Origin of the sequence: Kribbella sp. CA-245084, from assembly GCF_050942355.1 — a bacterium.
GTDB lineage: Bacteria > Actinomycetota > Actinomycetes > Propionibacteriales > Kribbellaceae > Kribbella.
In genome coordinates, this window is the sequence record NZ_CP192053.1 from 2,875,372 (window position 1) to 3,103,066 (window position 227,695).

The 227,695-nt window shown below is 68.1% G+C and carries 202 protein-coding genes, 3 tRNA genes, 1 other RNA gene, 1 pseudogene and 1 riboswitch (2 of these 208 running past the window's edge); of the genes and pseudogenes, 109 read left to right on the forward strand and 98 right to left on the reverse strand.

All coding sequences use genetic code 11. From position 1 onward, the window contains the following. Nucleotides 1-1,935 carry the 5' portion of an FtsX-like permease family protein gene (locus ACQPYH_RS13950; protein ID WP_432891015.1) on the reverse strand. The gene continues 1,152 nt to the left of window position 1, outside the view, so only the first 1,935 of its 3,087 coding nucleotides appear in the window; its start codon is at nt 1,933-1,935; the stop codon falls past the left edge of the window. A 165-nt stretch (nt 1,936-2,100) separates the two neighbouring features. Between ACQPYH_RS13950 and ACQPYH_RS13955 the strand changes: the two genes are divergently transcribed. The 3 genes from ACQPYH_RS13955 to recO are packed head-to-tail and all read left to right on the forward strand — an operon-like array spanning nt 2,101 to nt 4,676. Next, a complete protein-coding gene (locus tag ACQPYH_RS13955) occupies nt 2,101-3,090 on the forward strand; it encodes an aldo/keto reductase (RefSeq protein WP_432891017.1) in 990 nt (329 codons plus the stop codon). Continuing rightward, nucleotides 3,087-3,929 (forward strand): SDR family oxidoreductase, encoded by an 843-nt coding sequence (locus ACQPYH_RS13960; protein WP_432891019.1) that lies wholly within the window; start codon nt 3,087-3,089, stop codon nt 3,927-3,929. The genes ACQPYH_RS13955 and ACQPYH_RS13960 overlap by 4 nt, the downstream gene beginning before the upstream one ends. A 12-nt stretch (nt 3,930-3,941) precedes the next feature. After that, complete coding sequence (recO, locus tag ACQPYH_RS13965; RefSeq protein WP_130447122.1) at nt 3,942-4,676, forward strand: DNA repair protein RecO; 735 nt, start codon at nt 3,942-3,944, stop codon at nt 4,674-4,676. 315 nt (nt 4,677-4,991) lie between these two features. On the opposite strand, the gene ACQPYH_RS13970 is transcribed toward recO, so the two are convergent. Both ACQPYH_RS13970 and ACQPYH_RS13975 read right to left on the reverse strand, forming a co-directional pair. Next, a complete protein-coding gene (locus ACQPYH_RS13970) occupies nt 4,992-5,984 on the reverse strand; it encodes a hypothetical protein (RefSeq protein WP_432891022.1) in 993 nt (330 codons plus the stop codon). Next, nucleotides 5,978-6,364 carry a hypothetical protein gene (locus ACQPYH_RS13975; protein WP_432891025.1) on the reverse strand — a complete coding sequence of 129 codons (387 nt, stop codon included), beginning with the start codon at nt 6,362-6,364 and terminating at the stop codon, nt 5,978-5,980. The genes ACQPYH_RS13970 and ACQPYH_RS13975 overlap by 7 nt, the downstream gene beginning before the upstream one ends. Before the next feature lie 361 nt (nt 6,365-6,725). Between ACQPYH_RS13975 and ACQPYH_RS13980 the strand changes: the two genes are divergently transcribed. Together ACQPYH_RS13980 and ACQPYH_RS13985 are read left to right on the forward strand one after the other, a co-directional pair. Further along, a complete protein-coding gene (locus ACQPYH_RS13980) occupies nt 6,726-7,568 on the forward strand; it encodes an isoprenyl transferase (protein ID WP_432891028.1) in 843 nt (280 codons plus the stop codon). 208 nt (nt 7,569-7,776) lie between these two features. Next, a complete protein-coding gene (locus tag ACQPYH_RS13985; RefSeq protein WP_432891030.1) occupies nt 7,777-8,334 on the forward strand; it encodes a hypothetical protein in 558 nt (185 codons plus the stop codon). Here the strand turns inward: ACQPYH_RS13985 and ACQPYH_RS13990 are convergent. The 4 genes from ACQPYH_RS13990 to ACQPYH_RS14005 are packed head-to-tail and all read right to left on the reverse strand — an operon-like array spanning nt 8,331 to nt 12,014. Next, complete coding sequence (locus ACQPYH_RS13990) at nt 8,331-8,972, reverse strand: response regulator (protein WP_432891031.1); 642 nt, start codon at nt 8,970-8,972, stop codon at nt 8,331-8,333. The two genes, ACQPYH_RS13985 and ACQPYH_RS13990, sit on opposite strands and share 4 nt — an antisense overlap. Beyond that, a complete protein-coding gene (locus ACQPYH_RS13995) occupies nt 8,969-10,309 on the reverse strand; it encodes a sensor histidine kinase (RefSeq protein ID WP_432891033.1) in 1,341 nt (446 codons plus the stop codon). Before ACQPYH_RS13995 ends, ACQPYH_RS13990 begins: the two co-directional genes overlap by 4 nt. Continuing rightward, nucleotides 10,309-11,121, reverse strand: coding sequence for an ABC transporter permease (locus ACQPYH_RS14000; RefSeq protein WP_432891036.1), 813 nt, complete (start codon nt 11,119-11,121; stop codon nt 10,309-10,311). The genes ACQPYH_RS13995 and ACQPYH_RS14000 overlap by 1 nt, the downstream gene beginning before the upstream one ends. Further along, complete coding sequence (locus tag ACQPYH_RS14005; RefSeq protein WP_432891038.1) at nt 11,121-12,014, reverse strand: ABC transporter ATP-binding protein; 894 nt, start codon at nt 12,012-12,014, stop codon at nt 11,121-11,123. The genes ACQPYH_RS14000 and ACQPYH_RS14005 overlap by 1 nt, the downstream gene beginning before the upstream one ends. Nucleotides 12,015-12,245: 231 nt before the next feature. Between ACQPYH_RS14005 and ACQPYH_RS14010 the strand changes: the two genes are divergently transcribed. After that, nucleotides 12,246-13,340, forward strand: coding sequence for an S-(hydroxymethyl)mycothiol dehydrogenase (locus ACQPYH_RS14010; RefSeq protein ID WP_432891039.1), 1,095 nt, complete (start codon nt 12,246-12,248; stop codon nt 13,338-13,340). On the opposite strand, the gene ACQPYH_RS14015 is transcribed toward ACQPYH_RS14010, so the two are convergent. Then, entirely contained in the window at nt 13,337-14,710 is a 1,374-nt protein-coding gene (locus tag ACQPYH_RS14015; RefSeq protein WP_432891042.1) for an MFS transporter, read from the reverse strand. The two genes, ACQPYH_RS14010 and ACQPYH_RS14015, sit on opposite strands and share 4 nt — an antisense overlap. Before the next feature lie 138 nt (nt 14,711-14,848). Here ACQPYH_RS14015 and ACQPYH_RS14020 point away from each other — a divergent pair, with 138 nt between their 5' ends. Beyond that, nucleotides 14,849-15,796, forward strand: coding sequence for a sigma-70 family RNA polymerase sigma factor (locus tag ACQPYH_RS14020; protein WP_432891044.1), 948 nt, complete (start codon nt 14,849-14,851; stop codon nt 15,794-15,796). Here the strand turns inward: ACQPYH_RS14020 and ACQPYH_RS14025 are convergent. The 7 genes from ACQPYH_RS14025 to ACQPYH_RS14055 form a co-directional block, all read right to left on the reverse strand. Then, nucleotides 15,782-16,276: a GNAT family N-acetyltransferase gene (locus ACQPYH_RS14025; RefSeq protein ID WP_432891047.1), complete on the reverse strand. Its 495-nt coding sequence runs from the start codon at nt 16,274-16,276 to the stop codon at nt 15,782-15,784. The two genes, ACQPYH_RS14020 and ACQPYH_RS14025, sit on opposite strands and share 15 nt — an antisense overlap. Nucleotides 16,277-16,357: 81 nt before the next feature. After that, nucleotides 16,358-17,332: an aldo/keto reductase gene (locus tag ACQPYH_RS14030; RefSeq protein WP_432891049.1), complete on the reverse strand. Its 975-nt coding sequence runs from the start codon at nt 17,330-17,332 to the stop codon at nt 16,358-16,360. Between the two features lie 62 nt (nt 17,333-17,394). Beyond that, entirely contained in the window at nt 17,395-17,871 is a 477-nt protein-coding gene (locus tag ACQPYH_RS14035) for a MerR family transcriptional regulator (RefSeq protein ID WP_432891052.1), read from the reverse strand. Nucleotides 17,872-17,919: 48 nt separating this feature from the next. After that, nucleotides 17,920-18,312: a Fur family transcriptional regulator gene (locus ACQPYH_RS14040; RefSeq protein WP_432891054.1), complete on the reverse strand. Its 393-nt coding sequence runs from the start codon at nt 18,310-18,312 to the stop codon at nt 17,920-17,922. A gap of 55 nt (nt 18,313-18,367) precedes the next feature. Beyond that, nucleotides 18,368-19,372 (reverse strand): metal ABC transporter permease, encoded by a 1,005-nt coding sequence (locus ACQPYH_RS14045; RefSeq protein WP_432891056.1) that lies wholly within the window; start codon nt 19,370-19,372, stop codon nt 18,368-18,370. Continuing rightward, nucleotides 19,369-20,133 (reverse strand): metal ABC transporter ATP-binding protein, encoded by a 765-nt coding sequence (locus tag ACQPYH_RS14050; RefSeq protein ID WP_432891060.1) that lies wholly within the window; start codon nt 20,131-20,133, stop codon nt 19,369-19,371. Before ACQPYH_RS14050 ends, ACQPYH_RS14045 begins: the two co-directional genes overlap by 4 nt. Next, nucleotides 20,130-21,074 (reverse strand): metal ABC transporter substrate-binding protein, encoded by a 945-nt coding sequence (locus tag ACQPYH_RS14055; protein ID WP_432891063.1) that lies wholly within the window; start codon nt 21,072-21,074, stop codon nt 20,130-20,132. The genes ACQPYH_RS14050 and ACQPYH_RS14055 overlap by 4 nt, the downstream gene beginning before the upstream one ends. Before the next feature lie 52 nt (nt 21,075-21,126). Here ACQPYH_RS14055 and ACQPYH_RS14060 point away from each other — a divergent pair, with 52 nt between their 5' ends. Together ACQPYH_RS14060 and eboE are read left to right on the forward strand one after the other, a co-directional pair. Next, entirely contained in the window at nt 21,127-22,422 is a 1,296-nt protein-coding gene (locus tag ACQPYH_RS14060; protein WP_432891066.1) for a YibE/F family protein, read from the forward strand. A gap of 155 nt (nt 22,423-22,577) precedes the next feature. Beyond that, nucleotides 22,578-23,720, forward strand: a complete 1,143-nt coding sequence (gene eboE, locus ACQPYH_RS14065) for a metabolite traffic protein EboE (protein WP_432891069.1) — start codon at nt 22,578-22,580, stop codon at nt 23,718-23,720. Here the strand turns inward: eboE and ACQPYH_RS14070 are convergent. Next, nucleotides 23,676-24,896 carry an FAD-dependent monooxygenase gene (locus ACQPYH_RS14070; protein WP_432891072.1) on the reverse strand — a complete coding sequence of 407 codons (1,221 nt, stop codon included), beginning with the start codon at nt 24,894-24,896 and terminating at the stop codon, nt 23,676-23,678. The genes eboE and ACQPYH_RS14070 overlap by 45 nt on opposite strands. A 98-nt stretch (nt 24,897-24,994) precedes the next feature. Here ACQPYH_RS14070 and ACQPYH_RS14075 point away from each other — a divergent pair, with 98 nt between their 5' ends. Further along, the gene (locus tag ACQPYH_RS14075; protein WP_432891075.1) at nt 24,995-25,537 is read left to right on the forward strand and encodes a TetR/AcrR family transcriptional regulator; all 543 of its coding nucleotides are present in this window, start codon (nt 24,995-24,997) and stop codon (nt 25,535-25,537) included. Here ACQPYH_RS14075 and ACQPYH_RS14080 read toward each other — a convergent pair whose 3' ends face one another. Genes ACQPYH_RS14080 through ACQPYH_RS14090 form a run of 3 tightly spaced genes read right to left on the reverse strand, consistent with a single transcriptional unit; the run spans nt 25,538 to nt 29,946 of the window. Next, entirely contained in the window at nt 25,538-25,834 is a 297-nt protein-coding gene (locus ACQPYH_RS14080) for a DUF6703 family protein (RefSeq protein ID WP_432891078.1), read from the reverse strand. A gap of 19 nt (nt 25,835-25,853) precedes the next feature. Further along, on the reverse strand, nt 25,854-26,948 hold the full coding sequence (locus ACQPYH_RS14085; protein WP_432891081.1) for a class I SAM-dependent methyltransferase: 1,095 nt from the start codon (nt 26,946-26,948) through the stop codon (nt 25,854-25,856). 40 nt (nt 26,949-26,988) lie between these two features. Continuing rightward, complete coding sequence (locus ACQPYH_RS14090; protein ID WP_432891084.1) at nt 26,989-29,946, reverse strand: ATP-binding protein; 2,958 nt, start codon at nt 29,944-29,946, stop codon at nt 26,989-26,991. Nucleotides 29,947-30,022: 76 nt separating this feature from the next. Between ACQPYH_RS14090 and ACQPYH_RS14095 the strand changes: the two genes are divergently transcribed. From ACQPYH_RS14095 to ACQPYH_RS14120, 6 genes are all read left to right on the forward strand, one after another. Further along, a complete protein-coding gene (locus tag ACQPYH_RS14095; RefSeq protein WP_432891087.1) occupies nt 30,023-30,349 on the forward strand; it encodes an antibiotic biosynthesis monooxygenase family protein in 327 nt (108 codons plus the stop codon). Between the two features lie 47 nt (nt 30,350-30,396). After that, nucleotides 30,397-31,782, forward strand: coding sequence for a glycine--tRNA ligase (locus ACQPYH_RS14100; protein ID WP_432891090.1), 1,386 nt, complete (start codon nt 30,397-30,399; stop codon nt 31,780-31,782). Between the two features lie 2 nt (nt 31,783-31,784). Next, nucleotides 31,785-32,474 (forward strand): hypothetical protein, encoded by a 690-nt coding sequence (locus ACQPYH_RS14105; protein ID WP_432891093.1) that lies wholly within the window; start codon nt 31,785-31,787, stop codon nt 32,472-32,474. Further along, on the forward strand, nt 32,474-33,595 hold the full coding sequence (gene dusB, locus ACQPYH_RS14110; RefSeq protein WP_432891096.1) for a tRNA dihydrouridine synthase DusB: 1,122 nt from the start codon (nt 32,474-32,476) through the stop codon (nt 33,593-33,595). The genes ACQPYH_RS14105 and dusB overlap by 1 nt, the downstream gene beginning before the upstream one ends. 813 nt (nt 33,596-34,408) lie before the next feature. Next, a complete protein-coding gene (locus ACQPYH_RS14115) occupies nt 34,409-34,951 on the forward strand; it encodes a dihydrofolate reductase family protein (RefSeq protein WP_432891098.1) in 543 nt (180 codons plus the stop codon). Nucleotides 34,952-35,030: 79 nt separating this feature from the next. Further along, nucleotides 35,031-35,690 carry a maleate cis-trans isomerase family protein gene (locus ACQPYH_RS14120; RefSeq protein ID WP_432891101.1) on the forward strand — a complete coding sequence of 220 codons (660 nt, stop codon included), beginning with the start codon at nt 35,031-35,033 and terminating at the stop codon, nt 35,688-35,690. Here the strand turns inward: ACQPYH_RS14120 and ACQPYH_RS14125 are convergent. Continuing rightward, nucleotides 35,663-36,460 (reverse strand): COG4705 family protein, encoded by a 798-nt coding sequence (locus ACQPYH_RS14125; RefSeq protein ID WP_432891103.1) that lies wholly within the window; start codon nt 36,458-36,460, stop codon nt 35,663-35,665. The two genes, ACQPYH_RS14120 and ACQPYH_RS14125, sit on opposite strands and share 28 nt — an antisense overlap. Before the next feature lie 458 nt (nt 36,461-36,918). Continuing rightward, nucleotides 36,919-37,800 (reverse strand): NAD-dependent epimerase/dehydratase family protein, encoded by an 882-nt coding sequence (locus ACQPYH_RS14130; RefSeq protein WP_432891106.1) that lies wholly within the window; start codon nt 37,798-37,800, stop codon nt 36,919-36,921. A gap of 139 nt (nt 37,801-37,939) precedes the next feature. On the opposite strand from ACQPYH_RS14130, the gene ACQPYH_RS14135 reads away from it, so the two are divergent. Genes ACQPYH_RS14135 through ligD form a run of 5 tightly spaced genes read left to right on the forward strand, consistent with a single transcriptional unit; the run spans nt 37,940 to nt 43,232 of the window. After that, nucleotides 37,940-39,259, forward strand: coding sequence for a hypothetical protein (locus tag ACQPYH_RS14135; RefSeq protein ID WP_432891109.1), 1,320 nt, complete (start codon nt 37,940-37,942; stop codon nt 39,257-39,259). A gap of 39 nt (nt 39,260-39,298) precedes the next feature. Then, complete coding sequence (locus ACQPYH_RS14140) at nt 39,299-40,225, forward strand: acetylxylan esterase (RefSeq protein WP_432891112.1); 927 nt, start codon at nt 39,299-39,301, stop codon at nt 40,223-40,225. 4 nt (nt 40,226-40,229) lie between these two features. After that, on the forward strand, nt 40,230-41,075 hold the full coding sequence (locus ACQPYH_RS14145; RefSeq protein ID WP_432891115.1) for an acetylxylan esterase: 846 nt from the start codon (nt 40,230-40,232) through the stop codon (nt 41,073-41,075). Beyond that, entirely contained in the window at nt 41,072-42,259 is a 1,188-nt protein-coding gene (locus tag ACQPYH_RS14150; protein WP_432891118.1) for a hypothetical protein, read from the forward strand. Before ACQPYH_RS14145 ends, ACQPYH_RS14150 begins: the two co-directional genes overlap by 4 nt. Further along, complete coding sequence (gene ligD / locus ACQPYH_RS14155) at nt 42,249-43,232, forward strand: non-homologous end-joining DNA ligase (protein WP_432891120.1); 984 nt, start codon at nt 42,249-42,251, stop codon at nt 43,230-43,232. Before ACQPYH_RS14150 ends, ligD begins: the two co-directional genes overlap by 11 nt. Here the strand turns inward: ligD and ACQPYH_RS14160 are convergent, their stop codons facing one another. Both ACQPYH_RS14160 and mug read right to left on the reverse strand, forming a co-directional pair. Continuing rightward, complete coding sequence (locus ACQPYH_RS14160; protein WP_432891123.1) at nt 43,233-46,550, reverse strand: HEAT repeat domain-containing protein; 3,318 nt, start codon at nt 46,548-46,550, stop codon at nt 43,233-43,235. 24 nt (nt 46,551-46,574) lie between these two features. Next, nucleotides 46,575-47,075 carry a G/U mismatch-specific DNA glycosylase gene (gene mug, locus ACQPYH_RS14165; RefSeq protein ID WP_432891126.1) on the reverse strand — a complete coding sequence of 167 codons (501 nt, stop codon included), beginning with the start codon at nt 47,073-47,075 and terminating at the stop codon, nt 46,575-46,577. A 63-nt stretch (nt 47,076-47,138) separates the two neighbouring features. Between mug and ACQPYH_RS14170 the strand changes: the two genes are divergently transcribed. The 4 genes from ACQPYH_RS14170 to ACQPYH_RS14185 are packed head-to-tail and all read left to right on the forward strand — an operon-like array spanning nt 47,139 to nt 52,563. Then, on the forward strand, nt 47,139-47,861 hold the full coding sequence (locus ACQPYH_RS14170; RefSeq protein ID WP_432891129.1) for a Clp protease N-terminal domain-containing protein: 723 nt from the start codon (nt 47,139-47,141) through the stop codon (nt 47,859-47,861). 9 nt (nt 47,862-47,870) lie between these two features. Next, entirely contained in the window at nt 47,871-49,160 is a 1,290-nt protein-coding gene (locus tag ACQPYH_RS14175) for a serine hydrolase domain-containing protein (protein ID WP_432891132.1), read from the forward strand. A gap of 45 nt (nt 49,161-49,205) precedes the next feature. Then, the gene (locus ACQPYH_RS14180) at nt 49,206-50,603 is read left to right on the forward strand and encodes a sigma 54-interacting transcriptional regulator (protein WP_432891135.1); all 1,398 of its coding nucleotides are present in this window, start codon (nt 49,206-49,208) and stop codon (nt 50,601-50,603) included. A gap of 1 nt (nt 50,604) precedes the next feature. Continuing rightward, nucleotides 50,605-52,563, forward strand: coding sequence for a vWA domain-containing protein (locus ACQPYH_RS14185; RefSeq protein ID WP_432891137.1), 1,959 nt, complete (start codon nt 50,605-50,607; stop codon nt 52,561-52,563). On the opposite strand, the gene ACQPYH_RS14190 is transcribed toward ACQPYH_RS14185, so the two are convergent. Then, on the reverse strand, nt 52,560-53,417 hold the full coding sequence (locus ACQPYH_RS14190) for a cobalamin-binding protein (protein WP_432891140.1): 858 nt from the start codon (nt 53,415-53,417) through the stop codon (nt 52,560-52,562). The genes ACQPYH_RS14185 and ACQPYH_RS14190 overlap by 4 nt on opposite strands. 329 nt (nt 53,418-53,746) lie before the next feature. Here ACQPYH_RS14190 and ppdK point away from each other — a divergent pair, with 329 nt between their 5' ends. From ppdK to ACQPYH_RS14205, 3 genes are all read left to right on the forward strand, one after another. After that, nucleotides 53,747-56,365 carry a pyruvate, phosphate dikinase gene (ppdK, locus tag ACQPYH_RS14195; protein ID WP_432894399.1) on the forward strand — a complete coding sequence of 873 codons (2,619 nt, stop codon included), beginning with the start codon at nt 53,747-53,749 and terminating at the stop codon, nt 56,363-56,365. Beyond that, on the forward strand, nt 56,358-57,137 hold the full coding sequence (locus ACQPYH_RS14200; RefSeq protein ID WP_432891142.1) for a class I SAM-dependent methyltransferase: 780 nt from the start codon (nt 56,358-56,360) through the stop codon (nt 57,135-57,137). The genes ppdK and ACQPYH_RS14200 overlap by 8 nt, the downstream gene beginning before the upstream one ends. A 148-nt stretch (nt 57,138-57,285) precedes the next feature. Continuing rightward, complete coding sequence (locus tag ACQPYH_RS14205; RefSeq protein WP_432891145.1) at nt 57,286-57,564, forward strand: YciI family protein; 279 nt, start codon at nt 57,286-57,288, stop codon at nt 57,562-57,564. Here ACQPYH_RS14205 and ACQPYH_RS14210 read toward each other — a convergent pair. Next, nucleotides 57,557-58,801 (reverse strand): acyl-CoA thioesterase/BAAT N-terminal domain-containing protein, encoded by a 1,245-nt coding sequence (locus ACQPYH_RS14210; RefSeq protein ID WP_432891147.1) that lies wholly within the window; start codon nt 58,799-58,801, stop codon nt 57,557-57,559. The genes ACQPYH_RS14205 and ACQPYH_RS14210 overlap by 8 nt on opposite strands. 46 nt (nt 58,802-58,847) lie before the next feature. Continuing rightward, nucleotides 58,848-60,077, reverse strand: a complete 1,230-nt coding sequence (locus tag ACQPYH_RS14215; RefSeq protein ID WP_432891149.1) for a hypothetical protein — start codon at nt 60,075-60,077, stop codon at nt 58,848-58,850. A 175-nt stretch (nt 60,078-60,252) separates the two neighbouring features. Between ACQPYH_RS14215 and ACQPYH_RS14220 the strand changes: the two genes are divergently transcribed. Further along, nucleotides 60,253-61,779, forward strand: coding sequence for a helix-turn-helix domain-containing protein (locus tag ACQPYH_RS14220; protein ID WP_432891151.1), 1,527 nt, complete (start codon nt 60,253-60,255; stop codon nt 61,777-61,779). Here ACQPYH_RS14220 and ACQPYH_RS14225 read toward each other — a convergent pair. Further along, a complete protein-coding gene (locus tag ACQPYH_RS14225) occupies nt 61,744-62,598 on the reverse strand; it encodes an alpha/beta hydrolase (RefSeq protein WP_432891153.1) in 855 nt (284 codons plus the stop codon). The two genes, ACQPYH_RS14220 and ACQPYH_RS14225, sit on opposite strands and share 36 nt — an antisense overlap. Before the next feature lie 83 nt (nt 62,599-62,681). Here ACQPYH_RS14225 and ACQPYH_RS14230 point away from each other — a divergent pair, with 83 nt between their 5' ends. Beyond that, nucleotides 62,682-63,308, forward strand: coding sequence for a TetR/AcrR family transcriptional regulator (locus tag ACQPYH_RS14230; protein WP_432891155.1), 627 nt, complete (start codon nt 62,682-62,684; stop codon nt 63,306-63,308). Here the strand turns inward: ACQPYH_RS14230 and ACQPYH_RS14235 are convergent. Beyond that, the gene (locus ACQPYH_RS14235) at nt 63,248-64,501 is read right to left on the reverse strand and encodes an MFS transporter (protein ID WP_432891158.1); all 1,254 of its coding nucleotides are present in this window, start codon (nt 64,499-64,501) and stop codon (nt 63,248-63,250) included. The genes ACQPYH_RS14230 and ACQPYH_RS14235 overlap by 61 nt on opposite strands. Continuing rightward, the gene (locus ACQPYH_RS14240; protein WP_432891160.1) at nt 64,498-65,040 is read right to left on the reverse strand and encodes a helix-turn-helix domain-containing protein; all 543 of its coding nucleotides are present in this window, start codon (nt 65,038-65,040) and stop codon (nt 64,498-64,500) included. The genes ACQPYH_RS14235 and ACQPYH_RS14240 overlap by 4 nt, the downstream gene beginning before the upstream one ends. Before the next feature lie 72 nt (nt 65,041-65,112). On the opposite strand from ACQPYH_RS14240, the gene ACQPYH_RS14245 reads away from it, so the two are divergent. Together ACQPYH_RS14245 and ACQPYH_RS14250 are read left to right on the forward strand one after the other, a co-directional pair. Next, nucleotides 65,113-65,712, forward strand: a complete 600-nt coding sequence (locus ACQPYH_RS14245) for a dihydrofolate reductase family protein (protein WP_432891163.1) — start codon at nt 65,113-65,115, stop codon at nt 65,710-65,712. A gap of 42 nt (nt 65,713-65,754) precedes the next feature. Beyond that, the gene (locus ACQPYH_RS14250) at nt 65,755-66,996 is read left to right on the forward strand and encodes a deoxyguanosinetriphosphate triphosphohydrolase (RefSeq protein WP_432891165.1); all 1,242 of its coding nucleotides are present in this window, start codon (nt 65,755-65,757) and stop codon (nt 66,994-66,996) included. Here ACQPYH_RS14250 and ACQPYH_RS14255 read toward each other — a convergent pair. After that, on the reverse strand, nt 66,946-68,829 hold the full coding sequence (locus ACQPYH_RS14255) for an exo-alpha-sialidase (protein ID WP_432891168.1): 1,884 nt from the start codon (nt 68,827-68,829) through the stop codon (nt 66,946-66,948). The genes ACQPYH_RS14250 and ACQPYH_RS14255 overlap by 51 nt on opposite strands. A gap of 98 nt (nt 68,830-68,927) precedes the next feature. Between ACQPYH_RS14255 and ACQPYH_RS14260 the strand changes: the two genes are divergently transcribed. Next, nucleotides 68,928-70,172: an NAD(P)/FAD-dependent oxidoreductase gene (locus tag ACQPYH_RS14260; protein ID WP_432891171.1), complete on the forward strand. Its 1,245-nt coding sequence runs from the start codon at nt 68,928-68,930 to the stop codon at nt 70,170-70,172. On the opposite strand, the gene ACQPYH_RS14265 is transcribed toward ACQPYH_RS14260, so the two are convergent. Then, entirely contained in the window at nt 70,169-71,017 is an 849-nt protein-coding gene (locus tag ACQPYH_RS14265; RefSeq protein ID WP_432891173.1) for a TolB family protein, read from the reverse strand. The two genes, ACQPYH_RS14260 and ACQPYH_RS14265, sit on opposite strands and share 4 nt — an antisense overlap. Before the next feature lie 40 nt (nt 71,018-71,057). On the opposite strand from ACQPYH_RS14265, the gene dnaG reads away from it, so the two are divergent. After that, the gene (gene dnaG / locus ACQPYH_RS14270; RefSeq protein WP_432891176.1) at nt 71,058-72,986 is read left to right on the forward strand and encodes a DNA primase; all 1,929 of its coding nucleotides are present in this window, start codon (nt 71,058-71,060) and stop codon (nt 72,984-72,986) included. Here the strand turns inward: dnaG and ACQPYH_RS14275 are convergent. Further along, nucleotides 72,983-73,585 (reverse strand): TetR/AcrR family transcriptional regulator, encoded by a 603-nt coding sequence (locus ACQPYH_RS14275; RefSeq protein ID WP_432891178.1) that lies wholly within the window; start codon nt 73,583-73,585, stop codon nt 72,983-72,985. The two genes, dnaG and ACQPYH_RS14275, sit on opposite strands and share 4 nt — an antisense overlap. A 91-nt stretch (nt 73,586-73,676) precedes the next feature. Here ACQPYH_RS14275 and ACQPYH_RS14280 point away from each other — a divergent pair, with 91 nt between their 5' ends. Further along, on the forward strand, nt 73,677-74,795 hold the full coding sequence (locus ACQPYH_RS14280; RefSeq protein WP_432891181.1) for an FAD-dependent oxidoreductase: 1,119 nt from the start codon (nt 73,677-73,679) through the stop codon (nt 74,793-74,795). Here the strand turns inward: ACQPYH_RS14280 and ACQPYH_RS14285 are convergent. Together ACQPYH_RS14285 and ACQPYH_RS14290 are read right to left on the reverse strand one after the other, a co-directional pair. After that, nucleotides 74,792-75,757: a phosphotransferase enzyme family protein gene (locus ACQPYH_RS14285; protein WP_432891184.1), complete on the reverse strand. Its 966-nt coding sequence runs from the start codon at nt 75,755-75,757 to the stop codon at nt 74,792-74,794. The genes ACQPYH_RS14280 and ACQPYH_RS14285 overlap by 4 nt on opposite strands. A 22-nt stretch (nt 75,758-75,779) precedes the next feature. Beyond that, on the reverse strand, nt 75,780-76,316 hold the full coding sequence (locus ACQPYH_RS14290) for a DUF664 domain-containing protein (RefSeq protein ID WP_432891187.1): 537 nt from the start codon (nt 76,314-76,316) through the stop codon (nt 75,780-75,782). A gap of 160 nt (nt 76,317-76,476) precedes the next feature. Here ACQPYH_RS14290 and ACQPYH_RS14295 point away from each other — a divergent pair, with 160 nt between their 5' ends. Further along, nucleotides 76,477-77,079, forward strand: a complete 603-nt coding sequence (locus tag ACQPYH_RS14295; RefSeq protein ID WP_432891190.1) for an RNA polymerase sigma factor — start codon at nt 76,477-76,479, stop codon at nt 77,077-77,079. Next, nucleotides 77,076-78,137 (forward strand): CU044_5270 family protein, encoded by a 1,062-nt coding sequence (locus tag ACQPYH_RS14300; RefSeq protein WP_432891193.1) that lies wholly within the window; start codon nt 77,076-77,078, stop codon nt 78,135-78,137. Before ACQPYH_RS14295 ends, ACQPYH_RS14300 begins: the two co-directional genes overlap by 4 nt. Before the next feature lie 51 nt (nt 78,138-78,188). Here ACQPYH_RS14300 and ACQPYH_RS14305 read toward each other — a convergent pair whose 3' ends face one another. Further along, nucleotides 78,189-78,632, reverse strand: a complete 444-nt coding sequence (locus ACQPYH_RS14305; RefSeq protein ID WP_432891196.1) for an OsmC family peroxiredoxin — start codon at nt 78,630-78,632, stop codon at nt 78,189-78,191. 102 nt (nt 78,633-78,734) lie between these two features. Between ACQPYH_RS14305 and ACQPYH_RS14310 the strand changes: the two genes are divergently transcribed. Then, nucleotides 78,735-79,175, forward strand: coding sequence for a MarR family winged helix-turn-helix transcriptional regulator (locus ACQPYH_RS14310; protein WP_432891199.1), 441 nt, complete (start codon nt 78,735-78,737; stop codon nt 79,173-79,175). Nucleotides 79,176-79,206: 31 nt separating this feature from the next. Here the strand turns inward: ACQPYH_RS14310 and ACQPYH_RS14315 are convergent, their stop codons facing one another. Further along, the gene (locus tag ACQPYH_RS14315; RefSeq protein WP_432891202.1) at nt 79,207-79,947 is read right to left on the reverse strand and encodes a hypothetical protein; all 741 of its coding nucleotides are present in this window, start codon (nt 79,945-79,947) and stop codon (nt 79,207-79,209) included. 76 nt (nt 79,948-80,023) lie between these two features. Continuing rightward, complete coding sequence (locus tag ACQPYH_RS14320) at nt 80,024-80,884, reverse strand: helix-turn-helix transcriptional regulator (RefSeq protein WP_432891205.1); 861 nt, start codon at nt 80,882-80,884, stop codon at nt 80,024-80,026. Nucleotides 80,885-81,392: 508 nt separating this feature from the next. Between ACQPYH_RS14320 and ACQPYH_RS14325 the strand changes: the two genes are divergently transcribed. The 3 genes from ACQPYH_RS14325 (at nt 81,393) to ACQPYH_RS14335 (ending at nt 84,470) form a co-directional block, all read left to right on the forward strand. Continuing rightward, nucleotides 81,393-83,117, forward strand: a complete 1,725-nt coding sequence (locus ACQPYH_RS14325) for a S8 family serine peptidase (RefSeq protein WP_432891208.1) — start codon at nt 81,393-81,395, stop codon at nt 83,115-83,117. A 279-nt stretch (nt 83,118-83,396) separates the two neighbouring features. Then, nucleotides 83,397-83,660, forward strand: coding sequence for an aquaporin (locus ACQPYH_RS14330; protein WP_432891210.1), 264 nt, complete (start codon nt 83,397-83,399; stop codon nt 83,658-83,660). A gap of 177 nt (nt 83,661-83,837) precedes the next feature. After that, nucleotides 83,838-84,470, forward strand: a complete 633-nt coding sequence (locus ACQPYH_RS14335) for a hypothetical protein (RefSeq protein WP_432891213.1) — start codon at nt 83,838-83,840, stop codon at nt 84,468-84,470. A 90-nt stretch (nt 84,471-84,560) separates the two neighbouring features. Here ACQPYH_RS14335 and ACQPYH_RS14340 read toward each other — a convergent pair whose 3' ends face one another. Both ACQPYH_RS14340 and ACQPYH_RS14345 read right to left on the reverse strand, forming a co-directional pair. Further along, on the reverse strand, nt 84,561-86,183 hold the full coding sequence (locus ACQPYH_RS14340) for a SulP family inorganic anion transporter (RefSeq protein WP_432891214.1): 1,623 nt from the start codon (nt 86,181-86,183) through the stop codon (nt 84,561-84,563). Between the two features lie 203 nt (nt 86,184-86,386). Beyond that, a tRNA-Ile gene (locus ACQPYH_RS14345) sits at nt 86,387-86,460 on the reverse strand. Nucleotides 86,461-86,576: 116 nt separating this feature from the next. Between ACQPYH_RS14345 and ACQPYH_RS14350 the strand changes: the two genes are divergently transcribed. Further along, entirely contained in the window at nt 86,577-86,714 is a 138-nt protein-coding gene (locus ACQPYH_RS14350; protein ID WP_432891217.1) for a hypothetical protein, read from the forward strand. A 55-nt stretch (nt 86,715-86,769) separates the two neighbouring features. Here the strand turns inward: ACQPYH_RS14350 and ACQPYH_RS14355 are convergent, their stop codons facing one another. The 8 genes from ACQPYH_RS14355 to ACQPYH_RS14390 form a co-directional block, all read right to left on the reverse strand. Continuing rightward, nucleotides 86,770-87,432 (reverse strand): hypothetical protein, encoded by a 663-nt coding sequence (locus tag ACQPYH_RS14355; protein WP_432891220.1) that lies wholly within the window; start codon nt 87,430-87,432, stop codon nt 86,770-86,772. 95 nt (nt 87,433-87,527) lie between these two features. Then, nucleotides 87,528-88,130, reverse strand: coding sequence for a DUF4232 domain-containing protein (locus ACQPYH_RS14360; protein WP_432891223.1), 603 nt, complete (start codon nt 88,128-88,130; stop codon nt 87,528-87,530). 73 nt (nt 88,131-88,203) lie between these two features. After that, a tRNA-Asn gene (locus ACQPYH_RS14365) sits at nt 88,204-88,276 on the reverse strand. Nucleotides 88,277-88,370: 94 nt separating this feature from the next. Then, nucleotides 88,371-88,910: a hypothetical protein gene (locus ACQPYH_RS14370; protein WP_432891226.1), complete on the reverse strand. Its 540-nt coding sequence runs from the start codon at nt 88,908-88,910 to the stop codon at nt 88,371-88,373. A 42-nt stretch (nt 88,911-88,952) separates the two neighbouring features. Next, entirely contained in the window at nt 88,953-89,837 is an 885-nt protein-coding gene (locus ACQPYH_RS14375; RefSeq protein ID WP_432891229.1) for a sigma-70 family RNA polymerase sigma factor, read from the reverse strand. A 98-nt stretch (nt 89,838-89,935) separates the two neighbouring features. After that, on the reverse strand, nt 89,936-90,460 hold the full coding sequence (locus tag ACQPYH_RS14380; RefSeq protein WP_432891232.1) for an SRPBCC family protein: 525 nt from the start codon (nt 90,458-90,460) through the stop codon (nt 89,936-89,938). Further along, nucleotides 90,429-90,776, reverse strand: coding sequence for an ArsR/SmtB family transcription factor (locus ACQPYH_RS14385; RefSeq protein WP_432891235.1), 348 nt, complete (start codon nt 90,774-90,776; stop codon nt 90,429-90,431). The genes ACQPYH_RS14380 and ACQPYH_RS14385 overlap by 32 nt, the downstream gene beginning before the upstream one ends. Before the next feature lie 47 nt (nt 90,777-90,823). Continuing rightward, on the reverse strand, nt 90,824-92,332 hold the full coding sequence (locus ACQPYH_RS14390) for an amidohydrolase family protein (protein ID WP_432894402.1): 1,509 nt from the start codon (nt 92,330-92,332) through the stop codon (nt 90,824-90,826). Between the two features lie 111 nt (nt 92,333-92,443). Here ACQPYH_RS14390 and ACQPYH_RS14395 point away from each other — a divergent pair, with 111 nt between their 5' ends. The 3 genes from ACQPYH_RS14395 to ACQPYH_RS14405 are packed head-to-tail and all read left to right on the forward strand — an operon-like array spanning nt 92,444 to nt 95,237. Beyond that, complete coding sequence (locus ACQPYH_RS14395; protein ID WP_432891238.1) at nt 92,444-93,220, forward strand: uracil-DNA glycosylase family protein; 777 nt, start codon at nt 92,444-92,446, stop codon at nt 93,218-93,220. A 32-nt stretch (nt 93,221-93,252) separates the two neighbouring features. Further along, the gene (locus tag ACQPYH_RS14400; RefSeq protein WP_432891241.1) at nt 93,253-94,122 is read left to right on the forward strand and encodes an exodeoxyribonuclease III; all 870 of its coding nucleotides are present in this window, start codon (nt 93,253-93,255) and stop codon (nt 94,120-94,122) included. Next, complete coding sequence (locus ACQPYH_RS14405; RefSeq protein ID WP_432891244.1) at nt 94,122-95,237, forward strand: hypothetical protein; 1,116 nt, start codon at nt 94,122-94,124, stop codon at nt 95,235-95,237. Before ACQPYH_RS14400 ends, ACQPYH_RS14405 begins: the two co-directional genes overlap by 1 nt. 15 nt (nt 95,238-95,252) lie before the next feature. Here ACQPYH_RS14405 and ACQPYH_RS14410 read toward each other — a convergent pair whose 3' ends face one another. Further along, entirely contained in the window at nt 95,253-95,753 is a 501-nt protein-coding gene (locus tag ACQPYH_RS14410) for a mycothiol transferase (protein WP_432891247.1), read from the reverse strand. A 50-nt stretch (nt 95,754-95,803) separates the two neighbouring features. On the opposite strand from ACQPYH_RS14410, the gene ACQPYH_RS14415 reads away from it, so the two are divergent. Beyond that, on the forward strand, nt 95,804-96,835 hold the full coding sequence (locus ACQPYH_RS14415; protein ID WP_432891250.1) for an aldo/keto reductase: 1,032 nt from the start codon (nt 95,804-95,806) through the stop codon (nt 96,833-96,835). Between the two features lie 167 nt (nt 96,836-97,002). Beyond that, nucleotides 97,003-98,520: a phospholipase C gene (locus tag ACQPYH_RS14420; RefSeq protein ID WP_432891252.1), complete on the forward strand. Its 1,518-nt coding sequence runs from the start codon at nt 97,003-97,005 to the stop codon at nt 98,518-98,520. On the opposite strand, the gene ACQPYH_RS14425 is transcribed toward ACQPYH_RS14420, so the two are convergent. After that, nucleotides 98,517-99,104, reverse strand: a complete 588-nt coding sequence (locus tag ACQPYH_RS14425) for a hypothetical protein (RefSeq protein WP_432891253.1) — start codon at nt 99,102-99,104, stop codon at nt 98,517-98,519. The two genes, ACQPYH_RS14420 and ACQPYH_RS14425, sit on opposite strands and share 4 nt — an antisense overlap. A 24-nt stretch (nt 99,105-99,128) precedes the next feature. Here ACQPYH_RS14425 and ACQPYH_RS14430 point away from each other — a divergent pair, with 24 nt between their 5' ends. Continuing rightward, the gene (locus tag ACQPYH_RS14430) at nt 99,129-99,905 is read left to right on the forward strand and encodes a DUF5995 family protein (protein ID WP_432891256.1); all 777 of its coding nucleotides are present in this window, start codon (nt 99,129-99,131) and stop codon (nt 99,903-99,905) included. Here the strand turns inward: ACQPYH_RS14430 and ACQPYH_RS14435 are convergent. Then, nucleotides 99,902-100,606, reverse strand: a complete 705-nt coding sequence (locus ACQPYH_RS14435) for a M50 family metallopeptidase (RefSeq protein ID WP_432891259.1) — start codon at nt 100,604-100,606, stop codon at nt 99,902-99,904. The genes ACQPYH_RS14430 and ACQPYH_RS14435 overlap by 4 nt on opposite strands. A 127-nt stretch (nt 100,607-100,733) precedes the next feature. On the opposite strand from ACQPYH_RS14435, the gene ACQPYH_RS14440 reads away from it, so the two are divergent. The 3 genes from ACQPYH_RS14440 to ACQPYH_RS14450 are packed head-to-tail and all read left to right on the forward strand — an operon-like array spanning nt 100,734 to nt 104,335. Further along, nucleotides 100,734-102,710 carry a S41 family peptidase gene (locus ACQPYH_RS14440; RefSeq protein ID WP_432891262.1) on the forward strand — a complete coding sequence of 659 codons (1,977 nt, stop codon included), beginning with the start codon at nt 100,734-100,736 and terminating at the stop codon, nt 102,708-102,710. 3 nt (nt 102,711-102,713) lie between these two features. Next, the gene (locus ACQPYH_RS14445; protein WP_432891265.1) at nt 102,714-103,925 is read left to right on the forward strand and encodes an aconitase X; all 1,212 of its coding nucleotides are present in this window, start codon (nt 102,714-102,716) and stop codon (nt 103,923-103,925) included. Beyond that, nucleotides 103,922-104,335 carry an aconitase X swivel domain-containing protein gene (locus ACQPYH_RS14450; protein ID WP_432891268.1) on the forward strand — a complete coding sequence of 138 codons (414 nt, stop codon included), beginning with the start codon at nt 103,922-103,924 and terminating at the stop codon, nt 104,333-104,335. The genes ACQPYH_RS14445 and ACQPYH_RS14450 overlap by 4 nt, the downstream gene beginning before the upstream one ends. On the opposite strand, the gene ACQPYH_RS14455 is transcribed toward ACQPYH_RS14450, so the two are convergent. Continuing rightward, entirely contained in the window at nt 104,316-105,476 is a 1,161-nt protein-coding gene (locus ACQPYH_RS14455; protein ID WP_432891271.1) for an MFS transporter, read from the reverse strand. The two genes, ACQPYH_RS14450 and ACQPYH_RS14455, sit on opposite strands and share 20 nt — an antisense overlap. A 165-nt stretch (nt 105,477-105,641) precedes the next feature. On the opposite strand from ACQPYH_RS14455, the gene ACQPYH_RS14460 reads away from it, so the two are divergent. Beyond that, complete coding sequence (locus ACQPYH_RS14460; RefSeq protein WP_432891274.1) at nt 105,642-106,472, forward strand: phosphatase PAP2 family protein; 831 nt, start codon at nt 105,642-105,644, stop codon at nt 106,470-106,472. 14 nt (nt 106,473-106,486) lie between these two features. Here ACQPYH_RS14460 and ACQPYH_RS14465 read toward each other — a convergent pair. Together ACQPYH_RS14465 and ACQPYH_RS14470 are read right to left on the reverse strand one after the other, a co-directional pair. Continuing rightward, nucleotides 106,487-108,439, reverse strand: a pseudogene (locus ACQPYH_RS14465) (SulP family inorganic anion transporter); the annotation flags it as partial. Between the two features lie 123 nt (nt 108,440-108,562). Continuing rightward, nucleotides 108,563-109,894, reverse strand: a complete 1,332-nt coding sequence (locus tag ACQPYH_RS14470; RefSeq protein ID WP_432891277.1) for a nuclear transport factor 2 family protein — start codon at nt 109,892-109,894, stop codon at nt 108,563-108,565. Nucleotides 109,895-109,988: 94 nt separating this feature from the next. On the opposite strand from ACQPYH_RS14470, the gene ACQPYH_RS14475 reads away from it, so the two are divergent. Both ACQPYH_RS14475 and ACQPYH_RS14480 read left to right on the forward strand, forming a co-directional pair. Next, on the forward strand, nt 109,989-110,369 hold the full coding sequence (locus ACQPYH_RS14475) for a winged helix-turn-helix transcriptional regulator (RefSeq protein ID WP_432891280.1): 381 nt from the start codon (nt 109,989-109,991) through the stop codon (nt 110,367-110,369). A gap of 8 nt (nt 110,370-110,377) precedes the next feature. Then, the gene (locus ACQPYH_RS14480) at nt 110,378-111,145 is read left to right on the forward strand and encodes an SDR family NAD(P)-dependent oxidoreductase (RefSeq protein WP_432891283.1); all 768 of its coding nucleotides are present in this window, start codon (nt 110,378-110,380) and stop codon (nt 111,143-111,145) included. Here the strand turns inward: ACQPYH_RS14480 and ACQPYH_RS14485 are convergent, their stop codons facing one another. Both ACQPYH_RS14485 and ACQPYH_RS14490 read right to left on the reverse strand, forming a co-directional pair. After that, nucleotides 111,146-111,907: a DUF427 domain-containing protein gene (locus ACQPYH_RS14485; RefSeq protein WP_432891286.1), complete on the reverse strand. Its 762-nt coding sequence runs from the start codon at nt 111,905-111,907 to the stop codon at nt 111,146-111,148. It lies immediately after the preceding gene. 57 nt (nt 111,908-111,964) lie between these two features. After that, nucleotides 111,965-113,974 (reverse strand): fibronectin type III domain-containing protein, encoded by a 2,010-nt coding sequence (locus ACQPYH_RS14490; RefSeq protein WP_432891289.1) that lies wholly within the window; start codon nt 113,972-113,974, stop codon nt 111,965-111,967. Nucleotides 113,975-114,181: 207 nt separating this feature from the next. On the opposite strand from ACQPYH_RS14490, the gene ACQPYH_RS14495 reads away from it, so the two are divergent. After that, nucleotides 114,182-115,645 (forward strand): lysyl oxidase family protein, encoded by a 1,464-nt coding sequence (locus tag ACQPYH_RS14495; protein WP_432891292.1) that lies wholly within the window; start codon nt 114,182-114,184, stop codon nt 115,643-115,645. 113 nt (nt 115,646-115,758) lie between these two features. On the opposite strand, the gene ACQPYH_RS14500 is transcribed toward ACQPYH_RS14495, so the two are convergent. Further along, a complete protein-coding gene (locus ACQPYH_RS14500) occupies nt 115,759-117,288 on the reverse strand; it encodes an MFS transporter (RefSeq protein ID WP_432891295.1) in 1,530 nt (509 codons plus the stop codon). 125 nt (nt 117,289-117,413) lie between these two features. Here ACQPYH_RS14500 and ACQPYH_RS14505 point away from each other — a divergent pair, with 125 nt between their 5' ends. Then, entirely contained in the window at nt 117,414-118,337 is a 924-nt protein-coding gene (locus ACQPYH_RS14505; protein WP_432891298.1) for a LysR substrate-binding domain-containing protein, read from the forward strand. On the opposite strand, the gene ACQPYH_RS14510 is transcribed toward ACQPYH_RS14505, so the two are convergent. Continuing rightward, complete coding sequence (locus tag ACQPYH_RS14510; RefSeq protein ID WP_432891300.1) at nt 118,303-119,106, reverse strand: UbiA family prenyltransferase; 804 nt, start codon at nt 119,104-119,106, stop codon at nt 118,303-118,305. The genes ACQPYH_RS14505 and ACQPYH_RS14510 overlap by 35 nt on opposite strands. Before the next feature lie 18 nt (nt 119,107-119,124). On the opposite strand from ACQPYH_RS14510, the gene ACQPYH_RS14515 reads away from it, so the two are divergent. Genes ACQPYH_RS14515 through ACQPYH_RS14525 form a run of 3 tightly spaced genes read left to right on the forward strand, consistent with a single transcriptional unit; the run spans nt 119,125 to nt 122,017 of the window. Then, nucleotides 119,125-120,171 carry a type III polyketide synthase gene (locus tag ACQPYH_RS14515; RefSeq protein ID WP_432891302.1) on the forward strand — a complete coding sequence of 349 codons (1,047 nt, stop codon included), beginning with the start codon at nt 119,125-119,127 and terminating at the stop codon, nt 120,169-120,171. Further along, nucleotides 120,171-120,698 (forward strand): isoprenylcysteine carboxyl methyltransferase family protein, encoded by a 528-nt coding sequence (locus ACQPYH_RS14520; protein ID WP_432891306.1) that lies wholly within the window; start codon nt 120,171-120,173, stop codon nt 120,696-120,698. The genes ACQPYH_RS14515 and ACQPYH_RS14520 overlap by 1 nt, the downstream gene beginning before the upstream one ends. Next, on the forward strand, nt 120,695-122,017 hold the full coding sequence (locus ACQPYH_RS14525; RefSeq protein WP_432891308.1) for an NAD(P)/FAD-dependent oxidoreductase: 1,323 nt from the start codon (nt 120,695-120,697) through the stop codon (nt 122,015-122,017). The genes ACQPYH_RS14520 and ACQPYH_RS14525 overlap by 4 nt, the downstream gene beginning before the upstream one ends. Before the next feature lie 215 nt (nt 122,018-122,232). Here the strand turns inward: ACQPYH_RS14525 and ACQPYH_RS14530 are convergent, their stop codons facing one another. Further along, nucleotides 122,233-123,771 (reverse strand): PucR family transcriptional regulator, encoded by a 1,539-nt coding sequence (locus tag ACQPYH_RS14530; RefSeq protein ID WP_432891311.1) that lies wholly within the window; start codon nt 123,769-123,771, stop codon nt 122,233-122,235. A gap of 90 nt (nt 123,772-123,861) precedes the next feature. Between ACQPYH_RS14530 and ACQPYH_RS14535 the strand changes: the two genes are divergently transcribed. From ACQPYH_RS14535 to ACQPYH_RS14550, 4 genes are all read left to right on the forward strand, one after another. Beyond that, nucleotides 123,862-125,133, forward strand: coding sequence for an NAD(P)/FAD-dependent oxidoreductase (locus tag ACQPYH_RS14535; protein ID WP_432891314.1), 1,272 nt, complete (start codon nt 123,862-123,864; stop codon nt 125,131-125,133). Nucleotides 125,134-125,357: 224 nt separating this feature from the next. Continuing rightward, nucleotides 125,358-125,759, forward strand: coding sequence for a VOC family protein (locus tag ACQPYH_RS14540; protein WP_432891317.1), 402 nt, complete (start codon nt 125,358-125,360; stop codon nt 125,757-125,759). Then, entirely contained in the window at nt 125,760-126,194 is a 435-nt protein-coding gene (locus ACQPYH_RS14545) for a GNAT family N-acetyltransferase (protein ID WP_432891320.1), read from the forward strand. A gap of 192 nt (nt 126,195-126,386) precedes the next feature. Continuing rightward, nucleotides 126,387-127,079 (forward strand): hypothetical protein, encoded by a 693-nt coding sequence (locus ACQPYH_RS14550; RefSeq protein ID WP_432891322.1) that lies wholly within the window; start codon nt 126,387-126,389, stop codon nt 127,077-127,079. Between the two features lie 18 nt (nt 127,080-127,097). Here ACQPYH_RS14550 and trxA read toward each other — a convergent pair whose 3' ends face one another. Beyond that, nucleotides 127,098-127,487 (reverse strand): thioredoxin, encoded by a 390-nt coding sequence (gene trxA / locus ACQPYH_RS14555; protein WP_432891325.1) that lies wholly within the window; start codon nt 127,485-127,487, stop codon nt 127,098-127,100. A gap of 151 nt (nt 127,488-127,638) precedes the next feature. Further along, nucleotides 127,639-128,514 (reverse strand): aldo/keto reductase, encoded by an 876-nt coding sequence (locus ACQPYH_RS14560; protein WP_432891328.1) that lies wholly within the window; start codon nt 128,512-128,514, stop codon nt 127,639-127,641. Between the two features lie 773 nt (nt 128,515-129,287). Here ACQPYH_RS14560 and ACQPYH_RS14565 point away from each other — a divergent pair. From ACQPYH_RS14565 to ACQPYH_RS14600, 8 genes are read left to right on the forward strand one after another with little or no spacing between them, the layout of a single operon-like run. Next, nucleotides 129,288-130,250 carry a conjugal transfer protein gene (locus tag ACQPYH_RS14565; RefSeq protein WP_432891331.1) on the forward strand — a complete coding sequence of 321 codons (963 nt, stop codon included), beginning with the start codon at nt 129,288-129,290 and terminating at the stop codon, nt 130,248-130,250. Between the two features lie 52 nt (nt 130,251-130,302). Then, nucleotides 130,303-130,587, forward strand: coding sequence for a hypothetical protein (locus tag ACQPYH_RS14570; protein WP_233714649.1), 285 nt, complete (start codon nt 130,303-130,305; stop codon nt 130,585-130,587). Then, nucleotides 130,587-131,150: a hypothetical protein gene (locus ACQPYH_RS14575; RefSeq protein WP_432891335.1), complete on the forward strand. Its 564-nt coding sequence runs from the start codon at nt 130,587-130,589 to the stop codon at nt 131,148-131,150. The genes ACQPYH_RS14570 and ACQPYH_RS14575 overlap by 1 nt, the downstream gene beginning before the upstream one ends. After that, entirely contained in the window at nt 131,147-134,533 is a 3,387-nt protein-coding gene (locus tag ACQPYH_RS14580; protein WP_432891338.1) for an ATP-binding protein, read from the forward strand. Before ACQPYH_RS14575 ends, ACQPYH_RS14580 begins: the two co-directional genes overlap by 4 nt. After that, complete coding sequence (locus ACQPYH_RS14585) at nt 134,530-136,554, forward strand: hypothetical protein (RefSeq protein ID WP_432891340.1); 2,025 nt, start codon at nt 134,530-134,532, stop codon at nt 136,552-136,554. Before ACQPYH_RS14580 ends, ACQPYH_RS14585 begins: the two co-directional genes overlap by 4 nt. A 6-nt stretch (nt 136,555-136,560) precedes the next feature. Then, the gene (locus tag ACQPYH_RS14590; protein WP_432891343.1) at nt 136,561-137,484 is read left to right on the forward strand and encodes a hypothetical protein; all 924 of its coding nucleotides are present in this window, start codon (nt 136,561-136,563) and stop codon (nt 137,482-137,484) included. Between the two features lie 15 nt (nt 137,485-137,499). Continuing rightward, nucleotides 137,500-138,645 carry a hypothetical protein gene (locus tag ACQPYH_RS14595; protein WP_432891346.1) on the forward strand — a complete coding sequence of 382 codons (1,146 nt, stop codon included), beginning with the start codon at nt 137,500-137,502 and terminating at the stop codon, nt 138,643-138,645. Nucleotides 138,646-138,692: 47 nt separating this feature from the next. Then, on the forward strand, nt 138,693-139,727 hold the full coding sequence (locus ACQPYH_RS14600; protein ID WP_432891349.1) for a M48 family metalloprotease: 1,035 nt from the start codon (nt 138,693-138,695) through the stop codon (nt 139,725-139,727). A gap of 28 nt (nt 139,728-139,755) precedes the next feature. On the opposite strand, the gene ACQPYH_RS14605 is transcribed toward ACQPYH_RS14600, so the two are convergent. Then, nucleotides 139,756-140,856: a winged helix DNA-binding domain-containing protein gene (locus tag ACQPYH_RS14605; RefSeq protein ID WP_432891352.1), complete on the reverse strand. Its 1,101-nt coding sequence runs from the start codon at nt 140,854-140,856 to the stop codon at nt 139,756-139,758. 48 nt (nt 140,857-140,904) lie between these two features. Then, nucleotides 140,905-141,468, reverse strand: coding sequence for an RBBP9/YdeN family alpha/beta hydrolase (locus ACQPYH_RS14610; RefSeq protein ID WP_432891355.1), 564 nt, complete (start codon nt 141,466-141,468; stop codon nt 140,905-140,907). Nucleotides 141,469-141,550: 82 nt separating this feature from the next. Between ACQPYH_RS14610 and ACQPYH_RS14615 the strand changes: the two genes are divergently transcribed. The 8 genes from ACQPYH_RS14615 (at nt 141,551) to ACQPYH_RS14650 (ending at nt 148,873) form a co-directional block, all read left to right on the forward strand. Continuing rightward, nucleotides 141,551-142,006 (forward strand): Lrp/AsnC family transcriptional regulator, encoded by a 456-nt coding sequence (locus tag ACQPYH_RS14615; protein WP_432891358.1) that lies wholly within the window; start codon nt 141,551-141,553, stop codon nt 142,004-142,006. Nucleotides 142,007-142,138: 132 nt separating this feature from the next. Continuing rightward, complete coding sequence (locus ACQPYH_RS14620; RefSeq protein ID WP_432891362.1) at nt 142,139-143,608, forward strand: M4 family metallopeptidase; 1,470 nt, start codon at nt 142,139-142,141, stop codon at nt 143,606-143,608. A gap of 37 nt (nt 143,609-143,645) precedes the next feature. Next, nucleotides 143,646-144,575, forward strand: coding sequence for an oxidoreductase (locus ACQPYH_RS14625; RefSeq protein WP_432891365.1), 930 nt, complete (start codon nt 143,646-143,648; stop codon nt 144,573-144,575). Between the two features lie 58 nt (nt 144,576-144,633). Then, nucleotides 144,634-146,217, forward strand: a complete 1,584-nt coding sequence (locus tag ACQPYH_RS14630) for a CocE/NonD family hydrolase (protein ID WP_432891368.1) — start codon at nt 144,634-144,636, stop codon at nt 146,215-146,217. Next, nucleotides 146,214-147,368 carry a lactonase family protein gene (locus tag ACQPYH_RS14635; RefSeq protein WP_432891371.1) on the forward strand — a complete coding sequence of 385 codons (1,155 nt, stop codon included), beginning with the start codon at nt 146,214-146,216 and terminating at the stop codon, nt 147,366-147,368. Before ACQPYH_RS14630 ends, ACQPYH_RS14635 begins: the two co-directional genes overlap by 4 nt. Before the next feature lie 135 nt (nt 147,369-147,503). After that, nucleotides 147,504-147,722, forward strand: a complete 219-nt coding sequence (locus tag ACQPYH_RS14640) for a hypothetical protein (protein WP_432891374.1) — start codon at nt 147,504-147,506, stop codon at nt 147,720-147,722. 5 nt (nt 147,723-147,727) lie between these two features. Further along, nucleotides 147,728-148,528, forward strand: coding sequence for an aldo/keto reductase (locus ACQPYH_RS14645; protein WP_432891377.1), 801 nt, complete (start codon nt 147,728-147,730; stop codon nt 148,526-148,528). Nucleotides 148,529-148,531: 3 nt separating this feature from the next. Next, a riboswitch (guanidine-III (ykkC-III) riboswitch) is annotated at nt 148,532-148,599 on the forward strand. Nucleotides 148,600-148,624: 25 nt separating this feature from the next. Beyond that, nucleotides 148,625-148,873 carry a CBU_0592 family membrane protein gene (locus tag ACQPYH_RS14650; RefSeq protein WP_432891380.1) on the forward strand — a complete coding sequence of 83 codons (249 nt, stop codon included), beginning with the start codon at nt 148,625-148,627 and terminating at the stop codon, nt 148,871-148,873. On the opposite strand, the gene ACQPYH_RS14655 is transcribed toward ACQPYH_RS14650, so the two are convergent. Beyond that, nucleotides 148,870-149,721 carry a hypothetical protein gene (locus ACQPYH_RS14655; protein ID WP_432891383.1) on the reverse strand — a complete coding sequence of 284 codons (852 nt, stop codon included), beginning with the start codon at nt 149,719-149,721 and terminating at the stop codon, nt 148,870-148,872. The two genes, ACQPYH_RS14650 and ACQPYH_RS14655, sit on opposite strands and share 4 nt — an antisense overlap. A gap of 318 nt (nt 149,722-150,039) precedes the next feature. Here ACQPYH_RS14655 and ACQPYH_RS14660 point away from each other — a divergent pair, with 318 nt between their 5' ends. The 4 genes from ACQPYH_RS14660 to ACQPYH_RS14675 are packed head-to-tail and all read left to right on the forward strand — an operon-like array spanning nt 150,040 to nt 153,406. After that, nucleotides 150,040-151,074, forward strand: a complete 1,035-nt coding sequence (locus tag ACQPYH_RS14660) for an AAA family ATPase (protein ID WP_432891384.1) — start codon at nt 150,040-150,042, stop codon at nt 151,072-151,074. 29 nt (nt 151,075-151,103) lie between these two features. After that, a complete protein-coding gene (locus ACQPYH_RS14665) occupies nt 151,104-152,066 on the forward strand; it encodes a DUF58 domain-containing protein (RefSeq protein WP_137254011.1) in 963 nt (320 codons plus the stop codon). Continuing rightward, the gene (locus tag ACQPYH_RS14670) at nt 152,066-153,019 is read left to right on the forward strand and encodes a VWA domain-containing protein (protein WP_432891386.1); all 954 of its coding nucleotides are present in this window, start codon (nt 152,066-152,068) and stop codon (nt 153,017-153,019) included. Before ACQPYH_RS14665 ends, ACQPYH_RS14670 begins: the two co-directional genes overlap by 1 nt. Nucleotides 153,020-153,052: 33 nt before the next feature. Beyond that, nucleotides 153,053-153,406, forward strand: coding sequence for a hypothetical protein (locus tag ACQPYH_RS14675; RefSeq protein WP_432891389.1), 354 nt, complete (start codon nt 153,053-153,055; stop codon nt 153,404-153,406). Here ACQPYH_RS14675 and ACQPYH_RS14680 read toward each other — a convergent pair. Next, nucleotides 153,403-156,501: a glycoside hydrolase family 9 protein gene (locus tag ACQPYH_RS14680; RefSeq protein WP_432891392.1), complete on the reverse strand. Its 3,099-nt coding sequence runs from the start codon at nt 156,499-156,501 to the stop codon at nt 153,403-153,405. The genes ACQPYH_RS14675 and ACQPYH_RS14680 overlap by 4 nt on opposite strands. Before the next feature lie 124 nt (nt 156,502-156,625). On the opposite strand from ACQPYH_RS14680, the gene ACQPYH_RS14685 reads away from it, so the two are divergent. Both ACQPYH_RS14685 and ACQPYH_RS14690 read left to right on the forward strand, forming a co-directional pair. Continuing rightward, complete coding sequence (locus ACQPYH_RS14685; RefSeq protein WP_432891395.1) at nt 156,626-157,636, forward strand: LacI family DNA-binding transcriptional regulator; 1,011 nt, start codon at nt 156,626-156,628, stop codon at nt 157,634-157,636. Between the two features lie 185 nt (nt 157,637-157,821). Beyond that, nucleotides 157,822-158,319, forward strand: coding sequence for a DUF3145 domain-containing protein (locus tag ACQPYH_RS14690; RefSeq protein WP_130446981.1), 498 nt, complete (start codon nt 157,822-157,824; stop codon nt 158,317-158,319). A 217-nt stretch (nt 158,320-158,536) separates the two neighbouring features. On the opposite strand, the gene ACQPYH_RS14695 is transcribed toward ACQPYH_RS14690, so the two are convergent. The 6 genes from ACQPYH_RS14695 to ACQPYH_RS14720 all read right to left on the reverse strand — a co-directional run bounded on the left by ACQPYH_RS14695 (nt 158,537) and on the right by ACQPYH_RS14720 (nt 165,188). Then, nucleotides 158,537-159,961, reverse strand: a complete 1,425-nt coding sequence (locus ACQPYH_RS14695) for a carboxyl transferase domain-containing protein (protein ID WP_432891399.1) — start codon at nt 159,959-159,961, stop codon at nt 158,537-158,539. A gap of 26 nt (nt 159,962-159,987) precedes the next feature. Beyond that, entirely contained in the window at nt 159,988-161,223 is a 1,236-nt protein-coding gene (gene fabF / locus ACQPYH_RS14700; protein ID WP_432891402.1) for a beta-ketoacyl-ACP synthase II, read from the reverse strand. A 140-nt stretch (nt 161,224-161,363) separates the two neighbouring features. Further along, on the reverse strand, nt 161,364-161,612 hold the full coding sequence (locus tag ACQPYH_RS14705) for an acyl carrier protein (protein ID WP_130446978.1): 249 nt from the start codon (nt 161,610-161,612) through the stop codon (nt 161,364-161,366). A gap of 112 nt (nt 161,613-161,724) precedes the next feature. Then, a complete protein-coding gene (locus ACQPYH_RS14710; RefSeq protein WP_432891405.1) occupies nt 161,725-162,714 on the reverse strand; it encodes a beta-ketoacyl-ACP synthase III in 990 nt (329 codons plus the stop codon). Then, nucleotides 162,711-163,904, reverse strand: a complete 1,194-nt coding sequence (locus ACQPYH_RS14715; RefSeq protein WP_432891407.1) for an acyltransferase domain-containing protein — start codon at nt 163,902-163,904, stop codon at nt 162,711-162,713. The genes ACQPYH_RS14710 and ACQPYH_RS14715 overlap by 4 nt, the downstream gene beginning before the upstream one ends. Before the next feature lie 78 nt (nt 163,905-163,982). Further along, nucleotides 163,983-165,188: a PucR family transcriptional regulator gene (locus tag ACQPYH_RS14720; protein ID WP_432891409.1), complete on the reverse strand. Its 1,206-nt coding sequence runs from the start codon at nt 165,186-165,188 to the stop codon at nt 163,983-163,985. A gap of 126 nt (nt 165,189-165,314) precedes the next feature. On the opposite strand from ACQPYH_RS14720, the gene ACQPYH_RS14725 reads away from it, so the two are divergent. Together ACQPYH_RS14725 and ACQPYH_RS14730 are read left to right on the forward strand one after the other, a co-directional pair. Next, nucleotides 165,315-166,358, forward strand: a complete 1,044-nt coding sequence (locus ACQPYH_RS14725) for a PHP domain-containing protein (protein ID WP_432891412.1) — start codon at nt 165,315-165,317, stop codon at nt 166,356-166,358. Further along, nucleotides 166,355-167,362, forward strand: a complete 1,008-nt coding sequence (locus tag ACQPYH_RS14730; RefSeq protein ID WP_432891415.1) for a pirin family protein — start codon at nt 166,355-166,357, stop codon at nt 167,360-167,362. The genes ACQPYH_RS14725 and ACQPYH_RS14730 overlap by 4 nt, the downstream gene beginning before the upstream one ends. On the opposite strand, the gene ACQPYH_RS14735 is transcribed toward ACQPYH_RS14730, so the two are convergent. The 5 genes from ACQPYH_RS14735 to aceE all read right to left on the reverse strand — a co-directional run bounded on the left by ACQPYH_RS14735 (nt 167,328) and on the right by aceE (nt 173,913). Beyond that, nucleotides 167,328-167,861, reverse strand: coding sequence for a hypothetical protein (locus tag ACQPYH_RS14735; protein WP_432891418.1), 534 nt, complete (start codon nt 167,859-167,861; stop codon nt 167,328-167,330). The genes ACQPYH_RS14730 and ACQPYH_RS14735 overlap by 35 nt on opposite strands. Before the next feature lie 74 nt (nt 167,862-167,935). Continuing rightward, a complete protein-coding gene (locus ACQPYH_RS14740; RefSeq protein WP_432891421.1) occupies nt 167,936-169,570 on the reverse strand; it encodes a LuxR C-terminal-related transcriptional regulator in 1,635 nt (544 codons plus the stop codon). Between the two features lie 35 nt (nt 169,571-169,605). Further along, nucleotides 169,606-170,691, reverse strand: coding sequence for a flavin-containing monooxygenase (locus ACQPYH_RS14745; protein ID WP_432891424.1), 1,086 nt, complete (start codon nt 170,689-170,691; stop codon nt 169,606-169,608). Further along, on the reverse strand, nt 170,688-171,002 hold the full coding sequence (locus tag ACQPYH_RS14750; protein ID WP_432891427.1) for a hypothetical protein: 315 nt from the start codon (nt 171,000-171,002) through the stop codon (nt 170,688-170,690). Before ACQPYH_RS14750 ends, ACQPYH_RS14745 begins: the two co-directional genes overlap by 4 nt. A gap of 142 nt (nt 171,003-171,144) precedes the next feature. Then, a complete protein-coding gene (gene aceE / locus ACQPYH_RS14755) occupies nt 171,145-173,913 on the reverse strand; it encodes a pyruvate dehydrogenase (acetyl-transferring), homodimeric type (RefSeq protein ID WP_432891430.1) in 2,769 nt (922 codons plus the stop codon). 266 nt (nt 173,914-174,179) lie between these two features. Between aceE and ACQPYH_RS14760 the strand changes: the two genes are divergently transcribed. The 3 genes from ACQPYH_RS14760 (at nt 174,180) to ACQPYH_RS14770 (ending at nt 175,177) form a co-directional block, all read left to right on the forward strand. After that, complete coding sequence (locus tag ACQPYH_RS14760; RefSeq protein ID WP_198681888.1) at nt 174,180-174,623, forward strand: DUF3052 domain-containing protein; 444 nt, start codon at nt 174,180-174,182, stop codon at nt 174,621-174,623. Next, nucleotides 174,620-175,084 (forward strand): peroxiredoxin, encoded by a 465-nt coding sequence (locus ACQPYH_RS14765; protein ID WP_432891434.1) that lies wholly within the window; start codon nt 174,620-174,622, stop codon nt 175,082-175,084. Before ACQPYH_RS14760 ends, ACQPYH_RS14765 begins: the two co-directional genes overlap by 4 nt. A gap of 21 nt (nt 175,085-175,105) precedes the next feature. After that, nucleotides 175,106-175,177 (forward strand) — tRNA-Val (locus ACQPYH_RS14770). Between the two features lie 10 nt (nt 175,178-175,187). Here the strand turns inward: ACQPYH_RS14770 and ACQPYH_RS14775 are convergent. Beyond that, complete coding sequence (locus ACQPYH_RS14775; RefSeq protein ID WP_432891437.1) at nt 175,188-176,261, reverse strand: serine hydrolase domain-containing protein; 1,074 nt, start codon at nt 176,259-176,261, stop codon at nt 175,188-175,190. A 92-nt stretch (nt 176,262-176,353) separates the two neighbouring features. Beyond that, nucleotides 176,354-177,826 (reverse strand): carboxylesterase/lipase family protein, encoded by a 1,473-nt coding sequence (locus tag ACQPYH_RS14780; RefSeq protein WP_432891439.1) that lies wholly within the window; start codon nt 177,824-177,826, stop codon nt 176,354-176,356. 425 nt (nt 177,827-178,251) lie between these two features. Between ACQPYH_RS14780 and ACQPYH_RS14785 the strand changes: the two genes are divergently transcribed. Next, complete coding sequence (locus ACQPYH_RS14785; protein ID WP_432891442.1) at nt 178,252-188,739, forward strand: amino acid adenylation domain-containing protein; 10,488 nt, start codon at nt 178,252-178,254, stop codon at nt 188,737-188,739. Nucleotides 188,740-189,178: 439 nt separating this feature from the next. Here ACQPYH_RS14785 and ACQPYH_RS14790 read toward each other — a convergent pair whose 3' ends face one another. Then, nucleotides 189,179-190,108, reverse strand: a complete 930-nt coding sequence (locus tag ACQPYH_RS14790) for an ROK family protein (RefSeq protein ID WP_432891445.1) — start codon at nt 190,106-190,108, stop codon at nt 189,179-189,181. Between the two features lie 225 nt (nt 190,109-190,333). Here ACQPYH_RS14790 and nagZ point away from each other — a divergent pair, with 225 nt between their 5' ends. Next, nucleotides 190,334-191,818 carry a beta-N-acetylhexosaminidase gene (nagZ, locus tag ACQPYH_RS14795; protein WP_432891447.1) on the forward strand — a complete coding sequence of 495 codons (1,485 nt, stop codon included), beginning with the start codon at nt 190,334-190,336 and terminating at the stop codon, nt 191,816-191,818. A gap of 118 nt (nt 191,819-191,936) precedes the next feature. Here nagZ and ACQPYH_RS14800 read toward each other — a convergent pair whose 3' ends face one another. Continuing rightward, nucleotides 191,937-193,145, reverse strand: a complete 1,209-nt coding sequence (locus tag ACQPYH_RS14800; RefSeq protein WP_432891450.1) for an ROK family transcriptional regulator — start codon at nt 193,143-193,145, stop codon at nt 191,937-191,939. 125 nt (nt 193,146-193,270) lie between these two features. On the opposite strand from ACQPYH_RS14800, the gene ACQPYH_RS14805 reads away from it, so the two are divergent. From ACQPYH_RS14805 to ACQPYH_RS14825, 5 genes are all read left to right on the forward strand, one after another. After that, complete coding sequence (locus ACQPYH_RS14805; RefSeq protein WP_432891453.1) at nt 193,271-194,917, forward strand: glycoside hydrolase family 13 protein; 1,647 nt, start codon at nt 193,271-193,273, stop codon at nt 194,915-194,917. 205 nt (nt 194,918-195,122) lie between these two features. Continuing rightward, nucleotides 195,123-196,250, forward strand: a complete 1,128-nt coding sequence (locus ACQPYH_RS14810; RefSeq protein ID WP_432891456.1) for a Nif3-like dinuclear metal center hexameric protein — start codon at nt 195,123-195,125, stop codon at nt 196,248-196,250. 61 nt (nt 196,251-196,311) lie between these two features. After that, nucleotides 196,312-197,025, forward strand: a complete 714-nt coding sequence (locus tag ACQPYH_RS14815) for a zinc ribbon domain-containing protein (protein WP_432891458.1) — start codon at nt 196,312-196,314, stop codon at nt 197,023-197,025. Continuing rightward, the gene (locus tag ACQPYH_RS14820) at nt 197,022-198,146 is read left to right on the forward strand and encodes a bifunctional RNase H/acid phosphatase (protein ID WP_432891461.1); all 1,125 of its coding nucleotides are present in this window, start codon (nt 197,022-197,024) and stop codon (nt 198,144-198,146) included. Before ACQPYH_RS14815 ends, ACQPYH_RS14820 begins: the two co-directional genes overlap by 4 nt. Nucleotides 198,147-198,150: 4 nt before the next feature. Beyond that, entirely contained in the window at nt 198,151-199,584 is a 1,434-nt protein-coding gene (locus tag ACQPYH_RS14825) for an RNB domain-containing ribonuclease (protein ID WP_432891464.1), read from the forward strand. Here ACQPYH_RS14825 and ACQPYH_RS14830 read toward each other — a convergent pair. Beyond that, the gene (locus ACQPYH_RS14830; RefSeq protein ID WP_432891467.1) at nt 199,573-200,157 is read right to left on the reverse strand and encodes a TetR/AcrR family transcriptional regulator; all 585 of its coding nucleotides are present in this window, start codon (nt 200,155-200,157) and stop codon (nt 199,573-199,575) included. The two genes, ACQPYH_RS14825 and ACQPYH_RS14830, sit on opposite strands and share 12 nt — an antisense overlap. 51 nt (nt 200,158-200,208) lie before the next feature. Between ACQPYH_RS14830 and ACQPYH_RS14835 the strand changes: the two genes are divergently transcribed. After that, nucleotides 200,209-200,685 (forward strand): GNAT family N-acetyltransferase, encoded by a 477-nt coding sequence (locus ACQPYH_RS14835; RefSeq protein WP_432891469.1) that lies wholly within the window; start codon nt 200,209-200,211, stop codon nt 200,683-200,685. Here the strand turns inward: ACQPYH_RS14835 and ACQPYH_RS14840 are convergent. Both ACQPYH_RS14840 and ACQPYH_RS14845 read right to left on the reverse strand, forming a co-directional pair. Continuing rightward, nucleotides 200,682-201,827, reverse strand: a complete 1,146-nt coding sequence (locus ACQPYH_RS14840; protein WP_432891472.1) for a hypothetical protein — start codon at nt 201,825-201,827, stop codon at nt 200,682-200,684. The two genes, ACQPYH_RS14835 and ACQPYH_RS14840, sit on opposite strands and share 4 nt — an antisense overlap. A gap of 84 nt (nt 201,828-201,911) precedes the next feature. Continuing rightward, entirely contained in the window at nt 201,912-205,103 is a 3,192-nt protein-coding gene (locus ACQPYH_RS14845) for a S8 family serine peptidase (RefSeq protein WP_432891475.1), read from the reverse strand. Between the two features lie 190 nt (nt 205,104-205,293). Between ACQPYH_RS14845 and ACQPYH_RS14850 the strand changes: the two genes are divergently transcribed. Beyond that, complete coding sequence (locus ACQPYH_RS14850) at nt 205,294-206,025, forward strand: DUF899 domain-containing protein (RefSeq protein WP_432891478.1); 732 nt, start codon at nt 205,294-205,296, stop codon at nt 206,023-206,025. A 21-nt stretch (nt 206,026-206,046) separates the two neighbouring features. Here ACQPYH_RS14850 and rnpB read toward each other — a convergent pair. Together rnpB and ACQPYH_RS14860 are read right to left on the reverse strand one after the other, a co-directional pair. Beyond that, an RNA gene (rnpB, locus tag ACQPYH_RS14855) (RNase P RNA component class A) lies at nt 206,047-206,444 on the reverse strand. 10 nt (nt 206,445-206,454) lie between these two features. After that, nucleotides 206,455-206,823, reverse strand: a complete 369-nt coding sequence (locus tag ACQPYH_RS14860) for a DUF952 domain-containing protein (protein WP_432891481.1) — start codon at nt 206,821-206,823, stop codon at nt 206,455-206,457. Between the two features lie 44 nt (nt 206,824-206,867). On the opposite strand from ACQPYH_RS14860, the gene ACQPYH_RS14865 reads away from it, so the two are divergent. Together ACQPYH_RS14865 and ACQPYH_RS14870 are read left to right on the forward strand one after the other, a co-directional pair. Further along, entirely contained in the window at nt 206,868-208,343 is a 1,476-nt protein-coding gene (locus ACQPYH_RS14865) for a S10 family peptidase (RefSeq protein ID WP_432891484.1), read from the forward strand. After that, a complete protein-coding gene (locus tag ACQPYH_RS14870; protein ID WP_432891487.1) occupies nt 208,340-208,495 on the forward strand; it encodes a GNAT family N-acetyltransferase in 156 nt (51 codons plus the stop codon). The genes ACQPYH_RS14865 and ACQPYH_RS14870 overlap by 4 nt, the downstream gene beginning before the upstream one ends. Before the next feature lie 3 nt (nt 208,496-208,498). Here ACQPYH_RS14870 and ACQPYH_RS14875 read toward each other — a convergent pair whose 3' ends face one another. From ACQPYH_RS14875 to map, 3 genes are all read right to left on the reverse strand, one after another. After that, a complete protein-coding gene (locus tag ACQPYH_RS14875; RefSeq protein ID WP_432891490.1) occupies nt 208,499-209,044 on the reverse strand; it encodes a hypothetical protein in 546 nt (181 codons plus the stop codon). Nucleotides 209,045-209,107: 63 nt separating this feature from the next. Beyond that, nucleotides 209,108-209,491 (reverse strand): GNAT family N-acetyltransferase, encoded by a 384-nt coding sequence (locus tag ACQPYH_RS14880; RefSeq protein ID WP_432891492.1) that lies wholly within the window; start codon nt 209,489-209,491, stop codon nt 209,108-209,110. Further along, the gene (map, locus tag ACQPYH_RS14885; RefSeq protein ID WP_432891494.1) at nt 209,488-210,336 is read right to left on the reverse strand and encodes a type I methionyl aminopeptidase; all 849 of its coding nucleotides are present in this window, start codon (nt 210,334-210,336) and stop codon (nt 209,488-209,490) included. The genes ACQPYH_RS14880 and map overlap by 4 nt, the downstream gene beginning before the upstream one ends. A 53-nt stretch (nt 210,337-210,389) precedes the next feature. On the opposite strand from map, the gene ACQPYH_RS14890 reads away from it, so the two are divergent. Then, on the forward strand, nt 210,390-210,578 hold the full coding sequence (locus ACQPYH_RS14890) for a hypothetical protein (RefSeq protein ID WP_432891497.1): 189 nt from the start codon (nt 210,390-210,392) through the stop codon (nt 210,576-210,578). A 94-nt stretch (nt 210,579-210,672) separates the two neighbouring features. On the opposite strand, the gene ACQPYH_RS14895 is transcribed toward ACQPYH_RS14890, so the two are convergent. Then, a complete protein-coding gene (locus tag ACQPYH_RS14895; RefSeq protein ID WP_432891500.1) occupies nt 210,673-211,266 on the reverse strand; it encodes a histone H1 in 594 nt (197 codons plus the stop codon). A 277-nt stretch (nt 211,267-211,543) separates the two neighbouring features. On the opposite strand from ACQPYH_RS14895, the gene ACQPYH_RS14900 reads away from it, so the two are divergent. Next, on the forward strand, nt 211,544-212,311 hold the full coding sequence (locus ACQPYH_RS14900; protein WP_432891503.1) for a helical backbone metal receptor: 768 nt from the start codon (nt 211,544-211,546) through the stop codon (nt 212,309-212,311). A gap of 61 nt (nt 212,312-212,372) precedes the next feature. Continuing rightward, the gene (locus tag ACQPYH_RS14905) at nt 212,373-212,549 is read left to right on the forward strand and encodes a hypothetical protein (protein ID WP_432894707.1); all 177 of its coding nucleotides are present in this window, start codon (nt 212,373-212,375) and stop codon (nt 212,547-212,549) included. On the opposite strand, the gene ACQPYH_RS14910 is transcribed toward ACQPYH_RS14905, so the two are convergent. After that, nucleotides 212,546-213,043 (reverse strand): NUDIX hydrolase, encoded by a 498-nt coding sequence (locus tag ACQPYH_RS14910; protein ID WP_432891505.1) that lies wholly within the window; start codon nt 213,041-213,043, stop codon nt 212,546-212,548. The genes ACQPYH_RS14905 and ACQPYH_RS14910 overlap by 4 nt on opposite strands. A gap of 89 nt (nt 213,044-213,132) precedes the next feature. Here ACQPYH_RS14910 and ACQPYH_RS14915 point away from each other — a divergent pair, with 89 nt between their 5' ends. Then, the gene (locus ACQPYH_RS14915) at nt 213,133-214,032 is read left to right on the forward strand and encodes an aldo/keto reductase (RefSeq protein WP_432891507.1); all 900 of its coding nucleotides are present in this window, start codon (nt 213,133-213,135) and stop codon (nt 214,030-214,032) included. Here the strand turns inward: ACQPYH_RS14915 and ACQPYH_RS14920 are convergent. The 5 genes from ACQPYH_RS14920 to ACQPYH_RS14940 form a co-directional block, all read right to left on the reverse strand. Continuing rightward, nucleotides 213,977-215,620 (reverse strand): alpha/beta fold hydrolase, encoded by a 1,644-nt coding sequence (locus tag ACQPYH_RS14920; protein WP_432891510.1) that lies wholly within the window; start codon nt 215,618-215,620, stop codon nt 213,977-213,979. The genes ACQPYH_RS14915 and ACQPYH_RS14920 overlap by 56 nt on opposite strands. Nucleotides 215,621-215,723: 103 nt before the next feature. After that, nucleotides 215,724-218,054 (reverse strand): 3-methyl-2-oxobutanoate hydroxymethyltransferase, encoded by a 2,331-nt coding sequence (panB, locus tag ACQPYH_RS14925; protein ID WP_432891513.1) that lies wholly within the window; start codon nt 218,052-218,054, stop codon nt 215,724-215,726. 164 nt (nt 218,055-218,218) lie between these two features. After that, on the reverse strand, nt 218,219-219,949 hold the full coding sequence (locus tag ACQPYH_RS14930) for an NAD+ synthase (protein WP_432891516.1): 1,731 nt from the start codon (nt 219,947-219,949) through the stop codon (nt 218,219-218,221). A gap of 94 nt (nt 219,950-220,043) precedes the next feature. Then, the gene (locus ACQPYH_RS14935) at nt 220,044-220,565 is read right to left on the reverse strand and encodes an AAA family ATPase (RefSeq protein ID WP_432891519.1); all 522 of its coding nucleotides are present in this window, start codon (nt 220,563-220,565) and stop codon (nt 220,044-220,046) included. Beyond that, nucleotides 220,562-221,197, reverse strand: a complete 636-nt coding sequence (locus tag ACQPYH_RS14940) for a GNAT family N-acetyltransferase (protein WP_432891522.1) — start codon at nt 221,195-221,197, stop codon at nt 220,562-220,564. The genes ACQPYH_RS14935 and ACQPYH_RS14940 overlap by 4 nt, the downstream gene beginning before the upstream one ends. Before the next feature lie 85 nt (nt 221,198-221,282). Between ACQPYH_RS14940 and ACQPYH_RS14945 the strand changes: the two genes are divergently transcribed. Continuing rightward, the gene (locus ACQPYH_RS14945) at nt 221,283-222,485 is read left to right on the forward strand and encodes a DUF418 domain-containing protein (RefSeq protein ID WP_432891525.1); all 1,203 of its coding nucleotides are present in this window, start codon (nt 221,283-221,285) and stop codon (nt 222,483-222,485) included. On the opposite strand, the gene ACQPYH_RS14950 is transcribed toward ACQPYH_RS14945, so the two are convergent. Continuing rightward, nucleotides 222,431-223,105, reverse strand: coding sequence for a peptidoglycan recognition protein family protein (locus ACQPYH_RS14950; protein WP_432891528.1), 675 nt, complete (start codon nt 223,103-223,105; stop codon nt 222,431-222,433). The genes ACQPYH_RS14945 and ACQPYH_RS14950 overlap by 55 nt on opposite strands. Before the next feature lie 56 nt (nt 223,106-223,161). On the opposite strand from ACQPYH_RS14950, the gene ACQPYH_RS14955 reads away from it, so the two are divergent. Then, nucleotides 223,162-223,635, forward strand: a complete 474-nt coding sequence (locus ACQPYH_RS14955; RefSeq protein WP_432891530.1) for a hypothetical protein — start codon at nt 223,162-223,164, stop codon at nt 223,633-223,635. Next, entirely contained in the window at nt 223,632-224,549 is a 918-nt protein-coding gene (locus tag ACQPYH_RS14960; RefSeq protein WP_432891533.1) for a hypothetical protein, read from the forward strand. Before ACQPYH_RS14955 ends, ACQPYH_RS14960 begins: the two co-directional genes overlap by 4 nt. Here the strand turns inward: ACQPYH_RS14960 and ACQPYH_RS14965 are convergent. After that, on the reverse strand, nt 224,478-224,882 hold the full coding sequence (locus ACQPYH_RS14965; protein WP_432891535.1) for a hypothetical protein: 405 nt from the start codon (nt 224,880-224,882) through the stop codon (nt 224,478-224,480). The two genes, ACQPYH_RS14960 and ACQPYH_RS14965, sit on opposite strands and share 72 nt — an antisense overlap. Nucleotides 224,883-224,994: 112 nt before the next feature. On the opposite strand from ACQPYH_RS14965, the gene glnA reads away from it, so the two are divergent. After that, nucleotides 224,995-226,335 (forward strand): type I glutamate--ammonia ligase, encoded by a 1,341-nt coding sequence (gene glnA, locus ACQPYH_RS14970; protein WP_432891537.1) that lies wholly within the window; start codon nt 224,995-224,997, stop codon nt 226,333-226,335. A 420-nt stretch (nt 226,336-226,755) separates the two neighbouring features. Here glnA and ACQPYH_RS14975 read toward each other — a convergent pair whose 3' ends face one another. Beyond that, a complete protein-coding gene (locus ACQPYH_RS14975; protein WP_432891539.1) occupies nt 226,756-227,043 on the reverse strand; it encodes a YiaA/YiaB family inner membrane protein in 288 nt (95 codons plus the stop codon). A 170-nt stretch (nt 227,044-227,213) separates the two neighbouring features. Continuing rightward, nucleotides 227,214-227,695, reverse strand: partial view of a peptidylprolyl isomerase gene (locus ACQPYH_RS14980; RefSeq protein ID WP_432891542.1) — the 3' portion only. The gene runs 91 nt beyond the window's last position; 482 of the gene's 573 nt are visible here — the last part of the coding sequence; its start codon lies beyond the right edge, outside the window; it ends in the stop codon at nt 227,214-227,216.

The following is a 227,695-nucleotide window of genomic DNA, read 5'->3' on the forward strand; positions in this document are numbered from 1 at the left end:
ACCGCCGTCGATCTTGTCGCCGTTCGCGGCGCGGCTGATGAGCGGCTTGATCCCGTCCACCGAGACCGTGGCCGTCAGTTGCGAGCTACGGAACGCGAGCGGGGCGAGGTCGCTCGGCGCCTGCAACGTCTGCCAGCCTTGCGCGTCGGTGAGCTGATCGCCCTGGAACGCGACCCGGCGGAAACTGTCCGGCTCGATCATCTCGGTCTGGAGCGTGTCGGGGGAGGGCGGCCGGGCGATCACGACCGGGGTGAGCCAGTGCCGGTCCGGGTCGATCTGGTTGATGGTTTGCAGGAACGAACCCAGGTACAGGGAATTCATCCGCAGTACGCCCTCGGCGCCGGTCTCGTAGCCGGATCGGGTCTCGCGGTTCGTGGCGGCGATCGACGAGGCCTGGCCGGCGAACGTGAGGAGCGCGGCGGCGACCGCGACGGCGGCGACGATCCGGGTCACGGCCGGCCGGCGGGAGATCTGCAGTGCGCCGAGCGCGAGGCCGAGCGTCCCTTTGCGGAGCGCGCTGCGGCTGATCAGCCCGGCTGTCGGCAGCAGTAGGTGCGCGAAGATCAGACCGGCCGCGAGCCCGAGCAGCGCGGGCGTGAGGACCGGGAGCGGGCCGCGACCGTCACCGGTGAGCGCAGCAATCAGTCCGGCCACGGCGAACACGATGATGCACAGGTCGGCGACGCCGATCGTCCGGCCGCGGCGGAGCGGGAGGACGCGCCGGAGCAGGTTGGAGATCGACTGCCGGACAGTGCCTCGGACCTGGAGCACCACGACGATCAGCGCGAGTACGACGGCAACCGCGAGCGCTGCCGGGACCGTCCAGGGCAGCTCGATCGGTGCGCCGTACCGCAGCCAGGTCGCGCGGACGATCAGCAGCAACGCGAAGCCCGCGACGCCGCCCAGCAAGGTGCCGACGAGGACGGGCAGGCCGAGTTCGATGCAGAGGGCACGCTGGGTCCGCCTCGCGGACGATCCACGCAGGCGGGACAGCGCGATCTCAGGGCGCCGCTGGTCGACCACAGCCGCCAGGGCGAGCGCCAGTACGACGACCGCGAAGAGCGCGACCTGCACCATCACCAGCGGGATGATCGTGGTCGCCTGCTTGCGCTCCGCCTGGATCTGGTCGACGAGAGTGGCCAGCGAGGACGTGTTCTGCGCGGCGACGCCGATCTCCCGGGCGTTGCCGTTGACGGTCTCGGTCGCCTCCTTGAGGCGATCCAGGTCGCCGAGCCGGGCCACGCCGGGGATCGGCCGGAAGTCCGATGTGACCCGCTGCGTCCACTTGTTCCCGGCGAAGGTCGAGCTGTCGGTGAAGAACTCGTTGGCGGCGCCTGGATCCTTGTCGGCCGGCGTATGCGAGTGGCCGGTCGGATAGTCGCCGTACCAGAAGTCGCCGCGCGCTTCCTTGGGCTGGTAGAAGCCGACGATGGTGAGCTTGCCGCCGCCTTTGCCGATGTCGGTGGGCGTCGCGGCCATGGTGGTACCGAGGCGGAAGTCCCAGGTCGTCTTGTCGACCGTGGAGGCGATGACCTCGTTCGCCGCCTGCGGGCAGCGGCCCTCGGTGACGTTGAGTTGGGCGCAGTACCCGTCCCGCCAGCGCAGGCGAGCGCCGGGCGAAGGGCTGTCCGGGATGCTCCAGCCGATGTCGTTGTAGATGCCGTGCAGCGGACGGGTGAAGAGCGGCTTCAGATCATCGGGGAGGAGCTTGTCGAGGTCCTCCGGGCGGGTGCTGACGCCGACCTGCGGGCCCGGTGAGGCGAGCAACCAGGACGCCGGCAGGCTCTGGCCGGACAGCGTCTCGGTCATCACGGTCTGCTCGACGGCGCGGGCGAACCACGGCCCGAAGACGGCGCAGGCGCCGATCAACAGGCTGATGCCGGTCAGTACCAGGGCCTGTGCCCAGCGGTACCGCAGCGCCCGACGCAGGAACATGTCCACCCCTTTGCAGCTCGCTCGTGCCAGCCGAAGATATGGAATGTTGCGGCTTTTGTGCCTCGTGGCGGCAAAATGTCACATTAATGTTGTCTAGGCAGGAACATGTCTCACCTCCTGCTGCCCCGTGCCCCGGTCGGCGCGTCCCGGCGGTAGGTTCGGGACATGCGTGAATCCCAGCTCGGTGACCTGACCGTTTCCGCCCTCGGCCTCGGCTGCATGGGGATGTCCCAGTCGTACGGCGTCCGCGCCGACGACTCCGAGTCGATCGCGACGCTGCACGCGGCGATCGACGCCGGCTGTACCTTCATCGACACCGCCGACGTGTACGGCGACGGCGAGAACGAGGAGCTCGTCGGCCGCGCGCTGGCGGGGCGGCGCGACGAGGTGGTGCTCGCGACGAAGTTCGGCTTCAAGCGGCCGTCTGCTGACGCTGTTGTGCCGACCGTTGTCGACGGCTCGCCTGCTTATGCGCGGGAGGCCTTGGATGCGTCGTTGCGGCGGCTCGGCGTCGACCATGTCGATCTGTGGTACCTGCACCGGCGCGACCCGGCCGTGCCGATCGAGGAGACCGTCGGGGCGATGGCTTCGATGGTCGAGGCGGGCAAGGTCCGGTACATCGGGCTGTCCGAGGTCAACGGCGACACCGTGCGGGCGGCACACGCCGTACATCCGATCACCGCCGTACAGAGTGAGTGGTCGTTGTGGACGCGCGACCCGGAGACCGTCGTACTGCCGACGCTGCGGGAGCTCGGTGTCGGGTTCGTGCCGTTCAGCCCGCTCGGTCGCGGGTTCCTGACCGGGCAGATCAAGTCGGAGGCGGACTTCCCTTCAGATGACATGCGGCGTGGGTTGCCTCGGTTCCAGGGGGCGAACTTCCAGCGCAATCTCGACCTGGTCGCGCAGGTGCAGGCCTTGGCTGCCGCGAAGGGTGTGACGCCGGGGCAGCTGGCGCTCGCCTGGTTGCTTGCTCAGGGCAATGATGTGGTGCCCATTCCGGGGACGAAGCGGCGGACGTACCTGGCCGAGAACCTCGGCGCTCTGGACGTCGAGTTGTCGGCTCCGGAGTTGGCCGCCTTGGACGAGGCGTTCCCGCCGGACGCAGTCGCCGGGCAGCGGTACACCGACAGCGGGATGGGTCTGGTGGGCAAGTGATCGGTGTCACCGGGTCGACCGGCCAGCTCGGTTCCCGGATCGTGGCGCGGTTGGCCGGCGTACCGCTGCGGTTGATCGTGCGCGACCCGGGCCGGGCTCCGTCGGTGCCCGGTGCGTCGGTCGTGCAGGCGGCGTACGGCGAGCATGGGGCGCTGCTCAACGCGCTGGACGGGGTCGACGTACTGATGTTGCTGAGCGCAACGGAGTCGGCCGACCGGGTGGCGTTGCACAAGGCAACCGTCGACGCGGCGGTCGCGGCTGGGGTGCGGCGGATCGTCTACACGTCGTTCGTGGGCGCGTCGCCGGGCGCGACGTTCACGTTCGCGCGCGACCACTGGCACACCGAGCAACACATCCGCTCGACCGGCGTCGAGTTCACCTTCCTCCGCGACAACCTGTACCTCGACTTCGTCTCCGGAGGCGTAGGCGAAGACGGCGTAATCCGCGGCCCAGCCGGCGACGGCCGAGTAGCAGCCATCTCCCGAGACGACGTAGCCGCCGTAGCAGCCACGGTGCTGCGCTCGGCGGGCTCGGGTGCTGGGTCCGGCGATCACGCGGGTGCGACGTACGACCTGACCGGGCCCCGCGCGTTCACGCTGTCCGAGGCGGCTGCGGTGTTGACCGACGTCTGGGGCCGCAAGGTCCGCTACGAGCCGGAGACGCTCGACGAGGCCTTCCGCTCCCGCGAGTCCTACGGCGCCCCAGCGTGGGAGGTGGCCGGCTGGGTCACGTCGTACGCCGCCATCGCCAGCGGCGAGCTCAGCCAGGTGTCCACCGCCGTACGCGACATCACCGGCGTCGAACCGACCGGGTTCGAGGAGTATGTCCGCGCTCAGTGAGAGACTGGTGCGGTGCCGCTCTACCGGGATCAGGCGATCGTGCTGCGCACCCAGAAGCTGGGTGAAGCGGACCGCATCGCCACGCTCCTGACCCGCGCCAACGGCAAGGTCCGCGCGGTCGCCAAAGGAGTCCGCCGTACGTCGTCCCGCTTCGGCGCGCGCCTCGAACCGTTCAGCCACGTCGACCTCCAACTCGCCACCGGCCGGACACTCGACGTAGTCACGCAGGCCGAGTCGATCGCGGCGTACGGCGAGGGCATCGTCGGCGACTACGCCCGGTACACCACCGGCACCGTCCTCCTCGAGACCGCCGACCGCCTCGTAGTCGAAGAAAAGGAACCCGCCACCCAGCACCACCTCCTGCTGGCCGGCGCCCTAAGAGTCCTCTCCACCGGCGAACGCGAACCAGGCCTCGTCCTCGACTCGTTCCTCCTCCGCTCCCTGGCGATCTCCGGCTACGCCCCGTCCTTCGACGACTGCGCCCGCTGCGGCGAACCAGGCCCACACCGAGCCTTCAACCCCGCCTCCGGCGGCATGGTCTGCACCACCTGCCGCCCCCCAGCCTCAGCCATGCCCGCCCCCACCACCGTCGCCCACCTAGCCGCCCTCCTCACCGGCGACTGGCCCACCGCCCTAAAAGCCGACCCCCGAACCCGCCGAGAATCCACCGGCCTAATAGCCGCCTTCTTCACCTACCACCAAGAAAACCAACTCCGCTCCCTACCCCACCTAGACCTGACCTCCTAAGAAACAAAGGAAAGACAGAGGGCTATTCAGAACCCCTCAGAGAAGAAAAGCAAAAACCCAAAGAAGAAAAGAAGGAGAAGATAGATAGGCGAGTTGGGTGCGTGGCTGGGTCCGGCGGTCCAGCGACGGTCCGCGTGCCAAATAGGCATCGACCTGCCGCGCCAGATGGATTGGAGCGACTACGCTTCAAACCTTCACACAGGTGGGCCGACGCGGCGCTCCGCAAGGGCAAGCATGGCTACGCCAGGAAGCAGCAATCCGCGGAGCAGATGCTGGTTTCCGCTCTCGAGTTCAAGGTCGACCCGGGTGGATGCCTCAACACCCGTCCTTCGTCGGCGCGACCGCGTCACCGCCATCCGGATCAACCAGCACCGGCACAGCCTCTCCGATGCGTAGTTGGGTTGCGGCTCGCTGAGTCAGGTCGATCTCCCCGTTGTCGCCGCCTGTGCTTTCCCAAGTGATCTTCCATTGCGCGGTCGCTGCGACCGGGTACTTGCAGTTGGGCAGCTGTCGGGAGGTCATCTTGTACCGGTGGCCACAGTCTGGCGAGTCCTTTACACCCATCGCGTTTGTGTACGGCGTGCCCGGCCCCTCGCATCGGATCATCGTTCCGTCGCCGAGGGTCCAATCGATTGCAGTCACCTGCGCTTTGGCCGTCACTGATAACCCGGGCACGCTCGCGCTGCGCTCGATCGGGCCCCAGGTGTTCTCCGTCTTCGTTACCCATAGCCACACCGGCATGTTCACAAGTCCGATCTGGCCTGCACCGGGCGCTGTCCGGATTATCGGCGGTGCAAGCTGCATCTCTGCAACGGCGCGGTACGCGAGGGTCACTGGGTCGATAACGACCGTATCTGGCTCACCTGGGAGCCACACCCATTTGGTCACGAGGTGCTCGCCGTCGGCGTACCCCTGCTGCCGAACGCATGCCCAGATGCTGCCGTCCGTGTGACCCTGCCATCGCGCGTCCGTGAACGGCGGCGGTGGTTCTTCCCGCCTCATGTAGCACTGCTGACCGTTCGACCAGTTTCCCAGCTTGGATGTGCATGCTTGTGCGGCACCATTGAACTCGCAGATGCGCTTGACCTGCTTTCCTCCCTGACCGTCGTCTCCTGGAGTCCCGGTCTTTCCTGGATCCTGCACGGATGACGAAGGAATGAACTGGCACCTTCCGAAGATGTCGCATACCTTCTGCAGGTGCGGTGCGGGTGTTGGAGATGCGATTGCATCGATGCCGGCATTCGGGGCCGAGATCAATAAGAGCAAAGTGGGTAACGGCGCAATCCACCGGGTGAGGAGTCTCAGCATGTCTTGGTCGTCTTCTCGTCGACCAGGAACCACAGCTTTCGCCCGGTCATTGCGCTGTTCGCGTAAACGAGGCGCGACTCGAAGCGATGGCGATCGCCGTTGTCGGACACCACCGGAATCGGCTTGCTGTTGGAGTGATAGCGATTCACGACTTGCGAGCTGTCGATGCAACTCGTGAGCCTGACCTCCGGCTGCTCGAGTTCGAGGTTCACCGACTGGACGTCAAGTGAAGCGACCTTCGCGTCACCGGTCTGGTACCAGCCGTTCTTCACCTGGAAGTCAAGCTGTCCAGCGACTGCGATAACCCAGGTACCTCCGTTGCCTGCGGCTTCCAGCGACGTTGTCGTGGCCTTTGCCGGATCCTTGAACGCGTTGTTCACTGCCGTCCGCGCGGCGATGTAACGGGCCTTCGCCGCCGTGATTGCAGCTTGCTCAGCGGGCGTCCAGCTCGGTGAGGACGGGCTGGTTGCGGTTGCTGTGGGCGTGGTCGTCGCCGGTGTGTTCGGGGCGGGGGTGGTGTTGGGTCGGCCGGCTGTGGGGGAGGCTTGGCACGCGGTTAGCGCTGTTAGGGCGCAGAGGGCGGCGGTGGCGGTGGTGAGGGCCGGTCGGCGGGGCATGTGGTGGGGCTCCTTGGGTGGGGGTAGTTAAGGGTTGCATACGGAGGGTGTTCGTCGGGGTGGGTTATCCACAGGTTGCAGGTTGTTGCAGGGAGGGTGGGGTGGGGGTGGGAGGATGCGGGGTATGTCGCCTATTGGTCGTCGTCGGGGTCGGGGGGTTTTGGGGGGTTCGGGGGAGAAGAAGGTGGTGGTGGCGCCTGAGGCGCATCCTTCGGGGGCTCGGGTGCCTGCGATTCCCAAGGAGCTGGTGCCGCGGCACGTGGCGATCGTTATGGATGGGAACGGGCGGTGGGCCAAGCAGCGGGGGCTGGCGCGGACCGAGGGGCACAAGGCGGGGGAGGCGAGCCTGCTCGATGTGATCAAGGGCGGGATCGAGATCGGGGTGAAGTACATCTCGGCGTACGCGTTCTCGACGGAGAACTGGGCGCGGTCGCCGGAGGAGGTGCGGTTCCTGATGGGGTTCAACCGCGAGGTGATCCATCGGCGCCGCGACGAGCTGGATGCGATGGGGGTCCGGGTGGTGTGGTCCGGGCGGCGGCCGCGGTTGTGGAAGTCGGTGATCGACGAGCTCGAGTACGCGCAGGAGCGGACCAAGGACAACGACACCATCACCCTGCAGTTCTGCGTGAACTACGGCGGTCAGGCGGAGATCGCCGACGCGATGAAGTCGATCGCCGCAGAAGTTGCCGCGGGCAAGCTCAAGCCGGACCGGATCACCGAGAAGACGATCGCGCGGCACCTGTACGCGCCGGACATCCCCGAGGTGGACCTGTTCGTCCGGTCGTCGGGGGAGCAGCGGACGAGCAACTTCTTGGTGTGGCAGCTCGCGTACGCCGAGATGGTGTTCCTCGACACTCTCTGGCCGGACTTCGACCGCCGGGACCTGTGGCGGGCGATCGAGCTGTACGCGCAGCGCGACCGCAGGTACGGCGGCGCGATCCCGAACGAGGTCGCCACAGAAAGCTGAGGAACCGGCGACGGCCCGTCTCGCGTCTACGCTCATTGTGACAATCAATGGGAGCGAGACCCCGCAGCAGGCTGTGGAGCGAGAGTTGCACGCGGCGCGGGAGAAGGTCCGCCGAATGACCGAGGATCTGCGCGCAAGGTTGGCGGACGACCAGCAGGCAGAGACCGACCAAGACGGGCACCAGGAGAGGCACCAGGAGAGGCGCTGAATGGCCGACGTCGAGGAGATCTACCGGCGGACCGATCAGGTGGCGACGGCGATGCACCTGGCGCAACAGACGCTCGACCGGGTAGGGCGGGTGCTCGACGGGCGGGAAACGTTGCAAGATGCAACGATGTTGCGTGACGGCCTGGCCGACAGCGGGCGTCGGCTCCAGTCGGCCCTGGAGCAGGCCGACGCGCTGCATCGCATGCCGGAGTACGGCGGGACGGAGCGGACGGGCGACCTGCTGGAGAAGGTGCAGGGCGTCCGGCAGATCACGAAGAATGCCGAGACGGCGCTCACTCGCGCAATCGATGAGCCGAGGGCCTCAGCAGCACTGCGGAGCGAGGTGCGTGAGACCGTCGCCGCGCGCAGGCAAGAGATCGGGCAGTCGACGGAGTACGCCGTCAAGACGTCCAACGCGGCGCTGGAGGCGAAGCGGCTGGCCAAGACGGCCCAGGTCGCCGGCAATCCAACGACCAAGGCAGCGCAACATCCCGCCGGCAGCGCACAGCAGCAACGGCACTACGAAGGCCAGTCGCACGACAGCGGAGTCGAGCGCTAGCGGCCAGGCGACGGCAGTAGGCCGCGTTCGATAGCCACAGTGACAGCTCGCGTGCGGTCGTCGACGTCGAGTTTGGCGAAGAGGCGTTGTAGGTGGGTCTTGACCGTGGCCTCGCCGATGAACAGTTCGCGGCCGATCTCCGCATTGCTGAGACCCCGGGCGACGGCGGCCAGCACCTCCAGCTCGCGCGGCGATGGCGAAGCGGCGGCAGGTGCGGCCGGCGTACGCAGGCGAGACATCAACCGCGCAGCAACAGGCGGAGCCAACACAGTCTCACCGCGAGCCGCAGCGCGGATCCCGTTCAGCAGCTCAGCATGCGGGGTGTCCTTCAGCAGATACCCCGCAGCCCCCGCCTCGACGGCATGCAGGATGTCGGTGTCCGTGTCGTACGTCGTCAACACCAGCACCCGGGTCGACGGGTAACCGGACACGATCGCCCCGGTAGCAGTCACGCCGTCCATCCGCGGCATCCGCAGATCCATCAGTACGACGTCGGGCCGCGTCGACTCGACCAGCGCCACCGCTTCCGAACCGTCCCCGGCCTCGCCGACCACGGAGATGTCCTCGGTCACCGACAACATCCCGGTCAGCCCCGACCGTACGACCGGATGATCGTCGACCACCACAACCCGAATCACGCATCCTCCTGCACAGCCGGGATCAACACCTGCACTCGCGTACCGCGCCCGGGCGCACTCTCCACCTGGACCGAACCGCCCGACTCCTCGACCCGTCCGCGCATCGCGTTCAACCCGAATCCGGCCGACTCGGCGCCCGGCGTGAACCCGGACCCGTCGTCGCGGATCTCGATCCACACCCCGTCGTCCGACAACCCGAGCGTGATCAGCACCTGCGTCGCCCGCGCATGCTTGCGTACGTTGGCCAGCGCCTCCTGCGCCGACCGCAGCAACACCACCTGCTGCGCCTGCGGCAGCGCCGCGACCTCATCATCAGGCAGGTCCAGCGAGACCTGTACGTCGACTCCGGTCTCGGCCGCGAACCGCTCCGCCTGCCGACGCAGTACTTCGGTCAACGTTGCCTCCGACAACGCAACCGGGGTGAACGCGGCAACCAATGCTCGCGCCTCGGCCAAGTTCTCCCGGGCGGTGTCCTCGATCGCCGCCAGCCGCGCGGAAGCATCCGCACCACGCGACAGCTCGACCGCGGCGGCCTGCGCCAGCATCACGATGCTCGTCATGCCCTGCGCGAGCGTGTCGTGGATCTCCCGCGCCATCCGCTCCCGCTCAGCCATCACACCCGCACTGTGGTGCGCCTCGGCGAGCTCGTCGCGGGCGGCCTCGAGCTGCTCGATCAGCTCGGCGCGCTGCTGACTCTGCGTGATGACCTTCTCGATCCAGATCCCGAACAGCAGACTGACCACGAGGCTGACCAGCATCCACGGCAGGATCTCCCAGAACGCCGTCCAGCCCCACCCCGCGCTCCACAACTGCGCCGTACCGACGCCGAGCACCAGCAGCAGACTGAGCCCGATCCCTTCGCGGACGTCCTCGCACAGCAACCAGATCTGCGCCGACCCGATGAACATCAGGAACACCGACTGCGGATAGATCCCGATCAGCACCACCAGCGACGCGATCAGCACCAGCCGATACGCGTACCTCGGAAGCCTGCGCCGCGACCGGATCGCGGGCAGCCCGATGAACTGGTACGCCGCTCCGAGCACCACGACCGTGCCGGCGAACACCGCCTGCCGGACCGCACCGAGGTGGCCGAGGAACGACAGCGCCAGCGTCATCCCGAGCAGCACCCAGAAAACGATGTGCCATCCGATCAGCGCCCGGGTCCACACGGGCTGTCCGGCGCCACCGCTCGAGCTCTGCACGGACCCCATCTTCCTCCACATCAGGATCCACACCCGCGGCCCGGTCCACGCAGGCACCTCGGAGACCTCGGGAGACAGCCCGGTACGACGCCGGTCCGGAAGGTCCGACGTCGTACCGGTGACCTCGTTCATCAGCCCGCGTCCCGGCGGGTCCAGCGGAACACCCGCTGGGCGAGGAACAGGCCGACGACCAGCCAGATCGAGAGCACGATCGCGCCGGTACCGAGCTGCCACGACTTGGCCGGCTCGGTCAGCTCGAACCCGTCGGGCAGGAACACCGACCGCATCCCCTGGGCGAGCCACTTCAAGGGGAACACCGCTGCGACGTTGCGCATCCAGGCCGGAAGGCTGCTGTAGACGAAGTACACACCGGACATGAACTGCAGCAGCAGGACGACCGGAGTGATCACCGCGGACGCGGCCTTGCCGGACTTCGGTACGACGCTGAACGCGATCCCGAGCACCGACCCGGACGCCGTGCCGAGGACGAAGATCCAGACGAAGTTCAGCCACCGGTCCGGCTCGGTCGGCAGGTCGACGCCGAGTAGCAGGCCGGAGATCGCCAGCAGCAGCGCGATCTGCAAGATCGAGGTGATCAGGACCTGGCCGATCTTGCCGATGAAGTAGGACTGCGGCGGCATCGGCGTACCTCGGAGCCGCTTGAGCAGACCTTCGTCGCGCTCGAGCGCGATGCTGATCGAGAGCGACTGGAAGCTGCTCAGGAAGATGCCGGAGGCGATCATCCCGGGGGTGAAGTAGGTCGCGGCGTTGACGCCGTCGAAGTCGGTGCTGCCGAAGACGGCGGAGAAGATGCCGAGGAAGATGATCGGGAAGAAGAAGGTGAAGATCAGTGCTTCCCGCTCGCGGAAGAACTCGCGGACCTCGAGCTTGGTCCGGGCCAGGCCTACCGAGAGGGTGGACGGCAGGGTCTTGATGTCGGCCATCAGAGTGCTCCAGCTTCCAGTGCAACGGCGGCGGTGTCGGCGGCGGCGGTGGCCTTGCCGATGAGTTCGAGGTAGATGTCTTCGAGGCTCGGGCGCCGGACCTCGAGCTCGGGCACCTCGCCGCCGAAGCGGGCCATCAGCGCGGCGACCTCGGCGGTCGGCTGGTCGGTGCGCAGTTCGTGCGGTCCGTCGGCGTCGGCCCAGGAGACCCGAGCGGTCCGGGCGCCGCGGCCGCCGAGCGTTTCCGGCGTACCGATCTCGATCATCCGGCCGTCCGCGATCACGCCGACCCGGTCGGCCAGGTGCTCGGCCTCGTCCAGGTAGTGCGTGGTGAGCAGGATCGTGGTGCCCTCGGTGCGGAGCTCCTCGATCAGCGTCCAGAACTGCCGGCGTGCCTCCGGGTCGAACCCGGTCGTCGGCTCGTCCAGGAACAGCAGCTCCGGGTTGCCGACCACTCCGAGTGCGACGTCGAGCCGGCGGCGCTGACCGCCGGACAGCTTGCGCGGGCGGGTCTTGCGCTTCTCTTCGAGCCCTACCGCAGCGATCACCTCGTCGGGGTCGCGCGGGTTCGGGTAGTAGCCGGCGTAGTGGTTGACCAGCTCGAACACCGTCGACTCGGCCTCGTCACGCGAGGTCTGCAGCACGATCCCGAGCCGTGCCCGCCAGGACCGGTCGCCGTGCGCCGGGTTCGTCCCCAGCACGCTCACTTCACCGTCGTCGGCCCGGCGATACCCCTCCAGAATCTCCGTGGTCGTCGTCTTACCGGCCCCGTTCGGGCCGAGCAGGGCGAAGACCTCGCCCCGGTGGATGTCCAGATCGACACCGTCGACCGCGACCTTGTCCGGGTATCGCTTGACGAGGCCGCGCACCCTCACTGCGTTGTCGTTCTCCATGCCTCAACTCTCCCGGTCCAGCACCGTCGCGAGGGAGCACCGCCCGGCTGACCCACTGTCCCCCGACCGGTGGACAGAGGTGTACGTAAGAACAGGAGGTGGTGGGGTCCACCGGGCCCGAGGCGAGCGGACTCAGGCGGGGGAAGTCATATACGTAGACAACTACGTCCTGTTCTTACGTACACGCCGAGGGGGCTGACGGAACTGGGGCCGGGCGGTTAGGTTCGGGGAATGGCTCAGACGGTGCGTGGTGTGGTGGCGGCGGGCAAGGGTGCGCCGGTGACGATCGAGGAGATCACGATCCCGGATCCGGGTCCGGGGGAGGCGGTGGTGAAGGTCCAGGCCTGCGGGGTCTGCCACACCGACCTCCACTACCGGGAGGGCGGCATCAACGATGACTTTCCCTTCCTGCTCGGGCACGAGGCGGCCGGCATCGTGGAGTCGGTCGGCGACGGCGTCACGGATATCGCGCCGGGCGACTTCGTCGTACTGAACTGGCGGGCTGTCTGCGGCAACTGCCGCGCCTGCCTGCGCGGCCGGCCCTGGTACTGCTTCAACACGCACAACGCCAAGCAGAAGATGACCCTCAAGGACGGGACCGAGCTGAGCCCCGCGCTCGGTATCGGCGCGTTCGCGGACAAGACCCTGGTCGCGGCGGGGCAGTGCACGAAGGTCGACCCGGCCGCGAAGCCGGAGGTCGCCGGCCTGCTCGGCTGCGGCGTGATGGCCGGTCTCGGTGCCGCGATCAACACGGGCAACGTCGGCCGCGGCGACACGGTGGCGGTCATCGGTTCGGGCGGTGTCGGTACGGCGGCCGTGGTCGGAGCCCGCCTCGCCGGAGCCGCGAAGGTCATTGCCATCGACATCGATGACCGCAAGCTGACCGTCGCGCAGGAGCTCGGCGCGACGCACGCGATCAACTCCAAGGACCTCGACCACGACGGAGTCGTCGAGGCGGTGCAGAAGCTGACCGCCGGGTTCGGCGCGGACGTCGTGATCGACGCGGTCGGCCGCCCGGAGACGTGGAAGCAGGCCTTCTACGCGCGCGACCTCGCCGGGACGGTCGTGCTCGTCGGCGTACCGACTCCTGAAATGCAGCTGGAGATGCCGCTGCTCGACTTCTTCGGTCGCGGCGGCTCACTCAAGTCCAGCTGGTACGGCGACTGCCTGCCGAGTCGCGACTTCCCGCTGCTCATCGACCTCCACCTCCAAGGCCGCCTCCCGCTGGACCGCTTCGTCTCCGAGACGATCCAGCTGGACGACGTCGAGGCCGCGTTCACCAAGATGCACCACGGCGACGTACTGCGCTCAGTCGTCGTCTTCTAAGCCTGGCTGCGGGCGAGGAAGCTGCCCGCAACGATGCCGATCGCGGCGGTGAAGGCGAGGAACCAGCTCGTCGTGGCGAGGGAGCCTCCTGACAGGAACAAGGTCCCGAAGATCGCGACGCCGCCGACCTGGCTCAGCTGGATCGTCGTGGTCAGGACGCCGCTCGCATCGGCTGCTCTGTCGAAGGGGACGTGGACCAGCGATTGGGTGACGAGCGGGCTGGCGGACAGGCCCATGCCTGCACCGGCCAGTACCAGCGCGGGCCATACGAGCGAGCCGGCGCCGAGTTGCGTGAGCCCGATACCGACGTACCCGAGCATGCACAGCGCGAGGCCGGCGGGGACGACCAGGTGATGCAGCCGGGTCGGAAGCAAACGCCAGAAGAACCCGACCACACCGAAGGTGACGGCGAAGGGGAGCCAGGTCAGCCCGGAGTGGAGGGCCGACTCGCCCAGACCGTCCTGCAGATGCAGGGTGAAGCTGAACATGAACCCCGCGACGGCCACCAGCGTGCAGGTGAGCGTCGCGATGCCGGCCGCAAGGCCGCGAGCGCGGAGTACGTCGAGGTTGAGGAGCGGATCGGCGACCCGGCGCTCGACCCGGACGAAGACCACTGCGAGGACGAGCCCCGCGACGAAGCAGCCGAAGGTCCACAGCGGCCAGCCGAGTTCGTGCCCGATCACCATCGGCAGCACCAGCAGGAGTACTGCGCAGGTCGAGATCGCCAGCCCGGTGAGATCGAGCCGACGCGCAGCCGTCGGCCGGGGTACGTCGGCCGGCACCAGCCGGGGCACGAGGACCGCGAGGAGGATGCCGACCGGGACGTTGATCAGGAAGATCGGACGCCATTGGGACCCGAACAGGTTCGCGGCGAGGAGCAGGCCGCCGACGACCAGACCGGCCACCTGGCCGGCGGACAGGGTCGCGCCGTACGCCGAGAGCGCCTTGGCGCGGGCGGGACCGGTGAAGTGGGTCTGGATCACGCTGATGATCTGCGGAACCATCACGGCCGCTGCCATGCCTTGGGCGAAGCGGAACAGCACCAGCGGCAGGATCGCCGGCGCCAGGCCGCAGGCGAGCGACGCGAGCGTGAACAGCACGACGCCGATCAGATACATCCGGCGGCGGCCGTAGAGATCGCCGAGCCGGGCACCGGTGATCAGTGTCATCGCGTACGCGACCATGTAGCCGCCGACGACCAGTTGCAGCCAGGCGCCCGACGCGTGGAAGCCGGCGCCGATGGTCGGCATCGCGACATTGACGACGGACGTGTCCAGCAGTGCCATGAACTGGCCGAGCAGCAACACCGCGAGCATCAGTCCGCGATGGGCGCCGACGTCAGCCGGGCGGTCGATCATCACAGTTGCCATCAGGTCTCTCCCTCGTCGAGTCAGGACGTGGGTATGTACCTGGCGCACTTCGCGAATTCATCGGCGGCGCAGCGATGAATTCCGGCGAGCAGCGCGGTACGTACTTCCACAGACCCCGATCAGTGGGAGGCTCGCGCCGTGGAACGTGACGACTTCGATCAGCAGGTGGCGCCGTACCGGCGTGAATTGCTGGCGCATTGCTACCGGATGCTCGGGTCGGTTCACGACGCGGAGGATCTGGTCCAGGAGACCATGCTGCGCGCGTGGCGTGCGATCGACACGTACGACGCGGAGCGGGCTTCGCTCCGCACCTGGCTCTACCGGATCGCGACCAACGCGTGCCTGACCGCGCTCAAGGGCCGAGGCCGCCGGGCGCTCCCGTCAGGCCTGGTGGGAGCGACGACCGACGCGCAGGCGCCGATCGAGCTCGCGATGGACGTGCCATGGCTGCAGCCGTTCCCGACGACCGGCGATCCGGCCGGGGCGCTGGAAGCCCGGGGGAGTCTGCGGCTCGCGCTGGTCGCCGCGATGCAGTACCTGCCGGCTCGCCAGCGAGCGGTCCTGGTACTGCGGGACGTCCTCGACTGGTCCGCCGCCGACGTCGCGGAGGCGCTCGAGACCACGCCGGCCTCGGTGAACAGTGCGCTCCAACGTGCCCGTGCCCGTCTGGCCGAGGTCGATGTCAAGGAGGACGACGTCGACGAGCCGACCGACAAAGAGATCAAGGCGATCGTCGAGGACTACGTGCGAGCCTTCGAGGCTGCCGACGTACAAGGCCTCAGCCGGCTGCTGGCCGAGCGGGTCGTGCTCGAGATGCCGCCGGCGCCGCTGTGGCTCGTGGGACGCGACGCGTACGGCGAATTCATCGAGCGGGTCTACGCGATGCGCGGCCCGTCCTGGCGGATGGTGACGACCGTGGCGAACGACCAGCCCGCCGTCGGCGCGTACGTACGCGCCGACGACGGCCGGTACCGAGCTCACAGTCTGCAGGTGTTTGCCGTGAGCAAGGCCGGGATCACGCACAACATCACGTTCTTCGACCAGAGCCTCTTCGAGTACTTCGGTCTGCCGCTAGACCTTGAATGAGATCCACAGGTCCGGTGTGGCATCGGGCTTACCCGCGATCGGTCGAGCCTCCTGCGTCCACGCGTCGCCGGACACCTCGGTCGCAACGCGCTGCCAGAACCTGACTGCCTTCTCGTTGTTGCCCTGGAATGCGACGTCACACGGCCCCGGGTGGTTCGACAGCGCCTCCTGCACCGCCCGCAGACCCAGGCCGCTGCGGCGCACCGGACGGACCATGAAGAACGCGTTCAGCACGTGTACCGGCTGCTGCAGCGCACGCATGAAGCAGAAGCCGACCGGGTTCTCACCGACGGAGATCAGGTACCCGGCCCACTCCGGATCCCCGGTCAGGACCTTCTCCAACCACTCGGTGCGGTAGCTGCCGTCGGGCCGCGGCAGCTGCCCCTGGAACTCGGACATGTCGTGGCGGAACATCAACCACAACCGCTCCATCACGGGCCGGTCGGACGCTTCGACACGGCGTACCACGAGATCAGACATGGGTCTCCTCAACTGGATCAGAACGCAGAAAAGCCTCCCGCCGGAAGAGTCCGGTACGGAAGGCTTACTGCGGTCAGTTTATCAGTCCTGCGGCACGGTCTGCCCGGCGACCCAGTTCATGTCGGGGTAGCGGTTGCCGGCCGGAGTCAGCTTCGACAACCCGGCCAGATCCTCCGCGGACAGCTCCAACTGCAGGGCTGCGGCGTTCTCCTCGAGGTACTTGCGCCGCTTCGTCCCCGGGATCGGAGCCACATCGTTGCCCTGCGCAAGCACCCAGGCAAGGGCGACCTGGCCCGGCGTGGCGTCGTACCGCGCGGCCACCGAACGGATCTCCTCGACCAGCGCGAGGTTCGCGTCGAGGTTGTCGCCGGAGAAGCGCGGCAGGGTACGGCGGAAGTCGTCGGCGGCAAGCTCCGACGGCAGCGCGCCGGTCAGCATGCCGCGCCCGAGCGGCGAGTACGGCACCACCCCGATGCCGAGCTCGCGGCAGGCCGGCAGCACCGACTCCTCGATGTCCCGGCTGAACAGCGACCACTCGCTCTGCACCGCGGTGATCGGATGTACGGCGTGCGCGCGCCGGATCGTCTCCGCCGACGCCTCCGACAACCCGAGGTAGCGGACCTTGCCGGCCTCGACCAGCGAAGCCATCGCCCCGACCGTCTCCTCGACCGGTACGCCGGGATCCACGCGGTGCTGGTAATACAGGTCCACGTGGTCGACGCCCAGCCGCTGCAGCGACGCGTCGATCGCGGACCGGACGTACTCCGGTGACCCGCTGACACCGCGCTTCGACGGGTCGCGCGGATCGCCGATGATCCCGAACTTCGTCGCCAGGAACACGTCGTCCCGGCGGTCGGCGATCGCCGCGCCGACCAGCTCCTCGTTGGCGCCGAAGCCGTACATGTCGGCGGTGTCGAGGAACGTGATGCCGAGGTCGAGCGCGCGGTGCAGGGTCGCGACGGACTCGTTGTCGTCGGCCTCGCCGTAGGCGAAGCTCATTCCCATACAGCCGAGTCCGAGCCGGCTGACCTCGGCGCCTTGAGTACCCAGTTTCATCAGAATCTCCCTGAAAAGTTGGCATGGCTCCGCCCGGGACCCCCGGGGTGAGCGCGGAAAAGTTACGGAGTGGCGGTGCCGCCGTACACGTCGATCTTGTAGTCGGTCACCGCGAGGGCGAGCTGCAGATCACGCAGCTGCCGGTGGATCTTGGCGCGGTGCTCCTGCATCAGGGCGAGCCGCTGGGGTGCGGTGTGGTCGCCCTCGAGCACCAGCGCCAGGTAGTGGCTGAGCGTGCCGATCGGCATCCCGGAGGCGCGCAGCCTGCTGATGAACACGATCCGCGCCATCGCCCGCCGGTCGTAGCTGCGGTAGCCGGCCGCGTCCCGGCGTACGTCGACCAGCCCGATCCGCTCGTAGTACCGCAGGGTGTGCGCGGTGAGACCGGTGAGCTCGGCGGCCTCGGCAATCGACAGCTGCTCGGGCAGATCGTCCGGGAGCTCGAGCAGGCACAGCAGATCCGGATCAACCGGCTCCAGCTCCGCGTGGTGCGCCGCGATAGCGGCACGACGGTCCGTCAGCAGCTCGGTCGCGTTCATGTCAACGACCGTACGCCTTAGAGCGCACTCAAAGGCAAACCCTCAGGATCAGGTCTGCTGGCAGTCGGCGCAGGTGCCGAAGATTTCCAGGGTGTGGCTGATGTCGGCGTAGCCGTGTTCGGCGGCGACCTTGTCGGCCCAGCGCTCGACGGCGGGGCCCTCGACCTCGACGGTGCGGCCGCAGTTGCGGCAGACCAGGTGGTGGTGATGACCCTTCGAGCAGCGCCGGTACGCCGTTTCGCCGTCGGCGTTGCGCAGTACGTCGACCTCGCTGGAGTCCGCGAGCGCCTGGAGGGTCCGGTAGACAGTGGTCAGGCCGACGTTCTCACCGGCGGACCGGAGGTCCTGGTGAATCTCCTGGGCGGTGCGGAATTCGTCGAGCTTGTCGAGCGCTTGCGCGACCGCCGCGCGCTGACGGGTCGAGCGTGTTCCGATAGCCACCGTTCCTCCTGTCATATCGTCACCACGCCCCAATTCTCTCAGAAGTCGGCAAGTGTCAGTGCTCATCCCAGTGATCCCCGTGTGCCGCGTGCAGGTGACCGTCGTGAACGTAGTCGACATGGTCGCCGTGGTCGACCTTCTGGTGACCACAAGCCTGGCTGTGCGCGTGCGGGTGCCCGGGGCTGACCACATGCGGCTGCGGAGCCGGTACGCCGACCTCCGGCTCCTCGTCCGCGAGCGGACGCAGCCGGCCGGACCGCCGCCGGAGCAGCGTCCCCACCGTGGCCGCCACCACGAACCCGGCCAGCGCCAGCACGACGATGGTCGCGCCCGGAGCCACATTCGCGTTGTACGACGTGACGATGCCGGCCAGGCACGCCAGCACGCCGATGATGCAAGCGGTGACGAACGTACTGCGGAAGGAGCGCGTCACCTGCTGTGCTGTCGCCACAGGGACAACCATCAGCGCACTGACCAGCAAGAGCCCCACGGTCCGCATCGCCACCGTCACAGTCACCGCAGCCATCACAGCGATCACCAGGTTGAGCAGCTGCACCCGGAGCCCCGTCGTACGGGCGAACTCCTCGTCCTGGCACACGGCGAACAGCTGCGGTCCCAGACCGATTGCCACGACCAGCACGCCCACGGCCAGACCGACGACGACATACAGGTCGCTCTGGGACACCGTGGTGAGTGAACCGAACAGATAGGTGTTCAGGGTGGCTGCACCTTGGCCGGCTAGCCCGATGAGGAGCACGCCGCCGGCTATGCCGCCGTAAAACATCAGTGCTAGCGCTACGTCGCCCGTGGCCTTCCCGCGCGCCCGGACCAGCTCGATCGCTGTCGCACCGGCGATCGACACGAGTACGGCGGTCAGGACTGGCGCCCAGCCGGTCAGCAGGCCCAGCGCGACCCCGGTGATCGCGATGTGGCCGATGCCGTCGCCCATGAGCGACAGCCGTCGCTGCACAAGGTAGGTGCCGATGGCCGGCGCGGACAGTCCGGTCAGCAGGCCGGCGATCAGCGCCCGTTGCATGAACTCGAGCTCGAACATGCTCATGAAGGCGTCCACCCCGGTCCGTCGTCTCCGTCGTCACTGTGTGAGTGGTGGACGTGGGCGTGGGTCTGCGAGGCGTGCGGCGGCCCGTCGTACACGATGCGGCCGCGGCGCATCACCACCGATCGGTCGATCAGCGCGTCCATCGGGCCGAGGTCGTGGCTCACCATCACCACCGTCGTGCCGTTCGCGACCTTGTCCCGGACTGCGTCGGCGAAGATCTGCTGGCTGGCCAGATCCACGCCGGCGGTCGGCTCGTCGAGGATGAGCAGCTCCGGATCGGACACCAGCGCCCGCGCGATCAGGACCCGCTGCTGCTGGCCGCCGGACAGCTCGGCGACCGCGTCCTTGCGCCGGTCGGCCATGTCGACGACCTCGAGCGCCTGCTCGATCGCCTGCTTGCCGGCCGCGCCAAGCGGGCTGAACATCCGCCGCTTCGACAGCAGACCGGACGACACCACCTCATACACAGTCGCCGGTACGCCGCCTGCCGCGGTGATGCGCTGCGGTACGTATCCGACGCGGCGCCACTGGCGGAAGCGGGGGACCGGCGTACCGAACAGGCGGACCTCGCCGCGAGCCGCGGGCAGCAGGCCGACGATCGTCTTGATCAGCGTGGACTTGCCGGAACCGTTGGTCCCGAGGACGGCGACCACCTCGCCCTGCCGGATCTGCAGATCGATACCCCGAAGCACGAGCCGGCCGCCCAGGTCGACCGAGAGATCGGAGACCTGGACGGCCTTGGGGGAGTCTTCTGGTGTCATTTGCAGCCGTTCGCCGTCCGCAGTTCCTGCAGGTTCTGCTGCATGAGGGACAGGTAGGTTTCCTTGGAGTTGGCGTCCGACAGGCCCTCGATCGGGCTCAGCACGGCGGTCTTGACGCCGACGTCGTTCGCGATCGTCTCGGCCACCTTCGGACTGACCAGCTCCTCGTAGAAGATGGTCGTCACGCTCTGGGCCTTCACGATGTCCTGGACCTCCTTGATCCGGCTCGGCGTCGGCTCCGCATCCGGCGCGAACCCGGCGATCCCCACCATCGTCAGACCGTATCGCTTCGCCAGGTAGGCGAACGCCTCATGACTCGTCACGAACGTGCTCAGCTTGCAGTCGGCCAGACCGGTCTTGTACTCCGTGTCGAGCTTGCTGATCTGACCGAGCAGGGCCTTGGCGCGCTCGTGGTACCCAGTGGCGTTGGCGCTGTCGAGGCTGACGAGCTTCTCCTCGAGCGCCTTCACGACCTCGCCGTACCGCACTGGGTCGAGCCAGAAGTGCGGGTCGAGCGCGTTCTCCTTGTGCGAGGCCGGTTTGACGCCGTCGCCGTGCTCCTCGAAGTCCGCGCCGGTGGCCTCGAGCTGGGCGGCCCGGGAGATGTCGAATCCGGCGTCCTCGGCGTTCTGGTCGACGGCCTCGTCGACGGCCGGCTGCAGGTCCTTCTCGTAGACGACGAGCTTGGCCGTCGCGATCGATCCGACCTGTTTGGGGGTGAGCTCGAGGTCGTGCGGCTCGACACCCGGTGCGGTCAGGGTGGTCACGTTGACGGCGTCGCCACCCACGGTGCGGGCGATGAACTCCAGCGGATAGAACGAGGTCACGACGTCGAGCTTGCCGTTGTCGCTGCCGGTGGCCGACGAGCCGCCGCATCCGGCCAGGGCGAGTGTCGCCGTGACGACGGCACCGGCGACAATAGCTCGAAAACCAGATCTCATGACAATCATTTTCATTTAATTGGAACTGGTTGTCAAAACAGGGAGTCACACGATGGCCAGCCGCAACGTCGGGCGCCGGCGCGCCGACCACCGGAGCAACCGGCGCCGGGAGCTGGAAATTCCCCAGGGCCACGGGCACGGCCATGGTCACGGGCACGGCGACCACGTGGTCGACACGTCGGTGGTGAACGACGATGCGATCGTCGCCCGCCGGGTCCGGATCGTCGTGGCGGCGGTGCTGATCCCGCTGCTGCTCGCCGCGGTCGTCGGGATGATCGTGATGTGGCCCGGCGGCGACGTGAAGGTCGCGTCGTACCAGACCGCCGCCGCCCGCGGCGAGATCACCGCGATCAAGGCCTGCCCCGGGAAGCCGGCGCAGGCGAAGCAGTGCGACGAGGCCACGGTCAAGCTCACGAGCGGTCCGGACAAGGGCAGGACGGCGCCGGTCGAGGTGCCGAAGGCGAACCAGACCCCGATCCCGGTCAAGGTCGGTCAGTCGGTGGTGCTCGGCATCGAGAACGGCGCGCAGACGCTCGCCGAGCGGTACTCGTACGTCGACCACGACCGGACCAACTCGTTGCTGCTGCTGGCCGGCCTGTTCGCGGTCGCGGTCGTCGCACTGTCGCGCTGGCGAGGGTTCGCGGCGCTGATCGCGCTGGCGGTGACGGCGGTGATGCTGACGCAGTTCATCCTCCCGGCGATCCTCCACGGCGAGAACGCGCTGCTGGTCGCGGTCGTCGGCGGCACGGTGATCATGGCGATCGCGTTGTTCCTCACGCACGGGATCAATGCCGAGAGTTCGATCGCGTTGTCGGGGACGGTGGCAGCGCTCGGGTTGACGGTCCTGCTGGGCTGGTTCTTCACGAAGTTCTGCCAGCTGAGCGGGATGGCGTCGGAGGGTGCGACGGGGGCCCAGTCGATGGTGCCCGACATCGATCTCACCGGCCTGCTGGTCGCCGGCATGGTGATCGGGGCGCTCGGTGTGCTGGACGACGTCACGGTCACCCAGGCGGCGGCCGTCTGGGAGCTGTCGGCGGCGAACCCGTCCGCGAACCGCCGCGAGCTGGTCGCCGCCGGCCTGCGGATCGGTCGCACGCACGTCGCCTCGGTGGTCAACACCCTCGTCCTGGCGTACGCCGGTGCAGCGTTGCCGGTGCTGCTCGTCTTCGCGATCCAGGGCCTGCCCGGCCGGGTCATCCTGTCCCAGGAGTCGGTCGCGATGGAGGTCGTCCGCGGTCTCGTCGGCAGCCTCGGCATCATCGCCGCCGTACCGCTCACCACCGCCCTCGCCGCCATGGCCGTCGCCGACCGCTCCCGCGAACTGGTTGCCGAAGCCGAACGGATTTAGGGGGTGTGGCGGCTCCGCGCCTACTGCGCGGAGCCGCCACACCCCCTAACCGAAAATCAGCCCTTCCGCCCGGGCCGTCGGGCTTCTAGAGTGCTGGTAGGTCACGGAGAGTCCGCCCGTCACTACCTTCGGTGGCCGAACGGGGTGAGGAGCTGATGAGATTTCGTCATCGGGACGGTTCGATCGTCCATTTGGGGTACTGCGCGACCGCGCATCCGGCCGGTGAGCTCGACGAGCTGATCGCCGGTCTCGACGACTGCGCCGGCCCGGTGCGCGCTGCCCTCGACGTACCTGTGCTCGGGGTCGGACTGTGGTTCCCGCACCGGCTGGCCGACCGGCTCGCGAACTCGCCGGCCGCGCTCAGCAAGCTCCGTCGATCGCTGCACCGCAATCGGCTCGAAGTCGTCACGCTGAACGGCACCCCGCACTCGCACTTCACCGACAAGGTTGTCGGCCGCAAGCTGTATTGCCCCGACTGGACCGACCCCGAGCGGCTCCGGTACACGTTCGACCTGGTCGATGTCCTGGCCGAGTTGCTCCCCGCGGACGCGTCGTACGGATCGATCTCGACCGTCCCGCTCGCCTGGCGCGTGCCGTGGTCGAAGGCGCGGAACCGTGCCGCGCGCGAGGCGTTCGACCGAGTCGAGCAGCACCTCGCGCGTACTGAGACCCGGACCGGCCGGACGATCCGGCTCAGCGTCGACACCGAGCCGGGCTGCGTCCTCGAGATGGTCGGTCAGGCCGCTGCGTGGCTGGACCGCTACTCCAGTCCGTACGGCGGTGCGTCGCGCATCGGACTGGGATTGGATGCGTGCCATCTGGCGGTCCAGTTCGAGGAACCGGCCGATGTGTTCCAGATGCTGTGGCGGGCTGGAGTGGACGTGGTCAAAGGGCAGTTGTCGGTCGCGCCGACGCTGGTGGACCCGTCTGATGCGGCCGCTCGGTACATGCTGACTCAGCTCGGCACACCGAAGTACCTGAGGCAGGTGCGTGAGTGGGGCGGGCCCGGAGTGGACGACGTGACGCAGGCCTACCAGCTGTCGGGGCACGCGGCCTGGCGGATGCATACGCACCTGCCAGCCCACAGTGCGCCACCGGACGGGTTGAGCGTGACAACCGGCGTACTGGATGACTGTTTGACCAGACTGGTCGGCGGTGGGCATCCACTCACGCACCACCTGGAGTCCGAGGTGCACGTGTGGCCGCGTGGTCGGCAGTCCTTGGTCAAACGGATCGCCAAGGAGCTGACCTGGCTACGCGACCGACTGACCGACCTGGGGTTGGATGAGGTCCACTGAGCCGAGCGTCTTGCCTACGGCGTTCTGCGACCAGATGAAGCGCTGTACTGAGGTCGGTAGCTTCGCCAGCGTTGCAGCGGCGAACGGCATCAGCCGCAGTGCCAGTGGGCTACCCGGGATGATCGTGCCCATCAGCTTCGGACCGATCCGCCGGCTCTGGTCGACCAGCGGCCGGATGATCCGCTCGTAGCTCTGCAGTCCTGCCGCCAGATCGCTCCGAGCTGCAGCCAACTCGCGCGCCAGGACGTACGCCGTCATCACGGCCAGACTCGTACCGCCACCAACAGCCGGTCCGGGACAGTAGCCCGCGTCGCCGACCAGTCCGATTCGCCCTGTGCTCCAGGTGTCCAGCGTGATCTGTGCGATCGAGTCGAAGTAGAAGTCCTCGGCAGTCTCCAGGTGCTGCAGCAGTTGCGGCACCTTCCAGCCGTAGTTGCTGAACTCCTTGACCAGCAAGGCCTTCTGCTCGTCCTTGTCGCGGTAGTCGTAGTGCAGCTCGTGCGGCGTACGGAACAGGAAGCCGCTGCGTGTCTGGCCGGTCTGGTGCACGCCGTAGATGCCGACGAGCTTGTCGACCGACAGATGCGCAAGCGTGTGGTTGCCGACGTCGAAGATGTCGGGCATCGAGAACACGGCGAGGTAGCCGCCAAGCCAGCGCCGCAGCGGCTCCTCCGGGCCGAAGGCCAGCCGGCGTACGTTCGAGTGCAGGCCGTCGGCGCCGATGACCAGGTCGAACCGGCGCTGTGTGCCGGAGTCGAACGTGACGTCCACTCCGCTGCCGTCGTCGGACAGGCTCGCGATCGAGTCGCCGAAGAGGTACTCCGCGGTGTCGCGCGAGGCGTCGTACAGGATCCTGGTCAGCTCGCCGCGCAGGATCTCCACGTGGCTGCTCGAGATCCCGGCGTACATCCGGCTGAGGTCGACCTTGACCGGGCGCCGGCCGACCCGCTCCATCGTCATCGAGTCGATCCGGGTGCGGGCGGCGTCGATCGCGTCCCAGCAGCCCATCCAGCGGGTCACCTCGGCGGCCGAGCTGAACAGGTCGACGGCATGACCGCCGAGCCCGTGCCGCAGCTCGGGTGTGCGCTCGACGATCGTCGGCTCGAAACCGTAGCGGTGCAGCCAGTGCGCGAGCACCGGACCGGCCACGCTCGCACCCGAGATCAGAACCTTCATCACAACCCCCTGACGTTTGCTTACTTAACGGAAGGTAAGCAATCGCGTCCGGCGTTGTCAATGGCTTACTTACCGGAAGGTCAGTTAATCTTCGGAGTATGCCGAGACAACGGACCGGGGACACCCGGGCGCGGATCCAGCAGGCCGCGCTGGAGCTGTTCGCCGAGCGGGGGATGCAGCAGACCAGCCTGCGCGACATCGCCGACCGGCTCGGGGTGACCAAGCCGGCGCTGTACTACCACTTCGCGTCGCGCGAGGACCTGCTGAACAGCCTGGTCGAGCCGATGATCGCCGACTTCGAGGCGTACGCCGCCGCGCAGCAGGCCGCCGCCCCGATCGCACCGCGCGAGCTCCTCGGCTCGTACTTCGACCTCGCCTACCGGCATCGCAAGCTGATCCAGCTCGCGATCCGCGACCTGTCCGTGCTGCACGAGCTCAACCTGGCGGACCGGTTCATCGAGTGGCGCGGGACGCTGGCTACGCTCCTGATCGGCACCGAGCCGTCGCTGTCCGACGTCGTGCGCTGCATGGTCGCGCTGGGCGGTCTGTCCGACTGTGCGGTGATGCTCGACCACGTGCCGGTGGACGAACTGCGGGAGGCCTCGGTCGAGGCGGCGTACGACAGCCTCGGCCGGCCCTGATCAGCCGTTGGCGATCCGCGACACCGCGAACAGCAGCACCACCAGCATGACGAACAACCGCAGGAACCGCTGCCCGGTCGTCACCGCGGGCCATGACAGGAACGCCAACCACCCCAGCAGCAACGTGAGCAACACCAACGCCGGCACCGCCACCACAGCCGGAGCGAACACTCCGGCCATCGCCAGCACCAGCGTGATCCCCGGCAGAGTCAACTTGGGCGCGGCATGCAGCCTCGCGATGTACGGATAACTGACCTTCGTGATCCGCTGCCGCAACGGACTGCTGGGGGTGCTCATGGCCCCATTGTTCCAGGTGTCAGGGGAGCAGTTGGTAGAAGCGCCAGAACGGGTGCTCGATCGGCAGTACGTCGACACTGCGGTAGCCGGCGTGCTCCGCCAGGTGCCGAAGCTGGTCCGGTCGCATAATCGCGCCGACCACGTCGGAGTCCTCGTCGACCAGACCCTGCGGCGTACACCAGATCGTGCTGGCCGCGGCCAGGAACCGCTGCACCTCGTCACCGGGCGCGCTGAGCACCTCGTCGGCCCGCTCGTCCATGACGATCACCGAGCCTCCCGGCGCCACGGCGCTCCGGGCTGCGATCAGCGCCTCCACCGGGTGCGCGAAGTCGTGCAGACACTCGAAGAACGTCACGACGTCGTACTGCGGTCCGCCGGCCGCGACCGCGGTGATGTCGCGGACCTCGAAGTCGACCCGGTCGGCCACGCCCTGCTCGGCTGCATTGCGACGGGCCCGGCTGATCGAGTCCTCGTCGTTGTCGTACCCGTCCACCTGCACCGCCGGGTACGCCTTGGCCAGTTCGATCGCCGACCAGCCCGCACCGGTCCCCAGATCGGCAACGCGCGCACCTGCGGACAGTACGTCGTGCAGTCCGGGCACAGCCGGGACCCACTCGGTCGCCAGCGAGTTCACGTACGCCGGCCGGTTCAGTGCCTCCTGAGCCTGGACCGCCTCCTCGCCGTACGCCGTGTAAGGCACGCCGGCGCCGGTGCGGAACGCCTCCACGAGTTGGGGGAACGCCCTGCCGGCTGCGGGCACGATCGCAGCCAGACCACCGGCGTAGAACGGACTCATCGGCTCCAGCAACGCCTCGCGTACGCCGGGCGCCAGCTCGAACCGGTCTGTCCACACGTCGGTGCCGTGGATCGTCAGCAGGCCGCTGATCGCCTGTGACTGCAGCCATTCGACCAGATACCGGTGGTCGACACCGGTCTGCTCGGCCAACTCGGTTGCGGTGATCGGACCGTTCGCACCGATCGCCTGGTAGATGCCGTGCCGATCGCCGAGGTAGATCGTGAGCAGCTCGGCCGCACCGAGCGCTGCGCCGAACATCCGTCCTAGCAAGGCCTCAGCGGCCGCCGGGTCTGCTTTGGTGACGTCTGTGGTAGTCATGTCGCTCTCCTGTTGCTGAGTAGGAACTGCCTTCACCTACTCAGGCGCCAGGTGTGAGCTGGCAATGCCAGATGACGTCGTCCTCGGGTTCGTAGACACACTGGCGGCCGGTGTGGATCGAAGCCCGCAGGTGTCGGCCCAGCGCCGGGTGGACGCGCTCGATCACCTTGACCGCGGCCCCGATGCGCATCGAGACGGCCTTCCGGCTGCGCTCCACCGGATCGCCTGCCGATCTGGCGCGGCCACCGAGCCCAAGCGCCCCGGCCAGCTCCTGCGTCAGGAAGTCCTGCTCGACCCGGAGCTTCTCCGCCCTTGCCAGGTCGTTGCGGTCCTCGGCTTCGGAGAGGTCATCTGTCAGCTCCCGCAGTCGTTCGCGGTACGCGGCCCGTGCCTGGTCGTCGAGTACCGGTCCGAGGTCGGCGCCATGGACCCGACCCGGACCTGACAGGTCGAGCACACTCACCGGTGTCCGCGGCCGCGGGAGTAAAAGGGCGAGGTCGCGCACGCCTTTGGAGTCCGGAACGTGCACTGTGATGCCACGCCAGGACACCTCCCACGCCGCGCCGATGAGCCGGAGTACGCCAGTACCGGGGGCGGTGTGGACTGCTCCCAGCTCAGCCAGGGCCTTCTCGGTCTCCACGACCAGCGTCTCCGCGCCGGCCGTCCGATGCGCTTCGAGTGCGGTCTCCAGCAGCGCACGCGCCTCGGGCCGTCCGAGTTGCGCAGCCAACCGGCCGAGGAACAGGGACACGCTGCCCAGGCAGGCGCCCCCGACTCCGTCGATCACCCACAGCCCGGCGTACGGCGTCAACGCGTCGAAGGTGAGCTGTGCGCACTCGTCGTCGCCGACTACTCCGGCTGCCGCACCGAGGAAGGCGACGGACTCCAGCCACTCAGCGTCCCTGGGGATCGCCTCCAGTCCGTCGCGAACGCGGCGCCGCACGATGCCGCGGGCCTCATCGACCGCTCCGGCCCGGGCCAGGTAGTAGGCGGACGGTCCGTCGATCATCGGGTTGCCGATGAACGGCACCATCACGATTTCGACGTACGACTGCAGGTCTGCGACCACGCCGGTCGTGTCGGCCAGCGCTGCGCCCAGTGCGAACACCATCAGGGATGCGTTGACGCTATCCGCATCCTCGCCCAGCCGAGTCGCTTCAGCGATACAGGTCTCGGCCTCGTCGAGCCGTCCGGACATCAACGCGCGCATGCCCTTCCAGATCGGCACCAGCCAGCCGTACAGCGGAAGGCGGAGCGGCAGGACTGCGCGAGCAAACGCGGCGATCTGTACGTCGGCGTCCGTGAACCGGCCCTGCTCGAGCAGAGCCACCACGAGCAATCGCCGTGCGAGGAGCAGCAGCGCTAGGTCGCCGCTGGCGATCGCCAGCATCCGCTCGGCTGCCGCGGCCCGCTCTGCAACGTGGTCCGGCCCGGCGAACACGTCACACCACACGGCCAATGCCGCGGCTTCGGCGCGAGCCTCTCCTGTCAGTCGAGCGAGTCGCACCGCCTCGTCGGCCAGCTGCCGTGGACCGTCACCGCGATCAGTGGGTATCCGTCCCAGTGCAACGCGTGCGATGGCGGCAGCCTTCAGCGCGTCGTCCGGCAACTTGGGGACGACGCTTGCCAGCAGCTCCGTTTGCTCGGTGTCACTCAGGTCCACCTCGAACCCGCCGACCCCACCGCCCATCCCAAGTACAGCTCTGGCGACCGTCCGGGGATCAGTCGCCTCTCGTGCCACGGCCCGCAAAGTGTCCCGTCCGGCCGCCAGCTCACCGGCCATGACCTGCGCCTCGCCCAGCTCCAGCCGCACCAGCGGATCGTCGAGATCAGCCCACCGATAGAACCGCACCGCCTGCTCGTAGCCGGACTGCCGCTGTGCGGCCCGACCGGCCAGCAGAGCGAACTCATGCGAGCGCATGGCCGCATCCGGCTGACCGATCGCGCCACGGTAGTGCGCAGCGACCTGTCCGGGGTCAACGTCCCGGCGCCCCGCGAGCAGCTCCGCCGCCCGGAGATGCAGCGCCGACTGTCGATGCGCGCCCAGGCCGGAGTACACCACCTCACGAACCAGCGAGTGTGCGAAGCGCATCCGGGTCCCATCGACCTCGGCAAGCCGCGCCGCTACCGCGTCAGCGAGTACTACGAGTACGTCGGCCGTGGCTGTCTTCTCCATTGCGGCGAGGAGATCCAGGTCTACGTCCTCCCCGAGGACGGCCGCGCTCGCCAGCACGTCGTACGCCGGCTGACGCAGTCGGGCGAGCCGACGCTCCAGCACCTGCTGTACGCCGGTCGGTGTCTCGGTGGACGTCGTACCGCGGGCTGCGTGCCAGCGGGCCAGCTCCTGGACGAAGAAGGGGTTTCCGCCGGTGCGGTCGTGCACCACATCGGCGTACGAGGAGTCCGGGTCCTGCCCGAGGACCTGTGTCACCAGCTGCCCGGTTGCGTCACGGTCCAGCCCGCTCAGAGGTATCCGAACGAACGACGGAGGCAGTGCGCGGAGTGCCTCCGCGGCCGGCTCAGCGACATCTACGGCGTTGTCGCGGCTGGTGATCAGCAGCAGGCAGCGGAGCTCCGGGAGGAGACCGATGACGAAGGGCAAGAGCGCGAGCGCCGGTCCGTCGGCCAGATGGAGGTCTTCCAGGATGATCACGGCCGGGTACTCCGCTGTCGCCGCCGCCAGCTGATCGGCCACAGCGGCGAAAACGCCGGTCCTGCCGGTGCCCGGGTCATCAGGCAGCACGGTCGACAGGCCGAGCGCGCGGAACGCCTGCCGCCACGGCCAGTACGGCAGCGTCTCCGTCTCCGGGCAGCGGCCCCACGCGACGACGTACCCACGCTCGCGGGCGGTCTCCGCGAAGGCAGCCACCGTGGTCGACTTCCCGATGCCGGCGTCGCCGATCAGGAGCGCGCCCTGGCCGCGGCCGCGCTCGACCTCGTCCAACAGGCCGGCGAGAGTGCCGAGCTCCCGTTGCCGGCCGACGACACGCTCGGGCATACCGACACTGTGCGGCGGCCGGCGTCGCGGGGGAAGTGCTGACCGGTGTCCGTGCGCGTCACGTAAGGTGACTCGGGTGTTCGTGGTGATCAGGTTCCGGGTGGCGGAGTCCTCGCAGGCTGAGTTCGGGCAGCGGGTTCAGGTTGCGATCGACGTGCTGTCGCAGCAGAAGGGGTTCGTTTCGGCCCGGGTCGGGCGGAACGTCGATGACCCGGAGTTGCTGGCCCTTGACCTGGAGTTCGTCAACGTCGGGAGTTACCGGCGGGCCCTGTCGCCGTACGACGTGAAGGTGGCCGCGGTGCCGCTGCTCTCGGAGGCGATCGACGAGCCGACGGCGTACGAAGATTGGCCGGGGGATTTGCTGACCCAGCACGGATTCGATACGGCCACCCAGGACCGATAGCCTGGTCTCTTCCGTAGATTCGTCTGTGCCTGTTCTGGAGTCCAAAAGTGCCCGTGGAAACCGTCGATGCCGTCGTCAGCCTCAGCAAGCGGAGAGGCTTCGTCTATCCCTGCGGCGAGATCTACGGCGGTACCAAGTCGGCCTGGGACTACGGACCCCTCGGCGTCGAGCTGAAGAACAACGTCCGGACCCAGTGGTGGCGGACGATGGTGACCGGTCGCGACGACATCGTCGGGCTGGACTCCTCGGTGATCCTGCCGACCAAGGTCTGGGAAGCCTCCGGCCACCTGTCCGAGTTCGTCGACCCGCTGACCGAGTGCCAGTCCTGCCACAAGCGGTTCCGCGACGACCACCTCCGCGAGGACTTCGCCCGCCGGAAGAACAAGGACGTCGACGACGTCAAGCTCGCCGAGATCGCCTGCCCGAACTGCGGTAACAAGGCCACGTTCACCGAGCCGCGGATGTTCAACGGCCTGCTGAAGACCTACCTCGGCCCGGTCGAGTCCGAGGAGGGCCTGCACTACCTCCGCCCGGAGACCGCGCAGGGCATCTTCATCAACTTCGCGAACGTGATGGGCACCGCCCGGAAGAAGCCGCCGTTCGGCATCGCCCAGGTCGGCAAGAGCTTCCGCAACGAGATCACTCCCGGCAACTTCATCTTCCGGACCCGCGAGTTCGAGCAGATGGAGATGGAGTTCTTCGTCGAGCCCGGGACCGACGAGGACTGGCACGAGTACTGGCTGAAGGCGCGCTGGGACTGGTACACCGGCCTCGGCCTGAACCCGGAGAACCTGCGGTTCTACGAGCACCCGAAGGAGAAGCTGAGCCACTACTCCAAGCGCACCGTCGACATCGAGTACCGGTTCAACTTCGGCGGCAAGGAGTTCGACGAGCTCGAGGGCATCGCGAACCGCACCGACTTCGACCTGTCCACGCACTCCAAGCACTCCGGCGCCGACCTGTCGTACTTCGACCAGGAGAAGGGCGAGCGCTGGACGCCGTACGTGATCGAGCCCGCGGCCGGCCTGACCCGCAACGTGCTCGCGTTCCTGCTCGACGCCTACACCGAGGACGAGGCCCCGAACGCGAAGGGCGGCGTCGACAAGCGCACGGTACTGCGGTTCGACCCGCGGCTCGCCCCGGTCAAGGCCGCCGTACTGCCGCTGTCCCGCAACGCCGACCTGTCGCCGAAGGCCCGCGACCTCGCCGCCGAGCTGCGGGCGAACTGGAACGTGGACTTCGACGACGCGGGCGCGATCGGGCGGCGCTATCGTCGCCAGGACGAGATCGGTACGCCGTACTGCATCACCGTTGACTTCGACACGCTCGAGGACCAGGCCGTGACGATCCGGGAGCGCGACTCGATGAAGCAGGAGCGGGTCGCGTTGACCGAGGTCACCGGATATCTCGCCCAGCACCTGGTGGGTTGCTGACGATGAAGCTGTCGCGGGATCGGGTTCGCTTCGGTCTGGCCGTTTTCGGGCTGTCCGCTCTGGCTGGCTTCCTGTTGTCTGCTTGCTCGGACGACAAGCCTGCGGCCGGGAGCTCGCCGTCCGCGTCCAGCTCGTCTTCTTCGAGCGCGCCATCGTCGACTGCCCCGATCCCGACCGCTTCCACGCCTTCGCTGACTCCGTTGCCGACGCCGTCGAAGCCGTGGCCGACGCCGAAGGTGACCGGCGAGCCGGCCGGCGATGCGCCGCTGGCTTCACGCATCACCTTTGCGATCTCCAAGCAGGCGCAGATCGCGGCCGGGAAGTCCGCCACCACGACGGTGAAGTGCCCGGGGATCGACAAGGTGGAGACCGCCGGCAACCACGAGCTCACCTGCACGGTGACGTACGCCGGGAAGTCGTACAGCGGGACGTTGACGGTCGACGCGAAGCAGTACTCCGCGTCGTACAAGTTCACCTCGCCGTCGGTCGCGATCGTTCGCGCGAAGGTCGTCGACGCCGTGCAGCGGTCGGTTGCCGACGCGGCGAAGGTGACCTGCACGATGGATGATGTTGCCGTGGTCAAGACTGCCGACGCGGGGATCGCGTGCGATGTGACGACGACCGCGAACGCCGTACAGCCTTATAAAGCACAGGTTTCCGGCAACGGACAGGTGCTGGTGGCGAAGGCCTGATGTTGAAGCTCGGCAACCTCACGATCGAGACGCCGGTGGTTTTGGCCCCGATGGCCGGCATCACCAACGCGGCGTACCGGCGACTGTGCGCCGAGCAGGGCGCCGGGCTGTACGTCTGCGAGATGATCACGTCGCGCGGCATCGTCGAGGGCGATCAGAAGTCGCTCGACATGCTCACGTTCGACGCGCGCGAGACGGTGCGGTCGGTGCAGCTGTACGGCGTCGATCCTGTCTTCATCGGGCGGGCTGTGCAGATCCTTTGTGACTCGTACGGGGTTGCGCATATCGATCTGAACTTCGGGTGTCCCGTGCCGAAGGTGACCCGCAAGGGCGGTGGCGCCGCGCTGCCGTGGAAGCGGAATCTGCTCGGGGCGATCCTCCGCTCCGCGGTGCATGCCGCGGAGCCGTACGGCGTACCCGTGACGATGAAGACGCGGATCGGGATCGACTCTTCGCACCAGACGTACCTGGACGCCGGGCGGATCGCTTCGGACTCGGGTGCGGCCGCGATCGGGCTGCATGGTCGTACGGCGGCACAGGCGTACTCCGGCCAGGCGGACTGGTCGACGATCGCTGAACTGGTCGAGCACGTGTCGATTCCCGTGCTGGGGAACGGCGACATCTGGGAGGCCGGCGACGCGTTGCGGATGGTCGCCGAGACCGGGTGCGCTGGAGTGATCGTCGGGCGCGGGTGCTTGGGCCGCCCTTGGCTCTTCCGCGACCTGGCAGCAGCCTTCGCCGGCGCCGATTCCCTCAACCTCCCCACCCTCGGTGAGGTAGCCGTAGTCATGCGCCGCCACGCGGAACTGCTCGCCGAACTGATGGGCGAGCAGCGAGGCCTCCGCGACTTCCGCAAACACGTCCCGTGGTACCTCAAGGGCTTCCCGGCCGGCGGCGAACTCCGAGCCGCGCTCGGCATGGTCGACACCCTCGCCCACCTGGACGAACTCCTGTCCCAGCTGGACCCGACCGTCCCCTTCCCAGTCGCCGAACTAGGCGCCCCCCGCGGCCGCCAAGGCAGCCCCCGCGACCACATCGTCCTCCCACAGGGCTGGCTGGACGACACAGACGGCCTCTCCGCCGACCTAGCCGACGCCGAAATAGGCGTCTCCGGCGGCTAAGGCCACCGCCCGCGAGAACAGCAAAGGACACCCGCCCGCAAAGGACACCCGCCCACAAAGGACACCGCTTCGCGGCGGCAGTTCTTTTGACCGCCTCCGGCGGCGCGCGGACCGCCCTACACCCAGATCCCTCCGGCGGAGCCGACCGCGCCTCCGGCGTGAACTGGACACCGCCTTCGGCGGCGGCTGCCTTCTTGGCCGCCTTCGGCGGGGCGTGGATCGCTGTGCATCCGGGTCGTTTGGGTGGAGGTGGTTGCGTGTGCGGCCGCCGGCGAAAGGCGCCGCTGCGCGGCAGCAGTTTGGGGCGCCTCCGGCGTGAAATGGACACCGCCTTCGGCGGCGACTGTCTTCTTGGCTGCCTTCGGCGGAGCGCGGATCGCCGTGCAACCGGATCGCTGCGGCGGAGCCGATTGTTTCTGCGACCACTCGCGAACGGATGCTGCCTCGTGGCGGCAGCTCTTTTCGCCCCGCCTCGGGTGCGAAATGACGCCGCCTCGGCGGCGGCTACCTCGCTGACCGCCCTCGGCGGCGCGGGGACGGCCCCATAACCAGATCGCTGCGGCGGAGGCGATCGTGTCTGGCCTCGCGACGAATAGGACGCCGCGTCGCGGCGTCAGGTCCTTTGGCTGCGTCCGGTGGCGTCGCACAGGTGGCTGGGACGGACCGCAGTAGTGCGACGGAGGTGGTGGCCCCACCCACCCGGCGCGGGTGTGCCCGGGAACGGTGTTGCTGCTGGCTCGGGTGGCTGCGAGTGTCGAGGGTGGAGTAATTGAAGCGATACGAGAGGGAGCCATGCGAAACGTCCTGCTTTACATGTCAATGTCCCTGGATGGGTACGTCGGCAGCGATCGCGAGCATCCAGGAGTGGCGATCCCCGAAGCCGATGAGCTGAAGCAGTGGAAGCTGGAACGGGTCAGCAAGGCCGGTGCGCACCTCATGGGGCGTGTCACGTACCAGGAGATGGCGTCGTTCTGGCCGCACTCCGACGACGCCTACGCGGCGCCGATGAACGACGTACCGAAGGTCGTGTTCTCGAAGACCCTCAGCGACGCCGAGGCCACCTGGCCTGAGACCCGGGTCGCGCGCGGCGACCTCGCGAGCGAGATCGCTGCCATCAAGGCCGAGCCGGGCGCGGACGTGATCGTCTGGGGCGGTCACCGGTTGGCCGGTGCGCTGGCCGCCGCGGATCTGATCGACGAGTACCGCCTCCTGGTCCAGCCGCTGGTCCTGGGCCGCGGGCAGACGTTGTTCGACCAGCTTCCGGAGTCGCGGCACCTGGATCTCGTCGAGTCCAAGCCGTTCCCCAACGGAGTTGTCGTGCAGATCTACCGGCCGCATGAAGCACCAGCGGAGTAGGGAATCAGGCGACGCGGCGCTCACGATCGGAGTACTCACGCCGCATGCGGCACCAGGACCTGAAGTCGAGATTCCGGAAATGGCAACTCTTGACGTGCTCGTCGCACGCATACGGGGATCAGGAGACTCCAACGGGACCCCTCCAACCGCGGCCAAGGACCTTCGCCCGCTGGCCACCGACTCGGCGCTGAGCCCGGCCGTCGCCTCGCTCCAGAAGGCATCGGTCGACGTCATCGCCTACGCCTCAACCACGACCGGATACGCGATCGGGCACGTGGCGGAAGCCGCCATGATCAGCGACCTTCACCAACTGGCCGGCGTCCCGGTCGTCACAAGTGGACTCGCCGCCGCGCAGGCGTTGAAGACATTCGGTGTACGCCGGGTGGCCCTGATCCATCCCCCGTGGTTCGAGGCGGAGATGGGAGACCTCGGCGCGACGTACTTCCGCGATCAAGGAATCGACGCTGTCTGCCTGACCGCGACGTCGCTGCCCGAGCGCCCGGACCGGGTGCGTCCCGAGCAAGTGATCGACTACGTCACCGAAGACGTCGACGCCTCGACGGAGGCGGTGTTCATCGCCGGCAACGGCTTTCGGGCGGCATCCGCGATCGACGAGCTCGAACGGCGTACGGGGAAGCTGGTGCTCGAGGCAAACCAGGTACTGCTCTGGTCGATCCTGGCCGCGACCGGGTCGAAGCTCCGCGTCGACGGCTACGGGAGACTGTTCGCGCGAGGTTGAGCTGACGCCTCGCGGGCGTGGGTGGCTGCGTGGTCGACGTCGCTATGGGTCATGGTCAAGTAGGCGACGAACACGGCGAAGAGCAGCAGGCCGATCAGGGTGACCGGGCCGATGCCCCAGCCGACGCCGCCGTCGTGGGTGCCTTTGCCGAGCCAGTCGGCGACCGAGGCGCCGAGCGGACGGGTGAGCACGTACGACGACCAGAAGGCGACGGTGACGTTGAGCCCGAGCTTCCACAGGCCGAGCGGTACGACGATCAGTACGGCGAACAGCAGGATCGACCAGGTGAAGCCTAGGCCGAAGTCGATGGCGGTGGCGTCGCCGACGGCAGTGCCGAGGCCGAAGGTCAGCAGAACGACACCCCAGTAGAACCGCTCGCGCCGGGCGGTGGTGATCGAGTGCACCGAGATCGTGCCTTCACTGCGCCGCCACCAGGTCAGCAGGCCGCACAGCAACGCCAGGTAGACGATGGAGTCGAACCAGTACGGCGTTCCGAGTGCGACATGCGGTCCGTCGGCGATCATCGTGCCGAACAGAGCGACGCCGAGGACAGTGATCCAGTAGCGGACCGGGTGATAGGTCTTTGCCTTCAGCTGCAGGTAGAGCGCGGTGCCGAAACCGCCGACGCCGATGACAGCGGCCAGCGGGATGCTGATGGTGCCGAGGTAGTCGGAGGCGGTCTCGCCGATCCCGGTGGTCAGCAGCTTGACCACCCAGAACATGACGAAGACCGCCGGAACCTTCGGAGCAGAGAACACGCGAGTTTGCACGGTCCCGAAGGCTACGGCCGACAAGCTGAGAGATACCTGATTGCCGTCTCCCCGGACAACGGAGCGTCAGCTCATCCCGACCTTCTGCCGGTCGGGCTCGATGGCGATCACCACGCGTTCCTGGTCGCGCGGATACTGCAGATCGATGTACTTCGCCACGAGTCGGTCGATGATCTGCCAGGCGTCGTCGCTCGATCCACTCGATCGCGCGGCCGCGGACCGCGATCGGTTCGAACGGATTGTCGGCAGGCACGATCGACAACGCGACCCGCGGGTCACGGCGCAGGTTGCGGGCCTTCTGCATCCCTGGTCCCGTGAAGAACACGATCTGCTCGCCCGCGTGCCGGCGTACACCGGTGTGCTGTGCGGGGAACCGTCGGGGAGGATCGTTGCCAGGTGGACGAATGCGGCGCCGTCGAGGACGCGGCGGATGGTGGGGTCGAGCATGATCAGACCTCTCAGCGGCCGTTGGTGGTGCGCCAGGTGAAGTAGTCGGCGACGGCTTCGGGGAACGTGAAGCTAGGGATGAAGCCGGTCTCCTCGGTCAGGCGCGTGATGTCGAGGTGCGGGCTGGTCTCGCCGCCGGGCTCGACAGCCAGCTGGCCGGCCGCTTCGCCGTACACGAAGGGCTTGCCGCTCGAGACGTTGTAGGCGGTGTGGTTGAGGGCGTCCGCGTTGACCAGGGACGCGATCGCGCGGCCCATGTCAGGCGCGTAGCACCAGTCGCCGCCGGCGTCGGCCGGCAGGGGAGCGGGGGTTTCGCCGCGGAGTACGGCGCTCACGTACGGCGGGATCGGGCTGAAGATCGACTCCGGGTCCATCAGCGGGCCCCAGGTCGAGCCGATCCGGAGCACGATCGGCCGCACACCGGTGCCGGCCAGGCTGTGCGTCGTCACGGGCTCGACGGCCTTCTTGAAGGCGACGATCAGGTGCGGCAGATCGGCGGTCGGGAGCGCCATCCCTTCGTGCCAAGGGTTTTCGTCCTGCCCGATATACACGCCGATGCTGCTGGCAACGGCAAACCGCCGTACGCCCCACGCCCGCGCCGCGTCCAGCGCGTTGAACAGGGCCGCGGTGTCGTGGCGGAAGTACGCGACCGGATCGTCACCAGGGATCGAGCCGGCCAGGTGCACGATGTCGCTGATGTCGTGGCGTTTCCCGAGCGCGAGGAACGCTTCCCGGTCGGTGAGGTCGAGCTGCTCGACGATGACTTTGCCGTCGAGGAACGAAGGAGCATCGGTACGCCGGTGTGACGTGACGACGACGTCGTGCCCGAGGTCGAGGAGGGCGCGGGCGGTGTGGGCGCCGATCATGCCGAGCCCACCGGTGACGAGAATCATGGCCGCGACGCTAGACCGGTATCACGTCTCGCGGCTTGAACGAATCACGCAGATCCCTTGACCTGACCTGCGAAACCGGGGAACTTGGACGGCATTGGATTTACGAATCACTTCCGAACATGGTTCGTTAAGGAGTGCCGTGGGCATCGTGATCGGGGTCGTCACGCATGTGACCCACGACCAGCTGTTCCACGACGCGGCGGCCACGCTCGGCGGTGTGGATCTCGAGTGGGTCAGCTACGACCACGAGGACGAGATCCGGGACAAGGTCGCCGACTTCCTGAGTACGACGCGACTCGACGGCTTCCTGGCCGGACCGGTGCCCTACACCGCGAGCCGCGAACTGTTGCCGCCTGGTCTCTCCGTCGGCGTGATCCGCCCGTCGGCACTCGACCTCACGCTCGCGCTCTACCGCGCGCAGGAACGCGGTTGGGGTCGTCTGCCGATCAGCATCGACACGTTCCCGGCCGAGGCAGTGGAAGCGGTGGCTACCGCGCTGGACCTCGACCAGGACCAGATCGATTGCTTGCCCTACGCACCGACCCAGAGCGTGGACGAGATCGTCGCCTTCCACCGTTTGGTATACCAAAAGTTCGGCAACCGCAGCTATGTGATCAGCGGGCGCGCCGCGGTCCGCGAGCAGCTCGACGGGCAGATCCCGATCATGAGCGGTATGCCGGTGCCGGCAACGATTCGCACCGAGCTGCACGAGCTCGCGCTGCGGATCGAGTCGGAGCGGGCCAGCGCGCAGCGGTTCGCGGCCGGCGTCTTTCTGATCTCGCGGTCCGCGGACGAGGAACGCGCCCGCATCGGGCTGATGAATCACCTGCTCAACACCCCGGAGTTCGCCGGCGCCTGGATCGAGAACCGCGGGCGCCGCGGTGTGGTCGTCTTCGCCCACAAGGCGTTGTTCGAGCGCATCACCCGCAACTGGGTCGCCGTACCCGCGCTGGCCGAGGCCGCCGCGGCGCTCGGCGCGCAGATCTCGGCCGGATTCGGGGTCGGGGTGTCGGCGCGCAACTGCGTCCTGCTCGCCGAGCAGGCTGCCGCGCGCGCCGAGCTGTCCGAAGAACCCTGCGCGTACCTCTTCGAGGACAGCGGTGTCGTCATCGGCCCGATGGGGCCGGCCGGCGACGCGCTCCGGTTCTCGTACCGCGAGCACGGCGAAGAGGTCGAACAACTCGCGAAGTACGTCGGACTGAGCGCCGCCACCGTGTCCCGGCTGGCCGCGCTGGACCACGAACTACAAGGCCGCACGCTCTCGCCCGGAGAGCTTGCCGGTCATCTCGGCATCACGGACCAGAGCGGCCGCCGGCTGATCCGCACCCTCGACGCAGGCGGCCTGGTGAGCGTCGAAGGCACCGCCCAGCACCACCCCAAAGGACGCCCTACGCGTCTGTACCGCTTGCGCATCGCCCAAGCGTTGGAGGCACAGCCGTGGAGCTCACCCGCCGTCTGACGGCACCGCACTCCGCGCTCCGAATTGAGAGGAATGCTCTTGAGAGACCCCGAGAATGCGACCGTCGAGGTCGAGCTGCCCGGCGACTTCGATGAGTTCTGGGCGGCTGGTCTGGCGGACTGCGCGTCGTACCCGCTCGACCCCGTCTTCACAGAGATGCCGACGCTCTCCACGGACAAGGTGATTGTCTACGATCTGCGTTACACGAGCTACGGCGGTCTGCGGATCGCCGGCTGGTATACCGTCCCGCGCGACCACCCCACGCCGCTGCCCGCCCTCGTCACGATCCCCGGCTACATCTCCGAGCCGACCATCCCGAAGGATTGGTCCGAGCTCGGGTACGCCGCGCTCGCGGTCGCCCCGCGCGGAAAACTTCGGTCGAACGAGACCTTCAACCCGGGCTACCCGGGACTGCTGACGCACAACATCGTCGACCCCAACACATACGGGTACCGCGGGTTCTATCTGGATGTCGTTCGTGCGGTTGAAGTGTTGTTGGATCGTCCAGATGTCGACAATCTGCGGATCGGGCTACAGGGGTCGAGCCAGGGCGGTGGTCTCGGGATCTCCACGGCCGCGCTGCTTCCGGATGCGATCCGGTGCGTGGCAGCCGGTGCGCCGTACCTCTGCGGGATCATGACCGCGCCGACGTTGACCCGCTCGTACCCGTACGAGGAGATCAACGAGTACCTGCGGATCCATCCGAAGGACGTGGACCGCGTGCGAGAGACGGTCGCGTACTACGACGGGCTGAACTTCGCGCCGAAGGTCCAGGCGCCGACTCTCCTGTACGTCGGGCTCGAGGACGACGTGTGCCCGCCGGAGACCGGGTTCGCGCTGCAGCGCGCGCTGACCTGTGAGACCACGCTGCGCACCTATCCGCATTGTGCGCATCACGCCGGCCTACCGGATGTGATGCGGGTCGTCGAGAACTTCCTCGCCGAGCACCTCACCCCGGGACGGTGAACGAATGAACTTCGACAACTACTGGGCCGCCGTCGATGACGAGCTCGCGGCGATCCCCGGTCGGCCGGTGCTCGATCTCGTGCCGGCTCGAACGACCGACGAGGCAACGTTCTACACGTTGCGGATCACCAGCACCGGTCCGTACCGCGTGTACGGCAACCTCAGCATCCCGGCCGGCGACGGACCGTTCCCCGCAGTGCTCCTCACCCCGCGCTACGGCAGCGTCAACAACATCCCACATCCGAACGACCGCAGCAGGTACGTCGTACTCAGCCTTATGCACCGCGGGCAGCGCCTCGCGGACGAGGGGTTCGCGGCGGCGTACCCAGGATTGTTGACAATGGGCATCGACGACCCCGCGACGTACATCTATCGCGGGATCGCGGCGGACTGTCTGCGGGCGGCTGAATTCCTTCGGGGCCTGGCCGAGGTGGATCCGAACAGGATTGCCGTGAGTGGTGATGATCTGGCCGTGCTGACGGCTGCACGGCGACCCGGTTTCAGCTCCGTTCGCGTGACGGATCTCTTGTTTTACAGGGCGATGGAGGCGCGGCAGAGGTCGTCTCTGTATCCGCTGGAGGAGCTGAACGATCACCTTCGCGCAGGATCTTCGGTCGAGACATTGGCGACCACGCTGTCGTACTTCGATCCGGCGCGGCACGCTCCCGCGATCACCGGTCGCACATTGTTTGCAATCGACAATGAGGACTGGTGCGGGTCGCTGATCTCCGCGACGCCGGATGCCGAGGTCTACAACGTCACGCACCTCGACGGCACCGACAACGACTTCCTCGATGCTTGGTTGGCGGAGCGGTCCGGAGTACCTGCCCTGTCAAAGTTCATCGCATGAGTACTCCGCTCGGCGTCCGGGCGGTCATCAACGCCAACGCCACCGTCACGTTCCTCGGCGGTTCGCTGATGCCGCCGCCGGTTGTCCAGGCGATGGCCGACGCTGCCACGCGCTTCGTCGACCTGGCCGAGCTACATGCCCGCGTTGGCGAACGCCTCGCCGAGCTGACCCACAACGAATCCGCCTATGTAACCTCGGGCGCTGCGGCCGCCATCACGCTCGCGATCGCGTCGTGCATCACGACCGATTCGCAGGCGTTCCCCAAGCCGGCCGAGATCGTCATGTTCGCGAGCCAACGCAACGGTTACGACTATTCGGCGCGCCTCCTCGGCGTCACCGTCCACGAGATCGGCCCGTCCGTCGAGGAGTTGCAGGCAGCACTCATACGCCGACCGGCCTGCGTGCTCTGGATGGCCGGAGCCCACTACGCAGCTGATGCTCTCCCGATCGAGGAGGTAGTCCGAGTCGTCCGAGAATCCGAGGCCGCCGCCCCGAGCGTTGCATCGAGCAGTCCGGGCGCTGCCCGTGGCGCCGCGGTTCCGGGGGTTGCGTCGGGCAGTCCGGGCGTTGCCCAGGCGGCAGCGGCTCCGGGGGTGCCGGTGTTGGTGGATGCGGCTGCTCAGATTCCGCCCGTGTCATCGCTGTGGCGGTTCACGCGGGATGTCGGCGCTGACGCGGTCATCGTGAGTGGCGGGAAGGGGCTGCGTGGGCCGCAGGCGAGTGGGCTGGTGCTGGGGAAGACCTGGCTGATCGACCGCATCCGTGCGCACTCGTCGCCCAACCACGAGATCGGCCGCGGCATGAAGGTCGGTAAGGAGGAGCTGCTCGGGCTCCTCGTCGCGGTCGAGTGGACGCTCCAACAGGACGAGTCAGAACTACTGGCGTCCTATGAGCGGATTGTTGACAACTGGATTGTGGGCCTGCGGGCAATCCCCGGACTGGTGGTCGAGCGCGGGTACCCGAGCGAGGCCGGCCAACCCCACAGCCGCGCAGTACTGAGACTCCCGGGAACCCGGGACGAGGTGATCAAGCAACTGTGGGACGGCGACCCACGGATCGCGGTCGGCACGTTCGGCCTGCCTGACGACGCGATCGCCCTCAACCCACAGACCCTCCAACCCGGCGAGGACAAAGTGGTTCTCGATGCACTGGTAAAGCTCCTAAGCTCTGGGGATGGCGAGTAAGCCGGATGAGACGCGGGACGGCGTTGACCTGACCAACTTGGATCAGCCGTTGTTCGACGGGGCGGAGGCGACCAAGCGGGATCTGGTCGACTACCTGGACGCGGTGCACGAGCGGATCCTTCCGGAGTTGCGGGAGCGGCCGTTGTCGGTGATCCGGATCCGGCCGGGGCAGCCCAAGTTCATGCAGAAGAACGTCCCGAAGTACACGCCGGACTGGGTGAAGACCGTGCAGGTCTGGGCCGAGGCGTCGAAGCGGGAGGTGTCCTACGCCCTGTGCGACGACCGGCGGACGCTGCTGTGGTTCGCCAACCAGCGTGCGGTCGAGTACCACCCGACGCTGATGCGCGCCGACCGTTGGGATCGCGTCACGCACCTCGTCCTCGACCTCGACCCGCCGGAGGGCGAGACGTTCACGATGGCGGTGCAGGCGGCGCTGCTCGTACGCCAGGCGCTGACCGACTGCGGGCTGTCCGGCGCGGTCAAGACGAGCGGCGCGAAGGGTGTGCACGTGATCGTGCCGATTGTCGACACGGTGTCGATCGAGGACGCCGCGGCCGCGACCAGAGCGATCGCGGCGCGGGCCGAGAAGATCGATCCATCGGTCGCGACAACGGCGTATATCAAGGAGGATCGGCACGGGAAGGTGTTCGTCGACTCGACGCGTTCCGGCGGCGCGACGATCGTGGCGGCGTACAGCCCGCGGGTCCGGCCCGGTACGACGGTCTCGTATCCGGTGGGCTGGAACGACCTCGAGAGCGTGACCCCGCGCGACTTCACCGTCCGGAACGCGATCCAGCTGCTGGGCGACGCCGACCCGTGGGCCGATGAGCTCCCGGCGCCGCAAGACCTCCCCGAGGACCTCTTGGAGGAAGGCCGCGCGATCCCGGTCGCCCGAGTCGTCGCCATGCACGAAGGCAAACGCCGCAAACGCGCCCGCGAAGCCAAAGAGAAGTCCGAGAAGTCGGACGAGTAGCTACACCTCAGCCGCAGTCGTCAGCTCAAGCGCTTCCTGCCGTATGTCGGGATGCGGATGCGCGCGCAGCTCGACCAGCAACTCACGCCACACCGGCGCCCAACCGGTACGCCGTCCAGCCGCGCCGATCAGCGCTTGAGCAAGCAGCCCGTCCATCAGCGTCTGACCGCGAAGCATCAACCGTGCCGGCTGCTCGAGCAACTCCGGCGTCCAGTGCGCCGGAAGCATGTCGAGCCGCCCGCCGAGGCGGAACGCCGCTGAATGCGCGGCCAACGGCCGGCCCTCGACCGCGTCGACAAGGACGCGCAGCTCGGTCGCGAGGTCGTTCCAGTCCATGGAGTCGACGAGCAGCTCCAACCGCATCCGCAACAGATCCGGGCTGTCGAGCTCTGCCGCGACCTTCCGAAGGATCTCTCGATCCGGCTTCCCGAAGTACGCCTGCGAGAGCCGCTGCACCAGCAGTCCGAGCCGCTGCCTGGCCGGGTGATCGCGGTCGGCCAGCGCATCAGGCAGTCGAGGGTCGGCCTCGAGCCGCACCAGTAGACGCGCGGCCCTGACCATCTCGTCGCCGGCCAACTCGGGATCGATAGCAACCAGCGCCGTCGTCGCGTCGTTCCACACCGTGGACCTGCCAAGATCAACGATGAAGTCCACGCAGATAGGTGCGACCGCGGGATTCCAGCGCGCCCACCGCGGCAACGACCGCACCGCGCTGCGCACCACCTCCTGCTCAGGCCGGTTCGTCACCGCCACCAGCAGATCGGCGTACCGACCGCGGTACTTCGCCGCCATCCCGTTCGCCGGCCGCTGCGTCAGAACCGTCGCCGTAGCCGCGCTGTCATGAACCGCCTGCTGCAGCAAGGCCCAACTCGCCGGCTCATGCAGCAAGTACTGCGATGCCGCACTGGCAATCGCAGCCTTCACATCACGATGCGCGGAGGCCCAAGCATCAGCGAGAACAGCACTCGCACCGGGAGCGCGAAGCTTGCCGAGCAACCGCGCCGCTTCCTTGCGGGAGGTGATCTTCACGCCCTCGCCAACCAGCACCGGATGCAACAATCCTGGCAACCGGCTAGGCCGCACGAACATCGCCGCCCGCGTCGCCGCATACAGAGCGACCCGGGCGCGATCGTCACCCGCATGCGCGAGCAACACCGGCAACGCCTCCTGCGGCGTATCCGTCCACGCCAACGCACCAAGCGCAGCCTCCTGCAGCAACACCGATTCATGCGTCAGGAACGGCTCGAGCGCACCGCGCCCGGCGCCCGGCACGTGACCCAGCATCGAGATCGCGTTCGCACGAGCCCAGTCCGGCATCCGCTTGTCACCGGCCGCGCCGGCCACGAGTTCGGCGTACCGGGTGTGCTGGCGGGGCAGCCAGCGGCGGATCGCGCGGTCCGGGACGTTCCAGGCCGGATGGTTCCGCTCGAACCGGCGGATCCGGTTGGGACGCGCGAGTACGACGTCCAACAGGTCGGTCCGTACTTCGGTCACCGCCTGCCAGACCGGATCCCAGCGCACCATCCCGACGTCCCGCCTGATGATCCGCTCGACCCGCTCACCGCGTGTCGACGACGGCCGCAGCCACAGCTCGGTCGCTTTGCCGACGGTGTGCTCCTGGTTCGACCAGACCGCCTGTTCGAGCGCGGCCTGGAGATGCTCGTTCGACCAGCCACGATCATCGAATGCGCGCGAGATCGCGAACGGCAGCCTGAACTCCTTCCGCGCCACCCCGTCGTCGACGTACTTCCGCAGTACGTCGTAGACGGCCGTCTCCTGGCCGCGCGGCAGCCCTTCGATCAGCCCGTACAGCGGGATCGAGCCCTGGTTCTCCGTCAGTCGCCCGTGTGTCTGCAGGCCCCACTCCAGCAACGCCGGATCGTTGCGGCGGGCACCTTCCTGGACAGCGGTGGTGGCGAGCGTGCTCAGCGCTCGTCGGGTGCCCCAACTGGTGTCCCGCGCCTCCAACGCGCTCGTCAGCAGACTCTCGAGCGATCCGGTCAGCGCGCCGCTCGTCGTCGCCGGCGGAAGATTGCTCAGAGCCCGGAGAACGCCCTGGCGAACGGTGTCGCGATCGTTGCGGGCGCGCATCACCCAGGCGACCGCAGCCTCGACGGCGGCCGGCTGACGCGAATGCCCGGCCGACGCGACGACCGCTTGGTATACCAAAGATCGATCGTCGGCGTCCGGCTGCGCGATCTCCGGCTCGAGCAGCGCGAACGCCTCGTCGTACGGCAGGAACGCGGTGATCTGCCAGCGCGAATGATTGCCCTCAGCAACCGCCGGAAGAGCGAGCATCCGCCGGGTCTGCTCGAAGCGCAGCTGCCGGGGGAGCAGGGTGAGCAGTTCGGTGGACAGCACGATCTGGCCGAGGTCGACGGTACTGGTGCTGCCTTCGAACAGAGCGGCGCGGCGGGACGGCGGCAGCTCACCCAGCAGGCCGGGCAGGATCGGCCACGACAGTCGGCCAAGCGCGATCAGCTCGTCGTCCGAGTAGCGATACAGCCGTCGGCGCACCGCAGGGGTGAGGGCATTGGGCAACGACCAGGCCCGTTCGGGCTCCAGCAGGATCCGCAGTACCGCCGCCGGATCGGCGTCCATCAATCGGCCGAGCACCGAGGTGAATGCTGAAGGCAACTGATCGGGCACAAGCGCGGTTGTCAGCAGCGCCGCGACCTGCGCCGGGTCATGCTCGAGCGCTCCGATGACGCCGTACGCCGCACCTTGCCACCACTCGTCCCGATCCGGGCCGGTCGGCAGCGTGTTGTGTGCGTGGGCGAGGACGACCTTCGGGTGACGCGCTCCGAGCCGCTGCCACTCGCCGGGTCCGAGGACGTAGGCGAGCTCGGGCAACAGCCGCTCGACGGTCTCGCCGTCCGTGCTGGAGAGCAGACTCGCCGCAGCGCGGTCGCCCCAGCGTTCGCGATGGTCGTCGATCAGACGCGCGGCGAGCGCTGATCGCCCGGTCTTGCGGATCACGTGCAGGAGCTTGGTGCGCAGTACGGCGGGCGCGTCGTCGTACAGGATCCGCAGATCGTCGTCCGAGACCGCGACGCCCCTGCCAACCGCCGCGAGCGCGCGATGTTGCACCGCCGGCATGGGGTCGTTGAGCAGCCGCGTCACGTAGCCGACATCGCCCGTGACCTGCGCGATCGTCACACCGACAGTCCGCTCGTACGGCGTACCTCGCCCGAGCTCACGCAGCAGCTCGGAGAGCTCGGTTGTCCCGCGCAACCGATGGCCTTCGAGCGCAACGTGCCGAAGCCGTTCGCCGTACGAAAGCCGATCGATCGCTCGCAGCAGGTCGGATGCTCGCATGCCCCCATCCTGCCGAATGACCGGTCAACTAACTCGTCGGAGCTCCGCGAACGCCTCGGCGAGCTTCGGCAACGTGTAGTGCGCGTTCAGGCCGCTCGGGTTCGGGAGGACCCAGACGCGGGTGGTGCCGATCGTGCGGTCCTGCTTGCCGATGGCCGCCGTACGGTCGGCGAAGGCGTCGCGGTAAGCGGTGACGCCGAGGATGGCGAGCCATTCGGGCTGGGCCTCGAGCACCTTCGCCACCAGGTTCTCGCCGCCGGCGACGAGCTCCGCGCGGGTGAGCTCGTCGGCCCGCGCGCTCGGCTTGTCGACGACATTCGTGATGCCGAGCCCGTACTCCAGCAGCTCGCTCTGCTCGGCCGGCTTGAGCTGTCGCGGGGTGAATCCGCTCAGCTGAAGCGCCGGCCAGAAACGATTGCCGGGCCGCGCGAAGTGATGCCCGGTCTCCGCCGACATCAGCCCCGGGTTGATCCCACAGAACAGCACTTTCAGGCCGGGCCTGATCACATCGGGCAGCGCTTGCATGCGGAAAACCTACCTCGTCAACCCAGGGTTGACGACGTGGGATCGTCAACCTAGGGTTGACGCATGACTCCTGGACCTGATCTGCAGCAGCTCATCAACACGATCAAGACCGACGCCGGCAGCGACGACGAGCTCGAGCAGCTCGCGACCGCGGCCGCGACGATCAGCGAACTGACCAGCACCGGCGACGCCGCGCTCGGGTTCTTCGTCGACCGGGCTCGCGGCGCGGGGAAGTCGTGGGTCGAGATCAGCGCGGTGCTCGGCGTCAGCAAGCAGGCCGCGCACAAGCGGTTCGCGGACTCCTGGACCGCGCGGCCGGCGTTCGAGCGGTACACCCAGCGGGCGCGTTCGGTGGTGCAGGCCGCCGAGGACATCGCCCGGGCCCGCAATCACAACTTCGTCGGCACGGAGCACCTCCTTCTTGGGATGTACAAGGAGCCGGGCGCGATCGCCGCCAAGGTGCTCGTCAACCACGGCATCACCGAGGAGTCGGTGCTCCAGGCCGTCGACGCCAAGAGCCCGGCGGCTGAGCCGGCGCCATCGACCGAACCGACGGATCTGGACGCCGAGGATCCGCCGTACACCCGGCGCGCGGCGCACGTCCTGCAGGGCGCGGTCGGAGAGGCGCTGACGCTCGGTCACAACTACGTCGGCACCGAGCATCTCCTGCTTGCCTTCTACCGCGACCAGGCCGGTATCGCCACGAAGATCCTGCTCGAGCAGGGCCTGGACGAGTCGGCGGCGTGGACCGATATTCGCGCGGCGCTGGAGGCGTTCAAGAAGTAGGTTGGGCGCATGCCTGACTGGTCTGCGCGGTTGAACGAGTTGGCGGTAGTGGCTGAGGTGCCCGGTGCGGTGCTCGGCATCTGGCAGGACGGCGAGTCCACGATCACGCCGTACGGCCTGCTGAATACCGCGACCGGGGTGGAGACCACCGCCGACTCGCTCTTCCAGATCGGATCGGTCAGCAAGCCGTGGACCGGGACGATGATCGTCCAGCTCGCGGCCGAGGGCCGGCTGCAGCTGGACGACCCGGTGGTCAAACTGTTGCCCGAGGCACCTATTGATCCACGTGTCACGGTCCGTCACCTGCTCACTCACACGAGCGGCATCGACGGCGACCTGTTCACCGACACCGGCCGCGGCGACGACTGCCTCGAGCGGTACGTCGCTCTGCTCGCCGACGTTGAGCAGCTGTTCGAGCCGGGTACGGCGTACTCCTACTGCAACGCGGGATTCGTCGCACTGGGCAGGCTGATCGAGGTGCTCGACGGCCGGACCTGGGACGAGTCGTTGCGGGCGCGGCTGGTCGAGCCGCTCGGCCTGACGCACACCGTCACCCTGCCGGAGGAGGCGATCCTCTACCGGGCCGCCCGCGGTCACACGGCCGAGGACGGCTCGCCGGTCAGGACGTGGCAGTTGCCGCGCAGCATCGGCCCGGCCGGGCTGATCGCGGCGCGTGCGGATGACCTGATCGAGTTCGCCCGGATGCATCTGGACGACGAGAAGTACGCCGGCATGCAGGAGCCGCAGGTGCCCTTCGCGGGCGGGATCGGCGGCTTCATCGATCTCGGTCTGACCTGGCGTATCTACGACTGGGACGGTCGCCGGATCTTTGGCCACGACGGCTCGACGATCTCGCAGACGGCCTTCCTCCGGGTCGATCCCGAGGCGCGGCTGATCATGTGCTTGCTGACGAACTCCGGCAACGGGACCAGGCTGTTCGAGCCGCTCGCATCAGAGGTGTTCGAGCACTACGTCGGAGTCAGCCACCCGGCCCCGCCGCAACCGGTCGACGGTCTGGTTGACGGTCTGGTTGATGATCGCAATGTCGGACGGTACGAGCGTGCCAGCGTGCGGCTGGACGTCGTACGGCGTGGAGACGGGCTGGTGCTGGCCGAGCAGGCGACAGGGGACCGGCTCGCGTTCGCCGAGGAGGCGATGCACGAGTACGAAATACTGCCGACGGAGCCGCTCGACGGGGACCATTTCGTCCTTCGTTACTCTCCGGAGCACCCGTGGGTGCCGCTCACCTTCACGCCGACCCATCTCTTCACCTCGGGACGAGTCACGCCCAGGCGCTGAGATAAACAAGGTGCAAGTTGGGCTCACCGAGCTAACGTCTTCTGCGTGACTAGTGCACCTGCTGAACTTCCCCGTAAGGCTGGTGACCTCCGGGCCGCCGGCTATCTGCCCCGGTCGATCAAGGCCGAAATCCGTGAGAACCTGCTGAACCAACTCCGGGCCGGACGTGATCCGTGGCCCGGCATCGTCGGATTCACCCGCACCGTGATTCCGCAGCTCGAGCGCGCGCTGCTCGCCGGGCACGACGTCGTACTGCTCGGTGAGCGTGGCCAGGGCAAGACCCGGCTGCTGCGCACTCTGGTCGGGCTGCTCGACGAATGGACCCCGGTGATCGAGGGCGCGGAGCTGCCCGAGCACCCGCTCGACCCGATCACGCCCGCCTCGCGCCGCCGCGCCGCCGAGCTCGGCGACGACCTGCCGGTCGCCTGGCTGCACCGCGACCTGCGGTACGCCGAGAAGCTGGCGACGCCGGACACCTCTGTCGGTGACCTGATCGGCGATGTGGACCCGGTGAAGGTTGCCGAAGGCCGCAGTCTCGGCGACCCCGAAACCATCCACTTCGGCCTGGTCCCGCGCTCGCACCGCGGCATCGTCGCGATCAACGAGCTGCCCGACCTCGCCGAGCGCATCCAGGTCGCGTTGCTGAACGTGATGGAGGAGCGCGACATCCAGGTCCGCGGGTACACGCTGCGGCTACCGCTCGACGTGTTGCTGGTGGCAACGGCCAACCCAGAGGACTACACCAACCGCGGCCGGATCATCACGCCGCTGAAGGACCGGTTCGGCGCCGAGGTCCGGACCCACTACCCGCTCGACATCGACGCCGAGGTCGACGTGATCCGGCAGGAGGCCGAGTTCACCGCCGAGGTCGGCGAGCCCTTGCTCGAGGTGTTGGCCCGGTTCGTCCGGCACCTGCGCGAGTCGACCGCGATCGACCAGCGCTCGGGTGTGTCCGCCCGGTTCGCGGTCGCCGCGGCCGAGACGATCGCTGCGGCCGCGTTGCGCCGCAGCGCGATCACCGGCGAGACTCCGGCCGTCGCGCGGCCGGTCGACCTGGAGGCGGTGCCCGCAGTACTGCGGGGCAAGCTCGAGTTCGAGCCTGGTGAGGAAGGGCGCGAGATCGAGCTGCTCGAGTACCTGCTGCGTCGGTCGGTGGCCGACACGGCCCGCGAGCGGTTCGCCGGTCTCGATCTGACTCCGCTCGCCCACGCTGTTGCCGATGGCAACCTTGTGACGACCGGCGAGCGGGTGCCCGGACGGGACGTGCTGGCGGCGTTGCCCGAGCTGCCCGTCTTGCACGACGTCGCGGCCCGCGCCGGTGTCGAGCCGGACGACTCGTCCGGCCAGATCGCTGCTGCCATCGAGCTCGCCCTGGAGATGCTCTACCTGTCGAAACGAGTAGCCAAGGACGCCGACGACGACACCACGGTCTACGGGGCCTGACATGAGCTCCATTCCAGAAGGCTGGTCGTACGGTCCGTGGCATGACGGGCCTGATCCGCTCAAGGCGCCCGCGGATCTGCGGGACGCGCTGGACGAGATCGGCCGCGACGTGATGAACGGTTCGTCGCCGCGGTCCGCGCTGGAGGAGTTGCTCCGGCGCGGCACCAGGAACACCCAGGGTCTGGACGACCTGAGTCGCCGCCTGTGGGAGCGCCGCCGCGAGATCGAGCGGCGGCACAATCTCGACGGCACGCTGCGGGACGTCCAGCGGTTGCTGAACGAGGCGCTGGAGGCGGAGCGGCACGAGCTGTTCCCGAACCCGTCCGACGACGCTCGTTTCCGGGAGGCTCAGCTCGACGCGCTGCCGTCGGGTACGGCGGCCGCCGTACGCGAGCTGGCCAACTACGACTGGCAGTCGTCGGAGGCCCGGGAGAAGTACGAGGAGATCCGCGAGCTGCTCGGGCGTGAGCTGCTCGGGTCGCGGTTCGAGGGTATGAAGGAGGCGCTGCAGCAGACCACGCCCGAGGACGTCGAGGCGATCAACGAGATGCTGACCGACCTCAACGCGCTGCTCGCGGCGCACGCACAGGGCCGGCCCGAGGTGCCGGAGCTGTTCGAGGAGTTCATGGCCAACCATGGCGAGTTCTTCCCGGAGAACCCGCAGAACGTCGAGGAGCTCATCGACGTCCTTGCGCAGCGGGCGGCCGCGGCACAACGGATGATGAACTCGATGACGGCCGAGCAACGGGCCGAGCTGATGGAGCTGTCGCAGCAGGCCTTCGGCAGTCCGCAGTTGGCGCAGCAGCTGTCCCAGCTGGATGCTCAGCTGCAGTCGCTGCGGCCGGGCGAGGACTGGTACGGCTCGGAGCAGATGAGCGGGGAGGATCCGCTCGGTCTCGCCGAGGGCGCCCGAGCGATGTCCGATCTCGCCGAGCTGGATGCACTGGCCGAGCAGTTGGCGCAGTCGTATCCGGGCGCGCGGCTCGAGGACATCGACCTCGACGCGCTCACCCGGCAATTGGGCGACGAGGCAACGGTCGACGCGCGTCGCTTGAGCGAGCTGGAGCGGCAGCTGCGTGATCAGGGCCTGATCGAGCGAGCGCCGGACGGTTCGCTGAGGTTGTCTCCGAAGGCCTTGCGTCAGCTTGGTCAGACGGCGCTGGCCGACGTACTGCGGGCTGCCCGCGGGTCCGGTGAACGGGATGCCGCCAACGCCGGCGCGGCCGGTGAGCTGAGCGGGTCGACGCGGCAGTGGGAGTTCGGCGACACCCAGCCGTGGGACGTGCCGAGGACGGTGCGCAACGCCGTACTGCGGACTGCTCACACCGGCGGTGGCGGCGTGAAACTCGACGTGGCGGATGTGGAGATCGCGGAGACCGAGCATCGCGCTCGCGCCGCGGTCGCGTTGCTGGTCGACACGTCGTGGTCGATGGTCCAGGAGGGCCGCTGGCTGCCGATGAAACGTACGGCGCTCGCGCTGCACCAACTCATCTCGACGCGTTACCGCAACGACGCACTCCAGCTGATCACCTTCGGGCGGTACGCCGGGGTCGTGGAGCTGCCGCAGCTGATCGGGATGGAAGGCACCTGGGAGCAGGGCACCAACGCGCACCACGCACTGCTCCTCGCCGGACGTCACCTTCGTCGCCACCCGGACGCCCAGCCGGTCGTCCTGATGGTGACCGATGGCGAGCCGACCGCTCACCTCGAGCCTGACGGCACGGCCGAGTTCTCGTACCCACCCGAGCCGGCAACCCTCCGCAAGACGATCTTCGAGGTCGACCGCTTGGCCAAGCTCGGCGCCACGCTGACCGTCTTCCGCCTCGGCGACGACCCACGGCTGAACGCGTTCGTGGACCTGCTCGCCCGACGCAGCGGCGGCCGCGTCCTCGCGCCCGACCCCGACGGCCTCGGCGCCGCCGTCGTCGGCGACTACCTGAGGACCCGCCGCAAGCTCTAACGCAACCTGATCGCGTGGTCCGGGTCTCCGCCGTGGAGGATGGCAGCCAGCACCTCAATGCCATCTACCAGGCGGGGACGCGGACGCGCGAAGTACCCGTTCGCGTCGACGGCCCAGACCGGTACGTCGGCCGGCAGCTGTGGCAACAACTCCGCGGTCAGCTTCGCGGCACCCTCCAGATCGAACCCGCACGGCGCGGAAACAATCACCTCAGGTCGTGCGGCCTCCACCTGCTCCCACGTGATCGCGACCGAGCGTTGGCCGGCCTTCCCGAGCACATTTGTCCCACCCGCCAACGTCACCATCTCCGGCAACCAGTGCCCCGGAGCAAACGGCGGATCAGTCCACTCCAGCAGGCCGACCCGCGGCCCCCGCGTCTGCCACCCCGCTTGCATCCCGAGTCGCCTCCGCAGGGTGTCCACCAGCGCCGCCGGATCGCGGCTGATCGCCTTCCCGATTGTTTCGATCGAGTCCAGCACTTGGTCCAGCGTGTACGGATCCGTGCTCACCACCTCAGCCCGGCACCCCAGATATTCCAGCGCCTCCGACACGTCCTCCACGTCGATCGCGCACACCGCACACAGGTCCTGAGTGATGACCACATCGGGCTCGAGTCCGCGCAGCGCATCCGCGTCCAGGTGGTACAGATCCTCCCCGGCCGCGACCTTCCGCCGTACGACAGCGTCGATCTCCCCAGGAGTCAGCCCAGCAGGCAGCGCCGTCGTCGACACGATCCGCCGACCACGCGCGGCCGCCGGATAGTCGCACTCGAACGTCACCCCGACGACGTCATCACCACCACCGAGCGCGAAGCAGATCTCGGTCGCCGACGGAAGTAGGGAGACGATGCGCACCCGCCGACTCTAACGGTCGGCAAAGCTCGGTACCCCGACTAAAACGGCTTGAAGCGTTCTGCCTGTGATTCATTTTGAGACAGGCCGATTGTCTCGCGTTGTCAACCAGGGAAGGGTTTTCCGGCCTTCGACCTGTGGGGAGGGTCACGTCAGCATCGTGAGACCAGTGTTCAACTGGACTGGTTTTTAGGCTTACCCTGAAAGCACGCCCCCGCCGCCGGAGTCGACGGGCCAGCGGGACACCTTCCCGTGCCTGAAAACACCCGCCTGCAACCCAGGGAGTGACCGTGCCGAAACTGGTCTACGACTTCGCCGAAGGCAACAAGGGCATGAAACAGCTGCTCGGCGGGAAGGGGGCGAACCTGGCCGAGATGACCAATCTCGGCCTGCCGGTACCGCCCGGCTTCACCATCACCGCCGACGCCTGCCGCGCATATCTGGAGACCGGCGCGGTGCCGGCCGACCTCGCCGACGAGATCGACAAGCACGTCGACCTGCTGCAGCAGAAGATGGGCAAGAAGCTCGGTCAGGCCGACGACCCGCTGCTCGTCTCGGTCCGCTCCGGCGCGGCCGTGTCGATGCCCGGCATGATGGAAACCGTCCTCAACGTCGGCCTGAACGACGACTCGGTGAACGGTCTCGCGCACCACTCGGGCAACCCGCGGTTCGCCTGGGACGCGTACCGCCGGCTGATCCAGATGTTCGGCAAGACCGTGCTCGGCATGGAGGGCGATGTCTTCGAGGACGCGATCGAGGCGGCGAAACAAGCCAAGGGCACCCGCAACGACCTCGACCTGGACGCCGACGACCTGAAGGCTCTGGTCGAGACGTTCAAGCAGGCCGTCCATGACCACACCGGCCGTGAGTTCCCGCAGGACCCGCGGACCCAGATGGACCTGGCGACCGAGGCAGTCTTCCGCTCGTGGAACTCCGACCGCGCGATCCTCTACCGCCGCCAGGAGCGGATCCCGACCGACCTCGGCACGGCGGTCAACATCTGCTCGATGGTCTTCGGCAACCTCGGCATGGACTCCGGCACCGGCGTCGCGTTCACGCGCGATCCCTCGACCGGTCAGCACGGTGTGTACGGCGACTACCTGCAGAACGCGCAGGGCGAGGACGTCGTCGCGGGCATCCGCAACACGGTCCCGCTCGCGGACCTCGAGCAGCTCGACAAGACGTCGTACGACGACTTGATGGAGATCATGGCCACGCTCGAGGGGCACTACCGGGACCTGTGCGACATCGAGTTCACCGTCGAGCGGGGCAAGCTGTGGATGCTGCAGACCCGGGTCGGCAAGCGGACCGCCGCGGCAGCGTTCCGGATCGCGACGAGCCTGGTCGACGAAGGCGTGATCGACACCGACGAGGCGCTCAACCGTGTGAAGGGTGCGCAGCTCGCGCAGCTGATGTTCCCGCGGTTCGACGCGGACGCGAAGAAGGACCTGATCACGAAGGCGATCGGCGCCTCACCCGGCGCCGCGTCGGGCAAGGTCGTGTTCACCTCGGCCGCCGCGGTCGAGGCCGCGGATCGCGGCGAGAAGGTCATCCTGGTACGCCGCGAGACGAACCCGGACGACCTGCACGGCATGATCGCGGCGCAGGGCATCCTGACCAGCCGCGGCGGCAAGACCTCGCACGCGGCCGTGGTAGCCCGCGGTATGGGCAAGACCTGCGTCTGCGGCGCCGAGGACCTGGACGTGAATGTTGCCCAGGGCACCATCAAGGTCAACGGCGCGATCATGGAGGCCGGCGAGCTGATCTCGATCGACGGCACCACCGGTGAGGTCTTCCGCGGCGAGGTCCCGGTCGTACCGTCACCGGTCGTCCAGTACTTCGAGGGCACGCTCGCCCCGAACGCCGGCGATGAACTCGTCGCCTCGGTGCACCGGCTCATGACCCACGCGGACGAGGTACGACGGCTTGGCGTACGGACCAACGCGGACACCGCGGACGACGCGGCGCGGGCGCGGCGGTTCGGGGCCGAGGGCATCGGGCTGTGCCGGACCGAGCACATGTTCCTGGGGGAGCGCCGCGAGTCCGTCGAGCGGCTGATCCTCGCGGAGACCGACGCAGATCGCGAGGCGGCGCTGGCCGACTTGGAGCCCTTGCAGCGTGGGGATTTCCTGGAGCTGCTTACTGCGATGGACGGGCTGCCGGTGACGATCCGGCTGATCGACCCGCCGCTGCACGAGTTCCTGCCGTCGATGGAGGAGCTCGCGGTGAAGGTCGCCGTTGCCCGCGAGCGCGGCGAGGACCCGGGCTACGACGCGGCACTGCTCGCGGCGGTCCAGCGCCTGCACGAGCAGAACCCGATGCTCGGCCTGCGCGGCGTGCGGCTCGGGCTGGTCATCCCCGGTCTGTTCGCGATGCAGGTACGGGCGATCGCGTCGGCGGCGAAGGAACTGCTGGCCGAGGGCAAGGATCCGCGGCCGGAGATCATGATCCCGCTGGTGGGCGCCGTACAGGAACTGCACCTGGCCCGCGACGAGGTCGAACGTGTCCTCGCCGAGGTGGCTGTGGATCGGGAGATCCCGATCGGCACGATGATCGAGCTGCCGCGGGCCGCGGTGATCGCGGACCAGATCGCGGAGGCAGCCGACTTCTTCTCGTTCGGCACCAACGACCTGACCCAGACCACGTGGGGCTTCAGCCGCGACGACGTCGAGAGCGCGTTCTTCTCGCGGTACCTGGAGAAGGGGATCTTCGCGGTATCGCCGTTCGAGTCGATCGACCGCGAAGGCGTCGGCGCGCTGGTACGGACCGGGGTGGATCGCGGTCGCGCGACCAAGCCCGACCTCAAGCTCGGCATCTGCGGCGAGCACGGCGGCGACCCGGACAGCATCCACTTCTTCCACGACGTCGGTCTCGACTACGTCTCCTGCTCGCCGTTCCGTATTCCGGTGGCGCGCCTGGAAGCCGGCCGGGCAGCATTGGCAGGTGAGTAGAGAGAGTCTCCGGCGGACCTTCGGGGAGGACGCGGACCTGTACGACCGCGTCCGACCCACCTATCCACCTGAACTTTTCGACGCGTTGGCCGCTGTCGTCGGCGACCACCCACGCGTCCTCGAGATCGGCCCCGGCACCGGCCAGGCAACCTCCGCCATGGTGGAGCGAGCCTGGCCGGTCACCGCTGTTGAGCTCAGTCCCGGGCTCGCGGCGGTTCTCCGACGGAAGTACTCGACGGTCGAGGTGATCGTCGCGGACTTCGACACCCTGGATCTGCCTGCACGATCCTTCGACCTGGTCATCTCCGCGACCGCGTTCCACTGGCTCGATCCCGCGACCCGCGTGCAGCGCTGCGTGGACCTGCTGCGGCCGGGTGGCGCGCTGGCAGTCGTGTCGACGCATCACGTCGCGGGTGGGAGCGAGCAGTTCTTCGTCGACGTGCAGACCTGCTACGACCGCTTCACCGATGACGCCGTCGCGAATGGATTGCCGGCCGCGGACGACGTACCGAAAGATCCGGAAGGATTCGAGCGATCCGGGCTTTTCGGGTCCGTCGAGTTCCGCAGCTATGTCTGGGATGTGGACTATTCGGCCCCGGAGTACCTCGAACTTTTGTCCTCATACTCCGGTCATCGGGCCTTGACAATCGAGCGGCGTGACGGACTGTACGACTGTATCGGCGCTCTCATCGAGGCAACCGGGGGCTCGATCACGAAGCGTTATTTGAATCAACTGTCTGTAGGAATTTCTCTTAACCAACCCCTTGCGTAGTGGGTCGCGGACTGGTGAGAATAACCGGGCGGGAAGGGAGATCACTCGTCGACTTTCGGGTCTGACCTGAACCAGCCGCTGTGGCGGCTCGTGACTCCCTTCCCCGCACCAAATCTCTTTGTTTTCTTGGTCGATGTAGGGTTTCGGCATGGCCCTTTATGTCGTGCAGTTGCGCTTCGATCTCGCCGACACCGACCGTCGTCTCGAGGTCCGTCCGGCGCACCGTGACTACCTGACCGAGCTGAAGGAAGCCGGCAAGCTCGTCACCGCCGGCCCGTTCCCCGACCAGACCGGCGCCGTGCTCATCTACGACGTTGCCGACGAGGCCGAGCTCCGCGACATCCTCGCCAAGGACCCGTACACCCCGGCCAACGTCTACGAGATCGCCACGCTGTCCGAGTGGCAACCGCTCTTCCCGATCAACTGAGCGACCCCAACAACGCCAGCGTCTTCGTCCACCCTTGGCGGAGCGCGGATTCGTCGCCGAGTCGCGAACCGCCGAGTTGGAGCGTCGTCCCGGTTGCCGGATGCACTTCGGTCGTCCCCTGCGGAAGGTACGGCGCGCCGACGACCCTGTGCCCGGCGTCGTCGACGAGGAGCGCCTCATGCGGGAACTTGTCGTGCGCGTCGTCGAGCGCCTGCATGATCCGCTGGGCCGACGATCGCGATTGCCACACGAGATCTGCGGACCCGGCCACCGCGAGGACAGGTCCGTTCACCCCGTCGACCGGGATCGGACCGAACGCCACCGGCTTCCCGGCGTAGGTCCACGCACTACCATCCGGCTCCGGGAACGAGGCTGTGGCTGTCGCGCTCGGTGCGAGCAGCACCAGTCCATGGATGAGCGTCGGAAAGTGGTCCGCCGCCAGCAGCGCTGCCTCGGTGCCGTAGGACCCACCCATCAGGATGACGTGCGTCGGATCGACTCCGGGTTGCCGCTGGAGCCAGCGAGCCGCCGACGCGAAGTACTCGAGCGGAACGTTGCGCAGGTCATCGGGCAGCCCCGGCGCGTGGAAGTACGCCAACGCCAGCACCGGGTACCCGTGCGACGCCAGCAGGTACGCAGGCAGCGCGGACGGTGTGCCGCCTTCCGAGCCGCCGAGCCACAGTACGGCGGGATGTTTCGCGCCATCCGCCTTCGTGGCGACGTACACACCCGTGAGCTTGTCCTTGGCCATGGTGAGTGACGTGGGCGTGACACCGGACGATCGCCACAGTCGCGTCACCGTCGTACTCGCGAGCCGCTTCCCGTCGCGGCTCGCGGAGATCTCCAGCTTCTCGACGAGTCGCCCGTTGTCGAGCGGAGGGTTGTACGTCTGTGCGTCAGGATCGCCGTCGGCCGGATCCATCGACCAGAACAGACCCATCCCGTCCACGCTCTGGTAGCTCCCGCTCGTCGGCTTCGCTGTGTCGAGCTCGACGGATCCGTGGTCGTCTGCGGTGAACGTCGCCTCGCCGTGCCACTTCTTGGCGTCTCGGCCTACGGCATCCGCGCCGACGGTCACCGGCTTGTTCGGGTGTAGGCCTGTCACCTTCAGATGGACCGGTTGGTCGGCCAGCGTTAACGCTTGGTCGACGGTGAGGACGGCGTAATCGGATCCGCTCGACGAGCAGCCCGCAACCACCGTCAGGCAGGCGAGCGCAGTCAGCAAGGATCGGTGCACTAGTCCAGATTGACACCCGGGGGAGTCACTTCGATCTGCGTCGAAATCAGGCTTCGGCGCCTTCGAGGTCCAGGTGGTCGACGTACGCCCAGAGCCAGACGAGCGGAGCGAGGACGAGTTCGGGTTCGTTGTCCTCGTCGGCGATGAACAGCATCGACGCCTCGCCGTTCGTGATGTCCTCGATCACCGCCTCGCACATCTCGAGCGCGATCTCGAACGACAGCAGTCGCGGCCCGTTCTCCCAGCGCGGCTCGGGCAGCGGCAGCACCGGCGCCTCGTCGGTCCCGTCCAGCTCGACCGACACCTTCTGCAGCTCTTCGTACAGGTCGTACGAGATCAGCCCCGCGCACGGCCGCCCGTCCAAGCCGATCAGGTACGGGTCGTCGGCGCCTTCGCGGAACGTGTCGCGGATGTCGGGCAGCGCGGCCTTGAGATCGGTCGCCTCCAGGTACGGCGCTTCGTCCAGCTCCTCGTCCGCTTCGTCTGCTTCGACCTCGACCAGCCCGCTGCGCATCTGGTCGAACTGGTGCAGCAGCTGGTTCAACTCGTCGTACGCCCCGGCGCCCGGTGCCTGCTGCGCCCGTGCTTCCAGGTCGCGGAGGTGGTCGATCAGGTCGTCCTCGAAGTGCAGCTCGTACCGCGGTAAGCCGGGCTCGCGGCCCGCGTTGATCTGCGCGACCAGCTGCGTCGACACCGGCCCGATCCGCTCGGCCAGCACCTCCAGCGGCGTGGTCGGCTTCTCCTCGTCGTCGTGCGCGCAGGAGTCGTCCTCGCCCTTGCCGTCGCCTTCCATCGCGAGCAGCACCTGGAACGCCTGGAACGAGAGCAGCACCGCGGTCGCCATCGTCCCGTCGCCGATCAGCATCAGCGGATTCCCGCCGGCCTCGGTACGGCGTACGTGGTCGGACATCAGCGTTGCGGCCTGCTCGACATTTACCTGGCTGGCCAGCGACGAGAGCCCGTGGTCCGTGTCCACTCCGAGCAGCTCGACCAGCCGCTCCGAGCTCATGTCGAAGTTCGACCGCAGGTAATACCGCAGCCAGCCCGCGTCGACCGGGTTGCTGAGCAGCTCCGCAATCCGGGCGCGGAAGTCGGCCAGGTCGGCGATCGCCAGCACCACCAGCACCGGCTGGTCGCCGTCGCCGATCACCAGCGGCCGGGTGTCACCGTTGTGGAATCCCTCGATGACTTGGTGGAGGCTGTCGGCGGCTGCCTCGAGCGGCCACGACTCCGCCTCGAACTCGTTGACCACCGCGGCGGAGGTGTCGTCGGGCATCTGCTGGTTCCTCTCCGGGTGGCGGCGGGAGTTGGGGGTAACTGTAGGCTGCGGGCGTTTCACCAGGTCACACGGGTCCTCGGGACCCTCGGCCTTGGGCTGCGGGTGACATTCGCTACGCTGGCACCGGCGGGTCGATGCAGAGGTATCTCACATGTGAGATAAGGTCCGGCGCATGACCGATGACTACCTGAGCCGGATCGGAAACCTCATCCGGGACGCCCGTAAGCATCGCGGCTGGACGCAGACGCAGCTCGCGGAAGTACTGAACACCAGCCAGAGTGCGGTGAACAGGATCGAGAAGGGTCATCAGAACCTCACCCTCGAGATGCTCGCCCGGATCGGCGAGGCGCTCGATTCCGAAATTGTCTCTCTCGGTGGCGGTCCGGTCCACCTCCGTGTGGCCGGCGGCCGCCAACTTTCCGGATCCATCGACGTCAAGTCGAGCAAGAACGCCGGTGTCGCGCTGCTCTGCGCCTCGCTGCTGAACAAGGGCCGGACGACGCTGCGCAAGGTCGCGCGGATCGAAGAGGTCAACCGGCTGCTCGAGGTGCTGAACTCGATCGGCGTCCGCACCACCTGGCTGAACGACGCCGGCGACCTCGAGATCGTCCCGCCGGCCCACCTCGACCTGAGCTCGATGGACGCCGAGGCAGCCCGTCGTACCCGCTCGATCATCATGTTCCTCGGTCCGTTGCTGCACCGCGAGGACGGCTTCGAGCTGCCGTACGCCGGTGGCTGCGACCTCGGCACGCGCACCGTCGAGCCGCACCTGACCGCGCTGCGCCCGTTCGGCCTCGAGGTGAAGGCGACCGGCGGGCAGTACCACGCGCTGGTCAACCGGGCGATCACGCCGGGCAAGCCGATCGTGCTGACCGAGCGCGGCGACACCGTGACCGAGAACGCGATCATGGCCGCCGCGCGGTACGACGGCGCCACCGTGATCCGCAACGCGAGCCCGAACTACATGGTCCAGGACCTGTGCTTCTTCCTCGACCTGCTCGGCGTGAAGATCGACGGCATCGGTACAACGACGCTCACCGTGCACGGCCGCGCCGACATCGACGTGGACGTCGACTACGCGCCGTCCGAGGACCCGATCGAGGCGATGAGCCTGCTCACCGCGGCGATCGTGACCAAGTCCGAGATCACCATCCGGCGCGCGCCGGTGGAGTTCCTCGAGATCGAGCTCGCGCTGCTCGAGGAGATGGGGCTCGACTACGACCGCAGTACGGAGTACCTCGCCGAGAACGGCCGGACCCGGCTGGTCGACCTGACCACCCGGCCGTCGAAGCTGCATGCGCCGATCGACAAGATCCACCCGATGCCGTTCCCGGGCCTGAACATCGACAACCTGCCGTTCTTCGCGGTGATCGCGGCCATCGCGACCGGGCAGACGCTGATCCACGACTGGGTCTACGAGAACCGCGCGATCTACCTGACCGACCTGAACAAGCTCGGCGGCCGGGTCAAGCTGCTCGACCCGCACCGCGTCATGGTCGAAGGCCCGACGCACTTCTCCGGCACCGAGATGATGTGCCCGCCGGCGCTCCGCCCGGCCGTCGTCACGCTGATCGCGATGATGGCCGCGAAGGGTACGTCGGTACTGCGCAGCGTTTACGTGATCAACCGCGGCTACGAGGACCTCGCCACCCGGCTGAACTTGCTAGGCGCTCAGATCGAGACCTTCAGGGATATCTGAGTCCTGGTCGTCCTGGAGAAAAGCGACGGCTTCGGCGATGACAGCCGGGTCCTGGAGGATCCGGCTGTGGCCGAGGCCGGTCGTCGGGTGGAAGTGCGCCTGCGCGCCATAGTTGAGCAGGAGCACGCGCGCCTGCTCGGGGTCCACGACGTCGTCCTCGTCGTTGTGGACCACCAGCAACGGCGCCTTACCGGTGGCGACGGAGAATCGGTCCCAGATGGTGCGGTCGCCGTCGAAGTACCCGCGCTCGATCTCGCGCCGCAGTCGCTGGTTGACCTTCGGCCCTAATCCGAGCGCTCGGCAGAACGTGTCGGCCAGGTAGCCGAAATCCGCCACGCCGCTCACCATCACCAGCCGTTTCGCGGCGACCCCTTCTTTCACCGCGTACAACGCGAACGGCACCCCCAGCGAGTGCCCGATCACGGCCTCGAACGGTCCATGCCGTTCCTCGAGCTGTTGAATGATCCGCTGGTGGCCGAGGATCGAGACGATCGGTCCGGGGGAGTCGCCATGCCCGGGAGCGTCGTACGAGATCGGGCTGTACCCGAGCTCGAGCAGCCGCCTGATGAACCCGGCGTACCGCGAAGCGCGTGACCGCCAGCCGTGGACGAGCAGCACCGGCCGCGCTCCGTCACCCCACGCGTAGGTGAGTACGCCGTCCAGGTCCTCGACCCGTGCCGCCCTGTGGACGTCCAGCTCGCTGTCGCGGACCCGCCCGCGGGCGAGCGGGCGGCGCCAGAGCCCGAACGCGAGCCTGCCGCCGAGCCGTGGCGACACCGCTCCGACGGCTCTCAGTCCCGTGCCGATCAGCTTCTGCATGAACGCTCTCCTCTAACTATACGAACGGTCGTACTATTACTTTTGCACGAGGTGATCGTCAAGGGCAACTAGGATCGGGAGCCGTGGAGAAGGTGGACGGACGGTTGGTGCGGGGTGACCAGACCCGCCGCGCCGTGCTGCGCCGGTCGGTCGACATCGCGTCGGTCGACGGGCTCGAGGGGCTCTCGATCGGGCGGCTCGCGACCGAGCTCGGGATCAGCAAGAGCGGCCTGTTCGCGCACTTCGGCTCGAAGGAGGAGCTGCAGCTGTCGACGATCCGCGCCGCGCGGCGGATCTACGCCGACAACGTGGTGCTCCCGGCCTTCGAGGTCGAGCCGGGGCTCGGGCGGGTGTGGGCGCTGAGCACGCACTGGCTCGACTACTCGCAGAGCCGCGTGTTTCCGGGTGGCTGCTTCTTCCAGAAGGTCTCGCACGAGTTCTCCGCTCGCGACAGCGCCGTGACGGAGATGCTCGCGGCGGTGCACGACGAGTGGATGGATCTGATCGAGACGACGATCGGTGAGGCGATCTCGCGTGGAGAGCTCGTGGGTGATCCGAAGCAGCTCGCCTTCGACCTCAACGCGTACTACGAGGCCGCGAACCTCGCCTCGATCCTGCACAACGACGAGACGACGTACGGGCACGCGCGTCAGGCGGTGCGGACCCGGCTGGAGTCGGCTGTTGTTCCTGGTACGTCGGTGCCCTGGTGAGTCGGGAGATCGCGGCGCCGGCGGATCGGTGACGCGAGCAGGACAAGACCGGCCAGGGGTACGCCGGCCGTGGTGATCCAGAGCGCCGGTGTGAGGCCGAGGGTCTGCCCGAGTACGCCGCCGAGGAGTGCGCCGAGCGGGATCGTGCCGTAGTTGACGAACGCCGTCGTCGCGGTGAGCCGGCCGAACAGGTCGGGCGGGCAGTAGGACTGGAGGAAGGTCGCCTTAACGACGTTTCCACCGACCACGCCCAGGCTGACGCCGAAGGCGCCGACCAGGTAGAAGGCAGGGCTCGTACCGCTCAACGGGATGAGCAGCGCCAGCGTCGGCAGACCGAGCTCGCACAGCAGCAACGCCCTCGCCGTACCAAACCGTATGGTATGCCGGCCGACGAACGCGCCGACAACTCCGCCGCTGGATGCGGCTGCGATCAACGTGCCGACTGTGCCTGCGGTGAGGCCGGCTTCGCGGACGAGGAAGACGACGATGATCGCCTGATAGCCCGTCAGGGCGAGGTTCGAGACGGCGCCGAAAATCGTCAGCGTGCGCAGCCAGACATCGTGCGCGACCAGCCGGATGCCGGCTCGGATCGCGCCGGGTTGGCGAGGGTTCGTCGTACGGCGTTCTCGGTAGCGGATGGCGGCGATGCAGGCGAGAGCGATGAGGAAGCTTGATGCATCGACGAGGAGGGTGTTGGCGGCACCAATGAATTGGATGAGCAGGCCACCGCATCCCAGCCCGGCGATCTGCGCGGCCGAAGCACTGCCGTGCAGTTTCGCGTTGCCCTCGGCGTGGTCGCTCGGCTCCAGAAGCGTCGGCAGATAAGCGGTGTACGCCGTCTGAAAGACAACCGAGGCGCCGCCGGCAAGCACTGCAACGATGAGCAGCAGTTGGATGCTGAGGAGGTTGCCGGCCAACGGAACTGCCGCGAAGAGGACCGCTGAGACGGCCGATGACACCAGCATGACCGGTCGGCGGCGTACCCGGTCGATCCAGGCGCCGGTTGGTAGACCGATGAGCAGCCAAGGTGCCCAGGCGGCCGCGGTCAGCAAACCGACGTCGAAGGTTGTTGCATCGAGCATCGAAATCGCGACCAGCGGCAACGCCACCGAGGAGGTCGCGCTGCCGAACCTGTTGATGGTCTCGCCGGTCCAGAACAGCCGGAAGTCGCGATGCGTTCGCAGCAGACTCATGAGCGGCGGGGGAACGACTGCAGTTGGACGATCACCCGCTCGGAGCCGTCGGTCGCGTCGGCGCCGGTGTAGCGGTCGATGACGCCGGCGATCTCCTCGTTGAGGTTGTGCAGCTGGTCCGGCGTGAGGTGGAGGTCGCGCCAGTCGGACAGGCCCGCTGCGTGCTGCCACTCACCTGGCCAGTCCTCGTCGACATACGTGCGCACGCGGTCGTAGTACCGCTCGACCAGATCGCGGAGGTACACGTCGAGCGCTCGCCGGGTCTCGGGGTCGTCGAGGAACTCGGACGGGTCAAGAACGGTCTGCCGATCGGGGAGCCGCCACCAACGCTCGCGCTTCGTGCCGCGATCGGGATCCTCTTCGAGGTATCCGTGCTCGGCGAGCAGGCGCAGATGCCAGCTGATCGTGCCGGTGTTCTCGCCGAGCCGCGTCGCCAGCGTGCTGGACGTCGCCGGCCCGTCGAGCTCGATCGCCTCCAGGATGCGCATCCGGAGCGGGTGGGCGAGTCCGCGCAGACTCCGGGCATCGATCCGTCGCATAGTTGCAGAGTAGTCTCTGCAGAGAAGTCTCTGCAACTGGGTTTGTCGGTGGCTGTCCCTAGGTTTGGCGGTATGCACGTGGTGGCTCAGCTGGCGGTCTCGCTGGACGGGGTGGCGTCGGGGTTCGACGTCGACCTCGCCCGGTTCTATGCGCTGGCCTCGCTCTGGCAGGAGGAGGTGACGCTCATCGGCGCGGACACGATCCTCGCCCAGGAGTCCGACGTACTCGCGGCTCCCCGGCGCGGTCCGCGCGCGGAGGGCCCGCTGCTCGCGGTCGTCGACAGCCGAGCCCGCGTCCACAGCTGGAACGCACTCCGCGACCTCGGCTACTGGTCCGACGTGCTCGCCCTGTACGCCGACCAAACCCCGCCCCGCCCGTCGGACGCGACGACTCGCGAGCTCATCACCGGCTACGACCAGGTCGACCTCGCCGAAATCCTTGCGGTCCTGGGCCGGCGGGGCATCCAGACCGTCAGAGTGGATTCGTCCGGCGCCCTGCTCCGAGCCTGCCTCGAGCTAGATCTGATCGACGAGCTGGCCCTCCTCGTCCACCCGGTCCTGGTCGGCTCCGGCGAACGCTGGTACGACACCCGCCGACTCAACCTGCACCACGTCGGCACCGAGGTCTTCAAGGACGGAGTGCTCTGGATGCGTTACTGCGTGGCCATCTGAACGTCGCAAAACTGTCGGCCCTCACGGCTACTGTGTGCAGTAATGAGGAAGCAGCATGAGGGGTACGACGAGCACGACGCGGAGCGCTGGGTTGCCGAGCCGGTCAAGCGACCGGGCCGGACCGCGTTCGCGCGTGATCGCGCGCGGGTGTTGCACAGCGCGGCGTTGCGACGGCTCGCGGCCAAGACGCAGGTCGTCACGGCCGGCAGCGACGACTTCGTTCGCAACCGGCTGACCCACAGCCTCGAGGTCGCTCAGATCGGCCGCGAGCTCGCGGCGACGCTCGGCTGCGATCCGGACATCGTCGACGCGGCCTGCCTGTCACACGATCTCGGACATCCGCCGTTCGGTCACAACGGCGAGCGCGCGCTCGACCAGGTCGCGACGGACATCGGCGGCTTCGAGGGCAACGCTCAGACGCTGCGATTGCTGACCCGCCTGGAGTCGAAGACCTTCGATTCCGAGGGTCGCAGCGTCGGGCTGAATCTGAGCCGCGCGACCCTCGACGCCGCGACGAAGTACCCGTGGCCGCGCCGCCCCGGTGAGCGGAAGTTCGGGGTGTACGACGACGACCTCGCCGTTTTCACCTGGTTGCGTCCGGGCGTGGGGGAGCGGCGCTGCCTGGAGGCGCAGGTGATGGACTTCGCCGACGACGTCGCGTACTCCGTGCACGATGTCGAGGACGCGATCGTCGCCCATCATCTCGATCTCGCGGCGGTCGACGCAGACCGAGCGTCGTACTGGCAGACCGTCCGGCAGATGTATCTGCCGGAGGCAACCGATGCGGAGCTGGACGAGGGCTGGGCGCGGCTGACCTCGCTGAACTACTGGCCCGGCTCGACCTTCGACGACAGCCGGCGTGCGCTCGGCGGTTTGAAGGACCTCACCAGCCAGCTCATCGGCCGCTTCGCCACCGCGGCCGAGCAGGCCACGCATGCCGTGTTCGGTCGCTCCCGGCTGATCCGCTACGAGGCTGACCTGATCGTCCCCGACGGCATTCGCACCGAGATCGGTCTGCTGAAGGGCGTGGGCATGTTCCACGTCCTCAACTCGCCCGAACGCCAGGCCCGCCGTGCGACCCAGCGCGAGCTGCTCACCGAGTTGGTCGAGGCGCTGTGGAAGACGGCCCCGCGCAACCTCGACCTCCCGTTCCAGTCCGACTTCGCGGACGCGGCCGACGACAACGCCCGGCTGCGCGTTGTCGTCGACCAGGTCGCGTCCCTCACCGACCCCTCAGCTTTGGCCTGGCATGCCCACCTGGTCGAGGGGAAGGTCCAGCCCTAGCTGCGAGCGGATCGGCTTGTTGGTCTCGCGGATCTGCTGCAGTTCTGCATCCGACAATGCCCGCCGATAGACGCGCACCTCGTCGAGCGTGCCCTGGAAGCGGTTGGCGCCGTCGACCCGCTGCCCGACGTGAATGCCCTGCACTCCGAACTCCTTGCCCGCCGTCACCGAACCGGCGGGCGCCGTCGCCGAGCCGACCTCAACCCCGTCGACCAGCAACCGCAGCTTCCCCTTCACTCGTTGGAGTACGACGTGATGCCACTGATCATCGTTGTACGCCGACGCGGACTGGACCGTGACGTTGTAGCGATCCACCGCCAGCAGCGCGCGAATGCGATTGCTCTCCGGCTCCGCCCGCAACCAGACCTGCGGTGTTGTTCCGGAGCCGGTGCGATAGGCCCACAGGATCGCGTGCGACCCAGTCGTCGCGCCGTACTTGATCCACGTCACCATCGTGAAGTCGTCCGCGCCGAGATCGATCGAGCGGTCGAACGGCACCTCGACGTAGTCGTCCACCCCGTCCATCGCCAGCCCGTTCCCGAATTTGCCCGCGGCAACGGTCGCGCCGCCGCGGACGTACGCCGGATTGTGCGCCGGCCCCGCATCAGCCGTCTTCGGACCCGGTGCGGGCGGACCGGGAATGCCCGGCGGCGTACCGTTCGGCGTCGACAGGTACGCCTCGTTGAACCGTGCCCAGCGGATCGTTTCGTACGGGCTCGCGATGCCGGCCTCGTACAACAGCCCGGCCTGATCGCCGTCCAGCCGCACCATGTCGGAGTACGCCGACGGGCCCCAGTAGAAGACCTTGCCCTGTTGCCAGGTGCCGAACGACCGCGCCTCGTCGTACGACGATCGCACTGTCATCACCTCGCGCGCGGCCGGATGCGCCGGCGCCGAGAACAGGATCCGGTTCTGCCGATCGCCCTCGTTCCGCGCGCTGAACCGCAGCAATGAGCCTTGTACGTCGGGCATCACCAGTTGCGGGATCGTCTTGAACGGTGCGTCGAACGTCGCGCCGCCGTCGCTGCTGATCGCGAACGCCCGGTTGCCCGGATCGGTACCGCGTTCACGTGCCAGCGCATAGATCCGGCCGTCGGTCAGCTCGACCACGGTGATCTCGCCGACGATCACCTTGCCGTCGTCGCGGGCCATGGTCGCGCCGATATGCCAGGTCTGACCGGAGTCGTCGCTGTAGATGAGATGGCCGCCGTAGACGTGCTTGCCGACGCCGTCGTACGACTCGTAGGTCGCGCCAACGATCAACCGGCCGGCGTGCGGTCCGTGCTCGAGCTGGATCCCGTGCATCGGGCCGGTCGCGTACCAGAAGTTCCAGCTGGGCAGCTTCGCGTCGGTCAGCTCACGGGGTGCGGTCCAGGTCGCGCCGAAGTCGTCGCTGGTCTGGACGTACGGGTCGCGGTCGCAGCCGTTCGTGCACGGATCCGGGCCGTTGTGCGTGGTGACGAGCACGATCCGGCCGGTCTTCTGGTCGACGATCGGCACGGGGTTGCCGTGCGTACTCCCGTTGCCTTCGGAGACCACCTGCAGCGGACCCCACGTCTTCCCTCCGTCCGAGGATCGCTTGAGCACGATGTCGATGTCGCCGTCGTCGCCGCAGTCCGCGACCCGGCCTTCGGCGAACGCGAGCACTTCTCCGTCGGTCGCGTGGACGACGGCGGGGATCCGGAAGCACGAATACCCCTCGGTCTTCTGCTGGAACAGCATGCTGTCGTCGACGAAGGGTGCTTCGCCGGAGGCGTGTGCGGGTGGAGCTGTGAGAGTGCCGAACATCAGTAGGGCGGCGGCCACGAGGCGGGCCGGTACGAGTACGCGCATGACTCTCCCGGAGAGGACATAGGACGTATGATGTCCTGCGACAAATTAGCCAACCGGTCCTGCTTTTACAAGAGGTCGGCGGGTACTAGGGTCTTCCTATGGCTGATGCAGAGCAGATTGTGATCGTCGGTGCGAGTCTCGCGGGAGCGACCGCGGCCGAGGCCCTTCGGACGGAAGGCTGGACCGGTGGTGTCCTCCTGATCGGCAGTGAGCAGTCCCTGCCGTACGAGCGACCGCCCCTGTCGAAGGACGTGCTGCTCGCGAAGAAGGGCACCGAGTCCGCTCAGCTGCACGACCAGCAGTGGTACGAGGACAACAAGATCGACCTGCGCCTCGGGACGACGGTCACCGCGATCGACCCGGCCGCGCACTCGGTCACGCTCGACGACGACTCGCAGGTGTCCTACAGCAAGCTGCTGATCGCGACCGGCAGCCGGGTCCGCAAGCTCAACGTCCCTGGTGCAGACCTGCCCGGCGTGTGCTACCTGCGGACGGCGGAGGAGTCCCAGGCGCTCACCGACGCGTACGCCGCGAAGCCGCGCGTTGTCGTGGTCGGTGCGGGCTGGATTGGGCTGGAGGCGGCATCGGCCGCACGCGAGCGGGGCAGTGAGGTGACGGTCGTCGAGCCGCAGTCGACCGCGCTGGCATCCGTCATGGGCGAAGAGGTCGGCGAGGTGTTCGCCGACTTCCAGCGGCAGCACGGCGTGCAGTTCCGGTTCGGGGCCGGGGTCGAGGGCTTCGAGGGAACCGACAAGGTGACCGGTGTCCGCCTGTCCGGCGGCGAGGTGCTTCCGGCGGACCTGGTGGTCGTCGGCGTCGGTGTCCGCCCGAACACCGAGCTCGCCGAGGAGGCCGGCATCGAGGTCGCGACGCCGGACAACGGAGCCGGCATCGTGACGGGCGCCAACCTGCAGACGTCGGCCGAGGACGTGTTCGCCGCCGGTGACGTGGCCCGGTGGGACCACCCGCAGTACGGTCGGCCGGTCCGCGTCGAGCACTGGCAGAACGCGAAGGACTCCGGCAAGGCGGTCGCGAAGGCGATGCTCGGCCAGGACGTGGCGTACGACTCGATCCCGTACTTCTTCACCGACCAGTTCGACCTCGGCATGGAGTACGCCGGCGACATCCCGCGCGGTGCGTCGTACCAGGTCGTGTTCCGCGGTGACCCGAAGTCCGGCGCCTACATGGTCTTCTGGCTCGGCGACGACCGCCGGGTGCTGGCCGGTATGCATGTCAACCTGTGGGACACCGGACTCGATGCGGTCCGCGAGCTCATTCGCTGCGGCAAGCAGGTCGACCCGGCGCGCCTCGCCGACACCTCGGTCGAGCTGGCCGAGGTCTAGATCGGGTAGGTGACGTACGCGAACTGCGTGCTGTCCGGCGACCAGCTCGGGACGTTCATCGTGCCCTGGCCGCCGAACAGCTTCGTGAGTTCGCGTACCTCGCCGTCCTTCGTCAGCAGCCGGAGTCGTACGTCGTCGATGTCGGCGGGATGACCCTCGGTGCCGGTCGGGAAGCTCACGTACGCGATCGCCGAGCCGTCCGGCGCCGGGTGCGGGAACCAGTTGACCCGCTCGTCATTCGTCAACTGCTCGACCTCACCGCTGCCGACCGCGATCCGGAACAGCTGCGCCTGTCCCGCCCGCTCCGAGTTGAAGTAGATCCACTTGCCGTCCGGGCCGTACTCCGACCCGTCGTCGGCGAACTCGTCGTCCGTCACCTGGACGTCCGCGCCGCCGGCGCTGGGAATCGTCCACACGTTGGTGATCCGCCTTTGGCCAACGTGCTGCAGCCCGATGTACGCCAACGTCTCACCATCCGGCGAGACTCCGTGCAAGTAGTGGTGGAAGCCCGGTCCATGATCGTTCGTCACGCGGCGCCCGGCTCCGCCTTCGATCGGTACGGCGTACAGGTGGCCGTCGTCCGCGGACACGTACACCGTCCGCCCGTCCGGGCTGACCACGTGGTCGTTGTTGATGTCGGGCACTCCGCCGAGCTCGATCTCCTCGAGACCGTCGTTCACCCGGAACAGCTTCCCGTTGCCGTTGACGATCAGCACACCGTCCGGCGTCCAGTTCGGTGCCTCGAAGAGGATGTCCGACGAGCTGAACACCAGGCGGTGCTCCCCGCTCGTCACATCGACGACGTACAACTCGGACCGCTGACCGGAGCGCAGAGTTCGTGGCATACCCGCAAACCTATGTGATCGGTCCAGCTAGACTCGCGGGGTGGCAGGCCGGATCAAGGAAGAGGACATCGCGCTGGTGCGCGAGCGGGCCCGCATCGACGACGTCGTGGGTTCGTATGTGACCTTGAAGAACGCCGGCGGTGGCAACCTCAAGGGGCTGTGCCCGTTCCACGACGAGAAGTCGCCGTCGTTCAACGTGACCCCGGCCCGCGGGTTCTTCTACTGCTTCGGCTGCCAAGAGGGCGGCGACGTCATCGACTTCATCCAGAAGATCGACCAGATCACCTTCAGTGAAGCGGTCGAGACACTGGCGTCGAAGGTCGGCATCCAGCTGCGGTACGAGGACTCCGGCGCCCCGGTGCAGCGTGGTCCGGGCAATCAGCGGCCGCGGCTCGTCGAGGCGCACAAGGTCGCGGCCGAGTTCTATGTCGACCAGCTGTTCGGTGCGGCCGAAGCGGCGCCGGGCCGGCAGTTCCTGGACAAGCGGGGCTTCGACAAGGACGCCGCTGTCCACTTCGGGGTGGGCTTCTCGCCGCGCGGCGGCGACGTGCTGACCAATTATCTGCGCGGTCGCGGTTTCACCAACGCCGAGTTGGTCGCGTCGGGTTTGTCGGCCGATGGGCAGCGCGGGCTGTACGACCGGTTCCGTGGACGGCTGATGTGGCCGATCCGGGACGCATCGTCGGACGTGATCGGGTTCGGCGCGCGACGGCTGTTCGATGACGACCGGATCGAAGCGAAGTACCTGAACACGCCTGAGACGCCGATCTACAAGAAGTCCAAGGTCCTGTACGGCGTGGATCTAGCGCGGCGCGAGATCGCCAAGGGCCGGCAGGCCGTGGTGGTCGAGGGCTACACCGACGTGATGGCGTGCCACCTGGCCGGAGTACAGACCGCGGTGGCCACCTGCGGTACGGCGTTCGGCGACGATCACGCGCGGGTGCTGCGGCAGCTGCTGCTGGACCATGATCAGTTCCGCGGCGAGGTGATCTTCACCTTCGACGGTGACGAGGCGGGTCAGCGCGCAGCGTTGAAGGCATTCGCGGGGGACCAGGCGTTCGCGGCGCAGACCTACGTCGCGGTCGAGCCGGACGGGCTGGATCCGTGTGATCTGCGGCTGGAGAAGGGCGATGCGGCGGTCCGTGAGTTGATTGGGCGGCGCGTCCCGCTGTATCGGTTCGTGCTCGCGAACGTGCTGTCGAAGTACGACCTTGATCGGGCGGACACGCGGGTCGACGCGCTGCGCGATGCGGCGCGGCTGGTGATCAGCATCCGCGACCGGTCGAAGGTGGATGCGTTCACTCGGGAGCTCGCCGGGCACTTGGGGATGGACGAGGACCAGGTGCGCACCGAGGTGTACCGCGCTGCTTCCAGGCAGGGGTCGCCTTCAGCTCCTGGGCAGGCTGGCCGCCCCGCTGCTGGACAACCAGGACGCCCGGTGGCCGGTGACGTTGCTGCGCAGCAGCCGCGCCGCGCGGACGTGCCCTCGCCGCGGGATCAGCGGTACGTGATCGAGTGGGACGCGCTGAAGGTCGCGATGCAGCACCCGGCGCTGGTCGGCGTCGCTTTCGACGAGCTCGACGACCACGACTTCACCCACCCGTGGCTCGCCGCGATCCGTACTGCGATGGCGAAAGCCGGCGGTCCGGCCGCGGCGCCCGCGGCGGAGGCGTGGGTGGTCGCCGTACGCGATGCCATCGGCAACGATCCGGCGGCCGCGGCCGTCGGCGCGCTGGCGGTGGACCCGCTGCGGCTCGGCCGCGAGCCGGACGAGCAGTATGCGCAGGCCTTGCTGGCCCGACTGCAGGAGCTGACCTGCGCCCGGCGCATCCAGGACCTGAAGTCGAAGCTGCAACGGACGAACCCGATCGAGCGCGCCGACGAGTACAACCGTATGTTCGGCGAACTCATCGCCCTCGAGGCCTACAAAGCCGAACTCCGCAACCGCGCAATCTCCGGGGCGCTCTAGTCCTCTTTCAGGTGCTCCACGAGGCGCGTCGTTTCCTCGGCATACTTCGTGGCGAACTCCTCGCTGTCCGGGTCGAGGCCGAGCGCCCTCGCGATCTGCGGGAACACCACCGGCGCCGCCGCCAGGCCGAAGAGTGCGAGACCGGTGTACGCCGCGTCGAGGTTGGCGGCGAGCTCGCCGTCGGTCTGCCGTTGGCGGAAGTCGTCGAGCATGCTCTGGAATCGGGCCCGCTGCCCCTCCGGATCGAGCGCGCTGGTGTCGCGATCGACGGCCTCGCGCACGAGCAGGCGGAGCAGGTCAGGCTGCGCGATCGACGTACGGGCGTAGGCTCCGACCACCTCGCCGAGTGATTCCGCGTCCGCGGCGATGGCCGGCTCGTCGGCCCGCCAGCGATCGGCGACCGCGCGGTACAGACCTTCCTTGCCGCCGAAGTAGTACGAGATCAGTTGCTTGTTCACGCCTGCCCTGGCAGCGATCTCGCTGACCCGTGCTCCGCCGAATCCGTGCGCGCCGAACTCGATCACCGCCGCGTCCAGCAACTGCTGCCTGGTGCGCTCGGCGTCCCGCTGCCGCTCGTCGGGTCCCGGTGATCTCCGCACGAAAACCATCCTAGCGGACAGCCATCCGGTGTGCTAACTTAATCAACCACACGGATGATAGAGCTTGATGCATGGATGATTGGAGACGGTGATGAAGGTTGCGATCGTGGGTGCCGGGATCGGTGGACTCGCGCTGGCGCAGGGACTGCTCAAGGCGGGAGTGGACGTGAAGGTGTTCGAGCGCGACCCCTCGCCGAGGCACCGCAATCAGGGGTACCGGATCCACATCAGCCCGGTGGGGGAGGAGGCGCTGGCCGCGGTCCTGCCGGATGCCGTGCGACGTCGCGTGATCGCGACCGCGACTCGGCCTGGCGATCTGGTGGCGGGCTTCGACGCCCAATTGAATGTGCAGTTCGAGCAGGAGTTCCCGGTCGCGGGGCCGGACTCGGTGACGTCGGTGGACAGGTATGCGTTCCGGCGGGCGTTGATGACCGGCCTCGACGACGTGCTCGAGTTCGGCAAGCAGTTCGAGTCGTACGTCGAGACGCCGGATGGGGTCGAGATCTCCTTTGCGGACGGGACTTCTGCGGTTGCTGACGTGCTCGTGGGTGCCGATGGAGTGGGCTCGCGAGTGCGCGGGCACCTGCTGCCGGAGCAAGAGGTGGTGGACATCGGGGTGCGTTGCATCTACGGAAAGGTGCCTTTGACAACGGCTGTCCGCTCGCTCGCGCCGCCGGCGTTCTTACGAGGATTCTGCTTCGCCAGCGACGGCGCTGGGACGGGCGTGGCCTTCGGTCCGGTCATGTTCCGCGAGCCCCCGGCGGAGTACGGCGACTATCTGATGGCTGTCCTCACGGGGACGAACGAGGTGCTCGGCGCATCGGACGAGGAGCTCTTCACGATGAGCCCGGCCGACCTCTGGGAGATCGTGACGCGATCCGTGGCTTCCTGGCATCCCGCGATTCGTTCGTTGATCGATGCGGGTCAGGTTGATGCGGCGTTCCCCATCACACTGCGGACCTGCATCGAGGTGCCATCGTGGTCGTCGGATCGAGTGACGCTGCTCGGCGACGCCGTACACCCGATGACACCGGCCGCAGGCGCAGGCGCCAACACCGCCCTCTGGGACGCCGCCCGCCTCACGAAGGCGCTGACCTCCGGCGAGGACCTAGCGTCGTACCAACAGGACCTGATCACCAACGGCCAAGCAGTCGTGACCGAATCCCTCCACAACGCCGAACGCCTCTTCCGAGTCTCGGTCCCGGTCTAGCTGAGCCGGTCCCGCACTTCTTCGAGCCGCTCCAACATCCGCAACGCTGCATCATGTCGCGCCCGGCCGTACACCTCGAGCGTTGGCGTGACCGCGACTGGATCGTCGAGCGGTTCGGCCAGCGGATACGTCGACGCCAGCGTGTAGGCGCAGCCTGCCGCAACCGTCGACACGAGGTCATCAACGCGTGCTGCCGGATGCTCCTCCCGGTAGGCGATCAGCAGTTCCGCAAGGCCGCTGATCCACTCGTCGCCGAGCATCACGGTCCTCGGGTCGCAGCCGATCCTCGCGATCTCCCAGGCAGCGAAGCGCGGGGCAGGTGGTTGGAAGTCGATCACCGCGGCCACCTGGTCACCGCACAGCATCAGATTCGGCGATGCCAAGTCGCCATGCACAACTTGAACTGTCAGCTCGGGTAGGCCGGCCAGGATCGCAGCGGCCCGATCGAGCAGCCCTCGCCGCTCCTTGGCCGCCTCCCACGCCCACTGCTCGAACCGGGTCAAGGTCGCCCGATTCCCATACCCCTCGATAATCCGATCGAAGGACTGCCATGCCTGTCCGACATCTCGTACTCCAACTGCTGCACGCAACGTCGGTGCCGCCGCTGGATGTTTCGCCAACCGGCGATGCAGCCTGCCCAACACCGCCCCGACCGCAGACCACCGCGCGCCAGAGATCCCGCCCTCAGCTGTCTCGCCGTCCACGAACTCCCACAACGACATCGGCGCGCGCTCATCGATCAGTTCGCCATCGAGCGTCCGCCGTACCTCAGGCACCGGTACGCCGCCCTGCCTGGCAAACTCGGCCAGCTCAATCGCGGCCCGTTCGCGCTCGAGCTCCCCGCGGTACACCTTCGCGAACCATCGACATCCGGCGTCATCGACGACGCGGAAGTTGATCGTCGCCGTGCCCGCCTGGATCGCGGTCACCTCGACAGCATGCACACCGTACGAGCGCGCCAAGGCATCCGCGATCCTCTCCGCTTCACTCAGGATCGTTGCCCGTCACACCATCGACCGCTTCGCGCAGCACGTCCGCGTGCCCCGTGTGCTTCAGATACTCCTCGAGCAGGTCGATGAGAATCCGCCGCCGGTTCGACGACCACTTCGGGTCCGGGTCCGGGATCACCACGTCGAGGCCGCCGTCCGCACTCAGCTCCGCCCAGGCGGCGCGAGAACGCGCGGCAGCGCCGTACCAAAGTCCGTAGAGCTGCTCCGGGTCATCCGTGACCGCAGATTCCCAACCCCACCGATCGTTCTCGACCCAGCTCCTGCTGTCCCAAGGCGCCGCAAGCGGCCTCTCCGCAGCCCGAGCCGTGAACCCGTCCTCGACAAACGCCATGTGCTTCACCAGCCCAGCCAGCGTCATCGCCGACGGCGCATGCCGCTGCCTCAACTGCTCCGCACCAAGCCCACCGGTCTTCCAAGCAAACTGCTTCCGCGCCCTGTCCAGCGCGAACTGCAGCATCTCCACTTCATCCCCACGCAGACACTCAGCGATCGGCAACTCTCGCCAGTCCACAACCCCTCCTCCGCAAGCCCTCCTCCACAAGCCGGCCTCCAGCATGCCGCACCGAGCGGCCACGGACCGGACTTGCCGAGTGGGCTGTGGTGGCCGGGGGAGATGCCAGACTCCGGCGATGGGGCGGGAACCGATCAGGGCAGTGCGGGCAGAAACAGGTATGCAGCCTGCCACCTCCGCCGCCCCGCTGGGTGGTGCGGAACCGCCGACGGACGTAGAGCTCATCCGTGGTGCAACCCGGGAGGAGTTCGCGCTCCTGTTCGACCGGCATGCAGTGACGATCCACCGCTACGTCGCCCGCCGCCTCGGCGTCGCCGACGCGGACGACCTCCTCAGCCAGACCTTTCTCGTCGCCTTCGAACGCCGTGACCGGTACGTCGGCCCCGCAACCGGCGCATTGCCCTGGCTCTACGGCATCGCCACCAACCTGATCCACCGACGGCGTCGCTCCGAGGTTCGCCAGTACCGCGCGTACTCCCGCTCCGAACCCGCCGGCCGCGACACCCACGACGATCCGCTCGCAACAGACGTCGCCTCCCGAGTAGATGCCGAGGCCGCCAAACGAGCGCTCGCCCGTGCCCTCGCCGGACTTCGCGCGCCCGAACGCGACGTACTCCTGCTCTACGCATGGGAGGACCTCAGCTACGCCGAGATCGCTGTCGCGCTGGCCATCCCGGTCGGCACCGTGCGCTCCCGCCTACACCGAGCCCGCAAAGCCGTGCGTACCACCCTCGGCCCCACCTTCGAGGAGAACCAGCCGTGAACGACCTAGACCTCCTCAAGAAACTTCACGACGACGTCGCTCCGCCGTCCGCACGCGCGCTCGCGCAAGCCCGACGCCAACTCGTCACCCCGCCGTCCCGCAGCCCGTGGCGTCTAGTCGTCGCACATCGACGGGCACTCCTTGCCGGCGCACTGGCGCTCACTCTGGCGGGCGGGTTCCTGGTCACGGACGTGGTCAAGCACGACGGCGCTCCGCCGCTCGGAGCCGTTGCCGACGCCGGGACCTTCCTCGCTGATGCGGCTTCGGCGAGCATCGCGGAGCCGGACGCGCCGATCCCGCCGGGGCAGTTCCTGAAGATCACCTTCCGAAGCACCCGGCTGACCCCGCTCGGTTCCAACCCCGGCCTCCGCGCCACGGAGTACGGCGAACGCGACACCTGGATCGCGGCCGACCGCAAAGCGCCGTACCCGACGCTGGTCAGCTGGATGTCCCGCGTGGACTTCGCGACCCCCGAGGCGCGCGAGCTGGCGCAGACCAAGGCGAAGTACCTCTTCCACACCACCACGCCAAGCCTGATGCTCAACTCCTGTCCGACCATCGGCAGTGGCGTCATCATGTTCGGGGCAATGAATTGCCGGCCCACTTGGCAGAACACGACGTTCGAGTTCCTTGCCGCACAGCCCCGCGACCCGGACGCGCTGCTCGCGGCGCTTCGCAGGAACCCCACGCCGCAGACCCCCGACGAAGCGGCGTTCGACCGCATCGGGTGGGTTCTGAGCACCGGCGTCGTACCCGCCGATCTCCGCGCCGCGCTGTACCAGGCCGCGCGCAAGATCCCTGGCATCAAGCTGCTCGACGACGTCGTCACGGTGGACGGGCGACGGGCCCGGGTGATCGCCCGCGACGGCGACGGTTACCGCGACGATCTGCTGATCGCCGAGACCGGCGGCCAGTTCCTCGGCACCCGGATCGCCATCATCAAGGACGGCCCGCCCGACATCAACGGCAAGCCCGAACGCTCCCTGCAGGCCGGCGACATCCTGTACTCCGCGATCGCCGGCGCCGGCATCACGTCGACCCCGCCTCCGACCAAATAGAGCCAGCGCTGCCCGGAGATCAGGGGACTCCGGGCAGCGCCATTCACAACGTCAGCTTTCGAGGGCGGCGTCGAGAGTGATGTCGACGCCGGCCAGCGCCTTGCTGATCGGGCAGTTCGCCTTGGCGGCCTGCGCTGCCTCCGCGAAGCCGGCCTCGTCCAGACCGTCGACCTCAGCGCGAACCGTCAGCTTGATACCGGTGAGCTTGAAGCCACCGTTCGCCTGGTCCGGACCAAGTGTCACGTCGGCCCGTACTTCGTGCGCCTGCGGCTTACCGCCCCGCTGGGCAATCTCGGCACTCAACGACATCGCGTAGCACGCCGTGTGGGCAGCCGCGATGAGCTCCTCCGGGCTAGTCGTGCCGCCCGCGTCCTCGGCGGCGCGCTTCGGGAATGAGACGTCGTACGTCCCGGCCTTCGAGCTGCTCAGCTCGACCTGCCCCGAGCCCTGCTCCAGAGTGCCGTTCCAAGCGGTCCGCGCGGTACGAGTCGGCATTGCGATCTCCTTCAGAAGTTGTCTTGTGTACAAGATATTTGTGCACAAGATATCCTGCCGTCAAGTCCCCACCGGGTGAGACGCCGACCACAGGAGCAAGCCATGACCGAGACCCGGGTCCTAGACGACCTGCTTTGCTTCGACCTGTACTCGCTGTCCCGGATGGTCACAGCCCTCTACCGCCCAGTGCTGGAACCCCACGGCCTCACGTACCCGCAGTACCTGGTCCTGGTCACGCTGACCCGCCTCGGCCCCTGCTCCATCGGCGACATAGCCCGAGCCACCCGCTTGGACCACGGCACCCTCACCCCGCTACTCCGCCGCCTGGCCGACCGCGGCGTACTAACCCTCGACCGCTCCCTAACAGACGCCCGCTCAGTAACCGTCGCCCTCACCCCCGCCGGCGAAGGCCTCAAGCCCGTCCTCCACGAGGCCCAATGCCACATAGGCGACTCCCTAGGCCTGACCGAGCCCCAAGTCCGCCGCCTCCAATCCACCCTCCACCACCTAGCCGACCACCTGGACAACTCCGCGGTCGACTAACCCTTCGGCGGGGGCTCGACGTACTGCGGGCTCAGTGCCCCGGGGGCAACTGCTTGAGGATGTCCTGCCAGCCGTCGAGCGCGGCGTGGACCTGTGGGCCTGCCTTGTAGGCGATCCAGATGCACGAGATCGCCTTCGCCACCTTCTTCAGAAACCCGGAGCCGCGCGCCTCAGGTGTGTTGTGCAGCGAGATGGTGATCTGGCCGACTAGACGCTCCATCGCTTGCTTGACAGCCCCCGGTCCGCCGATGCGGACATGGTCCATCGCCCAGATGATGTCGTGCAGACGCGCGTTGATCGCGGACCGCAGCTCTGCGGGCAGCGAGTCCTCGTCGGCCAGCTCATCGAGAAGATCCCTTACTGCAGCTTTGAGCTCAGCCACTCGCTCGGCATCCGGGAGAACACCCTCGGGCGCGCAGGTGGACAGGTACGCCGACAACCCGCCGAGGACGGCCAGCGCATTCGGATCCACGGCATCCGGCCCCGGGCTCGGAGTCTGCCGCGGATGGTGCTCGCTCATGATCGGCACGGCCCACTGACGTCCGAAGGCGTCGAAGAGCTCGATCTGTTCGGACGCTCCGCACTGAACGACAAGGCGATGAATCTCGGGAATGAGCGCGGCGACCTCGGCAAGCGCTACCGGCACCTGCCCTTCGGGTACGCCGAGAACCGTCGCCCAGGTGGCGTGCATCGTCGAGTCGGTGTGCGCGGCGGCGCGGTAGGCGCTCAGGACGGTGTGCAACCGGCCTGCGGGGTTGTTCGCGTTGCCCATAGCCTTCTTGGATCCTCTGCGGGTGTTCGACTTGCCGGTTCCGTCCTGCGCACTGACTCACCATCGACTGCGCCGGCTACCAACCGGGGCCGAAGTGCGCCCGCGCCGTGGGCCGGGCTTCGGGCTCCGAGTTCGGCTCTCTGCCACGGCGGCTGCCGTCAAGCACCCCGTCGTCGAACCACGGTTCGCCGACGGCGGCGTGATGTGGTCCCCGATGGTCCCTGGACAACCTGCACTGCCCGATCGAAGGGCTGTTGGCTGTACACGCCGCAGTTCGGTCCGGCTCGGTGCGTCGTCGCAGCGGCGAGATCCGGGCAAGACACTGGGCCAGCGCGATCTGCTCCGCCTGCGTCATCGCAAGCGCAACGGCAAGCCGGTGCAACCGCGCCGCAGTGGGCTTTCGCTGACCGGCGTACCACCCGTGCAACGTCGATCTCGAGATCCCGCTGAGCTCCTCAAGCCGCCGAAGTGATGCAGAACCCTGCCGCGCGCTGACTGTCGTGAGTACTCGCCCCAACTGCTCGAGGCTCGCCACCTGCTGGATCTGCTGCAGCGTCGCGTCCGGCTCCCGGAGCGCCGCCCTCCGAACATCCCACTCCCGCTCGATCTCCACCCACGTACGCCGCCCGGCCTCGTGCGTCGTGCCTGGCCGCGTCCGCGATTGGGTTGCGCTGACGGTCATCCACAGTCGCAGCCAACACCTGAGCTGATCCCCGCCAACGCCGCAGGCATCCAGAATCGCCCGCACCAACTTCCAGTTCGGAAACCGCGTCCCCGTGAGCGACCGCGCGATATGCGGATGCGAGTAGTTGCCGCTCTCAGCAATCTGCCGAACGGTCTTTCCGGCCCGCTTGCGCACGGATCTCAGCAGGTAAGCGAACTCATGCCGGTAGTACTCGACATGCCATTCATCAGACCCGAACTGGGGAGCTACCACGGCCAACCTCCGGTGCACCTGCAAATGCACGTGCATATGCACGATGTTGGTCCAGACGATAGTCTCTCCACACCATCAGATCCAGACCACTTCCCCACCTGGCACCAGGCGGTGCCTGCACAACAGTCACAAGCTCCTGACCTGCAGAAATGCCCACAATCCCGTCCCGCCCCTGTCCGATCTGCCAACGCCAGAGCGACATCACCCCAGCCCGCGGCACCTCCGGATCGCGACCACAAGCCCGTCACCCACCCCCATGCGTTCGCGCGTACGGGCTGTTTGCCGCTGTCTGTTCAGTGGTATTAAGGCAGGTGGGGTTGTGGGGCGCTGTGATGGCGCCGGGGGTTGTTTCCGGCTGTTGGCCGGGACAGGGGGAATGGTGAGCAGGTTTTCGGTGGTCCAGTTCGACTGGCCCTGCCCCGGCTCCGGGTATGTCGCGCTCGCGCAGTTCCGACGATCAGTCAGCGAGTTTCGCTCGCTGTAGTTGGATGTTCGAGGGAGGGGTCCAATGTTCAGGTACGTCACGCGCGCAGCCGTTGTGGCAGGGAGCGTCGCCGGGCTGCTGTGGGTCGCAGCCAGTCCCGGTACGGCGACCAGCGGCCAAGAACGGCAGTTCGTCGTCCTCTACGCCCAGGGCGGCTCCGCTGACGCCGCGCATGCCGCGATCGCCGCCGCCGGCGGCACGCTGCTCAGCGAGAACACGGCGATCGGAGTCGCCACCGTCACCACCAAGAGTCAGAGTTTCCAGGCGGCTGCCGACGCCTCGTCCGCGATCGCGGGCGTCGCGCGAAGCACGGTCATCGGCCACGCGCCTGACGACGGCGCGGCCGTTGGGAAGCCGAGCGTGAAGCTCGACCCCGCACAGACCGACCTCAAAGGTGCAAAAGCAGGCAGTGGCAACGCGAAGAACGGGAAGAAGCAAGAGCCGCTGGCCGGGCTGCAATGGGACATGCAGCAGATCGGCGCCACCGCTGACGGCTCCCAGCGCTACGAGCAGGGCAACGGCGTACGGGTCGGCATCATCGACACCGGCGTCGACGGTACCCATCCCGACATCGCCAAGAACTTCGACAAGGCGCTGAGCCGCAACTTCACGACAGACATCCCGGTCGACGCGAACGGCGCGATCGTCGACGGGCCGTGTGAACACCCGAGCTGCGTCGACCCAGTCGACGAGGACGACAACGGTCACGGTACGCACGTCGCGTCCGAGATCGCGTCGCCAGTCAACAAGCTCGGCATCGCGGGTATCGCTCCGAAGGCGACGATCGTCAACCTGCGGGCCGGCCAGGACGCGGGCTTCTTCTTCCTGCAGCCCACGGTCGATGCGCTGACCTACGCGGGCGATCACGGCATCGACGTCGTGAACATGAGCTTCTACGTCGATCCGTGGCTGTTCAACTGCGCCGACAATCCGGCCGATTCGCCCGAGGCCCAGGCCGAGCAGCGAACTGTCGTGATGGCGATGCAACGGGCGCTCGACTACGCCTACAACCATGGCGTCACGCTGGTCGCAGCCGCGGGCAACGGCGCGAGCGACTACAGCAAGACGATCGTCGACGCCTCGAGCCCGGACTTCCCGAGTGTGCCCGGTGAAGCGCCGTACCAGCGGACGATCCCGACCTCGTGTACCTCGATGCCGTCGGAGGGCAACCACGTACTTTCGGTGACCAGCACCGGTATCTCCAAGCGCAAGGCCTACTACTCGGACTTCGGCAACGGCTACGCTGACGTGTCCGCACCTGGCGGGGACGTGTACGACACCGCTGACAACAAGCGCGACATCACGAAGGCCATCCTCGCCGCGTACCCGAAGAGCCTCGCCGTGGAGCGTGGTCAGCTCAATCCCGACGGCACGCCGAACACACCCAACGTCGTCCAGAGCTGCAACAAGGGAGTCTGCGGCTACTACCAGTACCTGCAGGGCACATCGATGGCGTCACCGCACGCCGCCGGCGTCGCTGCTTTGGCGGTCGGCCGACTGGGCGTCAAGGACCACGTCAACGGTGGCTTGAAGGCTTCACCGGCAGCTGTAGAGCAGGTACTACGCGGCACAGCGACTGACACCCCGTGCCCGACACCCGCGGCATTCACCTATACGCGCCAGGTCCTACAACCCGACGGCTCCTTCCTGACCGTCACATCCACCCAAACCTGCGAAGGCACCCCAACGAACAACGGCTTCTTCGGCGACGGCATCCTCAACGCAACAAAGGTCGCCCGAGGGCACTAACTCACCGCCCGGCGCCGGAACCACGGTTCCGGCGCCGGCTCCAACACCAGAGGCACTGCGGCCGCCGCGTCGGGGGTCCTGAAGTTGGGCGCTACCCGCAGCACCAATTCGGTTGATTTCGACCCTTGCTGCCCTGCTCGCCGCCCGTTTGTACCCACGGCACCCGTGGGCGGGATGACCCGTTCGGGATGATGCCTGCGGCGCCGAGGCGTCGTACGTTCGGGGCCAGCGCGGACGGCTCGCGTCAATCGGACGACGTCGGAGCGGGGGAGAGACTTGATGAGGCATGATCGACGCCCGCGGACGACACTGGTGATCGAAACACTGCTGACCGTGATCTTGGTCAGCGTCATTCTCAACACTTCGACCGCGGCCTGCGGCATCGCCCAGAACGCGGCGATCGCGGTCGGCTCGACGGCCGCGCTGCTCGGCCTGTTTGGCGGCCCGATCAGCGGCGCGTCCATGAACTCGGCCCGCATCCTCGGACCGGACATCGTCGGCAACGACTACACGGGCTGGTGGATCGATGTCGCCGGCCGGTGATCGGCGCCGTCATCGCCGTGGCGATCATCGGAGCCGTGCGCGGACTTCCGGACAAGGCCGAGGTCGAGGCCACCGAGGGCGGCGCCCTGCCGATGACCGGCACTCCCACCCGCGACAGCCACAGAGTAGGCAGGCCAGAGACATGTGCCGCCCAGCCGGCGTCAGGAGCGTGTGGCGATGACGGCTGAAGCGCCTCAGAGCCGGGTCGGCGAGGAAGACCGCAGCCTAGAGGTGCGCTGGATCTTCCCGGGCCGGCTGGAGGCCGCGGTGGCCGGATGGTTCGGGCGGTTCCCGATCGGGACGGAGTCGCGCGAGGACAGCTACCTGCTGGATCCGCGGTTGCCCGGGCTTTCGGTGAAGATCCGCGGGGGCCGGGCACTGGAGGTCAAGATGTACCACGGGAGCCCGGGAATCCTGGAGGTACCGGGTCGCGCCCGCGGACGCCTGGAGTCCTGGCAGAAGTGGTCCTTTCCGGTCGATTCGTCCGACCAGTACGGCGGCGGCCCGCCCGCCTGGCGCCCGGTCCACAAAATTCGACGCATCAGCCATTTCTCACTGGCCGGAGGGCAGATCGCGGCGCGTGCCTCGACCCAGGTCCATGAGCCGCAGTGCGACGTGGAACTCACCGAGGTCAGCACCATCGGCCAGCACTGGTGGACCCTGGGGTTCGAAGCGAGCGGTCCTGCCGATCTGCTCCGAACCGCAGTCGAAGCCACCGCCCAGCTCGTGTTCAACCCGCCCCTGCCGCGTAGTGCTGAACCCGGTCTGGCTGAATCCAAGTCTTACCAGCAATGGCTGTTAGGCGGCTAATTGATAGTGCGGCGAGACTCGACCCCTGACCGAAGGTTTAGAGTCCGATGGTCTTGATCTCAACGTGAATCTTGGTGAGGGTCACGGCCATCACGGTCCGACGACGCCGCCGCTCTGGTCGGCTTGGGCCTTGACCGCTCGGAAGACGTTGCCATGGATCCGGTCGGCGCCGAGTCGTGCGATGAAGCCGTCGCGCTCCAGCACCATTCTGACGGCGGGCTTCAACCGGGCCAGGCGCAGCGTGAGCCCGGCGTCCTCCGCCAGGCGAAGGATCTCGTCCATCGTGCCCGCACCCTGCGAATCGACGAAGTCGATCCCGTCGCAGTCGAGCACGATCCCGGTGAGGTCCGGTGACGATTCCACGAGGTTCCGGATGTGGTCGTGCAGTGCGTCCGCGGTGGCGAAGAACAGGCCACCGTCGAAGCGGAGTGCGATCACTCCCGGGAACTGCTCGTCGCCGGGATACTCGTCCGCCTCGCGGAAGACCTGCGTACCCGCTTCGCGCCCGAGCAGCGGCATGTTCGGATGGGTCGCCACCGCGATCAGCCACAGCAAAGACAGCCCGATCCCGATCACTACTCCGGCGAGGACGCCGACGATCAAGGCTCCCGCGAGCGCTGCCAGCGCGATCAAGAAATCGAATCGCGCGACGTGCGCCAGCCGCCTCATCTCGGGGATGTCCATCATGCCCATCACGACCGCCTCGATGATCAAGGCTGCGAGGACCGGCTTGGGCAGGTCCGAGAACAACGGCGCCAGGAAGAGCAGGGTCAGCAGCACGACCGCACCGGACGTCAGCGACGCCAGACTTGACCGGGCGCCGGAGTGGTCGTTCAGTGAACTGGCCGACAGGCTTGTCGACACAGGCATACCTTGCAACAGCCCCGACCCGGTGTTGGCCATCGCCTGCGCGACGGACTCCTGGTCGACGTCGATCGGATAGCGGTGCCGGGCGGCGAAGGCTCGTGCGTCACCGGCCGTCTGGGAAAAGCCGACCAGAACGAGTGCCACGGCTGACAGCGCCACCGTGGCAGCGTTGTCCCACAGCAGATCAAGAGGTGGGAGCGTGATCGACGGAAGTCCGCTCGGCACGTCGCCGACGAGCGCGACGCCACGGGCGCCGAGATCGAACAGCCAACTGGCCAGCAGACCACCGACCACCAGAACGAGTGCCCCGGGTACTCGCGGAGCAATTCGTCGCACGCCGAAGACCACGACCAGCGACACCGCGCCGACGATCACCGTCGCGCCCTGCGACTCACCGAGGGTTCCGAGCCAGGACCACAGTTCCTGCGGCGGAGTGGACCCCGTCACCTTCGTGCCGGTGAGTTTCGGCAACTCGCCGATCACCACGTCGATCGCCGCCCCGAACAGGAAGCCGGTCACCACGGCACGGGAGAGGAACTGCGCGATCCATCCCATCTTCAGCACAGCGACGACGAGGAACACCAGGCCCGACGCGAGCGTGATCCCGGCGACGAACGAGGCCGCATCCTGCTCCGTGGTCAGGCCGGCGGCGAGGACGGCACTCGCCGCGATCGCGGCCAGCCCGGAACTGGGCCCCATAGAGATCTGGCGGCTCGTGCCGAACACGGCGTAGAGGATCGCTCCCGCGGCGGCCGCGTAGAGACCGTTCTGGAGCGGGATGCCGGCGATCCCCGCGTAGCCCAGATTCTTCGGGACGATCAGCGCGGCGACCGTCACGCCCGCCACCAGATCACCTCGAAGCCAGCGGCGGTCGTAACCGCGTATCTGTCCGACCAGAGGCACGAATCTGCGGGCTCTCCGGGGCGCTGCGTCACCCACCGCGACTCCTTCCCCTGCTTATACACAAAGGTTGGCGACCCGCGGCTCCCGCACCTCATCCCCGCCGGGGGATTGACGCGGCCCGGACCCAGTTCTGCATGTTCTTCTCGTAGGGCGGACGGGACTCGAACCCGTGACCCAGGGATTATGAGTCCCCTGCTCTAACCAGCTGAGCTACCGCCCCGTGTGCGGGTGATCGTAGCGGGTTGTGGGAAACCAGGGTGGGGTCAGGGGTTTGACTGAGGGGTGGTGACCGGGGAGCGGGCATGATTGAGGCAGGTCCGGACGAAGGGAATTGCCATGGGCTGGTTCATTTTTCTGGTGATCGTGGTTGGCGCGATCGCGGCGTACAAGTTCCGTGTGCCGTTGCTGGCGAAGATCCTCGGTCAGCCTCAAGACCGTATCCAGCGGGCGATCGACCGGAAGAAGGGTAAGTAGGACGTCGAGAGGCCCCGACCGCTTGAAGCGGTCAGGGCCTCTGTGGTCGAACGTGTCAGCCGACGCGTACGGCGGCGACCGAGGCGGATGCGGTGATCTCGTTGCTGCCGGCGGCGCTGCCGTCGTCGTTGTAGCCGAAGGCGAACACCTCGACGGTGGTCGCCTTGGGTACCGTCACGATCTTCACGGTCGCGCCGGTCAGCTCGCGGTCCTTCGCGGGCGAGATCTCGGCGCCGAGGATGGTCCCGTAGTCGGTGCCGAACGCCGTGTCGGAGGCGCCGACCCGGAGCGCGAGCTGCGGCCGCGTGCCCGGTGCGCCCGCGGTGATGCGGGCGAAGAAAGCGGTCGAGTTCAGCAGCCAGGTGCCCGGCTGCAGGGTGAACTCGCCCACCTTGGTCTTGTTGGTCTTGAACGACCCGCCGATCTTCGCGATCGCCACCGGATCGAAGTCCTTCGCGACACCGGACTTGCCGTACACATCGGTGTCCTTCAGGAACGCGTTCCGGTCGGCCGGCACGATCTTGCTCGCGGGCAGGCTGTTGTCCACGACCTGCGAAGCAGCGACCGAGCGCGGGCAGAGCGGGTACGAGAGGCTCTTGCAGTCCGGCTTCACGGCGCCGTTCGCGGCAACCGTGACACCGACCAGCACGCCGGCCCCGAGCACGGCCGCGACCAGCAGCCGTCCGCTCTTGGTGTTCAGGAACTTCTTGACGTTCACAGGGTTTCCTTCCCCTCCATCCCCGAGGCCCCCTCGGGATCTGCAGAGGAACGTACCGGCAAAGTGTTGGTCTAGGCCACTATCAAACCCTTGAATCAGGTGGGGAGTGTCCGGCACCACGCGGTCAGCGTGACCTTCGCGGTCGTACCCAGGTCGGTGTCCACCGGCCAGACGACCGCGTGCTCGCCTTTGCCTTGCGCAACGGCCAGGTAGGTGCCGGATGCCTTGTCCTCGCCGGCTTCGACCGTGCTGGACCAGGAGATGGCAGCGACGGCCGTTTCACCCTTGCGTAGGAGCAGCTTCTTCGGCCCTGGGTCGATCGCCATGTACGACGTACCGCGGGTCATCGTCAGGTTCATCGCTCGGCGGTCGGCGTCCAGCACCGCGATGTCGGGGTAGCCGTCGACGGTGATCGGTGTGGAGCGGCAGTTGGTCAGCTTCACGACCACGGCGCGGTGGCCGAGTGCCGCGTCGACCGTTCCGACGGTGATCGAGGCGCCGGAGGCTGGGCACGTGGGCTTCGGCGGTGCGGGCGTCGGATCGGGGTGAACGGTGGTGAAGGGGGTCGGTCCTAGCGGCCGGGGGGTCAATTGCGTGAGGGCCGGCTTGTTGCCAGTCGTCACTGCTGCACTCTGGGTGCCGCAAGCGGTGAGGAGAAGCAGTCCGGCGAGCAGCCCCACCCGGGCACGACGATGCATTCGTCGAACCTACCTGCGCCCACACGCAACGAAAAAGCCGGGCTCCTGTGAAGAGGAGACCGGCTGTGCGTTGCTCCCGCGACTGGACTCGAACCAGTAACCTGCCGGTTAACAGCCGGCTGCTCTGCCAATTGAGCTACGCGGGATCGTGGTAGTGCGTGACCCCGAAAACCCTGAGGACTTGAGTAGGTTAGCAGGCGGGCAGCGAACTACAAAAACGGGATTCGGGTCCCTGCGGGGTCAGATTCCGAACTCGTCGCGGACCTGCCGGAGCGCGGCCTCCGCAGCGTCCACGACCCCCGGCTGGTCGGGCTCCAATCCCTTGTCCAGAACGAAGTTCCAGGTGACCGGCGCGTCGGTGACAGCCGGATTCCGGCGGCCGACGATGCGTACGCCGCGTTTGCCGGCCAGCGGAACGTGGCGCTGGACGATGATGCTCGCGTCGACGCGTTCACGGAGGAGCTGGCCGAAGCGCCCGGGGTCCTCGACCTTGAGCTCGGTCGCGCGCAGCGGCGTACCAAAGTCGGTCGTCTCGTAGATGTGCAGCACCGATGCTTCGGAGTCCCAGTTGGCGCGCTCGATCTGCTCCCAGCCGACCCGGTGATCGGCGTCCGTGGAGTCCGACGGCAGGTAGACGGCTGTCCGCGTGCCGGCGGCCCAGCGGCCGTTGGTCAGTTGCACGGCGGCCAGGATGTCTTCCTTGCTCCCGGTCGCTGCGCGGGCGGCCGCCGAGACGGCGTCAGCCAGCTCACGCGGCCAGGCAGTGCGGAGAAGTCTCACATGTTCATCATCCCAGTCTGAGCAAAGTCGGTGGATCGAGGGTCAGGCGACGTAGTCGCGGAGCTGGGGGAGGGCTCGGCGGCGCAGGTGGCGGAGGGCTTCGCGTTCCAAGGTGCGAACTCGTTCGGTGGTCAGGTCGAGGCGGGTGGCGGTTTCTTCTGGAGTACAAGGGATTCGGCCCTGCAGGCCGTAGCGATGCAGCAGGACGGATTGGTGCAGGTCGTCGAGGAACTGCAGGTGGTGAGCGAGGTCACGGCGGAGGGCGGCCCGCAGAACGATCGGGTCGTCGTCGATCACCGAATCGGACTCGTCGAGGTCCAGGCTCTCGGGCTGGATCCGCCACGCCTGGGCGCGCTCGACCCGCGCGACGGTCAGGCCGGCCGCGTGGGCCAGCTCGGGATTGGTCGGCTCTCGCCCCAGCTGCTGCGTCAGGTCGTTGCGGCTCGTCGCCACCCGGGACGCGTCGGCGTACGCCTGGGCCGGCATCCGGACCAGCCGCGACCTGTCCGAGATCGCGCGTCCGATCGACTGGCGGATCCACCAGATCGCGTACGTCGAGAACCGGTGCCCGAGCCGATGATCGAACCGCTCGACCGCCCGCATCAGCCCGATGTTGCCCTCCTGGATCAGATCGAGCAGCGAGATCCCCTTCCCGGCGTACCTCCGGGCCAGTGAGACGACGAGCCGCAGATTGCCCTCGATCATGCGGTGCCAGGAGAGCCGCCCGAGTGCGACCAGCTGCCCCAGCTCACCCGAGTCAGGCCGCCCCGGATCGCCGCTCAGCTGCTCCGCCGCCAGCAGCCCGGCCTCGATCCAGTGCGAGTGCTCGCTCACCTCCTCCAAGGTCAGTAGTTCGTGCCGCCCGATGTCGCGCAGGTACGCCACCAGCGCGGTCACGTCCGCCGGATCACAGTCCAGATCTGCCATCCCGTCCCTCTCGCCGCCGAATCTCGTTACCAAAGAGAGTGCCGCGATTCGGTCGGCCAGAACGCGGTGACTTTAAGTATGTGGATAACTACGACAAGTCAGTTCCAGGCTGGGTACGACGGCGCGACCTCGGCGTATCGATCGGACCACGAGGGGATCTCGGCGTCGTCGAGCCAGGCCTCGAGCCGGTCGAAGAAGGCGTGCGTGCCCGGGATGAAGCCGCGAGCGTTCTGCTCGGACAGGCCGGTGTGCGTGAAGGTCAACAATGTCCCGCCGCCAGAAGGACGCAGCTCATACCGAACGACGCTGTCCTCGACGATGCGCTGATGCCATTCGTGCTCGAGCACGTACGGCGGCTCCCAGACAAGGATCCGGCCGGTCAACCGCTTCGCGTCCGGCGCGGCTGGGGGGTCGGTCGGGATCATCTCGATCGTGCCGCCGCTGCGCCCGTCGATCACGGTCTCGCCGAACCAGGCCTTGCGTTCGAGCGGATCGGTGAGCGCCGCCCACACGCGCTCGATCGGGTACGGGAGGTGGCGGCGGAAGGTCATCGTGGTGCGGTCGCCGTCGATGGCGAGCTCGCCCAGGCGGTCAGGTGCGGTCATGCGGTCCGGAGTGGTCATGCGGGGGCTCCTCGGGGTTGTCGGCCAGGTGCTGCTCGAGGGCGTCGAGATGCCGCGGCCAGTACTTGCGGTACCGGCTGATCCAGTTCTCGATCTCGATCAGCCGGTCGGCGCGTAGCGCATAGATGCGCTTCTGGCCCTCCGGCCGTACGTCGACCAGCCCGACCTCGCGCAGGATCCGCAAGTGCCGGGATACGGCCGGCTGGGTCAGCCGGTGCAGGTGCTCGACCAACTCACCGGCCGGTCGCTCGCGCTCCGCCAGCAGATCGAGCACCTCCCGGCGGCTCGGCTCCGCGATCGCCTCGAACACGTCCATGGCGAGAAGTATTACAGAAGGCGTATATAGAGTTCAAGTGATATATCTCAGGCGTACGCCCGGAGCCCGCTGAGGAGGCCCTGATGGAACGGGTTGGCGTCGACCGCGTCGAACCAGGCCGCTCCGGTGGTCAGCGGCTCCGGCGGCGGGACGACGACCGCCTGAGGCATGGCGCCGGCCGGACCGCGCCGACGGAATTGATCCTCGAGCTCAGGCGCGGGCATATCCGGCAGGAGCACGAACGTGTCAGCAGGCAGCGAAGTAGTTGTGTTTGGGGAGAAGGCATCAGGAGCGTCGGCTGCGAGCGCGGCGAAGGTGGTCGCGGCGCGGGCGGCCGCGCCGGCCGGATCCTGGCGAACCTTCTCGAGGTCGGCGAGGACCGTGGCGAAGGTGACCGACGAATCGCCGTAGTCGATGAAGCGCGAGAGCTTGCCGGTCCTGATCCGAGTGGCAGCAGGCGCCAGCGGATTCATCAGCGACGGTACGCCGTACCGAGCCCGCCCACCTACGACGACCAGGCGGACGTCAGCTTCGCGAGCGACGATCAGCGAGCGGTAGAAATCGGGGTCCGAGCGGCGTACGACGATCAGGTCAGCCAGCGCGCCACGTTCCAGCCGGCCCAGCGGCCGCGGCCACACCCCGGACAGCGCATCGCCGGGGTTCGACGTCAGCATCCGGACCAGTTCCTCGTCCGTGAAGACCGACTGGGTCTTGTTCCACAGGTCCGCGACCTTCAACTCCCACAACACATTCCGCGTCCCCGACGGGCCCCAGTCCGATCCGAGGCACAACCGCACCCCGGCGGCGTGCGCGGTTTTCACATCCGCCGTTGCCCCGTACAGCCAGAGGTTCGAGAACGGCGACCACACCAGCGTGGAATTCCCGGCCCGCATCGCGGCGAAATCATCGGCGTTCAACGCGCCGCCGTGAATCGCCACCAGTTGCGGTTTCACGACGTCGACCGCTTCGAGTAACTGGAACTCGGACCGCAGTTTCGGATCCGACCCCTCCGCCGAATGCGCGATGAATCCACGCCCGGCCGCGACCGCCGCGGCGTACGGCGCCAGCGCTTCCTTGCTGTCGGCAACAAGTGTGCTGACCCGGATGAAATCGTCGTGGGTGCCGAGTTTCTCCGAGTCGATGTTCCGGATCAGGTCGTTGTCCGGCGGTACGGCGCCGCGCGGGTTGCCCTGGATCGACGTCGTACCGCCGATGATCGCCCGCGTCTCGACGTACCTGAGCAGGGCTCGCCCCGCGGCCGCGCCGAGCAATCGGGCCGGCTGGCTGATCTGGGCGCTGTACGTCGGCGCGCCGCCCCACTGGTTGTGCGAGGTCCACGGCTTCTTCCGCGCGGGCTCCGTCCACAACGGCAGGCTGTTGTACATCAAGTGATTGTGTAGATCGATCAACCCGGGATAGATCAGCCCGCCGGCGGCGAGTTGCACTGCGTTCTCGAAACCGGCCGGTATCGCGTCGATGGGAGTGACCGCCGCGATCAGTCCGTCATCGCCGACATACACCGCGCCACCGGGAAGAACCTGCCCGTCCGGTCGCATTGTCACCACGGTTCCACGCAGTACAAACATGGTTCGCCCTCCCGTAGAATTCCCCGTGCCGCCCCTGATCTCGACTGTAAGGTCACGGATCGTCGAGGGGGAGGTATGACGATGGCCGATTTCGATGCCGGACCGCCGGCTACGGTGGCCAGGCACTTCGCGAGAGTCCCGAGTTATGCGGACTTCCGGGAATTGTTCTGGTACGACTGGGGCCCGGTTTTCTACCGCGGCCGGCTCAACCGCACCGCGCGACTGCTGGCGATCGCGTCCGATCCCGGTCCGACCGAGCGGGTCGCGGGACGCACGTTGGTAGGCGACGCAGGCCAACGCGTACAAGGATTCCTGGCCAAGCTCGGCCTGACCCGCAGCTACGCGCTCGTCAACGCTTATGCCTACGCGCTCATACCTACGCGTGCTCAGAAGGCCGTACCCCTGCTGTCCAGGCCGGATCAGCTCGACTGGCGCAACACCTTGCTGGAGCTGATCACCGGACCCCAACTGCAGGCGATTGTGGCGTTCGGCTTCCAGGCCCGCACCGCGCTGCACCTGTGGGACGCCAAACCCGCTGTCCCGGTCTTCGAGGTGCCGCATCCGACGAGCCGCAGCCCGAAGGTCCTCGTCGACAGTTGGCGTCAGGCGATCACCGAACTTCGCGCGATCGTCACCCCCGACCCCGACGGCGACCCCACTCTGCCGAACTACGGCCCCAAGTTCCTGGAGTCCGACTATGCTCCGATCCCACGCGGCGACCTGCCCTTCGGAGTGCCCCCGTGGCTCGGCGATGACGCTTGGGGACGTCAGGACAAACCGCGGCACAACAACAGCGTCGAACGTCCGTCGACCGACCTTCTGAACACTCTTGTCTGGCGCGCACCCAAGCTCGGCTGAAAGTTGTCCCCTGCTGCCGCTACCTTGGTCGGATGCGAGTGGCGACGTGGAATGTGAACTCGGTCAAGCAGCGGATGCCGCGGCTGCTCGACTGGCTCGACGAGCGGCAGCCGGACGTCGTGTGCCTGCAGGAGACCAAGCTTGCAGACGACGCCTTCAACGCCCTGCTCGGCGCCGAGCTGACCGACCGCGGCTACGAGGTCGGTCTGTACGGCGAACCACAGTGGAACGGCGTCGCGCTCCTGTCCAAGGTGGGGCTCGAGGACGTCGTGACCGGTGTCGCCGGCGCGCCCGGCTTCCCGAATCCTGAGGCGCGGGCCGTCGCCGCGACCTGTGGCGGCATCCGGATCCACTCGCTGTACGTGCCGAACGGGCGCGTCCCGGACTCCGATCACTACCACTACAAGCTCGCCTGGCTCGCTGCCCTGACCGAAGTCATCGCGAGCGGTCCGGCCGATCAGATCGTCTGCGGTGACATGAACATCGCGCCGACCGACGCCGACGTTTTCGACCCGGCGGCGTACGTCGGTCAGACGCATGTGACTCCGCCCGAGCGGCAGGCGCTCGCGGAGCTGATGGCCGCGAAGGATCTGCACGACGTCGTCCGCGACCGCTGGCCGAGCGACCGCATCTTCAGCTATTGGGACTACCGCGCCGGCATGTTCCACCAGGACCTCGGCATGCGGATCGACCTGATGCTCGCGACCGATCCGGTGGCGGAGCGGGTCAAGGCCGCGTGGATCGATCGCAAGGCTCGCAAGGGCACCGGGCCGAGTGACCACGCCCCGGTGATCATCGATCTCGACACCGCGCCGGACGGCGATATCGGTCCGGTCGTGCCACCGCCGTCCGCGCCGCGGACCGGCCGGAAGAAGACGACCAAGCTTCCCCAGAGCCGCTGATGCGCCGCCTCGCTGCAGTCGCGATCCTCGTGCTCGCGACCCTCACCGCCTGTAGTGACGACAAGCCGCCCGCGCCGAGCCCGGTCGCGTGGACGAAGGTCGACACCCCAGCAGAGCCGGTCACGCTCACCGCCCACGACGACCAACTGCTGATCGGCCTGCGTCATCGCGGCGCCGAGGTCGTCCCGGAGCTCCTCATGCAGGACAGCACCGGCAAGCGCACGCCGATCACGGTCAAACCCAACCCGGCGAGCCCGTACGCGACCGAAGCCATCTGGTACTCGATCGCGTACGACGGCAAGCAGCTCCTCGCGCTTGGCGGCGCGGCCGGCGGCGCGCACTCCAACACCCGCTGGACGGTCTGGTCCGGCACGCCCCAAACCGGACTGATCGAACAGCCACAGGACTTCTTCACATTCGGCGGCCAGACCGCGGGCGACCTCTACAGCGCAGTCATCACGCCGAGCGGTCGCGCGCTGCTCGGCTCGTGGGGCGGCGTGGTGACCGGTAACGACGCCATGGTTTGGCTGCCCCAGGGCAACAAGTGGACCCGGCAGGATCCGGCAAAGACGGCGCTGCAGAGTACGCCGAACCTCCTCGTCGGCCCCGGCTTCGGCGCGACGCTCGGCGAGAGCATCGTCCTCTTCGGCTCGCAGGTGCGCCTCGCGCCCAACGTGGTCGCCCAGGAGGCAGCCGTCTGGCGTTCGACCAAGCTCAACCAGGGCTGGTCCCGGATCGTCCTGCCCGAGCCGGGCAACCGCAGCCAGGCGAACACGGCCACCTGTGCCAAGGACTGCGTGATCTCCGGGTACGTCGACGGTCAGCTCGCGCTCTGGCAGCTCGACGCATCGGGTACGGCGAAGCGCCTCCAAGGCGTGCCATCCGTCCCGGTCGGCGACAAGGACAAACTGCCGCCGCCGATCGTCGACGGCGGCAAGATCATCCAGATCGTTGCCCAGGACAACAAGGTGAAGGTGCTCACGTACCAGGACGGTCACTGGACCGTCCAGGACTCACAAGGTCCGGCCGGCCAGGTGACCGACGACGTCCTGATGCCGGATCACAAGCTCTACCTGATCGCCGGCACCACGCTCTGGCAGACCACCCTCAGCTGAACCCCCAGCTGACCCTTAGCTGAGGAGCCCCTTCACGTACGCCGCCTGGCCCGCGTGCTCCGCGCAGTCGTCGATCACGCTGACGAGTCGCACCCCGAGCGAGACCGGCGGGTTCCACCGCTTGTCGACGATCCGGTCCAGACCTTCGTCGGTCACCGTCTCGAGGAACTGCACAGTGCGCGCGTGCACGGCGTCGTAGTACCCGAGCAGCTGATCCGCTGACAGTTGAACCAGCGCCACCTGGTCCGACGTGTGTGCGTATCCGGTGTCGGCCGCGGGCAACGGCAGACCGAGCCGCTCGTGCCACCCGTCCGCCGTGTACACCTGGTCATATCCACCCGCATCCGCGAGGTGGTCGTCCTGGACCCGAGTCAGGTGCCAGACGAGCCAGGCGATCGAGTTGGCCGAGTCACCCGGCCGCGCCGCGAGAGTCTTGTCGTCGAGCCCTGTCACGACATCGTGCAGGACCTCCTGAACCCGGCTGTGTGCGTCCAGCAGCAGTTCACTTGTCTTCATACCGGCCACCGTAGTCTTCGACTGGGACAGTTCTGAGAGAGGGAGCAACCGTGGAATATCGCACGCTGGGCGCGAGCGGCGCTGTGGTCTCGACCTACACGCTCGGCACCATGACGTTCGGCAACGAGACCGACGAGGCGGGTGCGCACCTACAGCTGGATCGATACACCGAGGCCGGCGGCACTTTCATCGACACCGCGGACGTGTACACCGGCGGTGTGTCCGAGCAGATCTTCGGACGCTGGCTGGCGAAGAGCTCCGCCCGCGACACCGTCGTACTGGCCACGAAGGGCCGGTTCCCGACCGGTGACGGGCCGAACGACGTCGGCACCTCGCGTATCCATCTGCGGAAGGCGCTGGACGCGTCGCTCGACCGGCTCGGTGTCGACCACATCGACCTGTATCAGCTGCACGCGTGGGACCCGGTCACGCCGCTCGAGGAGACGCTGAGCTTCCTCGAGGACGCCGTACGGGCCGGCAAGATCGCGTACGCCGGTCTGTCGAACTTCACCGGGTGGCAGCTGCAGAAGGCGTGCGACCTGATCGGGTACCGCGGCTGGTCGAAGCTCGTGACGCTGCAGCCGCAGTACAACCTGCTCGTGCGTGAGATCGAGTGGGAGATCGTGCCGGCCGCGCAGGAGAACGGGCTGGGTCTGCTGCCGTGGTCGCCGCTCGGGGGCGGCTGGCTGACCGGGAAGTACTCGTTCGACGAGGAGCCGACCGGTGCGACTCGCCTGGGGGAGAACCCGGATCGCGGTGTCGAGTCCTGGTACCGGCGCAGCCGCAACCAGCGGGTCCGTGACGTGGTCGACGCGGTCCGGGAGATCGCCGAGGCCCGCGGGATCTCGATGGCGCAGGTCGCGCTCGCCTGGCTGGTCGACCGGCCGATGATCACGTCGGTGATCCTCGGCGCCCGCACGCTCGAGCAGCTCGACGACAACCTCGCCGCGGCGGATCTGCACCTCACCGCGGAGGAGACGGCGAAGCTGGACGAAGCGAGTGATCCGGGCGCGGCGGACTATCCGTACGGCGGTCCTGGCGTGGCGCAGCGCGGGCGGCCGATCACCGGCGGTCGTTCCTGAGAGCAGTCTCAGGTAGCTGAGAAACTCTCAGCGGAAATGCCCCGGATTCCGTGGATTCGTCCGCGGTGGTTCCGGCGCGCCGCGGATTGCGGGAGGCTGTGTGGGCCGACGAGCCATCACGCCCGGTGGCTCCCGGCTCGCACAGCCCGAAGGAGAGTCAGCAAGTGATGATCCGCCACAATCGCAGACTTCCCCTGGTCGTCGGCCTCGGCGCCGCACTGGTCGCCGCCGTCGCCGTCCCAGCCGTTGCCCTAGGCCACGATCAGGGTGCGCCGACGACCACCCCGATCAAGCATCTGGTGGTGATCTTCCAGGAGAACGTCGCGTTCGACCACTACTTCGCGACCTATCCGCAGGCCGCCGATCCGGCCGGCGAACCCGCGTTCACCGCGGCCCCGGGGACGCCGAGTGTGAACGGCCTCAACACCCCACTCGCCGCACCGAACAACCCGAACTCGGCTCAGCCGTTCAGGCTCGGCCGGAACCAGGCGCAGACCTGCGACCAGGACCACAACTACACCGACGAGCAGATGGCGGTCGACGCGGGTCTGATGGACAAGGTCGTCGAGACCGTGGGCCGCGGCGCCGGCACCTGCGCGGACTACGGGCACGGGAAAGGCCTGGTGATGGGCTACTACGACGGCAACACCGTCACCGGGCTGTGGAACTACGCCCAGCACTTCGCGATGAGCGACAATTCCTACGGCACGACGTACGGTCCGTCGTCGGTGGGCGCCATCAACCTGGTCTCGGGACAGACCCACGGTTTCAGCGCCGACGGCGATGCCGTGCCGGCCGCCACCGGAACCATGATCGGCGATCCGCAGCCGGCCGGCGACAAGTGCAACACCCGCGACAGCTCGACGGTCACCGACTCGAAGAACAAGAACGTCGGAGACCTCCTGAACGCCAAGAACGTCAGCTGGGGATGGTTCGAGGGCGGCTTCGCCGACTGTACGGCGACGCACACGGACGTCGGCGGGGTCAGCAGCGCCGACTACATCCCGCACCACGAGCCGTTCCAGTACTACAAGAGCACCCAGAACCTGCAGCACACGCCGCCGGCGTCCGTCGACGAGATCGGTCACAACGGACCGGCGAATCATCAATACGATGTGAAGGACTTCTGGGCAGCCGTGAACAACGGCAGCACCCCGGCCGTGAGCTACCTGAAGGCGGCCGCGTACCAAGACGGGCACGCGGGCTACTCGACTCCGCTGGACGAGCAGCACTTCGTCGTCGACACGATCAACCGGTTGCAGAAGTCGAAGGACTGGAAGAGCACGGCCGTTGTCATCGCCTACGACGACAGCGACGGGTGGTACGACCACCAGGTCGGTCCGGTGGTGAACCAGTCCGACGACCCGGCGCACGACGCGCTGACCGGTGCGAACTGCGGCACCAACCCGGCCAGGATCGCCGGTGGATATCTGGACCGGTGCGGGTACGGTCCCCGGCTCCCGCTGCTCGTGGTCTCGCCGTACGCACGGCAGAATTTCGTCGACCACAGCGTCACGGACCAGACCTCGATCCTGAAGTTCGTCGAGGACAACTGGAAGACCGGCCCGATCGGCAATTACTCGTTCGACGAGAAGGCGGGCTCGCTCGGCAACCTTTTCGATTTCCACCACAAGGCGAACGCGCTCTACCTGGACCCGGTCTCGGGCCAGCCCATGAAGCACTAGGACTCGAGGGCAAGGCGGAGGGCGGCGTACGACGCAACGAGCGCACGCCGCTCCTGCGCCAGCAGCGGGTCGTCGCGATCGCGGCCGGCCCGGACCCAGCGGTCCGACAGGTCCATCGCCTCGACCCGCTTGCGCGCCGCCTGGCGTAGCGCGTCGCGGTCGGCCTCGTAGATGTAGGAGTAGAGGTCGATGAGCGCAGTCTCGAGTTGCTCCTCGGTGACGTCGTCCGAGTGCTGGTGTTCGCGGTGGACCCGCCACCACTCGACCTCGAAGGCGGCCGCGCGGGCGGGGTCGAAGAGCAGGCCGCTCGAGGCGGCGACGAGCTCGTAGAAGCGGCGCATGTACGCGCGGGCCACGTCGGGCTGGTTGTCCGGGTACGGCGCCCACACCTGGTTGGCGCGGAGTACATACCAGGCTCCGCTGAGTGTCCGGTGCGGTGGCATGCCGAAGCCGGCGGCCACCATGCCGACCGCGGCGACGAGGAACTCGCGCCACTCGTGCCGGTAATAGGCGGCCCAGGCGTCCGTCTCGCGGTTGCCGACGACCACCGGATCGAAGGACAGTGGACCTGTTCTGATACGCATGATCCCTCCCCCTGAGGAGATCCGATGAACGATGGTAATCCGATCGCGGATGTGGTGGCGCGCATGCAGCAGCGCCTCGACGACCTGCCGGAGGAGCTCGCGCACCGGCGGTTCTTCCTCAGCACCTACCTGCGCACGACGCGGGCGGTGGGGAAGGCGATCGACGACGCCCGCTTCGAGGACCCGGCGTGGGTCGAGATCTGGGATGTGAAGTTCGCCGAGCTCTATCTCCAAGCCCACGACGCCGACATCGCGGCGCGCCGTGGGTGGGGGGAGGAAGACCGGTCGTCGAAGGTTGTGGGGCCGGCGCGGCCTTGGCGGTTGGCGTTCGAGGCTTCGCGGGAGTTGCCGGCGTTGGGGCATGTGTTGCTGGGGATCAATGCGCATGTGAACTACGACCTGCCGCAGGCGTTGCTGGAAGTGATCAGCGATGAGGACTTCTTGGAGCCGGCGTTGATGGATCGGCGGCGGCGTGATCACGAGCGGATCGACGGAGTGCTGTCGCAGCGGGTCGCGGCCGAGGACGGCGAGCTGGCGGCGACCGGAGCGCGCAGTTTGCTGGACCACGTGCTGACCCCGCTCAATCGGCTGGCCTCACAGCGCTTCCTGCGTGAGTCGCGCCAGAAGGTCTGGCACAACACGTTCGAGCTGCAGCGAGCGCGCGTCGGAGGCACCTATGACAAGCGACTGGCCGAGCTGGAGGTGCTGAGCGCCGCCAAGGTCGCTGACCTTCTAAGGCCCGGTCAGGTGTTGCTGCGGCTAGCGGTGACCGGGTTCGGCGTCACTCTGCCGCCGGTCTAGCTCGGTAGTACGCCGGACCACAGGAAACCGACCGCCAGGCAAAAGAGCGTCACCAAGCCGAACACTCCGACCCACAGCAACGCGGGCACACCAGTCAGCCGCCGCAGCTGATCAGCGTCCGAGCTACGCCCCTGCCCGCCACGTCGTGAGCGCTGCAGCTCCATGACCGCGCGCGGCGCAGCCAACAGCAGGAACCACGTGAGCAGGTGAGCGAAAGCGGTCTGCACCTCCGCCGACCCCCACCACGACACTCCGAACACCACAGCGCCGAACACCAGTACAGACCACAGTCCGAAGAGATTGCGGATCTGCAGCAGCAGAATCACCAGTGCGAGCAACAGCCCCCACAGCAGCGCCACGGCGTACCCACGACTCAGCACGAACGCTGCAGCCAATCCAAAGAGCGCCGGGCCGGGGTAGCCGGCGAGTAGTACTGCGATCATGCCCGCGCCGGTCGGCTTGCCGCGCGACACCGTAACCCCCGACGTGTCCGAGTGCAGTCTGATCCCGGACAGCTTCCGTCCGACCAGCAAGGCGATCAGACCGTGCGCGCCTTCGTGGGCGATCGTCACGACCTGCCGCGTGTGCCGCCACAACGGCCGCCAGGCGATCAGCAGCAGTGCGACCACACCGGTCCCGATCACCAACTTCAGAGACGGCTCGGGCTGGACCGACGTGATGTTGTTCCAGAACTCACTCACCCGCACATCCTGACAGGCAGGTGGTCAACCGCCCGCCGTTGACATCGTCTGGTGTGCGAACGACCGTTGAGAGATCGCGGGGGAGGGGCCGTTTTGCTTTGGGGGAAACATGTCTCAGCCACGCACCATGACACGCACGGGGAAGAAGACCGCAGCCGCTGCCAAGAGGACCGCCGCCAGACGGCGGACCACGGCAGCCGTCAAGGAAGCAGCGGCCGTCCCGCTGCCCGACTTCCTCGACTCGGCGGGAACGCTGACGCTCGACCAGCGCAGACTGCTGGTGGATCAAGCGCTGCTGCTACTCGGTGAGAACTACGTGCATCTGCCGCTCAAGGTCGCGATGCACGCGGTCAACCCGCTGCAGCGCCTGCGGGTGTTGCGCGCCCGGATGGAGCGCCAGACCGACGACACAATGCAGGAAGAGTGGATGTTCCATCGCGAGATGTCGAGCATCTTCCACTCGGTCCGCGATCTGCACACCAACTACCTGCTGCCGGTGCCGTTCGCCGGGAAGATCGCGTTCCTGCCGTTCATGATCGAGAAGTGCTACGACCCTGAAGACACCGGCGGCAACGAGCACTATCTGATCACCCGCACGATCACCGGCTACCAGGCGCCGCAGTTCGGTCCGGGCGCCGAGGTGACGCACTGGAACGGTACGCCGATCGCCCGCGCGGTCGCCCTCAACGGCGCAGTGTTCGCCGGCAGCAACGACGCCGCGAACCTCGCCCGCGGCCTCGAATCGCTCACACTCCGCCCGCTGGTGATCCAGTCCCCGCCCGACGAGGACTGGGTGACGCTGACGTATATCGGCCTCGACGGCTCGAACCAGGAACTCCGCGAGCAATGGAAGGTCGCCACCAACCTCCCGCCGATGACCGACCTCGACGCCGTCAGCGCAGCCTCGGCGTTGATGGGCCTTGACCTCGACTCCGACGAGAAGTCCCGCGCGAAGAAGGTCTTGTACGTGCGTGACGTCGTCGAACTCGAACGCGGTCAGAGTTCCGCGGAGCTGGCCGCACCGGCCGCTGTCACGGGTGCGGACCTGCCGACCACGATGCCCGGCGTCTTCCGGGCCCGCGAGGTGATCACGTCGTCCGGCAACTTCGGGCACCTGCGGATCTTCACGTTCAGCGTGCAGGACCCGGTCGCGTTCCGGGACGAGTTCGTCCGGCTGGCCGCGATCCTGCCGCAGAACGGGCTGATCGTCGACGTACGCGACAACGGCGGCGGACACATCTACGCCAGCGAGTTCACGCTGCAGACGATGACGCCGCGACGGATCTCGCCGGAGCCGGTGCAGTTCATCAGTACGCCGCTCAACCTGAAGATCTGCCGGCGGCACAAGGACAACCCGGCCGGGATCGATCTCGGTCCGTGGTTCGACTCGCTTGATCTGGCGATCGAGACGGGAGCGCAGTACTCCGCGGCGAAGCCGATCACGCCCGAGGACGGCGCGAACGACGTCGGGCAGACGTACCACGGGCCGGTCGTGCTGATCACCGATGCACGGGTCTACTCGGCCACCGACATCTTCACGGCCGGGTTCGCCGACCACGAGATCGGCATCATCCTCGGCGTCGACGACAACACCGGCGCGGGCGGCGCGAACGTCTGGACCCACGGCCTGCTCGCGTCGCTCCTCAACGAACCACCTCCGCCCGACGAGACCTCGCCGTACATCGCCTTGCCGAACGGCGCGAACCTGCGGGTCGCGATCCGCCGCACTTTGCGCGTCGGCAAGCTCGCCGGTACGCCGGTCGAGGACCTCGGCGTCAAACCGCACGAGACGCACCGGATGACCAAGGCCGACCTGCTCGACGGCAACGTCGACCTGCTGAACAGAGCCGGTGCGCTGCTCGCCGCGCTACCGGTCCGCCGGCTCGATCTGAAGACGTCGCTCAGCGGTACGACGCTCACGGTCGCGATCGATGCCCAGAGCATCGATCGGGTCGATGTCTATCTCGACGAGCGCCCGATCAGCTCCGAGGATCTGACCGGGCCGCTGAGCATCGACATCCTCGAAGTGAATCCCGGCGCGCTGCTGCGGGCGGACGGGTACACGTCGGGAACCTTGGTCGCGAGTCGTCGGGTTACCGTCTGAGGTATGCAGACCCTTCACCTGACCGCCGAGGAAGAGGCAATGCTCGGCGGTCGGGACGGGGACGGCGTCGCGCTCGCGATGCGCGTGATCGTCGGTCAGGCGCGGATCTCGGACGCGCCGCGGCTCGTCGAGATCACGTCCGCGCACGTCGACTCGTGCCTGTACCACGGTCAGGTCAGCCTCGACTTCGCGCACCGCCTGGTCGACCTGGGCGCCCGCGTACGCGTGCCAACGACGCTGAACGTCGGCTCGACGGACCTCATCCACCCGGCCCTCGTCCGCGATCAGGAGCTGGCGGCTGCGGGGCGTGAGCTGATGGCGGCGTACGTCGACCTCGGATGTACGCCGACGTTCACGTGCGCGCCGTACCAGCTCCCGAACCGGCCCGGGCTCGGCGAGCACATCGCGTGGGCGGAGTCGAACGCGATCGTGTTCGCGAACTCGGTCCTCGGCGCCCGGACGGATCGGTACGGCGACTTCCTCGACGTCTGCGCGGCGATCACCGGACGAGCGCCGTACGCCGGCTTGCAGACGACCGAGGCGCGGCAGGGGACCGTGGTGTTCGACTGCCGGCAGCTGGGCGACTTCCTGCATTCGGAGCTGGCGTATCCGTTGCTCGGGCACCACATCGGGTCGGTGGTAGGTGCCGGAATCCCTGTGCTGGTAGGGATTCCGACGGAGGCGACCGAGGACGATCTGAAAGCGCTGGGCGCGGCGGCGGCATCGGCTGGGGGAGTCGCGCTGTTCCACGCGGTCGGCATCACGCCGGAGGCGCCGCGCGAGTTCGCTGAGCTTCCAGTGCGCGAGGTGGATCTCGACACCTTGCAGCGTGTCAGGCGGGAGTTGTCGACGACCGGCGAGCTCGATGCGGTGAGCGTCGGTACGCCGCACGCGTCGTACGCCGAATGTCTGCGGCTCGCGGAGTTGTTGAAAGGCGGACCGCCGCTGAAGGTGCCGTTCTACCTGTCGACCAACCGCCACACGCGGGAGCGGCTGGAGGGTGCGCTCGACGTGTTGGAGAACGCCGGGGTGACTGTGGTCGTCGACACCTGCACGTACGTCACCGCGATCCTCTCGCCCGACTGGAAGAACGTGATGACGAACTCCGGCAAGTGGGCGCACTACGCACCCGGAAACATCAACGTCAACGCGGTCCTCGGTTCGCTGGCCGAATGCGTCGCCTCGGCCCGCGCCGGTGAGGTCGTCTTCGAGTGATCATCCGAGGCCGCACTCTCCACCCCGGCACCGCGACCGGCGAACCGATCCGCCTCACCGCGCCGCTCTCGTTCTGGGGCGGCACCGACGAACACGGTCGCATCGTCGACACCCATCACCCGCAGTGCGGCGCCGTCCTCACCGGCCGCATCCTGATGATGGAATCCGGTCGCGGCTCCAGCTCAGCCAGCAGCGTCCTCGCCGAACAGATCCGCGCCCGCACGGCACCCGCGGCCATCATCCTGACCCGCCCCGACCCGATCATCCCGCTCGGCGCCCTCGTCGCCGCCGAGCTCTACAACCTCAACCTCCCGGTCGTCGTCGCCCACTACGACGCCATCCCCGACCACGCACTGCTGCAGGTCGAGGCGACACGAACCTACGCGACCATCACCTGGACGACCGCATAATCCAGGCGGTTGCGCCGAAGAGGACTGCACATCCGGCCAAAGCAACAGGCAGTGTCGTGAGGCCGGCGAGGGTGGAGATGGTGATGCCGCAGACGATCTCGCCAAGGTACTCAAGTTGCGCGAGGAACGAGTGGGTCGTCGCGCGGATGTCCGCGGTCGTGCGGGTGTTGATCCAGATCGTGCTGATGACGCGCGTCAGCGGGGTGACGATGCCGTTCAGCAGTACGACGGCGATCGCGCCGAGGGCCGGATCGCGGGCGAATGCGAGCAGGAGCATGCTGAGTACGCCGACGAGCGCCGCCAGCGCGTAGTCGGTCGCGGCGTGGCGGCCGTTGATGCGGTGGGCGACCAGCCGGAGTACGAGCGCACCGACTACCAGCCCGACCACGCCGAGCGCCGTGAACCACAGGATCGATGGCGGCAGGCCTAGGTCGATCAGCTGCTTCTGGGTGAGCCGGCCGGCCGCGTCCGAGGCGCCGTTGACGAGGAACGTCGCGGCGAAGATCAGCAGGATCGCGCGGCTCCGGCGTACGAGCGTGACGCCGCGGACGAAGGTGGTCCACGACGTCGACCAGCGGGCCGTGCGGGTCGGGACGAAGTTGTGCTCGGTGAACCGGAACGCGACGTACAGCGCGAGCGACATCATCGCGACGCCGGCAACCATGATCGTGACGTCGCGCCGGGTCGCCCAGGCGAGCAGACCGAGCGCGATCAGGCCGGTCGCGGCGCCGGTCAGCTGGGCGCGGGCGGCGCGCGTCAGGACGACATTGATCCGGTCGGGCCGATCGAGTTCGTCGGTGATCAGCGCGACGTCCGATCCGCTCGCGAACGTCCACGAGATACCCCAGAGCACCTGGGTCGCGAGGAGCGCCGGGAACGATTCGAACAGTCCGGTCGCGAGCATCGCCGTACCCATCAGCACCTGTGAGATGACGAGCGACCACTTGCGGCTGATCGTGTCCGCGATGACACCGGCCGGTACTTCGAACACGAGCGCGAACGCACTCTGCACCGACCCGATCAGCACGAGCTGGGCCGGGGAGAGGCCGGCGTCGACGACCAGATAGACGCTCGTGACCAGCCACCACCCGTTGTGCAGGACCGCGCGCAACCACGTCCACCGGATGAAGACCTTCTCCATGGCAGCCGATCCTTCCGGGGACCACGCAGCGGCGCCAGCCAATATCTCAGCGCTGTGAGTCGAGGATCACAGTAGAAAACGAATGACCGTTCTTGATCTCGCCGGGGCCCCAGGAGCAGTCTGGAATTTCAGAGAACGAGCGTTCGGTTTGAGCTGGGGGTCGGCATGGCGCAGATGACTCTGGACCGGGTGGGGCAACCCGCGCTTCCGGAGCTGGGGCGGAATCGCGGCAGTGGGGTGCGGCGAATCGTCCGCGAGGTGGCGCTGCTGGCGGTGCTGTTCGGGGTCTACAACCTCGGGCGATTCCTGTCGGCGGAGCACTCGGGGTCGGCCCTCAAGCACGCCCACGAGTTGATCCGCTGGGAGGCCTGGCTCGGGCTGCCGAGCGAGGCGACGCTCCAACATCACGCGCTGCAGGTTGACGGGCTCGCGCGGGCCGCGAACCTGTTCTACGCGACCGTGCATTTCCCGCTGACCGCGATGGTCCTGCTGTGGTTGATGATCCGCCGCCCGGCGGAGTACGGGAAGGCTCGCTGGGCGCTGGCATCACTGACCGGGCTGGCGTTGATCGGGCACATGTTCTTCCCGCTCGCACCGCCCCGGATGATGCCGGGCTGGGTGGACACGGGAGTGCTGCTCGGCCAGTCGGTCTACGGACCGAGCACGCACTCCGGGGTCGCGAATCAGTTCGCCGCGATGCCGAGCCTGCACGTCGGCTGGGCACTGATGGTCGCGGTGTTCCTCATCCGCGCGACGCGGTCACGGTGGCGTTGGCTGTGGATCGCACATCCGCTGCTCACCTTCACGGTCGTCGTGGTCACCGCGAACCACTACTGGCTGGACGGCCTGGTCGCGATCGCGCTCGCAGTACCGCTGCTCCTGATCTTCGACAGCTCGTCGTCGGCGCGGACGAGGAAGGGCTCGCGTTCGAGCACCAGCCTGGCCGCGGCGGCACCGATATCGAACCAGAGCCCGATCAGTTCGAGCCGGCCCTGAGCCTCGGCCTCACGGACACACGCGAAACTCCGCAGGTTCTCGAGCTGTACGGCGACATTCGCGACGGACAGCTTGTCCGCGGGCGAGAGCTTCACGCCGGTTGCCGGATCGATGATGTCGGGCAGCGCGACCGCACGCCGTACCGACGGCTCCAGATGCCGCAGCCAGCTCTCCAGGCCGGAACCCTCTGGTACGTCGGCAGCGAGCGCGGCCGCGGCGGCGCCGCAGGAGGAGTGACCGCAGACCACGATCGACTTCACGCCGAGCACTTCGACCGCGTACTCGATCGCGGCGTCGACCGAGCTGCTGTTCGAGCCCTTCGGCGGCACGAGGTTCCCGATGTTCCGCACGCAGAACTGGTCGCCGGGACCGCTGGTGGTGATCATCGTCGGCACGATCCGCGAGTCCGCGCAGGTGATGAACAGCTGCTCGGGTCGGTGTCCCTCCGCTGCGAGTCTCGCGAGCAGCGGCCGGATCTCGTCGGCCGAGGCCTCGAACTCGCGGACACCGTCCAGCATCTGCCGACCGGACGTGGAGCGCTGGACCTCCACCGATCCACCGCGCGCGATGTGCCCACGTCGCCAATCCTCGATCGCCTCGTACGCCGCGTGGTCGAGGTGATCCACGGTGAGCTCGACCCGCACCGTCGCGCCGGCCGGGATCGACCGCAGCGTCCGCACGAGTGACGCGACCCCGAGGAACACCAGCGTGCCGCGGATCCGCACAATCCACACGCCGTCGGACTCGGTCGCGGTGACGGTCGCCCGAGCAAGTCGATATAGCACTCGCACGACCGCGAGGACGAGACCGAGCAGCACGCCTTCAGCGAGTCCGAGTGCGGCGACGCCGACCGCCGTCACGACGTACACGAGCAGCTCGTCGTGCCTGCGCAACGTGCGGATGTGAGCGAGCTGCACCAATCGCAACCCGGTGACAAGCAGTACGCCGGCCAGCGCGGCCATCGGGATCAGCTCGAGCATCGCGCCGGCGGCCAGCACGAACGCCGCGATCCACAGGCCGTGCATGATCGCGGACGCCCGGGTCCGTGCGCCGGCCGCGACGTTCGTGGACGAGCGGACGATGACGCCCGTGACCGGCATGCCGCCGAGGGCACCGGACAGCGCATTTGCTGCGCCCTGTCCGATCAGCTCGCGATCGAGGTTGCTCCGGTTGCCGCGATGAAGCTTGTCAACGGCAACGGCCGACAGCAACGACTCGACGCTGGCGACCAGCGCAACGGTCAGTACGGCGGTCACGATCTCGAGCGGCGCGCCGTCGGGCATCGTCGGCAGGATCAAACTCTGCAGCGGATGGTCCGGCAAGTCGACACGTGTCACGTCGGGCATCCAGACCGCGGCCAGTGCGGTCACGGCGACGACAGCAACAAGTGGTGCTGGAATCACCTTGATCTTGGGGATTCTGGGCCAGGCGAGCACGACAGCGACCGTCAAGATGCCGACGACAACGGAATGACTGTGATGCGTGATCAGTTGCGTGGGGAGCGCGATCACGTTGTCGATCAGCGAGCTTTGCGCCTTGCCGCCGAGTACGACATGCAGCTGCTGGACGGCGATCGTCACGCCGATCCCGGCGAGCATGCCGTGCACGACGGCGGGAGACAGCGAGAGCGCCAGCCGCCCGATGCGGGTGACGCCCAGCAGGATCTGCAAGACGCCGGCGGCGCACGTGATCGCTGCGGTCGCGGCCCAGCCGAACTGGGTGACGAGGCCGGCGACGACCACAGTCAGCCCGGCGGCTGGACCGCTGACCTGCAAGGGGGATCCGCCGAGCGCACCGGCGACCACGCCGCCGACCACAGCGGCCACCAGGCCGGCGATCAGCGGTGCGCCGGATGCGGCGGCGATCCCGAGGGAAAGGGGGATTGCGATGAGGAAGACCACCAGCGACGCAGGGAGGTCGTGGTGAAGGATGGTCTTCCAGAGCTTGGGAGGTGAAGAGGTCGGCACGGGTGGTCCTCCGGCGTCGGTGCTCAGGGCAACTGCTCGGGCATCAGGCGTCGAAACAAAGAGTGTCGATCTGGTTACCCACTGTACTGACCCGATCAAGCCCGCACCAGGGGAGATGATTGCTCAGAGCATCGGTTCGTCCGGGAAGAGCACGCGGCGCGCGTGGTCGGTGTCCAGGTACTCGCGGACCGCGACGATCAGCCCGTCCCGAACAGTGAAGACTCCTCCACATTTGTTGCTGTAGGCACCACCGGCGCGGGCCGTCGCCTGCGCGGTCCATTCGGCGAAGACCTGCTCGCCGTCGGCGATCACGTTCACCAGCTCGATCGCCACCGGCGTACCGGGAGCGAAGAGGTTGCCGGCGGCCGCGCCGAGGAACTCGTCGACGACCATGTCCCGTCCCTTCCAGTCACCGGACAGCGGCAGATCGCCCGGGTAGGTCCAGACCACGTCCGGTGCGAAGCTCGCCCGGATCGTCGGCAGATCACCAGCCGCCACAGCCTCGACGTACCGGGTGACAACGGTCTTCGGGTCGTTCATCAGTGGTGCCTCCTGGTGCAGGGTGAGTACGGCGTTGCCGCGGATGCGGCGGTTGCGCAGGTCGTCGAGTACGGCGTCGGTCATGGACCAGTCCTCGACGCGGCCGAGCTCCGGATGGAGGCGGCCTGCCGAGACCAGCCGGACGAGCGTCGCGAGGTCCTGGTCGTCGGGGCCGTGGACGTAGTGGAAGTGCCGGATCCGCGCCGCCTCGGGAGCGGTGAAGAAGTCGAAGAAATCGAGCGTGACCGGTTGCCGGCTGACCTGGCCGAACCAGATCAGGTCACCGCCGGGGGCCAGCTTGGACAACGCAATCGGCAGGCTCTCGCCGCCGACGGACTCGAGGACGAGGTCGAAGGGTCCGCGCGCGTCGGCGACGTCGTACACGAGGTCTTGGGCGCCGAGCTCGAGCAGCCTCGCGCCGCGAGCCGGGCTCGAGACAACGGCTGTGACGACCGCGCCCGCGCCGGCTGCGAGCTCGGTGAAGTAGTGCCCGACTCCGCCGGATGCGCCGGTCAGCAGGATCCGTCGCCCGATCACGCTGCCCGCCGTACGCAGCAACCGCAGCGCCGTCAGACCCGCGAGCGGAAGCGCGGCGGCCTGCTCGAACGAGATGTCGTCCGGCAGTACTGCGACCTGCGTGGCCGGCGCGATCACGCGCTCGGCCCAACCGGAGTGCGGCAGATGTGCGACCACCCGACTCCCGACGGGCGGCCCATCCTCAGCCGCCTCCAGAACCCGGCCCGCGACGTCCTTACCCGGCCGCCAACCGGCGCGCGGCTGCTCCAACTGGAACGTCTCGCCGCGGTTGATCGAGAACGCCGCGACCTCGATCACCAGCTCGCCTTCGCCCGGCCGGACCTCATCGACCTCGGCGAGCCCGACCTTTCCGGTGTCCACCGCAACCACTGCCCTCATTGCCGTTCCGCTCCTTCAACTAGACTCGGCAACGACGCTACGAGCGGGTCGTGGCGGGCCGGAAGACAGCACTTACTACTGCCATAGGCACCAAATGGATACCGACCAGGTCAGAGGCAAGTGGGACGCCACCAAAGGCGCGTGCCCGACACGTCAGGTGCTGGGCCGGATCGGCGACACCTGGACGATGCTCGTCATCAGCACGCTCGAGAAGGGCGGCACGCTGCGCTCCGGGCAGCTCAAGTCGATCATCGAGGGCATCACCCAGAAGATGCTCACGCAGACGCTGCGCCACCTCGAGCGCGACGGCGTCGTACGGCGTGAGGTTGTTCCTACTGTTCCGGTCACAGTGACCTATACGCTGACGCCGCTCGGCCTGAGCCTGGCCGCGGCCGTCGCGACGATGCGCACCTGGGCCTACGACCACATGGACGAGATCGCCGCAGCCCGCACCGAGTACGACGCCAACCTCTGAGGAGTCACGTGGATCTGCAACTGACCGGGAAGACTGCTGTCGTCACCGGGGCCAGCAAGGGCATCGGGCTTGCCTGCGTCGAAGCGCTCGTCCGTGAAGGCGCGACGGTGATCGGCATCTCCCGTGATCCCGCCAACCTCGCCAAGGCCCAGGAGCAGTTGCCGGATATCACCTTTGGAGTGGAAGCGGTCGACCTCACCGATCCCGATGCGACGAAGGCGGTCTTCGAGCGGATCGGCGTACCCGACATCCTGATCAACTGCGCGGGCGCGGCCCGGCGTACTCCGGTGGACGAGCTGGACAGCAAGGCGCTGCATGCCGCGATGGAGGCGAAGTACTTCACGTACATGCACGCGACCGAGGCCGTCATCCGCGGGATGGCCGAGCGCGGCAGCGGCGCGGTCGTGAACGTCGTCGGCCAGGGCGGCCGCGCGGCGAACCCGCTGCACATCGGCGGCGGTGCGGCCAACGCGGCGCTCATGCTGGCGTCGGTCGGCTACGCCAAGGCGTACGCCGGCAGCGGCGTCCGAGTGAACGTGATCAACCCGGGCACGACCCGCACCAGCCGGGTCGACGAGGGTCTCGAGGCCGCGGTCCGCTCGACCGGCAGGCCGAAGGACGAGCTGCTCGCCGAGATGGTCCGCGAGGTCCCGATGGGCCGCTTCGGCGAGCCTGAAGAGGTCGCGAACGTCGCCGTCTTCCTCGCCTCCCCGCTGGCGAGCTACGTCACCGCCTCGATCATCACAATGGACGGCGCCACCACCGCAGGCATCTGATCACCGCACTGCGCCGTCCGTCGGCCGGGCGGCTGGGTTCGAGAACGGGGTGATCGGGCGCTCCTGCTGTACGCCGTCGATGGTGAGGTCGACGTTCTCGTTGAAGAACGCGACGTGGCCGGCGACCGGCAGCAGCGGGGCCGTCGGGAAGTCGTAGGACCAGGCGACATCGGCGACCGACGGGACCGACCAGTACTCCGAGGTGCGGCCCTTGTACGGGCAGGCGGTGACGGTCTCGGACGGGGTGAGGAGCTCCAGGTGGACCGACGTCTTCGGGAAGTAGTACCGCGGCGGCAGCCCGGTCTCGAAGACGATGACCGTGGAGCTGGAGTCGGCGAGCGTGATGCCGTCCACGGCCACCTCGACCCGGCGGGTGGAGTTGATCGCGTCCACCCGCGAGTACGGGTTGCGGGGATGGACGAAGACTTCCTCGTCTTCCTCGAACCAGCGGTCCAGCGCGTCCCATTGGAACCGGACGCGGTCCTTTGCGACGCCGTCGTCGTACACCCAGGCGTGGCCTGATCCGGCGTTGTGCACGCGGGCGACACCGTGCCCGAACGTCTTCGTCTCGCCGGTGTCGGTCAGTACGCCGTCGGCCACGTCCCCGAGCGGGATGTAGTACTGCGGGTACGGCGGGAACTCCCACAGGTAGATCGCGTCCATCGTGTCGAGGACGACGCGGTCGTCGAGCATCGCGCGGATCCGCCGCGGGACCGGTGCGGTACCGCCGGGCGGGATCAGGGGTTCGGGGTAGGCGCTCATTGATCCAGTAAAGCGCGGGGCCGGCCCTGGTGGTGCCGGCCCCGCAGTCCGGATCGGTCAGACGGTGATCCAGTCGATATCGGCGATGTAGCCGTTCGGGTTGCTGACCTTGATCGAGTTCGCCCCGGCGGTCAGCTTCATCGGCAGGTACGTCACCTGCGGCGTACCCCAGTCGTTGTCGCCGAGACCGCTGTAGTTGGCCCAGTACGTGTCGGCGCCGTTCACCGTGAGCATGCTCTGCCGGCTGGTGTCACCGTCGGTGTAGGCGATCTTCACCAGGTACGTCCCGGTCGTCGGCACGGTGATGTTGTTGAGCGTCACCGTCGACCCGTAGCCGATGTTCCCGACCTTCGAGCCACCCGAGCAGAGACTGCACCCGTTGACACTCGCGTCCCCGGCCAACGTGCTGCTCGACGCCTCCGCCTCGTAGCGCACAGGTCCGCCGTTCTTCGACGTGAACATCGTTACCGCCGCACTCGGTCCACCCTTGGAAGCCTGCACCGTGAAGGTGTACTGCGTCTGCGGCAACAGACCCGTCACCACCGCACTGGTGCCCGACACGGATGCCATCTGTTTGCCATTGGCAAACACCTTGTACGACGTGGCGCCGGCGCTCGGCCGCCACGTCAGCGTGGTCGTCGTACGGCTGACGTCAGTAGCGGTCAGGTCGGCCGGGATCGCGTCGTTGCCGTTCGGACTGATCTTGTACAGCTTTGACCCGTGGGCCGGGAGCGCGGCACTCACCTGTCCGGACACGTTGCGGGTGTTCTGGTTCGCCCAGATGTCGCGGACCGTCGCCTTGCCGTCGATACCGAGCTGGTCGAAGTTGCCGGTCACCGTGGCAGGGGAGTCGGCCAGGTTGAACAGCGCGACCGTCGTACTGCCGTCCTTGTTGTGGGCATACCAAACCTGCTGCAGCTGGTCCTGGCTCAGCGGACGGGCCGGGTTGCCGGACTGGTCGATCGCGATGACCTCGCGGTTCGTGAGGAGCTTCAGGCCGTACGCGTCCAGCTTGGTCAGGTCGTCACCGGCGAACAGCGGCGCCGAGTTGATCGCCCAGAACGTCATGTAGCTCTGCCGTTCGGCGTCGGTCAGCCCGTCCATCGCGCCGACACCGACGTTCAGGGCGTCCAGGTTGTTCCAGTGGCCCGGACCGGCGTCGTCGATCCACTGGGGGAGGTCCCACCAGCGCGCCTTCACCGAGCTGTCCCATTTGACGATCGTGTCGCAGTAGCACTCCACGTCGGTGTCGATCCGCCAGCCGTTCGAGTTCTGCTTCCACACGTCGGCGTACCGGTGGCTGAGCGACCAGGACAGCGTGTACTGCATCGGCCGGCCGGCGTTCTGTACGGCGCGCCACCAGGCCTCGATATCCGCGGTGTTGTTGTGGTTCGGATCGTCCGGCGCGCCCTTCCAGGAGCCCGGGCCGACGCCGTCCATCTTGATGAAGTCGACGCCCCAGGACGCGAACAGCTTGGCGATCGAGTCGGCGTACTTCTGTGCGCACGGGCTGTCGTAGTTGATCTTGTACGCCGCGTCCCAGCCGTTGGTCTTGCGCAGGTCGGGGTACACGATGTCGCGCGTGAAGCAGCCGGGCGCGTCGTAGATCGGCGTGTTGCCGTCGCGGTACACATCCATGCCCAGACCGACGGTGGTGTAGATGCCGAACTTCAGGCCGAGCTTGTGGATGTCGTCGCCGACCGCCTTCATCCCGCGCGGGAACCGCTTCGCCATCGCGACCGGGCGGCCGTACTCGTCGCCGCCGTCCTGCCAGCCGGCGTCGACGTTGATGTACTCGTAGCCGTACGGCTTGAGCTTGGTGGCCAGCGCGTTCGCCTGGGTGAGGATGTTCTTCTCGCTGATGAAGCTGCCGGGGCCGTCGGGGTTGACGCCCGGATAGTTGGTCGACTGCAGGCTCCAGCTGCTCCAGCCCATGTACGGCGTGGCGGCGACCTGCGGGTAGACGGGCTTGTAGTCCTGGGCGGCATCGGCGGGGGCGGTTGCGGCTGCCGTCGACACCAGGGCGATAGCAGCCAGCACGGTCAGAGTGGGGCGTCTCAAGGACATGCGATGTTCCTCCGGGGGAGGAGTGAGCGGACGCCGCCGAGCCTAGGTCGGGTTAATTTACCCAGTCAAGTATTCAGCCCTCGTGACTTCCTGTGACACGACTGCCATGGAACCTTGATCAACTTCGCTCTGCGGCCGGGTCGTCGTACCAGCAACAGGCCGGCTTCGTGAGGACGCCGGCCAGGTGCAGGAGGGGGTTCCATCATCGTGAAGGCAAGGAAACTCGGCCGGACGGCGATCGCCGTGGCCGGTGCGGCCGGTCTGGTCGCGCTCGCGGCCGCCGGTGCGTCGGCGGCGTCGTCGAGTACCGCGAGGCCGGCTGTGAAATTGGTTGCCGGTAGCACCGATGTGACGTTGGAGAACATCGAGGACTACGGCGTCGACCTCGACCTCGGTACGCATGTGGTGGCCGGCAACGCACCGATCGAGGTACGTACGACGCGCGCGTCGTACAGTTCGCCGGTCGTCGCGACGCAGTACGTCAACGGCAAGGCGACCCGGCAGTTGCCGAAGGGGCTCGTCACGGACTTCTCCGGCCTGGGGAAGTTCCTGCACATCACGCTCACCGATGCCTCGGGCAAGAAGGTGCTCGACAAGGACCAGGCGCTGTGCCTGAACGGCGAGGGGTCCCGGACCCGGCCGGACGCGCCCGCGACCTCGCCGTACCCGGACGGCTGTACTGCGAACCCGTTCACGCAGGGCGCGGTCTGGGGCGTGCAGACGGGCTGGTCGTCGCGGACCTACGGCGGCGGCGATCCGGTGCAGCTTGCCAACGGCAAGTACAAGGCGACTGTCACGGTCAACAAGGGATACCGGGACTTCTTCAAGATCCCGGCGGCGGACGCATCGGTGAAGCTGAACGTGACGATCCAGAAGGGTGACACGTCCGGCGCTCGGAAGATGGCTGCAGCACGCTCGGTGGCGCTGAAGCCTCACACCGCCCGTCCGACCGGGAAGGCGAGCCTGCCGAAAGGCCCGAAGCCTGACCTGCGGCCGGTGCCAGCCTGGGGGATCGTTGCCGCGCCGGGCGACGAGGGTACGCCGGACGCGGCCAAGGACTTCCTGCAGTTCTCGGCGACTGTGTGGAACGCAGGCCCGTCACCGCTGGTGCTGGACGGGTTCCGGCAGCAGGGTAAGGACCTGATGGACGCGTACCAGTACTTCTACGACACGCACGGCAAGGAGGTCGGGTACCAGAACACCGGCACGCTCGAGTGGGACGGCCGGCCCGGTCACAACCACTGGCACTTCACCGACTTCGCCCGCTACAGCCTGCTCAACTCGAAGCAGACCGAGGTGGTCCGGAGCCAGAAGGAGGCGTTCTGCCTGGCGGCAACGGATGCCATCGACTACACGGTGAAGAACGCCAACTGGCACCCGTACAACACCGACCTGCACACCGCCTGCGGAGACCACGGCTCGCTGTCGGTGCGTGAGGTCCTTGATGTCGGCAACGGCGACACCTACGAGCAGTCGTTGCCCGGGCAGTCCTTCGACATCACGAACCTTGCCAACGGCACGTACTACGTGCAGGTGAGCGCCAACCCGGAGAACCGCCTGTACGAGTCGAACACGAAGAACAACGTTGCCCTACGCAAGGTGATCCTCGGCGGCACGAAGCACCAACGCACCGTCCAGGTCCCGCCTGTCGGTGTCATCACCACGCCGTAACACGTCTTTGGGCACCCACCAACCACGAACCGCAGCCGGATGTGGTTGGTGGGTGCTCAAGGTGGCCCGGGGCAGGGGTGAGTGGAGGCAGCGTGCTCGCCCCCGCCTCGGAGTTACTGGTGGTGTTGCGGGCGGCGACGGGCGCGGCTCGGACGTAGGTGCGAGTCCATCCGGGCGTGCTGACGGCGGCCCAGGACGAACGGGCGCGACGTACGGGCGATGGGTGTGGCCGCCGGGGCAGCGAGCATGATCTCCGACTGCTGCAGGTTGAGCCGGACCGGGACCTGGTGCCACGGGGACCTGGTCCGGACGAGGACCAGCCGGAACCGGCCGTCCCGCCGCAGCCGCAGGCCGATCGCGATCGTCGCTACCGCCGGGATCAGCCCGGCGAGCAGCAGCGCCGATCGCGCCCCGAAGTGCTGTGCGAGGAACCCGACCGTCGGCCCGCCGATCGCGCCGCCCCCGATGAAGACCAGGTTGTAGATCCCGGAGACCCGGCCGCGCAGGCCGTCCGGAGTGGTCAACTGGACCATCGACTGGGCCGCGGTCAGGAACATCAGGGTCGCCATACCCATCGACGCGAGGACCGGGATGAACGTCCACAGCGACGGCTGGATCGCGGCGAGTACTTCGGTGATCGTCAGCAGGCACGCGATACCGATCAGGTTGCGCAGCCGGGTCGGCCGCACGCGGCGGGCCGACAGCAGCGCACCCGCCAGTGCGCCGAACGCGACGACCGAGTTCAGGATGCCGTACCCCGAAGCGCCGATCTGGAAGACCCGGTCGGCGAAGGCGGTCAACGTGACCGCCAGGCTGATCGTGAACATGCCGTAGATCCCGACGAGCGCGATTGCCCACCGCACGGCCGGCTCGTGGAACGCGTACCGCACGCCGTCGCGCAAGCCGTCCCGGATCCGGATCCCCGCGCTCGCCTTGCGGGCCGCGTGGTACCCGGGCATCTCGCTCTCCCGCATCCGCAGCAGCGCGCTGATCGAGGCGAAGAACGTGCAGGCGTTGATCGCGAACGCCCACGGCGTACCGAGCACGCCGAGCAGTACGCCGCCGAGCGCCGGCCCGATCATGCTGCCGAGCTGGAACGTCGACGACACCATGCTGATCGCGTTCCGCACGGTGTCGCGGGGGACGATCTCGGTGACGAACGACTGCCGGGTCGGGTTGTCGACCGCGGTCGCGAGGCCCAACACGAATGCCATCGAGTAGACGTGCCACACCTGGACATGGCCGGTGAACGCGACCGTGGCCAGTACGGCGGCACAGGTCCCGAAGGTGGTCTGGGTGGCGAGCAGGATCTTCCGCTTCGGGAAGCGGTCGGCGATCACACCGCCGAACAGGCCGAGCACGAGCGTCGGGGTGAACTGCAGCGCGGTGGTGATGCCGACCGCGGTGGCGCTCCCGGTGAGGGTGAGCACCAGCCAGTCCTGCGCGATGCGCTGGATCCAGCCGCCGGTCGAGACGACCAGCAGTCCGCTGACCAGGAGGCGGAAGTTACGGACCCGCAGCGCGCTGAACGTGTCCTTGAAGCCCGGGCGGCGCTGCGTCTCCCGGAACTCGGTGCGGTCGGTGGTGCGGTGGAGGTGGAAATCGGTGGACGGAACAGAACCGGAAGCGGCCCGGGTGGTCAAGAGCGATCCCTACGCGTGTGGACTGGTCAGGGGAGGACACCTCCATCCTCACGGTTCGGTACTGGATTCCCCCAGCGAATTACTCCTATTAGTCTTATAGCGTCACGTAATGAAGGGGTGAATCGATGTACGACCCGGACCAGCTGCGCACGTTCCTGGCGGTGGCGCAGTCGCTCAGCTTCACGCAGGCGGCCGAGCGGCTGGGCATCCGGCAGCCGACGGTGAGCCAACACGTCCGCAAACTCGAGGTGGCCGTCGGGCGACCGCTCTTCGTCCGTGACACCCGCACTGTCACCCTGACCGCGGACGGCGAGGCGATGGCCGGATTCGCCCGGACCATCCTGGCCGCGCACGAAGAGGCCGCCGGGTACTTCACCGGCTCCGAGCTGCGCGGCCGGCTGCGGTTCGGCGTGACCGACGACCTCGCGCTCACCCCGCTGCCGAAGATCCTCCGTGACTTCCGCCAGTTGTACCCGCGGATCGACCTCGAGCTGACCGTTGCCCAGAGCCCGAACCTGCTCCGCCGGGTCGAGTCAGGCCACCTCGACCTCGCCTACGTGAAGCACGGCGCCGGCGGCGGCTACGAGCCGAACGGCCGGCTGGTACGGCGTGACCCGCTCGTCTGGGCCGGCATCGCGGGGACCCGGATCGCGCCGGACGGACCGGTGCCGCTGGTCGCGTACCAGGCGCCGTCGCTGAGCCGGTCGCTCGGCGTGCAGTCGCTCGAACAGGCCGGCCGTACCTGCCGGATCACGTGCATCGTGCGCGGCGTCAACGGCGTACTCGCGGCTGTCCGGGCCGGGCTCGGGATCGCGATCTTCGCGCGGTCGCTGATGCCCGCGGACCTGGTCGAGCCGCCGCCGAGCGCGGGTCTGCCCGAGCTCCCGCCGATCGACCTGGTGCTGATCACGAACCCGCGGGCCGCGAAGGAGCCTGCCGAAGCGCTGACGGCAGCGATCCTCGGCAGCAACGCCCCGCTGAAGCCGGACGCCGTACTCGATCCGCAGGCGCCGGCTAGATCAGTGCGTCACCGCGCAACACCAGCGTGATGACGCTGACCGCGGCGATGGCGATCGTGACCAGGAACGGCGCGTTGCGCCAGAGCAGGATCGTGACGAGCAGCGCCGCGACGACGGCGAGCGCGATCCAGCCGACGACGCCGATCGCCCCGGCGGGCGCGATCACCAGCAGCCCGGTCGCGAGTGCGAGCGGGAGCGGAGCGAGCAGGCGGGCGTAGGACCCGAGCCGCTGCGGCCAGCCCCGTACGCCGGTCGCCAGGTCGTCGGCCAGGTCGGGCACGACGTTTGCCAAATGGGCACCGATCCCCAGGAGGGCGCCCGCCGCGGTGGCCCACCAGGGCGCCCAGACATCTGCGGTACCGAGCGTCACGAACGAGGGCAGCGCGCCGAACGCGACGGCGTACGGGAGCCAGGAAATCACGGTCGACTTGAGGCCCAGGTTGTACGCCCAGGCGCAGGCGACGAAGAGCAGATGAACCAGGCCGGCCGCGAGTCCGTTGGCAAGGGAGACCGGAATCGTGACGACCAGCATGATGCCGGCGCCGATCGCGAGTGTCCGGCGACTCACCAGTCCACGCACCACGGGCTTGTCCTGGCGGTTCACAATGGTGTCGCGGGCGGCATCAATCGCGTCATTGCTCCAGCCGATCGAGAGGTGGCCGGTGAGGATCGTTGCTGCGACGAGGAGACACCCGGCCGGACTTCGCCCGGCCGACCAGGCAACAGCCGTGACCAGAGCGGTCACGGCAACAGTCGGCCCGGGGTGGCAGGCGAGAGCCAGACCTTTGACGGTCTTCACCGACGTAACGATGCCACGATGACGCGGATCGCAGCGGTCCGGCCCGCGCTCCCGCCGTACCGCTATCCGCAGTCCGAGCTGACGGAGGCGTTCGCCTCGATCTGTCTGCCGGACGGCCGGAGCTCGGCGCTGCTGCGGCGGCTGCACGCGAACGCGGGGGTGTCTTATCGGCATCTCGCGTTGCCGCTGGAGCGCTACGCCGCTTTGAAGGACTTCGGTGAGGCGAACGACGAGTGGATCGCGGCGGCTGTCGAGCTCGGCGCGGAGGCGGTCGCGGGGGCGGTGAAGGATGCGGGGCTGGCGCTGGACGACGTCGACGTACTGATGTTCACGACGGTCACGGGGGTAGCCGCGCCGTCGATCGATGCCCGGGTGGCGATGCGGCTCGGGCTGCGGGAGGACGTGAAGCGGCTGCCGTTGTTCGGGCTCGGGTGCGTCGGGGGAGCGGCGGGGATTGCGCGGCTGCACGACTACCTGACGGCCTGGCCGACGCATGTCGCCGTACTGCTGTCGGTGGAGTTGTGCTCGTTGACGTTGCAGCGCGACGACGCCTCGCTGCCGAACCTGGTGGGTGGAGCGTTGTTCGGGGACGGCGCGGCCGCGGTGGTACTGACGGGGTCGGAGCATCCGCTCGCGTCCGGGCCGTCGGTGGTGGCGACGCGGTCGCGGCTGTACCCGGACTCGGAGCGGGTGATGGGGTGGGACATCGGGTCGGGCGGATTCCGGATCGTGCTCGGGGCGGATGTGCCTGAGGTGGTGCGCAAGTACCTGGGTGGCGACGTCCGGGGGTTCCTCGAGGACCACGGGCTGACCGTGCCGGAGATCGGTACGTGGGTGAGTCATCCGGGTGGGCCGAAGGTGCTGGATGCGGTGTCCGAGACGCTGGAGCTGCGACCGGGAGCGCTGGATCTGACCTGGACGTCGCTGGATGCGGTCGGCAACTTGTCGTCGTCCTCAGTGCTGCACGTCCTCGGTGACACTTTGAAACTGGATCCTTCAGGCATGGGTCTGCTCCTCGCGATGGGACCCGGTTTCTGTTCCGAGCTCGTACTGATGGAGTGGTGATGACGCAATCCCTGTGGTGGTACGTCGCCCTCGTCCTGCTGGTCGGACTGGAACGGGTCGCCGAGCTCGCGGTGTCGCTGAAGAACGCGAAGTGGAGTTTCGCCCACGGCGGCGTGGAGTTCGGCAAGGGGCACTACCCGTTCATGGTGGTGCTGCACACCGGGCTGCTGGCCGGGTGCCTGGTCGAGGCCATCACGTCGGGCCGGCCGTTCGATCCGAAGGTCGGGTGGGCGGCGCTGTTGATCGTGGTGCTCATGCAAGGACTGCGGTGGTGGTGCATCGCGGTGCTCGGGTACCAATGGAACACCCGAGTGATCGTCGTACCGGGGCTCACGCGGGTCACCCGTGGGCCGTATCGGTTCTTGCGGCATCCGAACTACGTCGCCGTGGTCGGTGAGGGGATCGCGCTGCCGTTGGTGCATTCGGCCTGGATCACCGCGATCGCGTTCACCCTGCTCAACGCACCGTTGCTGGCGATCCGGATCCGCACCGAAGAAACCGCGCTGAGCACAGTGCTCACTCGATGATCGATCTCCTCGTCGCCGGTGCCGGGCCGGCCGGCGCTGCCACCGCGATCCGGGCTGCTCTAGCGGGCCTGTCCGTAGTTGTTGTGGAGCCGCGTTCGGGTCCTATCGACAAGGCCTGCGGCGAAGGCATCGCCCACAGCGCCGTCGAATACCTGACCCGCCTGGGCGTGGAACTTTCCGGCCGCCCGTTCCACGGAATCCGCTACGTCGACGCCACCCACCAGGTAGACGCCCGCTTCACCGCCGGCCCCGGCCTCGGAGTACGCCGCACCACCCTCCAAGCCGCACTGCTGAAACGCCTGGCGGAGTTGGACGTCCCGGTAATCCACGACCGAGTAGGTCCCATAACCCAGAACACCACCTCCGTCACCGCGGCAGGCGTCGCAGCCCACTACCTAGCCGCCGCCGACGGTCTCCACTCACCCATCCGCCGCCAACTCGGCCTGTCTGACCCGAGCACCCGCCTCGCCACGCTCGCCTCCCGGTTGAGCCCGCTCGGCCAGCGCGAGGGCTCGCTCGACGCCCGCCGTGGCTCGCCCGCCTCCCACGTGAGCCCGCTCGGCCAGCGCGGGGGCTCGCTCGACGCCCGCCGGGGCTCGCCGCCCTCCGACGTGAGCCCGCTCGGCCAGCGCGGGGGCTCGCTCGGCGCCCGCCGGGGCTCGCCCGCCTCCGACGTGAGCCCGCTCGCCTCCCGCCTGGGCCCGCTTGCCTCCCGCGTGAGCCCGCTCGCGCCCCGCCCTTCTTCTTCCGCGCCGCACGGCGCCGCAGGCGGCGTGCGGCGCGGACTTCGGCAACACTTCGCGGTCGCGCCTTGGACCGACCTCGTCGAGGTCTACTGGTCTCGCCTTGGCGAGGCCTACGTGACCCCGGTGGCCGACGATCTGGTCGGCGTCGCCGTCCTGACCTCTAAGCGCGGCACCTTCGACTCGCATCTCGAGGCGTTTCCAGCTTTGAAGCGCCGCCTGCAATCAGCTCTTCCCGCGAGCGCCGTGATGGGCGCCGGCCCGCTTCGCCAGCGTGTGCACGCGCGTACGGCCGGCCGTGTCCTGCTGGTAGGTGACGCCGCCGGGTACGTCGACGCGCTGACCGGTGAAGGTATCGCCGTCGCCCTCCGCACCTCCGCCGAGCTCGTCGACTGCATCCGCGCCGACCGCCCGCAGGACTACGAAGCAGCCTGGCGCCGCGTCTCCTGGGAGTGCCGCCTGCTCACCGCATCGTTGCTCTGGGCCCGCAACCGTCCGCTGCTCGCCCCGCGCATCGTCCCCGCCGCCGCCGCGCTCCCCGGCGTCTACCGCACCATCGTCAACCGGTTGTCCTAGGCAACGGCCGGAAAAATACCGCAGGCCCGGCGATCGCTCAGACAATCGCCGGGCCTGCGTACGGCCCGAGCTTCCTGGTGAAAAGCTCGGACCCGAGCCGTTCCGGCCTCCTGGTGAAAGGCCGGACCGGCTGACAAGGAAGACTCTGTCAGCCGGATGTTGCCCAACAGTTGCCGGAATATGAAGCCTTGTTACACGCGGCTGTGGCGTACATCTCAGTGTTCGGTGCGTACGGCGGCAATTTGTAACTGCAACGCGAGCCGCTCCCGCGGATCCGAGAGATCCAGCTCCGCGATCTCCCCGATCCGCTTCATCCGATGCCGCAACGTGTTCGTATGCAGGTGCAACTCACGCGCCGCCCGCTGCGGCTGGCCCGGATAATCGAGCCACGCCTGCAACGTTTCCACGTATCCCGTGTCGTGGTCGATGTCGTGCCGCAGCAACGTCGCGAGCGGACCATCCAGCTTGGTGGTATCAAGCGACGTGACCGCTCGGTGAACAGTTAGCACGTGCCACGCCTCTTCGACCCGCAACGCCGGCCCGGGCGCGAGACCCCGCCGTACGAGACCGAGCAACTCGACCGCCTCGGCCCGCGAGCTCGGCAGATCGGCCGGACCGCGCGCCGGACCGCCGGCTGCCGCGTACGTGCCCGGTGCCTGCTCCTGCACAAGCTTCTGCAACCAGTTCCACGACCCTGGCCCGTCTGTGTCCGTGACGACAGCCAGCACCGTCCCATCCAGATCAGCAAGCTGCGGCTCACTCCACCCGTGCCGGCGCCCGGTCGACTCCCACAGATCCAGCTGCTGCGGTACGTCGTACCCGTCCGGCGAGCCGAGCGCCACCACCCGCCACGGCTGCCGCGGGAGCCGTACGTCGACTGGGCTGTCCGGTGAGAACTGCCGCAGGATCGTCCGCAGCCGGTCGATTGCACTCCGCCGCGCTACGTCGGCCTGAGCACGCAACCGCAACAGGTGCAATGCCAGCACGGATGCGGCGTTGCTGAGCTCCGCAGTGACCGCATCACTCACCGGACCGTCGACAACAGCCCAGATAGACCCCAGCCACTCACCACCAGCCCGGACCGGTACGACGAGCCGCGGGCGGATGCCATTCGGACCGTCCGGCACCAGGAACGGCTCGCTGGACCGCGCCAGCCGCCGAAAGATGCCACGGGCTCGGAAATGCGCAATCACCTCGGCCGGCACCCGACGGCCGACGATGGTGGACACACGGGTCGGGTCGGTGAAGTCCTGACCAGAGGAGTACGCCAACACCCGCGACTGGTTGTCCTCGATGGTCACTGGCGCGTCGACGATCGCTGCGGCCGCATCTGCCAGTGCGAACAGCTCCTGGTGTACTCCGGCGTCTCCAGCGGCAGGAGAGTCCGGTGCGGCGGCGCGGTCGATGACGCCACGCATCAGCCACACCACATGCGCCCACGTGACGCTCGGCTGCAGCGAGACAAGGGTGAGCCTGGTCTTTTCCGCAGCGCTGACCACGGTCGGCTCGTGGGCGAGCGCAGTACGCAGAACGACGCCGGACGAGCCGCTGGCCGCACAGCGCTCTACGAGCTCCACAGCGTCCTCTGCGTCGCGCAGACCGAGTCCGAGCACCAGATCGCCCGGCTGACCTGTCGCAGCCTCCTGCGGGTCAGCCAGGAACACGTCACGGACCTCGCTGTCGCCCTTGCCTGTCACCACCATCTCGAAGAGGGCGGGGCCGACGGCGGCAATCAGGTCAGGCGCGGTGATCACCAGGTTATTGTGCTCTCAGCACAGTCATTTGTCTCGTCAATGGTGTGATCGCACCATGACAGCCGCTCGCGGGGGCCGCACCATCGATACATGACCACAGCTGGTTCCGCAGTACCGCACATCGTTCCTGACCGCGTCGCCGTCGTCGGCGCGGGCATGGTCGGCCTGGCCACCGCCTGGTTCCTCCAGGAGGCCGGTGTCGAGGTGACCGTGCTCGACCGTGAAGGTGTCGCCGCGGGCGCGTCCTGGGGCAACGCAGGCTGGCTGACGCCCGGCCTGGCCACCCCGCTGCCGGAACCTGCGGTCCTCAAGTACGGCGTCCGTGCGGTGCTGAGCCCTGCCTCACCGGTGTATGTCCCGCCGACCGCGAGCCCGCGGCTCCTCAAGTTCCTCACCCGCTTCGCTCGCAACAGCACAGCCGGACGCTGGAAGACCGCGATGGAATCGCTGGTCCCGATCAACCGCCAGGCGCTGGACGCGTTCGACTTCCTGGCCAAGGCTGGCGTCGAGGCCCAGACGTACGAGGCCAAGTCGTTCCTGGCCGCGTACCGCACCGTCGAGGAGCGCAGCGTGCTGCTCGAGGAGATCGAGGCCATCCACGCCGCCGGCCAGGGCATCGAGTTCGAGGCGATCAGCGGTGACGACGCCCGCGCGATCGAGCCCTCGCTGTCCGACGAGATCGGGGCGGCGATCCGCCTGCACGGACAGCGGTTCATCAACCCCGGTGACTACGTCAAGTTGCTGGCCGACTCCGTGATCGCCCGCGGTGGGCAGATCATCAGCGGCGTCGTCGTGAAGGACATCGTGGACGAGATCCGCGGCGTCCGGCTGGTCACGGGCGACGGCGAGACCGACCCGTTCGACGCGGTCGTGATGGCGACCGGCGCGTGGCTGGGTGACCTGGCCCGGCAGTTCGGCGTTCGCACTGTCGTGCAGGCGGGTCGTGGGTACAGCTTCAGCGTGCCGATGGCGCACGTTCCGGCCGGCCCGGTGTACTTCCCGGCGCAGCGGATCGCCTGCACACCGCTGGGCGACCGGCTCCGCGTCGCCGGGATGATGGAGTTCCGCAAGCCTGAGGCGAAGCTCGACCCGCGCCGGATCGACGCGATCGTCGAGGCGGCCCGGCCGCTGCTGCGCGACGCCGACCTGGACGCCCGGACGTTCGAGTGGGTCGGTCCGCGGCCCTGTACTCCGGACGGCCTGCCGCTGATCGGCGCGACCGCATCACCGCGGGTCTTCGCGGCCGGCGGCCACGGTATGTGGGGCATCACCCTCGGCCCGATCACCGGTCAGCTGCTGGCCGAAACCATCACCACCGGCCGTGCGCCGGAGGAACTGCGGCCGTTCAACCCGCTCCGCTGACGAACCGGCGGGACCCCGACGACCTGGTCCCGCCATCCCGCTGACCGTCTCCTCGAGCAGCTCCTTTCGGTGACCCTCCTCGGGCAGCACCTCATCTGCCCGCACGACCTCGGCCACCACGTCGCCGCTCCGGTCAGCCCCGAGAGCGGGCCCTGGCGTCTTTCTCCTGCCCAGGGCCCGCTCTTTTCTGTTTTCTGTCGGTGGGCTGTGCGAGGGTTCCTGCCATGGTGCTCAGGTGGTACACGGTCGTGATCGACTGCCACGACGTCCGCAAGCAGGCGGCCTGGTGGGCCGAGGCGTTCGGCTGGAAGACGATCATCGAGACCGATGACGAGTGTGTGAATGTCCCGGGCTGGGTCGAGCGGGACAGCTTCCAGGACATTCCCTGGGAGCGGATCGGCCCCGGCATGGTGTTCGTCCCGGTGCCCGAGGGCAAGGCGGTGAAGAACCGGCTGCATCTGGATTTCGCACCGCACACGAGCCAGGATCGTGACGCCGAGATCGCCCGCCTGGAAGCGCTCGGCGCCCGCCGCGTGGACGTCGGACAACCCGAGGGCCCCAGCTGGACCGTCCTGGCAGACCCTGAAGGCAACGAGTTCTGCGTCCTCAGCTCACGCGACTTCTAGATGCCCGCCGACCTGACGATCCAGACCGAAGTACCGCCGTCCCGCATCCAAGAACTGACAGACCTGATGCGTACGGCGTGGTGGATGTCCGACCGCTCTCCCGCCGAGGTCACGCGCCTCCTCGAGCACTCGGACATCGTCACCACAGCGTCCCTTGCGGACCGCCTGGTCGGCTTTGCCCGCGTGCTCACCGACTACACGCACCTCGCCCTGGTGCTGGACGTGATCGTCGACGAGTCCCAACGCGGCTCCGGCCTGGGCGCCGCTTTGTTGGATGCCGTGGTCAACCATCCCAAGCTCGCCGACGTGCGCAGTCTCGAACTCGTCTGCCAGCCGGAGCTCATCCCGTTCTACCGACGGTGGGGATTCACGGACCAGGTCGGCGGCTCCACGCTCATGCGCCGTACGGCCGATGCCCGCCTGACCTCTTGCTGATAGCTGACGACACAGGCACGATCACCAGGACTCGCCAACGACGTACGGAGGCCCTGCCCGATGTCGGACGTGAACCAATCACCGCCTGGCCGTCCTGTGCCTTCCGCTCCACAGGGACCGCCCGCTCACCTCGCACCATCCAGCCGACCCGAAGCGCCTGCGTGGACCGTGAGGGCCAGGCCGGTGGTGGATGTGTCGTCGCGAATCCTCTGCCTGTTGATCGGCGGAGCGTTGCTCGTCGCCGGGCTCGTCGGACTGTTCACCGGCGTCGGCCAAGGACCGCTCATCACCGTTCTCGCGGCGGGTCTGCTGCTGGTGATCATGCCGTCGATCGTCGACAGGATCAGGCGCTTGAAGCTCGGCGAGTTCGAAGTACACCTCGTCCGGCAGATCGCCGCGACCGCACGGAAGACCGCCGGCACCCTGCAAGCCCTGGGCATGGAGAAGCAGCTCGACGCCTACGCGACCATCTACACCGAGTTGCGCGGGCCTGAGCTGAAGGCTGTCCGCGGCGAGATCCTCGACCGGATCGTCCAGCGCGTCGCGAACGCGTCCGCCGTGGAGAAGTTCGACAAGGACGAGGTCAGGGAGCTGTTCTTCACCGGCTCACCGATCGTCCGCGTCCTCGCCCTCGGCCTGATGGAGGGCGACCTGTCCCTCCTCGACAGCGAAGTACTGCACGAGGCGATCAGCAGATCGCTCACCGGCAACGAGCAGTACCACGCGCTGAAGATCGTCCGGAACGGCTGGGGCCGCCTCGGACCTGACGAACGCACCCGCCTGCTGACCGCGATCGACACCAACCGCCAGATCGGAGCCGGTCCGGACCGAAAGGCCGTGGCACAACAAATCCGGGAGCTCGCTGGGAGCTCCCGGATTGTTTGAACTGTTTGATGCAGTAGATCAGTGCGAGTGCGGCTCGCTGCCGTGCTCCGCCTCATGGGCGGCGATCTGCGCCTTGACCTCTTCCATGTCCACCGCGCGCAGCTGACCGATCAGGTCCTCCAGGCTCGCCGACGGCAGCGCACCGGCCTGCGAGTACAGGACGACGCCGTCACGGACCGCCATCAGCGTGGGGATCGACGAGATCTGGAAGGCCTGCGCCAGCTCGCCCTGAGCCTCGGTGTCGACCTTGCCGAACGTGATGTCGGCGTGCGTCTCGGACGACTTCTCATAGACCGGTCCGAACATCTTGCACGGGCCACACCACTCGGCCCAGAAATCCACCAGCACGAGACCGTCGCCACCGACCACCTCGTTGAAGTTGTCCTGGGTCAGCTCGACCGTTGCCACTACGACCTCCGAAAGTAGATGAGTACGACCTACTCAACACCGATCGGCCCCGGACTTGTTCCCGGCCCCTGACGGCACACGCCGGCCACTGTCGTACGCCGTAGGACAGTGACCGGAATGCGGAGTCTCGTATGTGACCTGGGCCACGTCGTCAGATGGGTGAGTCCACGAACGGTGACGCATAGTCCTGCACCTCACTGAGAATCGAGGCAGCCGCCTCGGGGGTGAGGTCGGCGCGCTCGCGCTCTGCAACAATCATTTGTTGCAGCAGCCGGGTCTCACCCGCAGTAGCCAGGCCGGTGATCTCCGGATGACCGTTGAGCAGCCACGCGGTGGCGGCGGTGATGTAGCGCTGCTCGTCGAACGGCCGGTACCACGTGTCGTACGCCTTCTGCTCGCCGTCCTGCCAGTTGCGGCGGGCAATCATCTTGATCGTCATCAGCGCCGCGTCCGACGCCTTCACGGCCTCGACCAGAGCTGCGTAGTCCTCGGCGTACTGCGGATCTGTCGACAGCTTGTAGTTCAACGGAGTCAGCACGCTGTCGAAATCGAACCGGCGCAGGCCCTCGGTGTGCACCGACGGCGCCTGCTCGGTGTGGCCGGTGATGCCGATCGCCCGGACCATACCTTCGTCCTTGGCCCGGATGGCGGCTTCCAGCGATCCGCCCTTGCCGGTGACGAGATCGAGGTTCTCCAGGTCGCACACCGCGTGCATCTGAATCAGATCCACGTGGTCGGTCTGGAGTCGCTCCAATGATCGGTTGATCTCGCTCCAGGCCTCCTCGACGGTCCGGCGGCCGGTCTTGGTGGCAAGGAAGATGCGGTCGCGGATCTCGGGCATCCGCGGTCCGAGCCGGAGCTCGGCGTCGCCGTAGTCGGCGGCCACGTCGAAGTGGTTGATGCCGGCATCCAGAGCTTCCTGGATCGAGGCATCGGCGCGGTCCTGGTCGACTCCGCCGAGCGACGCGGCGCCGTAGATCAGTACCGAGCTCTGGTGTCCGAGTCTGCCCAGTCGGCGAGTTTCCATCCTGGTCCTCCACGGGGTAGCAGGGTCACTCCGACCCTATGCCCGGAAGCGTCTTCGGCAAGCGGTTGTCCACAGGCGATTTTGACCCCCTCGCCACGGGAGAGTTTTCCACAGGCGGATCGCCGGATCGGTTACTATCTGTGATCAGTTGATGCATTCTTTACCATGTTGTTCGCACGGATATTCGAAACCTGTCTACGGCGTGTGGCATGGTGTGCGCTGCCCGGTCGACCTGAACGGTCATGAGAGAGGAGCTATGACGACCTTGCCTGAGGTGTCACCCTTGGCCGGTAATAGTGACGGTAAGGGTGACACAGCCCGCGAGCGGGGTAACAGTATGGCAGCGGGGAGCGATGGACCATCCGGATCCTGGGCTCAGGTCTCCCGGAGGACGGTTGCTTGCCGTATTCTCCCGGCTACTGTCCGCGTAACTGCTGTCTGAGGGGCGGGTAGGGATGAGTTGGTGGCGAACTGCACTGAATCTGCCGCCAAAAGGTGAGCACTGGTCCGACCAGCGGCGGACCAAGAAGCCGGGCAAGGGACGCCCGCAGAGCACCGCACCGGAGTGGTGGGACCACCCCAGTGGCCCGGTGTCACCGACCCCTCGCCAGGCGCAGGGCGTAGCGGCGCAGTACTCCGCTCCCCAGCAACAGGGGCCGCCTCCGCCAGGTGGCGTGATGGCGCCGCCCCGTCGGCCGGCACAGCGTCCTTCGGGTCCTTCAGGTCCTGCGGACGTGCCGCATCAGGACCCTGCGCACCGCACACCCGAACGTTTGAAACAGCGTTCCCCGCACGGCGCTCACGGTGCTCACGCTGCGCCGGGTCCGGCCCGCGAGGTGCTCGAGCCTGGACAGACGCCGTGGTCGACCGAGCCGGAGTCGTCGTTCTCCACCTGGGCAAGGCGATTCTTCCGCGGCCTCGTGGTCGTCGTACTGCTGCTGGCAGCCATCAGCGGCATCCGCTCCTGGATCAGCCCGAACCGGACGCCGGAGACCGTTGTCAGCGGGCAGAGCAGCTTCCCGGCGGACGAGTCACGTGCAATCGCGACGCGGTACGCCGTTTCGTACCTGACCTGGGACGAGGACAACCCTGACGCCCGTCCTGCGCAGATCGGTCTCGACCTCGCGTCCGGACTGGACAGTCGCGCAGGATGGAACGGTCGCGGCAAACAAACGGCTGACGTTGCATACCCGGGTCAGGTCACGCCCGACTCCAACGGTCTGACCGGAGTAGTCGATGTCCGGGTCCGGGTGCACACGTTTACGCGGCAGGGCAGGGGCTGGAAGGCCGGACCGATCACCTGGGAGCGCGTGTCGGTCCCGGTCGCCCGGACCGCGGCGCGAGTTGTGGCCAGCGGGCCGCCGACGTTCGTGCCGGACGTACGGGCAGCGCTGCCCGACAACATGCCCCAGGCAGGGGCGCCGGACGACGACCTGACCGCGGCGACGCAGAAGGACGCGGAGGCGTTCTTCGGTGCGTATGCGGAGTCGGACAACAAGGTGTCGGCAGTGACCGCGCCCGGCTCGACCATCCGCAGCCTGAACGGTGCGGTCAGGTTCGGCGCGCTCAAGGACTGGCAGGTCTACACGGGCAACGACGACGAGCGGCGGGCGACCGCGGCCGTCACCTGGGACGGGGCGGGGGACACCACCTTGGACCAGACGTACACGCTCACGTTGAGGCGTACTGTCGCCACCGACGGAGCACAACGATGGCAAGTGGCTGCCGTCGGATGAATCCAGCGACTGGCCATCGGATGACCGAGGCAACAAGGGAGACACCGCAATGATGACGCACGAACTGGCTGCGAGCGTGGTTCAGCTTGCCGTGCCCATGGCCGACCCCAACGTCCCTACGGGCGCGGACTTCAAGGACTGGGTCCTGGTCATCGCGGGGAACATCTTCATCGCGATCCTCGTGTTGCGTGCCATCGGCCACTACTTCAAGCGCGAGTGGGGCGAGCTGTTCGGCCACATCGCGGCCGGGGTGCTGGTCGGCGGGCTGATCTACGCCAACAACCAGACCATCAACGTGCTCAAGGGCTTTTGGGGATTGCTGTCCGGAGGTAATTGATGCGCGTCGGCCGTACCCTCACTCACCACTTCGAGATCGAGACCCGGCAGTACGACCTGCTCGGCATCGACCTCGGAGAAGGCGCCCGGCGCCGGATGATCATCTTCGGTGCGGTGATCATTCTGCTCTGGATCGCGTTGCTGTTCCCGTTCATCGGGGTGCCGCAGAAGGGCACCGTCAGTCTGTATGTCGTACCGCCGTTCGTGATCACCGCGTTCGGCTGGCGGCCCGGCAAGTTCCACGAACGCCGCCGCCGGGTGACGGAGTGGGCGCTGGCCGTGCGGTACGCGTTGCGTGCCCATCGCCCGATCATCGGTCTCGGCGCGCGGGCCGCCGACAAGACGGAGTACCTGCCGTGGCGTGAGCGCGTCGCGACCCGGAAGGTGGCCGACCTGGCCAAGGCCAGAGTGACGCCGGAGTGGGAACGCGAGGTCGTGGTGGAGCTCGATCCGATGGTCCGCGCGGGTGCGGACATCACCGTGAACCAGCGGGCCCGCCTGCTGGGTTCGGATCACGTACAACGGGTGAGTCGCAGGACGTCGTCAGGGAAGGGCCGCGAATGAAGATCGCTGACAAGCTCCTGAACCTGGTGGGGGTCGGCCGCGAGCGCGGCCTGCCGCCACCTCGTCTTGTTGCCATCGCCGACGGTCTGCTGGTGACCGAGCGCAGCGCCGAGGCGTGGTTCCTGATCTCGGTGGCGAACACGGACCTTGCCACCGAGTCCGAGCAGGACGCGGCTCTGGACGCGGCAGTCAGCGCTGCGGCGACGATTCTCGGCGACAGGCTCAGCCATCTGAAGGTGGTGTGGGGGCGCTCGACCGGTCAGGACTACATCGACTCGATGGCCGGCCATTACCGTCTGGGCGATCACGAGGCCTGGGCGCAGACCCGCGCCGACCGGATCGACGAAATGCGGATGCCCGAGCGGTACGTCGCGCTCGGCGTACATCTGAGTGACCGTGACCCGCGCGCGACCGCGCAGGTGCGGGGTTCGATCAGTGACGCTCTCGGTACGACGTCGTGGCGGGTCAGCGCGCGCGAGCTCGCGCACCTGGACGAGCGGGTGCGCAAGCTCGCTCGTCAGCTCGGCTCGACGGTCTGGCGTGCGCACACCGCGCCCGCCGAGGTGATCTCCTGGCTGATCAGCCGGGAGATGCATCGCGGTGCGGTCGCGGCGCCGCGGCGTGGTCTGATCACGGGCGCTTCGCTGGCTCGGCTGACGTCGGGGCGTGTGGTGCCGTACACCGATCATCTGCGGATTTATGACACGCGTGGGCAGATCGCGGCGTACACGACTGTTCTGGCGATGACCGACTTCCCCGAGGAGCTCGAGACTCCGGGCGCGGGGGAGTGGCTGCGGACGCTGTCGGAGATCAAGGCGATCGACGACGACGGTGACGAGATCGACGTTACCGTTGAGGCGTCTGTGCGCTTTCGGGTGTTGACGAAGAAGACTGCGCGCCACTTGGTCGACGAGACCCGGAAGAGCGCGAAGGAGCAGCGCCGTTCGGCCGCGAAGGGTACGGCGGAGGAGACCGCCGACGAGATCGTGGAGACCGAGCGTGTCATGCGTGAGGTCAAGCGCGACATCAACCGCAGTGGTCTGACGCTGGTCGAGGATCATCCGCGGTTGCTGGTCAGCGCTGACACGCGTGAAGACCTGGAAGCCTATGTAGACGCGGTTATCGCGCACTACGCGGACCGTGGCATCACTGTGGCCGCGGGCGCTGACGAGCAGCGCGACCTGTGGCTGGAGTCCTTGCCGGGCGACCAGTTGCGCGTGCCGGACCTTGGGCATGTGCGGGAGTCGACTGCGTTCTTCGGGTCCTGGTTCTGGGGCGGTGCGTCGATCGGTGACGCGACCGGTCCGGCTATTGGGTATCTGACGGGGTCGACGCCTGGTCTGGTGCGGTTCGATGCGGCTGCCGGTTCTGCTCTTGGTGACGCGACGACGACGCTCTTCCTGGGCCGGTCCGGTCGAGGCAAGACGACTGCAGCGATGCTGGGCGGTCTGGACTCCGCGTTCGCCGGCGCTTGGGTGCCGTTGCTCGACCTGAAGGGCGATGCTGCGGGTGTGTCGGCGGTCGCCGCTGAGTACGGCGTACCGACTGCTGTCATTGAGATCACTGCACAGTTCTCCGGTGCTGCGGACCTCCTGCGTGTGTTGCCTGTCGACGATGCGCTGCTGCAGGCGCCTTCGCAGCTCATGCTTCTGCTGCCGCCGCATCTGCGTGGTGCGGCCGAGGCTCCGGTCATGGCCGCGACGCGCGCCGAGATCCAGTCGCCTGATCCCTCGTCATGGGGCGTCATCCAGCGGTTGTGCGCTTCCGACTCGGAGACCGTGCGTACGGTCGGATTCGCCCTGCGCGACCTGGTCGAGACCGGTCTCGGTTCGGTCGTCGCCGGCCCGCCGTCCGGCCTCTCGTCCCTCACCACGAACCCGGGCCTCTGGGTCGTGCAGATGCCTGGCCTCACGCTGCCGTCGCCCGAGTCGGCGCCGGAGTCCTGGTCCCCGATCGAACGTGTCGGCATGGCCTGCCTCCGCGGCTGCCTCGCCTGGATGGTCCGTACGACGGGCCGCCGCGAGTTCCGCGGCCGCTCGAAGGTCGTCATCGTCCCCGAGGTCCACCTGCTGACGAAGACCCCGGACGGCGCGTCCTTCCTGGACTACATCGCCCGTGTAGGCCGTGCGCTCGGCGCCTCACTCGTCCTGGACACCCAGGACCCGGCGTCGATCTTGAAGCTTCCCGGTCTGGTCGAGCAGATCACGACCCTCTTCGCCTTCAGCCTGCGTTCCCGCGAGCAGGTCGACTCGCTGCTCGAGCTCCTGGGCCGCCCGCAGACCGCGCCGTACCAAACCCTGGTCCGCGGCATCAACACCGCCGCCAACGGCAAATCCATCCGCCACGGCCACTGCATCATGCGCGACCGCTGGGACGAAGTAGCCACCGTCCAGATCGACATCCCCAGCCAGCAGGTAGCAGCCCTCCTCCGCACCACCCCTGAATCCGAACACGCCAACACCCCCGCCCAACCCGCCCTGCCCACCGCACCCCCCGAAGACCCCTTCGCCGAAGACGAAGCCCTCCTCGAACCAGCCGCCACCGCCACCGCCCAATCCGAGGCCCACACCCAGGCGCCCACGCACGACGCCACCCCGTCCCCCAACGGCGCCTCACCCGCCCCCAACGGCAACCCGTCCTACGCCGGCCCTCCGGCCGCGCATAACGGTGGCCCTCCCGCCGCGCCTAACGGCGGCACGCCTGCCGCGCGTAACGGCGGCACACCTGCCGCGCATAACGCCGGCCCACCTGCCGCGCCTAACGGTGACAGGTCCTATGGCGGCCGTCCCGGCGCGTCTAACGGCGGCCCTGCCGGCGCGTCTAACGGCGGTCCTGCTGTCGCACCGAGCGACGACACGTCGTACCCCGGCACACCCGCTGCGCCTAACGGTGACACGTCCTACGGCGGCCCCCTCGCCGCGCCTCAGAACGGCGTACCCGCCTCGCCGAACGGCGCCACCCCGTCCCGGCCCACGGCCCCGCAGCACGCCAATCAGCACCCCGCGCCTTCGGCCCAGCAGCCGCCCGCCCAACTGAGCGCACCGGCCCAATCTGCATCACCGCAAGCGCAGTCCGGTCCCCCCGCCCCCGGACCGACCTACGCCTCCACGCCCTCGCCGGCAGACGAACCCCCGGTCCCGGTAGCCCAGCAAAACGGCCACCCACCAACCCCCAACGGCCAGGACCACGCCGTCGAAAACGGCCACCCCAACGGCCAGAACTCCCGCCCCACCCTCCGCCACGACTCGCCGATCGGCCCCGACGAGGTCTACGACCAAGAAGCCGACGAGGCCGCCTACAACGAAGCCATGTACCCCGCCCACCCCGACGACCCCACCCCCGACCCCGACCGCCCCACCGGCAACAAGGAGCACGTCGCATGAGGTGGCCCCGCCGCCTCCGAACCGCGGCCACGGTTCTCTCTATCTCTTTGATAATCACAGCCCAGTTCGCCCTGGCTGCCGACCCGAAGCCGACGCCTACCACGCCGACCGGCTTTGGCGATCTCCTGCCAACTCCAGATCTGACGCATGGCGACACCCGGACGTTGTTCGAGCAGTACGGACCGATGGTCTACGGGCTCGACTTTGAGAAGAGCATTCGGGATCCCATTGAGTCAGTCTTCAACGGGTACGCGCACATGGTGATGATGTACATCGTCGCCATTACGCGGGGTGCGATCTCGGTTGGATGGTGGTTGTTCTCATTCACGGACGTCAAGCCACTGACAGAGGCGACATCTACCACCATTGGCGCATCAAGTACTCAGTTGGTCGGATGGCTGCTGCCGTCAGCGCTGGCGTTCGGAGCGGTCGCGGCGTACACGCAGCGGAAGACGAGCGGTAGCGCCATGGGCCAGTTGGTCTGGGTTTTCGTCGCAGGCGTGCTCAGTGTCAGCTTTGCGCTGGCTCCAGGAACGTGGCTGCGCGGTGTTGACGGTGCACGCCAGCTGGGAGCCGACGCCATCATGTCGACCTCGGCTGACGCGATGGGCCCTACCATGCAGAATCCGTTGCCCTGGCCTGAACCTGGGTTTACAGGAACCTCTCGGGACACGTTGCTGAGGAAGTCCGCGGACGCCAGTTGGCGTGGATTCGCAGTTACGCCTTGGTGCATAGCCGAGTTCGGGTCCCTAGAGGCGTGCGGGCGGTACGGCAAGGGAATGCTGGACGCCGGAACAGACGCCGACGCGCGGTCGAAGTACATTGACTCCGTTATCGCCCCCGCTGAGGGCGGCGATGATGCGCCGACCGTGAAGTGGGTCAAGGGCGACAATGCGTTCGGTCGAATCGCGGTCGTAATGCTCGCGGCGATCGCGGCCACCTTGTTCGCGTTCCTGAACATCTCTTTGGCCTTCACGGCGCTGATGGCGTTTGTTGGTTGTCTGCTGCTGCTGGTCGTGGGGGTCTTCTTCGCTTGCTTGTGGATCATTCCTGGCAGACCGAGGCAGTGGGGGCTCAACTGGTTCGAGGCCTTGGTGGGCCTCGTCATCCAATCTTTCCTCGCGATGTTGATCTTCGGAACCGCGCTTACTCTGGTGACGGCGGTCTTCAGCCTTACCGGTGTGCTGGGATGGCTTCCTGTATCGGGTCTCGCCATCGCAGTTCTGATCGCGGGCTTCAGGTTGCGCCGATTGCTGGACAACCTCACGTCGATGATGCGTCCAGGCTCCGGAAGCATTCTGCTGGGCGGCCTTGCGCGACGGGGTGCGATTGGCGCCTTCAAACGAATTGTCGGCTCAATGGCGAGTCGCAATGCTGCGCCGGCCGTGACGGAGCGGAGACGCGACCTTCTCCGAGCAGGAGATGGCGGATCGCAGCGGGTCTCGTCTGTTCGTGTGTACCGGCAGGCTCCTGTGGTTGGTTCTCTGGGGCGGGGTTCGGCTGGTAGTTCGCCGCATGAGCTCACCTCGGGCATGGGTGGTCGCCGCATGGATGGAGCCGCTGGAAGTCCGAGCGGGGCCGGTCCCGGCGGTCAGCATGCGGCGGCTGCTGGTGCTGCTGGTGGAGCGGCTGGTCGGCTCGCCTCCGCAGCCAGTCCCGGCCGTACAACCTCGGGCCTCAACCTCGCTCGCGCGCGTTCGCAATCGAAGGACGCCGACAAGCGTCCGACGATCACGGTCACAAGTGCGGGAGTCGCGACGACCAACTCGTCGTCGGGTGGAGCACGTCGAGCCAGTGGTGACGCGCAGAAGGCCCGTCATTCGAGGCGGCCTATTCCGGTGCCTTCCAATGACGTCCGCTACGAGCCGCGTGCACACACGCACTCAGCGAGCCTGCGCGAAGGGCCGCCGAAGGGACAACGAGTACGGCGGAAGGCGTCGACGTCGCAGCCGCGGCGGTTCCGGGAGTACACGGCTGTCACCAAGGACGGCGTGACGGTGCACGTGCCGACGCGTAGGTGATGTCGGATGGCCCGGAAACCCAAATCGCCGCACGACCGCCGGGAAGGCGCCAACCAGTCGCGGCATCGCGCACCTGACCCGAGCGAGTCCGAGACGGACAGTCGGGAAGGTCGGTCGCGCCCTGATGCCCCTGAGGGCTGGCGCTCGCTGATGAGCAACGACTACGACTACCCGGAAGAGTTGGACGATCTCCACGGTCGCGACCGACGCCGTGCGAAGAAGAACTGGCGTCGTGACGATCATGTGCAGCGCATGGCCTGGCTGCGGAATCAACGCCAAGCCGAACCGACGAGCCCCGCGGCCATTGTGGTCCTGGTCGTCATCCTCGTCGTGGTCATCCTCGGTGTCGGCGGTGGGCTGCCGCGGCTGCTGGGCGGCAAGAACAAGGACGACGGCGCCCCGATCAGCTTGCTGACACCTGGTCGCTCGGTCGTACTCCCGACTGCACCGTCGACCCAGTCGAACCAACCCGTCGCACCCACGAGCTCTGACCTCACAACTCCGCCGCCCGAGACTCAACGACCGGCAGCCGAGGCGACAGCCATGGCGACCGATGTGGTCGGCGCGTGGGCGCGAGCCTTCTACACGCGCGACCCGGCAACGGAGACGTACGCCGCGCTGGTGGAGAAATGCGCGAAATACATGACCGATGAGGTCGCATCAAGCTTCACCGCTGCGGGAGATCCGACGTACGAAGCGCTCAAGAGCGACGGCGGTAAGTCGACGGTTCTCGCAGCTCCGGTCACCGCTCCGCCTGCAAATGCGGAGGCTCCGGTCGACACTCCGAGCCGCATTACCCGCTTCGTCAAGGTCACCATCGACGTCACCGGCAAGCACGCCCAGCGGTTCGACGTACCTCTGCTCATCACGCTCGCAAACCAGAACGGTCAGTGGGTCATCAGCGACGTGTCCGGCGGTACGGGACCGTGACGGCGGAGGACTGCGATGTTCGACGAGCGTGATCTCGGTCGTGGGCTCCTGTCGGTCGTCGGGCGAGGGTGGGTTGCCAAAGGTGCGGCCGCGCTGGCGATCATCGGAGTCGCAAGCCTGCTGATGCTTGCTCCGTTCGGTGGCGGTACGACGAACCAGGCTGCCTGCCCCGCCGGGATTCCCGGCCAGGGCGGCGACCCGAAGCCCAGCGGGCCACTTCGTACCACGCAGGTCGCTTTCGCCAAGCTGATCGACAGCGTCGCGGTTCGGCGAGGCCTACCGGGCAAAGCGACGCTGATCGCTTTGATGACGGCATTGGTGGAGTCGGATCTCCAGAACCTCACCTATGGTGACGCCGACTCGGTCGGTCTGTTCCAGCAGCGACCCGCGGCCGGCTGGGGTTCGCGGCTTCAAATCATGAATCCGCGGTACGCCGCCAACGCGTTCTTCGGCGGCTCCGAGGCGCCAGATCCGCCCGGACTTGTGGACATCAACGGCTGGCCCTCGATGGCTCTCGGTGATGCTGCTCAGGCAGTCCAGATATCGGCGTTCCCTGACAGGTACGCCGTACGCGAGCAAGAGGCCCGCGACATCGCCTCTGCGGCCGGCATCGATCTGAGCAGGGCTGGGAACCCGTACGCCGGTCGCACCGGCGCGCCGGCCGGCGGTTCGGTCGTCGATGGACTGCAGGACGACGACAACTGCGGTCAGTCGGGCGGATTGACCGCAGGCAAACCGGTCAACGGCGTCTGGCCACAGCAGAAGGCGACCGTCACAGACCCGACTGGTACCGGAGGTTTGGTGACGCCGCGTACGGCGGCCTGGGTCGCGGCAGCGCGCAAGAATCTCGGCAACCTGAGCATGAGCTGCTGGGACGCGCACGCATGGAACCCGACCAGCGACCATCCTCGCGGCCTGGCATGTGACGTCATGGTCGGCACCGACGCCAGAAAGTCCGCGCCCGCTCGCGCCCGCGGTGACCAGATCGCGAACTGGGCCGTAACCACCGCCGGACAGACCGGAGTGCACTACGTGATCTGGTACGGCAAGATCTGGTCCGCCCGCCGAGGCACCTGGATCCCCTACAACGGCGGCGGCGTCTACAACCCAACCGACGCCACCGGCGGCCACTTCGACCACGTCCACGTGTCCCTGTACTGATAATGGACGGACCCAACCCGCCCAACCCTGATGAGGAGAACCCCCGGATGGCAGGCCCTGGCGATCCCAACGATTCGAACAATGCTTGGGGCCACGATGCGGGGCAGCAGCCGCCCGCCGGTTTTGGGAGCGCCGCACCGCCACCACAATCGTGGGCGGAACTCCCAGCCGGACCGGCGGGCTCCGGTGGTGCGCATCAAGCGCGACGGGTTGAGGTGTCGACCGCATCGCTCCTGTTGTCAGCCGTGCCTTGGTTCTTCTGGAGCTTCGCTGTTGTCTCGTGGATCGTCGGCATCATCGGGTTCGGCTGGGGCTGGTTGCTTGTTCTGATCTGGTTTGCATCAGGCGCAGTTGTCTTCGTACGACCTGTAGAGGACGCGCTTGCGCGGTATCTCTTCCGACTGCGGCAGCCGACACTGGTCGAAGACCAGCGGTTGGGCCCTATCTGGCGTCAGTTGGCTGACCGGGCCGGAATACCGGAGAACCGATATGCGATCTGGATTCAGGAGTCGGACGATCCGAACGCTATTCCCACACCCGGGCACATCATTGCCACCACCCGGTGGGCTTTGTACACGCTGCCGCCGTCACACCTCGAGGCGATGCTGGCCCACGAGCTTGGCCACCATCTGGGTGGCCGTGACTGGCTCAGCCTACTGAGCTTCTGGTACTCGATACCGGCGCGCTGCGCCCTGATCGGTGTTCGTGCGCTGGGGCGCTTGATGCGTGCCGTACCCGCCGTCGGATGCGTTGTCATCGGCTTCGTTCTACTCGGGTATCTAGGTGTACTGCTGGCGGTGCTGACGTTCGATGACAGCTTTACGCTCCCGTTGCTCTTCTTGACCCCACTCGTAGCTCCACCGATCCTTGCTTGGCTGAGCCGGCGCGAGGTTCTTCAGGCTGATCGCCGGGCCGCAACCATGGGCTACGGGGCCACCCTGATCCAGGTTCTGTATGGCTGGCAGTTCCAGCATCAGCACGCTCTCGGGCGTGACGCCAGCCGCCGCTCGCACTTTATGGCGAGTGCGCCTTCGCTCCCTGACAGAGTGCGTGGGCTCGAGCAACTACAGCAGCGCCCATAACAAACGCGGCCCGGCGCTGAGCGCCGCTCTACTCCTCGATCCGCCTGACTTCGTGGGTGGCGTTTGGGTTGGTGAAGGCGAGGAGTTTGTGGGCTTCTGATTCGATCGAGGCCCAGGCTTGGTGGGAGAGCCTTGTGGTGGGGGTTATTTGTAGGGTGGTTTGGGTTTTGGATTTGGATTGGGTCCATAGGGCTTTGGTGTGGCCGTTGTGGAGGATTGTGCCTTTGGTTAGGAGGGTTTGTAGGGGGAGGGAATTGGGGGTGGGGGTGGGGGTGAAGCGGGTTCGGTCGGCGTGGGAGAGGAGGAGGTTGTCGTATTCGGGGAGGAAGCGGGTGGGGGGTTCGGTGTCTTCGGGTGGGAGGGGGATTTCGGGGAGGTCGTAGAGGGGGCGGTTGGAGTCGGGGGTGGTGTAGGTGCGGAGGTCCAAGTGGTCGAAGATTTCGGTCAGGTGGGTTAGACCGGACCAGGTTTGGGCGTCGGCAACCGTTGCAGGGCCGTAGGCGGCCAGGTAGCGGAGTACCAGGGCTTCTGCGGAGGGCTTGGTGGTGATGGGGGAGTTGAGCCAGAGGTCGGCGGTGGTCATGGTGGGGTTGCCGCCTTTGTTCCAGATGCCTCGGGGTGGGATCTGGATGGTGGGGAGGAGGCAGCGGACGGCGTGGGCGAGGGCGGCGGGTTCGCGGTCGGGCCAGAGTTTGGCGAGGTGTTCGCGGAGTTGGACGGCGGTGGCGGGGCTCTGGGTCATGCGGTCGATGCCGGCCTGGAGTACGGCGTCCATGTCGAGGCCCTCGAGGCGGTGCCGGCCGTAGGTGATGTTCTGGTAGATCTCGCGGTCGAGGCGGGGCTGGATGAGCGGTCGGAACGCGAGGAAGTCGCGGCTCGAGACCAGGTGGATGGTTGCCCGCATCAACGAACCGCGGACTGCCTGGCGGTCCTCGAGGAGCTTGACCAGTTCGTCAGGCTGGAAGTTCTGAAGCCGGGTCCACAGGCCGACGTACGGCGCCAGCGGGGCCTGGGCCTGCATGCCGGCCAGGTGTTCGATCGCTTCGAGGGCGGTGGCGTCGTGGCGTTCGAGCAGCCATTGGCGGTCGAGCGTGGCACGGTTCAGTGCCTGCAGGCTCAGCGTCGTCATGACGGGATCCTCTCCTGAGTGTTGCTCCAACGCTAGGAGAGGTAGCGGTCAGAAACTGTCCGCTTCCAAACCCAGGCCGGCTACGAACGCAGTGAGGAGATCGCGCCCGGCGGGCCACAGGTCGAGGTTGCTAGCGGTGTTTATGTGGCCTAGGTCGCGGAGGGGGATGTGGGGCGTTGCCCAGGATCTGGCCAGGCGAGTCGCGGCGGCGGGGCTGCAGTAGGGGTCGTCGGTGCTGGTGACGAGGACGGTGGGAACGGGGAGCCGAGGAGTGGGGAGGGAGGTGAAGGTTGGTAGGCGGTCTGTGGGGAAGGTGGGCGCCTGGGGGTCGGGCGGGGCTACGAGGAAGGCGCCTTTGATGCGGGTGGGTGGGGATAACTGGGTGAGCCAGTGAGCTAGGGCGTGGCAGCCCAGGCTGTGGGTTATGAAGGTGATGTGGTCGGGGGCCTGAGCGACGGCTCGGGTGATGGCGTTGGACCAGTCGGTGAGGTCGGGGGAGATCCAGGACGCGGGCTGGATGCGGATGGTGGGGGTGAGCCATTCGGACTCCCAGCGGGACTGCCAGTGATGTACGTCGGAGCCGTCGAGGCCGGGGATGATGACGAAGGTCATGAACTCTCCTTTGGACATGAACGCCTGCCATCATGGAGGAGTCATCGCCGTACGGCGCCCTGAGCTGATGAAACGAAGGTCGATGAGCGAGGCAACGATTGGTTCATTGGACCCGATCGACCGGGAGATCCTGGCGATCCTGCAGACCGACGGCAGGCTGAGCGGGGCCGATATCGGGCGGAAGGTGAACCTGTCGCAGCCAGCGGTTTCGGCGCGGATCCAGCGCCTGGAACGCTCCGGCGTGATCACCGGGTACCGCGCGGTCGTCGACCCCGCGAAGGTCGGGCTCAACATCCACGCCGTCGTCCGCGTCCGGACGACGCACGCCCGGATCCCCGAGTCGCTCGAGTTGTTCGCGACGTTGCGGGAGGTTGTCGCGACGTACCGGCTGACCGGTGAGGACTGCTTCCTGCTCGACGTCCATGCGCCCGACGCCGGACGGCTCGAGCAGGTGGTCGACGCGATCGGCCGGCTGGGGCCGGTGAGCACCTCCCTGGTACTGCGTGAGTACCCGGGCAAGCCGCTCGCCTTCGCGTAACAGGATTTCCCTTGCCGCCGTGAAAACCGCAGAATCACGCGGAGTTCCGCTTCCCAGCGGACGGTACGCCGAACTAGGGTTCGACGGATCGTAGTCGTTGCGTTACGCAACAGGAACGTGGGAGGGAAGCGAATGTCGAAAAGCCGGAAGGCGCTTGTGGCCGCCACCGCAGGACTGGCGACTGTCGCGCTCGGGTTGTCGTTCACCAGCGCTGCGGGGGCCGCGCCGCAGACGGCGGCAGCCAATCCGAACGGGCTCAAGCTGATCAAGACGAAGACGTCGTTGCTCGGCAAGCACTACTGGTACCAGCAGACCTTCAAGGGCCTGCCGGTCGTCGACGGGTACTACGCCAAGCACGTCGCGAAGGACGGCACCGTGCAGATCGCGGACGGGCGGGACGCCGTACCGGCGAACCTCGACGTCAGCGCGAAGGTCGCGCCGGCGTCGGCAACGCTGAGCGCGAACGCCTCGGTCACCGCGCAGGCGAACCGGTCGCGCGCGGCCGGGCCGAACAAGAGCTTCGCGAAGCAACCGGACGCGACGAGCGGCGCCGCGCAGCTCGCAGTGGTCGGCGGACCGGACGCCCGCCTGGTCTGGACCGTCACGAGCCGGTCGACCGAAGGTGTCAGCCAGTCCCTCGTCGACGCGAAGACCGGCAGCGTGGTCGCGTCGAAGGTGATCAGCGACAACGTCGACGGTCGCGGCTCGGTCTTCGACCCGAACCCGGTGGTCAGCACGCAGAACGAGAAGCTGACCGATATGAACGACAAGAACCAGGACGCCCTGTTCCTGGCGCAGAAGAACGTGGTCCTGCGCAACCTGGACGGTTCCGGGAAGCTCAACGGCGCCTTCGTCAACATCAAGGAAGGCAACGGCGGCCTCGCGCAGAACAAGAACAACACGTTCGTCTACCAGCGCGCGAACAACAAGTTCGAACAGGTGATGGTGTACTACCACATCAACCAGGCGCAGGAGTACATCCAGTCGCTCGGGTTCAAGGACGCGAACAACGAGTCCCAGGACTTCTCGGTCGACACGATCCGCGACGACAACTCGTTCTACGACCCGTCGACGGACATGATCACCACCGGCGACGGCGGGGTCGACGACGCCGAGGACGCTGAGGTCATCTGGCACGAGTACGGTCACGCGATCCAGGACGACATCGTCCCCGGGTTCGGCGAGTCCGAGCAGGGCGGTGCGATCGGTGAGGGCTTCGGCGACTACTGGGCCGTCACCATGTCGGTCCCGGTCAGCAAGGGCTTCAACCTGCCGTGCGTGATGGACTGGGACGCCACGTCGTACACGAGCGACGAGCCGCACTGCCTGCGTCGTACCGACACCGGCAAGACCACCGACGACATCGACGGTGAGGTGCACGACGACGGCGAGATCTGGTCGAACGCGCTGTGGGACATCCACCAGGCGCTCGGCCGGACCAAGGCGAACAAGCTGATCCTCGAGGCCACGTACTTCTACGACCCCGACACCTCGTTCGCCGCCGCGGCCCAGGACACCGTCCAGGCTGCCCGGCTGCTGTACGGCAAGGCCGCCGCGCAAACGGTGACCGACGCCTTCAAGGCCCGCAAGATCCTGAAGTAGCGGCTGCAGGTCGTGCGCCCACCACTACTGTGGGCGCATGACCTGGAGTACTGCGGATATTCCTGACCTCACCGGAAAACTGGCGCTCGTGACGGGTGCTACGAGTGGACTCGGGTACGAGACCGCGCTGGAACTGCTGCGGCATGGCGCGGATGTGCTGGTCGCGGCGCGGAATCCGGAGAAGGCTGCGCAGGCTGCGGAGACGTTGACGCGGAAGGCCGGGAGAGCGCCGACCGTGCTCGAGCTGGACCTCGCTGATCTTGCGAGTGTCGAGAAAGCGGCCAACGAGGTCAGTACGTCGTACGACCGGCTGGATCTGCTGATCAACAACGCCGGCGTGATGGCGCCGCCGTACCGGGAGACCGTCGACGGGTTCGAGCTCCAGCTCGGCACCAACCATCTCGGTCACTTCGCGCTGACGGGTCGGCTGATGCCGCTGCTGGTCAACGGCAGCCGGGTGGTGACGATCAGCTCGTTCATGCACAAGAGCGTTCGCGGCATCAGCGAGGCCGATCTTCGCCGGCCCGCGAGCAGCTACCGGAAGTGGGAGTCGTACGGGAAGTCGAAGCTCGCGAACCTGCTCTTCATGCTCGAACTCGACCGCCGGGTGCGTGCTGCCGGGGTCGATCTGCTGAGCGTCGGCGCGCATCCGGGCTACGCCTCGACGCACCTGCAGGCTGCTGGGCCTGAGCTCGCGGGCAATCCCCTTCAGGCGCAGCTCTGGGCCGTTGCAACCCGCCTCGTTGCACAGTCCGCCGCGGCCGGTGCCTGGCCGAGTCTGTACGCCGCGACGTACCCGGACCTGCGCCCCGGATCGTTCGTCGGACCGCGCTTCTTCGAGTACCGCGGTACGCCGAAGGTCGTGCTGCCGAACCGGACCGCGCAGGACGCCGAGCTGGCCAAGGAGCTGTGGGACTGGTCTGTCGAGGCGACAGGGATCGATCCGGCACTCACCGTGCCGAGGTAGTGACACAGCGGCAACTTTCTGGTTACCCTCCGGTAATTCCCGAACGCCGGAGGTTCCAGTGCGCAGACTTATGGTGGCAATCACCGGCGCTCTTGCAGTCGCCCTGACCGTGATCACGATCGGCCCGCGTGCAGATGCGAGCCAGACCGCGCCGGGGTTCAGTACGGCATACCAACGCATCCCCGGTGCCGGCGGGACCGAGATCGGAGCCGTCGTACTGACGCCGACCGGGCAGGGGGACGGCCCGTTCCCGCTCGTGGTGATGCCGTCGAGTTGGGGTGTGCCGAACGTGGAGTACGTCGGTCAGGGTACGAAGCTCGCCACGGCCGGGTTCCAGGTCATCTCGTACTCGAGCCGAGGCTTCTGGGATTCGGGCGGCGGCATCGACATCGCCGGACCGCCGACCGTTGCCGACGTCAGCAAGGTGATCGACTGGGCCGGCCAGCACACTCCGGCGGACACCAGCCGGGTCGCTGCGGTCGGGATCTCCTACGGCGCGGGTACGTCGCTGCTCGCGGCCGCGCAGGATTCGCGGATCAAGGCGGTCGGCGCGCTCAGCGGGTGGGCCGACCTGATCCGGTCGCTGGATCCGAACGACACCGTCGCGCTTCAGTCCGTCGCCGGTCTGCTTGCCCTGGGCAACATCACAGGACGGCCTGGTCCGGAGATGGCGTCGCTGCAGACGAAGTTCGTCACCGGTGACTTCGACGGTGCGATCGCGGAGGCGAGTCAGCTCTCGCCGGCGCGGTCCGCGGCGACGATGGTAGACCAAATCAACGCGAAGAAACCGGCTGTGTTCCTGGCGAACGCGTTCGAGGATTCGATCTTCCCGCCGTCGCAGTACACGGACTTCTTCACGAGCCTGACCGGGCCGAAGCGGCTGCTCCTTGCGCATGGCGATCACGCGACGCCTGAGGTGACCGGGGCGATTGGTCTACCAAACGAGACGTGGGATGAGCTTGTCGGCTGGTTGCGGCATTACCTGACGGGTGCGGACAACGGTGCGGATACCGAGCCGCCGGTGCAGCTGAAGTCGCAGCGTGGCACGTGGCGCGGGTATGCCAGTTGGGCGGCGGTCGGGCAGCCGCGTACGTCGTACCTCACCAAGGCAGGGGTGCTGCAGGGTGGCGCGTCGACTGGGTGGAGTCGGTCGATCGGTGCTGGTATACCAACGGTCGCGGATAGTGGGGTGGCGCTCGTGTCCGGTGCGCTGCAAGGGCTGCTGTCGATTCCGACCGGTGTTGTGACGCCGTTGGTCGACAGGTCGTTTGCTGGGGTTTGGTCCGGGCCGACGTTCGGCAGTGCGACGGTCGTGAATGGTATGCCGAAGTTGCATGTCACCGTGAAGCCCTCGGCGGCGAGTACTTCGCTCTTCGCCTATCTGTACGACGTTGATGCGCTGGGGGTCGGGTCGTTGATGTCACACAAGCCGTACACGTTGCGCGGTGCTACGCCGGGGAAGGCGGTGCCGATCGACGTGCGGCTTGAGGCGACGAGTTGGGAGGTGCCGGCCGGGCATCACCTCGTGCTGGTGGTGGACACCGTGGATCCGCGGTATCTCGGCCGGAGTGTGATCGGGTCGACGGTCACGTTCAGTTCGCCTGTCGATCCGTCGTGGGTCAGCATTCCGGTGGCGGCGTGAGCGTCAGCCGCCGAGGATTCCTCGGCTTCACCGCGGCCGCGCTCGCTCCGATCCACCAGGCTGCAACCCGCGAGGCACCCGAGCCCGGAGCGCCGGACCCCGCATCACCAGAACCCGGAACGGCCAGCCCCACGGCTCAGAACCCCACGGCCCAGAACCCCGAGGCGCACGCCCGTGGTGTCGCGGTCGGCGTGGCACAGGACGGCCCGGGCGCCCGCACGTTGTACCTCGGGACGTACGGGGACAGCGTCGGCATCGCGACGTACGACGAGGCCGGGAAGATCACCTCGACCGGCAGCATCGCTGGTATACCAAACGCGTCCTTCGTGATCCGGTCCGGCAACTTCCTGTACGCCGTGAACGAGCAGGACGCCGGCGCCGTCACGGCGATCGACATCTCGAGCACCCCGCGAGTGCTGAATCGTCAACCCAACAAGGGATCCGGGCCCTGTCATCTCGCGAAGATCGGCGACTACCTGCTCAGCGCGAATTACGGATCCGGCGACATCGCGGTCCACCCGATCGCCGCAGATGGGAGCCTCGGGCAACAAACTGATCTGGTCAAGCACGAGGGTTCGGCGCCGCACGCACACCAGGTCGTGCAGGCGGGACAGTACGTGCTGGGCGTCGACCTCGGCACCGACTCGATCTACACCTACACGCTCACTGACGGGAAGCTCGCGCTGCAGCATCAGGCGAAGGTCAAGGCCGGCGCCGGTCCGCGCCATTTGGTATTCCATCCGTCCGGCAACTACGCGTACGTCGCCGACGAGCTCGACAGCACGGTCACGATCTGCGGGTACGACGACGGCGTACTGACCGTGCTCGAGTCGATCCCGGTGGGCGAAGGGGAGAACTATCCGGGGGAGGTGGCGATCTCCGCGGACGGACGCTTCGTGTACGTGACCAACCGCGGGCACAACAGCGTCGCGATCTTCAGCACCGACGGCCCGCACCTCGAGCTTGTTGGTATACCAAACTGCGGTGGCGACTGGCCGCGGCACTGCGCGTTCGACCCGACCGGCCGCCTGCTCTTCGTCGCCAACCAGAAGTCGAACAGCATCACCACGTTTTCGGTAGACCAAACGACCGGCAGCCTGACCCAGACGAGCGACTACAGCATGCCGACCCCGGTCTGCATCACTGTCTAATCATGCGCGAGCTCTTGCGGTTGCCCTCTAGACCGCCGAGGTTTCGCGGGCGAAAGCAGACGATGCTGTAGGCAACAATGATGCGACCCTTCAAGGCGGTGCGACCTTTACTCCGGCCAGGACCGGCGCTTCGCGATGAGCTTCCCCGGCATCTGGGCGCTGTCGCCGACCAAGCCCAACCTGGGGCAGTGGTACCACCTTGCCACCAAGAGCGCCTGCGCCCTGGGCTCCAGCTCGACCGGCAACACCGACGCGGAGGTGCGCACCGTCTACGAATCAGGCCGCCAGAAAGGGTTCGGGATGCGAAGTCAGGGCGCAACCCCGATCCTGGTAGGTACCGACCAGGGGAGGTGAGTGCGATGGCCGCACCGAGCCAGGTGCTCGCACCCCATTCGACGATCCGGTTCCGGCCTCCGCGGTTCGGGCTCGGCGGTTCGCATCTCGGCGAGCCGCCGGGCCCGGACGGCGACGTCACCGCCGTTTCCACCGTCGACGCGGCATACCAGGCCGGCATCCGGTTCTTCGACACGTCCCCGGCTTACGGCGACTCGGAACGACGACTCGGTACGGCGCTGCAGAAGCGCCCACGGGGTGAGTTCCTGGTGTCGACGAAGGTGATCGGAGACGACCCGAAGACCTCGATCGACGAGAGCCGCGGGCAACTAGGACTCGCGGTCGACCTCGCGTTCGCCGACGACGAGTCGGCGTACCCGAAGCTCGACCGGCTGCGGCGCGAGGGGATCATCAAGGCAGTAGGGGCAGTGTCGGACGACTGGCAGGAGCTCGATCGCCTGGTGCGCGACGTCGAGCTCGACTGCGTGCTGCTGACAGCGCAGTACTCGCTGCTCGACCGCACCGCCGTACCGCTGCTGGATCGTTGCCTAGCGCGCGGAGTCTCCGTCATCGTCTCCGGCGTACTCACACCACACGTCCTCCACGCAGACACCGTCGAGTCCCGACGCCTCTCGGCCGTCTGCGAGCGGTACGGCGTTTCCCTCCCGCAGGCCGCACTCGCCTTTCCCAGCAGGCATTCCGCGGTCACGTCCGTCCTGATCGCGGCATCGTCACCGGCCGAGATCCGCGCCGACGCAGCACTCGTCCGCCAGCCCGTACCGGAGAAGCTCTGGCGAGATCCGGAGTTTCTGCGCTTGCTATCCTGATAACAGGAGTTCGCAGCAAGCGGGCTCCCCGGACGAGCGGCGCCGTACCCGGTCTGTGAAGACGACGCCTCACCCTTGATGGAGGGGGTCGTCCTCATGCACGTACTCGACGTTCTCGAGATCGTTGGCGCGGTCACCATTCTGCTCGCGTTCGCCGCCGCTCAGGCAGGTCGCCTGCGCCAGCGCACCATCACATACCAGCTCCTCAACCTGCTCGGCTCAGGAGTCCTCGCCACTATCGCCGCGATCCAGCTCTCCTGGGGCTTCCTGCTGCTGGAGGGCAGCTGGGCCGTCATCAGCCTGATCGGCCTGCTGACGCTGAAGCGACGGCAAGAAACCGATTAGAACTTGTCGCCCGGGTTCGTCGCCGTGCCGGTCGAGCCCGACGGGAGCGTGGTCGGGATACCGGTCGGGACCGGGCTCGGGCTGACCGAGATGGACGGTGAGGTCGAGCCGGTGCCCGGCGGCGGCGTGGTCGGCGTGATGGTGACCGTGGCCGTGTTCGTCGGTGTCGGGATGACGGGTTCCGGCTCGAGCGGCTGCGCGTGGCGGAACAGCAGCCACGCCAGGAAGACGGCCAGCGCCATGATCAGCGCCATCGTCAGCAACGCGAACGCGAGCGCCCACCGCGAGGCCGGGCGCAGAGCGTTCGGCCACGGCAGCGGCCAGATCCGGAACAGCCCAGGACGCCGGCGGCTCTCCCAGTAGTGACGGAACTCCGGCCCGCGCAGCTTGCCGATCTGCGGGATGCGATCCATCAGTACTGCGGACAGGATCTCCTCGCCGCGACGCTCCGCGATCAACCGCTCGTCGGACGCCGCGCTCGACCCGTCGTCCTCCCGGATCGGCCCGACCGCGACCCACAGCGCGAGGTCGTCGTCATCGCCGTCGTTGTGGCCTAGTACGGCTTCCTCGGGCAGGTCGTCGACGGCGTACACGAACCGGTCGCGGGCGGCCGCGTCGTCCGCGGAGCCCTCGGTCATCATCGCGACGACGACGTTCCGGCCGGCCTCGTCGCTGGCCGTGTAGAGGTAGCCGGCCGCGTTCGCGCCGAGCCGGCCACGCAGCCAGAACTCGCCGACCCGCGGCGGGTCCTCCGGCTGCAACGGGAGAGCTTCCGGAATCTCCAGCGCAGGGCGCTCCTCCGGCGGGTCCGCCGGCTGCACCTCGGTCTGGGATTCGGTCGCAGTCATCACCCCAATCCCACCACATCCCTGGTAGCACTGTCGCCACGGCCGCCGGTCGAGCCGCGGCGCGGCAACGGCACAGGAGCGGCGCGACGGTGGTGCGACGGCAGCGCGGAGGCACGGCGGAGGCACGGCGGAGGCACGGCGGCGGCGGTGCGGCAGCGGTGCGGTAGCGGTCGGCGCGCGCGATTTGGCTCGGAGGGGCAGGATGGGGGAGGACCCGGTGGGCCCTGCGCCCGCTGGCCCCGGTGATCTGATGGAATGACCGGTGTTGCGAAGTGGGGAATGACATGGTCCGCGCACGCGGGCCCCGGAAGGACATGCATGACCGAGACGACGATGCCCACGGGTGCCGTGGCCCAGCAGTCCAGGCTGATCGGCGAGGCCGTCGCTGAGGTCAAGCGGGTGATCGTCGGCCAGGAGCACATGGTCGAGACCCTGATGGTGTCGCTGCTCGCGAAGGGTCACTGTCTGCTCGAGGGCGTGCCGGGTGTCGCCAAGACGCTGGCTGTCCGCACCTTCGCCAGCGTGGTCGGTGGCACGTTCGCCCGGATCCAGTTCACCCCGGACCTGGTCCCGTCCGACATCGTCGGCACCCGGATCTACCGGCAGACCCGCGAGACGTTCGATATCGAGCTCGGCCCGACGTTCGTGAACTTCGTCCTGGCCGACGAGGTCAACCGCGCACCGGCCAAGGTGCAGTCGGCGATGCTCGAGCTGATGGCCGAGCGGCAGGTGTCGATCGGCGGCCAGACCTTCCCGATGCCCAAGCCGTTCATCGTCATCGCCACCCAGAACCCGATCGAGTCCGAGGGCGTCTACCCGCTGCCCGAAGCGCAGCGCGACCGCTTCCTGGTCAAGATCGACGTACCGCACCCGCGTGGGCACGAGGAGTTCGAGATCCTCCGCCGGATGAGCGTCGACCCGCCGGAGCCGCGGCAGGTGCTCAAGCCCGAGACGATCATGGAGCTGCAGCGCTCGGCCGAGCAGGTGTTCGTCCATAACCTGGTCGCGGAGTACGCCGTCCGCCTGGTGATGGCGACCCGTACGCCGACCGACTTCCACCTGCCCGACCTCGAGCCGATCATCGAGCTGGGCGTCAGCCCGCGCGCGACGCTCGGCATGATCGCGGCCGGCCGGGCGCTGGCGCTGATCCACGGCCGGGACTACCTGCTGCCGAGCGACATCCAGACCGTCGCGCTCGACGTAATGGGCCACCGTCTCGGCCTGACCTTCGACGCGGTCGCGGACAACATCGACCCGCGGGCCGTGATCGAGCGGATCCTGGCCACCGTCCCGCCGCCGCAGCCGGTCTGGCGCGACGGCACCGACGGCACAGGCCGCCCGGAGTTCGTCTAGTGCCAAACCGACGAGACCCGCGGGCTGCGATGACGATCTCGCAGCTCGCTCCTGAGCGTGCGTTGCGGCGGCTGGAGCTGACCGTCGTACGGCGGCTCGAGGGCTATCTGCACGGCGAACACCTGGGGCTGCTTCCGGGTCCGGGCACCGAGCTGGCCGAAGCGCGTGAGTACCAGGTCGGCGACGACGTACGACGGATGGACTGGGCCGTCACCGCACGGACCACGATCCCGCACGTCCGCGACCTGATCGCGGACCGTGAGCTGGAGACCTGGGCGCTGGTCGACCTGTCCGGCTCGATGGACTTCGGTACGTCGACCCTCGAGAAGCGCGAGCTCGCGGTGGCAGCTGTCGCGACCGTCGGGTTCCTGACCCACCGCCTCGGTGACCGGTTCGGCGGGCTGATGCTGCGTGACTCCGCGCTGCGGCGCTGGCCGGCGCGGTCCGGGCGGCTCGCGCTCTACGGTCTGCTGCGCGCGTTGCTCGCCGAGCAGTTCAGCGGCGACGAAGAGGCGCATCGCAGCGACCTTGCCGCCGCGCTCGAGTCGATGGCCCGGACGCAGCGCAAGCGTGGACTGCGAGTGATCGTGTCCGACTTCCTGACCCCGCAGGACGGCGAGGTCGCGAGCCAGATCGAGCCGTCCTGGGAGCGGGCGATGCGCAAGCTGACGGCTCAGCACCAGGTGCTCGCGGTCGAGATCGTCGACCCGCGCGAGCTCGAGTTGCCGAACATCGGCGTCGTCACGATCGGTGACCCGGAGACCGGCGAGGTGCGAGAGATCGACACCCGGCGGCGCAAGGTCCGGGAGGCGTTCGGGGTGGCCGCTCTCGCACAACGGGAACGAACCAGGGCCGCCCTGCGTAGGGTAGGTGCGGGGCATCTTGTACTGCGGACCGATCGTGACTGGGTCGCCGACACCGTGCGGTTCGTGCTCGCCTACCGGCGAGTGGCGCCCCGCCTGCACCAACCGCCGAAGGGAGTGGCTCGCTGATGGAGTTCCTGTCTCCGGCCAGATTGTGGTTCCTGCTGCTGATCCCGCTGATCGTCGCGGGGTACATCTTCCTCCAGCACCGTCGCTCGCAGTACGCGCTGCGCTTCACGAACATCGCGCTGCTGGACCGGGTCGCGCCGCGGCGGCCGCAGTGGCGGCGGCACCTCGCCGTCGGGCTCGCGCTGCTCGGCGCGATGACCTGCATCCTGGCGTTCGCGCAGCCGAAGGACAAGGTCAAGGTGCCGCGTGAGCGGGCAACGATCGTGGTCGCGATCGACGTCTCGCTGTCGATGATGGCGACCGACATCGAGCCGAACCGGCTGGAGGCCGCGAAGGAGTCGGCGAAGGAGTTCGTCAACAACCTGCCGACGAAGTTCAACGTGGCGCTGGTCAACTTCGCCGGTACGGCTTCGATCATCGTGCCGCCGACCACGGACCGGGCGACCATCGACCGGTCGATCGACGGGCTCGAGCTGGCCGAGTCGACCGCGACCGGTGAGGGCATCTTCACCTCGCTGCAGGCGCTCACCCAGGTCCCGCCGGATCCCGCGCACCCGAACGACCCGGCCCCGGCCCGCATCGTGATGCTGTCGGACGGCAAGCGCACGGTCGGCCGGACGGCGCAGGAAGGCGCGCAGGCCGCCAAGGCGAAGAACACCCCGGTGTACACGATCTGCTTCGGCACCGACTCCGGCTTCATCGAGATGGACGGCATCCGGCAGCGCGTACCACCGGACCGCACCGAGCTCCGCAGCATCGCCGAGACCACCGGCGGCGAGGCGTACACCGCGGAGTCCGCGGGCGAGCTCAAGGACGTCTACAAGGACATCGGCTCCTCGGTCGGGTACGACGAGGTCGACAAGGAAATCACCGCCCGGTACGCCGGTATCGCGATGCTCTTCACCCTGGCCGCCGCCGGCGCCTGCATTGCCCTGGCGACCCGCTTCCCGTAAGCCATCAATGCGTAGACAGGCTACGCTTAGGGCATGACAGTTCTTGGCACCGCCAAGGCGGTGGCGTCGGTTCCGTTCGACCAGGTGCAGCCGTTCCTGACCGAGGCGAGGTGCAAGCACCTGCTCGGCCTCGACCGGGCGAATCCGGCAGGTGTTTCGGTCGACGCCGACCCGGCCGCGGGAACGGTCGGGATGCAGGGACAGTACTGGTACCGCGGCGAGTACACCTTCGGCCCACACCCTGACGGCACCGAGATCACCTACCGGATTGTGAACGTGTCCGGGAGCCCCGATGCCGTCATCCGTCTGTGGCAGCGCAAGGTGCTGAACAACCAGCAGCGCGACCTGGACGCTTTCGCGGCGGACTTGCCCAGCAGGTTGCACTAGGTCCCGTTGATCAGGCGAATCGCCAGGTCCGGGTTGAACTGACCGGCCGGGATCGTCGGGGCGATCCCGCACTGGCCGTCGGAGTCGCCGGGGACCTTGACCCACAGCAGCATCTCGGCGCCACCGCCTACCTGGCTCGCGGCGCCGAGTTTGCGGCCGGCCGGGTTGCACCACTCGCCGTTCGACCCGTTGGCGTTGCGGCTGGTGTCGACGACGAACGGCTTCGGCGCCGACATGCTCGCCCGTACGGCGTTCGCGTAGCTCACCGACTGCGCCGTGGTGTAGTAGTTCGACACGTTCACCACGAACCCGTGCGCCGCGCTCACCCCGGCGCCGGCCAGTCGCTGCGCCATCGTTGCCGCTGGCACCCATCCGGCGTTGCCCGCGTCCAGGTACGCCGACGTGTTCGGCGCCCGGTCCCGGAACTGCTGGAGCGCGAAGCTCAGCATGGCGTTCCGCTCGGCGATCTGGGTGTCGGTCATGCAGTTGAAGTCGCCCAGCGCGTCCGGCTCGACGATCACGATCGCGGGACGGCTGCCGATCGAGTCCGCGAACGCGGAGATCCAGTCCCGGTACGCCGCCGGCGAACCCGCCCCGCCGCCGGAATGACCGCCGCAGGCGTCCCGTCCCGGCAGGTTGTACGCGACCAGGATCGGCAGCCTGTCCGCATTGTCGGCCGCACCCACGAAGCCGCCGACCATCGCCCCGATCGTGGTCCCCGCGGGCGGGTTGGCGAACCAGCGCGCCATCGGCTTGGACGCGATGTTCGCCTGGATGCTGCTCGCCCTGGAGTCGCTCTGATGGTCGCGGACCCAGGTGGCCGGGTTCGAGTTCGGATCGACGTAGAAGCCGCTGGTCTGGTCGATCGGACCCGCCTGGACCATCGCGGCTGCAGCGGGCCGGTCGTCGGCGTACGCGGTCAGCCAGGCCAGCGCGGAGTTCCAGTTGATCGCGACCTCGTTGGTCGAGTACGAGCCGATCTCGTCGATGTAGCACGTGGCCGGAGCGCAGCCGGGGAGGTTGCGCTGGGCAACCGGATCCTGCAGGTGCGAGTTCGGTCCGCCGGCCAGCGATCCGGGGTACGGCGAGGGCAGCGCCGGGTTGAGCGAATGCGCCCAGAAGCGGTGGTGCTGGTTCTGGCTCGCCCGCTCGCCGTACCCGGTCACGTAGGACTGGTTGAGCGCGTTCCGGCCGAGCAGGTAGTCCAGCGACTCGAGCGCCGCCGAGCGGTAAACAGTCCGCCCGGTGAGATCGCCCGCGATCGCGAGGATCATCGCGTCGTTCGCCGTACCGGAGTTCGAGCCCCAGACGTACTGGCCGTCGGCCGGCTTGTACGGGTTCGCGTAGCCCTGCGACCTCACGTTCGCGAGGTACGTGTCGGCGGCCGCGGCGATCCGCTGCCGGAGTTTGCGCTGGTCGGCCGGCGACAGCCGCCACGGCACCCGGGCGAGCGCGAGATCGGCCAGCCCGCCGGTCTCCTGCCACGAGAACCCGTCGGCGGCGTTGAGCGTCGTCGTGATGAAGTGCTTGTACGACGCCTTGCCCGTCGTCGCGAACAACTCGGCCGCGGCCCACGAGAACTCGTCCGTCACCTTCGTGTCGTCGTACGCACCGCCGCCCTCACCACCGGCCGGTGCGTAGATCGCCGGGTGCCGACGGGCGGCGTTCCAGGCCGTTTCGGCGGCCGACAGGCAGTGGGCGGCGAACCGCTTGTCCCACTTCGCGTAGACCCGCGCACAGCGAGCGCCGACGGCCGCGAGGTTCAACGTCGCCGCGGTCGACACCGGGTAGAGGTAGCGCGGCTGCGGGTCGTCGGCCGGCGGCGTACCCAACGCGGTCCACTTCTCGTCGTGGACCTTGTGGTGGACCATGCCGGACGGCGCCTGCATCCGTAGCAGGAAGTCGAGCTCCCACTTCGCCTCGTCCAGCACGTCGGGTGTCCGATTGCCGCTCTCCGGGATCTTGAGTGCGACGCCCGGACCGGTCTCCTCGTACAGGTCGAGGAGTTGCCACGCGGCGAGCGCGCCGTTGACGACGTACTTGCCCTGGTCGCCGGCGTCGTACCAGCCGCCGCGGACGTCGAGGCTGTAGTCGCACGTGCCGGGGTAGCAGGGGACCGACGTGTCGCCCTGGTTGGGCGCGACGCCGAGGTGGCCGGCCGGGCGCGCGTACGCGTCGCCGACGTACTTCGCCTCGATCGGGATGCCGCTGCGGTTGTTGTAGAAGTACGCGAGAGCGTCCCGCCGGAGGCCGGCGTACACCTGGCTGCCGATGTCGAACGGCTCGCTGACGTCGTTGCCGACGGCAAGCCGGAACCCGCTGCCGGTGCCGCGGTACGCGCCGAAGTCGATCAGCTGCACGTCGTCGCCCGACAGCGCGTCCATACCATACGGTTTGGTATGCCCGCTGTGGACGACCTGGTTGCCCGCGGCAAGCAATCGCCAGCCGAGCGGGGTGGTCGCGGTCGTCACGTAGGTGGCCCGCTTCGGCCCGCCGGCGAGGTACCCGACCTGGTTGACGCGGACCGGCGAGCCGAAGTCGCGGATCCCGCCCGGCGGCACGATCCCGCCGACGACCGAGATGTTGTCGAGGCACAGCGTGTACGGCGTGGTCGCGCCGCCGGCCTGGAACGAGACCTGCCCGTGCGTGTCGGTGACCGGCGAGGTGCCGGTGAACGTGAAGGTCTGCGTGCTCGTCGTGGCGTCGACCGCCTGGTTCAGCACGGTCGCGTGTGGCGCGGCGCCCTGCTGGAGGACGGCGCGGAACTGGACCGGCCGGCTGGCCGACGCGTCGAAGCGCAGCATGTACGGCTGCCCTTGCTCGAGCGGGAGGTCGTCCTGGCCGATCATCGAATCCCAGACGTTGACCGTGCCGGCCGGGATCTGCGCGCACAGTCGGCCGTCGGCGACCGCGGCCGGAGTGTTGGCGCTCGTCCACCACGGGTCCTTCACGGTGTCGAAGGTCCCGTTCAGCACGCGCTCGTACTGCGCATCGGCGGCAGCGGCTGCTACGGCGTCGGCGGGGACGACAGTGGTCATCAGGGGGACAGCGGTGGCGAGGGCAAGGATCAGGACTCGCCGGGGGGCGGTGGGCATCGGTCCTCCAGCACGCTTGGGAGCGCTTCCAGTTCTCGGCATCGTGCCGAGCCGATGATGCGGTGTCAAGGGCGTGGCACAATGCTGAGAGCGCTCCCGGTTTCTCGCAGGAAGGATCAGCCCTGTGACCGACGTCCGTAAACGGCAGGTGACGCTCGACGAGGTCGCCGAGCGGGCCGGCGTGTCCCGATCGGCCGCGTCCCGGGTGCTCAACAACGCGCCGCACGTCAGCAAGGCGAAGCGCGAGGCGGTGCAGCGAGCGGTCGCGGATCTCGGGTACGTGCCGAACGCGTCGGCCCGCGCGCTCGCGACGCAGCAGGTCGGTGCCGTCGTACTCGCGATCTCCAGCGACAACCCGGAGGTGTTCGCGGACCCGTTCTTCGCCGAGGTCGTGGTCGGGATCAGCTCGGTGCTGGAGGAGACCGAGCTCGAGCTGATGCTGATGATGGCGACCTCGACCCGCGGTCAGACCCGGCTCGAGCGGCTGCTGCGGACCAGGCAGACCGATGGCGTGATGCTGATGTCGACGCACGGCGACGATCCGCTGGCCCGGCTCGCGGAGCAGGCCGACGTACCGGTCGTCTTCGGCGGTGCGCCGGTCGCGTTCGAGCCGCAGTACTACGTCGACGCTGACAACCGGGGTGGGGCCCGGCTGGCCACCGAGCATCTGATCGAGACCGGCCGGCGCCGGATCGCGACGATCACCGGGCGGATGGACGAGGGCGCGGGCGTCGCGCGGTACAAGGGCTACCAGGAGGCGCTGGCGGTCGCGGGGCTGGATGCGAGCCGCGTCGTCCACGGCGACTTCTCCGAGGACGGCGGGACCCGCGCGATGCACGAGGTGCTCGCGAAGCATCCGGACCTGGACGCGGTCTTCGTCGCCTCCGACCAGATGGCGATCGGCGCGCTCCGCGTGCTCACCGACGCCGGCCGCGCGGTGCCCGGCGACGTTGCGATCGTCGGCTTCAACGACGTCTCCGCCGCCCGGCACACCAGCCCGCCGCTGACCACGATCAGCCAGCCCATCCAGTCCCTCGGCCGCGAGCTGGCCCGCATGCTGCTGGCAACCATCGCGGGGGAGACCCCGACCCCTCTGATCCTCCCGACCCGCCTGGTCCGCCGCGCCTCATCCTGAATCGCGACACGATGGTGATGTAGTTGACACGGCGAGGTTACTGGTGTTGGAGGGGGTCGTGGTGCAAGATGTACCAATGTTCCGCGGGGTGTCTCGTGATGCCTTGAGGGACAGGTACCGCCAGGACTGACGGATTTGTGGTCGAGAACGCTGGGGAAGGCGCCCCTCGAGCACAGGAGGTCCCGGTGGCGACGACTCGTGGCGTTCTGTACGTCCACACGGTGCCGTCAGCGTTGTGCCCTCATGTCGAGTGGGCCGCGGGCGGCATCCTTGGCGTGCCCGTAAAACTGGATTGGACACCGCAACCAGCGGCCCAGGGCACGTACCGGGCCGAGCTGTCCTGGCAGGCCGAGGCCGGCACCGCGGCCAAGCTGGCATCCGCCCTGCGCGGGTGGCAGAAGTTGCGGTTCGAGGTCACCGAGGAGCCGAGCAACGGCGTCGAGGGCGAGCGGTACTCGTTCACGCCCGAGCTCGGGGTCTTCCACGCGACCACCGGCGTCCATGGCGACATCATGGTGCCGGAGGAGCGGCTGAAGGCGGCGATGCTGAAGGCTGCCAGCGGCGAGGCCGACCTGACCGAGGAGGTCGAGCGTTTGCTCGGCCGCCCCTGGGACGACGAACTCGAACCCTTCCGCTACGCCGGCGACGGCGCCCCCGTCCGCTGGCTCCACCAGGTTGTCTAAGGGCTTCCTGAGAACTTGAGAAGAAAGCCGTGAAGGGCGGAGCTTTCCGCGAACTTTTCGATGAGACTGAGCATCTGACGTTCTACAAGGGTGGGAGGGGCCGTGGCCGCTGGGCCACCGGGTGTCGGGACACCCCCGGTGGTTGTTAACAACAGCGGCCGCACCACGTGAAGGGCACGGATCCTCGGATCCGTGCCCTTCAAGCCGTTCAAGAGGGTTACAGCGGAATGTTGCCGTGGTTGCCGCGGACAGGCCCGCCGGCCTCGGCTTTCGCCAGCGCTGTTGCCAGCGCGGTTCGAGTGCGGGTGGGCTCGACGACCTCGTCGACGACGCCGATCTCGCGGGCGCGGTCGATGCCGCCGGCAATCTTCTCGTGTTCGGCGGCCAGCTCGGCCTCGACCTGCGGCCGCAGGTCAGGGTCGACCTCGGCCAGCTTCCGCCGGTGCAGCACCCGCACAGCCGCGACCGCACCCATCACAGCCACTTCGGCCCGGGGCCACGCAAACACGCGCGTCGCCCCCAAGGACCGCGCATTCATCGCGATGTACGCCCCGCCGTAGGTCTTCCGCGTCACCAGCGTCACCCGCGGTACGACGGCCTCAGCGAACGCGTGCAGCAGCTTGGCACCCCGTCGTACGACGCCGTCCCACTCCTGCCCGACACCCGGCAGATAACCCGGTACGTCGACCAGCACGACCAGCGGTACGCCGAAGGCATCGCACATCCGGACGAACCGCGACGCCTTCTCCGCCGATAGCGCGTCCAGGCAACCACCGAGGCGCAGCGGATTGTTGGCGATCACGCCGACCGTCCGTCCACCGAGCCGGCCCAGCGTGGTGACGATATTGGGCGCCCATCGCTGGTGCAGTTCGACCGAGGAAGCCTCGTCGAGCACCCCTCCGACCAGCGGATGGACGTCGTACGCACGCTTGGCCGACTCCGGCAGGAACCCGGACAGATCGGTGTCCGGGATGTCCGTCGACATCGAGCCCTGGTTCGCGAGCAGATCGGTGAGCCGGCGGGCCTGCTCCAACGCAGCCGCCTCGGAGTCGGTCGTGATGTGCACGACCCCGGAGCGCCGGCCGTGCGGCTCGGGGCCGCCGAGCCGGAGCATGTCGACGTCCTCACCGGTGACCGAGCGAACCACGTCCGGCCCGGTCACGAAGATCCGTCCCTCCGGGCCGAGGATGACGATGTCGGTCAGCGCCGGACCGTACGCCGCGCCGCCCGCCGCCGGGCCGAGTACGACCGAGATCTGCGGGATCTTCCCGGACGCCTGCGTCATCGCGTAGAAGATCTTGCCCACCGCGTGCAGGCTCAGCACGCCCTCGGCCAGCCGTGCGCCGCCCGAGTGCCACAGGCCGATGATCGGCACCTGCTCCTCGCGGGCGACCTCGTACGCCTTGACCACGACGTCGCAGCCCTCGTCACCCATCGCGCCGCCCATCACGGTGGCGTCGGAACAGAACGCGACGACCTTCGCCCCGGCGATCCGCCCGCGGGCCGCGATCATCCCGGACAGGTTGTCGGGGGTGATCAGCTCGAGACTGCCCGGATCGAGCAGGTTCGTCAGCCGGGTGACCGGATTGCGCGGGTCCAGCTCACGAGGCGGCTTGGCGGGTTTTGCCGGGGCAATGGTCATGGGTGTCCTCCGGGGGTGGTGAGGAACTACAGCGATTTGAACGCGATGGCGGCGTTGTGGCCGCCGAAACCGAACGAGTTGTTCAGCGCCGCGATATCCCCGTCGGGCAGCCTGCGCTGCTCGGTCGCGACGTCAAGGTCGATCTGGTCGTCGAGCTTGTCCACGTTGATGGTCGGCGGCGAGACCCGGTTGTGCAGCGCGAGCACGGTCGCGACCGACTCCACCGCGCCGGCGCCGCCGAGCAGGTGGCCGATCATCGACTTCGGCGCGGTCGCGACCGCGTGGTCGGCGTCCTTGCCGAGCGCCTGCCGGATCGCGAGCGACTCGGCGATGTCGCCCTGCGGCGTCGACGTGGCGTGCGCGTTGATGTGGAAGATGTCGGCCGGGGTCAGGTCGCCCTCGGACAGCGCCCGCTCCATCGCCCGCCGCGCACCCGAACCGGTCGGGTCGGGCTGCGCGATGTCGTGGCCGTCGGCCGAGATGCCAGCGCCGGCGAGTTCGGCGTACATCTTCGCGCCGCGCGCCTTCGCGTGCTCGTACGACTCCAGGATCAGTACGCCGGCGCCCTCGCCGAGCAGGAAGCCGTCGCGGTCGACGTCCCACGGACGCGAAGCGCGCTCCGGGTCGTCGTTGCGCTTGCTCAGCGCCTGCATCATCCCGAACGCGGCCAGCGGCAGCGCCATGATCGCGCCCTCGGAGCCACCGGCGATGATGACGTCCGCGCGGCCGAGCCGGATCTGGTCCAGCCCGAGCCAGATCGCCTCGTTGCCGGAGGCACAGGCCGAGACCGGGGTGTGTACGCCGGCCTTGGCGCCGAACTCCAGGCTCACGTACGCCGCGGACGAGTTCGGCATCAGCATCGGGATCGCCAGCGGCGACACGCGACGCGGGTTCTGCTTCAGGGCGTCGTAGTTCGAGAGCGTGGTGTGCAGGCCGCCGATACCGGACGCGACCGCGACACCGAGCCGCTCCTTGTCCATCCCGGAGTCCTCCAGGCCGGAGTCGGCCCAGGCCTCACGGGCGGCGACGACGGCGAGTTGCGCCGTCCGGTCCAGGCGGCGGGCCTTGACCCGCTCGATCACCTCGGTCGGGTCGACCGCGGCCGGTGCGGCGATCTGCACCGCCAGGTTCTGCACCCACTCGTCGGTCAGCCGCCGCGCACCGGAGCGTCCGGCCAGCAGCCCTTCCCAGGTGCTGGACACGTCGCCCCCGAGCGGGGTCGTGGCTCCGAGCCCAGTGATGACGACTCGGGTCTTCGACATGGTTACCTCATCCTTCACATGAGAGATCTGCGGTTGGGAGCGAGGGGTGTGTACTGCGTGGTGCTCATCGAGCCGGCATCGATCAGCGGCATCGGTCGCAGCCCGATGAGCACCCGGGCCAGCACGGTTGACGGCGTACGTCAGCCGTTCTGGGCGCGCTCGATGAACGCGACCGCGTCGCCGACGGTCTTCAGGTTCTTGACCTCGTCGTCGGGGATCTTCACGTCGAACTTCTCCTCGGCGGCCACCACGACCTCCACCATGGAGAGCGAGTCGACGTCGAGGTCGTCGGTGAAGGACTTGTCCAGCTGGACGTCCTCCACCGGGATGCCGGCGATCTCGTTCACGATCTCGGCGAGGTTGGAACGGATCTCTTCGGTGCTGGCCATGTTCTCTGGTTCCCTTTCGGATTTCTTCTGGCTGCTGCCAGCTTCGCTGGCTGTCCAGCCGGTGCGGCCACCTGAGCCGCCCCGGACAACTATGACGGAATCTATTTAAGAGCTACGGCAGGCGGATGACCTGGGCGGCGTACACCAGGCCCGCACCGAAGCCGATGATCAGCGCGAGGTCGCCGCGCTTGGCTTCGCCGGCCTCGCGCATCGCGGTGATCGCGAGCGGGATCGACGCCGCCGAGGTGTTGCCCTGGCGCTCGATGTCGCGCGCGACCTTGACGTGCTCGGGCAGCTTCAGCGCCCGCCGCATCGCGTCGGTGATCCGCATGTTCGCCTGGTGCGGCACGAACAGATCGAGCTGCTCGGCCTTCACGCCGGCCACGTCGAGCGCCTGCTGCGCGGTCTTCGCCATCTCGAACGACGCCCAGCGGAACACCGGGTTGCCGTCCATCGTGAGGTGCGGCCACTGGTAGCTGCCGAACACCTCCTGCCACGACTCGCGCTGGCTGATCACCTTGTGCTGGGTGCCGTCAGAGCCCCAGACCACCGGGCCGATCCCCGGCTCGTCGGTCGGGCCGACGACCGCGGCGCCGGCGCCGTCGGCGAAGATGAACGCCGTACTGCGGTCGGTCCGGTCGGTGATGTCACTGAGCCGCTCGACACCGATCGCCAGCACGTACTTCGCGCTGCCGCCGCGGACCAGGTCGTTCGCCATCGCGACGCCGTAGCAGAAGCCCGCGCAGGCAGCGGAGATGTCGAACGCCGCAGCGGTCGGGGCGCCTACCGCGACCGCGACCTGGGTCGCGATCGCCGGCGTCTGGTACAGGTGGGTGACCGTCGAGACGATCACGCAGCCGATCTCGGACGGGTCGAGGCCGGCGTCGGCGAGCGCTTCCTTGGCCGCGTTCACCGACATCATCAGCACGGTCTCGTCGTCGCTCGCCCAGCGCCGCTCCTTGATTCCGGAGCGGGTCTGGATCCACTCGTCGCTGGAGTCGATCTGCTCGAGGATCTCGGAGTTCGGCACGATGCGCCGCGGCCGGTACGAGCCGATGCCGAGCACTCCGGCGTACGTCGAACCTGTCGACGCCGTGATCATGCGGGGCTCCCGGCCGGGTGCAGGCGGACCAGCGGCTGGCCCGGGGCGACCGGGTCGCCCTCCTCGGCGAGCCACTCGACCACGATGCCGCCGTGCGGCGCGGTGACCGCGACCTCGTCGCGCAGGCTCTTGACCGTCGCGACAACCTCGCCGGCCTCGACCTTGTCGCCGGTCTCGCGGCGGGTCTGCTCGGAGCGGGTGAACGTGCCCTTGATCGGGGCGACCAGCAGGCGCCACGTCGGGGAGGCGTCGATCTCGGACGGGCTACCGTGCTTGTCCACGAATGCGCGGGCGTCGTCGAGCTGGTCCGGGGTCTTGAGCGCGAACGTCTCGACACCCTTCAGCGCACGCCGGGCGATGCCGGTCAGCGTGCCCGCCGGCGGCAGCTCGAGGATGCCGGTCACGTCGAGGTCCGACATGGTCTGCATGCACAGGTCCCAGCGGACCGGCGCGTTCACCTGGTTGACGAGCCGCTGCAGGACGTCACGGCCGTCGTGGACGACGTGGCCGTCACGGTTCGAGATCAGGCGCGTCCGCGGGTCGTGAGTGCTGATCGCGGTCGCGTACTTCGCCAGCGTCTGCACGGCCGGCTCCATGTGCCTGGTGTGGAACGCGCCGGCGACCGACAGCGGGATCAACCGGGTCTTGGCCGGCGGGTCCGCGGCCAGCTCGGCCAGCTCCTCAACGGTGCCGGCGGCAACGATCTGGCCGGGGCCGTTGTCGTTGGCCGCGGTCAGGCCGTGCTCGGCGAGCTTGGCCAAAACCTCCTCGCGGTCACCGCCCAGGACAGCGGTCATCGAGGTCGCGGTCTGCGCGGCCGCGGCGGCCATCGCCTTGCCGCGTTCGCGGACCAGGACCATCGCCTGCTCGGCGGTCAGCACACCGGTGCCGGCCGCGGCGGCGAGCTCACCGACGCTGTGGCCGGCGACCGCGCCGACCTTGGTGAAGGCGTCGGCCGGGTGCGGGAACACCGCCAGCGCGGCCAGCATGCTGGAGGCGACCAGCAGCGGCTGCGCGATCGCGGTGTCGCGGATCGTGTCGGCGTCGGCCTGGGTGCCGTAGTGGGCGAGGTCGAGACCGGCCACCGCGGAGAGCCAGTTCAGCCGGCTCTCGAACACGGGATCCGCCAGCCACGGCTCGAGGAATCCTGGGGTCTGGGCACCCTGACCGGGTGCGACGATGACGAGCACGTGCCAACTGTCCCTCACCAGGGCCCGTCGGGAGCCGCAGGGCGAGCACGAATTCTTCCGGGCCGGTTTGTAGGGATCCTACAAAACGGCGGTTCCGGGCTCCGGATTGAGCAGGCGACCCAAGGTCAGTGCGACACGCAATGTGAAAGCGTCGCGGGGATCGAGCGGGTTGTACGCCGTGATGTCCGCCACACGCTTGAGCCGGTACCGGACGGTATTGGCGTGGATGAACATCGCGCGGGCCGTCGCCTCGATCGATCCGCCGGACTCCAGGTACGCCGAAACCGTGTCGAGGAGCACGCCATCCCCGACCGTGAGCGGGCCGTAGACCTCGTTGGCGAGCTGACGGCGGGCGTGGCCGTCTCCGGAGAGTGACCGTTCGGGCAGGAGTTCGTCGGCCTGCACGGGCCGGGGCGCACCGGGCCAGGCGGCCGCGGCGCGAAGGCCGGCCACGGCGGCTCGAGCCGAGGTGACGGCGGACATCAGGTCCTTCACGACCGGGCCGACGACGATCGGGCCGGGTCCAAACCATGGGGCCAGTTTTTGTACGATCTCCACAGGTTTGCTCGTACCGCCTAGTACCACGACCAGGCGGTCGCCCTGGATCGCGCACAGTGCGTCGGCGCCGGCCTCGCGCGCCGCGTGCCTGACCGTGTCGGCCACGTTCGAGGCCGTTTGAGCGTCCTCCGTGCTCTGGGCCCGTCCGACGACAACGGCCACCTCGGCCGACCCCGTCGTACCGGCGGCTCCGGTCCAGCCGAGGGCGGAGGCGCGGGAGCGGACCGATTCGTCCGCCTCGCCGCGGATCACCGAGTCGACGAGGAGGGCTTCGAGCCGGGCGTCCCAGGCGCCGCGCATCTCGGCGGCCTGCGCGTAGACGGTGGCGGCGGCGAAGGCGACCTCGCGGGCGTAGCGCTGGATCGCCTCGTGGACGATCGGTACGTCGTCGGGCGGGAGCAGCGTGCCGATGGTGGTCTCGATGGTCTCGATCGTCGTCCGGACCAGGTCGACCGTCTGGTGCAGGGAGATCACGCGGGTGAACTCGCGCGGCGCGGACCCGAAGATCCGCGTCGGCATCGAGGAGTGCGCCTCGGGGTCCCGGAACCATTCGACGAACGCCGAGATCCCGGACTGCGCCACCAGCCCGATCCAGGACCGGTCCTGCGCCGAGAGCTCCCCGAACCAGGGCAGCTTCTCCTCCATCGCAGCCATCGCCGCGGTGGCGAGCGCCCCGGTCGCGCCCTGCAACCGCTCCGCCCGCGCCACATGCGCACCCTTCGCCACGCACCGACCATAGACCCCGGATCCCCACGCCATCACAATCGCGGCGCTGCGCCCCGCCTCCGCCTGACCGGCCGCCGGCGGCCGGATTGTGATGGCCTGGGGATCCGCACTGCCATGATGGGAGGCATGACGGACAAGGCGGGCGTGGAGGACGCGATCGCGGCGTTGCGCGCCATCGGGTATTACCTCGAGCGGGACCGGCAGCCGACGCACCGGGTGAAGGCGTACCGGCGGGCCGCCGACACGATCGCCGCGCTGCCGGCCGCCGAGGTACGTGCTCGCCGCCGGGCCGGGACGCTGACCGAGATCGCCGGTATCGGCCCGAAGACCGAGGCCGTCATCGTCGAGGCGATGGACGGCGCGACCCCGTCGTACCTGGTCAAGCTGGAAGAGGCCGCGGGCGAGCTGACCACCGCGGGCAACCAGCTGCGTGCGGACCTGAAGGCCGACCTGCATCTGCACTCCGAGTGGTCCGACGGTGGCAGTCCGATCGAGGAGATGGCGCGTACGGCGCATCGCCTCGGCCACTCGTACGTCGCGCTGACCGACCACTCGCCCCGGCTCACCGTCGCCAACGGGCTGTCCCGCGAACGCCGGCTGCAGCAGCTCGAGGTCGTTGCCGAGCTCAACAAAAAGCTCGCCGACGAGCTGGACGGCTTCCAGATCCTGAACGGGATCGAGGTCGACATCAACGAGGACGGCACGCTCGACTGCGACAACGAGATCCTGGCGCGGCTGGATGTGGTCGTCGCGAGCGTTCACTCGAAGCTCCGGATGGCGTCCGAGCCGATGACCGAGCGGATGGTCCGCGCGATCGCGAACCCGCATGTCGACATCCTCGGCCACTGCACCGGCCGGTTGATCACCGGCGGCCGCGGCACCCGGCCCGAGTCGGAGTTCGACCCCGAGGTGGTCTTCGAGGCCTGCCGCCAGTTCGGGACGGCGGTCGAGATCAACTCCCGGCCCGAACGCCTCGACCCGCCCAAACGCCTGCTCTCGATGGCCGTCGAGATGGAATGCATGTTCTCGATCGACACCGACGCGCACGCGCCCGGTCAGCTCGACTGGCAGGTCTATGGCTGCGAACGCGCCGAGGACTGCGGCGTCAGGCCTGACCGCGTCATCAACACCTGGGACCAGCAGCAACTCCTGGAATGGACCGCATCATGAGTGATCTCGAGAAGGATCCGGCCGAAGTCATCGGTACCGGGGACTGCGAGGGGCCTGCGCTGGAGCTGCTCGAAGGGCGCGAGGTCGTGCTCGGACGATCCACGACGGTACGGCGCCTGCTGCCCAACAAGAACCGTCGCATGGTCGGCGCCTGGTGTTTCGTCGACCATTACGGCCCGGATGATCTGACCCGGCGCGTCGACTCGTACGACGTACCGGGGGAGCGCGGCATGCAGGTGCCGCCGCATCCGCACACGAGCCTGCAGACGGTGAGCTGGTTGTTCGAAGGCGAGATCGAGCACCGCGACAGCGTCGGATCGCATGCGTTCGTGCGGCCCGGCGAGCTCAACATCATGACCGCGGGCAACGGGATCGCCCACTCCGAGATCTCGACCCCGACCGCGCCGCCGATGCTGCACGGAGCGCAGCTGTGGGTCGCGCTTCCCGACTCTGCGCGTACGACGACCCCGCCGGCCTTCAACGCGTACGCCGATCTACCGCAACTCGACTTCGACGGCGCGCACGCCACCGTGATGATCGGCACCGTCGCCGGTGTCACGTCGCCGGCGCCCGCGTTCACGCCGCTCGTCGGTGCCGACATCACCATCGAGCCCGGCCGGACGCTGGCCCTGCCGCTCACCCCGTCCAACGAGTACGCCGTACTCGTCGTCGACGGATCGCTGTCGGTGGGCGAGCTGGCCCCGGCGTTCGGGGAGATGGTCTACCTCGGCGCCAACCGCCAGTCGATCGATCTGGTTGCCTCCGACAACGGAGTTCGCTTCCTCCTGCTCGGCGGTGAACCCTTCGAGGAGCAGCTGGTGATGTGGTGGAATTTCATTGGTCGCTCCCACGAAGAGATCGTCGCCGCCCGGCAGTCCTGGCAGGACGCGATCAGCGCCGGCGGCAACGACCGCTTCCAGCTCGTCCCCGGCTACGACGGCGACCCCCTCCCGGCGCCGCCGCTGCCGGCTATCGCACTGAAGCCACGACCGCGGGCGCGCTGACCCGGCGGCGGTAGTAGGCCCAGGTCAGGACCAGGAGGGCCGGGCCCCAGAGGTTCAGCGGGGTGTAGCAGGTGAGCATCAGGACCTTCCAGCCCGTGCTGGAGAACGGGATGAACTGGTCGGTGTAGGCGTTGCGGAAGGCGTAGGTCCAGAGCGCGATCAGGGACAGGCCGCCAAGGGTGGCGGGGATGATCGCGGCGTACGGATGGACGCGGCGGCCGCCGATGATCGGGATCCAGCGTGGAGCGACCTCGCCCCAGCGGCTGACCATGCCCAGGGCGGTCAGCGCGACCAGCTCGGAGAAGATCGTCAGGCAGACGACGTACACCTTGCCGCCGGCGCCGGCGAGCCGGGCGGCGTTACCGTCCGGGTCCAGCATGCCCATCGACGAGCCGAAGACCAGGCCGAGTCGCCACAGCCCGGACGGCAGGACCATGAACGGGATGAGGTGCGCCAGGCGATACGCCCAGCGGGGGACGGGACGCTCAGTTGTGTTCACCCGAACAGCATCCGGCCGACCGCCCCGCTGTCACCTCACCCGCCAGAGGGAACACGCTCCCTCGGGAGGACCTTTCAGAGCAGGTCGTGATCGCGGGCGTACGCCGCAGCAGCGGTGCGTGACGGTACTTCGAGCTTCGCGAAGATGTTGGTGAGGTGCCGCGCGACCGTCTTATCGCTCAGCACCAGCAGGCCCGCGATCTCGGCGTTGCTGTTGCCCACTGCAACCAATCGCAGGACGTCCAGCTCCCGTCCCGTCAGTCCACTCGTACTGCGACCGATCAGTTTCTCGGCCTCCTGGCGTGCCCCGGCAGCCCCGAGTTCGGCGAACGTCCGGCATGCCGCGGTCAGCTCAGCAGTCGCCGAGTCCTCGTCCCCGAGCAACCGGACCGCCCGCCCGACGAGCACCTTCGCCCGCGCCATCTCGTACGGCGCCCCCAGCTCACCCCACAGCTGCACCGACGCCCGCGCCAGGGGCAAGGCACGATCAGTGTCCTCACGGGCCAACGCGACGAGAGCCGAGCAGTACGCCGCCGAGGCACGCAACCCCGCACACCCGAACTCCTCGGCGATCGTCGACAACTGATCAGCCGCCTGCTCGGCCTCACCCGGCTCGTCGCCTGCGACCAGCACCTCGACCGCCCCCGCCAGCAGCCGCGAGCGATGCACTGGATCACCGGTCTCCGCAAGTAAACGCCGTACGGCGGCAATCGCGCCCGACACCCGCCCGCGCGCCGTCATCAGCAACGCGCGCCCCGGCTGCGCCTCGTGCCCGTAGCTGGCCGCCTGGTCGTACGACGACTCCGCCGCCACGTACTCACCAAGAACCCGCAGTACGTCGCCGCGCTCGCTCATCGCCAGCCCGGCCGCCGCGTCGTACCCCAATGCCGCATACCGCTGGCACGCATCCTCGAACTCGGCCAGCGCCTCCGGGTACGCCGCATGCAGCCGCAGGATCTGCCCTCGATGGACGGCGCACTGCCCGGTGAACGGCACGAGGTCCGGCTGCGTGTCGCACCAGCGGGTGAGTGCCGTCGTCCATGCCGACGCCCGCGCGAAGTCGAGGACCTCCTGGCACGCGTCGATCATCGCGCAGTACACCGTGCCCGCGAAGACCGGGGACAGCTCGCCGGCCGCGACGCCGACCATCGCTTCGTCCAACGTGGCAAGGCCTTCCGGCACGTGACCGGCGTACATCATCATCCGGCCCTTGCACACCAGGCCTTGCGCGAGCAGGTCCGGATCGCCGTGCCGGCGCGCCACGCTGACGATCTCGTCGCCGGTCGCTACCGCGCCGGGGAAGTCGCCGCGATCCACGCAGCGGAAGAAGTCGTGGATCAGCAGGTACCCGCGTTCGACCACGTCGGCGGGACCGTCGGCCAGCAGCCGTTCGGCCCGTGCGGCCCACCCGCTGCCGACCGCCCCCTCGCCGCGGCCGTTGTGCACCCGGGCCAGCCAGAACGCGAACCGCACCGCGCCCAGCACCTCGCCGTTGTCGATCCGCAGCCGGTATCCGCGCTGCAGCGCCCGGATGCACGCATCGATGTCGCCGAGCAGGAACGTGGCCATCGCCAGGGTCATCAGGTCGTCCGCGCCGAGACCGACCGTCCCCGGATCACCGTCGGCCGCGGTCAGCCGGTCATACGCAGCGGCCCAGTCGCGTCGCTCGAACGCGATCCGGGCTCGCTGCAGATCGTCGACAATCCCCATCAGATGTCCCCCACTGGCGAGCATGCCCTGCCGACTCAGGCGGGGGCAAGACTCCGCTCGGCGCGGACCCGCGCCGCGACCCGGCGGGCGATGTACGCCGCGTCCCGGCCGACCCCCGGCAGCACCATCGAACTGAAGGCGTACTGGAACGACAGCCCGCAGAAGAACAGACCGGGTACGTTCTCGGCGACCCCGCGGTACTCGCGCGGCCAGCCGTCCGCGCCGACGAGCGGCATCTTGATCCAGTCGAACACCTGCCGGAACCCGGTCGCCCAGACAACGTTCGCGACCTCCAGCACCCGGCCGTCGGCCAGCATCGGCAGACCGTCCTTGGTCCCCGTGACCCGGGCCGGCACCCGCTCGACCCCGCGCTCGAGCAGGTCGGCCCGCTTGACCCGGATCATCGGGCCGCCGTGGTGCCGGATGTCTTCCATCTCTTTCCTGCCCATCGGCGTCCGGCGGGTGAGCACGTGCCGCCACACGAACAGCAAGATCGGCCAGAAGAAGGCCTGGCTCGGCTTGCCCGGCGTGAACGGCACCTGCCCGGGATCGCGGCCGCACAGGATCGTCTCGTGCGTCTGCGCGACCTCGTACGCGATGTCGGTACCGGAGTGCGACCCGCCGACCACCAGAACCGGTCCGTCCTTGAGCTGCTCGGTCCGCTGGTACTCCGACGAATGCAGCTGCCGGATCGCCGGGTCGAGGTCGACCGCGAAGTCCGGGAGGTACGGCGTCCGCCCGAAGGTGCCGGTGGCGACGACTATGTTGTCCGCGGTGAGCTGCTCGCGGCCGACGGTGACGATCCACTGGTCGTCGAGCCGTTCCAGCTTGTCGACGCGGGTGTTCGGCCGGATCGGGAGGTCGAAGCGCTCGGCGTACGACGCGAGGTAGTCGGCGACCTCGTCCTTGCCCGGGTAGTGCCACGGGGCGGCCGGGAACGGGAAGCCGGGCAGTCCGTCGTACTTCGCCGGCGAGTAGAGCTTGAGGCTGTCCCAGTGCGACCGCCACTGGTCTCCCACTCGCGCGTTGCCGTCGAGGATCGTGAACGGCTGACCGAGCCGCTGTAGGTGGTAACCGGTGGCGAGCCCGGCCTGTCCTGCGCCGATGATGATCGTGTTCATGCGAGCCTCCGCTCGGGCAGTACGACGCCGCCCCGCGCTCTGTGCAGCGCGTGGAACCGCAACCACCACAGGAGCATCAGCGCTGACGTCACGACGTAGAAGCCGTGCAGGACCCAGATCGGTCCCGGCGGCAGGTGCACCACGTAGATGCAGTGGACGGCGTTGCCGACGTTGGCGAGCACCAGGTTGGCCGGGCTGTACGACGCCAGGTCGCGGGTCCGGATCGCCCTGATCACCATCGGCAGCGCGCTCGACGCGAAGAGGATGGTGGACATCGTCCCCGCGAGAAGAGCAACGCTTGCGCCAGTCATGTCACTGACGGTAGGAGCCTCGGGGCACCCGGCGCGTCGGACGGAATGTGCAACCTGCGGCCGGCGCGACTACGAGGTTTGTCGTACGCCGGAACACGAAGAGCCGCCCACCCGGTCGGGTGAGCGGCTCTTCGACGGTGAATCAGGCGCCGGCGCCCTCTTGCTTCACACCGGCGACCGCGGTCGGGTCGTCGATCCGGTACTTGCGGGCCGCCTCGGCGGCGACCTCCGGCTTGACGTCGCCGCGCTTGGCGAGGATCTCCAGCGTCGCGACGACGATCGACTCGGCGTCCACCTGGAAGTGGCGCCGCGCCGCGGCCCGGGTGTCGGCCAGACCGAAGCCGTCGGTGCCGAGCGAGGTGTAGTCGTTCGGGACCCAGCGGGAGATCTGGTCCTGCACCGCGCGCATGAAGTCGCTGACGGCAACGACCGGACCCTTCGTGTCCTTCAACTGCTCGGTCACGAACGGCACCTGCTCCGGCTCGTCCGGGTGCAGCAGGTTGTGGTGCTCCGCGGCGACCGCGTCACGGCGCAGTTCGTTCCACGAGGTGACGGACCAGATGTCCGCGGCAACGGAGTACTCCTCGGCGAGGATCTGCTGGGCCTTGCGCACCCACGGCAGCGCGACACCGGACCCGAGCAGCTGCACCCGCGGTACGTCGTCACCCTCGGCGGTCTGGTACTCGTCGAAGCGGTACATGCCCTTGAGCAGCCCGTTGACGTCGAGGTTCTCCGGCTCGGCCGGCTGTGCCACCGGCTCGTTGTAGACCGTGAGGTAGTAGAAGACGTCCTCGCCGACCGGCTTGTCGGTGTCCAGGCCGTAGCCGTACATCCGGCGCAGGCCGTCCTTCACGATGTACGCGATCTCGTACGCGAACGCCGGGTCGTAGTGCACGACGGCCGGGTTGGTCGAGGCGAGCAGCGGCGAGTGTCCGTCCGCGTGCTGCAGTCCCTCACCGGTCAGCGTCGTCCGGCCGGCGGTCGCGCCGATCAGGAAGCCGCGGCCGAGCTGGTCGCCGAACGCCCACATGAAGTCGCCGGTCCGCTGGAACCCGAACATCGAGTAGAAGATGTAGAACGGGATCATCGGCTCGCCGTGCGTGGCGTACGCCGTACCGGCCGCGATCACCGAGCCCATCGCGCCGGCCTCGCTGATGCCTTCGTGCAGCAGCTGGCCCGCCGTGGACTCCTTCCACGACAGCAGCAGGTTGCGGTCGACGGCCTCGTAGTTCTGCCCGTGCGGCGAGTAGATCTTCGCGGTCGGGAACATCGAGTCCATCCCGAACGTGCGGTACTCGTCCGGGGCGATCGGGACGATCCGGTGGCCGATCTCCGGGTCCTTCATCAGGTCCCGGAACAGCCGGACCAGCGCCATCGTGGTCGCGATCGGCGCGTGGCTGCCCTTGGCCAGCGGCTTGTACACGTCGTCGCCCGGCAGCTTCAGCGTCTTCGGCTGCACCCGGCGGGCCGGCAGCGAACCGCCGAGCTGCTTACGCCGGTCCATCATGTACTGGTACTCCGGCGAGTCCGTGCCGGGGTGGAAGTACGGCGGGTTGTACGCGTCCTCGAGGTCCTTGTCCTCGATCGGCAGGTAGAGCCGGTCGCGGAACGCCTTCAGGTCGTCCGAGGTCAGCTTCTTCATCTGGTGGGTCGCGTTGCGGCCCTCCAGCGCCTCGATCGTCCAGCCCTTGATGGTCTGGGCCAGGATCACGGTCGGCTGGCCGACATGCTCGGTCGCGCTCTTGAACGCGGCGTACACCTTGCGGTAGTCGTGACCGCCGCGGGGCAGCTTGCGCAGGTCCTCGTCGGACAGGTTGCTGACCATCTGCTGCAGCCGCTGGTCGCCGCCGAAGAAGTTGTTCCGGATGTACTCGCCGGACTCGACGGAGTACGTCTGGAACTGGCCGTCGGGCGTGGTGTTCATCTTGTTCACCAGCGCGCCGTCGTGGTCCTGGGCCAGCAGGTTGTCCCACTCGCGGCCCCAGATCACCTTGATCACGTTCCAGCCCGCGCCGCGGAAGAACGCCTCCAGCTCCTGGATGACCTTGCCGTTGCCGCGGACCGGTCCGTCCAGCTGCTGCAGGTTGCAGTTGATCACGAAGGTGAGGTTGTCGAGCTCCTCGCGCGCGGCCAGGCCGATCGCGCCGAGCGACTCCGGCTCACCCATCTCGCCGTCACCGAGGAACGCCCAGACGTGCTGCTGGCTGGTGTCCTTGATACTGCGGTTGTGCAGGTACCGGTTGAAGCGCGCCTGGTAGATCGAGTTCAGCGCGGCCAGTCCCATCGAGACGGTCGGGAACTCCCAGAAGTCCGGCATCAGCCGCGGGTGCGGGTACGACGACAGGCCCTGGTGCGGGCCGCGCGACACCTCCTGGCGGAAGCCGTCCAGGTCGTTCTCGGAGAACCGGCCCTCGAGGAAGGCGCGCGCATACATACCGGGGGAGGCGTGACCCTGGATGAAGATCTGGTCGCCGCCGCCGGGGTGGTCCTTGCCGCGGAAGAAGTGGTTGAAGCCGACCTCGTACAGGCTGGCCGCGGACTGATAGGTGGCGATGTGGCCGCCGACCTCCAGGCCCTTGCGGTTGGCCTTGCTCACCATCACCGCGGCGTTCCACCGGATGAAGGCCCGGATCCGGCGCTCGATGTGCTCGTCGCCGGGGAACCAGGGCTCCCGCTCGGGCGGGATCGAGTTGATGTAGTCGGTGCTCCGCAGTGCGGGCACGCCGACCTGTCGCTCCCGGGCTCGCTCGATCAGTTTGAGCATCAGGTAGCGCGCTCGCGCCTTGCCCCGTTCGTCCAGGACCGCGTCGAGCGATTCGACCCATTCACGCGTCTCGTCGGGGTCGATGTCGGGGAGCTGGGTGGGCATCCCCTCGGTGATGATGGCTGGTGGTTCGTGTCCGGAAGCCACGGTGTCCTGCCGTTCTCTCTGGTTTCTCTTCACCGCAATCCTGTCACCTGTTCGGAATGCGTTCTACTTGGCCTTCCCTTCCGGCCGGATTCCGGCTGGCCGGGGCCGATCCCAGCGGACACGCCCGGTACCCGCCACGCGGATACCGGACACGTCACGGAACCCTGGTGCATACTTGCGCGACGCGGTACGTCACGATGGACTATCGCCAGCAGGATGGTACTGACACCTACCCCCGGGCATGCGGGGACCACGGAGGAGGACACGTGAGCGCGACCGCGGACCACGCGGACGGCAAGAGCGGAGTGCCGAACATGGCCTCCCGGCTCGGCCTGGAGGCCGGCTGGGTCGTCCAGGAGATCGGGTACGACGAGGATTGCGACGACGATTTCCGCGATGCGATCAGGGAGATCACCGGCGAAGCCTTCGTCGACGAGGACACCGACGAGGTTGTCGACGTGGTCCTGCTCTGGTTCCGCGAGGACGACGGTGACCTGGTCGACGCATTCTTCGACATCCTGACCGACCTGAAGGCCGGCGGGGTCGTCTGGCTGCTCACGCCGAAGGTCGGTCGCGACGGATACGTCGAGACCAGCGACATCACCGAGGCCGCCCCGGTGGCGGGCCTGGCCACGACCAGCACGCTGAGCGTCACCGACGACTGGTCCGCGACCAAACTGGTGGTTCCGAAGTCCGGCCGCCGCGGGTGACGATCCCGGCTGCAGGCAGCCGGGCCCCCGACTTCAGCACTCGGAACCAGTACGGCGAACAGGTCCGGCTGAGCGACTTCGCCGGCCGCCGGGACGTCGTACTGGTCTTCTATCCGTATGCCTTCAGCCAGGTCTGCACCAGCGAGCTGGCCGCCCTCCGCGACCGCCCGGACCTGCTCGCGGCCGCCGAGTTCCTGGCGATCTCGTGCGACCCGATGTTCACCCTCCGCGCGTACTCCGATGCACAGAGTCTGAACTTCAGCCTCCTCACCGACTTCTGGCCCCACGGCGAGATCGCGTCGTCGTACGGCGTCTTCGACGCGAACCGCGGCTGTGCCCTCCGCGGCACCTTCGTGGTCGACCGCACCGGAGTGGTCCGCTGGTCCGTCCTCAACCCGATCCCGGACGCCCGCAACCCCGACGAGTACGCAGCGGCATTGGCAGCCCTGAACCTCAGGTAGACTCCTCCGGTCGTTTGATCCGGGCGGATAGCTCAGCGGTAGAGCGCTTCCCTTACAAGGAAGATGTCGGGGGTTCGATCCCCTCTTCGCCCACGTATTCGGCTCAGAAGACTGCCTTCACCAGGCGGTCGAGGGCCGGCGGGAAGATCTGCAGCAGGTCCACGTCGGCGTCTGCCATTGTGATCGCGGCGGTCAGGGTTTTGGTCCCGTCCGTGTTGCTGAACATCAGGGCGCCGTACCCGCCCGGGGCGCTGCCGTTGTGGTGGTAGATGGTCTCCGAGCCGGTGTCCTGGGCGAACAGGCCCAGGCCGTAGTTGAGCGGGCCGCTCTTCGGCTCCGGCGTCCGCATCTCGGCCAGCAGTTCAGCGGGCAGCAGCTTCCCGCTCTGCAGCGCGGACATGAAGACCTGTAGGTCTCGGGTGGTCGAGAGCATGCTCCCGGCGGCGAACAGCAGGGACGGGTTCTGCTCGGTGACGTCGACCACCTGCCAGTCATCGCCGTCCTGGTAGCGGAAGTACCCGTGCGAGTGCGGGCCCGGGATGTCGGTCCGGTCACCCGGCTCCAGCGTGCTGGTCAGGTCGAGCGGCTTGAGGATGCGCCGCTCCAGCTCCTCCGCGAACGTGCGGCCGGTGACGGCCTCGATCAACAGCGCGGCGATCGTGTAGTTGGTGTTGGCATAGCTCCACTCGGCGCCCGGCTCGAACCGTGCCGGCTTGGACAGCGCGAACTCGACCAGCTCCTGCGGTGCGTAGCCGCGCAGCCTGTTGTCCGCCCAATCCTTGCCCGTCGCCGGGAGCCCCGGTACGACGGTCCCGTCGGGGAAGTACTCGCCCGTGTAGTTGAACAGGCCGGTGGTGTGGTTGAGCAGCATCCGCACGGTGATCCGCGGGTCCAGCTCGAACCGGGGGAGGTGGTCCGCGACCCGGCCGTCGAGCTCGAGCTTGCCCTCGGCCACCAGTTGCAGCACCACGGTCGAGACGAACGTCTTGGTGACGCTGCCGACCCGGCACAGTCCGTCGACCGGCGGCTTCTCGTCGCTGCTGAGCTCCCGGATCCCGGCCGTGCCCACCCATTCTCCGCGCGCGTCGTGCACACGCAGTTCAAGCCCGCCGAAGCCGGCATCGACAAACTCCTGGGCGGCTTCCTGCAGCTCCGGGCGGTCGTTCGTGGTTTGCATCCGTGCTCCTCGAATTCGTTCGCTGATATCGAGAACCACGGTCCCGGAGTCCCCTGACACCGGACCGCCACCGCCCTGACGCGGGTTCTGAGCTAGCTGCCTAGGAGGGGGAGCGACGCGAAGTGATGGTCGGCCCACAGGCGGCGCGACGCCTCCTCGGCGTACGGCTTGACGCTCAGCTCCCTGGTGAACTGGGCGGTCTGGCGGGTTGTGGTGTCGTACGGCGGCCAACCGGGGTTGCCGGTGTGGGCGAAGGTGGTCCAGGCGGTTCGGAAGAGTTGTGAGACGTGGTCGGCGTCGGGCAGCTCAGACGGGTCGAGCAGGAAGCCGAGTAGGGGTGTGGTGCCGAAGACGAGGGGGACGTCGAGGCCGTGGCACGCGCCTAGGCCGATGTCGGGCCAGGCGAGCTCGTAGGCGTACGCGCGGCCTCCGCCGGCGACCTGGGCTTCGGCCAGACGATGGCTTGGCATGCGGAAGAGCCAGTCGGAGTGGATCAGTTCGTAGAGGCGCTCCGCGGTCGCGTCCGGGTAGGCCTCGCGGTAGCCGTCTGGTGCGAGCAGCTGCAGCGCGGTTGCGGCGTCCGCGTCGGTCAGGTTGCCGAGTCGACCATCGGCCGCGAGCATCAGTCGGTACTCGTCGCGCGTGTGCCCGGCGATCAGCTCGACGTTGCGCCCTGCTCCGTCGGCCAGGGCCTCGAACGGAGTCTGCGGCAGTATGTCGCCGTCGACGACCGGCGCGAACGGGATCCCCAGGTACGCCGCTGCGCCCCAGCGATCGATCTCCGACTGCATGCCGGTGCCGACTGCGTCCGAGGCATCGACGAGCTCAGCGATCGGGACCTTTTGCAGATTGTCGACAGTCGGCACGAGGTCCAGCAGGTCGGCGATCGCGGCCATGATGTCGCCGGCTAGCCGCTTCGAGAAGAACGTGCCGGGCGCACTCTGCGTGATCGCCCGGCGGAAGAGGCCGGCCGCCCGTGGCATCGCGAGCAGTGCGGCGATCGAACCCGCGCCGGCTGACTCACCGAAGACCGTCACGTTTGCCGGGTCGCCGCCGAAGCCCGTGATGTTCGCGCGCACCCACTCGAGCGCGGCGACCTGATCGAGGAGCCCGCGATTCGCCGGAGCACCCTCCAGTTGCCCGAATCCGTCGACCCCGAGCCGATGGTTGAAGGTCACCACGACGACGTCACCTTCGCTCGCCAGCCGCGTCCCGTCGTACGACGGATCGCCGGACTGGCCGATCGCATAGGCGCCGCCGTACACCCACACCATCACCGGGAGCCGCGCGCCGAGACGCGGCGACCAGACGTTGACGGTCAGCCAGTCGTCGCCGGTCGCCGGATTCGACGGCGGCCCGAAGACCAGCGACTGTGGTGGCGGCGGTCCGAACTCGACTGCCTCGCGTACGCCGTCCCAGGCCGCGGCCGGCTGCGGCGCCGCGAACCGCAGTTCGCCCACTGGCGGCATGGCGAACGGGATGCCGCGGAACACCGCCAAACCGTTCTGGCTGCGTCCCCGAACGAGTCCGGTAGTCGTGCGGACCTCTGGGCCCGTCTCACTCATTGGCCCATGTTCCCGCCGTCCGCACGACCTGTCGCCAGGTTTGTCAGGACGGGCCGTATCGGAACGCGTTGACACTCGTTGTGATCGGTGTCGTGAGTCGCACAATTCTTAACCATCGGCTGGTGAGAACGGACTCCTCCAGGGCGGGTCGCGGCTGGTAGGGTTCACGGCTGTCGGTCGGCGCGATGACATACCGGGTGCGCCCGGTCACGGCATCGTTCCGGCAGGCGGAAATACGGGGCTGCTTTCGGTTGAAGTGAGGCGGGTCTGCCCTGAACCCGCTCCGTCCAGTTCGGGAGGCGCGTGTCCGTGGGTCGCCAACTGGTCGGCGTCTCTACGCTCGTAGCCGGCGTGTACACGCGTCCCGTCGTACCCGCACCTGAACCCCCGATGCAGCCCGTCGCCCCGCTGGCGGTGGCATCGGCGTGAGAAGCGGTGCAGACCGGCCGGCGATCTCCACCGGGCCGGCATTGATGATTCCCGCCGGGTACCCGCGCGACCTGCCGAGCGCGCTCCTGCGCGCCGCGCGTGACTTCAGCGCCGCCGGCGTGGTCGAGATCGGGCCGGACGGCCGCGAGACCAAGCTGGACTTCCCGACGCTGCTCGAGCTTGCTGCCCGGATACTGGCCGGCTTGCGCGCGAACGGCGTACGCGCCGGTGATCCCGCGGTCGTGCACTGCACCGAGCCGGTCGGATTCTTCGCCGCGTTCTGGGCCTGCACGCTCGGCGGCATCCGTCCGCTGCTCGTCGCGCCGAACCCGGGCGGCGACCGGACCGAGGAGGGCCGCGAGCGGCTCCGCAAGATCACTGACCTGCTCGGCTGGACGGTTCTGATCGGCCGCCCGTCCGACCTGCCGAACGACCTCGGCCTGCCGGTCCTCGACCCCGACGCGATGGCCGGCCACGAGCCGACCTCGGACTTCCACCGGCCCGCCGCGGACGACGTCGCCGTACTGATGCTGTCGTCGGGATCGACCGGTGCGCCGAAGATCGTGCAGCTGACGCACCGCGGCCTGGTCGAGTTCGCCGCTGGTACGCCGGCGATGCTGCCCGTGCGACCGGGACAGACGACGCTGAACTGGTTGCCGCTCGATCGCAGCGGCGCGTTCCTGCTGTACCACCTGCTGCCCGTGTTCACCGGGTGCACGAACATCCACGTGAACACGGACTGGGTGCTTGCCAACCCGCTGCGCTGGCTCGACCTGATGGATCAGCACCGCGTCAACCACTCGTGGTCGCCGAACTTCGGGTACCGGCTCGCTACCGCTGCCGTCGCAGGCGAGCCGGACCGGCATTGGGACCTGTCCGCGCTGCGCAGTCTGGTGAGCGGCGGCGAGCAGATCACCGTGCCGGTGATGTCGGAGTTCTTGCGCGTGACGAACCGGTTCGGCGTCGTACCGGAGACGTTCGTCGCGGCGTGGGGGATGACCGAGACGGTCACCGGGATCACGTTTGCGCGGCCGGGGCTGACGCCGAACGTGCATCGCGTACGCATCCCTCCGACCGGCGTGGTCGAGTGGGTGGACCAGCGGCCGTCGTCCGGCAAGGTCGCCGTCGCGCGGCCCGGCAAGCCGCGGACCGAAGTACCTGGCGTTCTGTCGCTGGTGTCGGTCGGGGCGCCGGCTCCTGGTACGACGGTGCGCATCGTGGCACCGAACGGCGCCGTACTGCCGGAAGGGCGGATCGGTCAGCTGCAGGTCGCGTCGGCGCGGGTGACGCCCGGGTACCTCGGGAACCTCGAAGCCGACCGCACCGCGTTCCCGGTGGGGAACTGGCCGGCGCGCAAGTGGCTCGCGACCGGCGACCAGGGCTTCATCACCGGCGGCCAGGTCGTCATCACCGGCCGGGACAGCGAACGCATCATCATGTCCGGCAAGCTCCACTACGCCCACGACATCGAGTCCGTCGCGACGACGGTTGTCGGTGCCGAGCACGGTCTGGTAGCTGCTTGCGGCGTCGCCGACGAAGAGTCCGGGACCGACCGTCTGGTCGTGTTCTACGCGCTCACTCCTGACTCGGTCCCCGGCATGGACCAGGCGATCCGAAGCCTGATCCAGACCCGCCTCGGCCTCCCCGCGCAGGTCGTCGGCGTACCCCGCCGCGACTTCCCGACCACCCCCGGCGGCAAGATCCTCCGTCCCCTGCTGAAGCAGCGCTGGATCGACGGCACCCTCCTCCAACCCCCCGCCGCCCCCCACGTAGAACCAGCCGGCGCCACCCCCAACTCCGGCCCCACCGGCCAGGGCCCCTCGGCAACCCCCGAGACCACCCCGTACGCCGACGAGGACCCCTCAGAACGCACCACCGAACTCCCAGTAGTCCGCCTAGCCTGGAAACGCGAACTCCAAAACTCCATCCCCACACCCCCCCAACGCCCCACCCTCGGCACCCCCCAACAGGACCAGCCGACCTCCGCTAAGGCCACCTCGACGCAGCCCCTGCAGGTCCAGCCGACGCCCGAGCAGCCGTCCGCCGCGCAGCCGACCTCCGCTGAGGCCGCCTCCGCGCAGCCGACCTCCGCACAGCCGACCTCGGCTGAGGCCGACTCCGCACAGCCCTTGCACGACCAGCCGCCATCCGCTCCCGTGCTGCCCGGTGCTGTGGCGTCCGACCGGGCTCCCGAGCCCACGCAGCAGCCGCCATCCGAGCAGGCGCTATCCGCTCCCGAGGCATCCGCCACCGCGCCGTCCGAGCCAGCCGCGTCCGACTCGTCTGCGGCACCAACGCCCGCAGACGAGCCTGAAGATGCGCCGCCCGCGCCCGAGGCCACCGAAGCACCTCCAGCCGACCCAGAGCTGACGGCCGAGTCCGCCGACTCCGCCACGCCGACAGGGCCAGCGTCTGACGCCACCGCCGTACCTGGGACTGAGTCCGAGTCGGCTGAGGAGTCCACTGCGACGCCGCCCGCGCCTGCCGCAACCGCCGTACCCATGGACAAGGCTGACCTGTCGGCCGACTCCGCGCCGCCTGCAGCGCTCGCGTCTGACGCCGCCGCCGTACCTGCGACTGAGCCCGAGTCGGCTGAGGAGCCCACTGCGACGCCGCCCGCGCCTGCCGCAACCGCCGTACCCATCGACGAGGCTGACCTGTCGGCCGACTCCGCGCCGCCTGCAGCGCTCGCGTCTGAAACCACCGAAGTACCCGCAACTGAGTCCGAGCCAGCTGCCGAGTCCGCCGCCGCAATACCTGCAGCCGAGCAGACTCGCGAGCCGGCGAGCTCGCCCGCGTCTGACGGCACCGCAGTACCTGCAACCGAACCTGAAGCTGTCGAGTCGGAGTCACCCGCCGCGCCCGCGTCTGAGAACGAGTCTGCAGACGGGGCTACCCAAGAACCAGCGGCGGAGCAGCCGGCAGACGCCGTACCCGCCACTGCAGACGAGGCAGACAACGAACAGCTCGTCGACGAACCGCAGGACGCCGCGCAAGAGCACGCAGATGTTCAGGCGGACGGTCTGGAGGACGACGCAGAGTACGAACGCTCTTCGCACGACGAGCCGACCGATGCTCAGCAGACGCCGCTAGCTACGGACGCTGACGTCGAGGAACAGTCCACCACCGAAGGTGCGGCCGACGAGCAGACCGCAGACGCAGAGCTTGAGGTAACCGATTCCGCCGAGTCCGGGGCAGCTGAGAGCGCCGAGCCTGAGGCAACCGCGTCAACGAACTCCGACAAGACCGACACCAGCGAAGCCGAAGGTGCGGGCGACGAGCAATCCGCTGACGCAGAGCTCGAGGCAACCGATTCCGCCGAGTCCGGGGCAGCTGAGAGCGCCGAGCCTGAGGCAACCGCGTCAACGAACTCCGACAAGACCGACACCAGCGAAGCCGAAGGTGCGGGCGACGAGCAATCCGCTGACGCAGAGCTCGAGGCAACTGACTCCACCGAGTCCGAGGCAACCGCGTCAGCGGACTCCAACGAGACCGACGCCACCGAAGCCGAAGAGCTAGGCGCCACCGAGGCCGACGTACCTGAGGCTGGCGAAGCCGACGGGGCTGAAGCTGTGGCGGGTGACGCGACTGCGGCGGATGACGGAGCGGCAGTTGACGGCGCGCGGGATCTTCGGGCTGAGGTTGGAGCTGCGGCAGCTGCTGACGGTGAGCACGAGACGGGTGCTGTTGAGGCTGCGGACTCGGAGGACGCTGAGGCAGATGAGGCCGAGGTAGCCGAGTCTGCTGCTGGCTCGGGTGACGGTGCTGCGGCTTCCGACGACGAGACCTCTGAGGAGCCGGCTGGCGCGGTCGCGTCGGAGCGCGCGAATGAGGACGAACCGGCTGCTGTAGCGGCTGTGGACTCTGAGGAAACCGGGGCTGACGAGGCCGAGGTAGCCGAGGCCGCGGGTGAGGGAATTGCCGCGGCGGGTGACGAGGAGTCTGAGGGCGCGGTCGAGGAAGACGGATCGCAGGACGTCGAGGGCGCGGAGACCGATGCCGATGCCGATGCGGGTGAGGTCGGTGGGCGCGAAGCGGGCCCGGAGGTTGAGGTCGCCGAAGTCGGTCCGGGGGCGGCTGGAGAGCTTTCGCAGGATGCGGAAGATGAGCAGGGCGAGCTTGTTGCTGAGAGCCAGCCAGCTGCCGAGCAGAAGCAGCCTGCGGGCGAGGGCGAGCAGTCGGCAGCCGAGGCCGGTACGACTGCTGTAGCTGCAACCGCAACCCCCGCGACCGCAACTGCTGCCCCCACATCCAGTGCGTCCGACGTACCTGCGAGTGGCGCGCCTGCGTCCGACGTACCTGCGAGCGCCGCGCCTGCGTCCGACGTACCCGCGAGCGCCGTACCCGCGACCGACGTACCCGCGACCGACGTACCTGCGAGCGCAGCGCCCGCGACCGACGTACCCGCGACCGACGTACCCGCGACCGACGTACCTGCGAGTGCAGCGCCCGCGTCCGACGTACCTGCGATCGGCGTACCTGCTTCCGACCTACCCGCTTCCGACGTACCCGCTTCCGACATACCGGCGAGTGCCGCGTCTGCGTCCGACGTACCTGCGTCCGACGTACCGGCGACCGCTGCGCCTGCGACCGGCGTACCTGCGTCCGACGTACCGGCGACCGCTGCGCCTGCGACCGCCGTCCCCGCGACCGCCGTCCCGGCGACCACCGCACCCGCACCTGCGGCCGGCTCGACGCGGGCTGGTGTGGTTGAGCCGGTGGCCGTTGTCGGTCTTGCTGGGCGGTTTCCGGGGGCTGAAGGGGTTGGGGAGTTTTGGGAGAACTTGGTGGGGGGTGTGGAGAGTGTTCGGCGGTTCTCGCCTGAGGAGGTGGGGCAGGGGGACGGGGCGGTTGCGGTTAGTGGGGTGCTGGAGCATGTCGAGTCGTTCGATGCGAAGTTCTTTGGGTTGAGTGACCGCGAGGCGGAGCTGATGGATCCGGCTCAGCGGTTGTTCCTCGAGGTTTGTCATCAGGCGTTGGAGCACGGTGGGTACGCCGGTACGTCCGGCCGCGTCGGCGTCTTCGCGGGCTCGGGTATGAACCTCTACAACCGGCAGCACCAGTCGCGCGACTCGCTCGCGACCAGGGTCGCGTACCGGCTCGGGCTCACCGGCCCCGCGATCGGCGTGCAGTCGGCGTGGTCGTCGTCGCTGGTCGCCGTTCACCTGGCCTGCCAGGCGTTGCGTTCGGGCGACGCGGATCTCGCGCTCGCCGGCGCCGCCGCCGTACAGGTGCCTCAGGCAACGAGTTATCACCCGACGCCGGAGTCGATCCTGTCGCCGAGCGGCCACGTGCGTGCGTTCGCCGCGGACGCCGACGGCACGGTCGGCGGCAACGGCGTCGCCGCGGTACTGCTGAAGCGTCTCGACCAGGCCCTCGCCGACGGCGACACGGTGTACGCCGTGATCCGCGGTACTGCGGTCAGCAACGCCGACGCCCCGTCCGGGAACCAGGTGGAGCTGATCGAGCGCGCACTCGAGCGGGCCGGGTTCGACGCCGATTCGCTCAGCTACATCGAGGCGAACGGGATCGGCAGCCCGACCGCCGACGCGGCCGAGATCCGCTCGCTGACGACCGCGTTGAGAAGGCACACCGACAAGGTCGGGTTCTGCACGATCGGCTCGGTGAAGCCGAACATCGGCCACCTCGACAGCGCCGCGGGTATGGCCGGCCTGATCAAGACGATCCTGATGTTGCAGCACCGGATGCTGGTGCCGACGATCAACTACACCGCGCCGAACCCGGCGCTGGCCCTCGACGGCAGCCCGTTCGTGATCGGCACCGAGGCGCGCGAATGGACGGCCGACGGTACGACGCTGCGCGCGGGCGTCAGCGCGATCGATGCCGGCGGCACCAATGCGCACGTGATCCTCGAGGAGGCGCCCCGGCAGATCCGCCGCGGCGACGACGGCTCCGTCGTACTCCCGCTGTCCGCGCCCGACCCGGACGCGCTGGCCGACCTCGTCGAGCTGTACCGCACGGACCTCGACCACGGCACCGGCCATCGCCTCATCGACCTCGCCGGTACGGCGGCACTCGGCCGGCCCGCTCACCGGCACCGGATCGCGGTTGCGGGTGGCACGGAGGGCGAGCTGGTCGAGGCGCTCGGGTCCGCGCAGGCAACCGAGGTACCGCGTGGTGGGCCTGGCCCGCTGGGCTACGCGTTCACGGGGCAAGGCGCCGCGCGTCGCGGCATGGCGGCCGGGCTGGCCGCGCGCTTCCAGGTGTTCCGCTCGGTGCTCGACGAGTGCGACCGCGTGTACCACGAGGAGACCGGCGGCAGCCTGCTCGAGCTGCTGCTGACCCCAGCGGCCGGTCCTGCGGAAGGCGTTTGGCCGACCGAGACCGCGCAGCCGGCGCTGTTCGCGTTCGAGCTCGCACTCGCGCGGCTTTGGCAGTCGTTCGGTGTGCAGCCCGCGCTTGTGGTCGGCCACAGCGTGGGGGAGTACGCCGCTCTGTGCGTCGCGGGCGCGTTGTCGCTGCCGGACGGCGTACGACTGACCGCGAAGCGCGGCGAGCTGATGCAGCGCGGAACGGTGCCCGGGGCAATGGTCTCGGTGCGCGCCGACGCCGATCGGGTCCGCGAGATCGCACGCACCGCCGGCGTAGAGGTTGCTGCAGGCAACGGGCCGCAATCCTTTGTGCTGACCGGGTCCGAGGTGATCGTCGGGCAGCTCGCGGAGCAGTTGGATCGGCTCGAAGTCGCCTGGCAGCGGCTGGATGTCGACCGAGCATTCCACAGTTCGTTGGTCGACCCAATACTGGCGGACTTTGCCGAGATCGTCGGCGAGATCACGCTGAAGCCGTTGCGGACGCCGATGGTGTCGAGCTGGTCCGGTGATCTGCTCGAGTCCGGGACGGTGCTCGACGGCGACTACCTGGTCGGACAGCTGCGCCAGCCGGTGCTGTTCGGGGACGCTGTCGAGGCGGTCACGGCTGCTGGTTGCCGGCGCTTCCTGGAGCTCGGGCCGGACGCCGTACTGAGCCCCGCCGGTCGCCGGATCGCGCCGAACAGCACCTGGATTCCGGCGCAGCGCCTCGGCCAGGACCCGGTGCTCGCGACGATGAACGGGCTGGCCGAGCTGTACGAGCAGGGCACCGAGATCACCTGGGCGAAGGTCTACCCCGACGGCGGGCGGGTGCCGTTGCCGACGTACCCGTTCCGTCGCGTGTACCACCCGGTCGACCCGTCGGTGACGGTGCTGGTCGGCCCTGGTACGGCGGTTGCCGGGGACAACCATGCGGTCGCGGCGAAGGTGAACGCGTTCGAGCGGGCCGCGCGGGCGCAGGCGCCGGTGTTCGAGCCGCCGTCGAACGCGGCGGTGAAGCGGATCCCGCTGGACCCGCCGACGCAGCCTGCCGAGCCCGAGCCGACGGTGGTCGAGGAGAGCGAGCGCTCGCCGTTCGCGCTGCCGGCCGAGACGCACGCGATCGACGCGGACTACCTGACGCAGGCCGGAGCGCTGTCGGGGAGCGAGGCCGAGCGGTATCGCGAGTCGTTGAACGTCGTGCTTGATTCGACGTGCGAGCAGCTGAACCTCGATCCGTACGACCTGACGGTGGACCACACGTTCGCCGAGCTCGGTGCGACACCGGCGTCCATGGCGCCGGTGATCGACGAGATCAACAGCCGCTTCGACGCGGAGCTGGCGCCGGACGATCTGTTCCTCACCTACACGACACCGCACAAGCTCGCGACCGCAGTAGCCGTCCAAACCGCCGAGCCGGAAGCCGAGCCGGAGCCTGAAGCTGAGGCAGAGCAGACGGTTGATGCAGAGTCGGCCGAGCGCGCCGAGGCTGAGGCCGGAGCGGATGAGGCCGGAGCGGATGAGGAGCCGGTCGTCGAGCAGGTGCGGGATCCGCGGGCCGCGTTGGCCGTCCTCGGGTCGGGCCTGGCCGAGCTTGCGGCGAAGGTGGACGAGGCTGCGGCCGCGACCAGCGAGGCCGAGTTGCCGGGCAGCGGGATGGCTGCACTGATGTCGCAGCAGCTCCGCGTCGCCGGCCAGTTGGTCGACGGCGTCACCCAACTCATGCGCGAGCAACTGGCCCTCCTCGGCGACCAACCAGACGAAGCCGAGCAGACAGAGCAGGCCGCACAGACCGAGCAGGCCGCACAAACGGAGCAGGCCGCACAAACAGAGCCGGAGCAGCAGGACGACGCGGCAACCGACCAGCAGGACGACTCCTGGGTTGATGACGGCCTAGAGGCCGCGGCGCAGCGGCAGGCGACGGATGACGAGCGCCGCGCAGATCTCTCGTACTGGGACCGCGTGCTCGCCGGCGCCGAACCGTTGGTCCTGCCAGCGGATCACATCCGAGCAGCCGGCGACGACACCGTTGCCTCGGTCAAGCAAGAGCTCGAGGAAGAGCTCGGCGACGCCGTGTTCGCCTTCAGCCGCGAGCGCAAGCTCAGCCCCGTGATGACGATGCTCGCCGCAGTCGCCACCGTCCTCGGCCGGTTCGCCGCGCAGGAAGACGTGACGATCGGCTCGGCGCTCACTCGCCCCAAGGGCGACACCTCGACCGCGCCCCGCCGCGCGCTCCCGTTGCGCATCGACCTCTCCGGTGAGCCCGACCTGGGCGAGCTCGCCCAGCGCATCCGCGACATCACCGCCGGCGCGTTCGACCACGCCGGCACCGACCTCGCCGTACTGGAGCGCGACCCGCTTTTCCAGATCGTCGTCGACTTCGAGGACGGCGACGACGACCTGCCCGCGACCGTCGACCTCCGGTTCCGCCTGACCCACCACGGCGCCGGCGTCACGTGTACGGCGGACTACCGCCCCGGATTGTTCGAGCAGGCAACGATCGAGCGGCTGCTCGACTACCTCGCCGAGGTGTTGCGTAGGGCAACGAACCGGCCGGATCTCCGGATCCCGCAGCTGGTGATCCCGACCGAGGCAGACCTCAAGGCGCTCCGCGAACTCGAGGCCGACGTCGACCCCAGCGGTCCGATCGGCCGGGTACGGCGTGACGCCGTCGTCGCCGGCGAACTCAGCGGGCTGCACACTCTCTTCGAGCAGCAGGTCGCTCGTACGCCGGACGCGATCGCCCTCGTGCAAGGCGATCGCGAGCTCACGTACGCCGAACTCGACCGCCGCTCCAACGCCGTCGCGTGGCAGCTGGCCGACCTCGGCGTGAAGCCCGGCCAGCTGGTCGCCGTACGTGTTGCCCGAGGCACCGAAATGGTCGTCGCGGTCCTCGCCGTACTCAAGTCCGGCGCCGCGTATCTCCCGCTGGACCCCGGCGTACCCGAGTCCCGCTGGGCGTTCATGGTCCAGGACGCCGCGGCCGTCGCGCTCGTCGGTGACGACGCCGCGCTGGCCGACCGGCTCGGTCTCAGGCTCGTCCCGGTCGCGGCGGTGGACGGCGACCCGCGGGCACGCCAGGCCCCGCCGGTGCGCGCAGCGGCCGATGATGTTGCCTACTGCATCTACACGTCCGGCTCGAGCGGGAACCCGAAGGGCGTCATCGTCCCGCACCGCGGCCCGGTCAACCTGGTCCGGCACTACCTGCGGACCCGCCGGTCGCTGCGGACGCTGCAGTGGACCTCGTTCGGCTTCGACGTACACGTGCAGGAGATGTTCACGACGCTGGCCTCCGGCGCGGCGCTCGTACTCATCGGCGAGGACGATCGGTACGACCCGGATGCGGTGGTTGCCGCGCTGCGCGATCACCACGTCGAGCGGTTGTTCATGGCGTTCAGCCCGCTGACCGCGCTGCTCGCGACGATGCGCCGCCTGCCCGAACTGCCCGCCCTGCGCGAGATCGTCGCGGGCGGCGAGGCGATGGTGCTGACGCACAAGGTCAGAGACTTCCTCTCTGCGCACCCGGACTGCCGGCTGTTCAACGAGTACGGCCCGACCGAGGCGTCGATCGTGACCACGATCCACGAGGTCGACCCGGCCGAGGACAGGCCCTCCATCGGCCGCCCGATCGAGGGCGTCGTCGTACGCCTCCTGGACGCGTTCCTGCGGCCCGTGCCGGTCGGCGCCGTCGGCGAGATCCACCTCGGCGGCGCGGCCGTGGCCCAGGGCTACATCGGACGCCCGGAGGAGACCGAGCACGCGTTCGTGCCGGATCCGGGCCACCCGGGCGCGCGCCTGTACCGCAGCCGCGACCTCGGCCGCTGGCGTGCCGACGGCATGCTCGAGTACCTCGGTCGCGCCGACGACCAGGTGAAGATCCGCGGACACCGCGTCGAGCCCGGCGAGACCGAGCACGTGCTGGCCGACCAGCCCGGCGTGGTCGACGCGGTCGTGGTGGCACAGGCGAACCCGGGCGGCGACATCTGCCTGATCGGGTACGTCGTCCTCGAGGACAGCGATCCCGCCGTCCTCGCGCGGCTGATGCTTGACCTCGGCAAGGAACTGCCGATCTACCTCGTGCCGGCGGACCTGATCCCGATCGAGGAACTCCCGCTGGACGACAACGGCCGCCTCGACCGCACCCGGCTCCCCGAACCGGAATGGCTCAAACCCTAGTTCTGAACCCGTGGTCAAACCCTAGTTCTGCACCGTGGGCGGGGGATCAGGTTCAGTAGCAGCCCTCCCGCAGCCACCGACCGCCGTCCACGATGCAGAACCCGCGTTCGATCTCGTCCCTCCACCAGATCGATCACTCACCAAGTCGGTCGGACGCCTCCGGAAGCTCGGTGGTTCCCAACCTGCGGGTCACACGATTGCGGCGGGTGAGTCTCCTCGCCCGCCGCTCCCGTGTCCGGTTGATCCAAGGCCCCCCTCGATCAACCGCTCCGGCCGGTCCCAGGCCCCCCTCAGACCGTCCGTGGATGACGGTGCCCCCACCCCATCCATCCCTTGAATCGGGATGGATGGGGTAGTCGTTACACAGATTCCTGATATTCGTAAAAATTGCGCAAAGATGCGCGAGATAAGCCTTTCCGAGCGGACAAAGTTGTGCGGTTCAGGCGACGGAGGCCCACGCGAGGTGTGCCGCGCCGAGCAGGCCGGCGTTGTCCAGCTGAGCGGGCTCCACGGTCAGCTCCGCGACGAACGGCAGCTGCGCCAGCCGCTTCACCCACGCCTGCACCGGGTCGAACAGCACCGATCCAGCTTTCGCGACCCCTCCGCCGATCACGACCGTCGTCAGATCCACAGTGACCGCGGTCGCCACGATCCCGGCTGCCAGCGCCTGCGCGCCGTCGTCGAAGATCGCCAGCGCCAGCTCGTCACCGGCCGCAGCGTCAGCAGCCAGTACGGCGGCATCCACGGCCTCGTCCGTACGCCACCCGCGCCGCTTGGCCCGCGCAACCATCCGCGGCCCGCTCGCATAAGCCTCGACGCAGCCATAGGACCCGCAGGCGCACGACTCGCCGTCCTGGTCGACCACCACGTGGCCGATGTGCGCGGCGTTGCCTGACTGCCCGATCCACGGCTTGCCGTCGACGACCAGGCCGCCGCCGACGCCGGTCGAGACCACGATCCCGAGCAACGTGTCCGCGTCCCGGCCGGCACCGCTCCAGAACTCACCGAGCGCGAAGCAGTGTCCGTCCAGCCCGAGAGCCACGGGTACGTCGCCGGTCAGCGCCCGCACACGGTCGACCAAGGGAAAGTTGCGCCACCCGGCGATGTTCACGGGGGAGACCAGGCCGTGCTGCTGGTCGACCGGACCGGCGGAGCCGATGCCGACGGCCAGGGGAGTGACGTCGCCGCGGACGCTCTCGATCAGCTCACCGAGCGCGGCGAACACCTCGTCGGCGTCGCCGGGCGGGGTGGGGATCCGGTCGCCGGTGAGAATCGTGCCGTCCGCGGACACCAAAGCGGCGGCCATCTTCGTGCCGCCGATGTCGATTCCCAGCACGGTCTCCCGCGCCATCGCTTCGTCGTCGCTCATCGTCCCCCCGGTCAGGGCGGTCAGGTCGAGAGACAACGTTATCCGTAGTCGGCTCGAACAGACAGAGGTGAATGCAAGTAATCACGGTAAACCCGCAGGAAGACGGCAGTTAACTGCCATGACAGGTCCTGACAACGATGCCCCTCCGGGCGTCGAAAGGCGGCTAATTATTAGCTGTCGGTGACGGGGTGGCGCGCGAACCCCGCGGCAGGAGAGGGTTGGGGGATGAGTGATCAACTGGATCGGGACGCCGCCGGCTCGCTGGTTGTCGGCTTCAGCGGGACGACTGCCACCGACGAGCTCCGGCGAGCCGTCGCCGCTGGGCTCGGGGCGGTCATCCTGTTCACGCGTAACGTCGCGAGCGCCGAGCAGGTGGCCGCGTTGACGGCCTCGCTACGGGCGGAGCGCCCGGATCTGATCGTTGCGATCGATCACGAAGGCGGAGAGTTCAGCCACCTCGCCCCGGCGAACCCGTGGCCGCTCGCCTCACCGCGCCTGCTCGGCGACCTGGACGACGTCGATCTGACCCGGGCCTCGGCCCGCGACGCCGCCGCGACGCTCGCTGCCCTCGGCATCGACCTGATGCTCGCCCCGTCGGTCGACGTGAACAGCAACCCCGCGAACCCGATCATCTCCACCCGCTCCTTCGGACGTACTGCGGACGTCGTCTCGCGGCACGGCGTCGCCTTCGTCGAGGGCGTCCACGAGGCCGGCATCGCCGCCTGTCCCAAGCACTTCCCGGGACACGGTGACGTGGCGGTCGACTCGCACTCGGACCTCCCGCGCGTCGACCGCTCGATCGAGGAGGTCAAGGCGGTCGAGCTCGCCCCGTTCCGGGCGACCATCGCCGCGGGCGCCGACGTCGTGATGAGCGCGCACATCGTGTTCTCGGCGTACGACGACCAGCCGGCCACGCTCTCGCACCGGGTGCTGACCGGGCTGCTCCGTGAGGAGCTCGGCTTCACCGGAGTCATCACCACCGATGCGCTCGAGATGCAGGCGATCACCAAGAACCGCTCGATCGAGGACGCCGCCGTCGCGTCGATCGCCGCCGGCGCCGACCTGGCGATGATCGCCGTAGGTACCGCGGACGCGCAGGCGCTGATCGCCCGCGTGGCCGATGCTGTGCGCACTGGCACCCTCCCGGCTGAGCGCGTCGCCGACGCCGCCGCCCGGGTCCGCGCGCTCGCCGCCTCTCTCGGCCAGCGCACCCGGCAGTCGGGTCTCGACGGTGCTCCGATCCGTGAGGTTGCCGCCCGCGTGGTGGCCAACCAGACGTTCCCCGCATTCGGCCCCACGCCGTACGTCATCGATCTCACCCAAGGCCTGCACCCGGCCTGGAACCCGTACTTCTCCGGCCTCCCGGAGATCTTCACCCGCGTCGCTCCCGGCGTGGACGGCGTCGTACTCCGTGGCCGGCACCGCGACACCGACGCGACCGAGCCCGAGAACGACTCGATCGCCGAGGCAGCCCGAGCGGCGGAGGGCCGCCCGCTGGTGATCGCGATCCAGGACGCCGGCCGCACGCCGTGGATGCGCGAAGCCCTCACCCAACTGGTTCAAGGCCACCCGGACGATATCTTCGTCCTCTGCACCGGCATCCCCGAGGACCGGTCCGTCGTCCCGGCCGGGATCCCGTCGGCGACCACCTCCGGCCGCAACCTCGTCGTCCTGGAAGCCGTCGCCGGCCAACTCACCCGCACGCAGTAGCACGCCGTCAGATGTGCAGCTCGACAGGAGGTGTCGGGCGGGTTCGGTGTCCGACACGCTCAGCGCACGGCCGACCGGGCCGCAGAAAGCCGACACATCCTGTCGAGCTGCACGGCGGCTAGCTGGGACGGGAGCCGAGCTCCAGGTCAAGAGCGTGCTGCTCGACGTAGTTGAGGGCGTGGCGGACGGCGCCCACGGACACGATCGCGTCGCCGAGGGACGAGACGGCGACGCGTGGCGGCGTACTGGTGTAGCCGGCCAACTGCTTCTCGAGGTCGGGCAGCAGCGCGGCGGCGGCCTCGGCGACCGCGCCGCCGAGGACCACGAGCTCGGGGTTGAACAGGATGCCGACGGTGGCGATCACCCGCGCGGTCCGGCCGGCGATGTCCTGAAGGATGCCTAGGGCCACTTCATCGCCGTCGGCGGCGGCGCTGAACACCTGCTCGGCGGTCACCTCGCCGGCGTCGGCCAGCTTGCGCAGCGACGTCTCGACGGACGGGTCGGCGACGGCCGCCGTACCGTTCTCGCGCGCGATCCGGGCGATGCCGTGGGTGTCGCCCACACCCTCGATCAGCTTGAGGAACACCATCTCGCCGGCGCCGCCGCGGCTCCCGTGGAGGAGCCGCCCGGAGTCCATCAGCCCGGACCCGAACCGCTCACCCGCCAGCAGTACGACGAGGTCGTCGACGTTACGCGCCTCGCCGCGCCAGTGCTCGCCGAGGGTGGCCAGGTTCGCGTCGTTCTCCAGCAGGACCGGCCAGCCGTGCAGCTCGGTCAGCCGCTTCGCCAGGTCTCCGTCGAAGCGCCGCCAGAACTCGTCGTCGACCAGGATCTTCCCCTCCCGGTCGACCGGCGCCGCGACGCCGACGCCTGCCACCAGCACCTCGTCGTTCGACACGCCGGCGGACGCGAGCGCCTCGATCACCGTCTCGTGCACGATCTCGGTCCGCTCGCCGGGCGTCTTCACGTCCGCCGCGGACCGCCCGGCCTTGGCGACGGTCTCGCCGCGCAGGTCCGAGACCAGCACGGTCGTCTTCGAGGCGCCGATGTCGATGCCGAGCACGTGCCCCGCGCGGTTGTTGTACTCGAACCGCCGCGACGGACGGCCGACCGACGTACGGCCCGGGTCGAGCTCGACCACCCAGCCCATCGAGATCAGGTCGTTGCAGACAGCGTGCACAGTCGCCCGCGTGAGGCCGGTGGCCTCGATCAGGCCGGTGCCTGTCATCACCCGCGCACGGGTGAGCACGCCCAGTACCTTGCCCGCGTTCACCCGGCGCAACATCGTCGGGGTGGCCGTCGGCGGGGTCGCCGGTGGTTTCGCCATGCTCCGCCTCTCGAGAAATAGCCACTTGACCTGCCGTCCTACCGACCGCAGAATACATGCAGATTCTAAATTTAGAGCCTATATATAAACACCGGGTTACCAACAGATTCCGAGTGAGGCGAATCGTGACGAGTCCGCAGACGACCCAAACGGCCCCGACGACTCAGGCCGACTGGTGGCGGCAGGCTGTCGTCTATCAGATCTACCCGCGCAGCTTCGCCGACGCCAACGGTGACGGCGTCGGGGACCTGCCGGGCATCATCAGTCGAGTCCCGTACCTGGTGGCGCTGGGGATCGACGCGGTCTGGCTGAGCCCGTTCTACCCGTCCGCGCTGGCCGACGGCGGGTACGACGTCGACGACTACCGCAACGTCGACCCGCGGCTCGGGACCCTGGACGACTTCGACCAGCTGATCGGCGCACTGCACGCCGCGGGCATCAAGCTGATCGTCGACATCGTCCCGAACCACACCTCCGACCGGCACGAATGGTTCGTCGAGGCGCTCGAGGCGGCCAAGGGTGAGCCGGCCCGCGAGCGGTACATCTTCAGGGACGGCGAGGGAGATCAACCGCCGTCGGACTGGGACTCGGTGTTCGGCGGTTCGGCCTGGGCGAAGACCGACGACGGCCAGTGGTACCTGCACATGTTCGCCGCCGAGCAGCCGGACCTGAACTGGCAGCACCCGGAGGTGCGCGCGGACTTCCTGGAGACGCTGAAGTTCTGGTCGGACCGTGGTGTCGACGGCTTCCGCGTCGACGTCGCGCACGCGCTGGTGAAGGACCTGTCCGAGCCGTTCCCGTCGAAGGCCTCGATGCCGCGGCAGTCGGAGTCCAACGGCAAGCACCCGCTCTGGGACCAGGACGGCGTTCACGAGATCTACCGCGACTGGCGCAACCTGCTGAACACCTACGACCCGCCGAAGTCCGCGGTCGCGGAGGCGTTCGTACCGGCCGCTCGCCGGGCCCGGTATGCGAGCGCCGACGGGCTCGGTCAGGCGTTCAACTTCGACCTGCTGCAGGCCGACTTCGAGTACGAGAAGTTCCGCAAGGTGATCGAGGAGAACCTCGCGCTCGCGGAGGAGAACGGCTCGTCGTCGACCTGGGTGTTCTCGAACCACGACGTCGTCCGGCACGCCACGCGGTACGGCCTGCCGAAGAACCCGAAGGGCGGCTGGCAGGACGGTAAGGACTGGCTGCTCAGCAACGGCACCGAGCCGACCGTCGACGTCGCGCTCGGCCTGCGCCGGGCCCGCGCCGCCACGCTGCTGATGCTCGCGCTGCCGGGATCGGCGTACCTGTATCAGGGGGAGGAGCTCGGTCTGCAGGAGGTCGGCGAGCTGCCGGCCGCGAACCTGCAGGACCCGGCGTACTTCCGCTCGAAGGGCGCCGAGAAGGGCCGTGACGGCTGCCGGGTGCCGATCCCGTGGACCGTCGAGGGACTGTCGTTCGGCTTCGGTCCGGGCGGGTCCCACCTGGTGCAGCCGAAGTGGTTCGGGGCGTACTCCGTCCAGGCGCAGGACGGCGACCAGGAGTCGACGCTGAGCCTGTACCGCAAGGCCCTCGCCGTACGGCGGGGTCTGCGCACCGGCAACTCGCTGACCTGGGTCGACGCGACGGACTGGGTCCTGCACTTCACCCGCGACGGCGGCTGGCAGTGCATCACGAACTTCGGCGCGGCTCCGGTCGAGCTGCCCGACGCCGCTGTCGTGCTGTCCAGCGGTCCGCTCGAGGGCGACAAGCTGCCGAGCGACACAACTGCCTGGCTCATCTAGGGCATGGCTCCAAGACTCGTCCCGGTCAAGCCGTCGGCCCCTGTCGGCGGCCCTCCCCCTGTGACTGGGACGACCCGCCGGCGAGGGCGACGTGGTGGATGCGGCGGGGCGGTCGCACCGCCGCGCCCGGACCGGCGGAACTGGTTGTGGCGGGGGCACCGGGCGGCTGCCCCCGTCACAATCCAGCGAATGTCAGGATAAGCGCGTGACGACGCTTGCTGATGTGATCGCGGTTCTCGATCGGCTCTACAACCCGGCCTGGGCGGAGACCTGGGATGCGGTCGGCCTGGTGGCCGGGGATCCGGAGCAAGAGGTACGCCGGGTGTTGTTCGCGGTGGATCCGATGCGCGAGGTGGTCGACGAGGCGATCGAGGGCGGGTTCGACCTGCTTGTCACGCATCATCCGTTGTTGCTGCGCGGTGTGAACAGTGTCGCGACGACCACGCCGAAGGGCCGGGTCATCAACGACCTGATCCGCGGCGGCGTCGCGCTCCATGTTTGTCACACCAACGCCGACAACGCCAACCCGGGAGTGAGCGACGCGCTCGCCGCCGCGATAGGGCTGCGGGACACGCGGCCGTTGAAGGCGATGCCCGCCGACCCGATGGACAAGGTGGTCGTGTTCGTCCCGGTCGAGGAGACGCAGGCGATGCTGGACGCGCTGGCGAAGGCCGGTGCCGGGCAGATCGGCGACTACGAGCGGGCCGCGTGGAGCGGTGCCGGCGAGGGGACGTTCCGGCCGCTCGAAGGTGCGAACCCGACGATCGGCAGCGTCGGCGAGATCGAGGTCGTTCCGGAGAACCGCGTCGAGATGATCCTGCCGCGGCGCAAGCGCCGAGCGGTGGTCGAGGCTCTGATCGCGGCGCATTCGTACGAGGAACCGGCGTACGACATCTATGAGCTGGCGCAGCAGCCGAGTGAGCGCGGCGGCGGGCGGATCGGCGTACTCGCGGAGCCGTTGCCGTTGGCCGACTTCGCCCGGCTGGTCGCGGAGAGCCTGCCGCGGACCGAGCACGGCGTCCGGGTTTCCGGGGATCCGGAGCGGATGATCGAGACCGTCGCGGTGGTCGGGGGAGCGGGCGATTCGGAGTTCGATCGGGTCCGATCCGCGGGCGTCGACGCGTACCTGACGGCGGACCTCCGCCACCATCCCGCCACCGAGGCGCGGGCGTACGGCGACCCGGCGCTGGTCGACGTCGCGCACTGGGCCAGTGAGTGGCCGTGGCTGGCGGATGCGGAGCGGCTCCTGCTCGCTGGGCTGGCGGCACAAGGCAGTACCGTGGACACTCACATCTCAACGCTCTGCACGGACGCATGGACCCTGCGAATCTGAGCGCGCCGCCACACTTCTGAAGGAGCCGACTCTGAACGCCGAGCCCGCCGTCCAACGCCGGTTGCTGGACCTGCAGGATCTGGACCTGCAGCTGGATCAGGTCGCGCACAAGCGCGCGTCGTTGCCCGAGCACCAGGCGCTCAAGGACCTGACGGGCGAGAAGTCCGTGGTCGACCGCGAACTGGTCACCGCCGACACCGAGGTCAGTGACCTGCAGCGCGAGCAGAAGAAGGCCGACAGCGACGTCGAGCAGGTCCGCCAGCGCCGCGCGCGCAACCAGCAACGGCTCGACTCCGGCCAGGTCACCTCGCCGCGCGACCTGGAGAACCTGCAGCACGAGATCGGTTCGCTCGACCGCCGGATCTCCGACCTGGAGGACTCCGAGCTCGAGGTGATGGAGAAGCTCGAGGCCGCCGAGGTCGTGCAGGCCGACCTGCGGACCCGCGCCGAGGCGTTCGCCGGCCGTCAGTCCGAGCTGGAGACCACTCGCGACGGAGCGCTCAAGGAGCTCGACGAGCAGCGCGCACAGCTCGGCGACAAGCGCACGGCCGTCGCCGCGGAGCTGCCCGAGACCCTGATCGCCCAGTACCAGCGGCTGCGCGAGCACAACGGCGGCATCGGCGCCGCGGCCCTCGTCGGCAAGCGCTGCATGGGCTGCCGGATGGAGCTCGCCCCGTCCGACCTCAACGCGATCAAGGCGGCCCCGCCGGACGCCGTACTGCGGTGTGAAGAGTGCGGCCGCATCCTCGTCCGTGCGTCGGAGAGCTCGGTATGACCTATACGCACGTCATCGTCGAAGCTGACGGTGGATCGCGGGGCAATCCGGGACCGGCGGCGTACGGCGCTCTCGTGCGCGACCCGGCGACCGGCCAGGTGATCGCACAGCAGGGGAGGACGCTCGGCATCGCGACCAACAACGTCGCGGAGTACTCCGGACTCGTCGCCGGGCTCCAGCTCGCCGCGGAGTACGCGCCGGATGCCTCGATCGAGGTGCGGATGGATTCGAAGCTGGTCATCGAGCAGATGGCCGGTCGCTGGAAGATCAAGCACCCGGACCTGAAGCCGCTGGCGATCAAGGCGCAGGGCCTCGCGCCGTTCGGCACCGAGTGGACCTGGGTGCCGCGCGCGCAGAACTCGGCCGCCGATGCGCTCGCCAACAACGCGCTCGACGGCGTGGACATCCCGCTGACACCCGCGCCGGCCGCGTCGAAGCCCGCCGTGGCGCGGGAGCCGTCGGATCTGCAGAAGGCGTTGCAGGGTTGGGGTGCGCAGGCCGAGCCGCCGACGCAGCTGATCTTCCTTCGGCACGGCGAGACGCCGCACACCGTTGAGAAGCGGTTCTCCGGTGCCGGCGGCGACGACCCGGCGTTGAGCGACACCGGTCGTGCGCAAGCGGTGGCTGCAGCGGAGTACCTGTCGCGGATCGGCGGGGTCGACGCGATCGTGACGTCGCCGATGGTGCGTGCCCGGCAGACGGCCGATGCGGTGGCGAGCAAGCTCGGGCTCGAGCCGATCGTCGACAACGGCTGGATCGAGTGCTCGTTCGGCGACTGGGACGGGCACACGTTCGCCGAAGTACAGCAGAAGTGGCCGGACGCGCTGAATGCCTGGCTGGACTCGACTTCGGTGGCCCCGCCTGGCGGCGAGTCGTTCGATGCGTGTGCGCGGCGGGCGCGGTCTGCGCGGGACGGACTGCTGGCCCGGCACCCCGGCAAGACCGTGGTCGTGGTCACGCACGTGACGCCGATCAAGCTGATGGTCCGATCGGTGCTCCAGGCCCCGATGTCGTCGATGTTCCGGATGGAACTGCGCCCGGCAACCCTGACCGAGATCCACTGGTACGCCGACGGCCTCGCGTCACTCCGCTCCTTCAACGTGCAACCGTCGCTAGTCTGACCCCATGCCGCTGCAGAGAGTTCATTTCGCCGAGGATGTTCCGGAGGTGTTCCGGGCGTCGTTGCAGGACATTCGTCGGGAGCAGGAGGTTCCGGCCGACTTCCCGCCTGAGGTGACTGCTGCGGCCGTGGCAGCGGCGGCGAGCGTACGGCTGCCGGAGCTCGATCGGACGGACATCGAGTTCGTCACGATCGATCCGCCGGACTCGATGGACCTCGACCAGGCGCTGCACATCGAGCGGACCGGCAACGGCTACACCGTGTACTACGCGATCGCCGATGTCGCCGCGTTCGTCCAGGCCGGCGACCCGATCGACGTCGAGGCTCGCAAGCGCGGCGAGACGCTGTACGCGCCGGACAAGCGCACGCCGCTGCACCCGCCGGAGCTGTCCGAGGGCGAGGCATCGTTGCTGCCCGACCAGGTCCGACCCGCTCTGCTCTACACGATCGCGGTCGACGCTCGTGGTGAAGGCACCGGTGTCGTGTGCGAGCGTGCGCTGGTGAAGTCGCGGGCCAAGCTCAACTACGCCGGCGTACAGAAGGACCTCGACGCGGGTACGGCGTCCGAGTCGTTGCAGCTGCTCCGCGAAGTCGGGAAGCTCCGCGAGGAACGCGAGCTGGAACGCGGCGGCGTCAACCTGCCGATCCCGGACCAGGAGGTCGTCACCTCCAACCACGGCTGGGGTCTGGAGTTCCGCGCCCCGCTCCCGGTCGAGGGCTGGAACGCACAGATCTCGCTGCTGACCGGCATGGCCGCCGCGCAGCTGATGATGAAGGGCAAGATCGGCATCCTGCGCACGCTGCCCGAATCGCACGACGACCTCCGGCGCAAGCTCGGCAACACCGCCAAGGCGCTGGGACTCGTTTGGCCGGACGAAACGACGTACGCCGAATTCATCCACGGGCTCGATCCGAAGGTGCCTGCGCACGCGGCGATGCTCGCGGCCTGCACGGTGCTGTTCCGCGGCGCCGGGTACGTGGCGTTCGCGGGGAGCGTGCCGGCGTCGCCGCAGCATGCCGCGATGAAAGCGGAGTACTCGCATGTCACCGCGCCGCTGCGTCGGCTGGTGGACCGCTGGACCGGGGAGATCTGCGTCGCGCTCTCGGCGGGTACTGAGGTGCCGGCCTGGGTGCGCGAGTCGATGGACGAGATTCCGAAGATGATGGACGACGCGGATCGGCGGGCGCACGCGTACGAGCGGTCGATCGTCAGCATGGTCGAGGCGGGGCTGGTCGCGGATCAGGTCGGGTCCGAGTTCGACGGCGTGATCACCGATGTCGACGAGCGGGACAAGAACCGCGGCATCGTCGCATTGTCGGCGGTTGCGATCGAGGGCCGCGTCACCGGTACTGCGTTGCCGCTCGGCAAGGAGGTCCGCGTCAAGCTCGTCGAGGCCGACATCGCCAAGCGGACCGTCTCCTTCGAGCTAGTCGGCTAGGTAGCCCTCCAGCGCGGCAGTCGTTCGCTCGAGGTCGCCCGTCGCGAGCAGGTCGATCAACGCCCCACGGAGCATCGCAAGTACGCCGGTACGCCGGGCCGCGGACTGGACGGCATCCGGATCGGGCTGTGTTGCCTTGAGCAACTCGAGCCAGTCGTCGACCGTGGAGCGCGCGAAGTCCGCCCACGGACCCTCAGGTGCGACGAGCGAGCGCCCGTACGCCTCGACCCAGAAAGTCATCAACGGCCGCCTCTCCGCAGCGGACATCCACGTCCACAACTCGCGCGCGACGACGTCGAGCCCGGGCGGTACGTCGTGCTGGTCCTGGATCCGCCGTAGAAGGTCGAGCTCGTCGGCACGGGCGCGGGCAAGGAGCGCCCGGATCAGGCCGTCCTTGCTGTCGAACAGGAACAGCAGCACGCGCGGGCTGGATCCGATCGCGGTCGCGAGCGGGCGCAGCGACAGGTCGGCCAGCCCGTGGGTGAGCGAGTAGGCGTACGCACGCTCGAGCAGTTCCTGCTGTCGCGCGGACGGGCCATCTTTTGAGATTGGCACTGTCTTCGTCGTCGGCACCAGGCTAGTATCGCTTACTGAAACAGTCGTGTCAGTAGATCGGGTGGACGAATGATCAGAAAGCTGGGGCAGCCGGGCGATCTCGGCTGGGTGGTGCAGGCGCACGCGGAGATTTACGCGGCGGAGTACGGCTGGAGTGCGCAGTACGAGGTGCTGATCGCGCAGATCGTGTCGGCGTACGCGTCCGATCACGACGACGAGCGCGAGGCGGCGTGGATCGCCGAGGTGGACGGGGAGCGGGCCGGGAGCATCTTCTGCGTCCGCGGGCCGGACGAGACGACGGCGCAGCTGCGGCTCCTGCTGGTGACACCTGCGGCGCGCGGGCTGAAACTCGGCGCGGCGTTGGTCGATACCTGCTTGGAGTTTGCCCGTGGCGCCGGTTACAAGCGCATGGTGTTGTGGACGAACGATCCGTTGGTTGCCGCGCGCCACATCTACCTGTCACGCGGCTTCCGGCTGACGGCCACCGAGCCGCACGAGATGTGGGGTGACTCGTTGGTTGGTCAGACCTACGAGTTGGATCTCTAGCTCCGGCAGGCGGGAGCGCCCGGTGACGCGGTCTTGTAGATCGCGTGCGACAGGAAGGTGTTGAGGTACCCGTTCGTGACGGTGAGGGCGTGGCGCGGGCCGACGCTGCCGAGCGGCAGGAATTTCCTGAGCGGGTAAGCCAGGTAGTAGACGCCGTAGTCGGTGAAGTTGAAGTGCCGGCTGCCGGGGACCGTCGCACACCAGGACGTCTCGTTGCTTGCCTTGAGCAACGACAGTGCGCGGTTGCGGTCCGTGTCGTTCTTGGCGTCCGGGCCGCACACGCTGGTGATGCACGAGTCGTCCGCGCCGAGCAGCATGATCGGCGCCTTGACCCCCTTCGTCACCACGTCACCGAACTGGCTGCCGTCCAGGTCGACCGCGGCCGCACAGCGTTGGTCCTGCCGGCATGCTTCGAGCGATGCCGCTCCGCCGAACGAGTGGCCGACGTACGACGGCCCGACCGAGGAATCGACGGAGCCCGGGAGCTGCTTCGAGACCATGCCGGCCGCGAACCGCGCATCGGCGGCCCAGACGGTGACGAGGTGGTCGCCGACCTGTTGCGAGCTCTCGCTGCTGTCGCCGAGGTTCGACGGGTTCGCTTCAGGTTTGCTCTCGACGGCCTGTCCGCCGAGGACGGTGAGGTTCGCGCTGTACGTCGGTGTGACGCCCGCGACCAGGTACCCGTGACTCGCCAGATCCTCCGCGATAGCGGCGTACATCGGGGCGGACAGGCCCATGCCCGGCATCAGTACGACGACCGGGAAGCGGCCGGGTGCGACGGCGACCCGGTCGAGCGCGCGGTCCTGGAGGGTGTCGAACGGTCCTTGGAAGACCGAGATCGGTGACTTGAGGTGCAGGCCGTTCCACTGACCCGGGGCGTACTGGACGCGGCGGCCGGTGGTCTCCTTCGCGACCGGGTACCAGAGCCAGACGGCGAGCTTCCGCGGGCCGTTCGCGTACGGGTCGCGGCGTGGCGTGTCGGTCCACTCGAACGTCCGCCGGCCGACCTGGTAGTTCCCGGTCGGCTCCGGCAGCGATACCGGTTCGGACCGCTGGACGAGCACCCAACCGACGTACCCGGCGCCACCGAGCAGAACGATCAGCAGCAGGATCACGATCCCGGTCCGCATCCGTCTCCGCATGGCTCCAGTTTCTCATCGCCTGCGGGTCGAAACGGACTCCGACCCACGCGCACCGCGGTACGCGTGGGTCGGCAGTCCCAGCTGTCAGCTAACGGATTGGATGATCACGTCCCCGGAACCGATGAGGACGTTCGCGTCCGTCCGGACCTCCACGTTGCCGTAGAGAACCCGCCCGGCAGCGGGGGCCGCTGTCGGCGTCACTGTCGCCGGCGTGGTCCACGATGCGCCTGCTGCCCGCAGCGCGTTGGCGTCCGTCACCGCGATCGTGCCGTACGCCGGGTTGGCCAGAACGTCGCGGTAGTTGTACGTCGTCGTCCCCGCCGGCACGGCGAACCCGTCGACGAGGATGACCCAGACACCTACTGCCGGGTTGTTCACCGTGACTGCCTCCACGGCTGTACTGCCCGCACTCTGCGCGGCCAGCACGCAGGTTCCGCTCGTGCAGTTGTACGCGAACAGATCGAGGTCGGCATTGAGATCACTCGTACCGCCGATCGCGGCCTTGAGCGACGTCGTGCCCGGCGTCACGTTCACCTGGAACTGTTGCTGGGCGCCGTCGGCGATCGTCGGGGTGGCCAGCTTCGCGCTGCCCAGTGCGGTCCCGACAGCTCTACCGGTGAACGGACCCTGCAGGTTCGTCATCGTGTACGAGCGGCTGATCGGCTGCCCGAGCGTGCCGCTGGCGATGACGTCGGGGTTCGGCGAGACCGACGCCCCGAGCAGCGATGCCGTCAGCGTGTACGGCGTGTTCAGGAGGTCCGACGTACGCCGGGCCTCGACGGTGATCTCCCACACGCCGGGCAGCGGGTTGCTGACCGTACGGCTCAGCGGATCCGTACACGACCCGCCGGGGACCGGTGGGCTGTAGCAGTACAGGCTGTTGGTCTCGGCGTCCTCGCTGGGAAGGCCGTACGGGCTGAAGCGCAGGAATCGCGCCTGGCCGGTGCCGGCCGTCGCATTCGGACCGGTCAGGTCCACCTTGAGTGCGGTGACGCCGGCGGGCACCCGGAAGAAGTAGCTCGTGGTCTGGTTGCGACCGATCTTCCCGGAGATCGTCTTGGACGGCGTCGCCGTCGACAGTTCGTTCGGCACCACGATCGTGTTCAGGGTCTGGAACTCGATACCCGGTGAACTGGTGTCGTCGAACTGCAGCAGTGCCGAGTGCGCGCCGACGGACTTGGCCTTGACCAGGACCGGCAGCGAGACGTCGGTGTTCAGCGGCAGCATGACATTGCCGGCGGTGACGAAGGTGCCGTCGCCGCTGAGCCACGACAGCTTGTACTTCACGTTGCCGGCCGCTCCGGAGGTACGCCGCAATGTGTAGGTGCGGGTGTACTGCGTACCGAGGACGACGCCCTCACGGTCGTTGATGCCGATGCCGATACCAGGCGTCGCGAGGAAGCCGGACAGCGCCGTACTGACCGGAACCTTCGCGCTGATGGTGTCGGTCCGCGGGAGCTTCTGCAGCAAGTTCCACGCGGCGTTGACGTTGGCCAGGCCGTTGCCCTGCTCGTAGGCGCTGTAGTCGGTCAGGAACCGTGCCGACGAGAACAGCGACTTGCGTAGTTGCGCGGGCGTGACCGTGAGGCCGTTCGCCTTTGCGGCGCTGAGCAGGAGTGCGCCCGCGCCGGCCATCTGCGGCGACGCCATCGACGTACCTTGGAACATGCCGTAGCCCGGTGGCAGCGTGTACGTGCCGACGACCGGTTGCCCAGGTTGCCACGTCGGGACGGCCGATATCGCCGAGCCCGGTGCGACGATCTCCGGCTTGAGCGCGCCGTCCTCGGCCGGGCCGCGGGACGAGAACGGGTGCAGGTTCTCGGCCGGACCGGTCTTCGAGCCGTAGTTCGCCAGCCAGCTCGCGCTGGTGATGTACGAGCCGACGGCCACGACCTTCGTCGCGACGGCGGGGTCGCCCATGGTGTTCATGCCCGGGCCGCTGTTACCGGCCGAGAAGAACATCTGGACGCCGTAGGTGTCGATCAGCGAGTTGTACAGCTGGGCGCGGGCGTTGTTGCCGTCGTTCAGCGCCGGCAGGCCGCCGATCGACATGTTGATCGCGTCCACGTGTGCCTGGGTGACCGCGTAGATCATGCCCTCGAGCAGCGCGTGGTTCGTGCAGCCCGCGATGAACAGGCAGACCCGGACCGAGACCAGCTTCGCACCCGGTGCGGCGCCGCTCATCTTTCCGCCGAGCAGCTTGTTGCCGGCCACGATGCCCGCGACATGCGAACCGTGTGCGCCGGAGACGATGCCGATGTTCACCACGTTGTCAGCCGGGTCGGTCTGCACGACGAACGGCATCGACTCGTTGATCGGTGTGGCCGGGTTGTCGGTCCCGAAGGTGCCGATGTCGTAGTTGACCTTGTAGTCGGTCATGGGCTTGTCGTCGGCAAAGGTTTTGTTCTGGTTGGCGTCCACCCAGACGGTGTTGCTCGCCTGGTCCCACGCGACACCGAACGTGCCGACCGAGCCTGCCGGGTTGCCGTCGCGGTTGACGTCGTTGCCGAGCTCGCCGCCCAGGCGTGGGTCGCGCTCGTTGAAGACACCGAACTTGACCGTGCCGGCGCCCGCGGGCGCGGTGTAATCGGCCGGCAGGGATCCGTTCATCTGGACCCAGGTCGGGTCGTTGTCGGCGTTCGTGCTGCCGACGAACGTCGGGTCGGTGTAGGTGACCCAGTCGACGATCTTGCGCTCGCCGGTCGAGGTCGTGTTGAGCGCCGGGTGGCTCAGGTCGACCCCGGTGTCGAGGATGCCGACGGTGGTGCCGCGGCCGTCCCAGGTCGGGTGCTGGTTGACGAACTGCGCCGAACCGATGTCACCCGTCGGCATGTACGGGTTGACCCGCGGAGTCGTTGCCTTCGGCGGCGACTGCGGGGTCGGATCCACGGTGCCTTCCGGCCGCGGGTCCTCCAGCGGGATCACGTCGTCGACGTCCGCCGCTTTGACGCCCAGGACGTTCGCGACGTCCTCGGCCTTGTCGATGCTGATCTTGACGCGCAGGTACCCGATCGAGTCGGTGCGCTTCTCGACGGTTCCGCCGAGTTTCGCGACCTGCTTCGCGACCTCGTTGCTCTGGCCCTTCTCGGCGGCGACCAGCAGGGTGACCGTCTTCTGGCCCTTGGTGCGTGCCTTCTGCAACAACACCTTGTCGCTGTAGCCGAGATCCTTCTTCGGCCTCGGCGGATCTGCCGCGGCCGGTGTTACCCCGATCAGCGCGCCGACCAGCACGGTCGACAGCGCGAGAACCCCGAATTTCCTGGTTCGAGACAGCATTGTCCGAATCCCCTCCCCATGACCCCGTACGCATGACTCGTTACAAGCTCGTGGACCCCCGGAAGCACGGTCGCACCAAATCCCGTTCATCGCCAGACCTCAACCCCACTCAAATTTCCTTGCCGCTGGGTGTCGAGTTCGCTTGGCCGGCTCCGACGTCGCCGGTGAATCCCATGTCGAGGAGGCTGGAATGAACGTGCCCGAGGTCGTGTCCCGGGAGGACTGGCTCGCCGCGCGGGTCGCGCTGCTGGCGGAGGAGAAGGCATTCACGAAGCAGCGGGACGCGCTCAACACGCGGCGCCGCGAGCTGCCGATGGTGCTCGTCGACAAGCCGTACGCGTTCACGGGCGACGGCGGGCCCGCCGGAATGCTCGACCTGTTCGAGGGGCGGGACCAGCTGGTCGTGTACCACATCATGTACCAGCCTGAGTGGGATGCGGCGTGCCCGAGTTGCACCGGTTTCGTCGACGACATCGGGTCTCAGGCCGGGCTGCACGGCGCGAACACCACCTTCGCGCTGGTGTCGCGGGCGCCGTACGAGAAGCTCGCGGCGTACAAGGCCGACCGCGGGTGGGAGTACCCGTGGTACTCGTCGTACGGGAGCGACTTCAACTACGACTACCACGTGACGCTGGACGAGTCGGTCATGCCGTTCTCGTACAACTACCGCTCGAAGGCCGACTGGGACCTCCGCCCCGAAGCCGGCTTCATCCAGACGGCCCAGCCCTTCGACCTCCACGGCCTGAGCTGCTTCCTCCGGGTCGGCGAGCAGGCCTACCACACCTACTCGACCTACGGCCGAGGCCCCGACGCCATGACCTTCACCGTAACCGCGCTGGACATGACGGCCCTGGGCCGCCAAGAACCCTGGGAAAAGCCCGCCGGCCGCTCCGTCGAACCGGACGACAACCACTGCCACTGACAGCTGCGTTCGAGGGTGGGGGGAACGGGTCGGTCATGTAAGCCGGATTCTGTCTAGTGCGATCATCCATCTACGGTGACCGTTGCCGGGCACCTCCAGCGGCCTACCCGCGAGCTTGGGCGGGCCGCCCTCGAACGCTCGCGCGGACGCCGGTTGCCCGGCGCCCTTCTTGGCCTTGCTCCACGTGGGGTTTACCTAGCCTCCGCAGTCACCTGTGGAGCTGGTGGTCTCTTACACCACCGTTTCACCCTCACCCGCACTCCTACGAACCACGGGGTTCATCGGAGCCGCTGGCGGTCTGTTCTCTGTGGCACTGTCCCGCGGGTTACCCCGGGTGGGCGTTACCCACCACGCTGCCCTGTGGAGTCCGGACTTTCCTCGGCGTCCCGTAAGGACGACGCGATCGCCCGACCGACCCGTTCCGTCCCCTCAGGATACGGCCTCCTCGGACACCTCCGGCCACAGGCCGTCGGCACCGCGCTCGTACGGGCGTACGTCGACCACCGCGTCCAGGTTCAACGGCCCGTAGATGTGCGGGAAGCTCATCCCGGTCCCGTCCAGGTCCTCGTCGCACAGGGCGGACACCAGCCGCCCGGTGTCGATCACCAGCAGGCAGAGCGGCTGGTCCACGTCGTCGTACGCGAAGTTGGCCACCATCGCGACCTGGTCGGGCCGGGATGCGTGGATGAACGTGGCGCCGTCGTCGAGGCTCTTGCCGCGGGTCGACCACCGGTAGCAGCCGGCCTCGCGCGCAGCCTCCCACTGGTCCACGAACGCGATGTGCAGAATCGTCGCCATAAACCCAACGCTAGCGCTCGCCGCCGTGGATTAGGGTGCTCGACATGGCGAACGAGGAGCAGACGGAGACCGAAACCGAGACCAAGCCCGCGAAGCCGGTCGACGATCTGGTGACGTCGCAGCACACGATCACCGTCGACGGGCAGGAGCTTCGGTACACGGCGACGACCGGGCGGATCGTGCTCCGCGAGGAGGTGTACACCGACGGCAAGTTCGAGGGGCTGAAGCCGAAGGCCGAGGTGTTCCTCACGGCGTACACGCTCGACGACGCCGATGCCGCGGAGCGCCCGGTGACGTTCGCGTTCAACGGCGGGCCTGGGTCCTCGAGCATCTGGCTGCACCTCGGGCTCCTCGGCCCGCGTCGCGTGGTGTCCGGCGATGTGGGTGAGCTCGCGCCCCCGCCGTACTCGATCGTCGACAACGAGGAGACGCTGCTCAAGTACAGCGATGTCGTGTTCATCGACCCGGTGTCGACGGGGTTCTCGCGCGCGGTCGAGGGGGAGAAGCCGGGGGACTACCACGGGTTCACGCGCGACCTGGAGTCGGTCGGCGAGGTGATCCGGCTGTGGACGTCGCGGAACGGGCGCTGGATGTCGCCGAAGTTCCTGGCCGGCGAGTCCTACGGTACGACGCGCGCGGCCGGCCTGTCCGCGCATCTGCAGCAGCGGTACGGGATGTACCTGAACGGCGTGATGCTGATCTCGGTCGTGCTGGAGTTCGGGTCGCTCGACTTCACGCCGGGCAACGACCTGCCGTACGCGCTGTTCCTCCCGACGTACGCCGCGATCGCGCACTACCACGGTCTCGTGCCGGACCAGACGCTCGAGGAACTGCTCGCGGACGCGGAACGGTTCGCGGCCGGGCGGTACCCGAATGCGCTTGCCCAGGGCAACCGGATCCCGGCGGACTACCGCGCCGAGGTCGTCACCCGGCTGGCCGCGCTGACCGGCCTCAGCGAGGACTACATCGACCGCGTCAACCTGCGGATCGAGCACATGCGCTTCTTCGGCGAGCTGCTGCGCTCCCGACGCCAGACGGTCGGCCGCATCGATGGACGCTTCACCGGCTGGAACGCGGACTACGGCTCGGAGACGCCGGAGCGCGACCCATCGATGAACGCGATCACCGGTCCGTACGCCGCGGCGCTCAACCACTACGTCCGCGTCGAGCTCGGCTACGAGAACGACCTGCCGTACGAGGTGCTGAACATGGACGCGGCGAAGAACTGGTCGTTCAAGGAGTTCGAGGGCCAGCAGATCATGGTCGCCGACAAGCTCGCCGAGGCGATGCGCGTCAACCCGCACCTGAAGGTGTACGTCGCCTCCGGGCACTACGACGGCGCGACGCCGTACTTCGCCACCGAGCACACGCTGGCGCGCCTGCAGATCCCCGCGGAGCTGACCGCCAACATCGAAACGAAGTACTACCCGGCCGGCCACATGATGTACGTCCACGAAGACTCCCGCATCCAGCAAGCCGCCGACCTCGGCACCTTCATCGGCGCCGCCTCCAACCGATGATCCTCACCCGCCACCGCCGCCAAGGCATCGCCAAGCTCCTGCTCAACCAGTGCTCCGACGCGACGGTCGCCCTACGCGTCCAGGACGACAACGCTCCCGCACTCGCCCTCTACCGCAGCGCAGGCTTCCGAAGCGTTGCCGGCAGCAACTAGGGTCTATCCGCCCTGCCCCAGCATGGCGGCGCAGGATACGAGGGTCGCCGCGATCATCAGGACCCAAACGAGGTAGGCAAGTATCGTCGCGGATAGCGCGAGCGCCCGGCCGGTGGTCTGGAGCCGCGCCGCGCGGGCGCAGCGCACCGCGGCGGCGCTGACCAGCACTGCAGGAACGACCTGAAGTACGAGGCCCCAGGCATCGAACGACGGATCTGAGAACGCCAACGCGAACATTGCATTACTCGCGGCCCAGAGCACCAGCGGTGTCGACAGAGCCAGCACGATGGCCGCCGGAGCAGCCGCCCGCGCCCACCTCACCGGTTCACCGGCTGGGCCGGCCACGAGGTTGCTGCGCAAACGGCTCGCCGCGGCCCACGCCGCAACACCAAACGCGAGCAATGCGAGGAGCGACAACAGAGCTGCGTTGTCCCAGTGGTACGAATCTGTCAGCGGCTGATCTTCATCCGGCTTGGACGTGCAGGCCGCGCCGAGCAGCACCATCGCCACGCTCGCGAGCCCGATACGCTCCAGCCGCCCCCACACCACGGAAGCCTCCTCGCCCCTACCGCCAGTAAAGAACGCGAGACCACACCTGTACAGGTGCAGTGTTCAGCCGGGGTAGATGCGGAAGCCGCTGAAGGTTCGGTGGTCGAAGGACGAGTAGAACGCCGAGGCGGTGTCGGTGACGAGGTCTATGCGTTGGGCGCCGGTCAGGGGAGCGGCGTACTTCAGCAGCGAACGACCGATGCCTTGGCGGCGGTGGTTGGGGTGGACGGCCATTTGGGAGAGGTGGGCTTGGATGTGGCCGTCGCTTTGGAGGTAGGCGAAGCCGATGACCTGTTCGCCGTCGAGGGCGACGACCGTTGTCACGCCGGGCGCGGTGAGGACGGCGTGGGCGCGCGCGGGATCAGCGGGAAGGCTCGGCCAGTCTTCTGCTGTGCAGATCGCGAGGATGCCGGGGAGGTGGGCCTCGACGTACTGCGTGATGGTCACGGCAGGGTGAGTACTTCGGCGCCGGTGTCGGTGACTACCAGCGTGTGTTCGAACTGGGCGGTGCGCGACTTGTCCTTGGTGGTGGCGGTCCAGCCGTCTTCCCACAGGTCGTACTCGTACGTGCCCAGGGTCAGCATCGGCTCGATCGTAAACGTCATGCCGGGCTCGATGACGTCGTCGAAGCGTTCGTCGTCGTAGTGGGGGATGATCAGGCCGGAGTGGAACGACGTGGAGATGCCGTGGCCGGTGAAGTCGCGGACGACGCCGTACCCGAAGCGCTTGGCGTAGGACTCGATCACGCGGCCGATGATGCTGACCTGCCGACCGGGCTTGACCGCCTTGATGCCGCGGTTCAGCGCCTCCAGCGTGCGCTCGACCAGCAGCCGGGTCTCCTCGTCGACATCGCCGACCAGGAACGTCGCGTTGGTGTCACCGTGCACGCCGTCGAGGAACGCCGTGATGTCGACGTTGACGATGTCGCCGTTCTCCAGCGGACGATCGTCCGGGATGCCGTGGCAGATGACCTCGTTGACCGACGTGCACAGCGACTTCGGGTAGCCGCGGTAGCCGAGCGTCGACGGGTACGCGTCGCGCTCGACCAGGTACTCGTGGCCGACCGCGTCCAGCTCGTCGGTCGTCACACCCGGCTTCGCCGCCGCACCGACCGCCTGCAACGCCTGCGCGGCCAGCTTGCTCGCGACCCGCATCTTCTCGATCAGCTCGGGCGACGTCACGTACGAACCGTCGAACGGCGTCGGCGCCGGCTTGTCGACGTACTCCGGGCGCGGGATGGAGGCGGGAACGGCGCGGCGCGGCGAGATCTGGCCGGGAGTGAGGATCGACATGGTGAGATCATTCTATTCAGCTGCGACAAGACTCCCAGGAGGTGGTCATCCAGATGAGCGACGATCACAGCAACGAGTGGTACTACAACACCAAGACCGGCAAGGTCGAGCCGTACTCCGGTGCGAAGGCGGGCGACCGGCTGGGCCCGTACAGCTCCCCGGAGGAAGCCGCCCGCGCACTCGAGAAGGCCCAGGAACGCAACGAGGCCTGGGAGAACGACCCGAAGTGGGACGACGACTGAGAACGTCGTACCGACCACATGCCGAGGGGCACCACCGAACCCGGTGGTGCCCCTCAGGTGTGTAGCGGACGTCGCGCGAAGGCGTACGTCCGGATCAGCGGGCTACCCGCTTGGCCGCGGTCTTACGCGCCGGGGCCTTCTTCGCTGCGGTCTTCCGGACCGCGGTCTTCTTCGCCGCGACGCGCTTCGCGGGCGCCTTCTTGGCAGCGGCCTTCACCGGTGCCTTCTTGGCGGCAACCTTCTTCGCGGCGGTAGCGCGCTTCACCGGCGCCTTCTTCGCCACCGTCTTCCGCGCGACGGTCTTCTTCGCCGTCGTCGTCTTCTTGGCGGCGGTCGTGCGCTTGGCCGTCGTCTTCTTCGCTGCCGTCGTCTTCTTGGCAGCAGTCGCGCGCTTCGCCGGCGCCTTCTTCGCAACGGTCTTGCGGGCCGTGACCTTCTTCGCCGGGGCCTTCTTCGCGACGGCCTTCTTGGCGGTGGTGGTCCTCTTGGCCGGCGCCTTCTTCGCCACCGTCTTCTTAGCGGCGGTCTTCTTGGCCGCACTCACCTTCTTCGTCGCTGTCTTCTTTGCTGCGCTGACCTTGCGCGCGGTTGTCGTCCGCTTCGCCGGGGCCTTCTTCGCGACAGTCTTCTTGGCGGGAGAAGCCTTTTTGGCTGTCGCCTTCCCTGCGGCTGCCTTCTTGGCTGGCACTCTGCCTCCTTGGTGCGGCTGAGGAAAACCACGGTGGATTCCTCGTCGTCATGATGATGACAACACTTGTGCGCCACGTAAAGCACCCGAAACGTCTACAGGTTAAGGCGAACTGGCGGCAAAGAGCGGCGTAAATGCCGAAAATCCTTGTGCAGAAGGGATTCCGCCGTGCCGTGAGCATGCCGGATAGGCTCAAGAATTTCTTGGCGACACGCGGCAGAATCTGCCGCGAAGTGCCCCGATCGGCGAGTGTTGTCCTCGGCAACGTCCTGCGAAGGTGAGGTGCAACGACGACATGTTCAGCGCGTACGACGACCTCCGCAACACTGTCGAACTGCCCCGCGAAGTACGTCGTGTGGTCAGCATCGTGCCGTCGTTGACGGAGTCGATCGCGGTCATGCATCCGTCGTTGATCGTTGGTGCGACCGACTGGTGTACGCATCCCGCGGACCTCGACGTCGCACGTGTTCGCGGTACCAAGAATCCCGATGTCGATCGCATCCGCGAACTCGCACCGGACGTCGTGGTCGCGAACGCCGAAGAGAATCGCGCCGTCGATCTCGACGCGTTGCGCGAGCGCGGAATCGCGGTCTGGGTGACGGCGCCGGCAACAGTGCCCGAATCACTCGACTCACTCGAACGCATGCTGTCCGCGATCACCGGCGACGTGCCGTCGTGGGTGCACGAAGCGCGAGCGGTCTGGACCACGTCGTACGACGGAATGCGCCGGCGGGCCGTGATACCGATCTGGCGGCGGCCGTGGATGGCGTTGGGACGGGACACGTTCGCGGGCGATCTACTCTCCCGGATCGGTATCGACAACGTCCTCCGAAAAGAATCCGGCGAGCGTTATCCAAGGTTCGACCCGGACGCGTTACCCGAGTACGACATCGTCGTACTCCCGGACGAGCCTTATGCCTTTTCACCGGCTGACGGCCCGGAGGCGTTCGCGAAACCCGCACGCTGTATCTCCGGCCGGCATCTCACCTGGTACGGCCCGTCGCTGGTCGAAGCGCGCGAAATCCTGACCGGACAGCTGGCGTGATGTCCGCCACGAGCCGTCCCGGCAGCTAGACGGTTAGGTATGCCTCACCTACACTCGCCGGGTGCCGTCGATGACCGCGAAGAAGAAGTGCTGCAAGGACAAGCCGAGGTGCAAGAAGTGCCCGGTGGTGCTGATGCGCCTGTCCAAGGCAGGCTGCGCCGAGCGCATCGACAAGGTCCACTACAAGGTCGACAAGAAGGTCCCGAAGAAGGTCCTCAAGGAGGCGCGCAGCCGCTAGGACGCTCGCCGCAAGGTGATCGCGTCGGCGGCCTGGCGAAGCAGCCCGGGGATCGTCACGTGTGCGGCCTGACCGGTCGCCTCGAGGTCGTCGCCGTACCACCAGCCGTGCTTGCTGATGGTCTGCAGCTCGAGCTCCTCCTGGTTCGCGAACGTCACGTCGACGCGATCCACCGCGACCGCGAAGAAGGTCTGGTGCTGGATGATCTGGCACCCGCCCCACTCGAACTCGATCGTGTTCGTCGCGACCGGCGTACCGAGCGCGTCGGCCGGCAGCACGATGCCGACCTCTTCGCGCAATTCACGGCTGGCTGCCTCGCCGACAGACTCGCCGGCTTCGACACCGCCGCCGATCGTGAACCAGTACGGCACCTGCGGTTTCAGCGGATCCCAGCCGTGCAGCAGCAGCACCTTGCCGTCCGGACGCACCGGCAGCACGCGGGCCGTCGTACGGCGTCGGACCGTTCCTGGTGGTGGCAGCTGAGATTCGCTCACACCACAAAACGGTAAGGGACGCGCCTTGCTACGTGTCGGGTCCTGCGGCGCGTCTCACATGGTTGCCGCAGACATCTACGATCGGTGGCATGGCGAGTATCGGTCTTGGGCTGGCAGCGCTGGGTCGTCCGGGGTACATCAACCTCGGGCACGACGAGGATCTCCCGCTGGGGCGGGCGGTCGAGGATCTTCGGGTCCGCACGCACCAGCTGCTGGAGCAGGCCTGGCAGGCAGGTGTTCGGTACTTCGACGCCGCGCGTTCGTACGGTCTTGCCGAGAAGTTCCTCGGCGAGTGGCTCACCCCGGAGCGCCGTACGCAACTCACGATCGGGTCGAAGTGGGGCTACACGTACGTCGGTGAATGGCGGCACGACGCGGACACGCATGAGGTGAAGAGCCATGACCTCGCCACGTTCGAACGGCAATGGCCGGAGACCCTTCAAGCGCTTGGTGGACCGCCGGACATCTACCTCGTGCACAGCCTGACCGCCGACAGTCCCGCGCTCGAGGACAAGAGTCTGCTCGACCGTCTCCGCGAACTCACCGACTCCGGCGTCCGCGTCGGACTGTCCACGAGCGGCCCACGCCAAGCCGAGACGCTCCGCAAAGCAGTCGACCTCGGTACGCCGTTCTCCGCCGTCCAAGCGACCTGGAATGTGCTGGAGCCCTCCGCCGGCTCAGCGCTGGCCGAGGCGCACGACGCGGGCTGGTTCGTCGTCGTGAAGGAGGCGGTCGCGAACGGGCGTCTCACCAGCCGTGCCGGTGAGACGCCCTTCAACGAGTTCGCGCACCAGCGCGGCATCGCTCCGGACGCGCTGGCGATCGGTGCAGCCATGGCTCAACCGTGGGCGGACATCGTCCTCAGTGGAGCCACGACTGCTTCCCAACTGGCGAGCAACCTCGCCTATCGCGTTGACGGACCGTTGACCGAGTTCACCCAGCAGCCCGAGGAGTACTGGACCGAACGCTCGGCCCTACCGTGGATCTGAGCTCCTGCCGGAGCGCAGAAGCGCCTGAACTGGCCTTCGCTGCTGATGCCAGTGCGGCGTCCGGCTGCGGAGCCGGGACCGGTGGGCACTTGACGTCCGAGCGGTTGCCCGGCAGACGAGTCGGAAGCGCACCGGTCTGCAGGTAGGCCACGATGCGGTCGTCGGTGCACGCCACACCGGACAGCGAGCCGGCATGCGTCGTACCGCCGACACCTTCGATCAGGACCGAGTTCGGGAACGTCTTGCGCGTCTGCAAGGCGCCCGAGTACGGCGTTGCCGCGTCGAGCGTCTCGTTGATCAGCAGCGCGCTCTGGACGTGACGGCCGTCGACCTTCACCGGGTGGCCGGCCTTCGCGGGCCAGAAGGCGCACGGCGCGTTGAACCACGCGTTGTTCCAGGTCAGGAACGGCGCCTTGGCGTAAATGCGCCAGTTGTCGCGGCGCCAGGTGTTCCAGTTCGTCGGCCACTTCGCGTCGGTGCAGGACACTCCGAGGTAGACGGCGTACCCGTTGTCGTCGAACGGCGGGGAGCCGTACAGGTCGACCAGGGGAGCGGCGTCACCGTTGTGGACCCATCCGGCGAATGCGTTCGCCACATCCACCCAGCCGTACACGTAGTACGCGGCCTGGGTGAAGATGTCGTTCCACTCGTCCGGCCCGATCTTGCCGTCGGCGGGATGGCCGATGAGCTTGCGCAGCTGGGCGTAGTACAGCGCCTCGACAGCGCGCTCGGTGGTGCCGAGATGCCAGACGGAGTTGTGCGCGGCGACGTAGGCGAAGAACACCTTGACGCTCTTGTTGAACGCGAAGTCCTGGTCGAGGTTGGCGTCGTACCAGACGCGGGTCGCGTTCACGACGCCGTCGAAGATGACGCGGCGGAAGCGGTTCGGGTACAGCGTGCCGTACACCTGGCCGAGGTACGTGCCGTACGAGAAGCCGTAGTAGTTGATCTGCGGTGCGCCGAGCGCCTTGCGGATGCTCTCCATGTCGCGGACCGAGTCGAGCGTGGTCAGGTGACCGAGCAGCGCGTGCTGTGCGCTGTTGCAGGCCTTCGCGTAGGCCTTCGACCGGTTGATCCAGATCTGCTCGAGTTTCGGTGTCACCGGGACGTACAGCGGACGGTTGTAACCGGCGTAGTCCGGGATGCAGCTCAGTGCGGGCTGGCTCGAACCGACACCGCGCGGATCGAAACCGACCCAGTCGTAGGCGTCGCCGGCGCCGTTCGGCACGAACTCACCGAAGATCGCGTAGATCAATCCGGAACCGCCCGGTCCGCCCGGGTTCACCAGCATCGGACCCTGTGCCTGCGAATCCGGTGTCTTGTGCATCACCCGCGACACCGCGAGCTTGATCTTCGTTCCGTTCGGGCGGTCGTAGTCCAACGGCACCACGACGAACCCGCATTGCGCGCCCCGGCTGGCGAGCGTCGCATTTGTGCATGCTCCCCATTGGACCGGCGGTGGCGTGTAGCTCGCCGGCTTTCCGGAGGTACTGGACGGTGCGGCACTCGCGGCTGGAATGGAGCTGATTACTCCGGCAACCAGCGCGAACGAGACGCCTGCGGCAACAAATAATCGACGAATTCTCATCGGCCCTCCCCTTATGCCGCAAACATCGTGAACCCGCGAAACCCGGGGAACAAGGGTTCGCGGGGAGTATCCGGAGAGCTACCCGGACAGCACGATGAGTGGTCTAGAAGGTGTGTTCGTCTCCCGGGAAGGCGCCCGATGCGACCTCCGACGCGTACGTCGCGGCCGCGGTGGAGAGGATGCCGCGGAGGTCGGCGTACTGCTTGACGAAGCGCGGCATGCTGCCTGACCGAAGGCCGGCCATGTCCTGCCAGACGAGGACCTGTGCGTCGGTGTCGCGGCCCGCGCCGATGCCGATGGTCGGGATCGGGACGCGTTTGGTGATCTCGGCGGCGACATCGCCCGGCACCATTTCCAGGACCACCGAGAACGCCCCGGCTTCGGCCAGCGCGACGGCGTCGTCGATCAGACCCGCTGCCTGATCGCCGCGACCCTGCACGCGGTACCCGCCGATGCTGTGCTCGCTCTGCGGCGTGAAGCCGATATGCGCCATCACCGGGATGCCCGACTGCGTGAGCTTCTCGACCATCGGCACCATGTTCCGGCCGCCTTCGAGCTTGACCGCGTGCACGCCGGCTTCCTTCATGAACCGTACGGCGGTGTGGAACGCCTGCTCCGGCGACGCCTGGTACGAACCGAACGGAAGGTCCGCGACGACCAGCGCCCGCTCGACCGCACCGGCGACCGCACGTGCCAACGGGATCAGCTCGTCGACGGTGACGCGCAGCGTCGTGTCGTAGCCGTAGACGTTGTTCGCGGCCGAGTCGCCGACGAGCAGCACCGGGATGCCTGCCTGGTCGAAGATCTCGGCGGTGTACTGGTCGTACGCCGTCAGCATCGCCCACTTCTCGCCGCGGCTCTTGAAGTCGCGGAGGTGGTGGACGCGGTACCGCCGCGGTCGCTTGCTCGCCTCGGTCGAACCGCCCGGCGCCGGTTGGTTGCCGCCGGCCGCGGACGGACCTTCGGTCCCGGCCGCCGTGCTCGCGGACACCTGCGCGCGACGCGCAGCCCGATGCGTGGAGACCGGCTCGGCCGGAATCTGGCTCGGCGCATCCTGCTGGACATTCGCCCGCCGCCGCGCGCCCATCGGCCGCTCTTCACTCACTGGCGCGTTGCTCTCGTACTCCGCACTCGGATCGGACAGATACTCCTTGCCCTGCTCCCGCTGATACCCCTCGATCATCTCCGGCATGTACGCCGTGATCGTCTGCGTCTCCGGGTTGGCCTGCGAAGCTCCCGCCCCGCCCCGCCGCTGCGGCGAGCCCTGCTCATCCCGTGCACCCTCGTCCCGCCGCGCCGACTGCTCATCGCGTACGTCCCGCCGCGCCGACTGCTCGTCCCGCGGATCGCGCCGTGACGGCTGCTCCTGCCGCGGGGCGTCGTCGCGCCGTGGCGACTGGTCCTGGCGCGCGGCGTCGTCGCGTCGGGCGACCTGCTCCTGCCGCGGGGCGTCGTCCTGACGCGGCGCGAACTCTTGCCGGGCCCGCTCGTCGCGCCTTGGCTCCTGCCGCGGTGCTTGCTCCTGCGCGGGCGGCTGCTCCTGCCGGGAGGCGTGCTCTTGTTCCTGCCTGGCCAATTGTGCTTGCAGTGCTGCGAGCTCCTGCCGGGCCCGCTGCTCGTGTGACGACGTCTGCTCAGGACGCGGCTGCTCCTGGCGCGGTGGCTCGAGGCGCTGCACCGGCTCCTGCGGTTGCTCCTGCGCGGGCGGTGCCTGACGCGGCGCCTGCTGCTGCGGACCAAGCCCGTTGCTCAACCCATTGCTCGACGCGTGCCCATTACTCGAGGCATGCCCGTTGCTCTGCGCGGGCGGCAGCGGTGAAGGTGAAGGCTGCGGCGCCGGACTGCTCCAGTTCGCGCTGCCGTTGGACGTGTGCGGCGGTCGTGGTGTCACGCCGTTGCTCGACTGCGGCGGAGCCGGCGGCCGCGGTGCCTGCTGACCCGGCTGGCCGGGCTGACCTGGCTGGCTTTGCGGTGCCCGCGCGCCGTTGCTCCCAGGACCGAACGGACTAGGCCGTCCCTGCTGCGGCGCCTGCGGTGGCTGCGCCGGCGGCTGTTGCGGCCGGAACGGACTCTCGCCCTGGTACCCGGGCCGCTCGTACGACTCGTCGCGCGCTTCTCCGTAGTACTCAGGACGCTGCGGCGGTTGCTGCCGCGGCTGATGCTGTGACGGCGGCGGAGCGGTCGGCAGGTACGGCGGCTTCGGGACGTACGGCTGCTGCGGCACCGGGCCGCGCTCGTACGTCCGCGGTGCGTTCGGCAACGACGGCGACGGGTCGAGACCGGACGTGCCGGAGCCACGGTCCCGCCAGGTGTCGTTGTCGTAGTCCGAGCGGCGGTGTTCCTCGGTTGTCCGATTCTTCGGTCCGGTCCCGTACGGCGAGGGCAGCTCCTCGTCGTCGTCCTGGGTACCGGCCGACAGGAAGTTGTCAACCATGCTGCCATCGTCCCACCGTTGCGGAGGGTGAGCGCCACCGGCTGACGGTGAGCGATCGCTCACATCGTCCGGGTAGGTGTCGCGGGGCAGGCCGGAGCGATCGTGGGTCTCGTCCGACGAGCCCCACGGGGATTCTTGGGATGGGCGGTACCGCCAGGAGTCGCTCAGTGCTCGGCTGCCTTTCGTGCGTCCTCACGCCATGCATTCGTGATCGGCAACCGGCGGTCCCGGCCGAAGGCCTTGTGGGTCAACTTCGGGCCCGGTGGGTACTGCCGGCGCTTGTACTCCGCGCGGTCGACGAGCTGGATCACCTTCGTGACCAGCTCGGCGTCGAACCCGGCAGCGACGAGTTCCGCGCTGCCGCGGTCCTGCTCGACGTAGTCGTCGAGCATGTCGTCGAGCAGGTCGTACGGCGGCAGCGAGTCGGTGTCCTGCTGCCCCGGGCGAAGCTCGGCGGACGGGGGTTTGGCGATCGAGTTCTCCGGGATCGGGGGCTGCTGCCCCTTCTCCTTGGCGTCCGCGTTGCGCCACTTCGCGAGCCGCCAGACGAGCGTCTTCGGCAGGTCCTTCAACGGCGCGTACCCGCCGACCGCGTCGCCGTAGATCGTCGAGTAGCCGACAGACAGCTCCGACTTGTTGCCGCAGGCAAGCACCAGGTGGCCGTCGGCGTTCGACAGGCCCATCCAGACCACCGCGCGGACGCGGGCCTGCAGGTTCTCCTCGGCCAGCCCGGTCAGGCCGAGCGTGTCGAGGAACGGCTGCACCATCGGCTGGATCGGCACGACGCGGTAATTCAGCCCCGTCCGTGCGGCGAGCTCGGCCGCGTCGTCCTTGGAATGGTCGCTGGAGTAGATGCTCGGGTTGGAGATCCCGAACACGTGCTCGGCGCCGATCGCGTCGCAGGCGATCGCGGCGACCAGCGACGAGTCGATGCCGCCGGACAATCCGAGCAGGACCGACTTGAAGCCGTTCTTCTGGACGTAGTCGCGCAGGCCGGTCACGATCGCGCCGTACATCTCGGCCTCGTCGGACAGCTGCGGCGCGATCACCGGCTCCATCGCGTCGTACGACTCGACCGGGTCCTCGTGCAGCACGGTGTGGACGATCTCGATGCCCTCGTAGGTGCCCTCCGGCGTACCGGACGGGGCCGGGAGGTCCAGGTCGACGATCATGCTGCCCTGCTCGAACTGCGGGGCGCGGGCGAAGACCTTGCCGTCGGCATCGGTGACGAGTGAGTCGCCGTCGAAGACGAGCTCGTCCTGCCCGCCGACGAGGTTCACGTACGCGAGCGCGCAGCCGGCCTCGCGGGCGCGGCGTCGTACCAGGTCGCCGCGGCTGTCGTCCTTGTTGGCCTCGTACGGCGAGCTGTTGATCACGAGCAGGAGACCGGCGCCGGCTTCGTGGGTGACCGCGGCCGGGCCGCCGTCCTGCCAGAGGTCCTCGCAGATCACCAGCGCGACGTCGATGCCGTGGATCCGGATCACCTGCAGGGTGTTGCCGGGAACGAAGTGCCGGAACTCGTCGAAGACGCCGTAGTTCGGCAGGTGGTGCTTCACCGCGCTGGTGACGACCCGGCCTTGGTGGATCACCGCGGCGGAGTTGGTGGGCGAGCCCTTCGGCCGGCCGAGCCGGTCGACGCCCATCGCCGTACCGCCGGCTCGGTCGAGGTACCCGACGACCACGACGATGTCCCCGAGCCCCTCGTCGGCGAGCCGTTGCGCGAGGTCGTGGATCCGGCCCTGCGACGCGTCCACGAACGAGGCCCGCAGCGCCAGATCCTCCACCGGGTAGCCGGTCAGCCCGAGCTCGGGAAAGGCCACCACATGCGCACCTTGCTCGACCGCGTTCCGGGTCCACGCGACGATCTTGTCGGCGTTCCCAGCAATGTCACCCACGGTCACATTCAGCTGAGCAAGAGCAACTCGGAGTTGAGGCACGGGAGCACATTACTGGGTCCCCCCGCTCATCCCCACGCCCCTCGCCAACCTCTTACGTACGCCGAATGTACGCACCCACCCGAAGAAGGTTCCCGCTCAACGATTCCATCGCATCCACGGTCAGCCGTTCGCGCTCCAACCGGGGATACTCACTCCGCATCCGCTCGACGTGATCCCACCCCACCTCATGCCACCCGGGAATCCCACGCCGCCGCCCCTCGACCCGCCGCCGATGCTCACCCTCGTCGCCACAAACACACTCCACGAGCCGCAACCGCGCGTCGTACTCCGCGGCAAGTTCCTCCCACCGGCCAGCGATCTCTTCGTTCACCAGACAGTCCACGATCGCCGACTGCCCGAGCATCAGCTGCCGTTTGATCAAAGTGCCGAGCAGGTCGTAGTACATCGCGAGGAACACCGGCCGCTCGAGCCCGCGCAGTACGCCGTGGGGTCGGAGCGCCCCGAGCAACCAGTCGCCGGCGAAAGCCGGTACTCCGGTTTCTGTCGCCAGCGCTTCGGCCAGCGTCGACTTGCCAGTGCCCGGCAGTCCGGTGAACACGATGATCTGTTTCATGTCGGCGAGATTCCTGCTGTGCGGGCTACCAGGACTGGGGTGAGGGCGGTCCAGCCTAGGGATTCGTAGAGTGGGCGGCCCTCGGAGGAAGCGGAGAGGTAGGCGGTTGGGGTGGGGGTGGCTTGGGCTAGGGCGGTCATGAGGGCTCGGGCGAGGCCTCGGCGGCGGTGGGCGGGGTCGGTGGTGATGAGGTCGGCTACGGCGCCGGTGTGGAGGACGGCCATGCGGCCGGTGGCAGCGATCTCGCCGTACCCGCAGATCTGGGCGTCGATGATGGACGGGGTCGTGGAGAGCTCGAGGCTGTACGGCGCGGGCACGGGGTGCGACGCTTGCTCGGGCAAGCTGACCGTCATCAGCCATTCGGTGCGGAGCGCCTCGACGGGTTTGAGGTCGGCGGCAAGGCGATCGGGATCGTCGGTCGCGATCGCCAGCCACGAGGTGCCGGGCGGATTGCTGTCGGTCAGTGCGAGATGCGCGGCGGCGGTCGCGTTCGCTTCCGTGGCGACGTACTCGACCCGTCGCTCCGGTTCGCCGACGCGTACGACGGTGACATCGTCGACCTTTTGGTAATCGGTCCACCCTCGCGATGCGGACCATCCGCGTTGCCAGCGGGTCAGGGCTTCCTCGTGCACCCGCCTATGGAACAGCGACGAAGGTTCACGTCCGGAGGAACTTTGGATGGACGCGGCACCGACCCGGCGCGGATTGACTGGTGCCATGAGCACCCAAGCCGGACCGACCGGGCTGAGTGAGCGCGCACTCGGGCCGGACCTCGCGCGCGGATTCATGCTGCTGTTCATCGCCCTGGCCAACTCGCACTACTTCGTCTACAGCGACCGCGTCTTCGGCGGTTTCCCGACCGACGGCTCGGCGTCCGATCGCGTCGTCGGCCTGCTGATCTCGACCTTCGTCGACGGCCGCGCGTTCCCGATGTTCGGCGTGCTGTTCGGGTACGGCGTCGCGCAGATCGTCCGCCGTCAACGCGAATCCGGCACAGACTGGTGGCCGATCCGCAAGCTCCTCTGGCGACGCAGTCTCGTCCTGATCGTCCTCGGTTTCCTGCACGCGATGCTGCTCTACATCGGCGACATCCTCGCGGCGTACGGCGTCCTGCTGTTCCTCGGCGTCTGGGCCTTGCGCTGGAAGGATCGCTGGCTGTTCATCGTCGCCGCGTTCGTCCTCGTCCTCACCTCGCTGCCGAGCGAGGACTCGCTCGCGACGTCCTCAGACGCTGCCGATCCGGCGATGCTCCCGCCAGATTTCCTCGGCCAATTCGCCGACCGCATCGTCGTACAGCCGTTCATCGCCGGCCTCGGCTGGATCGGATTCGTGACGCCGTTCCTGATCGGCCTCTGGGCCGGGCGCCGCCGCATCCTCGAGCGGCCGGCGCACTACCTCACTCTTCTCCGTACGACGGCATTCCTCGGCCTGACGATCGCCGTCGCCGGCGCACTCCCGGTCTCGCTCGTCGTCGGCGGCGTACTCACCCAACCGAGTGACCACGCGCTCTCCATCCTCGGACCGTTGCATGACGCAACGGGTGTCTTCGGCGGTTTCGGGTACGCCGCGTTGATCGTCCTGATCGCACGCAGATTGGGCGATCGCCAGGGCCCGGTCTCCCTGGCGATCGCAGCCGTCGGACAACGTTCGCTGACGTGCTACCTGTCCCAATCGGTCGTGTGGGCCGTCGTGTTCACGCCGTACCTGCTCGACCTCTCGCACACGCTCGCCGCAACCACGACAGCCCTTCTCGCCGTCGCGACCTGGCTGGCGACAGTACTGCTCGCCGACCGGATGCGGCGCGCGAACTATCGCGGTCCGTTCGAGATCCTGATCCGGACCATCACCTATCGACGCAGTACCTATCAACCGAGGAGAACGGCGGCCACTCTGTCGCGCAACTCAGGCAACCGCGCGTAGAACACGTCACCCGGGCACTGCGTCGTGTTGTAGTCCCGGTGCCCGACGATCGCGACATGCGGATCGAGGCCGTACTTCGTGCACAGCCACGCGCACGTCAGCACGGACATGTCGAACAGCGCGACCGTCACGTTCTCGGTGACGTAAATGCCTTCGTGCTCGATGCCGATCGTGTGGCTGTTCTGGTTCGCGGTCTGCGCGCCGAGGACGTTCTGGCCGTTGTTGATCGCCGACAACGACTTGCTCCGGCCCTCCATCAGGAATCCGCCGCGGCTGATCGTGAGCTGGTTGCCCATGTCGATCCAGCCGTTGGTGTCCATGTGCAGGTCCTGGATCCAGTGCTGGACCGAGTACGCCGCCGCGAGCGAGTAGTCGGTGACGTTCGGGCTCGCGGTGTGGTGGATGACGATGTGGTCGGGCTTGCCGATCACCTGGGTCGCCGACTTGGGCGGGCGCGCCGACCACTCGGTGCGCGTGTAACAGCGCGGCGCGGGGGCGGCGAGCGCTGTTGTGGGCATGGCTGCGGTCAGGGCCCCGCCGAGCAGTACGCCGCCGGCGGTCGCGCCGAGCAACGTACGCCGGGAGACCCGGGCGCGTTGGATATTTTCTGGGGCGGTCATGCTGTAGAAAATTCCCTACGAACAGGGCCTCCAAACCGGAATGATCTAATGACGTGGTGACACAGAGTCAGGAGGGCAACGCCGTCGTGCGTTTGGGCCTGGTAGGCAAGGGTTTGCGGGTCCTTGTCGCCGTGGTCGGCATCGGCTTGCTCATCAACGGATCGGTGCGCGCATCCGACGACGCGTGGCCGTTCGGACCGATGTCGCAGTACGCGATGTCGGTGCCCGACGACGCCAAGATCGACTACACCCGGATCAGCGCGGTCACCGATGCCGGTACGACGGTCGACGTACCGCTGAACATCGAGGGCGCCGGCGTCGCGCGGGCCGAGATCGAGGCGCGGACCGGGGGGATCGTGAAGGACCCGTCGCTGCTGCAGCAGGTCGCGGACGGGTGGGCGCGGAAGCATCCTGACAAGCCGAAGTACGTGAAGCTCGAGTTGATCCGCGATACGACCCAGTTGGTCAAGGGCCGGGTCGAAGGGCCACCGACGTCGCAGGTGTTAGCGACGTGGGAGGTGCGTAAGTGAAGGCCGTCAATTGGTTCACGCCGGCGATCGCGCTGGGGCGGATCGCGTGGTTGCGGACGGTCCTGTACCTGTTCGTCATCCTCGACATGCATGCGTTCGTCCGCGACACCCGCGACAAGGGCGAGCACCCAGGCCTGTACCAGCCGTTGCTGCTGGCCCGGATGCTGGATCTTCCGAAGCCGTCGGTCGCGAACACGACCGCGTTGTACGTCGTGCTGATCGTCGCCTGCCTGATCGGTGCGACGAACTACTTCCCGCGGATCGCCGGCTGGATCGTCGCGCCGGCGTTCACCTGGTGGGTCCTGATCGGGATGAGCGACGGCAAGGTCGACCACGACCACCTCGCGCTGGTGATCGCGCTGTGGGTCCTTCCGACCGTCGGCGCTGCCCGGCGCGGGCGTGCGTCGTACGGCGATCAGACCCGGTCCGAGGCGGCCGGGTGGGTGATCCGGTGCATCCAGATCTGCGTGATCGCGACGTACTTTCTGTCCTCGGTCGCGAAGCTGCGCAGTGCCGGATGGGCGCTGACCTGGCCCGGGAGCGCCGTACTGACCTGGGCGATCGTGCGGCGGCCGCACCCGGTCGGGGAGTGGTTGCTGCACTATCCCTGGGTGCTGCACGTCATGCAATGGGTCGGGATCATCGGGGAGTTCTGCTCGCCGGTCATCCTGTGGCTCAAGGGGCGGTGGCAGTTGCTCGGGGCCCTGTTCTTCCTCGGGTTCCACGCGGCGAACACGGCGATCCTGCTGATCCACTTCCTGCCGACGGTGGTCTGCTGGCTTGCCTTTGCCCCGCTGGAGCGGATCGTGCCTTGGGTCCAGGCCCGCCGAGCCAAGGACCGGTCACACGACTCCGGAGAGGCCGAACACGAGGCCGAAGAGGGCCGGGAGGCCCAGCAGCAGGCCGGCGCGTAGGCGGAAGCGGCGGCCGCCAGGGCCCGGGGTACGGACGATGCGGGAGAGCACGGCACCGGCGTACCCGAAGACCAGCGCGGCGAGCAGGATCTGCGTGGTCGGCAGGCTGTCCGCGTCGTGATGGGTCAGGCCGAGCGTCACCAGGCCGGGGCAGCAGAACGCGCACATGCCGAACCCGAGCTCCGGGACCGGCAGCCAGCGGCGGCCGAGGACGTCCCGTTCGGCGGGTCGCTTCCGGCGCAGCGACTGCCCGAATCGCGCCGTACTGACGATGAGGTCGCTGAGGCAGAGGACCGCGGCGACGATGAGCGCCGCATGGAAGATCGTCTGCACGGGAACACGCTAGGCCCCTGAGCATGCCTGTGTCCGCCTGGGCACGTAACGTCTGCTTAACAGAGGCGGGGCACACTGTGAGAAGTTCTGGACTTGGGCGAGAGGTGGACTGATGGACAAGCAGCAGGAGTTCGTGCTGCGCGCGCTGGAGGAGCGCGACGTACGCTTCGTGCGGCTCTGGTTCACCGACGTGCTCGGGTTCCTGAAGTCGGTGGCCGTGGCGCCGGCGGAGCTGGAGAGCGCGTTCGCCGAGGGGCTCGGGTTCGACGGGTCGGCGATCGAGGGGTTCGCCCGGGTGACCGAGGCCGACATGCTGGCCAAGCCGGACCCGTCGACGTTCCAGATCCTGCCCTGGCGCGGCGAGACCATGGGTACGGCGCGGATGTTCTGCGACATCAACATGCCGGACGGGTCGGCGTCGTTCGCGGATCCGCGGCACGTGCTGAAGCGGACGCTGTCTCGCGCTGCGGATCTGGGCTTCACCTTCTACACGCATCCGGAGATCGAGTTCTACCTCTTCAAGTCGCTGACGGGCGCCGTTGGTACGACGCCTGAGCCGGTCGACTCGTCCGGGTACTTCGACCACACGCCGCAGGGGATCGGGAACGACTTCCGGCGCGAGGCGATCACGATGCTCGAGTCGATGGGCATCTCGGTCGAGTTCAGCCACCACGAGGGCGGGCCCGGTCAGCAGGAGATCGACCTGCGGTACGCCGACGCGCTGTCGACCGCCGACAACATCATGACGTTCCGCGTCGTGGTGAAGGAGGTGGCGCTGTCCCAGGGCATCTACGCGTCGTTCATGCCGAAGCCGCTGTCGGATCAGCCGGGGTCCGGGATGCACACGCACATGTCGCTCTTCGAGGGCGATCGGAACGCGTTCTTCGAGGGCGGAGCGCAGTACCAGCTGTCGAAGACCGGGCGTGCTTTTATCGCCGGGCTGCTGCGTCACGCGGGTGAGATCACTGCGGTGACGAACCAGTGGGTGAACTCTTATAAGCGGCTGGCCGTTGGGGATGAGGCGCCGTCGTTCATCTCGTGGGGTCACAACAACCGGTCGGCGCTGGTGCGCGTTCCGATGTACAAGCCGCACAAGGGACAGTCCTCGCGGGTCGAGTTCCGGTCTTTGGACTCTGCGGCCAACCCGTATCTGGCGTTTGCTTTGATGCTTGCTGCTGGGCTGAAGGGGATCGAGGAGGGCTACGAGCTGCCGGCCGAGGTTGAGGACGACATCTGGTCGTTGACCTCCCGGGAGCGCAAGGCCCTCGGCATCAAGCCGCTCCCCGGCAGCCTCGCCGAGGCCATCAGCGCGATGGAAGACAGCGAGCTGGTCGCCGAAACCCTCGGCGAACACGTCTTCGACTTCTTCCTCCGCAACAAGCGAGCCGAATGGCAGGACTACCGCCGCCAGGTAACCCCGTTCGAACTAAACAAGCTCTTACCTGTCTTGTAGGCGGTCCGCCCCCGCGTGCTCCGCAGGCGCTTCCTTCGTCGCTTCGCTCCTCAACGCACCTGCTCCGCGCGCTCCCACCCGCCCCCGGCTCATCGCCGTACATTGCCGGCTATCGCCGGATCTTCCGGCTAGCGCCGGGAGTGTCCGGCTGCCGCCGGGGTGGCGGGCTGTCGCCCGCGGGTGCGCGCTTATCGCGCGGTGACTGCGTTTGGCCGGCGCTCGTGTGCGCGGTGACTGGTGGGCGGGGACCGTCGTGAGGTGAGCTGTGGTGAGGGGACGTCTGGCAAGCGGGGTGGCTTCGGGGGATGGGCGATCTGCCGGGTGGTCGAGGCAGGGCGGGGCGGGGCGGGGCGGGGCGGGTGGAGCGTGACGTGTGGAGACACCGCGGTTGTTGGTGGGGGCGGTAGAGCAGCCGCAGTTTTACGCGTCCACTCTGAAGGGGTCGTGTTCGGTGAGGAGTTTGTCTAGGCGGGCTTGGTCTACTCGGTTGGTTACTTCGGAGAGTTCTTGGCGGTCGCGGACTACCTTGCAGAGGACGACGGTTGACGTCACGGTGTAGAGGAGGCCGAGGGCGAGGAACGCTCGTACCCACGGCTGGGCCGGCAGGTAGATCAGGGCGACCGTCATCGCGGTGAGTGAGATGCCGAAGGATGCGACCGCTTGGGCGTAGAACGCTGCGGTCTGCTGGGGCTGGATGCTTTTGCTCATGCCGGAATCGTCAGCGACAAACCCCCGCCGCCACATGAGCAGAACCACTCAATCAGCTCACCCACCGTGGAGACTGGAGAGCCCCTATGGAGACCGGGAACATGTCATGCCCGGTCCCCGGTCCCTTCGGAGGGTCCCCGGAGGCCGTTGTCCGGAGCTCATGGAGACTGTCAGCCGAGCAGGACTTCTTGGATGGTTGCCGGTTCGGTGGTCGAGAGGTGGTCCAGGACCGCGGCGCCGGCGGTTAGTTTGCCGATGATGGTGGACGTCGGCGGGAGGGTGGCGGCGGTCGGGAGGATGAAGAAGGTGGCGGTGTTGCCCAGGCCGGGAGTGTTGCTGAGGGCAACTGTTCCTTGGGGGTAGGTTTCGTGGCCGGTCAGTTCGGGGGTGAAGTGGTAGCCGGGCCGGCCCGCGCCGCACTCGAGGATCGCCCGGGTGTGGCGCGGGCACGGGGTCCGGTTGTAGAAGCGTTTCAGCGCGAGATACGTGAAGCTGTGGACCGCGCACGGTGCCGCGCTGCGGTCCAGTGTGAGGACCAGGTCGCCGCGGTTCGTCCGGATGGTTACCTTGACGAGGCCGAGCGTCGGCGCGAGCGAGTACGGCGGGCGCCCGGTCTCGCCGGGCACTCGCTCGTACTGGCAGCTCTTGAAGA

What these genes read in the sequence shown, in the direction of transcription:
- ACQPYH_RS13955 (WP_432891017.1), top strand. Translation starts at nt 2,101, where the DNA reads ATGCGTGAATCCCAGCTCGGTGACCTGACCGTTTCCGCCCTCGGCCTC.
- ACQPYH_RS13970 (WP_432891022.1), bottom strand. Translation starts at nt 5,984, where the DNA reads ATGCTGAGACTCCTCACCCGGTGGATTGCGCCGTTACCCACTTTGCTC.
- ACQPYH_RS13980 (WP_432891028.1), top strand. Translation starts at nt 6,726, where the DNA reads ATGTCGCCTATTGGTCGTCGTCGGGGTCGGGGGGTTTTGGGGGGTTCG.
- ACQPYH_RS13985 (WP_432891030.1), top strand. Translation starts at nt 7,777, where the DNA reads ATGGCCGACGTCGAGGAGATCTACCGGCGGACCGATCAGGTGGCGACG.
- ACQPYH_RS13995 (WP_432891033.1), bottom strand. Translation starts at nt 10,309, where the DNA reads ATGAACGAGGTCACCGGTACGACGTCGGACCTTCCGGACCGGCGTCGT.
- ACQPYH_RS14000 (WP_432891036.1), bottom strand. Translation starts at nt 11,121, where the DNA reads ATGGCCGACATCAAGACCCTGCCGTCCACCCTCTCGGTAGGCCTGGCC.
- ACQPYH_RS14005 (WP_432891038.1), bottom strand. Translation starts at nt 12,014, where the DNA reads ATGGAGAACGACAACGCAGTGAGGGTGCGCGGCCTCGTCAAGCGATAC.
- ACQPYH_RS14010 (WP_432891039.1), top strand. Translation starts at nt 12,246, where the DNA reads ATGGCTCAGACGGTGCGTGGTGTGGTGGCGGCGGGCAAGGGTGCGCCG.
- ACQPYH_RS14015 (WP_432891042.1), bottom strand. Translation starts at nt 14,710, where the DNA reads ATGGCAACTGTGATGATCGACCGCCCGGCTGACGTCGGCGCCCATCGC.
- ACQPYH_RS14025 (WP_432891047.1), bottom strand. Translation starts at nt 16,276, where the DNA reads ATGTCTGATCTCGTGGTACGCCGTGTCGAAGCGTCCGACCGGCCCGTG.
- ACQPYH_RS14030 (WP_432891049.1), bottom strand. Translation starts at nt 17,332, where the DNA reads ATGAAACTGGGTACTCAAGGCGCCGAGGTCAGCCGGCTCGGACTCGGC.
- ACQPYH_RS14035 (WP_432891052.1), bottom strand. Translation starts at nt 17,871, where the DNA reads ATGAACGCGACCGAGCTGCTGACGGACCGTCGTGCCGCTATCGCGGCG.
- ACQPYH_RS14045 (WP_432891056.1), bottom strand. Translation starts at nt 19,372, where the DNA reads ATGAGCATGTTCGAGCTCGAGTTCATGCAACGGGCGCTGATCGCCGGC.
- ACQPYH_RS14050 (WP_432891060.1), bottom strand. Translation starts at nt 20,133, where the DNA reads ATGACACCAGAAGACTCCCCCAAGGCCGTCCAGGTCTCCGATCTCTCG.
- ACQPYH_RS14055 (WP_432891063.1), bottom strand. Translation starts at nt 21,074, where the DNA reads ATGAGATCTGGTTTTCGAGCTATTGTCGCCGGTGCCGTCGTCACGGCG.
- ACQPYH_RS14060 (WP_432891066.1), top strand. Translation starts at nt 21,127, where the DNA reads ATGGCCAGCCGCAACGTCGGGCGCCGGCGCGCCGACCACCGGAGCAAC.
- eboE (WP_432891069.1), top strand. Translation starts at nt 22,578, where the DNA reads ATGAGATTTCGTCATCGGGACGGTTCGATCGTCCATTTGGGGTACTGC.
- ACQPYH_RS14070 (WP_432891072.1), bottom strand. Translation starts at nt 24,896, where the DNA reads ATGAAGGTTCTGATCTCGGGTGCGAGCGTGGCCGGTCCGGTGCTCGCG.
- ACQPYH_RS14075 (WP_432891075.1), top strand. Translation starts at nt 24,995, where the DNA reads ATGCCGAGACAACGGACCGGGGACACCCGGGCGCGGATCCAGCAGGCC.
- ACQPYH_RS14080 (WP_432891078.1), bottom strand. Translation starts at nt 25,834, where the DNA reads ATGAGCACCCCCAGCAGTCCGTTGCGGCAGCGGATCACGAAGGTCAGT.
- ACQPYH_RS14085 (WP_432891081.1), bottom strand. Translation starts at nt 26,948, where the DNA reads ATGACTACCACAGACGTCACCAAAGCAGACCCGGCGGCCGCTGAGGCC.
- ACQPYH_RS14090 (WP_432891084.1), bottom strand. Translation starts at nt 29,946, where the DNA reads ATGCCCGAGCGTGTCGTCGGCCGGCAACGGGAGCTCGGCACTCTCGCC.
- ACQPYH_RS14105 (WP_432891093.1), top strand. Translation starts at nt 31,785, where the DNA reads ATGAAGCTGTCGCGGGATCGGGTTCGCTTCGGTCTGGCCGTTTTCGGG.
- dusB (WP_432891096.1), top strand. Translation starts at nt 32,474, where the DNA reads ATGTTGAAGCTCGGCAACCTCACGATCGAGACGCCGGTGGTTTTGGCC.
- ACQPYH_RS14115 (WP_432891098.1), top strand. Translation starts at nt 34,409, where the DNA reads ATGTCAATGTCCCTGGATGGGTACGTCGGCAGCGATCGCGAGCATCCA.
- ACQPYH_RS14120 (WP_432891101.1), top strand. Translation starts at nt 35,031, where the DNA reads ATGGCAACTCTTGACGTGCTCGTCGCACGCATACGGGGATCAGGAGAC.
- ACQPYH_RS14130 (WP_432891106.1), bottom strand. Translation starts at nt 37,800, where the DNA reads ATGATTCTCGTCACCGGTGGGCTCGGCATGATCGGCGCCCACACCGCC.
- ACQPYH_RS14145 (WP_432891115.1), top strand. Translation starts at nt 40,230, where the DNA reads ATGAACTTCGACAACTACTGGGCCGCCGTCGATGACGAGCTCGCGGCG.
- ACQPYH_RS14150 (WP_432891118.1), top strand. Translation starts at nt 41,072, where the DNA reads ATGAGTACTCCGCTCGGCGTCCGGGCGGTCATCAACGCCAACGCCACC.
- ligD (WP_432891120.1), top strand. Translation starts at nt 42,249, where the DNA reads ATGGCGAGTAAGCCGGATGAGACGCGGGACGGCGTTGACCTGACCAAC.
- ACQPYH_RS14160 (WP_432891123.1), bottom strand. Translation starts at nt 46,550, where the DNA reads ATGCGAGCATCCGACCTGCTGCGAGCGATCGATCGGCTTTCGTACGGC.
- mug (WP_432891126.1), bottom strand. Translation starts at nt 47,075, where the DNA reads ATGCAAGCGCTGCCCGATGTGATCAGGCCCGGCCTGAAAGTGCTGTTC.
- ACQPYH_RS14170 (WP_432891129.1), top strand. Translation starts at nt 47,139, where the DNA reads ATGACTCCTGGACCTGATCTGCAGCAGCTCATCAACACGATCAAGACC.
- ACQPYH_RS14175 (WP_432891132.1), top strand. Translation starts at nt 47,871, where the DNA reads ATGCCTGACTGGTCTGCGCGGTTGAACGAGTTGGCGGTAGTGGCTGAG.
- ACQPYH_RS14185 (WP_432891137.1), top strand. Translation starts at nt 50,605, where the DNA reads ATGAGCTCCATTCCAGAAGGCTGGTCGTACGGTCCGTGGCATGACGGG.
- ppdK (WP_432894399.1), top strand. Translation starts at nt 53,747, where the DNA reads ATGAAACAGCTGCTCGGCGGGAAGGGGGCGAACCTGGCCGAGATGACC.
- ACQPYH_RS14205 (WP_432891145.1), top strand. Translation starts at nt 57,286, where the DNA reads ATGGCCCTTTATGTCGTGCAGTTGCGCTTCGATCTCGCCGACACCGAC.
- ACQPYH_RS14215 (WP_432891149.1), bottom strand. Translation starts at nt 60,077, where the DNA reads ATGCCCGACGACACCTCCGCCGCGGTGGTCAACGAGTTCGAGGCGGAG.
- ACQPYH_RS14220 (WP_432891151.1), top strand. Translation starts at nt 60,253, where the DNA reads ATGACCGATGACTACCTGAGCCGGATCGGAAACCTCATCCGGGACGCC.
- ACQPYH_RS14225 (WP_432891153.1), bottom strand. Translation starts at nt 62,598, where the DNA reads ATGCAGAAGCTGATCGGCACGGGACTGAGAGCCGTCGGAGCGGTGTCG.
- ACQPYH_RS14235 (WP_432891158.1), bottom strand. Translation starts at nt 64,501, where the DNA reads ATGAGTCTGCTGCGAACGCATCGCGACTTCCGGCTGTTCTGGACCGGC.
- ACQPYH_RS14240 (WP_432891160.1), bottom strand. Translation starts at nt 65,040, where the DNA reads ATGCGACGGATCGATGCCCGGAGTCTGCGCGGACTCGCCCACCCGCTC.
- ACQPYH_RS14245 (WP_432891163.1), top strand. Translation starts at nt 65,113, where the DNA reads ATGCACGTGGTGGCTCAGCTGGCGGTCTCGCTGGACGGGGTGGCGTCG.
- ACQPYH_RS14250 (WP_432891165.1), top strand. Translation starts at nt 65,755, where the DNA reads ATGAGGAAGCAGCATGAGGGGTACGACGAGCACGACGCGGAGCGCTGG.
- ACQPYH_RS14255 (WP_432891168.1), bottom strand. Translation starts at nt 68,829, where the DNA reads ATGCGCGTACTCGTACCGGCCCGCCTCGTGGCCGCCGCCCTACTGATG.
- ACQPYH_RS14260 (WP_432891171.1), top strand. Translation starts at nt 68,928, where the DNA reads ATGGCTGATGCAGAGCAGATTGTGATCGTCGGTGCGAGTCTCGCGGGA.
- ACQPYH_RS14265 (WP_432891173.1), bottom strand. Translation starts at nt 71,017, where the DNA reads ATGCCACGAACTCTGCGCTCCGGTCAGCGGTCCGAGTTGTACGTCGTC.
- ACQPYH_RS14280 (WP_432891181.1), top strand. Translation starts at nt 73,677, where the DNA reads ATGAAGGTTGCGATCGTGGGTGCCGGGATCGGTGGACTCGCGCTGGCG.
- ACQPYH_RS14295 (WP_432891190.1), top strand. Translation starts at nt 76,477, where the DNA reads ATGCAGCCTGCCACCTCCGCCGCCCCGCTGGGTGGTGCGGAACCGCCG.
- ACQPYH_RS14305 (WP_432891196.1), bottom strand. Translation starts at nt 78,632, where the DNA reads ATGCCGACTCGTACCGCGCGGACCGCTTGGAACGGCACTCTGGAGCAG.
- ACQPYH_RS14310 (WP_432891199.1), top strand. Translation starts at nt 78,735, where the DNA reads ATGACCGAGACCCGGGTCCTAGACGACCTGCTTTGCTTCGACCTGTAC.
- ACQPYH_RS14315 (WP_432891202.1), bottom strand. Translation starts at nt 79,947, where the DNA reads ATGGGCAACGCGAACAACCCCGCAGGCCGGTTGCACACCGTCCTGAGC.
- ACQPYH_RS14325 (WP_432891208.1), top strand. Translation starts at nt 81,393, where the DNA reads ATGTTCAGGTACGTCACGCGCGCAGCCGTTGTGGCAGGGAGCGTCGCC.
- ACQPYH_RS14330 (WP_432891210.1), top strand. Translation starts at nt 83,397, where the DNA reads ATGAGGCATGATCGACGCCCGCGGACGACACTGGTGATCGAAACACTG.
- ACQPYH_RS14335 (WP_432891213.1), top strand. Translation starts at nt 83,838, where the DNA reads ATGACGGCTGAAGCGCCTCAGAGCCGGGTCGGCGAGGAAGACCGCAGC.
- ACQPYH_RS14350 (WP_432891217.1), top strand. Translation starts at nt 86,577, where the DNA reads ATGGGCTGGTTCATTTTTCTGGTGATCGTGGTTGGCGCGATCGCGGCG.
- ACQPYH_RS14360 (WP_432891223.1), bottom strand. Translation starts at nt 88,130, where the DNA reads ATGCATCGTCGTGCCCGGGTGGGGCTGCTCGCCGGACTGCTTCTCCTC.
- ACQPYH_RS14375 (WP_432891229.1), bottom strand. Translation starts at nt 89,837, where the DNA reads ATGGCAGATCTGGACTGTGATCCGGCGGACGTGACCGCGCTGGTGGCG.
- ACQPYH_RS14380 (WP_432891232.1), bottom strand. Translation starts at nt 90,460, where the DNA reads ATGACCACTCCGGACCGCATGACCGCACCTGACCGCCTGGGCGAGCTC.
- ACQPYH_RS14385 (WP_432891235.1), bottom strand. Translation starts at nt 90,776, where the DNA reads ATGGACGTGTTCGAGGCGATCGCGGAGCCGAGCCGCCGGGAGGTGCTC.
- ACQPYH_RS14390 (WP_432894402.1), bottom strand. Translation starts at nt 92,332, where the DNA reads ATGCGACCGGACGGGCAGGTTCTTCCCGGTGGCGCGGTGTATGTCGGC.
- ACQPYH_RS14395 (WP_432891238.1), top strand. Translation starts at nt 92,444, where the DNA reads ATGGCCGATTTCGATGCCGGACCGCCGGCTACGGTGGCCAGGCACTTC.
- ACQPYH_RS14400 (WP_432891241.1), top strand. Translation starts at nt 93,253, where the DNA reads ATGCGAGTGGCGACGTGGAATGTGAACTCGGTCAAGCAGCGGATGCCG.
- ACQPYH_RS14405 (WP_432891244.1), top strand. Translation starts at nt 94,122, where the DNA reads ATGCGCCGCCTCGCTGCAGTCGCGATCCTCGTGCTCGCGACCCTCACC.
- ACQPYH_RS14410 (WP_432891247.1), bottom strand. Translation starts at nt 95,753, where the DNA reads ATGAAGACAAGTGAACTGCTGCTGGACGCACACAGCCGGGTTCAGGAG.
- ACQPYH_RS14420 (WP_432891252.1), top strand. Translation starts at nt 97,003, where the DNA reads ATGATCCGCCACAATCGCAGACTTCCCCTGGTCGTCGGCCTCGGCGCC.
- ACQPYH_RS14425 (WP_432891253.1), bottom strand. Translation starts at nt 99,104, where the DNA reads ATGCGTATCAGAACAGGTCCACTGTCCTTCGATCCGGTGGTCGTCGGC.
- ACQPYH_RS14430 (WP_432891256.1), top strand. Translation starts at nt 99,129, where the DNA reads ATGAACGATGGTAATCCGATCGCGGATGTGGTGGCGCGCATGCAGCAG.
- ACQPYH_RS14440 (WP_432891262.1), top strand. Translation starts at nt 100,734, where the DNA reads ATGACACGCACGGGGAAGAAGACCGCAGCCGCTGCCAAGAGGACCGCC.
- ACQPYH_RS14445 (WP_432891265.1), top strand. Translation starts at nt 102,714, where the DNA reads ATGCAGACCCTTCACCTGACCGCCGAGGAAGAGGCAATGCTCGGCGGT.
- ACQPYH_RS14455 (WP_432891271.1), bottom strand. Translation starts at nt 105,476, where the DNA reads ATGGAGAAGGTCTTCATCCGGTGGACGTGGTTGCGCGCGGTCCTGCAC.
- ACQPYH_RS14460 (WP_432891274.1), top strand. Translation starts at nt 105,642, where the DNA reads ATGGCGCAGATGACTCTGGACCGGGTGGGGCAACCCGCGCTTCCGGAG.
- ACQPYH_RS14470 (WP_432891277.1), bottom strand. Translation starts at nt 109,894, where the DNA reads ATGAGGGCAGTGGTTGCGGTGGACACCGGAAAGGTCGGGCTCGCCGAG.
- ACQPYH_RS14475 (WP_432891280.1), top strand. Translation starts at nt 109,989, where the DNA reads ATGGATACCGACCAGGTCAGAGGCAAGTGGGACGCCACCAAAGGCGCG.
- ACQPYH_RS14485 (WP_432891286.1), bottom strand. Translation starts at nt 111,907, where the DNA reads ATGAGCGCCTACCCCGAACCCCTGATCCCGCCCGGCGGTACCGCACCG.
- ACQPYH_RS14490 (WP_432891289.1), bottom strand. Translation starts at nt 113,974, where the DNA reads ATGTCCTTGAGACGCCCCACTCTGACCGTGCTGGCTGCTATCGCCCTG.
- ACQPYH_RS14505 (WP_432891298.1), top strand. Translation starts at nt 117,414, where the DNA reads ATGTACGACCCGGACCAGCTGCGCACGTTCCTGGCGGTGGCGCAGTCG.
- ACQPYH_RS14515 (WP_432891302.1), top strand. Translation starts at nt 119,125, where the DNA reads ATGACGCGGATCGCAGCGGTCCGGCCCGCGCTCCCGCCGTACCGCTAT.
- ACQPYH_RS14520 (WP_432891306.1), top strand. Translation starts at nt 120,171, where the DNA reads ATGACGCAATCCCTGTGGTGGTACGTCGCCCTCGTCCTGCTGGTCGGA.
- ACQPYH_RS14525 (WP_432891308.1), top strand. Translation starts at nt 120,695, where the DNA reads ATGATCGATCTCCTCGTCGCCGGTGCCGGGCCGGCCGGCGCTGCCACC.
- ACQPYH_RS14535 (WP_432891314.1), top strand. Translation starts at nt 123,862, where the DNA reads ATGACCACAGCTGGTTCCGCAGTACCGCACATCGTTCCTGACCGCGTC.
- ACQPYH_RS14540 (WP_432891317.1), top strand. Translation starts at nt 125,358, where the DNA reads ATGGTGCTCAGGTGGTACACGGTCGTGATCGACTGCCACGACGTCCGC.
- ACQPYH_RS14545 (WP_432891320.1), top strand. Translation starts at nt 125,760, where the DNA reads ATGCCCGCCGACCTGACGATCCAGACCGAAGTACCGCCGTCCCGCATC.
- ACQPYH_RS14560 (WP_432891328.1), bottom strand. Translation starts at nt 128,514, where the DNA reads ATGGAAACTCGCCGACTGGGCAGACTCGGACACCAGAGCTCGGTACTG.
- ACQPYH_RS14570 (WP_233714649.1), top strand. Translation starts at nt 130,303, where the DNA reads ATGACGCACGAACTGGCTGCGAGCGTGGTTCAGCTTGCCGTGCCCATG.
- ACQPYH_RS14575 (WP_432891335.1), top strand. Translation starts at nt 130,587, where the DNA reads ATGCGCGTCGGCCGTACCCTCACTCACCACTTCGAGATCGAGACCCGG.
- ACQPYH_RS14580 (WP_432891338.1), top strand. Translation starts at nt 131,147, where the DNA reads ATGAAGATCGCTGACAAGCTCCTGAACCTGGTGGGGGTCGGCCGCGAG.
- ACQPYH_RS14585 (WP_432891340.1), top strand. Translation starts at nt 134,530, where the DNA reads ATGAGGTGGCCCCGCCGCCTCCGAACCGCGGCCACGGTTCTCTCTATC.
- ACQPYH_RS14590 (WP_432891343.1), top strand. Translation starts at nt 136,561, where the DNA reads ATGGCCCGGAAACCCAAATCGCCGCACGACCGCCGGGAAGGCGCCAAC.
- ACQPYH_RS14595 (WP_432891346.1), top strand. Translation starts at nt 137,500, where the DNA reads ATGTTCGACGAGCGTGATCTCGGTCGTGGGCTCCTGTCGGTCGTCGGG.
- ACQPYH_RS14600 (WP_432891349.1), top strand. Translation starts at nt 138,693, where the DNA reads ATGGCAGGCCCTGGCGATCCCAACGATTCGAACAATGCTTGGGGCCAC.
- ACQPYH_RS14605 (WP_432891352.1), bottom strand. Translation starts at nt 140,856, where the DNA reads ATGACGACGCTGAGCCTGCAGGCACTGAACCGTGCCACGCTCGACCGC.
- ACQPYH_RS14610 (WP_432891355.1), bottom strand. Translation starts at nt 141,468, where the DNA reads ATGACCTTCGTCATCATCCCCGGCCTCGACGGCTCCGACGTACATCAC.
- ACQPYH_RS14615 (WP_432891358.1), top strand. Translation starts at nt 141,551, where the DNA reads ATGAGCGAGGCAACGATTGGTTCATTGGACCCGATCGACCGGGAGATC.
- ACQPYH_RS14620 (WP_432891362.1), top strand. Translation starts at nt 142,139, where the DNA reads ATGTCGAAAAGCCGGAAGGCGCTTGTGGCCGCCACCGCAGGACTGGCG.
- ACQPYH_RS14625 (WP_432891365.1), top strand. Translation starts at nt 143,646, where the DNA reads ATGACCTGGAGTACTGCGGATATTCCTGACCTCACCGGAAAACTGGCG.
- ACQPYH_RS14640 (WP_432891374.1), top strand. Translation starts at nt 147,504, where the DNA reads ATGAGCTTCCCCGGCATCTGGGCGCTGTCGCCGACCAAGCCCAACCTG.
- ACQPYH_RS14645 (WP_432891377.1), top strand. Translation starts at nt 147,728, where the DNA reads ATGGCCGCACCGAGCCAGGTGCTCGCACCCCATTCGACGATCCGGTTC.
- ACQPYH_RS14650 (WP_432891380.1), top strand. Translation starts at nt 148,625, where the DNA reads ATGCACGTACTCGACGTTCTCGAGATCGTTGGCGCGGTCACCATTCTG.
- ACQPYH_RS14655 (WP_432891383.1), bottom strand. Translation starts at nt 149,721, where the DNA reads ATGACTGCGACCGAATCCCAGACCGAGGTGCAGCCGGCGGACCCGCCG.
- ACQPYH_RS14660 (WP_432891384.1), top strand. Translation starts at nt 150,040, where the DNA reads ATGACCGAGACGACGATGCCCACGGGTGCCGTGGCCCAGCAGTCCAGG.
- ACQPYH_RS14665 (WP_137254011.1), top strand. Translation starts at nt 151,104, where the DNA reads ATGACGATCTCGCAGCTCGCTCCTGAGCGTGCGTTGCGGCGGCTGGAG.
- ACQPYH_RS14670 (WP_432891386.1), top strand. Translation starts at nt 152,066, where the DNA reads ATGGAGTTCCTGTCTCCGGCCAGATTGTGGTTCCTGCTGCTGATCCCG.
- ACQPYH_RS14675 (WP_432891389.1), top strand. Translation starts at nt 153,053, where the DNA reads ATGACAGTTCTTGGCACCGCCAAGGCGGTGGCGTCGGTTCCGTTCGAC.
- ACQPYH_RS14680 (WP_432891392.1), bottom strand. Translation starts at nt 156,501, where the DNA reads ATGCCCACCGCCCCCCGGCGAGTCCTGATCCTTGCCCTCGCCACCGCT.
- ACQPYH_RS14695 (WP_432891399.1), bottom strand. Translation starts at nt 159,961, where the DNA reads ATGACCATTGCCCCGGCAAAACCCGCCAAGCCGCCTCGTGAGCTGGAC.
- fabF (WP_432891402.1), bottom strand. Translation starts at nt 161,223, where the DNA reads ATGTCGAAGACCCGAGTCGTCATCACTGGGCTCGGAGCCACGACCCCG.
- ACQPYH_RS14705 (WP_130446978.1), bottom strand. Translation starts at nt 161,612, where the DNA reads ATGGCCAGCACCGAAGAGATCCGTTCCAACCTCGCCGAGATCGTGAAC.
- ACQPYH_RS14710 (WP_432891405.1), bottom strand. Translation starts at nt 162,714, where the DNA reads ATGATCACGGCGTCGACAGGTTCGACGTACGCCGGAGTGCTCGGCATC.
- ACQPYH_RS14725 (WP_432891412.1), top strand. Translation starts at nt 165,315, where the DNA reads ATGACGGACAAGGCGGGCGTGGAGGACGCGATCGCGGCGTTGCGCGCC.
- ACQPYH_RS14730 (WP_432891415.1), top strand. Translation starts at nt 166,355, where the DNA reads ATGAGTGATCTCGAGAAGGATCCGGCCGAAGTCATCGGTACCGGGGAC.
- ACQPYH_RS14740 (WP_432891421.1), bottom strand. Translation starts at nt 169,570, where the DNA reads ATGGGGATTGTCGACGATCTGCAGCGAGCCCGGATCGCGTTCGAGCGA.
- ACQPYH_RS14745 (WP_432891424.1), bottom strand. Translation starts at nt 170,691, where the DNA reads ATGAACACGATCATCATCGGCGCAGGACAGGCCGGGCTCGCCACCGGT.
- ACQPYH_RS14750 (WP_432891427.1), bottom strand. Translation starts at nt 171,002, where the DNA reads ATGACTGGCGCAAGCGTTGCTCTTCTCGCGGGGACGATGTCCACCATC.
- ACQPYH_RS14775 (WP_432891437.1), bottom strand. Translation starts at nt 176,261, where the DNA reads ATGCAAACCACGAACGACCGCCCGGAGCTGCAGGAAGCCGCCCAGGAG.
- ACQPYH_RS14780 (WP_432891439.1), bottom strand. Translation starts at nt 177,826, where the DNA reads ATGAGTGAGACGGGCCCAGAGGTCCGCACGACTACCGGACTCGTTCGG.
- ACQPYH_RS14790 (WP_432891445.1), bottom strand. Translation starts at nt 190,108, where the DNA reads ATGAGCGACGACGAAGCGATGGCGCGGGAGACCGTGCTGGGAATCGAC.
- nagZ (WP_432891447.1), top strand. Translation starts at nt 190,334, where the DNA reads ATGAGTGATCAACTGGATCGGGACGCCGCCGGCTCGCTGGTTGTCGGC.
- ACQPYH_RS14800 (WP_432891450.1), bottom strand. Translation starts at nt 193,145, where the DNA reads ATGGCGAAACCACCGGCGACCCCGCCGACGGCCACCCCGACGATGTTG.
- ACQPYH_RS14820 (WP_432891461.1), top strand. Translation starts at nt 197,022, where the DNA reads ATGACCTATACGCACGTCATCGTCGAAGCTGACGGTGGATCGCGGGGC.
- ACQPYH_RS14825 (WP_432891464.1), top strand. Translation starts at nt 198,151, where the DNA reads ATGCCGCTGCAGAGAGTTCATTTCGCCGAGGATGTTCCGGAGGTGTTC.
- ACQPYH_RS14835 (WP_432891469.1), top strand. Translation starts at nt 200,209, where the DNA reads ATGATCAGAAAGCTGGGGCAGCCGGGCGATCTCGGCTGGGTGGTGCAG.
- ACQPYH_RS14840 (WP_432891472.1), bottom strand. Translation starts at nt 201,827, where the DNA reads ATGCGGAGACGGATGCGGACCGGGATCGTGATCCTGCTGCTGATCGTT.
- ACQPYH_RS14845 (WP_432891475.1), bottom strand. Translation starts at nt 205,103, where the DNA reads ATGCTGTCTCGAACCAGGAAATTCGGGGTTCTCGCGCTGTCGACCGTG.
- ACQPYH_RS14850 (WP_432891478.1), top strand. Translation starts at nt 205,294, where the DNA reads ATGAACGTGCCCGAGGTCGTGTCCCGGGAGGACTGGCTCGCCGCGCGG.
- ACQPYH_RS14860 (WP_432891481.1), bottom strand. Translation starts at nt 206,823, where the DNA reads ATGGCGACGATTCTGCACATCGCGTTCGTGGACCAGTGGGAGGCTGCG.
- ACQPYH_RS14865 (WP_432891484.1), top strand. Translation starts at nt 206,868, where the DNA reads ATGGCGAACGAGGAGCAGACGGAGACCGAAACCGAGACCAAGCCCGCG.
- ACQPYH_RS14870 (WP_432891487.1), top strand. Translation starts at nt 208,340, where the DNA reads ATGATCCTCACCCGCCACCGCCGCCAAGGCATCGCCAAGCTCCTGCTC.
- map (WP_432891494.1), bottom strand. Translation starts at nt 210,336, where the DNA reads ATGTCGATCCTCACTCCCGGCCAGATCTCGCCGCGCCGCGCCGTTCCC.
- ACQPYH_RS14890 (WP_432891497.1), top strand. Translation starts at nt 210,390, where the DNA reads ATGAGCGACGATCACAGCAACGAGTGGTACTACAACACCAAGACCGGC.
- ACQPYH_RS14915 (WP_432891507.1), top strand. Translation starts at nt 213,133, where the DNA reads ATGGCGAGTATCGGTCTTGGGCTGGCAGCGCTGGGTCGTCCGGGGTAC.
- ACQPYH_RS14920 (WP_432891510.1), bottom strand. Translation starts at nt 215,620, where the DNA reads ATGAGAATTCGTCGATTATTTGTTGCCGCAGGCGTCTCGTTCGCGCTG.
- panB (WP_432891513.1), bottom strand. Translation starts at nt 218,054, where the DNA reads ATGGTTGACAACTTCCTGTCGGCCGGTACCCAGGACGACGACGAGGAG.
- ACQPYH_RS14935 (WP_432891519.1), bottom strand. Translation starts at nt 220,565, where the DNA reads ATGAAACAGATCATCGTGTTCACCGGACTGCCGGGCACTGGCAAGTCG.
- ACQPYH_RS14945 (WP_432891525.1), top strand. Translation starts at nt 221,283, where the DNA reads ATGAGCACCCAAGCCGGACCGACCGGGCTGAGTGAGCGCGCACTCGGG.
- ACQPYH_RS14950 (WP_432891528.1), bottom strand. Translation starts at nt 223,105, where the DNA reads ATGACCGCCCCAGAAAATATCCAACGCGCCCGGGTCTCCCGGCGTACG.
- glnA (WP_432891537.1), top strand. Translation starts at nt 224,995, where the DNA reads ATGGACAAGCAGCAGGAGTTCGTGCTGCGCGCGCTGGAGGAGCGCGAC.
- ACQPYH_RS14975 (WP_432891539.1), bottom strand. Translation starts at nt 227,043, where the DNA reads ATGAGCAAAAGCATCCAGCCCCAGCAGACCGCAGCGTTCTACGCCCAA.